This is a genomic window from Streptomyces sp. NBC_01618 (assembly GCF_045209435.1).
In the GTDB taxonomy this organism is placed as follows: Bacteria; Actinomycetota; Actinomycetes; order Streptomycetales; family Streptomycetaceae; genus Streptomyces.
This window is the reverse complement of sequence record NZ_CP109297.1, coordinates 1-230,686: the sequence shown is the minus strand read 5'-3', so window position 1 is coordinate 230,686 and position 230,686 is coordinate 1. Positions and strand designations below refer to the sequence as shown.

Here is a 230,686-nt window from a genome sequence, read left to right as displayed (position 1 = left end):
CAACCCGGCATCCGGCCATTGCCTGACCGTCCCCGGCTCCGACATCGGCAACGGAACCCCGGCAGCACTCCGCACCTGCGACGGCAAGCTCCACCAAAGGTGGGAGGTGCCCGGCTTCATGGGGGTGCACCACTCGCTCACGGTCGACACGCCCTCGACCGTCAAGCCCGGCTCCGCCGTCACGGTGACGACCACCTACACCAACGACAGCAGCCCGGCAGCGCTTTCGGACGCCTCCGTCAGCCTCACCGTTCCCAGCGGCTGGACGGCCGAGGCCACCTCGGCCACCACGTTCACCACAGTCAAGCCCGACCAGTCGGTGAAGACCACCTGGGCGGTCACCGCCCCCGCGGACGCAAAGCCCAGTGCCTACACCCTGTCCGCACAGGCCACCTACAAGAACGCCAAGAGCACCGACAAGGGCACCGGCACCACGTTCCACCCGGCGATAGTCCCCCAAAAGCAGATGCGGGTGGTCGATGTCGACAGCGAGGAGACCGTCGGGGAGGACGGCCGCGCAGCGAATGTCCTGGACGGTAACCCGGCCACCTTCTGGCACACCCGCTGGTCCGGAGGAAGCGACCCGCTGCCGCACCACATCGTGCTCGACCTCGGTGAAGATCTCGAGGTCACCGGCCTGCGTTACCTGCCCCGCCAGAACAGCGCCAACGGCCGGATAGCCGGATACGAGGTCTGGGTGAGCACGGACCGCACCGCGTGGACCAAGGTCACCACCGGGACCTTCGCGAACACCACGGCCGAGCAGACTGCCACTCTGAATGGCACGCCGGCCCGCTACCTCAAGCTCGTCGCCACGACCTCTCACGCCGGACCGTACACTACGGCCGCCGAGCTGAACGTCACCCGAGTAGTGCACTGACCACCTGGAGGGGCCGGTCCGCCGCACACGGCGGACCGGCCCCTCCGACCGGTGTCATCTGCCTGGTCCACGCAGTGGGCGTATCGAAGGCACACCCCACGTAGCCTCTCTCCCGTGCCAGCCTCCCGCCTGTATCGCGTCGCCGTACTTGTGCTCGAAGGTGCGAAGCCGCTCGATGTCGGAATTCCCACGCAGGTTTTCGCGACCCGCGCGAGCATGCCGTACGAGGTGCGGGTGTGCGGGGCGGCACCCGGTCTCGTGACCGGCGGCGATGGCCTGTCGTACGGCGTCGCCCACGGCCTCGACGCACTTGCGTGGGCCGACATCGTCTTCGTCCCCGGCTACCGGTTCCCGGACCGCGACGACCCCCCGCGGGCCGTCCTCGACGCACTGATCGCCGCCCATGCCCGGGGCGCGCGGCTCGCCGCCATCTCGACGGGCGCCTTCGCGCTCGCCGCCACGGGCCTGCTCGACGGCAAGCGCGCCACGACGCACTGGCACTACACGCGGGCACTGGTGGCACGGCATCCGCTCGTTCAGGTCGACGAGAACGTTCTGTTCGTCGACGAGGGCAGCGTGCTGACGTCGGCCGGTGCCGCCTCGGGCATCGACCTGTGCCTGCACATCCTGCGCGGCGACCTCGGAGTGGCCGCGTCGAACCATGCGGCCCGGCGCCTTGTCGCGGCCCCTTACCGCAGCGGCGGTCAGGCGCAGTACGTGCCACGCAGCGTGCCCGAGCCACTCGGCGAGCGGTTCGCCGCCACCCGCGAGTGGGCGCTTCACCGGCTCGGCGAGCCCCTCACCCTCGAGGCGCTCGCCCGGCATGCGGCGGTGTCGCCGCGCACGTTCTCGCGGCGCTTCGTCGAGGACACGGGATACACGCCGATGCGGTGGGTCATGCGCGCCCGCGTCGACCTGGCCCGCGAGCTGCTCGAGCGTTCGGAGCGGAGCGTCGAGCAGATCGCCACCGACGTCGGTCTCGGCACTGGTGCCAATCTGCGGTTGCACTTTCAGCGGATCCTCGGCACGACACCGAGCGAGTACCGGCGCACCTTCACCCAGGGAGAGTAGCCGGCTGCCACGTGGCGAGATCCTTTTGAACCGTGGCGATCATGCCGCTGTCGCGGGCGGATGCAGCACGCGAAATTGATGGCGAACCGAAGGGACACCATTCATGACTCGCATCGCCATCAACGGATTCGGCCGCATCGGACGCAACGTGTTCCGCGCGCTGCTCGAGCGCGACAGCGACCTCGAGGTTGTCGCCGTCAACGACCTCACGGAGCCCGTCTCCCTCGCGCGGCTGCTCGCCTACGACACGACGGCCGGCCGGCTCGGTCGCCCGGTGACCGTCGACGGGGACGCCCTCGTTGTAGACGGCCGTCGCATCACGGTGCTCGCCGAGCGCGAACCGGCGCAGCTGCCGTGGGCCGAGCTCGGCGTGGACATCGTGCTCGAGGCGACCGGCCGCTTCACGTCGGCCAAGGCCGCCCGTGGCCACCTCGACGCGGGCGCGAAGAAGGTGCTCGTCAGTGCTCCGTCGGACGGCGCCGACGTCACGCTCGCGTTCGGGGTCAACACGGATGCATACGACCCGGACGTGCACACCATCGTCTCGAACGCCTCGTGCACGACCAACGCGCTGGCGCCGCTGGCCGCGGTGCTCGATGACCTCGCCGGCATCGAGCACGGCTTCATGACGACGGTGCACGCCTACACGCAGGAGCAGAACCTGCACGACGGTCCGCACCGTGACGCCCGCCGGGCCCGTGCCGCCGCTGTCAACATCGTGCCGACCACGACGGGCGCCGCCAAGGCGATCGGCCTCGTGCTGCCGAACATCGACGGCAAGCTGTCGGGTGACTCGATCCGCGTGCCGGTTCCGGTGGGCTCGATCGTCGAACTCAACACAACTGTCACCCGCGACGTGACGCGCGACGAGGTGCTGGCTGCATACCGCGTCGCAGCGGAGGGGCCGCTCGCCGGCGTACTCGAGTACTCGGACGACCCGCTCGTGTCGTCCGACATCACGGGCAATCCGGCTTCGTCGATCTTCGACTCGGGCCTTACCCGCGTCGACGGGCGCCACGTCAAGGTGGTCGCCTGGTACGACAACGAGTGGGGCTTCTCGAACCGCGTGATCGATACGCTCGAGCTCCTCGCCACCCGCTGACCGTACGCCAGGGCGGTACCCCACCTCCGGCGACCGCGCCACCCAGCACCTCCTGTGAGTGCTCTAGCTTGACTCTGTCGGTGATCTTGGATGGTCGAGGTTAGGTGCCGAGGGTGCGCCAGGACTTCGATCGGGGAATTCCCTGCTGGTCCAGGAAGGTCTGGAAGGCTGTCGGCGGTCTCGGTGAAGGGGTTTCCTGGGTCACTGACCGAGTGCTGAGTCGTTCGATGTTCACGGCGATGGCTGTGAGTACGTGTTGCAGGTGGGCTTTCGGCTGTCCTCGGTAGCGGCAGCGGCGCATGCCGTGTCCGTGGGCAAACTCGTTGATGGTGCCCTCCACGCCGGAGCGGACTGCGTAGCGGGCCTTCCATTCGGGTGTTTGCTGCTCGGTGCGGACGCGGACTTGCAGGTCGCGGAGTTCTCGCGGGGGGAAGCCCACGTTGCGGGCGCTCTCGCGGGAGTTGGTGCACCGGGGGCGGTCCGGACAGGGCTGGCACTGGCTCTTGGTGAACCGTGCCACGATCAGGGGTGCCGCGGTGGGCGAGGAGGTCGGGTAGGGGCCGTGCCAGCCCTTGCTGACCTGGCCCTGGGGGCAGGTGACTTGTCGGCGGTCGAAGTCGATGTGGAAGTCGTCCCGGTCGAACCCCTCGTTCCTGCGGTGCTGGCGGGTGGGGTTGCCCGGTAGCGGCCCGGTGACGGTGATCTGGTGTTCGCGGTCGGCTCGTTCCAGGTGGACCAGGGAGGTGTAGCCGCCGTCGACCAGGTGCTCGGCGGGCAGCAGCCCGCGACGCGCCAGGCGGGTGTGGATGCCGGGCAGGGCCTGGCCGTCGTTGGTGGCGGCCGACGTGGTGGCCACGTCCGTGATCACGTTGACGCTGTCAGAGGCACACGTCTCGGTGAGATGGGCGGCGAAGCCCTTCCAGCTGATGATGTGTCCGTGCCGCACGTAGCGCGCCGTGATGTCGTAGGGAGAGACGATCGCCGAGGAGGAGGGCGGTAGCCCGTCGCCGTCGGTGGTGCGCCAGCTCAGACGGCCTGCCGTGTCGCGGTAGTAGTGCTGCACCACGATCTGTCGTAGGGCCTCGGCTTGTGGGCCGGGCCGGTAGGCGGACCCGTCCCGGTGGAGTCGCTCCAGCAGTCGGCAGGCGTCGTTGCCGGCGGCGAGGATCCTGGTCTTGGGCCGGGTGGGGTTCTTGCCCAGACGGACCGGACGGCCATAGCGGCGCCCCCAGTCCTCGTCGACCAGGCCGATCAGCAGATGCCCAGCCGTGCGGGCCACTTCTTCAAGCGCGGCACGGACCGCCTCGGTGACCAGTTCCAGCCGGGTCAGATCGCGCACCGCGGCCAGGACGTGGGTGGAGTCGGTGCGCTGCGTGGTGCGCTCGCCCACGAGGCCGGCCTCCTTCAGACGGGCGAGCACCAGATCCAAGAGTCGGTCGGCGCGGTCGTCCTGCATAACGCGCTCGCGGAAGTCGGCCAGCACGCTGTGGTGGAAGCCGGGATCGTCCAGCTCCATGGCCATGGCGTACTTGAAATCGATGCGGCAGCGGACCGCTTCCGCTGCCTGCCGGTCCGACAGACCAAGCAGGAACTGCAGCACACAGACGGTGGCCAGTTGGGCAGGCGAGAGCCCGGGACGCCCGTCGCGCGGATACCATCCGGCGAAGTCCTCGTCGCACCACAACCCGTCCAGCCGGTCTCTGACCCACATCGCCGTCGTACCGGTCGGATTGCTTGCCCGTGCGATCTGGGCGGTCAGAGACGGGACTTGCTCACCGGAGCGGGGATGGAGCGACAACGGACACCTCGACAGCTGTATCGGCCTTCGAAACAGCACTGAGCATGCCCGCCGATCAAGCTCGCGCACTGGGAAACACCAAGATCACCGACAGAGTCAAGCTAGTAGTTGACCAGTCGGGCCAACTAGAGCGCTCCTTACCTTGTTGGCGGGTTGATTCCGGTCCTTCGTACGATCGGGAGACCCAGGGGCCTGGGTGTGGCTGAAAGCGCTCATGCCGTAGGTGTGGCTTTGACTGATAGGCCGCCCAGTGCCCCGCGACGACACGGCCACTCATTGGGATGAGCGAACAGAGATCGCTTCGTAAGGACACGTCGGCGTGGTCGTCTGCAGGGAACCAGTCAACCGATCGACGAGGGAGGCTCGGGTGCCCGAGCTCTGGGCGGGGACGGATGCCGGCAAGGCCGCGCATCACTGCACGGTGATCGATGCGGAAGGGACGAAGGCGCTCTCGCGCCGGGTGCCCAACAACGAGGCAGAGCTGCTGGAGCTGATAGGCGACGTCCTCGCACTGGCCGAGGACAGCCCGGTGACCTGGGCCGTCGACCTGAACGCCGGCGGGGGCGCGTTGCTGATCGCTCTGCTGGTCGGCCATGGTCAGCGACTGCTCTACATTCCTGGCCGGACCGTCCACCATGCCTCCCGCGGATACCGGGGGGACGGCAAGACTGATGCGAAGGACGCTTACGTCATCGCCGACCAGGCGCGGATGCGCCGGGACCTGCAGCCTCTGCAGGAGTGGGACGAGATCGCGGTGGACTTGAAGATCCTCACCGCCCGGCGCTACGACCTCGCCGCAGATCGCACCCGCGCCATCAACCGGATGCGGGCACAACTGCTGGAGTACTTTCCCGCCTTGGAGCGGGCCTTCGATTACGCCGCCTCCAAGGCGGCGCTTGTGCTGCTGACCGGCTACCAGACTCCGACCGGCCTGCGCCGGATCGGCCCGAGTCGGCTCGCGGCCTGGTTGAAGAACCGCAAAGTCCGTGGCGCCCAGGCGATCGCCGATGCAGCTATTGCTGCGGCGCAGGCCCAGCACACCGCCGTTGCTGGGGAGAGGACTGCGGCAGCCGTGGTGAACACCCTGGCCCGGGCGGTTCTGGCGTTGGACGAAGAAATCGCGGGCATCGACGCGCAGATCGCAGCCCGATTCCGCGAGCATCGCGACGCGGAGGTCATCCTCAGCATGCCGGGCATGGGGCCCTTGCTGGGGGCGGAGTTCATCGCCTGCACCGGCGGAGACATGGACGCCTTCGGCAGCTCCGGCCGACTCGCCGGCGTCGCCGGACTCGCACCAGTCCCACGGGACTCTGGTCGCATCAGCGGCAATATGCGCCGACCACACCGCTACCACCGTCGGCTCCTGCGTGTCTTCTACCTCTCCGCCCAGATCGCCGCCCGCTTCTGCCCCACCTCCAAGACGTTCTACGACCGCAAACGAGCCGAGGGCAAGACCCACAAACAGGCAATTCTAGCCTTGGCCCGCCGCCGTCTTGACGTTCTGTGGGCCCTCATCCGCGACCAACGCCACTGGACAGTACAGCCGCCTCAACCCCGACCAGCCGCCGCATGACGATCACGCTGCTCGTCAGCGGACGCGGAGCCCACACCCGTCGGAGTCGTTCCTGAGCGCCTGCCGTAGGTTCCCGGCCATGGACACGAACACACAGCCCGATGCGATTGAGCTGATCCGGCTGGCCGACCCTGGCCAGAGCGTCAGCGTTTGTCTGCGTTCGACCGAGCCCACCCTCGAAAGCCTGGGCGTTCGGTACTACGACGCGGAGGCTGTCGTCACGAGCGGCTTCGTCAACGGAACTGTCTACCTCGGGTTCGACTCCGAGGACCTCTCAGACTGGGGCCGGCTTCTGGACGCCATCGAGGAAGCCGAACAGGAGGCCGACCTCGACGAGCCGTTCACCGCGGACTGGCCCCAGTCAGGCCGCACCGCCTACCTCCGATTCCTTTCCGACGACCCCTACGTGGTCGAAGTCCGTGACGGCACCAGCACCGGGATCGTGGTCTCCGTGCCGCTCGACATGGGCGAAGAGTGGATAGCCGAATCCAGGGAGCGTCTGGCGGCGGCCCGAGCCGCTCTTGGCGGTGGCGCAGAGGATCACCGCGGCGCACGTCCCTGACCGCGAGCTCGCCCCCCGCACCACACTCCGACTGCTTGACAACGACGATTGGGAATCAGTCACAGCCAAGCCGATCACCTGCACGTTCACGCTGGACGACGAGGACCTGAAAGCTGTCGCCGACGTACTCGGGCCCGATGTACTCAAGGGGCGCTCGTACTCACGGTCCATCCCCTACGAGGAAGGACACACGTTCACCTCGGACGTCGACGAGGGCGCTGCTCTGGAGAACCTCTACCTTCACGACGACGTCCAGGCCGTGGTGGAGACGCTGACGGCGGAGATCAAGGTGACGCAGCCGCGCGAACTGGCTGACTGCGCGAAAGTGTTCGCCGGACTGGCGGAGATGGCCGTGTACGGCGACGCGGCCCGCTCGCTCATCCGGGCCGCGATCGACGCCCTGGAGTGAACCTCCGCAATTCTTCGCAACTTCGTTGAGGGCGCGGCCCACAGCTGCGTAGCGTCGAAGGCACCGACCCTCGGGCTCGCACCGGCCGCGGAGGACGAGCGACCGGTAAAAGCGGACGCAGGACGACAAGTGGGCCGCGAACCTCGCCGCGACGAAGTAGTTCGGCAACGAAATCGGCATCGACCTCGACCTCGACTACGGCCTCGCCGCCCGCCGCTACGCACTTACCTCCAACCGCCGCGCCCTGCGCGGCGGTCTTGCGGACCCTGATGTGACGTACGCCTCGTCTCTCGGGCGTGTTTTCCGACATGCCGCTGTAACGATCAGCCCGTTCGGCCCACTACCCAATGACAGAACACACCAGGAGGGAAGGAGGTGCGGCAGTGCCCGACTACGACGCGGATCGTTTTACCGCCATCTATGACGGCTGTCGGCAACGCGTGTGGGCCTACGTCGTCAGCCGTGCGGGACTACAAGTCGCCGATGAGGTGGTGAACGAGACGTTCACCGTGGCCTGGCGCAAGCTGGACGACGTCCCCGAGCCGCCGCTGCCATGGCTGCTCGGAGTCGCCCGCAACATCCTGCGGGACAGCATCCGGGCGGAGGCCAGGCGCGCGTCGTTCGCCGCGGAGCTGCGCTCCTGGGCGGAACCTGCCGAGGCGGACATTGCCGAGGAGGTATCCGAGCGAAGCGCGCTACTCAAGGCGCTGGCCACGCTGCCGGAGGACGATCGGGAACTGCTGATCCTCTCCGGGTGGCAGGGCCTGACCCCGGCACAGGCAGCCGCGGCGGTCGGCTGCTCGCCCATCACCCTGCGAGTCCGTCTGCACCGGGCGCGCAAACGTCTCACCCAGGCCGCGTCGGCCTCACCGCTCATGGAGGAGGCCGCAGCCGCGCGGCGTGTGTCCACCCGAGTCCGGATCACCGTAGGAAAGGAAGCCCGGTGAAGAACGACATCCTGCACCGCCTGACAGCCGCCCGCCCCGCCCACCTCGACCCCGACCGCCCCACGCCGTCGCCGGTTCGGGAAGAGGAGCTCGCAACGGTCATGACCCGTCCGCGCGCGACGCGCACGGCTCGCGCCACCGCCCAGCCGCGGAGGGTGGGCCGCCCTCTCGTCTCAGGTCTCGCCCTGGCCACGGCAATGGCGGTGGCGGCTGTGGTGATCACTGACACCGCGCCGGAGAAGCCAGGACCTGCGCCCTCCGCGACGTCGGGCTCCGGCAGCCAGGTCCTTCTCGCTGCCGCCTCCCACGTCGGGCAACAACCGGCTGGCTCCGGCACGTACTGGTACGTGGAGGAACACCTCGGTTCCCTCCATAAGGTCCCCGGCAAGAACTACACCGTCGACGTCCGCAGCGAGCAGCGGTACTGGACGGCCGCCGCCAAAAACAAGCAGTGGTCGCAGCTCCTGGACCCGGGGGCCCGCCCGGCCACGAAAGCCGACGAGGCGGCATGGAAGGCGGACGGTTCCCCCACGTCGTGGAACCTGACGGGTGAGACCGTCACCTACGCCGGCAGGGGCGAGATCCAACACGACGCCCCCGGCGGAAGCGCGGACATCGGCACGATGGGCGACCTCCCCCTCCGCCTCCTGGCCACGCTCCCCACCGATGAAAAGGCCCTCCGCAAGCGCCTGTTCGCCCTGGTCGACAAGGACTACAACGCCCCCGAGAAAATCCTCGACCGGATCGTCGTCGACACAGCCGTCCGACTCGCCACGACCCTCCCGTCCACCCCGGCCCTGCGCGCCGCCGCCTACCGCCTCCTCGCCGCCGAACCCGGTGTGCGCTCCCTCGGGGACGTCAAGGACCACACCGGCCGCACCGGCTACGCTGTCGCCCTCCCCGGCCCCTACGAGCACGCCCCCGAACTCCGCCTGATCTTCGACAAGTCCACGGGCATGCCGCTCGGCACCGAGACGGTCGCCACCCGGAGCGGTGACGGTGTGAGCAAGGGCGAGCTGCAGAGCTACACGACGATCACATCGATGAAGTGGACCGAGGAGGCACCGCCGTTCGACACCGACACCGAGGACCCAGGCCCGATTTCCGCTCCGGGCGAGGAGCCGGATATCGAGCCGGCCCGCTGAGGCCCACCTCGCCTGGACCGTCATGGCCCTGATGACGCACCAGCTGACGAAACCGGTGGCCGACTGGCGCGAGCCCCAAACCTCCGCCACCCCCTGAGTGACCGTGTGCTGCCGGGCTGCCTTCGTGTGAGAGGGCGGCGACCCGGGATCGACCGGGCCGCGGATCACGAGCCTCGGTGATCTCTTTGCGTCCCGGGGCCGGAGTCAGGCGGGTTGTTGGATCTCGAGGAGGAGGTGGCGGGGTCCGCGGAGCATGGCGCTCTGCCGGTAGGGGGGCGGGTCTTGGACCAGGGTCATGGTGCTGAGGTGGGGGATCAGTGCGCCGAGTGCGGTCTGGGCTTCGATGCGGGCGAGCGGTGCGCCGTAGCAGAGGTGGATGCCGCTGCCGAAGCCCAGGTGTTGATTGTCCGGGCGGGTGGGGTCGAACCGATCGGGGTCGTGAAACCGTTTGGGGTCGCGGTTGCCCGAGGCCAGTGCGAGCACGACGGAGGTGCCTTTGGGGATGGAGGTGCCGGCGACATCGATGTCGGCGAGGGGGATACGTTCCCGCATGTGGAGCGGGGGCTCGTAGCGCAGCAGTTCCTCCACCGCGCTGGGCAGCACGTCGGGTTCGCGGCGCAGCCGGTCCAGCTGGTCGGGGTGGCGCAGCAGGGTGAGGACCCCGTTGGTGATCAGGTTGACCGTGGTCTCGTGTCCGGCGATGAGCAGCAGTACGGCGGTTTCCGCGAGTTCCTCGTGGGTGAGCCGCATGGCCGGGTCGGGTTCGTTGATGAACGCGGACAGCATGTCGTCGCTCGGATGGCCGCGGCGCTGTTCGGCGAGGGCCACCAGGTACTGGCCCATCTCGGCCCGCGCCTGTTGGCCCTCCCGGTCTCGCTCGGTAGTGTCGGCCTCTTCGGGCCTGACGTCGACAGCCGCGACGAGCGCGTCGGACCATTGCCGGAACAGCGGTTCGTCCTCGCGTGGCACACCCAGCAGTCGGCAGATGACCGTGACAGGCAGCGGGTAGGCGAAGTCGTCGACGATGTCGATCTGCTCGCGGTCCCGGAGCGCCTCGAGCAGTTCCGTGGTGATGTCGGCGATCTGGTCGCGCATGGCGTCGACCCGGCCGGGGCTGTGCGGTGGCCCGAACGGCCGCATGGCCAGGGCGCGCAGTCTGTGGTGCTCGGGGTCGTCGAGCCGCAGGAAGGGCGGCTGCGGCACTTCCTCCAACGGACCGCTGGGCGGGGCCGGACGGCTTCGGGGATCGGCGCTGATCCGCGGATCGTGGAGCAAAGCGGTGATCTCGTGGTAGGTACCGACCAGGTAGCTGCCATCTGCCTGCCGCACGACGGGCCCGGCTTCGCGGAGTTCCGCGTACAGGGGATAGGGGTCGGGGCGGTTGGCGTAGTCGGTGATCCGTTGCAGCAGGGTGTCCGCGGTCATGATGTGGCTCCTCGGGGACGGGCGGAAGGGTCAGCCTTTGGGCTGCACCACGGTCAGCCGGCGGTCCGGCAGGTAGCCGGTCAGTGCGACGGTGGGGCCGTGGGAGAGCCCCTTCGGATCCGGCACATCGGAGGGAACCGGGATTTCGGCCGCGATCGCACGGTCCGCCGCGCCGGGCGCGGGCGGGAACGGAGCGGCAGTCTCGATCAGGTGCTGGTAGTACTCGAGCGACTTGGCCATGTTGATGGTGACCGCGGCGGTGACCCGCCCCCGGTAGCCATACACCATCGCCAGACGGCGCGCCTCCAGTGAGCCCTGCGCGATGACGACCTGGTCGGAGAACGAGGGGACACCCACAGACTTGATGTTGAGCCCGAACTGGCACGACCAGAACGCCGGCACCGCAAGGTGGGGACGCCTCAACGGCCCCGGACTCACCATGTTGTGAGCTGCCACCTCGGCCTGCGCGACCGCGTTGCCCCAGTGCTCCAAGGAGAGCATCTGGTACTCGAACAAGGGGTGCGGGAAGCGGGAGACGTCACCGGCCACGAAGACGTCGTCGGTGACGATCCCGTACATGTTGAAGGCCCGGCACCCCGCGTCGCAGGCGACTCCGCGCGGGCCCGCCGCGAGTCCGGCGTCCGCCAGCCACTCGATGTTACGCACCGCCCCCAGCGCCACGACGCACACGTCTGCCTCGACGCGGCTGCCGTCGGACAGGTCCGCACCGACGAACCGGCCGTTGCCGTCCCCGCGCAGGGCGGTGACGGTCACCCCGCACCGCAGGTCCACCCCGTGGTTCCGGTGCATTGCGGCAGCAAGCTTCGACAGCGTCCCGCCGAGCGCACCCACCAGGGGGCCAGGGCCACGTTCGGCGACCGTCACCTCCAGCCCCCGTTCCCGGCAGGCCGAGGCGATCTCCGAGCCGGTGAAGCCGCCACCAATCACCAGCACCCGCCGCGGCCCGGCGGCCAGCCGCTCGGCCAGCCCCCCGGCGTCATCGCGGGTGCGCAGAGTGAACACCCCGTCCAGGGCGGCCTCCTCCGGGTTGGGCCAGGGCCGCGCCCGGGTCCCGGTGGCGATCAGCAGCCGGTCGAACGGCAGCGACTCGCCGTCGGCCAGCATGACCCGTTTCCCGAGAGGGTCCAGGCCGGTGGCGGCTACGCCCAGCCGCCACTCGGCGTCCGGATCCCGGCGCATCGGCAGCTCCGTGGTGTCGGCCGGCACCCGGCCGAGCAGCACTTGCTTGGACAGTGGTGGCCGGTCGTAGGGCGGGTAGGGTTCATCCCCCACCACGGTCAGTGAGCCGGTGAAGCCCTCCTCGCGCAATGTCTCGGCGGCCCTCAACCCGGCCAGCGACGCTCCGACGATGACGATCCGGCCCTCCCGCAGGTCACCGGTCACCGGCGCTCACCTTCTCACCGACGAGGATGGCCTGGACCGGGCACGCCGCCGCGGCCTGGCGCACGCGCTCCAGCTGATCGTCGGGGACCGTTGGCGCGTACAGCAACGCCTCCTCCCCGTGCAGCTGGAATACCTCCGGTGCGAGGAAAACGCACTGCGCATAGCCCTGGCAGCGCGTGAGGTCCACAACGATCCGCATCCCACCACTCCCTTCGTCGCCTCACCCCCCTCTCTCCTTCCACAGTGAGGGAAGAATCGGACGCTCGCCCGGCTACTGCACCGGAGGCGGGGCAGGAGCAGGGTTCGTAGCCAGGAGAAACGTGGTCAGCGACGGGCCGACAAACCACAGCGCCGCATGGACAGCGCCTGCCGCCTGCTGCGGCTGCCCTCGATCCGCAACGAGTTCTCCGACATTGCCGAAGGGGCGCTGAAGGACCAGATGAGCTACCGGGGCTTCCCCGCCGAACTGCTGATGGCCGAGTGCGACGACCGGGCCCGCCGCCGCCCGGAGCGGCGGATCAAGGCGGTCGGCTTCCCGCGGGAGAAGTTCCTGCGGATACCTGGGGTTCGTTTGTGCCCGTCTGGAACGTCAGTCACCGTGGGCTTCACTCGTTTTCGTGGTCGTTGGCGTTGCGCTATCCGGGGTGGCCCGACAGCGTCGGTGACGTCGGCAGCATGGAACGGTGCCAGTGCAGAGAATCGAGTTGGGTGATAGGCGGACGTGGACGGTGGTCGGTTCCGACTACCTGCCGATCGTGCCCGTCGAGGAGTTCTTGGAGTTCCTGCGCGTCGGCCGGGATGCGTTGCCTCACACCCTTCGTTCCTATGCCGCGTCGCTGAACGTGTGGTGGGACTACCTGGAGGCGGCCGGGCTGGCGTGGGACGAGCGGACGGCTCCGAGCGGAGCCTGCGCTCGCTCGCACTGGACTTCGGCACCTTCCTGCACCACTGGCAGCGCGAGACGCCGGGCCGCGCCGAGGTCGGCGGCACGCTCCAGCCGAGAACGATCAACAAGAACCTGCAGACGATCGACCTGTTCTACCGGGTCATGACCGACTGCCGCACTGAGGCCGCCGAAGCCCTGGATGATGCCCGGTGGCTGGCGCTCACCGACAGCCACGCCCGCATGTTCCGCCCCGGCGACCGGCCCCGGCAACGCGAGGTCCGCGAGGCAGACGAACGCAACTACATCAACGACACCGACCTCAGCAGCATGCTCACCCACATCGAGCTCCTCGGCTTGCCAGCCGAGCAGACTCGCACTGTCGTCCGCGACGCCCGCCAGGTCGAGCTGGCCGGACTCGGACATCCCGCGGTCATGCGGGCCTGGCTCATCCAGGCCATGACCGGACGCCGGCCAGCGAAGTGCTGATGATGGACTTCGAACCGCTCTCCGACATCCCTGGTCTGGACGCCGCCGCCGTCCCCGAGGGAGGGATGGTCGCCCGGCTCCGCTACCAGCAGACGAAGATCGACGCGGCACCGAACACCATCCTCGTCGGCCGCGATGTCGTCGAGATCATCCGGGAACAGCAAGCATGGGTGCGCGAGCACTGGCATCTGGGCCCCGCCGGCACCATCCGCTACCCCGAAGACCACCGGCAACCGGCACGGCACGATGTCCTGGGAGACCAGCAACTACAACCACGTCCTGAAGGACTTCAGCCACCACCTGGACCTGCGCGACTCACGTGGTGAGCTCCTCCTCTACTCACGCAGCCACCGGCTCCGCCACACCAAGGCGACCACCCTGATCAATGCCGGCGCCCCCATCCACGTCGTCCAGCGCTATCTCGGCCACCTCTCTCCGGAGATGACGATGCGATACGCGGCGACCCTCGCAAGCACCGCCGAGCGCGAGTTCCTCGCCCTGGCCAAGATCGGACGCGACGGGCGAGAGATCGGCATGGACCGCCGCGACATGCTCGACCTGGTGCAGCTCGACCGCCGCACCGACCGCATCCTGCCCAACGGCTATTGCCTGCTGCCGCCCACCCGGTCCTGCGACAAGGGAAACGCCTGCCATGGTTGCGACCACTTCGCCACCGACCGCACCTTCCTGCCTGACATCCAGCGCCAACTCGCCGAGACCCAGTTTCTGGTCGCCACCCGGCAGGCACGGCACACCGAGCGCTACGGCGAGCCGATGAGCGGGACAAACGTCTGGATGGAACAGCGCGACGCCGAGATCCGAAGCACGCAACTGGAGATCCTCGCCCTCGAAGCCCAGCCGGCCGACAGCACCACCGTCGTCCGCGGCGCCGGCGGCGTGCTCGGCCACACCGGCTACCAGGACGCCGCCAGCGCCTCGGACAGCAAAGGGGCGTCACGCTCATGAGCGAGCGGCTGAACGAAACGGCCCTGGAAGCCGTGCCTCCTGCTGACCGGCGGATCGCCGCCCTGCGGCAGGCCGCCCAGGACAAGCACCAGCAGGCCGTCCAACGAGCGGAGGCGGGCATCCGAAGGCTGATCAAGGAGGGCGAGGAGATCAACTTCCGGTCCGTCGCCCGCAGGGCGGGCGTCAGCCTGGACTTCCTCTATGCCCACACCGACCTGCGGAAACGCATCGAGACCCTGCGCAGCCAGCAACGGACCGCGGACCGGCTTGCCCCTCAGACGCCCTCAATCGACGACGGCACGGTTATCCATACCCTTACCGAAGCTCTTCGTCGTGAGCGCACCACCCACCGCGAGCGCGTCCAAGAACTCGAACAGCGACTGGCCGCCGCACACGGCGAGAGCCTGCGCTTGCAGCGCGTGATCCAGTCGAATGGCCCGGGGCTGTGAACACTCGCCAGGCTGCGGAGCCTACGATCCCGAGCGCAAGCCCAGAACACTGTGCTCCACCACGCCCGCGGGAAGATCGCTTCTCCCTGAAGCCTGGGCAGTCAACTCCACGAGACCTGCCCGGAGGTCGGCGGCGGGCTCACCAAGGATGATCGCGCTGATGATCAGTTCCATCATCAGACAGTCGTACTCGTCGCCCGTTCTCCGATAGCGCTCCCCATCGGCCTCCACCACAGCAGAGGCGATCCTCCTCCCACCACCAATCACGGGGGCAAAGGACGCCTCATAGACGCCGTGACCGGTCCAACTCCGGTGCATGAAAAGGACATCGCCTTCGACGAAGACGTTCCACTTCTCATCCATGTCCCGGGCTCGATATCCGCGCCGGATCCGGTCCCAGTCCTCGTCAGTCCAGACACGTTCCGGCAGCTGAGACACCGGACGGGGCGTGCTGATCGGATGGAGGCGCCGGAACGACTCTCGGGTGAGCGGGGCATCGGCAGTCATGGCGTGATCCTACGGCTGCACTACTCGAACACGACAGCGACTTACTGCCAAGAACAAGTGCCCTGGGCAGACGGTGAACCTCTGCCACCCTCCGGACGCATCCGCAGCGTCCTCAACAGCGATTTTGCACGACTCCCTCACCGCTACCCCAGATAACTGCGGGACTTCGACTTCGACGAGAACCCCAACGTCACCCCCGAACTCGTCGGCACGCTGTCGGACCCGGCCTGGGTGAAGGCCGGACAGCCGCTCTGCCTGATCGGTGACTCCGGCACCGGCAAGTCCCACCTGCTGATCGGGGTCGGCACCGCCATGGCCGAAGCGGGACTGCGCGTCCGCTACACGACCACGGTCAACCTGGTCAACGAGCTGGCCGAGGCGGCCGACGAGAAGAAGCTCTCGCGCACCATCGCCCGCTACGGCCGCGTCGACCTGCTCTGCCTGGACGAGTTCGGCTACCTCGACCTGGACAAGGCCGGGGCGAAGCTGCTGTTCCAGATCTTCACCGAGCGAGAGGAGCGTCGCGCTATTGCGATCGCGTCGAACGCCCCGTTCTCCGAGTGGAAGCAGACCTTCACCGATCCCCGGCTCTGCACCGCGATCGTCGACCGCGTCACGTTCAACGCGCACATCGTCGAGACCGGAACCGACTCCTACCGATTCGCTCAGAGCCAGCGCAAGCGTCGCAGCTGACCTGTTCAGACAACCTGATAGCGGCCAGTTGGGATTCCCCGCCCGCGGCCAGTTGATGGGAAGTCAACTGGCTGCGAATGTCACTGTTTGTAGTGGCACAGTCGGCCCGTAGCGAGTGTCGGTGGCGGCCGATCCGCGCCGACATGGCGACTGCGGTCTGGGCGATAGAGCCGGTGAGCTAGGGGTTGGCGATGTTGTCGACCGGGGCTAGGAACAGCCGGACGCATTCGGCGAAGGCGTCGGGCTGGTCGTGGTGAACGACGTGACCGGCCGGCAGTTCGATAAGACGGATGGATCGCTTCGCTGCCATGTCGCGGGCGTGGGGGGCCGACAGTTCGTCGCTGCGCGTGCCCCGGATCAGCACGGTCGGGCATCGCACGCTCAGCCAGTCGTGCCAATGGACACCGGACAGTGCTTGCTGGGACCGGGCCGTCTCGGCCGCGTCGAAGGAGAAGCCCCAGCCTTCTGCTCGCTCCCTGAAGGTCCGCTCCAGGTACGGCGCGGCCGCACCCAGGGCCTCGACGAGCCCGTCTCGGGTCGCGAAGTGGTCGGGCAGGTTCTTCGCGAAGGTCAGGTCGATGTCGCAGACCGCTCCGATGTCCTCGACGATGAGCGCGGTGACGCGGTCGGGATGCCGGGCGGCAAACTGGTAGGCGTTCACACCGCCCAGGGAATGACCGAGCAGTGCGACCTGCGCCAGCCCGAGGTGGTCGAGGAAGGCCCTGACGTCGCCGACGTAGCTGCTGCGATCGTAGTCGGTGGCCCGATCGGACTCGCCATGCCCCCGCTGGTCGAGTGCGATCACACGCCATTGGGAGCCCAGCCGCTCGGCCAGCGGAGCAAAATCCGCGCCCTCGCTGAAATGCCCGTGCAGAGCGATCAGAACCGGGCCTGGCCCGCCGAAATCGAGATAGGAGAGTCTGCGCCCGTTCACCTCGAAGCTGCCCCGCACACGGTCGTCCATGGCCAGCGAGTCTACGTGACCACGCACGCGCGGTAGCTCCGAGTCTACCCCTTACTCGTCACCCACAGTCACCGAGCTAAGTGGCCGTACACGGGGAATCATGCTGGCCGCTGTCACAACCGCGACCGGCCTCCCTGACGGGAGGCCGACCGCAGCCGTTTCGGGTCCGGCCGCCAAGTCCCAGTGCCGGCCGGACCATCGCCCGTTCTCGTCCAGCCACCGCGGACACTGGGCGGTCCGCAGCCTGAGTCGAGCCGGGGCGAACGCATCCCCAACCCCTGGGCTCAGGCTGCCTGAATCAAGTCCACGGCGATTCTGTGGAGAGCCCGGTGCTCGGTAACAGGCACGCCGGGTTCGGCGAGCGGCCTGGAGAAACGGACAGCAGGTGACTGCTGCACCGCGCTCCAGGCCGACTCAACCACCCGGGCCCGGACGGGCTGGCGCACGAGTGCGGAGGCCGCGCCCGGGGCGTGGCCACCGCCTACCACCTGTATGTGAAGTCCGCAGCCGCGGCAGGTCGACCGTCGCGCCCAGCGCCACGCGGTCGCGGCCGCCGCCGAAGCCGCGGCCGCGCAACCGGTCGCAGACGTCCCGACCGCGCCGGTGGCCCCGGTCGTGCTGCCCGCGCCGCGCCCGGCCGCCGTCGCCGCGGCACCGGAGCCGGAGCCCGACCAGGTCCTCCACGACCACATCGAGCGGTACGGCAAGCACTCGGCGGATTCGTCGCGGACGGCGGAGCTGGCCAGGGACCGCTGGTTTGACTGACGGGGCGGAGCGGGGTGTTGGCCGTCTCAAATCGATCTTCGCGAAGATGTCATCTTTGTGTACAACCTTTCGCGTTCGCCCCAGGTCTGGTCTGTCGGGTCAGCAGACCCACAGACCAGACCTGGGGAACAAATGCGTATTCGTGCCACTGTTGCCGCTGTCTCCGGCGCCCTGGCCCTGTCCGCCCTCGCCGTGCCGGTCTCTCAGGCGAGCAGCCCTTCGTTCGCGCTGACGCGGGCGGACGCCGCCCCGGTGATCAGCAAGGTCGTTGTGAACAGTGGAAAGCCGATCGTGCTCGGTACCACCGCCACCAAGAAGGTGACGGTCTCCGTCACCGCGTCCCACTCCTCGGGCATCGAGGACGCTCTCTCCTACATCTGGAGGGGCCGCGACAGCAACCCGAACCTGTACGGCTTCGGGTTCCACCCGGACGGGGAAAGGGCCAAGTGCAAGGCCGCGAACGCCACAACCTCGACCTGCACCCTCACCATCACGGTCGATCCCGGATACCTGTGGAACACCAACGCTACGACCTGGCGGGTCTACGCCGGTGCATGGGGCAAGGACGGGAACTTCACCGAGAAGGACACGTTCTCCTCGGTCAGGTTCCAGCGGCTGTCGCGGCTGACGGCCAACGCCTCCCCGGAGCCCGTGAAGAAAGGCAGCACCATCACGGTCACGGGCAAGCTGGACCGGGCCAACTGGGACACCCGTAAGTACGCGGGCTACGCGTCCCAGTCGGTCAAACTCCAGTTCCGGAAGAAGAACAGCAGTACATACGCCACCGTCAAAACGGTGAAGGGCTCCAACACCGGCACGCTGAAGACCACGGTCAAGGCGGTGGAGGACGGCTACTGGCGCTGGAGCTTCGCCGGTACGACCTCGACTCCCGCAGTCAACGCCACCGGTGACTTCGTCGACGTGAAGTAGTCCCGCAGCGCGCGGTAGCGAGAGAACCGAAGGGCCCGGCAGGCCGGGCCCTTCGTCGTTTCCGCGAGGGGGCGTTTCCGCCGGAAACTACGCCGTCCTCATCGCCCCTTCGAGGGGTCCGCCGACGGCGGCGTCCTCGCTCGGTGGGACGGCATCCCACCGCGGCCGCGCCCGAGCCCGCCGGGCGGGTCCAGGCCGTGGGCTTCGACGGGGACACTGGCCGCCTGGACGTCGCCCCCGATGCTCCCGCATACGGCACGAAGCTGCGTTGGATCGCGCCGAAGCTGGTCGCGGCGGCCAACGCGAAGGTGTCTGGTGCGAACGTCCGCGCCCTGCACGTCCTGGCGCCCGCAGCCGTGAAGGTCGGCCCCGCCGCGTGGGCTGCCGACCCGGCCCTGCAGCAGATCCTGCCCGCCGCGCCGGTTCGGTGCCGGACCCTGACGGACGGCTACCGCCTCGCTCTCGAAGCCCATTGTGCCGTCGTCCCGGGTGGACCCGGCCATCGCGGAAGCGGTGGAACGGCAGAACCAGGCGATGCGGGAGCTGTCCCGCCGGGAGTTCCCCGAGTCCGACGTCGTCCCGGATGATGCGCCGGCCCCGATCGAGGCGGTCCGTGCACAGCGGAGCCGCCTGGTCGCGGCGACCGAGTCCGCCGCCCTGTGCCGGGCCCGAGCCGAGCGCACCGGAACCGCCAGGATCGACCCGCAGTTGGAGCGGACCGCGCGACTCGCGAAGCAGCAAGGTCAGGATGTCTGCGCTCGGGCAGGAACGCCGTCCAGGGAGGCGAGGAGCTCTCCGAAGGTGATCTTCTCTTCGCCGTACTCGAAGGTCATGGCGGCAGCGAGCGCCGCCCACCAGTCGGTGCTGCGTCCGCAGTGGTCCTCGTTCCTTGGCGCCAGAAGCTGGTGAACCGGGTCCGCCTGACGGCGACGGACAGGGACCTGGCGATCGGAACCGGACCGGAGGCGACCGGCCCCACCCTCTCCCTGCTGCTCGCCGTGTCGGGGCGCCGGGTGGCACTGGACGACCTCTCCGGGCCGGGTGTCGCCACGCTGGCGGCGGGTTCCTGACCGCTCGTCATCGGCTCCCGCTCCTCCCTCCCCCCGCTCCCTGCTCCCCTGCTCGAACACCCCTGTCCAACGGCGCTGTCAGTGGCGCGCGGTAGTTTCGGGATTGTTCGAGATCACGGGGTGAGAGGGGTGAATTCGTGGGTGTCAGGCATGCGTTGAGCGTCGTCCTGGTCGACGTCAACGACGAGGTGGTGACGGCCTGGCGGTCCGCGTTCGCGGACACGCCGGAGGTCGAGATCAGGCGGGGTTCCCTTCTCGATGTGGACGCCGACGCCTGGGTTTCCCCCACCAATGAGCGTGGCCGGATGGACGGTGGGGTCGACGCCGTCGTCAAGCGGTACCTCGGTGCGGGCATCCAGGTGCGGGTGCAGCGGGCAATCTGCGACCGGTTCGGCGGACGGCTGCCGGTGGGCAGCGCGGTGTGCGTCCCGTCCGGGGCGGACGTACCCCGGTACCTGATCTCGACGCCCACCATGCGCCAGTCGTCGCAGAACGTCAGCGACACGATGAACGTGGCCCTGGCCTGCGCGGCCGCCTTCCAGGCGGTGCATCTGCAGAACCGGGCGAAGCCGGGCAGCATCCGGTCGGTGGCCCTCGTCGGGATGGGCGCGCAGACCGGGCAGGTGCCCGCGAAGGTGTGCGCCAACCTGATGTGGACGGGCTACACCCTCTTTCACGACCACGGTTTCGCGGACTACGACGAGTTGCGGGCCGCTGTACTGGGGCAGCTCGACGACATCGAGGGAGCGGGGTCCGCACGGCGGGTCCGGATCAACGTGCCGCAGCGGCCTTCCTTTCGTCACTGACCCGAAGACCTCGCAGGCCGGTGCCGCCCAGAGCGCGGACACCGGCGACGACCCTGCCGCATCTGTTCAGCATGCCGGGGCGCCCGTGGAGGCGTCCGGTTCGAGTATCGGGAGTTCCACCCTCGTGAGTGATGTCGACGTGACGGCCGCGGGCGATGCCGGTTCTCCGGCCGGGGATCCGCTGGGACTGGCCGGCCTGTTCACCGGTGGCGGCGAGCCGTGGCTGCCGCTGCTCGGACCGGTGATCGAGGCGCAGCCGGGAGCCGCCGACTTCATTGGCCCGAAGCGCAGCCCGGAGGTCGTTCCGGTGCGCGAGCTGACGTTCCAGGCGTTGAAGCCGCATCCGCCGGAGAAGTGGAAGGTGGTCGTCTTCGGACAGAACCCCTATCCGCGGGCGGAGAGCGCGACCGGCATCGCGATGTTCGACAACACCTTCAACGACTGGAAGGACAGCCAGTTCGGCCGGGTCGTCAGCATCCGCTGCCTCATCAAGGCGGCCGCGATGTGGAAGTACGGCATCGTCAAGAAGACCCCGATCGCCGACGTCCGCGCCCTGCTGAAGAAGGAGGACACGGTTCAGCCGCCCGAGTGGTTCCAGGCGATGCTCACCCAGGGTGTGCTGCTGCTGAACGCGTCCCTCACGGCGAGCGCGGACGGGGCGATGGCGACCGATCGGCACACGTCGTTCTGGCGCCCCGTGGCCGAGCAGATCGTCGAGGAGATCATCCGGGCGAAGCAGGACGCGGTGGAGGAGGACGACCGGGGGGTGGTGTTCGCCTGGTGGGGCGCGCACGCCCGGAGTCTGAAGAGGGTCGTCCAGCGGCTGGAGAAGAAGTACCCGGGGGTGCAGGTCCGTCACCTGGACCACGCCAATCCGGCCGCGCAGGGGGATCTGTTCTGCGAGGGCGACCACTTCGCCCAGGTGAACGACGCCCTGGCGGCGGTGGGGGCCGAGCCGGTCGACTGGCTTCCGCGGAAGGGATGGGACCAGGGAACGGGCGGGCCGGAGGACGGTGGTGTCGCGCAGCGGATGGGGGCGTTCATCGCGTCCACGATGGAGTTGCACCAGCTGTATCTGGAGCGGCTCACCAGCGTCAAGGACGAGGGCCTCGTCCTGCCGCCCGTCACTGGAGTGTTCGACACGCCGCTGATGGACTTCCGGAAGGCCGTCGAGCCGGTCTCGCGGGTGCTCGCGCACCTGGATCGGCATATCGATCTGTCGAGCCGTTTCGGGGAGACGAAGGCCGCGGAGGCGGCGCCCGCGGGCGCGCTGTCCGGGGAGGCCGTGGGCGCCTTGTCGGCCGACGCGATCTCGGCCCTCTACCTGTACACGTGCGAGTCGGGCTTCTACCGCGAGATCAACGCGGTGCTGCGCTCGTCGGACCGCGAGCGCGTGGTGCCGTATCTGCCGTACCTGCGGTTGCTGTTCTCGGCGATGGAGGCGTTGCCGGCGCAGACGCGGCCGCTGTGGCGTGGTGTAGCGCTGGATCTGCGGTCCCAGTACCCGCTTGGGCGGACGGCGACGTGGTGGGGCGTGTCGTCGTGCACGTCCGAGCTGGGTGTGGCCCGCGCGTTCCTCGGCGGGCGTGGCCGGCGGACGCTGTTCGAGGTGACGCCCGCGCGGGCGGTGGGGATCCGGCGGTTCTCCGCGTTCACGGGTGAGGAGGAGTACATCCTCGCGCCGGGGACGCAGCTGAAGGTGACGGAGGTGAAGGCCGAGCGTGGGGGTCTGTGCACCGTGCGGCTGACCGAGCTGGAGGGGGCCGGCCTGGTGTCGTGACGCCCCGGGCCGGGCACTCGAGCGCCCCGTGGCGGGCCTGAGCCGTGCCGTGGAAGAGGACTGGAAAAGCCGTACCCCGCCTTTCACTCTGACCTGGACGGAGCTCGAAGTGCTGCGCAACGGCTGACCATCTCCCGGAGGTTGTCCGGGTCCCGCCCCTGGCTCTGCCCGAAGCTGACCAGCCGCCGTAGCTTCACCACCGCCGGTTCAACGGCGGCGGCCGAAGGGCCACCAGCTCCGACGTGTCCGGCGGAGGGGCGGGACGGCCGGTCGTGCAGGCGGCCGCGGCGGCAGAGGCGGGTGTGCCGGGGGCTTCGGCTCAGCGGGTGGCGTCGTATCCGGTACGGCCGGACCGGGCGGGGACGTCGGCGTCGGCGGACCGGGGGATGGCTCGATCGACGGTGCCGCTGGCGCCGAGGGCGGGACCGCTGGCGGGGCAGCCTCTGGCGGTGCGGCGGATGTGGGCGGCCCGCTGGGGCGCGACCTGGGGGAAAGACGGGCCGCCCGCTCCGATTCGGGTTTGCGTTTGGTTGCCGCCTCGCGGGCCTGGCGAAGGGTGCGCTGGGCGAGGGAGAGCGGTGGCGGGCAGGCGGGCTGGCCGCTGTGGCCGGTGGCGGTGTCGTAGTTCCAGTGGGCGAGCTGCCAGTGTTCCTTGGCGAACATTTGCAGCTCGGGTCTGCCTCGGTGGGGTTTCCAGACTAGGTGTCGGTTGTGGGTTACCCGAGGGGAGCCGCGATTTTTGAGCGTGTTCAAATAGGGGTGTGCGGCCGCAGGGCCGGACATCCAACCTCTGGGGAGGGGTCTGGGGCAGCACCATGGTGTCGAGGCAGTGCACGTCGTGAAGCCACGACGGACTGCCGGGCAGCACGCAAGGGTGGTCGGGTCGCGAAGTCATTAGGTCCGCGTTCCAGTTCCGCATGCTCACAGCGGTGCCTTTCGAAGAGATCGCCCGGTCAGGGGATGGTGAAGGGGCGGGCACGCTGTGATTGCGGCTTCGTCGCGGCACGCCAGGAAATCCCGCCCGCGACCAGGTAGCGGATCGCGTCGATCACCGAGCGGTGGCAGTAGCCCTCGGGCCGCCCGCCCTTGCCCTCCAGCCAGGCCGGAGCCGGCAGCAACGGACGCACCGCCGCCCACTCCGCATCCGTCATGTCCGAGGGATACCGGCGCACCCGATCAGGATGATCAGCCGCGTTCCCGTACACGTGCGCGAGGCAATCACACGATGGAGGGGACGAGTTGAAGACAACGGGGTCGGGCGCGTACAACTGCGACAACAGTGCCTCCTGGAACCGCTCGGATGGGATCGCACCCCCGAGCTACCAAGAGGCCCTGCCTTCATGCCCCGCCCACCAAAAGATCACCCGACCAGGAACCCTGTTCGACCCGCACGTTCCAACACCGGTTGAGAAACGGCTTGTCAGGGTGGATCAACGCTTCAGATCGTGCCGATGATGTCGACGAGTCCCTCGCCCGGGGCATGCGGATCCGGACCGTCGATGGTGTACCGCTCAAGCTCATCGTCTGCGAAGGCGAGACGGCGATGCTTCCGCTGCGGGGCTCCGGCAGCAAGGTCGCCCCCAGCCTCGTCCCGCGGGGGGCTCGCCAACGTCGCCCAGGCGCTCTTCGACGCCGTGTGGGAACGGGCCCGCCCCTACGGCGAACCGCACCACGGGATCGATCTCCTCGACACCCGCATACTGCGTCTTCTGCTCGCCGGTCTCACCAATCACGCGGTGGCCGCGCAGGTGGACATGTCGGCGCGCACCGTACAGCGGCGCATCCAGGGGCTGATGGTCCAGGCCGGGGCGACCACCCGCATCCAACTCGGCTGGTACGCCCGCCACCACGGCTGGGCGTAGGGCGAGTCCGTGCTTCGCGTCCGTCGCTGGCGGGTTTCCGCCGAGGCAGCTATCCGCCAGGGCAGAACGGTCGACACGCACGTTGCCGCCGCGAAAACTCTTCGCAACACCCGGAACCACCCATTCGCCGGGTGCGTGGAGGAGAGTCATCCATGACCAGATCATCCGCGAGGCGGAGGTCCCGGCTGCTGGCAGCGGGGCTGTCGCTCGTACTGCTGCCGGCCGGGCAGGCCGTCGCAGCCGGGGCGTTGGGGACGGCGGGGGCGGGCACCGACCGTGCCACATCACCCGTGCACGCACCCAGCACCGCGCGAACCGTCACCCTGATCACCGGTGACCAGGTCACCGTGACCGACCTCGGCGCGGGCCGGAAGTCGGTCTCCGTGGAGCGTCCCAAGGGCGCGACCGGAGCGGTTCGCAGCGAGATATCCGACGGCCGGATCACCGTCATACCCGACGAGGCCCGGCCCTACCTCCAGGCGGGCGTCCTCGACGCCGAACTCTTCGACGTCACCGCTCTGATCGAGCAGGGGCTCGGTGACCCGTCGTCCGACGGCCTCCCGCTCATCGTGACGTACACGAAGAACGCCCGCAGCGCGACGCCCCACGGAGCCCGCCAGGTCCGTGGGCTGCCGAGCGTGGGCGGCGCGGCCCTGGAGGCGTCGAAGTCCGGGGAGTTCTGGCGCACGGTCGCACCGGACGTCACCTCCCAGACGCGCAGCGCGACTTCGGGCCGTGTGCGTCTGGCAGGCGGCGTCGAAAAGATCTGGCTGGACGCCCGCGTCGACGCCGCGATGGAGACCAGCAACGCCCAGATCGGCACCCCCGCGGCCTGGGAGGCCGGGCTGACCGGCAAGGGTGTCAAGGTCGCCGTCCTCGACACGGGCGTGGACCTGACCCATCCCGATCTCAAGGACCGGGTGAGCGAGACCAGGAGCTTCATCGAAGGGCAGGAGGTCGCCGACCGGAACGGCCACGGCACGCATGTCTCCTCCACCGTCGGTGGCAGCGGTGCCGCGTCCGACGGCAAGGAGAAGGGCGTCGCGCCCGGCGCCACGCTCGCCGTCGGCAAGGTCCTCAGCGACCAGGGATTCGGATCCGAGTCGCAGATCATCGCCGGTATGGAGTGGGCGGCCAAGGACGTCCAGGCCAAGATCGTCTCCATGAGCCTCGGATCGTCGCAGGGCAGTGACGGCACCGACCCGATGGCCCAGGCGGTGAACACCCTCTCCAAGGACACGGGCGCCCTGTTCGTGATCGCGGCCGGCAACGCAGGCTCCCCCGGCAGCATCGGCTCCCCCGGCGCGGCCGACTCCGCGCTGACGATCGGCGCGGTCGACTCCGCCGACCGGCGTGCCGCCTTCTCCAGCCAGGGTCCGCGCCTCGGCGACAACGCGTTGAAGCCCGACCTGTCCGCGCCGGGCGTGGGCATCCTCGCGGCGCGCTCGCAGCTCGTGAGCGGCAGCGGCCCGTACACATCGATGAGTGGCACGTCCATGGCCACCCCGCACGTCGCGGGCGTGGCGGCGCTGCTCGCCGAGAAGCACCCCGACTGGAGCGGACAGCAGCTCAAGGACGGGCTGATGAGCACGTCCAAGCAGATCAGCGGCACGTCGTACGAGGTGGGTGCGGGCCGCGTGGACGTCCCGTCCGCGATCGCCGCGCAGATCACCGCGACCGGCAGCGCCGACCTCGGCTTCACCAGCTGGCCCTACGAGGCGAACAAGCCGGTCACGAAGACGCTGACCTACACCAACGCCTCCGACCAGCCGGCCACCCTGGCGCTGACCGCCGAGGGCGCTCCCGCCGGCGTGGTCACCCTCGCCGACTCCACCCTCACCGTGCCCGCGCACGGCACCGCGCAGACCACGGTCACCGGTGACGGCACCGCCGCGCCCGTCGGCGCCACCTCCGGCCGGATCGTCGCCAAGGACGGCGACACCGTGGTGGCGCACACGGCCTTCGGCCTGACCAAGGAGGAGGAGCGCTACACCCTCACCGTCCACGTCAAGGACCGCGACGGTGCCCCATCCGCCGCATACGTGGCTGTAAAGCAGCTGGCCAAGGACACGTCGGTCATCCCGGCCTCGGTCGGCGAATCCGGCACGCTCAAGCTGCGCGTGAAGCCGGGCATGTACACCCTGTCCAGCTTCCTCGATGTGCGTGGCAGCAAGGGCAAGGACTCGCTCGGCCTCGGTCTGCTCACCGAGCCCGAGGTCACCATGGACCGTGACCGCGAAGTCACCCTCGACGGGACGAAGTTGCGGGAGATCCGGGCCGAGGTGGACCAGCGGACCGAGACCCGTCAGCTGCTGATGAAGTTCAACCGGTCCGCGAACGGCGAGTCCTTCGCGCCGGCCGTGCAGGTCCCGCCGATGTACGACAGCATCTTCGCCGCGCCGACCCGCAAGCCCGCCACGGGCACCTTCGAGTACCGGACCGTCTGGCGGCTCGGCAAGCCGAAACTCGATGTCGAAGCAGGCGGCAAGCGGCTCGGCGAGACGGCCGTGCAGTACGGATCGGACATGTTCACCGGGCAGAAGCGGATGGCCCTGGTGGACGCGGGCGCCGGAAGCACCGCCGACTACACCGGCAAGGACGTGGCGGGCAAAGCGGTCGTCGTGCGTCGCACCGACGCGATCACGTCCGCCGAGCTGGCCCAGAACGCACGGGATGCGGGCGCCAAGGCTCTGTTCGTCACCGACGAGGCTCCCGGACGGCTGATGGCCAACTTCAGCGCGGCTGACGGGGAGACTCGTCCCCTGTACATCGCGACGGTGAACGCGGCGGACGGGGCACAGCTGACCGAGGCCGCTCGACTCGGCCGGAGCGTGGAACTGACCGGTACCCAGTTCACGCCGTTTGTCTACGACCTCAGCAAGGGGTACTCGGGGGCGATCCCCGCTGATCTGACGTACCGGCCGGGCAAGAGTGAACTGGCCGTGGTCAACAACAAGTTTCACGCGCCGAAGCCCGCCGACGGCGGCGAGTTCCGCTACTCGATCACCGACAGCTTCCCCGTCGGCCTAGGGTTCCAGGAGAAGATCAAGTTCCCCGCGGAGCGCACCGACTACATCAGCGCCGGCCCCGACCAGGGCTGGCACGAGTCCATGTCCAGCGGCCCGGGCGCCCTCGAGGAGCGCAGCGGCATCGTGCACTACCGCGGCGGCACGCGCTCCGGGACCGACTGGTTCAAGCCGGTCTGGCACCCGTGGCTGGGTACCGGCCTCGGCTGGGGCCAGCAGCGCGCGGGCAACTACCTGCAGTTCAATACGCCGGGCTGGGGCGACTCGGGACCGGACCACACCGGCTTCGGCGAAGTGTACAACCAGAAGTCGCTGACCCAGTTCACCGAGGTGTACGTGGACGGGGTGCAGGTCGACCGGAAGAAGAGCTCGGGGGCGTACGCCCGGAACGTCAAGCCGACCGAGCAAGACTTCAAGGTGGTCACCGACACCACGATGGACCCGGACGTCTGGCGGCTCTCCACGAAGGGCCACTCCGAATGGACCTTCAAGTCGTCCGCCACGCCGGCCGACCGGTGGACGTATCTGCCGATGCTCAACCTCGGGTTCGACGTCGACACCGACCTGCACGGTGATGTTCGGGCCGGAAAGCGTCTCGATCTCGGGATCTTCTCCGAGTACGTCAAGGGCGCGCCGGACACCGGGAAGATCACCGGCTCCACGCTGGAGGTCTCCTTCGACGACGGCGCGACGTGGACATCCGTCGAACTCGACGGCGTACGCGGCAAGTCCGCCGCCTGGGCCGGCTCGGTGCGGGTGCCGAACGACGCGCAGTACATCTCCGTGCGGGCCTCGGCCGCCGACGACAAGGGCGGCTCGGTCAAGCAGGAGATCATCCGCGCGGTCGGCGTGCGGAAGTAACCGACCGGGTGGGAGCCGCGCAGTCGGCGGCCCGGCTCCCACCCACCGCGCATGAGCGATGCAAGGTCACGTAGTGCTGCTCACCGCACGCCGCGGGCGGGCCGGGCTGGCGGGGCAGGTCCATGGTCTTGAGCTGGGTGGCGGTGGCGTAGATGCCGGCCGGGACGTCCCGCCAGGACACGAAGTGCGGCCGGGACGTAGTCGTCGTGTTCGCCGTCATTGCTGACTACCTTTCTCTGTACGTCGAAACGGTGGCGGCTCCGCCTCCGGCAGTTTGCAATGCCGGAGGCGGAGCCCAGACGCCTCATGAGTGCGCGTCGTCGGTCGACGCCGTAGTCGAAGCAGTCGTCCTACGTCGTCACTGCGCCACCTTCTCCCAGTCGAGGAAGTCAGCGGCTTCCACCTCCTGGCGCTGGTAGTCGTCGGCGGCCTGCCGGGCAATCCAGGTCGAGGTAATCAATGTCGTTGATGGCGACGTCCGAGATTCCCATGGCGCGGCCTCCGCCGTCCTGGAAATACACGTCTTTGAATCCTTCGGCGATGATGTCGCGCATCTGCTGGTCGCTGGCGCCCTGGTCGCGGGCGTCGAACAGGCGTTGCGCGTACGTCGTGGGGAGGCGGACGGTGAGTCGCCGGAACCGTCCGTCGTCGGTCGTGCCGATCGGCGCGGTGTAGCCGAAACGGGCCCGCGTCTCCACTGTGATCCCGCCGGTGCCGGCGGCCTGCTTCCGTCGGCGCTTGCGGACCTGCGGCTGCCAGCGGGACCGCACGGCGCCGTCGATCCTCGCGGCGATGTCCTTCGGCGGGTGCTTGCGCTCGCCCTTGCGGTAACGCTCAACCGGCCGCTGGCTGACCCCGAGCTCCTGGGATCGACTATTTCGACGTGTCTTTCTAAGAGGTCGTCTCATTTGGTGATTCTGCGGTAGCAGATGAGGGTGCAGGCGATGCTGGTGAAGGCCAGGAAGTGGTCGGCTTTGCGTTCGTAGCGGCGGTGGAGGCGGCGGCATCCGCCGAGCCAGGCCATGGTGCGTTCGATGGTCCAGCGGTGGCGGCCAAGACGCTGGGAGGACTCGATGCCTTTGCGGGCGATGCGGTGGGTGATGCCGCGGGACCGGAGCCATCGGCGCAGGTGACGGTTGTCGTAGGCCTTGTCGGCGTGGAGCTTGGCCGGCCGCCTTCGGCGGGGCCCGCGGCGTGAGCGGATGGGCGGGATGCCCCGCACCAAGGGCTCCAGAGCCTGACTGTCGTGCAGGTTCGCGCCCGAGATGCCGATCGAGATGGGCAGACCGGATCGTTCGGTGATCAAGTGGATTTTCGACCCGGGCTTGCCCCGATCCACAGGATTCGGACCCGTCAGATCCCCCCTTTCAGGGACCGCATGTTCACCGAGTCGATCGCACACCTCGACCAGTCCAGCTCACCGCGTGCCCCGAGTTCATCCAGCACCACACGGTGAAGCTTGGCCCACACCCGGGCCCTGCTCCACTCGGTGAACCGCCGATGAGCCGTGGGCCCCGAGGGACCGAACGACGGCGGCAACTGCCGCCATGTACACCCCGACGTCGCCACGAAGATAATCGCCGCCAGTACCTCACGGTCCCCGTACCGCCGACGGCCACCGCCCTGCGGCCGCGACGGAGCAGGCGGCACCACCCGCTCGGACAACACCCACAACTCATCCGGCACCAACCGCTCCACGATCCCCACGGCACCAGGTTACCGAACCATCCAAATGAGACGACCTCTAAAGGCCGAGGCGTACGGGAAGTTCGCCGAGGATCGGACGAGACCCGAGCTGGAGCGGAGCGGTTCTTCCTCCTGGACAACGAGGACCGAAGCCGCGAACCGGGGGATCTACGGGGCGCGCTGGACGGTCTGTGACCTTGTTTCAGCAGTAGCCGCTGATCAGGAAGCGTCGCTGGGAGGGCTTGCCCAGTTCCAGTTCGATGTCGACATGGCTCGGGAGCCTGTCGAACGCCGTGTTGGGAAGGATGAACTCCCTGCCAGTGTACTTCTGGAGCACTGACTGCTCTCGGGCCGGCTTGCAGACGAAGGGATTCGCGTACGTGTTGTAGCCGAGTCCGACACCGGTATTCAGGAACCCCACGTCCTGACACTGGTACAGCACGCCGCGCAGTGCGGCGGCGGTCTTGGGGCCCTTGTACCGCGCCGCGAAGTTCCGGAAGCACGACTTCGACTCGCCCGTGGCGTAGGGAGAGGGGCCGGCGGCCGCCAGTGCCCCGAGAAACGCCGCGTTGCAGCCGATCTTCGCCGACACGTCCTCTCCGTTGAGCAAGGCGGTCCTGCGGCAGCCGGTCACTGCCTGGAACGCGTCGACGACGTCCTGGCGCGGGCCGAGCCGGGAGTACGCGTAGGCAAGCCGGGTCTGGGACGCGAGCGGATACGCCCCCGTGTTGCCGAACTCCTCGTCGAGCAGCCGGAACCATGTCTCGAAGGCCGGCACCTGAGCCCGTACGCCGGGCGGGAGGGTGTAGACGGCGAGGTCCGTGGGCGTGTCCCAGGTGTTGAGGCCCGGATAGCCGACGTACGACAGGATGCCGATGCCGACCTTCGGCGGGGTGTCGCCGTACGTCCTGCGCAACTCCAGGAAGCGCTCGAGATTGGTGCTGGAGCCCGCCCACGCGTACCAGAAGCCACGGGGGTACGGCGAAGCGCTGCCGCGGGCGTGCGTGGTCCCGAACAGCGACGGCGAGACGCACCTGACCTGCCGCGCGTCCCATGCGGCTCGGTACGCACGCGGCGTGGAGATGCAGCGGGGCTTTCCGTCCGCCGCCGCGCTGGAGGATTCCGGGATCGCGCCCCCGAGTGCGAGGGCGCAGGCCGCGAGGACGACGAGTGGCATCCGGCCCCGGCCGGCTCCCAGACGCTTGAGGCTCATGGCTGCTCCTGAAGCTTGGTCGGTCGATCTCCGGGGAAGTATCGGTCCCGCCGCGGTCATTTCTCCGCAGACAGTCCGCACGCCGAGTCCCGTTGGGCCGGTCGGGCGCTTCCGCGCCCGACCGCACGGTCCTCGGCTGCCTGATTCACGTACGACAACAGCCCCTCGAATACGTCACCTCGGTGGGGGCCAACGAGCCTGAGCGCCTCGGAAACCCGCAGCTACTGAACTTGAATGTGTGATGTCGGCCTGATCGTGTCAGCTGGTCAAGGTCAGGCCGGTGCCTATGAGGCAGCCGTCGATGAGATGCGGTCGGTACTGGGTCTTCTTGAGGCTGCGCTTCACGGCGGCGGCGAGCTGGTCGAGGTTCGCGGCGGCGAGGTTGCCAATCGCCCGTTTCACCAGGGACCAGATGCCCTCCTGCGGGTTGAGGTCGGGTGCGTAGGACGGGAAATGGAAGACGGTCAGCCAGTCCTCGTTCGCAGCGATGAAGTCCTTCATCTGCGGCATGAGATGGGTGCGCAGGTTGTCCCAGACCAGGACGATGGGGCCTTTGAGCTGGTTGTGCGCCCGCACGATGAGGTCGCGGTAGTCCTGCCAGGTGAATCCCTTGGGTTCGCCCTTGCGGCCCCGGTGGACGCGAAAGCTGTAGATCAGCCTCGACCGGTCTCCGCGTCGGAAGCAGACCATTCCCGCCATCGAGACCCGTCCGGAACCCCTGCCCCGGACGCGGACGACCGGCGTCTGGCCGATGCGGCCCCAGGACCTCGCGCGTGGCGGCCTCAGCGACTGGCTGGCCTCGTCCTCACAGACGATCCAGGACCCGCGGGCCGCCGCCGTACTTTTACCTGCGGCCACACCTCCTTCTTCCACAACTCCACAGCTCCGTCGTCACGTTCGATCGCCCGGCGGGCCGGCTGCTGCCACGACCAGCCATGGCGCTTCAGCAGCCGCCATGTCCCCTCCACCGTGTAGCCGACGTGGAACAACCGTCCGATCAGAGTCTTCACCCGGGCCAGTGTCCACCGCTGGTCAGCCCAGCCATGGGCGAGCGGGCCGCGCTCCAACTCCCGCTCCAGTTTGGCAATTTGGTCTGCCGAAAGCCTCGGACGCCCTGGCGATCCCTTCGACCGGACACCCTCTTCACCCCGCTCACGCCACTGACGGCGCCAGCGCTCCACCGACCGCTCACTCACCCGCAACGCGGCCGCGATCTCCCTGCTCTTCGCGCCGCTCTCGAAGCGACCGACCGCTTCCAGCCGGATCCGCTCTCTTGCAGCCCTCTTGGCATCGGTCAAACCGCCGCCCTGCGCGTATCTCACACCCCACAGCTACCGACCCGACTCAGCCGATGTCAGGCGAACGGCCCGACATCACCCAATCAAGTTCAGTAGCGGCCAAGCTCAAGTGCTCAGCGCCAACGGCCGTTCCGGTGGTCCAACTGCCGCCAATTGCATCAGATGCGAACTCGCGACGGTATGCGAACCAGTCCGGGCAAGGGCGTCAACCGCGCTGCGCCCTATTGGAGTTGGGCACCACCGCTCATGGTGAAGATAGCGGCCGACAGGGCGTCGGCGCGGTCGACAGCACGACCTTCGGTACGGTTCATGCCGCGCTCGTCCGGCGTGCCTGTCACGGTGGTGGGCGTGCCGGCAACGGCAGGCTTCTCGGCGCTCCAGGTGCCACCGTTGGTACGGCTCTCGATGCCTCGGACATCGTCACCGGACGGAGGCGTGACGCCGAAGGTGCCGTCACCCTTGTTCGGCGTCCACGCGCCCCCGGGGTAGTCGGTCGAGGTGATCTTTGCTGGAGCACTGGGGGCGGTGGTGTCGACGACGAACTGGGTCCAAGGGGACCAGCTGAGGTTGTAGTGGGTGCCGTCGTAGGCGTTGGTGCGGAACTTGTACGTCTTGCCGTCCTTGAGCTGTCCGGCCGGGACGGTGACAGAGGCCGGCTTGCCCGAGGCGACGTAAGCGGACACGATCAGGCCCTCGCCGGCCGGGGTCGTGATCGGCGTGTTGGTGGCGGCGTCGTAGACCTGGAAGGTGCCGTTGACGGTGTCGCCGTCCGGGTCGGTGAAGGTGTCACGCAGGGTCGGGGTGGTGGTGTTCACCGCCCACACGCCCGCGTACGACTTGAACGGCGCGCCGGCCTGCCGGTTCGTGCCGTCGGAGGGACGGTAGTTGTAGGTGACGGACAGCTTGGGCTGGTTGGCCGCGTTGTTCGCGGAGTTGACCCGCTTCCACGCCTTGACGTCGTCGGTGGCGGCGCGCAGGCCCATGTGGCCGCGGGTGGCCTTGGCGGACGCCCAGGTCTGGACGAGGGTGTCGACGTCGGCGTTGATCCACCCGTCGGGCTGGGTGGCGGCGCAGTCCGGGTTGCCCTTGGTCTGCGTGGAGGAGTGGTACTCCTGCTTCCAGGTGGGCTGCGACGTCCACCGCGAGGACGTGGAGGGGGCGCTGGTGTCCCAGACGGTCCACTTCTGGGCGGTGCAGTCGGTGTTGCCGGAGTGGAAGTTCCACAGCGCCAGGTTGGTGTCGACGATCAGCGCGTCCTGGATCGGCGTGGTGTTCCAGGTTATGAACGAGCGTGCGGTGCGCGGGGTGCCGTCGGCGTTCTTGGTGCCCGGGTTGCCGAAGTCGAGTTCGGTGTCGGTGGACCAGTCGACGGTCTCGCCCTGCTGCACGTAGGTGTCGAAGGTGTTCGACAGTGTGGAGGTGGACGGGTCGACGGTGACCGGGTACTGCGTATCCGGGTCGGCCAGGTAGTCGGCATCCGGGGTGACGACCAGGTCGACCTCACCGGCGCCCTTGTCGACGACCTGCATGTCGACGCGGACCCTGTTGGTGTGCTCACCGGAGGTCTTGTCGACGGCCGCGTCCCACATGACCGGGGCGGGCATCGTGGCCCGCACGGCATTGGTCTTCACGTCGGTGAAGGTGACCGAACCGTCTCTGTTCGCCTTGGCTTTGAGGCCCTTGGCCTTGACCGGGAGGGTGTAGGAGTAGCCGCCGGCACTCGGCCGCTCTGCGATCTCGACGAACTGCTCGAAGCCGGTGCGGGTCGCCTCCACGATGACGTCCGCCCCGGGCATCGCGTTCTTGTAGCGGGCGCGCGAACCCTCCAGCTCGGGTTCCGGAAGACCGCCCTTCCACTGCAGCGTCACGCTCTCGTCGCCCTGGCCGAGGGTGACCGGTCGCGGGGCGCGGCGTCCTTCGCGGCACGCACGGAGGCGGCTTTGGTGCCGCCCTTGCCGGCCAGGCGCAGGCCCTTGGGTCGGCGCGCCGGGCCTCCAGCCGCAGATTGACGTCGCCGGTGACATCGGCCCAGGTAGTGAAGGCGCGTGCCTTGCGTTCCTGGAGGTCGGCGAGGAGCGCCAGGTCGGGTTCGGTGCGCTGCTGGTAGGTGCGGAAGAGATCACCGAGTTCGACGAGCTCGTCCCGCAGGACGACGGGCCGCAGATCGTAGGGAATGACCCGCTGCGCGATCTTCCCGCACGGATGGCGGCGCCGCGTCGGCGCGGAGCGGGGGGCCGGTACTTCCTGCGTGCGGGCCGTGGGTGGGGGACGGTCGGAGAACTGCGGCGCGCCGGCAGGAGCGGTCGACGGGCGGTCGGCAGCATCCGGGTACCGGCCGCCGGGCCGGAAGTGGCCTGAGCGGTAGTGGCAACTTGTGCGCCGGGCGTGGCGGCCGCGCAGCGTGAACAGCACTCCATGGTCTGCCACCAGCGTCCTTCCCGGTCGATGATCACGGCCCAGACGGCCGCCCCGCCGCACCGCCAGGGCTGGGCATGTATCTGCCGGTCGTCGGGAAGGAGGTGCGTGTGGCAGCTCTCGGCCCTGCACGCGCAGTTACACCTCGGCCCGAGGCCCGGGGCGGCCCGTAGGTGGGCCTTGAGGTGGGCGGCCGGCAGACGCTGCTCGGCGCAGGAGGGACGGCTGCACGAGACGCGCACCGCCACGCTGCCGCGACCGGCAGCGTCCACGTCCACCTGCGCCCCAGCACCCGTTCGTTCAGCTCGCTCGCCGTGGCCTCCGTCATCCCGTTCTTCCTCCCATGCCGTGTCCGTCCCCAATGCCCGCCCCGTCCTCACCGCGATGGACGGGGCGCGGGGGCGGGCCCACCGTACGCGGGCAGGCAGCCCGATGACCGGGGAACTCGCCCGGTTCACCAGCCCACGGCGTCGACCTGGCCCGACGGGACGGGCGCGAACCGCTGGACGCGCTTGGCGCGCCGGTCACCGGAAACGGCCGACGCTTTGCATCAGGGAGACGGGTCACGGCCGGGTGCGCAGCAGCTCGGGTACGCGGCTGGTCTGCCCGAGCCAGGTGGCGACGTCCTTGTCGATGTACTCGACCAGGCGCATGACTTCGGCGTGAGCGTCGGTGAGGCTGAGCTGGCGCGCACGGCCTTGACTGTTGGACTGGCCGTAGCAGTGGCACGCCGTTGATCAGAGGCTCGTGATGTGCGACGCGGTTGCGCAGGGAGCGGACGTGACTGGCGGTGGTGAACACGGTGGCCCGTTTGCCGCCGCTGTTCGGGAATGCCTTGTGCAGGGCCTTGCGCCACAAGGTGGAGTCGTAGTCGACGTTCTTCTTGAACGGGCCGTCACCGAGGGTGCCGCCTTTGTCGAGCAGGTGGACCCAGTAGCCGAAGGTGGACTCCGCCACCATCTTCCCGGCCGGGACGGTTCGCGGTGTCTTGCTCGCCGGTCTCCTGGTGCCGGGATCATTGGGCATGTTGATGTTGCGCCACGTGCTGCGGAACCCGTTGATCGTGCGGTCGTCGAACAGTTCTTCCTGCGCGTACCAGGTGGCCCCGTACGCGGCGGCCAGCTGCTCGGCCATCGCGTTGCGCAGGATGATCTCCGCCAGGGCGATGACCTCGGCGAAGGCGGCAGAGACGCGGACGTTCCACAGATACAGCTCCATCGCAGCGGCCGACGACGTCGTGGGGGCGAGGTAGGGCGCCAGGCGGGGGCGGGAGATCAGCGGCTCCAGAAGCCTGAGCACTCGGGGACGCCGATGAGCTGGTCGGCTGCGAGTCGGATACGGACAGCTTCACCACGCACTTCGACAAGGGCATGGCGTCGCTTGCAAGGGCAGGTCGGACGACGGCCGCGAGCGCACCGTCACCACGCCGATCTCGCCCACCTACGCCGCGCAGATCCTCCAGCTTCGGGAGGATGGTGCGACAGAGGAGGAGCTGCATCCGATCGTTGCGGAGGTCATCACCGAGTCGTATTTCACGGAATGGGGCACCAGCGCCGCTGGCCTGCGTGCGGATTTTACGCACGTCCAGTCAATAGATTTCCGGTTCTGGCACGGTCGAATTTCGGGCCTGCCATAAACCATATTCGGCGGGCCGCCGCACAGCGCTCTGGCGGCGGCCCGCTCCCGAATCCACACCACGAATACGAGGCCGAAGATGACCACGCCCTGGCCGCCCCGGCGCACCGCGCGCCGACAGCTCGTCCGTCGGTTCGCTGGTTGGCGTGCGCGGAGACGGCGTGAGGTTCCACGTCCGGGAACGGAGCAGCCGACTCGTCCCGCGGACGAACGGGAGATCCAGCACCGGTCGCCCGGGCGGCGCCTGCGCTCCCTGGTGAGCGCGCAGAGCGTCGCCGGTCAGGTGTTCCTCCTGCAGCTGGCGGTCGTGGTGTTGCTCGTGGCCGCGACGGTGGTGACGCTGGCGGTCCAGGCCCGGCACCAAGGGACAGAGAAAGCCCGCGACAAGGTGCTTTCCGTCGCCGAGGCGTTCGCGAACTCCCCCGGGATCGTGCAGGCGCTGGACAGCCGCGATCCGAGCGCGGTACTGCAACCATTCACCGAGAGGGCCCGAAAGCGGTCCGGCGTCGACGGCATCGTGGTCATCAGCACGGACGGGATCCGGTACACCCACCCCGACCCGCATCAGATCGGGAAACACGTGGTCAAGGGCGACCCCTACCGGAAGGCGGTGAGGGGCACGGCCTTCACGGACTCCGAGGTGACTCCGCTGGGTGTTTCGGTCTTCGCGGAGGTCCCCGTCTTCCGGCCCGACGGCTCGGTCGCCGGCGTCGTGTCCCCCGAGATCAAGGTCAAGAAGGTGAACGAAGCGGTGGCCGGGCAGCTTCCGGTGCTCTTTGGCGCCGCGGGCGGCGCGCTCGCCCTGGTCGCGGGCGGGTCGGCGCTGATTGGCCGGCGGCTGCTGCGCCAGACCCGCGGACTGGGCCCCGCCGAGATGACTCGCATGTACGAGCATCATGACGCGGTGCTGCATGCGGTGCGCGAGGGCGTGCTCATCGTCGGCGGTGACGGGCGGCTGCTGCTGGCCAACGACGAGGCGCGGCGGCTGCTGGAGCTGCCGGCGGACGCGGAGCAGCGCCAGATCACCGACCTCGGCCTGACCCCGGGCGCCGCCGAGCTGCTTTCCTCGGGGCGGATGGCCACCGACGAGGTCCATCTGGCTGGCGACCGGCTGCTGGCCGTCAACGTCCGGCCCGTCGAGCGCTACGACGGCCCGGCGGGCAGCGTGGCCACGCTGCGCGACACCACCGAACTGCGCACACTCGCAGGCCGGGCCGAGGTGGCCCGCGAGCGCCTGCAGTTGCTCTACGACGCGGGCGTGCGGATCGGCACCACGCTGGATGTGGTGCGCACCGCCGAGGAGCTGGCGGAGATGGTCGTCCCGCGGTTCACCGATTTCGTCACTGTGGAGCTGCTGGATCCGGTGCTGCGTGGCGAGGAGCCGGCCGAGGCAAGCACCGAGATGCGCCGCACCGCCGTCAGCGGCGTCCGTGGCGACCCTCCTCTCTACCCCGTGGGGGAGCTGATCCGCTTCGCCTCCACCAACCCCATCGCCGCCGGGGCGGCCGTCGGCCACGCTGTGCTGGAGTCGGACCTCGCCGGCTCCGACGGCTGGCGGGCCCAGGACCCGGAGCGGGCGCGGCGGGTCCTGGAGTACGGAATCCATTCCCTGATCTCGGTGCCGCTGCAGGCCCGCGGGGTGGTGCTAGGGATGGCCAACTTCTGGCGGGCGGACGCCTCCCCTCCCTTCGGGGAGGAGGACCTTTCCCTCTCCGAGGAGCTGGCCAGACGTGCTGCGTTGTGCATCGACAACGCCCGCCGCTACACCCGCGAGCACACCCTGGCGGCCACTCTGCAGCGCAGCCTGCTGCCCCGCACCCTGCCCGAGCAGACCGCCGTCGAGGTCGCCCACCGCTACCTGCCCGCCCAGGCCGGGGCGGGCGGCGACTGGTTCGACGTCATCCCCCTGCCCGGCACCCGGGTGGCCCTGGTGGTCGGCGACGTCGTTGGCCACGGCCTGCACGCCGCCGCCACCATGGGTCGGCTGCGCACCTCCGTGTACAACTTCTCCGCCCTGGACCTGGCCCCGGACGAACTCCTGAGCCACCTGGACGAGCTGGTCGCCCACATCGACCACGACGAGGCCGATGGCCAGGGGGTCACGGGGGCCACCTGCCTGTACGCCATCTACGATCCCGTCTCCGGCCGATGCACTGTGGCCCGGTCCGGCCACCCCGGCCCTGCCCTGGTCGACCCCGACGGCACCGTCACCTTCCCGGACGTACCCGTCAGTCCCCCGCTGGGCCTGGGCGGAAGCCTGCCCTTCGAGACAGCCGAATTCACTGTGCCCGAGGGCAGTCAGCTGGTCCTCTACACCGACGGGCTGATCGAGGACCGGGACCGCGACCTCGACACCGGAATCGAGCAGCTGCGCACGGCCCTGGCCGGTGCTGTGGACCGCACCCCGGAGGCCACCTGCCAGACCGTCTTCGCCACCATGCTCCCCGAGCGCCCCCGCGACGACATTGCCTTGCTGGTGGCCCGGACCCACCTGCTGGACCCGGCCCAGGTCGCGGACTGGGAGGTGCCTTCCGACCCGGCGGCCGTCTCCCGCGTCCGTACCGACGTCACCCGCCAGCTGCAGACCTGGGGCCTGGACCAGGTCGCCTTCACCACCGAGTTGATCGTCAGCGAACTGGTCACCAACGCCATCCGATACGGCACCCAGCCCATCCGGCTGCGCCTGCTACACGACCGCAACCACCTGATCTGCGAGGTCACCGACGGCTCCAGCACCTCCCCCCACCTGCGGCAGGCGGCCACCACGGACGAGGGCGGCCGCGGGCTGTTCCTCGTTGCTCAGTTCGCCCAGCGCTGGGGCACCCGGTACGGCGCCCGCGGCAAGGTCATCTGGACCGAACAATCCCTCCACGACGCCGCAGCCGAACCCGGTGCAGGCCTCGGCGACAACCTGTTGGATCTATGGACTGACACAGAGCTGTGACGGCGGCGTATTCGGTTGCAGCGCAACTGCTGGTGAGGGTCCCGGCTTCGTGGCAGCGGTAGCCCAGCCTTTCTGACCACGCAGCCGGCACTCTGTCGCCAGTTGCCGGGGGTCAGCTCGGGGATGGAGGAGGCTGCGGTCTGCGCGTGCGAGCCGACCGTCGTGACCGGCAGCAATGAGGTCCCCTTCTACGGTGCCGCCGGCCACATCTTCCTCGGCTGAGTACCGCTGTCCTGAGCAGCGCTCTGCGAGAGCCCGGGCCCCGCTGAGGGAGACGGCGTGACGGGGCGCGCGCAGGATTCAGGGGGGCGGGCGAGGACGTCGTCGATACGGGAGGCGTCGGCCACCCAGGCTGCGGCGGCCGGCGCTATTGCTCTGACCGGGATGGTTCACCGGGTTATCCGTTGGCTGTGTCTCGGCTGGTCTCGTAGGTTCCCCGGCCATGAGTGATGTTGGCATGACAGAGATCCGGCTCGCTAACGCGGCAGACGCGGCGGTGATCGCACGCATCCACATGGCTTCTCGGGTGGCGGCGATGCCGTACCTGCCCCCGCAGAAGCGAAGTCACGACCAGGTCACCCGGTGGATTGGGGACGTCCTGCTCAAGACATGCCGGATGTGGGTGGCAGTGCGCGATACGGAGATCCTCGGCTATGCCGCCCTTGAGGGTGACATGCTCGAACACCTCTATCTGAGGCCGGACGTTCGCCGCCAAGGCATCGGCACGTTGCTGCTCGACGAGGTCAGACGGCACAGCCCTCACAGCGGGGATCAGATCACTGAGCGGATCAAGACGAACGATCCTCCCCACCGTCCTGCTCGGCCATCAGGAATCCGGTCAGCACGCCCACCAGAAAGACCGTGCCCCGGGACACCTCCTCACGCCCGTAGGCGTCCATCGCAGCCTGGACCCGCTGCTGCGCCTGCTGGCGCTCCTTGGCGGAAGTGCGCTTCTCCAGGACCCGGTACGAGTCCCACGCTGCACGGATCGCCTCATCCACGACTACGCCGTCATTGGTCATGAGCCGACCGTAGCGAGACGACGAGTTGCAGGGGATCCCCTTGAGGAAACCGCGACCCTGAGGTAGGCGACCCCGGGCAGGAAGAGCGCGGCCGGCACCCCGAAGCCGAGCACATCTCCGCGTCGTCGAACCGGGCCTGCCGTCACGCGCCACCCCACTCCCGCCGCCGTCTTGTCCTCCGGCACCGTACCGGGCACGAGCACAACACGCCGTCACGCGCCACCCCACTCCCGCCGCCGTCTTGTCCTCCGGCACCGTACCGGGCACGAGCACAACAACCAGCCGATCGGCAGACGGTCCGGCCCCGGAAACAGTGCCTTCTCAGCCATTGCGCGTGGCGAATCGGGCAGGCAGAGGCGTCGGCGGTGTGGCGACGGGCGGACCGTTCCATGATGCAGCAGCAGGGCACGACGGGTCGATCCATGACACGGAGCTCGGCACGGAACGTGCGAGCCGGGGGCCGACGGGTCCGGGTGGAGCGGGGGACACATGCCGAGAGCCGGCAGGCAGCGTCGAGTCTTTGTCTGGGGCGGGGCCGGCGGGGGAGTGGTCGCGGTCGCGGGCGTCGCGCTGCTGTGGGACCCGGGACAGACACTGGCCTGGACGGCTGGTGTCGCGGCGGCTGCCGCGGCCGCCTTCCTCGGCCAGCAGGCACCCCAGTATCTCCAGGAGTCCCTGGCACGGCGCCGGGCCAGGCGGGAGCTGACGGAGAGCGACCCGTTGGCCATATCCGTGGAGATCAGGAACCACGACTACGTCACGTTCGACTTTGGCGACCGCGTCGCCGACGTCCCAGCGGCCGGACACACCGTTCGAGTCATTGTGACCGCGACGGGGCCTTCGGCCGTGGTGCTGATCGGGATGAGAGCCGAGGTTCTGTCCCGTGAGGAGTTACCCGGGGATCTCTCCCGACACGCAGCCGAGATGCCAGTGCGGCAATTCGAGGTCCTTCTGGACACCGACTCGCCGGAGGTTCGCGCCCTGGGCGCAAGCGACTTCCCCTACCGGATCGCTGGGGACGAGTCCGAGGTCCTCGACCTCCTCGTCAGCACCGAGCGCGGCCTCGTGCGGTGGGTATTGTGGCTGGACTGGATGTGCGCGGGCCGCCGGTGCAGCACCCGGATCGACCTCCGGGGAGACGCGTTCCGCACCGCCGCGCGTCAGCCGGGCTGCGCCTGATGGCCACGGGGCAGCGCCGTGTCGGCGCGGCCATCCTGGGAGCGGCATTTGCCGCAGCGGCTGGCAGCGCGGTCCTCGCTGCCGCGGAGGTGCACACACGGCCGCCATACGTCGCGGTGGCCGCCGTGTCGGTATTTCCGGCGCTCAAGGCGCTCGCGCGGCACGGACATCGGTGGGCCGGTCCGGGCACGGACCCCGCCGACCAGACGCGGGAGGACGGCACAATCCTCGGGTCGGAACGGTCCAATTACGACATGATGCGGCCTGTCCGCCCCGTACCCGTACAGGGGCTATCGGACAACCCGCCGTTCACGGTGCGGGCCTCCGTGCACAGTCAGCTCGCACACATCGCTTCGCCCGGGCTGCTGGGCACCCCCGAGGCGGTCCACATCCCGCTGACCGGGCACAACCTTCTTCTCTCCCTGGCCGCGACGGGAGAGGACGAGGTTGTCCTACGGACACTCAGGGCCGAGGTGACAGGCCGTCTGCCACTGCGTGTGGACGGCACTTCGTTCGCCCGGTCGCGGATGCCCGACATGGTCCTGAGCGCCGACCTGCTGGAGTCCGCCCAGCGTGCGGCCCGGGCCTACCGGCGCCTGCGCGGTCCCGATGTCGCGGTCCTCTTGGACCCCTCGCCCGCCCCCGTGCTAGCGGAGCTCGGTGCGAATCCCGTCCTGCCGCTGGCCGCCATGCCGGGCGAGAGTGCCGCCCTCACCTGTGCACCCGTTACGGACGACGGGCGGTGGGTGCGCTGGCGGCTGACGGCGGAGATTGTGTGTGCGGGGCGCGTCTGGCGGCCCTGGTGGGACCTCACGGTCACCGCCACCACGGGCCTCGCGGCCTTCAGCGGTCACGCCGCATCAGTGCCCCAGCACGTGTGCATCTTGTACCCCGACCACTTTGACCCCGGAGGCCCAAGGGGACAGCGGGCCGCCGAATCCGTGGCGGACCGGATCCTCGGCGTGGCGGCCCACACTTCGCGGGACGGCAAGCGCCTGCTGCAGATGCCGTCCCGGCCTGATCCTGACCCGGAGCCGCCCGGCGCCGCGGAGGTCATCCGGCGTGCCGCTTCTCTGGCCCGCGCGGGCGACCTCCCCGGCGCTGCCGAGATCTACCGGTCGGCGGCGGAGGCGGGCAGTGGGCGGGCCGCCTACCTGCTGGGAAGGCTCACACAAGACCGGGGAGACCCGGACGGTGCGGTGCGCTGGTACGAAAAGGCCGCCGCCCGCCGTGTCCACGCCTCGTACAACAACCTCGGCATGCTGGCTCTGTTGCACGGCGACCTCGACGCGGCCGAGCGCTGGTACCGCCGGGCAATGGACGTGGGCGACTGGGTGGCGGCCGTGGGCCTCGGCATTGTGATGGAGAAGCGGGGGGACGAGGTAGGGGCCGAGGAGCTGTGGCGGCTCGCCGGTCGGAACGTTCCGGCCGCGCATCACAACCTCGCAGTCCTCTACCAGCGGCAGGGCAGACTGCGGGAGGCCGACGAGCTGTTCACGCGGGCCGCCGAAGCGGGCAACGCCCAGGCGGCCGTGCACGTCGGCTTCCGCTGCCACGAAGCCGGCGACCAGGACGGGGCAGAGCGCTGGTGGCGTACGGCGGCCGATGCGGGCGACGCAGAGGGCGCCTTCCACCTCGGATTGCTGCTGGTGCGCGAGGGGCGGGCCCGGGAAGGCGAACGCCTGTGGGAACGCACGGCCGAGCGCCTGGGCACGCCCAGGCAGGGGGTCACGAGCATGCCGTCGGGGCGGGACACGGGGGCCTCCCACCGGATCGGCGGGATGGCAGAGTCAGGTGAGGTGTACGCCGCGTACCACCTCGGGCTGCTCAGCTGGGAGCGGGAGGACCACGAAGCCGCTCTTGCATGGTGGACCCTCGCCGCCGGGGCCGGCCATCTGGCTGCCGTATTCCGGCTGTGCGAGCTGCACCTGACCGTACGCAGCGACCTTCTGGAGTGCGTGCGCTGGGCATCCTTCGGGCTGGGGCTCGAAGGAGTGTCGGACAGACAGGTGGATTCTCTCGCCGCAGGGCTGCGCGAGATCGCGGAACAACTGGCCGATGCCGCAGACGCATACGAACCCGGCGCCGCCGCGGAGGCCTGCTTTGTGGCAGCCGAGGCCTACCGGCGTCTCACTGCCCGCGACGGCGCCCACCGTCCGGCCTGGGAGGATAGCGTCCGGCACCTCGCCGCCCTGGCCGAGTGGTCCGGCTCGTCGCGAGCGCGGGAGTTGGCTGCGATCGCCGAGGGATGGCTGTGGGCGGCGGGCTGAGCTTCATTCACCGGCTGGCACCGCCACGTCACCCTCGTCACCGCCGCCCACGGAGCAAGGCCGGACAGCCACGACTGCCATGTCGCTTCGGCATCATCCATCGCATCAGGAGCCGGGGATGAACTGGCAGAACAACGTGGCGACTGACTCTGACCGGCTCTGCTGACTGGGTTCTGTTTCCTGGAACAGGTGCGGAGCTGGGCGCTGCAGTGTTGGTCGGCGCGGGGTGCTGCTGCTGGAGGACGACACCGTGAGCCTTTTCCAACCTCAATTTGAGGTGTTGAGGCGGAGGGCGAGGATCGCCTGGATGAGGCTGGTGACGCGGTTTGGTGCTGCACTACAGCTTGCGCGGCAGTCGCCAGGTCGTGAGGGCGGCCATGGGCTGTTCGCCGAGCGCGCGGATCTTCGCGTGAGAGACGTTTGTGGTCCACCATGGGGCGCATTGCTCCCGCGTGCGGATCAGTCCTCCACGCGGTATGCGCACCCGACCATGGTCGTGACCTCCCGCGACGGCCCAGGCACGGGCTGTGTCAGTCCCGGCACATACGCCGTGGACTGGGGTGCGGCCAGTGTGGGCCACGGCACGGCTTCTGTCTCCTCGGCAACGGCGCTGGGAGAAGGGCAGGACGTTGGCACCGGAGGCTCGCCCCGCAACCAGTCGTCCCAGCCGACCGGTCCCGACTCGTCGAGCAGCAGCGTCAGCCCGCCACCAGCAATGACGAGCACGACCCATGTCACCACGGCGAATTGCTTCATCCCTCGCGACACCGTTTCTCCTCACCGCATCGCCTTTTCCAACTTGCTGACGGGGCTGGCTGGATGGGGTCCGACCGTAGTCAACAGCGAAGCTCATGGTAGATGGGTTCACGACCAAGATCACTCATGCTCACCAGGAGCTTCGCGTGCTTGTCTACCCATCCGCGATTGATCTGTCCAGTTCGAGCCTGCGGTATCTGACCCGTCACCTGTCGGCACGCCGCGAACGCATCGGCAGCCGGTGGCGCCGGCTCGCAGCCGGACGCCAAGCCCTGCTCGCCCTCGCGCACCTACGCTGCGGGGATACCTACACCCAGCTCGCCGCGGGATTCGGGATCGGCATTGCCACGGTGTACCGCTATGTCCGCGAGGCCGTCGAGGTCCTGGCTGCACTGGCGCCCACGCTCGCCACAGTCATGCGAATAGCGAGGACCAAGGCGTTCGTCATTCTGGACGGCACCCTGCTGTCCATCGACCGCATCGCCACCGACCGCCCCTACTACTCCGGCAAGCACAAACGCCACGGCATGAACGTCCAGGTCATCACCGATCCGCTGGGATGCCTGCTCTGGGCCTCACCTGCCCTGCCAGGCGCCGTCCACGACATCAAGGCCGCACGAATCCACGGCATCATCGAAGCGCTCACCCAAGCCGGCATCCGGACGTGGGCAGACAAGGGATATCAGGGAGGTCGGGGGACGATCCGGGTGCCTTACCGGGGCCGCTGGAGCACGCTCCCAGCCGGGAAGCGGGCGGTGAACTCCTCTCACGCCAGGATCCGAGCCGTCGGGGAGCAGGCCAACGCCACCCTCAAGAGCCGGCGGCTCCTGCGCAAACTCCGTTGCAGCACCGCCCGCATCACCGACATCGTCAAGGCCGTCCTGGCCTTGCACCTCGCCACGTCAGGGTGAGGTCGGCGCAGCCTGAAGCATGGACAAGGACAGCGCCGCCATCAACGACACCAAGGGAGCCAGCTCACCGTGGCAGACGTCAGAGTCACCTACGACAAGGCTGCGGACGCAGCGTACGTGTACCTCATCGAACCACAGGCCCGCGTGAAGTCCGCGCGCATGTATCCCTGCGATCGGGTGGATGCCGACGCCGTGATCAACCTCGACTTCGACGAACATGGCCGCCTTATCGGCATCGAGGTGTTGGCGGCCAGTTCCAAACTGCCTGAGTACCTGCTCCAGTCCGCGGAGCGGCTGGACACCGAAGGTGCATGAAACAGTCGAGCACCGCAGGAAAAGGCTCACTGGTAGATATGCGCACATGTATGCCAAGTTCCTGGTGGAGGAGTGCGCGCCACCCGCCCAGTGGGCTGGTGGCGGCACTCGTCGCTTCCCGATCGGGGGCTTGCGTAGGACACTCTGAGGAGCAGAGCGAAGGAGAGATCTGTGACGGCTCAGCCCGAGCACCCCGCGGTCCCCAGGATCACCGGTATCCCGCGCACCATCAATGCGATCGGTGACGCGTTGACCGGTTCCGAGCGCGCCCGTTTCTACACCGAAGTCCTGGCCGCCGAGGAAAGTGCAGTACCGGCAGTGATGCACCGGTGGTGGAAGACTGCGATGCTCCACCGTGCCCCCGCTGCCGCCCAGAGCCGGGCCAATGCCGCGGCCGGCTGCTCTCTCGTCTCCGTCGACGATCTGCTCGTGGACGGAGTTCAGTGAGCTGGACCGTCTGGACCGAGGAGATCCCGGCACGGACCGTGCTCGACATGCCCGTCGATCTCCGCAGGAAAACCGTGAACTTTCTGCGTGCCCTGGCTATCGAGGTTGGTGGCGCGATCGATCTGAGCAGGCGGCCGCCCGGCGACGCGATGGACGACTTCGGGGTCCGGTACTCCCTCGAAGTCCCGGGCGAGCCGGTCATCATCGAGTACATGGTCATGCGGGACGCCAAGGAGATCCGTGTCCCGGTCATGGTCTGGTTCCACTGACGGAGCGTGCGGGGCAGGGTCCTGTGTTCTGTGACGGGACGCAGGTCGGCCGCCGGGCCGCCAGCGTCGTCAGCGCTGGGGCGCCGATGGGCAGGGCGGCCATGGAGACCAGCCGGGCCTTGAGTTTGCCGGTCGGGATGCCGGAGATGAGCTGGCGGAACCGTTTCCTGCGGCCGTTTTTCTCGCGGGTCTTCTCGGTGGTGAAGTCGAGGTCTTCGATGGCGATCGCGGTGACACCGGCCTGCTTGGCCCAGTTGATCAGGCGGGTCAGGGCGTGGCGGATCTGTGCGTCGCGATGAGCGGTGGTGCCGGACAGGTCGTAGGGGAAGCGGCGCGGGTCGCCGACCGGATTGCCATGCTGGTTGAGCTGGTAGGCGGCGAAGTGGTCGGCGTTGGTGTCCACGCCGATCATGCCCCGGGCGCGGGCGCGGGCGCGGGCGCGGGCGCGGGCGCGGGCGGTGGCCAGTGGGATGGTCTGGACGGCGGGGCGTTGCCAGGTGGCGGTCGGTGTCGAGGTGGATGCGGTAGGCGATGGCTCGGTTCGCTTCGGTGCGGTCGGCCCACTCCACGCCGCGGTGCGCAAACGTCACGGTGGCGGTGAGGGTGTACCGGCCGTGCTTGGCGTTGGCCAGGTGGGCGAGCGGGGCGGGCAGTTTGATGCTGACCTCGCCGTCCGGGGTGACGCGGATCGTTTCGTTCCCGAACCGCTTCCCTGACTCGCCGTCGGCGGCGATGAACCAGCGCTCCGCTTCCCAGCGTTCTCGCCACTGCTCCTCGGTTAGGTGGGCGTTGGTGAGGTGGTGGCGGGTGTTGAGGAGGCGTTTGCCGCCCCGCACGACCCGGACACGTCCGGCCTGCCAGTCGGCGACCGCGGCAGCATGCCGGGCTTCCAGTGTCGCGAGGCGGCGGGACTTGTGGAACCACTCGCCCTTGGAACGGTAGCCACCGGCTGCTCGCTTGGTGCCCCTCGCGCCGATGGAGAGGGACAGGCGGTGCCGCAGTGTCCCGATCCCGGCCTCCAGCGTCCGGATGTGCGCCGCCTGACAACGGCGCGCCAGCGCCCACTGGTCATGCGTGGCTTTGGTGATCGCACCGGCGATCCGCGACGACGACAGCGGCGTCAGGTCCCGCTTGCGCGACGCCCAGGTCTCCGCACCGTGCTCCAGGCCATCCGCACAACGGGCCCTGAGGTTACGGGAAGCGAGCGCGCCTTGGTGCTCACCGACCAGGCGGAGGACTTTCTCGTCCTGGGGTGTGAGGTGCTTGAGACGGTCCCGGACCGCCACCCCGCAAGGCCCGGGCGCCACGAAGGGTGCCGTCAACTCCCGTACACCACCCACTACAACACCCCCTCCCACGAGACCGGGCACCTGCTACCCAGCCCAACGAGCACCAGCCGCCAAGGTCACCCATTCGACCCCAGAACTCCCGTTCCCACCCCACGAAGCCACCGACAGGACCCACTCCTGCTCACTACAACGCACTTCAGCTCAGCAAACCGACAGCAGCTCACAACCCTCCGCGGCGGTGAAGACGACACAGACAGGATCCCCGCCCCAGAACGGTGAGACATCGATCAGCGGGTCGCCCTCCATGAGACGGAGCCAGGCTCGGACCGTGCTGAGGCTGGCCGAATGGGCCATCAGCTCCCAGGCAGCCGTGGCATGGCGGGTTCCGGCCGAAGTGACGGCATCAGCCGGACCGCCGACGGTGCTCACCGCCATGGCTGCGCCGTCGTAGAGCATCCGGATCCCATCAGGTGCGTCCGCGCGCCGCCTGGGAGCGCTGTCCAACAGCCGGTATAAATCGGTCCTGGTGATCTGGGCCATGGCGTAGTCACTCTCCTGTGATTCCGTTGGTGGTCGGTTGATCCGTGTCTACGCGGCCCATTCCAGCCCCAGCTCGGCCAGAGCGGCACGCTGCGGTTCGCTCAGCTTGTCCCGCCTCGCTTTGGTGTTGGAGATCCACACCCCCAGCTTCAGGTGGTGCTCCTGGTCCTGGAGCACGATTCGTTCGACGTGGGAGCGCCCGACGGTGTGGGTGCCCTCGCGTGCGATGTACTGACGCAGGGCTGCGACTCCCCGCTCGAAGGTTCCCAAGCCGCCCCGGGTCTTCGCTGGGGTCTCTTCCGGTGCTGCGGGCAGCGGCCGGATACCGAGCTCCTCCAGGCGCTCGCGCTGCTCGGGCATGAAGCCCTGCCACACAGTGTGGTCGCGCTGACGCTGGAACCATTTGCCGACGTCCATGCCGTAGACGGTGACGCCGGGCAGTACCTCGGTCGGGCCGGTTTCGTCGGCGAGGAGATCGCGTACGGCGGCGTAGTGCCGCTGCCACTCCACCGGCCACTGAGGGGCCCAGTCGGGGTCGATCGCCGCCAGTGCCCTGCGGCGTTCCCGCGCGCGTTCCTCGTCCTTCCCCAGGCCTTGGGGTTTGCGGAGGTTGGCGAGCCACTGACCCACAGCCACCCCGTCCACGACGGCGTCCTTCGGCGCGGCGAGTGTGCCGTGCACCGCGTGATACACCCGGGCCGCGGAGAGGTTCTTGTAGAACCGGGCGTCGGTGACCGACCAGACCATGCCCAGCTCGTCCAGCAGTTCGGCCCGCCATGCCTTCAGCGTCCCGAGGCGGAACGCGCGCCGCTGCTCGCTGACCCAGGCCCCCAGCGCATACGTCCCACCGTTGCCGTTCTCGCCATCGCTGTCGGTGGTGCTGATGGGCACGACGGTGTCCAGCGGTACCTGCGCGTGGCCGCGGGCCTGGACCCATTTGCGCAAGGCGTTGAGGCCGGACAGCCACACCTCGGAGTCGGGCCGCAGGACTCGCGTGCGCAGGAATGCGGCGATGACGTCGGGGTTGTGCGGCAGGGAGAACCGCAGCAACGGCACCGCGGGCTTCTCGTCCTCCTCGTCCCGGCCCTCATCGGCACCGCCGGCTCCGGTGTTCTCTTCGCCTTGGTCCTCGGTCTCGGAGGCGTTGCTGTCGGCGCCCGTGGGATGAGCCTCGCCGGTTGTGCCGGCTGCCTCCTGCCCTTCCTCTTCCTCTTCGTCTTCGCGCTGCGGATCGAGGGCGACAACGGAGGTGGCCTTTCCGCGAGCGGTGGTCGTCCCCAGGGCCATCCGTTCGACGATCCGCTCGTCATGGGCCCTGATCCCCTGCAGCACGGCCACGAGAGGCCGGTAGCTGGCGGAGGCCATCATGTCCTCGGGATCTTCTCCGGGCTGGAGGAAGACGGGCACGATCAGCCGCGCGACCTTCCCGTCACCCGGGTCCTGGCGCAGACCCCGGCCGGTGATCTGCACGATCTCCACCGGAGAGCTGCGGGTGTCCGCGAAGACGACACCGCCGACACCGCGCTTGCCGCGGATGTCGACGCCCTCGCCCAGCACCCGGCAGCTGGCCAGGATCCCCATGTCGGTCACCCACCCCTGCGCGTCGAGGCCGTCGGCGAACCGGTCCAGCACCACCCGCCGGTGACCGGCCGGGTGCTCACCGCACAGCCACTCCGCGCCCACGCGTTTCGGATAGACCACCGGGTCCGTCTCGTACAGCTCGGCCGCGGTCTCCGGCAGCGCACGCGCGAACGCCATCGCGTCCAGGGTCCGGCTGTGAAACGTCATCAGCGACCGGACCCCGGTGGTGTCCGCGTGCTTGAGCAAAGCGGCCTGCAGCGCCGCCAGACGCCGGCCCCGCTGCTCCTCCGCCGAGGCGTCCGGACCGGGCGCCTCGGGATCACGGATCTCCAGCACGTCGACCTCGAACGAGGCGAGGATGCCCCGCTCGACACTCTCCATCAGCCCGAGCTCGTACAGCACCGGGCCGTAGAGCCCGACATCATCCATCGAGGCCACCAGGCGCCCGCCCGAAGCATCCGAGCCGTCCTCGGAGCCGCTGCGTACGTCCGCCCTGCCCGCCCTTGCGGAGCCCGGTGTGGCCTCCCACAGGCGCGGCGTAGCCGTCATGTACAGGCGTCGCGCCGCCGGGATCCGCTCCTGGTCGTGAACTGCCGCCCACGCCTTCCCCAGATCACCGGAAGACCGGTGCGCCTCATCCACGACCAGGAGGTCGAAGGCGCCCATGCGCTGACCGAACGAGCCGCGCATCGCCCGCTCCAGCACCCCCGGCGCCACCGCCCCCTCCCCGTCGCCCTGGTCGTCCTCCAGACCCTGCGGCGACAGGCTGGCATACGTCGCGAAGACCACCATCGGCCCACTCTGCGCCCACAGCGCCAGCTGCGTCGGATTGGTCGTGCACCGCACATCGAGTGCCTCCAGCAGCGGATCGGCACCCAGACTGCACACCGCCACCGCGGGCCCCGAATGACCTACCGCCCGCCACGCCTCGACGGTCTGCGTCAGCAGGTCCAGCGTCGGCACCACGATGCCGACAAGCCCCCTGGGCACCATCCGCAAAGCCGCCACCGCCGCCGTGATCGTCTTGCCCGAACCGGTCGACGACACGACCTGTCCGCGCAGACCCCGGGCAGGCAGAACCCCGTCCGCAGGAGCAGAAAACCCCTCAATAATCGAATCCACGGCCTCAACCTGGTGCGGCCGAAGGGTAATACCAAGCAATTTCACCACTCCCCAAGAATTATTCCGCTGTGAAATACGGAGCGCATCCTGCCCGACATCAGAAAATCAGCGCGACGGCGTGAAAGGCGCAGCCGAGACCGTGCCGTCCTCATGGAGAACCACGTGCTCCGTCATCTCTGAGACCTGCTCCGGCGTGAGACCGGGACCAGCCTGGCGGCCGCCGCGTGGAGCAGCCCGCGCGGCGGCTCCGGGCACCCTTCCAGCGGTCATGTTCCGTTCCTTCCGTCGTCGACCCGGCGAGGTCCCACCGCAGGTCCTGGGCCTCACGTCACTGCCCGCACCCTGCCACCATCATGCAAACAAATGTCCGACCAATGCCTAATCTACTTCCAGCATATGCCTAATCGATGTATCTTCGAGGTATGAACGAGGAAACTGACAGCGTGGAAGCCCTGTTGGAGGAAGCGCGGCTGACGGCGCGGATGCCGGAGCCGGCCGAGCGCCTGAGGCTGCGTCAGGCAGCCAGCCTCTCCCGGGCCCAGGTGGCTGCAGCAGTGGGCGTCGGACGTCAGACGGTCGCCAACTGGGAGGACGGCACCACCGATCCCCAGCCGCCGGGACGCGTGAAGTACCTGCGCCTGCTCGAAGGCCTCGCCCAGCTCCACCCCGCCCCCGCGGTACCGGCGGAGACCACCGTCACCGAGGCAACGACGGCAGCAACGTTCACGGCCCCCGAGACCGCACGGGGCCCCAACGGCCTGGCCATAGAGGGCGAGCCCGGCCCGTGCATCCGCTGCGGCGTCACGACGACCTACCGATCCACGGACGGCCGCCCCCTGCACGCCGGCGCCATGTGCCAGCCCCCCGCCACCGCACCCCAGACCCCCAGCACCCATGCACCGACCGCCGCTGCCTCACTCGCCCCGGCACCGGCCACTGCGGCCTCACCCGTCCCGGCGCCGGTCCCCTCCCGGCCGCAGCGCCGGGCACGGTCGGCAGCCCGCGCCCAGACCGAGACCAGCGGCCTCATCGGCCAGGCCGTCCACGCAGAGCTGGAGCGCACCGAAGGCGACACCGATGCCGCGCTGCAGGCCCTGATCAAGCGCGCCATCCCCGACGTCATGCACCTGTTCAACGAGACCCGCGCCACCGCCCGCTACGCATACACCGCCTACCCGGCCCTGCCCGACATCCTCAAGAAGCCCTCGAAAAAGGAACCGGACCAGATCTGGGAAGCCCGCCCCAACTTCCGCCACCCCGACTACTCCCTCAAGATCCCCGGCAGCATCGCGGTCGCCGCCCTGGACGTCAACGCCGCCTACCTATCCGCCCTCAAGTGCTGGCTGCCGATCGGAAAGCTGGAACACACCACCGGCGGCGACGGCGTCGACCCCAAGCGCTCCGGAGTCCACCTCATCACCCCCACACCCTGGACCCACCCACACCTGCCCAACCCCCTCGGCGACCGCGACGAGCCAGGCGCCCTGTGGATCACCGACGCCACCCTGCGCCTCCTGCTACGCCTGTCCGGGCCGAAGCACGGGCTGCTCGAACCACCGGCCATTCACGAATCGTGGACGTCCGGCGCCACGGAGAACTTCCTGGACGCCCTGCGCAAGCTGCTCACCGCCGCGCGGGACACGGCCATCTCCGACGACGACACCGTCACCCTGGAATACGTCAAGGCGATGTACTCGAAGTTCATCTCCACGATGGGCGAGTCGATCCACAACCGCGAAATGACCCGCCCGGACTGGATGCACATCATCCACAGCCAGGCCTACGCCAACCTCTGGGGCAAGGCATACAAGGCCCACCAGGCCGGCCTGGACGTCATCAGCATGATGGGCACCGACGAACTGCACGTCACCGGCGACTGGCGCCAGGTCTTCCCCGAAGGCCGCGGCGTCGCCCAGATGAAGATCAAGCACAGCGACGCCAAAGCATCCGGTGAATACACCGTCGGCAAGGCGACCCGCTGATGGCCGGCGACGGCCGCTGGAGACACCTCGGCACCTACCAGGCCCGAGGCATCCACGGCGGACAGGCCCTGGCCGAAGCAATCGACCGCATGGTGACAGGCATCGAGTCCCCCGTCGACACCGAACGCGGACTGGCCGCCCGTTTCCGCTACCTCACCACCTCCGACGCCGGATACGAGGCCATGGACCGCGCAGGCATCCACGTCAGACCCCGCACCCTCATCGCCTGGCTCGCCGAAGAACAAACCCCCAGCAAGGCCAACCTCACCCGCCTCGACGCCGCCTACTGGGACCTGCGCCGCCGCAACGTGGCCGCAGACCTCAAACGCCGCCTCAACAACCACGGCCGCGGCACCCGCATCGAGATCGACCCGGCCGACCAGTCCCGCGTCGACCGCCGCCACCAGCGCGATCTGGAAACCCGCAGCATCAGCGTCCGCGGCGTGTGGGACCGCGCCGTCGACGCCTGGATCGACGGCGACGAACAAGAACTCGAAGCCGTCTGGGACGACATCATCAGCAGTAGCCTCGGCACCGACTGGGACGCATACACCCACGTCTCCTCCGTCGGCTGGGCCGCTTGACCCCGCACACACGACGGGCCCGGAGTCACTCGAACCGACTCCGGGCCCGTCCCCCTCACCGTATCGACTGTTCCGGCAAGAATGTCAGACGGGACCGGAACGAGAAGCTCTCGAAGGAGATCGCTCGGCTACCAGGGCAGTTACGGCATTGTCAGTGCCTACATCAGTAGGTGTTTTTCTACTCTGGCTGTGAGCTGCGGGGACTGGCGGGACGGCTCCCAGCAGCCTCGGGCCGTCGCTCTGTGGACAGAGGCCCAGAGATTTCTCCCTGCTCCACGAGATGGGACGAACCTGTGACGTTGCGCGGCAGCTGGCCCCGTTGACCGCTACTTGGACAGGCATAGCGCTTGAGCGGTTCCTCGGTCGGCAGGCTCAGTGGATACAGTCCGCTTGTTCGAGACGTTCATTGGTTGACGAAGGGGATGGACGAGATGTGACGGGGCGGGAGGGCGACCTGAAGCTGAGTGCTGACGAGGGCGGCGGGCTCGCGGCGCGGTGGTGGCAGTGGGCGCTTTCCGCACCCGACGCGTGCAGCCCCGTGCTGGACGAGACCGGCGAGCTCGCCGGCTGGCAGCAGCCCGACGACGTGTGGTTCCTGGCAGGGACCTACGGCGGCCGGGTCGTGCGACGCTGCTCCATACCCGCCGGCCGTCCGGTCTTCTTCCCCGTTTTCAACACCCAGCGTCCCGCCCTCTTCTCGTCCCGTCCGGCAGTGATGCACGTCGCCAAGGCCACGGGTTCCTGAACGGGGCCCCGCTGACCCTGCACGAGTACACTTCACCGCGGTTCCGCGCAGGACTGGTGCCCCGGGTCGCCTGGGGACTGTGGTCGGCTCTGGCGCCCCTGCCCCCCGGACAGTACGTCCTGGAGATCAAAGCGGACACGGGCGACGGCTTCTGGGTCGACACCACCTACCACCTCGCTGCCGCCGCTTCCTGACACCGAAGCAACAGCAACAGCTGGTAGGGGTGCTGTTCCTCACCTGAGAATCGGGCCGCCGCCGGCCCCCAGCGGCCGGCGGCTACATCGACGGTTTGCGCGCCATCGCCCGCAGCAGGGGCTTCAGAAGGATCACCAAGTCAGTGGCAAGGGCCCTTGCTGAGGGTCGCGTGGGAGAGGTAGAACGCGAGCATCCCCGGGCCGGGGGGCGGCCGGTCCTCGGCCCCCGGGAAGACTACGGGGGGCTGCTCGTCCAGGGTCAGCGTGATGCGGACGCAGTACTCAGTCTCGGTGTCCTCAGTGCTGACCGTGTAGCCTCCGCCCTCCTCTTCACGCGTGTCGACGCCGTGCCCTGGCCCGATGCCGCTCTCCCGGATCGCCTCCGCGATCAGGAAGCCGTGGTTGCCCTCCAGGCTTGTGTAGTGCCGTTTGCCGCCTAGATCTTGGACGCCCTTGCGGACGGCGTCACGGAGTTCGCCCTCACTCCACGTCGACTCGGCCTGCATACCGAACAGCACGCCGAGCGCGACAAGCGGCGTGAGGATGATGAGTGCGAGACCAACCGGGTTGCGGTGGTTGTAGACGTACCGGCTGGTTCCCCACTTGCTCCGGATGAAGACGGGTTCTTCGCTCAACGTGCTGCCTGCACACCGCCGATGTGCGTTGCCCAGGCATCTGCCCAAAGCGCGAGCTTCGGGGCATCGGGGCTCTGCGGGGGCACGCCCTCAAACGGTCCGTCGAACTCGGCTTCGGCTCGGTTGATGCGGGGCGAGAACCTGTGGTGAGGTGCGGTCGTCATGGCGGCACTGTAGCGGCGAGGGTGATCACATCGGATATACCGTCGATATCCGCGACGACGGCTCGGATACTGCGATCACGCCACGCCAAGCGCTCGTCGGCCGCGAACGCTCAGACTGGCCACGTAGAACGCTCACCGGCCAACTATGGCGCTCCTTACCTTGTTGGCGGGTTGATTCCGGTCCTTCGTACGATCGGGAGACCCGGGGGCCTGGGTGTGGCTTTAGAGCGCTCATGCCGTAGGTGTGGCTTTGACTGATTGGCCGCCCAGTGCCCCGCGACGACACGGCCACTCATTGGGATGAGCGAACAGAGATGGGTGCAGATCTTGTGAGGGTGCCTCGTTGGGGTGATTCGCAGGGGTTCGGGATGTGCCGGTGTGGGGCGGTCTCTACCGTCGGCGAGGTGAGCCGACCGTGGGTGCGGGCACCGGGTGAGGCGGGGTGGTGTGGTGCCGTCGTTGATGGCCGCGTTGGATGCCAGAGAGAGTGAATGCCGGGCCAGGGTCGCGGAGTTGCGCAAGCAGATCGCAGAGCTTTCCGAAGCGGTGTCCCAGGCGGAAGCCGAACTGTCCCGGTTGCAGATCACGCGGGAGACGGTGAAGCAGGCGCGCATGCGCGAGGTGACCCGGCAGCTGTTCCAGGACCATCTGGATCTGCGCGCGGTGCGCGAGCGGCGGGCCGGGCAGGTGGTCGATGAGACCGGGGTTGAACGCACCCGGATCGAGCGGGGCCGACGCCGGATCCTGGCCACGGTGTTCGGGAAGGTCACCGCGACCCGGATCGCCTACCGGGCCACCGGCTCGGCGGATCTGCACCTGGCCGACGCCGCGCTGAACATGCCGGCCGGGATGCACAGCCATGGGCTGGCCAGGCTCGCCGCCACCGAGTCCGCCCGCGGATCCTTCGCCGAGGCAGTCGACCGCGTCAACGCGCTGACCGGCGCCGGGATCGGCCACCGGCAGGTCCAGGAACTCGCCGTGGCCGCCGCGGCCGGCATCGACGCGTTCTACCAGGCCCTGGTACCCGAGCCGTGCACCGACGCCACGCTGCTGGTGCTGTCCACCGACGGCAAGGGCGTGGTGATAAGGCCCGAGGCGCTGCGCGAGGCCACCGCGAAGGCCGCTGCGACCAAGAGCGGCAACAAGATGGCGACCAGGCTCGCGCCCAGGGAGAAGCACGGCCGCAAACGGATGGCCACCCTGGGCACCGTCTACGACGCCGAGCCCGCCGTCCGCGGCGTCGACGACATCATCACCGACCCCGCCGACCCCGCGAAGGAGCGTCGCCCGGGCCCGAAAGCCAGGTCCAAGTGGCTGTGCGGCTCGGTGAACGACACCGCCGAACAAGTCATCGCCGCGGTATTCGACCAGGCCGAAGCCCGCGACCCCGGACACCGCCGGACCTGGGTCGTACTGGTCGACGGCGCCCGGCACCAGCTCGACCTCATCCGAGCCGAGGCAGCACGCCGGAACGTCACCGTACACATCGTCATCGACATCATCCACGTGCTCGAATACCTGTGGGGCGCCGCGCACTGCCTGCACCCGGCCGGCGACCGCGCGGCCGAGGCCTGGGTCGCCGGACAGGCCCGTACCATCCTGGCCGGAGGCTCCGAGCAGGCCGCGGCCTCGATCAGCGCCGCCGCCGACGCTGCCGGGCTCAGGCCCGGCTCACGCAAGGGCATCGACAACGCCGTCGGCTACCTGAAGAACAAGGCCGCCTACCTGCGTTACGACACCGCGCTGACCGAAGGCTTCCCGATCGCCACCGGGATCATCGAGGGGGCGTGCCGCCACCTGGTCAAAGACCGCCTCGACATCACCGGCGCCCGCTGGGGCCTCTCCGGCGCCGAAGCCGTCCTGAAACTCCGCGCCCTGCGCAGCAACGGCGACTTCGACACCTACTGGGCCTGGCACGAAACACAGGAGTTCACACGCAACCACCAGGCCCGATACCGCGACACGCTCATACCAGCGGCTTGATCGCCAGAACCCTCATTGGATCTGCACCCAACGTCGACAGCAGCGGGCTCGAGCACCGGGCGTGGTCGGGCACGAGCCCCAGGCCGAGGCCGATGGAGACCAGGGCGAAGAGTTTGTACGCGGCGTAGACGAGGGCGAAGCCACAGCCGACCGAGGTCGTGCGCAGGCCCCAGTGCTGACTGCGTCGGGTCGAGCGCTGGGACTGGGCCTAGGGGTGCAGCGGGAAGTCCTTGGCCGTGTCCCCCAGGAAGGAGATGTAGATGAGCACGTAGCACGCGTACAACACCGGGTTGCGGCCGGTGAGTTGTTCGGAGACGAAGGCGCGGTGCGGCGGGCTTGGTGAGTGAGGTGACGTGGACGGCCCGCGGGTTTCGCCGCGGTGCCGGCTATGCGGATGCAGCCTGGTCAGGGGAGCGGAGGGACTCTATGACCTCCGCGCACTGTCGGGCAGTGCTGGCGTTGGTCAGAGCTGTGGCGGACAGGTCGATGCCGAACTCACGGCGCACCCGCAGGACGAACCGCACGGCGCGGAGTGACGTCCCGCCCAGGTCGAAGAAGTCGTCGTCCGGCTGGATGTCGGCCACGTCGAGGAGTTCCCGCCAGAACTGCAGGACGGCGTCGAGGACGTCCCTGTCGTGGGTCGTGGTCATCTGTTCGCCTGTTCTCGAGGATTCGAAGGTGAGGGGCGGCCGCCGGGGCCAGGGGTGGACCTCGAGCGGTCCCGAGGCGTCGGCGGGGCCACTGACGGCGGCGGACCAGTCCGGGCCGAGGTCCAGGTCCCGTACCCGCCACGCACCCGAGGTGCCGGCCGCGGCGTCCATCACGATGTCGTCGCTCTGGTCCGGGTGGCTGTGCCAGGCCGGCAGGTCGCCGGTGATGCCGACACCGATCGCCTTCAGGACCGCTTCCTTGCGGGTCCAGCAGGTGAAGAAGCCCAGGAGGCGGGCGTGGCCGTCGGGGAGCCCGTCCAGCCACTGGCGTTCCGCGGTGGAGAGGACCGTCCGGGCGAGTTCTGGAATCTCGACCGGACGCCGCTGCTCCACGTCCACGCCGACGGGTCGGTCACTGAGGGCGAGGGCTCCGCGGCCGACGGTGTGGGACACGCTGATCCACAGAGATGTGTCGGGGTGGACGAGCGCGGGCGGTCCGTGGTCGTCCACCCCGCACCCCGGGCACGCTCGTCGGCCCAGGCCGATGTGGCGGGGCGGGATGCCGAACAGGTCCGAGATGATGGACCGGACGGCCGCCCGGCTGGTGACGAACTCGGTGGCGCGACGGGGCGCCATACCGGCCAAGCGGTCCAGTTCCTCGGTGCTGAGCAGCCGACGGTCCTCGGGCCGGAGAGCGTCGGGAACGTCCCAGTGCCAGACGGTCGTGCCACCTTCGAAGGTCACGTCCGGTGCCCGCCCGGGATTCCGTGCCCGGCCGCCGGCGCGAGGGCACTGAGGGGTCGGGAGGGGATGCGGGTCGTCTTCACTTGGTGCCGAACCACGTCTCGGCGAGCGAGTCGAGGGTGGGTTCGGGCGGTTCGGGCAGGTCCTTGAAGTACCGCGGCAGGTTGCTGTAGACGTGGAGCAGTGTGTGCGCGAGGAGTTCACGCGGGTCGAACTCGTGCCCGTACGCCTTCAGGACCCGTCCCAGCAGGCGTGGGTCGCCGCAGGACACGTACAGACCGACGCCGACGAAGTCGTATGCGCGATCCCCGATCATGGCCGGCTCGAAGTCGATGAGCCCGGTCAGCCGCCAGTCGTCGGGATCGACGATCAAGTGCTGCCGCATGACTTCGGTGTGCAGCAGGGAGTGGGGCCGGTCCGTGGCGAGCGGGACGGAGTCCAGGAAGTCCGGTATCTGCTCCAGCCACTGCTCCGGCAGGTCCCGTTCGCGCTGCCGCTCGACGGCTCGGGCGCGGCGCTCCGCCAGGGCGGTGTCCCAGGTCTTGGGCCCCAGCACGTCGGTGAGGGGCGCGGGGTCGAGTGAGTGCAGGACGGCCAGGGCTTCCCCGACCTCGGTGGCGATGCGGTCCCGGTCGGCTTCCGGGATCTGCGGCCAGGCCTTCGCGAGGCCCTCCCCCGGAAGCTGTGACATCAGGACGTAGCGCCACCCGTTCTCGTACTCCCCGAACTCGTGCAACTCCGGTACGGGGATCGGCAGGCGTCCCTGGAGGTACTCCAGAACCCGGTGCTCCGTGAGGGCGTCCTGGATCCACATACGGGGGAAGAGCTTGAGGACGTGGCGGTCGCCGAGTGCGTAGACCGGCTCCGAGCCATCGGGGTACCGAACGGGCTGGACATCGGCGAAGCCGAGGCGGGCGCAGAGGTCTTCGACGCCGGGCCGGAGTGCTTCGTCGTCCGGGATGACTGTGTCCCACTGTTCGTCTGTGTCCACGGCAGGCAGCATGGCCGTCACGGTATAGCGAGGGCGATGCGTTCGTAAAGATCTTCAGTGGGCAGATGGATTTCGGCCTCCCGGACGGGTCCGCAGGCCGCCTCAAGCGGGTGGTTGATCCTGTGTTTGCGCTGGTCGGCGCTACGTGTTCGGGATGAGCGGCGCTCCGTTGCCATCGGTGAGAGGCCAAGCCGTGAGCAAACAACGGGGCTTTGATGGTTCGCCAGTTGGCCAGCCTGCCGTGCCGTGCCGTGCGGTGCGGTGTGGTGTGGTGTGGTGTGGACGTGGCCGAAGGGCCGGGGGTGGCTCTTCTCCGCGGACGCTCGAAACGGAATGTGAGGCGACGTCATGGACGCGGTGTGGGAACAGTGTGGATCCGCCGCGCGGAGGGTCTCCGGGGAGCGGGTGCAGGCAGCCTTCCCGTCTGCCGACCGGGGCAACTGCCGTATCGACGGGCGGGGGCGGAGGTGTGGCCGGTTTCGCCGGCCTGGATTTCCGATACGCCCGGAAGGCAGCCCTGATCACCCTATATCGCGCGATCCGGGGAAGTGGGAAACGGAATCGGGAGACGGCGTATGTCATCACCGCCGCATCCCCGGATCGAGCCGATACCCGGCGGGGTCGGAGAGCTCGTCCGGGCCGAGTGCGGCGGGAATGGGATTCACCATGTGCGGGACGTGAACTTCGCCGAGGACTCCTCCCGCGACCGCACCGCTCACGGGCCTTGGAGTGCGGCCGCGCCTGCCTTGAATGTCATGAACATCTCACGCGAAAGGTGGGCGGGGATCGCCGATGCCCGCCGTGAGCGGTGCTTGCACGGAGCGTTGCCTCGGGCGAGCCGCTCGGCAACTCTAGCGACCCGCATGGGTAAATGGCCTGGTCGGATGGTGGGAAGCGACCATTGACGCCTCCGCGACGTGCTGGTAACTTCCAGGTCACGCTGCGGTTGATCTTCGTTGGAGGAGACCCCACAGAGAGCTCGGGGGAAGAAGTGCTGTCTTTGACATCGCGGCATGCCGCGATATTTCCGGGAGTCGGCGCCCAGCACGCTGGCATGGGCAAAGAATTATTCGACAAATTTCCGCGCTACCGCCGGACTATCGGGGAAGCCTCCGACGTTCTGCGAATGGACTTTTCGAAACTCTACTTCTCGGCGGAGCACCGGAAAGATCTGAATCGGCAGGAAACGTCTCAGCTCGGGACTTTCGTCACCAGCGTGGCCATGTATCGCGTCATGACCGAGGAAGTCGGTCTTGAATTCTCGGTCCATGCGGGACACAGTCTCGGCGAGTATTCCGCACTCTGTGCGGCCGGCGCCGTGTCGTTCGCCGACGGACTCGAGTTGGTCCGGCAGCGCGGTGCGGTGATCCGCAACGCGGCGTCGAAGCTCGACGGCACCATGATGTGGGTGCTGAACCTCCCGCCCGAAGTGGTCGAGTCCGCCTGCGCGAGAGTCGCTCGTGCGGGGCGCCGGGTCAGCGTGTCCGCGTACGACGCCCCCCTTCAACTGGCCATCTCCGGCCCGCGGGACGACTTGCTCGCGGTGGCGCAGGAGCTGGAGGCGCGGGGCGCGGTGGTCTACCCCTTGGGCATGGAGGGGCCGTACCACAGCGAGTTGATGCGGGCCGCCACCGACGAGATGGCGGCGCTGCTGAAGTCTTTCGACATCGTGGAGCCTTCGGTTACCGTGCTCTCGACGGTGACCGCCGAGCCGCATCCCGGCGGCGACGGGTCCCGGGAGCTGCTGGCCCAGCAGCTCGTTGCCCCGGTGCGCTGGCTCGACGTCCAGCGCCGGCTGATTGCCGAGGGAGTGGGCGGAGCACTTGAGGTGGGACCCGGCAACGTGCTGCGCTTCCTGCTGGAGAAGACGACCAAGAACGTGACCGGTTGGTCCGTTGCCCAATACCCCGATGCGGCACTGTTGCGAGAGGCGATGTCGGTCGGGCCGGCCGACCACGCGGACGTGGTCCGCGGATGCCTGCGGGTGGCCGCGAGCACCCCCACCCGCCAGCAGGACCCCGACGGACTGGAGTTCATCGCACGGGCTCAGCGTGAGCTGGTCGCGCTCGACTCCCGGGCGCGCGAGGGCGCTGTACTGGGGCCGGCCGACGTCGAGGCGGCCCTGACCTGGGTCCGCCGGATCCTGGAGGCCAAGGGGCTGACAGGAGTGGACGGGCAGGGCCGGATCAATCGCGTGCTCGGCGGCAGGGCACGGCCTGCGGCCTGAACCTCGGACCGTGCCGGGCAGGCTCGGACCCCGGAAGGGGCGGCTTCGCTATGTCGACTTTCAGGAGACTGCCATGACCAATGAGCTCCACCCTGTTCCCACCCGCACCCTCGGTGTGGTCGGTGCCGGTGGCATCGGTTCCACCGTGTGCGCCGACTTCGTGCTGCACGGCTTCAAGGTCGTGCTCGTCGACCTCTCCGAGGAACGGCTGACGGAGGCGCGCGAACGCATCGTCGAGGCAGTCCGGTTCGGCCCGATGCTGCGGCCCGCGCTGCCCCGCGTGCCGGAGGAGGACGCCCTCGCGGCCGTCGAGTTCACCACGGATCCGGAGCGACTGCGCGGCTGCGAGTTCGTGGTCGAGAACGTCAGCGAGATCTGGGAAGTGAAGCAGGACCTCTATCTCGAACTGGACCGGATCCTGCCGGCCGGGGTCGGGATCGGCGTGAACACGTCGAGCATTCCCATCGGTCGTCTTGCCGCCCTCACCTCGCGTCCCTCGCTCGTCATCGGCATCCACTTCATGAATCCCGCGTACCTGAAGGACGCGGTCGAGATCATGCGCGGGGCGGAGACCTCGGACGAGTGCCTGGACTACGTGCGCGGCCTGCTGGCGGACCTGGGCAAGGAGGGGATCGTCGTGGGCGACTTCCCCGGGTTCGTGAGCAACCGGATCTCGCACCTCTTCTTCAACGAGGCCAGCCGTGTGGTCGAGGAGCACGGCGTCGAACCGGCCGTGGTGGATGCCGTGTTCAAGAAGTGCTTCGGGCACCGCATGGGGCCTCTGGAGACGGCCGACCTCATCGGCCTCGACACGGTGGCCCTGACCCTCGACCACCTACTGGAGAGCTACGGCGACGAGAAGTTCGTCTGCTCGGACCTGATGCGCGACCTGGTGAAGTCCGGTCGGCTCGGGCGCAAGACCGGCGGGGGCTTCTACTCCTACCCCGTGCGGCGGCAGCACTGACAACCGGACCCGACAAAAAGAGAGGCGGACTGCCATGAGCGGCTTTTCGCGTGCGGAGATCGAAGAGGTCGTCCTGTCTCACCTGGCGCAGTACGACGCGTCGGGGACCCCCGACCCGGACGAGGACCTGTTCGAGACGGGCCGGGTGAACTCCCTGTTCGCCGTCCAGCTCATCGGCTTCCTGGAGAGCCACTTCCGCTTCAAGGTCACCGTGGTCGACCTGGAGCTGAAGAACTTCTCGACGGTGAACAAGATCGTGGAGTTCGTCGTGCAGAAGACAACCGCCTCGGTGACCTCTTGACGGCCACGGAGCGGAACGACGTGAAGCATCTGCTGTCCCCGGCCGAGGCGAACCGGCACGGGGAGTTGGTGGCGCTCATCGAGGGCACGTGGGGAGACCGGGCCGCAAACTGGGAGCGGACCGGTGACTTTCCCGACGAGGTCGTCCGGTGGTGCGCGGACCAGGGCCTGTTGGGTGCGTCCCTGCCCGCGGAGTGGGGCGGCGGCGGGGTGAGCGCCCTGGAGACTGGCCTGATGCACGAGGCTCTGGGAGGTGTCAGCGCCTCTCTCGCCTCCTTGGTGAACGTCCACGGGATGGCCGCCCACACCATCGCCAAGTGGGGCACCGAAGACCAGTGGGTTGGGATCATGCCCGCACTGGCCAAGGGGGAGCGGCTTGCCGCCGTCTGCATGACGGAACCCCAGGCCGGCAGCGACCTTTCCCTCCTGACGACCGAACTCGCGGACCGCGAGGGGCAGTTGGTGCTCAATGGGACCAAGGTCTTCATCACCTTTGGCGCCATGGCCGATGTCTTCCTCGTGTTCGCCCAGCGGGCCGGTCAGTCGGTTGCCTGTGTCGTGGAGCGCGGTACCCCCGGTCTGCGCACCGAGCCGATGGAGGACCTGCTCGGGCTGCGCGCGGCCCGGCTGGCCCGGGTCGAGTTCGAGGAGTGTGAGGTGTCCCCCGAGAACGTTGTCGGACGGGACGGGTTCGGCGTCAGCGTGCTCGCGCCCGTCGCCCTGGAGCACGGCCGGCACGCGGTGGCCTGGATGGCCGTGGGCATGCTCCGGTCCGTCTTCGAGGCCGCTGCCGCGTTCACTGCCGAGCGCCGGGCCTTCGGCGGCACACTGATCGAGCACGGGCAGATCCAGACCCTGATCACCCGGATGGGTACGGACCTCGAAGCCTCCAGGCTGCTGTGCGTTGCCGCCTCCCGCGCCATGGACGCGGGCGATCCCGCCATGACGGACCGCGTCCTGATGGCCAAGTACTTCGCCTGCCAGGCACTGGAGGAGCACGCCTCGCAGGCGGTCCAGATCCTCGGTTCCTCAGGCGTGCTGGGTGCCGGCGTCGCCGCCCGTGCCTACCGGGACGCGAAGGTGCTCAACATCATCGAGGGCACCGGCCAGATCATCGAGCGGATGCTCGCGCCCCGCCTGGTGAGGGCGGCCGCACGGGGACGTGTGACGTGACCGAGTGGAGCGTTGCCCTCGATCCGGGCCTGCACGCGGCGTTGGACGCCGTCCCGGTGCCCACGGCCGAGCTGGTGCAGGCGGTGGCCGCAGTGGCCCTGCACTACACCGCGTACGGGGAACCGGTCCGGTTCGGCTTCGCGGCCTGCGACGGCCGGGCGCCGCTGGAGGTCGCAGCCGACGTGGACCCGGACGAGCCGTTCGCGGCTCTGGCCGCCCGGATCGCCCGCTCTGCCGGGACCGGCGCGGACGGTCCTGTGGACGGGCCGTCCGGAAACCTCGTGGTGCTCGGCTCCGGGTCCGGTATCGATGGCGGTACCGTTCGCCGGCTGACGCTGGACCTGACGGAGGGTCGGCTGAACGCGACCTCGGCGCCGGGCGTGGACGTGGAGCCCGGTGTCTTCCCGAAGGTCTTCCTGACCCTGCTGCGACAGGCGGCCGACGATCCCGAACGGACGGTCGGGTCCTGTGAGCTGCTGGCCGAGGACGCGGACCGGGTCCTGCGCGCCTTCAACGCCACCGATCGCGAGTTCCCCGACGACGTCACCCTGCACGGGATCTTCCGGGAACAGGCCCGCAGCCATCCTGACCGGGTCGCGGTGAGCACGGATGGTGAGCGACTGACCTACCGGGAGCTGGACGAGCGCACGGACCGGCTCGCCGGCGCCCTGCGCGAGCGAGTCGCCCCTGCCGGGGGGATCGTCGCGGTGCTCGCGGAGCGCTCCCTGGACTTGCCCGTCGCCCTGCTCGGCATCCTGAAGGCGGGCTGCGCCTACCTCCCGCTGGACCCGCAGTCGCCGCCCCGGCGGCTCGCGGAGACCCTTGAACGCAGCGGCGCCGTGACGGTGCTCGCCCAGCGTCCCCTCGTGGGCCTGGTCGAGGGTGCGCCGGTGGAGGTCCTCGCCCTCGACGACCCGCTGCTGTACGAGCCGGCGGCGGTGACCGAGGAGTGCGCGGGTCCGCGGGACCTGGCCTACGTCCTGTACACCTCCGGCTCGACGGGTCTCCCCAAGGGCGTGATGGTTGAGCACCGCTCGGTGGTGAACCGACTCGCCTGGATGCAGCGGAACCATCCCCTCGGACCCGAGGACACGCTGCTTCAGAAGACCCCGGTGATCTTCGATGTGTCCGTGTGGGAGCTGTTCTGGTGGATGTTCACCGGCGCTCGGATGCACCTGCTCGCGCCCGGCATGGAGCGCTTCCCGCTCGCCATCGTGGAGGCGGTGGAGCGGGAACGCGTCACCGCCGTGCACTTCGTGCCGTCCATGCTGAACGTCTTCGTGGACCATGTGGCGGCAGCCGGTGCGGCCGGATCGCTGTCCTCGTTGCGGTGGGTCTTCTCCAGCGGGGAGAGCCTGCCCGCGTCGGTCGCGGACGCCTGTGACAAGACGTTCGGCGGCCCTGCCGGGCCGCGGCTCGTCAACCTGTACGGCCCCACGGAGACCACCGTGGACGTGACGGCCCACACGTGCGCGTCGGGCCCGGCTTCGGGCCGGATACCGATCGGTCGACCGATCGACAACACGCGCCTGTATGTGCTCCGGCACGGCCGGCCGATGCCCGTCGGGCTCTTCGGCACGCTGCACGTCGGCGGAGTCCCAGTGGCCCGCGGTTACCTGGGGGACGAGCGGCTGACCGAGGAACGGTTCGTGCCGGAGTACGGCCGGCCGACGGAGCGGATGTACGACACCGGCGACATCGTGCGGTGGCTGCCCTCCGGGGACATCGACTTCCTCGGCCGGAACGACCTCCAGATCAAGCTCCGGGGAATCCGGATCGATCTCCAAGAGATCGAGGACGTACTCCTGGAGGCGCCCGGCGTGGTCGAGTGCGCCGTCCGCCTGGAGACGCCCGGCCCCAGCCTCTCCCTGCTGCGAGGCGCTGTGGCGGGCGGGCCGGATCTCTCGGCGCCGGTGCTCCGCGCCCACCTCGGCGAGCGCCTTCCCCCCTACATGATCCCGTCCACGTTCGACCGCTTCGAGGGCCTGCCGCGCACGGCGAGCGGAAAGATCGACCGACGCTCCCTCGCGGATCCGTCGGTCCGGGAACAAGGAGTACGGCTGTGACCGAACCGGGGACGACCGCGCGTATGGACTGGCTGCTGGAGCGGCTCGCGGGCTTCGGCGAACGAGAGGCCGTCATCGGCCCGGGCGTATCGGCCGACTACACGGACCTCGTGGCACGTGTCGAGGAGTGGCCGCGGGCGTGGCGGGGGACAGGGGTGCGACCCGGTTCCGTCGTGGCCGTCATCGGCGACGCCCTGCCGGGGACCGTCGCGCTGGTCCTCGCGCTGGCGCGGGCCGGATGCACGGTGGTGCCCATGTCCCCCAGGGACCCGGCGCCCGAGGCCCGCGCGCCGCGGTTCGCCACCGCCGAGGTGGAGACGGTGTTCGAATTCACCGGCCCGGATCAGTGGACCGCCACCGCCCTGCCCCGGCCGGAGGGCGCGGGCCACCCGCTGCTGCGCGGGCTGCGGTCCGACCGCGAGCCGGGTCTGGTGCTCTTCTCCTCCGGGAGCACCGGCGAGACCAAGGCGGCGGTGCTGTCGCTGCCGAGGCTCCTCGACCGCTTCCGCGTTGAGACGAGCCGGCCCTGGCGCACCCTCCAGTTCCTCGGGTTCGACCACATCGGCGGGGTGAACACCCTGTTCCACACGCTGTGCAACGGGGGGGCCGCGGTCGTCGAGCCGCGGCGGACCGCCGAGCTGATCTGCCGGGCGGTGGAGGTACACCGGGTGGAACTGCTGCCCACCACGCCGACCTTCCTCAACATGCTCCTGATCTCGGACGCACACCGGGACCACGACCTGTCGTCGCTGCGGCTGATCACCTACGGAACGGAGCCCATGCGGGAGGTGACGCTGCAGCACCTCGCGCGCACCTTCCCCGAGGTGCGGCTGAAGCAGACCTACGGTCTGACCGAGACGGGGATCCTGCCCACCCGCTCCGATTCCTCGACCTCCTTGGGGATGCGGATCGGCGGGGACGGGTTCGAGACGAAGATCGTGGACGGGGTGCTGTGGGTGCGTTCGCCCGGCAGCATGCTCGGCTACCTCAACAGCGTGGATCCGTTCGAGGCCGACGGCTGGCTGAACACCGGGGACGTTGTGGAGGAGGGGGCCGACGGCTCGCTCCGGGTGATCGGGCGACGCTCGAAGATCATCAACATCGGCGGCGAGAAGGTGTTCCCGGCACGGGTCGAGAACGTCCTGCTCCAGGCCCCCAACGTGCGTGACGTGGCCGTCCACGGGCGGTCGAACGCCGTTACGGGACAGGTTGTCGCGGCCCGCGTCGACCTCCTGGAGGACGAGGAACCGCGCCTGATGGCGAAGCGGTTGCGGCTCTTCTGTGCGGGCCGGCTGGCACCGCACGAGATCCCGGCCGTCTTCGTACGCGCCGAAGAACCCTTGCACGGAAGCCGCTTCAAGCGACAGGGATGGAACACATGACCAGTGAGAACGCGGCTCGGGCCGAGCGTCCGGTGGCGATCGTGAGCGGCGGCAGCCGCGGCCTCGGTCTGGCCTTCGTCCGCCACTTGCTGGACAGCGGCTACCGCGTGGCCACGTTCAGCCGCACCGAGACCGAGGAGCTCAAGGCCCTGCGAGCCCTGCCCGAGTACGCGGACGGGCTCCACTGGAGCCAGGTCGACGGCGGGGACGGGGACGAGGTCCAGCGGTTCGTCCGCGAGATCGGGCGCGGCTTCGGCCGGGTGGACCTCCTCGTGAACAACGCGGCGATCGGACTGGAGGGGCTGCTCCCGCTCACCCGGCCCGCCGACATCGAGCGCTCGCTCCAGGTCAATCTGACGCTGCCGCTGCTGCTCACCCGGGCCTGTCTCAAGCCGATGCTCGCCGGGGGCGGCGGCTGCGTGGTCAACGTGTCCTCGATCAACGCCGTACGCGGGCAGGCCGGGGTCACCGTGTACAGCGCGGCCAAGGCCGCCCTCGACGGGCTGACGCGAAGCCTGGCCCGTGAGGTCGGGCCGGCCGGCGTCCGCGTGGTCGGGCTGGCGCCCGGCTACTTCGAGAGCGCGATGACCGAGAACATGCCGGCGGAGACGCGTCGCCGCATCACCCGGCGGACGCCGCTGGGGCGGCTGGGGGAGATCGAGGACATGGTGGCCGTCTTCGCCTTCCTCGTCTCCGACGCCGCGCGCTTCGTCACCGGCCAGACGATCACGGTCGACGGCGGCTACACGTGTTGACGACCCGGATGGCGTCGCACGTTCCCCACTCCGCATCCCCCCGTTCCGTAGGAGAGCAGTGAGCAGCAGAGAGATCATCAAGTCCGTCGTCATGGATGTCGTCGAGGAGGTGTCCGGGCCGGTCGAGGACATCGCCCCCGACGACCTGCTTGTCGACGGACTCGGGCTGAGTTCGCTGCACCTCGCGCGGATCACCGCGGTGCTGGAGATGGAACTCGACCTCGACCCCTTCGTCGAACTCGTCCCCATCACCGACGTCCGCACGGTGGGCGACCTGTACGAGGCCTATGAACTGGCCGCCGCCCAGACCGGCACCGCGGACGGGCCCACCCGATCCGCCGCCGAACCGGTGGCCGCCGCCGGTGCGGAGGCCGCCGCGGCTCGTCGTGAGGCCGCCCGCCGTGGCCGTACCCTGCGCTCCCAGGCGCGAGGCGGGGCATGAGCGACGACGCCATGTCCGAGTACGAGGGGCGGATCGCCGTCATCGGCATGGCCGGGCGCTTCCCCGGCGCGGCCGATGTCGGCGCCTTCTGGGAGAACGTCGCGCAGGGCCGCCCCGGCCTGCGCGACCTGACCGAGGGCGATCTGCGGGGCGCCGGCGTCGACCCGCGCTGGATCGGCTACCCCCAGTACGTCCGGACGGCCGCGGCCCTGGAGGACGTGTACCGGTTCGACGCCGGCCTCTTCGGTATCTCCCCGCGCGAGGCCGAACTGATGGACCCGCAGCACCGGCTCTTCCTGGAGACGTGCTGGGAGGCGCTGGAGCACGCCGGACGGCTGGACCCCCGGCCCACCGGCGCCTCCGTGGGAGTGTTCGCGGGCTCCGGCGGCGTCCTCGCAGGACACCTGCCGGATGTGCTCGCGGACGGCGGTCGCTTCCTCGACCCCACGGCTTCCCTGGAACACCTGGGCAACGACAAGGACTTCCTCGCCACGCGGGTCTCCTACCGCCTCGGCCTGACCGGCCCGAGCCTCAACGTCCAGACGGCCTGCTCCACCTCGCTGGTGGCGGTGCACCTGGCCTGTCAGAGCCTGCTGGGCGGTGAGTGCGACACGGCCGTCGCGGGGGGCGTGACCGTACGCATGCCGTCCCATGCCGGCTACCTCGCCCATGAGGAGGGCATCCTCTCCCCGGACGGGCGCTGCCGCCCCTTCGACGCCGCCGCGGCCGGCACGGTCTTCGGCAGCGGCGTGGGCGCCGTCGTGCTCAAGCCGCTCGCCGACGCGCTGCGGGACCGCGACACCGTGTACGCCGTCATCCGGGGCACCGCCGTCAACAACGACGGCGGCGGCAAGACCAGTTACGGGGCGTCCAGTGTCGCGGGGCAGCTCGGCGCGATGCGCCAGGCGCTGCTGGTCGCCGACGTGGACCCCGGCACGATCGAATACGTCGAGGCGCACGGCACCGGCACCCTGCTGGGCGACCCGCTGGAGATCACCGCGCTCTCCCGAGCCCTCGGCGAGGGGGACGGGCGCCTGGTCGGGTCCGTCAAGGCCCTCGTCGGCCACCTGGAGGCCGCGGCCGGTGTCGCCGGTCTGATCAAGACCGTACTCGCGCTGCACCATGGAGTGATCCCGCCCAACCTGTACCTGGACGAGCCCAACCCACGACTCAAGCTGGCGGCCCGCGGGTTTGACGTCAACCGCAAGCCCGCGCACTGGCAGGGCACGCCCCGCCGGGCGGCCGTCAACTCCCTCGGCATCGGCGGCACCAACGCCTTCGCCGTGCTGGAGCAGGCCCCCGAGACCGCCTCCGTCGACTCGGTGTCGCTGCCCCGGGAACTGATCACCGTCTCGGCGGGGACCGCCGACGCGCTGGCCGTGGCCGCCCGCCGCTGGATCGACCACCTGCGCGGGGCGGAGCCCGGCGACCTCGCCGACCTCGCTCACACGGCGCAGGTCGGCCGCCGGCGCCTGCCGCACCAGGTCGGCGTACTCGCCGAGTCCGTCGCGGAGGCCGCCGATCATCTGGAGGCCTGGCTCGACGGCAGCCCGCGGGCGGACACCGTGCACACGCGGTCCACCCGCCGGACCGAGCCGGTCCTGCTCTTCTCCGGACAGGGCTCGCAGTACGCCGGCATGGGCGCGGAGCTGTACGCCGCGCACCCGGGCTTCCGCGCGTCGATCGACCGGCACGCCGGCCTCTTCGAGCACCTGACCGGCGCCTCCCTGCGGACGGTCCTGTTCGACCGCGAACAGGGAGCGCCCCTGCTGGCCCGGGCGGACCTGCTCCAGCCCGCCACGTACCTGCTTCAGATCGCCCTGTACGAGCTGTGGACCTCGTGGGGGATCAAGCCCGCGGCCGTGGCCGGGCACAGCCTCGGCGAATACGCCGCCGCGCACGCGGCTGGCGTCCTCACCGCCGAGGACGGGCTGCGCCTGGTCGCCCGACGCGGCCGCGTCATGGCGGACCTCGCCCCGGGCGGCGGGATGACCGCCGTGCGCTGCTCCGACCTCGACGCACTGGCGGAAATGGTCGCCCCCTGGGCGGGGGAGCTGGCCATCGCCGTGCGCAACACCCCGGACCAAGTGGTCCTCTCCGGTTCCCGGGCCGCGCTCGAAGCGATGCGCTCCGAATGCCGGGCCCGTCGCTGGCCCACGGTCGACCTGGCCGTCACGCACGCCTTCCATTCGCCGCTGGTGGCCCCTGCGGCCGACGCCCTGCGCGAGGCCGCGGCCCGCATCGCGCACGCTCCATCGCGCGTGCCCTTCGTCACCAACCTGACCGGTGCCGAGGCGGCCCCGGGGGAGATCGACGCGGACTACTGGGCCGCGCAGCTCGTCTCCCCCGTACGGTTCGACGCCTGCGTCGAGGAACTGCTCGGCCGGGACCTCACCCACTTCGTGGAGGTGGGCCCAGGCACGGCTCTGACCGGCTTCGGCCGGGCCCGGCGGGCCGAGGGGACGACGTGGCTGGCGAGCCTCGAAGCCCGCCGGAGCGACTGGACGGTCCTGCAGAAATCGCTGGCCGAACTGGACGCGGCCGGTGTCCGGGTCGACTGGGACGCCTTCCACCGTCCGCTGCGGCGGCGTCGGATCGCGGCGCCCACCTACCCGTTCGCGGGCGAGCGCCATCGGCTCGGCGCAGCCGGATCCCCGTCCCCGCGGATGGGGGCCCCCGCCCCCGCCGCGCACCGGCCGGACCCCGAGGCGGCGCTGCGCCGCGTACCGCTGCCCCGGTCGTCCCAGCGGCGCTGGGAGGCCGAACTGTCGGGCACCGCGCCGTTCTTCACCGACCACCTGCTGCTCGACAAGGTGGTGGTACCCGGCGCGTACCACACCGCGACCGTGCTGGAGGCGGCCTCGGACGGAGAACCGCTGCTGGTCGAGGACCTCGTCTTCCCCCGGGCCCTCGTCCTCGCCGACGAGCCGAGCGGCCTGCACCTGGTCTTCGACGAGACGGCGGACGGCGGCACCGCGGTCCGGGTTCTCGGCCTGCGCGCTGGTGCCTCGCCCCACCAGGACGGCTCCTGGACCACCCACGCCCAGGGGATCGTGCGCCGCCCCACCGGATCGGTCACCGGACCGGTGCCGGCGACGGTGGACGGCCCCCTCCGGACGTACGAAGGTGAGTCGGTCTACCGTCAACTCGCCCGTCGAGGTTACGAGTTGGGTTCCTCCTTCCGGCTGTTGCGGGAACTGAGGGTGGGCGGGGGCGTCTTCGAGGCGGACATCGCGCTGCCGGGACACCTGGCACCCACCGGGCGCCCCGCCCGGGCCGTGCTCCTGGACGTGTGTGTCCAGAGCCTCATCCTCACCTCCTTCCTCGGACTCGACGGGCACGAGGTCGAGGGCCTGCTGCTGCCCTTCCGGGTGGAGCGGGCGCTCTTCCACCGGCCTGACGAAGTGCCCGCGACCGCCCGGCTCCGGGCCGTCCTGCGGACCGAGCCCGAGCCCGGCGGGGACCTCCGTTCCGTCGCCGACGTGCGCGTCGAGGACCCGGAGGGCAGGCCGCTCATCGAACTGACCGGCCTGGAACTTCGGTTGGTCAGCCCCGAGCGACTGCTCGGCGCCGACGAAGCCGCCCCCGTCCACGCTCAGGTCTGGGAACCGGTCACAGGTACCCCGTCCGGGTCCGCCGGTCCGGAGCGCTGGCTGGTCCTCGCCGACGCGGCGGGCGCCTGGCGGTCCGCCGCCGGCGCCTTCGCGGACCGGGGCGCCTCCTGCGTGGTCGTACGGACGGGGGAGCGCTTCGAGAGGACCGGTGCGGCGGAGTTCGTCCTCGATCCCGCCGATCCCGACCAGCTCCGCGCGCTCCTGGCCGAACTGGGCGACTCCGGCCGGACCATGGGCGTGCTGCACTGCCTGGCCCTGGACCTGGGGTCCGAGGCGTCGGAGCCGGCCTCGCCGCGCGGTGCGCTCGGCAGCCTCCCGGCCCTCGTACGGGCCTGGGAGGAGGCCGGCTGGGCAGCGCCCGCCACGCTCGCCCTCGTCACCAGCGGGGCCGTCGGGGCCCGGCCGGGCGGTGAGGAGGTCCGTCCCGCGCAGAGCATGCTCTGGGGTGCGGGCCGGTGCGCCGTGCTCGAACTGGCCGACTGCGACGTCCGGTTGTTCGACGCCGATCCCACGGACGTGGCCGGCTCGCTGGACCGGCTCCCCGAAGCGCTGTCCTTCCCGGCCGAGCAGGCCCGGGAGACGGCCCTGCGGGCCGGAACCCTGTACGTCCCGCGTCTGCGGGCCGGGCAGCCGGAAGGCCCCGAGCGGTTCGTGGCCGACGGCGAGGGCTGTCACCTCGTCACCGGCGGCCTCGGCGCACTGGGCCTGCGGACGGCCGAGTGGCTGGCACGGCGAGGGGCCCGGCACGTGGTGCTCACCGGCCGCACCGAGCCCGGCGACCGGGCCCGCGAGGTGATCGCCGGCCTGGAGTCCTCGGGCGTCCGGGTCACCGTGGTCGAGGCGGACGTCTCGGACGAGGCGGAGACCACCGCGCTCGTCACACGGCTGCACCGGGACCACGGTCCGCTGCGCGGGGTCGTGCACGCCGCCGGCGTGGTCGAGGACGCGGTCCTGTCCCGGCTGGACTGGGACTCCTTCGCCCGGGTGCTGGCTCCGAAGGTGGCCGGCGCCCGCAACCTGCACCGTGCCACCGCCGGGCTGGACCTGGACCACTTCGTCCTCTACTCGTCCACCGCGGCCCTGCTCGGCTCCGCCGGACAGGCCCACTACGCGGCGGGCAACGGCTTCCTCGACGGGCTGGCTCTGCACCGCCGGGCGCTCGGGCTGCCCGCGCTGAGCGTCGGCTGGGGGCCGGTCACCGACGGGATGACGGCGCGCTTGGACGCCAGGCACCGCGAGCGGATGGCCGCCAACGGCTTCACCCTGCTCGACCCCGAGGCCGTGTTCGCGGCCCTGGACCGGATCATGGGAGGGCCCCACGAGGCACAGTACGGCGTCTTCGCGCTGGACTGGGGGACGTACCTGGACCGCGTCGGCCCCCGGATCCCTGGGAACCGGGGGGCCGACCGGGCGCCGACGGGCGCGCGAGCCCGGACCGCGGGCGCCACGCTCCAGGCGTTGCGCCAGGACTGGGACGCGGCATCGACGCAGCGCCGGGAAGAACTCGTCGCGGACTACGTCGGCTCCGTGCTCGCCCAGCGGGTCGGAGTGGACGAGGCCCGCTTCGACCGGGACGCGCCACTGACCTCGCTGGGCCTCGACTCGATGATCGCGATCGAGACCCGCAGCCAGATCCGGGCGGACCTCGCCGTGGACCTGCCGCTGGCCGACCTGCTCCAGGACGAGTCGGCCCGCGGGCTCGGCGCGGTCCTGACAGCCCGGCTGACCGCGAACACCGCGAACACCGTGGCCACCGCGAACGGCGAGGACCACGGCCCGGCCGGCGGCCGGGCGGCCGAGGGCGCCACCGGCACCCCGGCCTCGGGCACCGCACCGTTCGTCGCCGGTGGCGAGCCGCTCACCTCCGCACGCGCGGAGGAGTTGCTCACCTCCTTGCACCTGCTGGACGACGCCGAGATCCAGGCGCTCGAGGAACTGCTCACCCGGGAGCAGGAGGGATGACCATGATCGACCGAAGCACCCGCGCGAAGGTGGCGGCGCTCCTGCGCGAGCGTGCGGCGGCGGTGCGTACCACGCACGCGCTCTCGTACGGCCAGCGCTCCATGTGGCTGCTGAACCGGATGGCGCCCGACAGCGCCTCGTACCACATCGCGTTCGCCGCCCGCGTCGAGGGAGGCCTCGACGCAGGCCGCTTCCAGGAGGCCCTGCGCTCCCTGGTGGCCCGGCACCCGGCCCTACGGAGCACGTTCGGCGAGGTGGACGGCGAGGACGTGCAGACGGTGCGCGGCTGGCTCGACCCCGGCTTCGAGGAGACGGTCGCCCACGGGTGGTCGCAGGAGCGGCTGCGCAGCGCTGTCGAGGAGAGCTACGCACGGCCGTTCACCCCGCAGGACGGGCCGCTGATCCGGGCGGCCCTGTGGCGCACGGCATCCGATGAGACGGTTCTCCTCCTCGTGGTGCACCATCTGGTCGCCGACTTCCAGTCCTTGGAGCTGGCCCTGGGTGAACTGTCCGAACTGTACGAGGCCCTGGGCGAGGGGCGTCCCGCCCAGCTGTCCGGGACCCCGGCCCCCTACACCGACCACGTCGCCCACCAGCGGGCCTTCCTGGCCGGCGAGGACGGCCGACGGGCTCGGCTGCACTGGCACCGGACGCTGGCCGGCGAGCTGCCGGTGACCCGGTGGCCCGCGTTCCGTACCGATCCCGGTGCGGAGCGGTCCTCCGGCGAGTCGATCCACTTCGACCTGGACGACGTTCTGGCGAAGCGGATCCGCGCCTTCGCCCGCAGCGAGAACGTCACGGTGTACGCCGTTCTGGTATCCGCCTTCACCGTGCTGGTGGCCCGCACCTCGGGCCAGGAGGACGTGCTGATCGGGACCCCGGTCGCCGGGCGGACCGTACCGTCCGCCGCGGGCACCTTCGGCTACTTCACCGATCCGGTGGTGCTCCGCACCGACCTGGGGGACGGGCCGTCGTTCGCCACCCTGGTCCGGCGCACCCGACGGACCGTCATCGAGGCACTGGAACACCAGGAGTACCCCTTCGAGCTGCTGGTCGAGGAACTCGCGCCGCGCCGAGCCTCGGGGGTCAACCCGGTCTTCCAGAGCATGTTCATCCACCAGAAGGCGCGGGAGTTCCCCGGGCTGGCGGCGCTGCACTGGGGGGCGACCCCCGCGGGCGCGTCCATGGACCCGATCCCCTGGGGCGGGGTGGGTCTGAGGCCCTACCGCCTGGCCCAGCAGGAGGGCCAGCTCGACCTGTTGCTGGAGACGATCGAGGACGGCGACCGTCTGCTGGCCACGTTGAAGTACCGGCCGACCGTGTTCTCCGCCCGTGCCGCCCACGATCTGGTGGAACGCTTCCGCACCTTGGTGGGCGCGGCTCTGGAGGATCCCGACCGGAGCGTCGCCCTCCTGCCCTTCGCCGAAGTCCGGCCGCAGGACGGAGCGACCCGCACGGCCCGGCCGGCGCCGACGGCGGGGGACAGCCTGCTCCGCCGCTTCGAGGACTCCGTCGCAGCCCACGCGGACCGGCCCGCCATGCGTTTCCGGGGCCGGGAGCTGACCTACCGGGACCTCGACGAGTCCGGCGCCGCGTGGGCCGAGCGCCTGCGCGCCGAAGGGGTGGGGCCCGGCGACCGGGTCGCGCTCCTGCTGGAACCGTCACTGGACACCGTGACCGCGGTCGTCGCCACCCTCAAGCGCGGGGCCGCCTACGTACCCCTCGACCCGCACAACCCGGCGGCCAGGCTGCGTTTCCTCCTGGAGGACTGCGGTGCCCGGATCGTGCTGACCACCCGGAACCTGGCCCCGTCGATGGAGGACGCCGGCCCGGAGCTGCGCGTCCTGATCATCGATGAGCCAGAGGACCCCATCGGCGCCGGTGTCGTTCCCGGGGCACCGTCCGACACTGCGGCACCGGGTGCGGGCGATCTGCTCTACACCGTCTACACCTCGGGATCCACCGGTGCCCCCAAGGGTATCGACGTCGAGCACGGCAATGTCCTTGCCCTGCTGGACGCGATGCGCGAGCACATCGAGCCCGATGCGGGCGCGGTCTGGACGCTCTTCCACTCGACCGCGTTCGACTTGTCCGTCTGGGAGCTGTGGGGCTCTCTGCTCTCCGGCGCCTGTCTCGTGGTGGTGCCCGCCGACGTCGCCAGGGCGCCGGACGCCGTCCGCGCGCTGCTGATCGAGGAACGGGTGACCCACCTCAACCAGACCCCGTCCGCGCTCCACGGGCTCGCCGCCGAGGTGGGTCGGCGGGGCTCCGACGGTCTCGTGCTGCGCCACACCTTCTCCTGCGGCGAATTGCTCACCGCGGAACTGGGCCGCTCCTCCCTCGGCTGGTCCGGCACCCTGTGGAACCTCTACGGCCCGGCCGAGACCACGGTGTACGTCACCGCGCACGCGGTCGGACCCGAGGACTGCCACGGAGTGTCCGTACCGGTCGGCGTCGCGCTGTCCCACGCCGAGACGTACGTACTCGACGCCCACCGCCAGCCCGTCCCCGCGGAGGTGGCCGGCGAGCTGTACGTCGGAGGCCCCGCGGTCGCCCGCGGCTACCACAACCGGCCCGAGCTGAACCGGGAGCGCTACCTCGCGGACCCCTTCACGGGGGACGGCGGACGCATGTACCGCACCGGGGACCTGGCCCGCGTCAACGCCGACGGTCTGGTGGAGATCCTCGGGCGGGTCGACAACCAGGTGAAGGTCAGCGGCTACCGCATCGAACTGGAGGAGATCGAGGCCGTCCTCGACCGAGATCCCGAGGTCGAGCGGTCGGTGGTCCTGGTCGAGGGGGCGCACGACGACGGACGGCGACTCACCGCCTGCGTCGTCCCCGTGCCCGGCGGCCGCCCCGAGGAGGCCGCGCTGCGCACCCGGCTGCGCGGGGAACTCCCCGAGTACATGCTGCCCGCCTCGTTCGTCGTGCTGGACGCCCTGCCGCTCAACCCGAACCACAAGGTGGACCGGGGCGAGCTGGCCCGCCGGGTGGCGGACGTCCGGTCGGCCGTTCCCGACGCGGTGGCACCCGCCCCCGTCGGCGCGGCCGGGCTGGAACGGACCGTGGCAGGCGTCTGGGAGCGGGTGCTGCGCCGCGAGGGCGTACGGCCGACGGACAACTTCTTCGACCTCGGTGGCACCTCCATGCTGCTCCTGCGGGTGCACCGCGACCTGTCCGAACTGCCCGGCGGATCCGGCATGGCCGTCTCCGAGCTGTTCGCCCACACCACCGTCGCGGCCCAGGCACGGCGCCTCGGCGCCGGAGGGCGGACCACGGCCGGCGACCCGGCGTCGACCCGGGCCGCGGGCCCGGACGGCGATATCCCGAGCGCCGGGCGGCGGCGGGCGGCGATGCGCCGGAACGCGGGCGGCAACCGAGCGGCGCTGCGGCGCGACCACCGAGGCCAACGAGACCACACGATCGGAGAGAACGATGCCTGACCGCGTCGAGGACGGGCCCGCCCTCAGGGCCGAGGACATCGCGGTCATCGGGGTGCACGGGCGCTTCCCCGGTGCCCGGGACTGTGACGAACTCTGGTCCCGGCTGCGCGCCGGCGACGACTGCGTCACCACCCTCAGCGAGGAGGAACTGCGAGCCGCGGGCACTCCGGACGCGCTGTTGTCCGATCCGGCGTACGTCCGCACCGGCGGGGGTCTGTCCGACGTGTTCGGCTTCGACCACGAGTTCTTCGGCTACAGCGCGCGTGAGGCCGAACTGATGGACCCGCAGCAGCGCCTCTTCCTGGAGGCGGGCTGGGAGCTGCTGGAGACCATCGGGTTCGCCGGCGCGACACCGCAGCGCTCGATCGGCGTGTTCGCCGGCGCGTCGATGAACACCTACCTCCCCAACGTGCTGGCCCGCGAGGTCGATCTGCTCTCCCTCGCCGGTACGGAGATCATGCTCGGCAACGACAAGGACTACTTGCCGATGCGACTGTCATACAAGCTCGGACTGACCGGCCCGAGCGTCAACGTCCAGAGCGGCTGCTCCACTTCGCTCGTGGCGATCCACACGGCCGGACAGAGCCTGCTGAACGGGGAGTGCGACATCGCGCTCGCCGGGGGTGTGTCGGTGCACGTCGGACCGCACCCCGGCTACAAGTACCAGGACGGCCTGATGTTCTCTCCGGACGGCCGCTGCCGGCCGTTCGACGCCGCGGCCTCGGGCACCGCGTTCGGCGACGGGCTGGGAGTGGTCGCCCTCAAGCGCCTCGCCGAAGCGGTGGCGGACGGCGATCGGATCCTCGCCGTGGTCAAGGGCTCGGCCGTCAACAACGACGGCGCGGGCAAGATCGGCTTCACCGCCCCGAGCATCGACGGACAGCGCGAGGTCATCACCGAGGCCCACGTCGTGGCCGAGGTCTCGGCCGACGACATCTCCTATCTGGAGGCGCACGGCACCGGGACCGTCCTGGGCGACCCGGTCGAGTTCGCGGCCCTTCACGAGTCCTTCGCCGAGGGGACCGACCGGCGCGGGTTCTGCGTGCTGGGCTCGGTCAAGGCCAACGTCGGGCACCTGGCCGGGGCGGCAGGGGTCACCGGCTTCATCAAGACCGTGCTCGCCCTGCACCACGGTGAGATCCCCCCGCATCCGCACTTCGACCGTCCGAACCCGGAACTGGACCTGGCCGCTAGCCCGTTCAGGATCAACACGGAGCCACTGCCGTGGCCCGCGGGCGACCTGCCCCGACGGGCCGGGGTCAGCTCCTTCGGCATGGGGGGCACCAACGCCCACGTGGTGCTGGAGGAAGCGCCCCAGGAGCTGCCCGCCGTGCCGGAGACCGCGGGCCGCCGGCTCGTGGCCGTCAGCGCGGCCTCGCCCCGAGCCCTTACTGAGGCGCTCGGCGCCCTCGCCGACCGGCTCGACCACGATCCGCGGCTCGATCTGGCGGACGTGGCCTTCACCCTGCGCGTCGGGCGACGCGAGTTCCCGTACCGACGGGCCGTCGTGGCCGACGGTCCCCGGGAGGCTGCCCAGGAGCTGCGCCGGGCCGCCCGCTCCGCGGACCTGCCGCCGGTCGAGTTCGCCCCGGACGTCGCCCTGCTGCTGGGGCCGGCCGCGGCGGCCGGGTTCGGCGCCGTCGCCGAGGACGCGCCGGTGCTGCGGGACGCCCTGAGCCTGGTCGAGGAGGAACTCGTCGCGATCGGGGTGGCACCCGCCACCGCCGCCGACATCGTCACCGCGGCCCTCGAGGGGCGAGCGGCCTCCCCCCCCGCGGGGCCCACCGCCTTCGTGGCGGCACACGCCCTGGCCGAGCTGTGGACGCGGTCCGGCGTGACGCCGACGGTCCTCGTGGGGACGGGCGTCGGGGAGCTGTCGGCCGCCTGCCTGGCCGGCATCCTGACGCTGCGCGAGGCCCTGGCCGTGGTGGCGTGGGACGCCGGACTGCTGTCCACCGCCCCCGTCCTGACCCCGCGGGCCGGCTCCGTACCGGTGTACTCGGCCGACACCGCCCGCCCCCTGCGGGCCGAGGAGATCGCCGAGGTACAGCGCTGGAGGGAGCGGTTCGGCGGCGCCGCCGACCTGACGGCGGCGCTCTCGGCCGCGGTCGCCCCCGAGACACTGCTCCTCGCGGTGGGCGCGACCGCGACCGCCGCGCCCGGCGCGGTGGTGCCCTGCCCGGCGAGCGGCGAGCGCGGGGCGACGGAGTTCGGCGTGCTGGACGCCGGCGCCCTGCTGTGGACGGCGGGCGTACCGGTGGACTGGACCGGCTGGCGGCCGGGCCGGCGCCGACGCGTCCCCCTGCCCACCCACCCGTTCCACCGGCGGCGCCACGTGGCGCGTCCGACCCCCGCCGCCGAGGCGCCCACGGCGACGGCTCCGGCCGCTGCCGAGGAGCCCGCGCGCCGGGCACGGCCCGCCGACTGGCTGTTCGCCGAGTCCTGGCATCGGCTGCCCCTCGGGGGACCGTTCGGCGGGTCCGTCGACACCCGGCCCTGGCTGCTGCTGTCCGACGAGGGCGGCCTGGGGCAGGCGCTGCGCGCCGAACTGGCCCGCCACGGGGTTCCGAGCGTCACCGCACGGATCGGTACGGGATTCGCGCGGGTCGGCGCTGCTTCCTTCACGGTCGACCCGAAGGACCCCACAGGGATGTGGGACCTGTTCGCGGCGCTCGCCGAGGACGGTTCGCTGCCCGGTACGGTGGTCCATCTGTGGTCCCTGGACGACGGAACCGGGCTGGAGCCGGACGACGTGGAGAACGCCCGACAGCGGGGCTTCGACACCCTGGTCGAGCTGGCGGGCGAGCTGGCACGGCGGTCCCCGGCCGGTTCGGGCGCCCGGATCCAGGTCGTCGCCCGCGGCCTCTTCGACGTGCTGGGCGGCGAGACCGTCTCGCCCGCCACGAGTACGGTGCTCGGGGCCGCCGCGGTGATACCCCAGGAGTTCCCGCGGTTGACGGCCCGCTGCCTGGACCCGGGCGACGATCCGCTGCCCGCCGAGCGCCTGCTGGCGGAGCTGGACGGACCCTCGGACGAGCCGGTGCTCGCGTTCCGCCGTGGCCGGAGGTGGGCCCGACGCTTCGAGCACACGGCGGGCGACGGGGCAACGGCCCCGTCGGCCCTGCGCCCCGGCGGCACGTACCTGATCACCGGAGGGCTCGGCGGGATCGGCCTGACCCTCGCCGAGCACCTGGCCTCCACCGTGGGCGCCCGGCTGGTTCTGACCGGCCGGTCCGCCTTCCCGGAGCCCGCCGAGTACGACGCGTGGCTCCGCGAGCACGGACCGGACCACCCGGCCGGCCGGCGCGTCGCGCGGGTGCGGGACCTGGCCGAACGCACCGAGGTGCTGGCCGCTTCCGTCGACGTGACCGACGAGCGGGCCATGGCGGACCTGGTGGCCGAGGCCAGCCGTCGGTTCGGCCGGATCGACGGCTGGTTCCACGCCGCCGGGGTCCCGCTGGACCGGGCGGTGCGGTGGATCGGACGCTCCGACCGGCAGGCATGGCGTGAGGTCATGGCTCCCAAGGTCGACGGCGCCCTGGTCCTCGAACGGGTCTTCGCGGACCGGCCCGTCGACTTCGGCTGCCTGGTCTCCTCGCTCTCGTCCCTGGTCGGCGGTCTGGGTTACGCGGGTTACGCCGCGGCCAACGCCTTCCTCGACGCGATGGCGTCGGCCCGGCCGGACCGGCTCACGGTGAACTGGGAGGGCTGGGACCTCCCGGGACAGCAGCCGATCACGGACGGCGCCTCGGAGTCCTGGCAGGAGCTGCGTCGGCTCGCCCTGACCCCCGAGGAGGGGGCCGCGGCCTTCGACATGGTCCTACGACAGGTCGGGGAACGGCGACTGGCGGTCTCCACCTCGGACCTGGACGCCCGGATCCGTCGCTGGGCGGCTGGCAGTCCCCCGCCGGCCGGGGAGACCCCGGCGCCCGGCTCGGTCCCCGAACCCGTTCCGGGCTCCCTCGGAGAGGACCTGGAGCAGCGGCTGGCCCGAGTGTGGGGCGAGGTCCTGCACTGCGAGGTCGACCAGTTCGACAAGAGCGTCTTCGACCTGGGGGGCAATTCGCTGCTCCTGGTGGAACTCGCGCTCCGGATCGAGGAGAGCCTCGGTTTTCCCCTCCAGGCGACTGACCTGCTGGAGGCCCCCACCATCGCGCACCTGGCCGATCGGCTGCGGGCGAACGCTGGCGAAACCCCCGACGACGAATTGGCGAAAGCGGCACAACGGGTGGACCGGCGCGCTCGCGCCCGTGCCTCCCGCAGAACCAGGAAGGGTCTCACCAGTGAATGACCATCCGAGCATTGCCGTCGTCGGCATGGCGGGGAGGTTTCCCGGAGCCGACAGCGTGGCCGAACTGTGGCGGTTGATCGAGGAGGGTCAGGAGGCCGTCCGGACCTACTCGGACGCCGAACTGCTGCGCGCGGGCGCCGACCCGGACGCCATCCGGGGCCCGAACTGGGTCAAGCGCGGGTCCCACCTCCGGGACGTGGAGTACTTCGACGCCGCCTTCTTCGGCTACACCGGCCGCGAGGCCGAGCTGATGGACCCCCAGCAGCGCATCTTCCTGGAGGTATGCCACGAGGCGCTGGAGGACGCGGGCCACGGTCCGGGCACCTTCGACGGGGCTGTCGGCGTGTACGCGGGAACGCGCCGCAGCGGCTACCAGGACCTGCTGGACCGGCCCGAGTACGACAACGTCACCGACTCCTTCGTCAAGCAGGGAAACGAGCCCGATGCCCTGGTCACCAAGGTGGCCTACAAGCTCGACTGCACCGGGCCCGCGTTCACCGTGCAGACCTTCTGCTCCACCTCGTTGGTGGCCGTGCACCTGGCCTGCCAGCAGCTTCTCGACGGGGAGTGCGACCTCGCCCTCGCCGGCGGGGTGGCGCTGCGGCTGCCGCAGCACGTCGGCTACCGCTACCAGGAGGGGGGCACACTGTCCCCCGAGGGGCGGTGCCGTCCCTTCGACGCCGACGGGAACGGGCTGATCTTCGGTGACGGCGCGGCCGTCGTCGTCCTGCGGCGGCTGGAGGACGCGCTGGAAGACGGGGACAACGTCCTCGCGGTGATCCGGGGCTCGGTGATCAACAACGACGGCGCCCGACGGGCGGGTTACACCGCCCCCGGGGTGTCCGGCCAGGCCCGCGCCGTCCGGGAAGCCATACTCGCGGCCGCCGTGGACGCCTCGATGATCGGCTACGTCGAGACGCACGGCGCCGGTACCCCGTTGGGGGACAGCGTCGAACTCGCCGCGCTCACGGCGGCGTTCGACACGGATCTGCGGGGCGTCTGCGCCATCGGTTCGGTGAAGTCCAACGTGGGCCATCTCGACTCCGCGTCCGGGGTGACCGCGTTGATCAAGACGGTGCAGGCGCTGCGCCACCGGACCATCCCGGCCAGCCTCCACTTCGATGTGCCCAACCCGGAACTGGACTTCCTGAACAGTCCGTTCCACGTGAGCACCGAGTCGAGCGAGTGGCACCCGATCGACGGGCGTCGCATCGCGGGTGTCAACTCCCTGGGCATCGGCGGTACGAACGCGCACGTGATCGTGGAGGAGGCGCCGGCCGCGGCGAGCGCACCGACCGGGGCCGGGGAGCACCTGTTCGTGCTGTCCGCGAAGACTCCTGAGGCACTCGACCTGGCCGCCGGCGCACTGCGCCGGTTCCTCGAGGACCACCCCGAGGTCCCCACCGCGGACATCGCCTTCACTCTGCAGCGGGGCCGGCAGGCGTACCGTCACCGGCGCTGGTGGATCGCCTCCCACAACGAGGACGCGGCCCTCGCCCTGGCCGAGGGGCGGTACCACGGGAGCGACTCCGTCCGCGCCGGCGCCGAGCCCCCAGCCGTGCCGCCGACGGGTACGGACCCGCTGTCACGGTTGGGCGCAGCCTGGCTCGCGGGGGACCGGATCGACTGGACCACTCTCTACCGGGGCGAACGGCGCCGACGTGTGTCGCTCCCGACCCATCCGATGCTCCGCAAGCGGCACTGGCCCGAGACGGAGCCCGCACAACCTCCCACCCCGACCGCGCCGGCGCCCGTGTCCGCCGTGGCGCCGGCCGAGCACACCGACACCGAAGACGCAGCCGTGGCTGTTCAGAACGAGGACGTATCGATGAATTCCCTGCTCCTGGACGAACTCCGGACCCTCGTGGCCGCCCGGTTCAAGATCCACCCCGACGAGTTGGACGACAGCGTTCCGTTCCTGGAGATGGGCGCCGACTCGCTGCTGCTGCTGAGCATCCTCCAGCCGCTGGAGGAGAGGTACGGCTGCAAGCTCTCGATGAGGCAGTTCTTCCGGGAGTTCCAGACCCTGGCCGAGCTGGCGGTGTACCTGGAGAAGACCGCCGACGCCGACCGGCTGCCCACGGCCGCCGCCGCACCGGCTCCGGCGGCCGCCCCTGTGGCGGAGCCGGTCGCTCAGGCGCCCGTCGCTCCCGCGCCCGCCGTCACGGAGTCGACCGCACCCGCGCCGGCCGCCCCTCGGCAGATCGCCGCCCCGGCCGTCGAAAACGCTCTTCCCGCGGTTCCCGCGTCGGTGTCGCCGGCGTCTCCCGCCCCGCAACAGGTCGGCCCGGTCGCCGCGGTCCCGATGTCCGCCATCGAGCGCATCGCCGCGGAGCAGCTGAAGGTGATGGGCCGTCAGCTCGACCTCATGGGTGGCGCGGCGGCCGTCGTGCCCGCCATCGAGACCGCCGTACCGGCGCCTGCCGTGCTCCCGGCCGTGAGCTCCGAGCCCGTCGCGGCGCTCGAGGCCGCGGCGCGCGTGGAGCCGGCGGTGCCATCCGCGGCGGCGCGGACCGCTGCGGCGGCACAGACCGTCGCGGGAGCACAGACCGCCGCGCCCATCGTCCCGCTCGCCCCGCGCATGCGCTCGCAGGCGCAGATCGCGGACACCGCGGCCCGCACCCGCTACCTGGAGTCGTTCACCGATCGTTTCTCGGCGAAGATGGCCAGGTCGAAGGAGTTCGCCCAGCGCTTCCGCCCGGTCATCGCCGACAGCCGGTCCACCATCGGCTTTCGTATGTCCACCAAGGAACTGCTCTTCCCGATCGTCGCCGAGCGCGGTCGCGGAGCCCGCCTGTGGGATGTCGACGGCAACGAGTACGTCGACCTGACCATGGGCTTCGGCGTGCACTACTTCGGGCACCAGCACGCGCCGATCGTCGACTCCCTGCGCGAGCGCATGGACACCGGATTCGGACTCGGCCCCCGGACCGAACTGGTTGAGGACGTCGCCGCGAGCATCCTGAAGCTCACCGGGATGGAGCGGGTCGCCTTCGTCAACACCGGAAGCGAAGCGGTCATGACGGCCGTACGGCTGGCCCGCGCGGCCACCCGCCGGGACCGGATCGTCATCTTCTCGAACGGCTACCACGGTCACGCCGACCCCGTCCTCGCCGCCCCCACCTGGGTGGACGGCGAACTGCGCACCAAGCCGATCGCCACCGGCGTGACCCGGCGCAGCGTGGAGGACGTGGTCGTCCTCGAGTTCGGCACCGAGGCGGCGCTGGAGTACATCGAGCAGCACGGCCCGGAGCTGGCCGCCGTCATGGTGGAGCCGGTGACGACCCGGCATCCGGGCGATCAGCGTCCCGATTTCCTGCGCAAACTGCGGGAGCTGACCCACCGGCACGGTGCGAAGCTCATCTTCGACGAGATGGTCACCGGCTTCCGCGCCCACCCGGGCGGCATCCAGGGCCTGTACGGCATCGAGGCGGACCTCACCACCTACGGAAAGATCATCGGCGGCGGTCTTCCGCTCGGCGTGGTCGCCGGCCGCGGCGGCGTGATGGACTCCATCGACGGCGGTGTGTGGAACTACGGCGACGACTCCTTCCCCACGGTCGAGTCCACCTTCTTCGGCGGCACCTTCTGTCAGCACCCGCTGTCGATGGTCGCGGCCAAGACCGTGCTGGACGAGCTGATCGCCTCCGGTCCGGCGCTCCAGGAGGCCCTGGGCCGCCGCACCGCCCTGTTCACCGAAGCCCTGAACGCCGACTTCCGCGCCCTCGACGTGCCGATCACAGTCGACCGTTTCGCCTCGCTCTTCCGGTTCGAGCACGAGGCGAACATGGACCTGTTCTTCTACAACCTGTTGGAGAAGGGCGTCTACATCTGGGAGTGGCGCTGCTGCTTCCTGTCCACCTCGCACACCGACGAGGACCTCGCTTTCGTCCGCAAGGCGATCCGCGAGTCGATCGGCGAACTGCGCGAAGCGGGCCTGCTGGCACCGCTCTCGGCCTCGGCCCCCGCGCTCGCCCCGCTGTACGGTCCGGACGGCGCCGCGCTGCCGCTGTCCGATCCGCAGGCCGCCGGCGCCCTGACCGCCCCGGCGCCCGCCACGCCCCGGGCCGCGGCCCCGGCTCCGGCGGTGGTCGAGGACAAGGCCCTGACGCTCCCGGTGGGCCGGGCCCAGAAGCAGCTGTGGGCCCTGGCCAACCTGTCCGAGGACGGCTCCCTCGCGTACGACCTGCACGTCGACTTCTGGCTGGACGGCCCCTTGGACCGCGCCGCACTGCGCGTGGCCGTACGGGGCCTCCTCGCCCGCCACCAGTCCCTGCGTCTGACCATGGCCCCCGACGGCGAGAGCGCGCTGGTGCGCCCGGTCGCCGAGATCTCCCTGGACGACGTCCTCACCTTCGAGCGGGCCTCCGGCCCCGCGGAGCTGGACCGTCTGCTCGACCCCGCCGGGCGGAGCCCGTTCGACCTGGTGCGCGGCCCGCTGGTGCACGTACTGGTCGTCGAGTCCGCTCCGGAGCGACACCTGCTGCACCTGCGGGTGCACCACCTGATCGCCGACGGCTGGTCCACCGTCCCGCTCATCGGCGACCTCACGGAGCTGTACTCGGCGGCCTGCCGGGGCACGGAGGCGAAGCTGGACCCGGCCCCGCAGCCGGGTGACTTCCGCGCCTGGCAGGACGAGCTCGCCGCGGCCCCCGAAGCCGCCGCTCACCGCGACCACTGGGCGACTGTGCTCAAGGGGGCCGCGGAGTCGGCCCTGCCCGGCTCCGACCAGGGCCAACTGCCCACGTTCCGCAGCGAGCGCCGCACCCTCACCCTCGACTCCGACTTCTTCGCCCGGCTGCGGCGGGAGGCCGGCGCCCAGGGCGTGACGCCGTTCGCCTACCTGGTCTCGGCCTGGGGCATGTTGCTGCGCCGGATCACCGGGCAGGACGACCTGATCATGCTGGCCCCGTCGGCCGGGCGCCCGCCGCACCTGGAGCAGATGGTCGGCTACTGCACCAACCTGATGCCGCTGCGCTTCCGTGTCGCGGGTGATGCCCAGGTCGGTCCGTGCGTGGAGGATATGCAGGACCAGCTCCTGGACGCCATGGAGCACGACACGCACCCCTTCGCCGACACCGTCGCCGCCGTCGACGCGCAGGCCCCCGGGCTGTCCCGCCGCCTGTTCACCAACGTGATCGTCTTCGACCGCGAGGTGCCGCTGCCCGCGGTGCAGGGGCTGACGGTCTCGGAGGCCGCCGTGGCCCCGCGCCGCCACAGCCCGTACCCGCTGATGGTGACGATCACCGACACGGGCTCCGGTCTGCGCTGCGACTTCGACGTTCAGCGTGACGTGCTCCCGGCGGGCATGGGCCAGCAGATCCCCGGCATGTTCCGGAACCTGCTGACCGAGATGGTCGCCGACAGCGGCCGCTCCATGGCGGCCATCGACATCCTGGACGAGGACGAGCGCGCCCTGATCCTGGGATGGGGCCGAGGCCCGGAGATCGAGCTGGGCGACCTGACGGTCTGTGAACTGTTCGAGCGCCAGGCGGCCGAGACCCCGGACCGGACCGCGGTGGTCTGTGAGGACCGTGTCCTCACCTACGCCGAGCTGGACGACCGGGCGAACCGGCTGGCCGAGGTCCTGCGCGACCGACTGCCGGTCGGCCCGGAGACCATCGTCGGGATCCGGCTCCCCCGCTCCGAGCGGTTCCTCGTCACCATCCTCGCCCTCTGGAAGTGCGGGGCCGCCTACGTCCCGCTGGAGCCCAAGCACCCCATCCGGCGCCACCTCACGGTGCTGGAGCTGTGCCAGGCCGTCGGCGTCGTCTCCGAGGCCGACCACGAGCCCGAGGGCGACACCACCCTGCCGTGGCTGCGGTACGGCGAACTGGTGGCCGAGGGCGCCCGCCTGGAGTCCGCCGCCCCGGTCGCGGACCGGCCGATGAACGCGCCGGCGTACGTGATGTTCTCCTCCGGCTCCACCGGCGAGCCCAAGGGCATCGTGATCGAGCAGCGGGCCATGCTGAACCACGTCCTCGCCAAGATCGAGGACTACGACGTGGACGGCGACTCCGTCCTCGCCCAGAACGCCCCCAGCTCCTTCGACATCTCGGTCTGGCAGTTCGTGGCGCCGCTCCTGAACGGCGGCTCCGTGCGGGTCTACCCCGACTCCGTGGTGGAGGACCCGGCCGTCCTCATCCGTCAGGTGGACGAGCACCGGGTCAGCACCCTCGAACTGGTCCCGAGCTACCTGGCGATGATGCTGGACGAGCCCGCGCTCACCGGCGGGCAGGTCCTCTTCCCGGCCCTTCGGCACGTCGTGCTCCAGGCCGAACCGCTCAAGCCCTCGCTCGTCGAGCGCTGGTACCGGAGCTTCCCGGACATCGCCATGTCGAACGCGTACGGCGCCACCGAGACCGCCGACGACGTCCTGCACCCGCGAACCCGGGTGCCCGACTCCGACCTGACTCCGACCGGCAAGCCGATCCGCAACGCCTCGATCTACATCGTGGACGAGGAGTTCCGGCTGGTTCCGCCCGGCGTCCGCGGCGAACTCCTGGTCGCCGGCGTGCCCGTGGGCCGTGGCTACCTGGAGCGGACGCCGGCCAACGCCGCGGCCTTCCTCCCGTACAACCCCGTCGAGCCGGAGCGCTCCGGACCGGTGTACCGCACCGGTGACATGGCCCGGTGGCGCGAGGACGGGGACATCGAGATCCTCGGCCGGGACGACCACCAGGTGAAGGTCCGGGGCCAGCGCGTCGAACTCGGCGAGATCGAGCGGGTCCTGCACGGACTCGACGGCGTCGCCGACGCCGTGGTCAAGGACTTCCCGGCGCCCGAGAGCGCCGGCGCCCGACTCGTCGCGTACCTCGTGGAAGCCGCGGGACGCACCCTGGACACGCAGGTCCTCAAGGCCGAACTCGGCGAGCGGCTGCCCGACTACATGGTCCCCGCCCAGTTCGTGGTCCTCGACGCCCTTCCGCTCAACACCAGCGGCAAGGTCGACAGGAAGGCACTGGCCGAGCCGGCCGCCCCCACGGGCAAGGCGGCCCCCGTCTCCCCCCGCCACTACCTCGACGACCTCGTCCTGCGCTGCGCCCGGGCCGTGATCGGACACGGGCAGATCGGACTGGGCGACGACTTCTTCCAACTCGGCGGCAACTCGATCAGCGCGGTCCGACTCGTGCAGATGATCCGCGAGGAGGCCCAGATCGAGCTGCCGGTGGTCACCGTCTTCGACCGGCCCACCCTGCGTGAGCTCAGCGACGCCGTGCTCGGCGCGTCCTTCGACGCGTACGCCCCGATTCCCCGCGCGGAGGCCAAGCCCGCCTACCGCACCTCGGCCTCCGAGGAGCGGATGTACTTCCTGTCGATGCTGGACCCGTCCAGCCGCCTCTACAACATTCCCATGGCCTACGTGGTCGACGGCACCGTCGAACTCGACCGGCTCCGGCACGCCGTGGACGCGGTGGCCGTCAAGCACGACATCCTGCGGACCACCTTCGACATGGAGGACGGCCGACTGGTGCAGCGGGTCCTCGACACCGTCCGGGTGCCCGTGTCGGACCTGGGGGTCACCGACGAGTCGCTGGAGGACCTGGTACAAGGCTGGGTCACCCCGCACGACCTGCGGACCGGCCCGCCGCTGCGGATGGCCGTCGCCCGCCGGTCCCAGGGCGAGGAGCACGTGCTGCTCCTCGACATGCCGCACATCGTCTTCGACGAGGGGTCGGTCGGCGCGCTCTTCCGCGACCTCTCGGCCGCCTACCGAGGCGAGCAGCTGGAGCCCGCGGCGCTGACGTACAAGGACTTCGCCGAATGGGAGCACGTCTACCGGACCTCGGAGGGCTTCCGTAAGGACCGCTCGTACTGGCTGGACCGCTTCCAGAACCCGCCGGCCACGGGGGACTTCCCGCAGCGCCCGCGCCCGGCCGTACTGGACATGGTGGGCCAGCGGCACTCCTTCTCCCTGGACGCCGAGCTGACCGCCGGGCTCCGCGCGTACTGCCGCAAGCACCGGGTCACCCCCTACATGGTGCTGCTCGCCGTCTTCAACACCCTGCTCTCGAAGTACACCGGCCAGCAGGAACTGGTGGTGGGCACGCCGGTGGACGGCCGCTACCACCCGGCGTGCGCGGACATCATCGGCATGTTCGGCAACTCCCTGCCGCTGCGGACCGCACCCGCGGACGGCAAGTCGTTCGAGGCCTACACCAACGAGGTGCGCGGCGCCGTCCTCGAAGGGCTCCAGCACCAGGCCTATCCGTTCGAGGAGCTGGTCCGGGAACTCGACCTCCCGCGTGACCCGAGCCGCAACCCGCTCTTCGACCTGATGTTCGTCTTCACCGACCTCAGCCACGCCAGCTTCGACATGGACGGTGCGGTCGGCACCCCGGCGCCGGTGAGCATCGGCGTCGCCCGCATGGACATGACCTTCTCCGCGTACGAGCGTCCGGACACCATCGAGGTCATCCAGGAATACGCCACCGACGTGTTCGACCTCGACACGGTCGAGCAGATGGCTCACCACTTCACCCACTTGGTCCGCCAGGCCCTGGCCGCACCGCAGCGGCCGCTGGCCGAGCTCAGCCTCGTCACCGAGGACGAGCGGGTGCGCCTGACCTCCGGACAGGGCACCTTCGAGTCGGTGCCGGACAACGACCTGACGCTGCACGAGCTGTTCGAGCGGGCCGTGGACGCCGAGCCGACCCGCACGGCCGTGGTGAGCGGCACCGTCCGGCTCGGCTACGCGGAGCTCGACGAGCGCGCCAACCGGTTGGCCCGGGTGCTCCGTGAGGACCTGGGCGTCGAACGGGAACACCCCGTCGGCCTCCTGCTGGACGAGCCGCACGACATCGTCACGGCCATGCTGGGCGTGCTGAAGGCGGGCGGCGCCTACGTGCCCTTCGACCGTTCCACGCCCCCGGCCCGGGTCCGCGACCTGCTGGCCCACAGCGGCGCCGGCGTCCTCATCAGCGACCTGCTGACGCAGGACGACGTGCCCGAGGGCGTCCGGCTGCTGCGTCCCGACGCGCCCGAGATCGCCGCGGCGTCCGGGGACCGGCTGCCCAACGTCAACGGTCCGGCCGACCTGGTGTACATCATGTTCACCTCCGGTTCGACCGGCCGGCCGAAGGGCGTGCTCGTCGAGCACACCGGCGTCCGCCGGGTCTCCCACAAGGCCGAGTACATACCGAGCCTCGACGGCGAGCGCGTGCTGCAGGCCACCAGCTGGGGCTTCGACGTCTCCGCGGTCAGCATGTACGGAGCCCTGCTGAACGGCGGCACGCTGGTCTGCCCGTCCCGGGGAGAACTCCTCGACCCCACCCTGCTGCGTGAGCTCGTGACGCGGGAGGACGTGGGCCTGGCCTTCTTCAGCACCGCCTTCTTCCACATGCTGGCGGACGTGGCGACGGACAGCCTGGAGCCGATCCGCACCCTCGTCGTCGCGGGCGAGCGCATGTCGGCGGAGCACGCCCGCCGCACCCTCGCCCGCCTCGGCGCCGGCCGCCTGATCAACGCCTACGGCCCGACCGAGGGGACGGTCTTCGCCACCGCCTTCCGGATCGAGGAACTCGACGAGGACACCGTCTCCGTGCCCATCGGGGCCGCCGTGGACGAGACCCGCGTCTACATCCTCATGCCGCACGGTGAGCCCGCGCCCGAAGGCATCGCGGGCGAGCTGTGCATCGCCGGGCCCGGCGTGGCCCGCGGATACCTCGGGGCCGAGGACGACACCGACGGCCCCTTCCAGCCCGACCCCTTCGTGCCCGGGGACCGCATGTACCGGACCGGGGACGTGGCACGCCTGCTCCCCGGCGGCCTGGTGGACTTCATGGGCCGCCGCGACGACCAGTTGAAGATCCGGGGCTTCCGCGTGGAGCCGGCCGAGATCGAGGCCGCGCTGCGCACCTGCGCGGGGATCAAGGACGCCCGCGTCGTCGCCCGGGTCGCCGAGCACGACGGCGAGCTGGAGCTGAACGCGTACCTCGTCGGAGACGAGGGGCTGCGCATCCCCGCCGTGCGTGAGGAGTTGCGCTCCCTGGTGCCGCACTACATGCTGCCCGGTCACTACGTCGCCATGGACCGGCTGCCCCTCAACTCCAGCGGCAAGGTGGACAGGAACGCCCTGCCGCAGGCCGAGCGCCACTCGGAGCCCCGCCCTGCCGAGGGGGACGGAGCCCGTACCGCGACGGAGGAGCGACTGCTCAGGGTCTGGGTGGACGTCCTGGACCTGTCTTCCGCATCGCCCTCCGACAACTTCTTCATGGTGGGTGGCCACTCGCTGAAGGCTGTAGCCCTCATCGCCGAGGTACGCGAGATCTTCGACGTGGAGGTGCGACTGATCGACTTCCTGGCCGCACCGACCGTCCACAACCTTGCCGAGCAGATCGACAACCTGCTCTGGGCGGCGGGCGGCGCTCAGGACGCCGCGCCCACGGACACCCACGAGGAGATCGTCTTCTGATGAACACCCCCCTTCCCGACAGCCTCCAGGGGCTGATGTCCCGCCTGCGCGGCCTGGGTGTACGGCTGCGCGCCGACGGGGACCGGCTCGCGCTCGACGCACCCAAGGGGGCGATCGACGCCGACCTCGCCGCGCTCATCCGGCGGTACAAGGAGGACCTGCTGCGCACCGTCGCCCGGGCCGGCGAGGTCCGGGCGACAGGCTCCGGGATCCCGGCCGCCGCGCCCGCCGAGTCGTACCCCCTCTCCGCCGCCCAGAAGCGCCTCTACTTCACGGCACTGCTGGACCCCGAGGTCACGACGTACAACATCCTGGACGTCTTCCAGATCGACGGACCGGTGGAGTCGGACCGGCTGGAGCGGACCCTGCGCGCGATGGTGGCCCGGCACGAGGGCTTCCGGACCGCGTTCGACCTGCGGGGCGAGGATCCGGTCATGCGGGTGCTTCCCGAAGTCGCGATCCGGCTGGAGCGGGTGCACGCCCCGGAGTTCACCCCGGAACGCTCCGGTGAGTTCGTGCGCCCCTTCGATCTGACCGAGGCACCGCTGCTGCGCGCCTGGTTGGTGGAGGTCCGTGCGGACCTGCACTACCTGGTCACCGACAAGCACCACCTGGTCTTCGACGGAGGCTCCCGGGCCGTGTTCGCGCGTGACTTCGTGCGGGCCTATCTCGAAGAGGAGGCCCCGCCGCTCGCCCTCGGCTACAAGGACTACGCGGTGTGGCAGGCCGACGGGGACGGTCCGGAGATCCGCCGCATGGGCGCGTACTGGGACGGGGTCTTCGCCGACCGGGCCGACGATCCGGCGACGGTGGCCCGGGCGTACCCGGAGCTGTGGGGCACCCCGCCCCGGCGGGCGCACCTGGACCTCGGCACCAGCACGGTGGAAGCCGTCCGCCAGCTGTGCCGGGAGCGCGGATCCTCCCTGCCGATGTTCCTTCAGGCCGTGTGGCACACGGTGCTGCACGGATACAGCGGCCAGCGGGAGATCGTGATCGGACACCCCGTGGACGTACGGGCCGGTGCGGGCCTGGAGGGCCAGATCGGGCTGTACGTCAACACCGTGCCGATCCTTTCCCGGCCGCGGCCGGAGCTGCCGTTCATGGAGTACGCCCAGGAGATCCGCGACAGGATCATCGCCGGGCTGGACAACGGGCGGTTCCCCTACGACACGGTCGTCGACCGGGCCTCCGCCCGCCGCAACGTCAAGGAGGACCCCCTCGTGGACGCCTTCTTCAACGTGGCCCACGCGGACGTGGCCGGCGCGGGCCCGTGGGAGCGGATCGGGCTCCGCGAGGTGCCGGGCGACCCCCGAGCAGCGCTGCCCGAACTCCCGTGCCTGGCCTGCCGGTTCGACCTCACCCTGAGTGTCATCGAGATGCCGCAGGACATCCGGCTCGCCCTGGAGTGCGTCACTTCCCTCATGGACGAGGAGACGGTACGCGGCCTCACCGCAGGCCTCGGCGAGGTCGTCGAGCGGGTGCTGGCCGACCCCGGGGTGACCCTCGGGGACCTGGTCGGAACCCGCCGGCCGGCGGATCGAGCGTCCGAAGGATGATCACCGGGAATCCGCTCGACCTGCACTTCCCGGACGTGTTCTTCGAGATGGCCGGGCTTGTTCCGGGGGGCCGGATGATGTTGAAGCTCGAGGGCTTCAACATCACCGGCTCCATCAAGCTCAAGTCGGCGCTGTTCATGGTCGAGCACCTGGAGCGGAGCGGACTGCTGGTACCGGGCCGCTCCACCGTCGTCGAGTCCTCGTCGGGGAACCTCGGCGTCGCCGTCGCCCTCATCTGCCGGATGCGCGGATACGGGTTTGTCTGCGTGACCGATCCGAACGTCTCGGCCGTCAACCTCCGGGCGATCCGGGCGTACGGTGGCCGGATCGATCGGGTGGACACCAAGGACGAGCAGGGCGGCTACTTGCGCACGCGCCTGGACCGGGTGGCCCAACTGTTGACGGAGGACCCGGACCGGGTCTGGCTCAACCAGTACGCGAACCCGGCCAACGCCCGGGCCCACGCCCAGTGGACGGCCCGGCAGATCCTGCAGTCCGTGCCGGACGTCACCCACCTGTACGTCGGCACCGGGACGACGGGGACGATGATGGGGCTGGCCGAGAGTTTCGCCCGGCTGTCCCCGCAGACCGAGCTGGTGGCGGTGGAGCCGGAGGGCTCCGTCACCTTCGGCGCCGCCCGGCCGGGGCGGCGCCGGCTCCCCGGCCTGGGCACCAGCAGCCCTCCGGCCATCGCGGACGCCGGCCGGGTCCATCGCATCGTCCACGTGGCGGAGCGGGACGCGGTCCGCCGCTGTCACCGGACGCTGGAGTCGCACGGCCTGCTCGTCGGCTCGTCCACGGGCTACGTCCTGGAGGCCGTCGTGGCGGACGCCGACGGCTTCGCCCCCGACAGCGTCGTGGTGGGCGTCTCGCCTGACTTCGGTGACAAGTACCTGGACACGCTCTACGACACCGAGTGGCTGGAGGCCAACTTCGAGGACGCCGCGGAGGCGTTCCCCAGTGTCGGAGAGGACGTAGGGCCGCGTGCGCCGCTGTGCGGCCCGTTGAGCGAGATCCTGAACCACCCGCAGGGGGACGGGGAGGCGCCGGCGCCGCTCTCCCCCCTGACCCAGCCCACACACTGACAGAGAGAGACCCGTGACCCTTCCCAGCTTCCACGTGATCGGCGCCCGTGCGGTGGCCGAGATCCTCGCAGACCGGCACCGCGACATCGTCGACCTCGTGGCGGACACCTACCGGCTGCACGGCGAGGGCGCCACCACCAATCCCGACAGCTACTTCCTCCGCTTCGCCGACCGGCCCACCTCGCGGATCATCGCGCTTCCGGCGCGGGTCCGGGGCAAGGAGGACGTGGCGGGCATCAAGTGGATAGCCAGCTTCCCCGAGAACCACGACAGGGGCCTGCCCCGGGCCTCGGCGGTGGTCATCCTCAACGACATGGCGACGGGCATGCCGTTCGCATGCGTCGAGGGCTCGGCCATCAGCGCGACCCGGACCGCCGCCTCGGCGGCTCTGGCGGCCGGGCTCCTGCACCCGACCAAGGACGTGGAGCGGATCGCCGTGCTCGGCGCGGGCCCCATCGCCCGGACGATCCACGAGTTCCTGACCGCGTCGGGCTGGCGGGCGGGCCGCCTCGTGGTGCACGACCTCGTGGCCGAGCGGGCGGCGGCCTTCGCCGACCGGGCCCGCGAGCGGGGCCAGGAGGCCGAGTCGGCGGCGAGCGCCGAGGACGCGATCCGAGGTGCGGACCTCGTCGTCCTCGCCACCACCGCCGCCGAGCCCTACCTGCACGACGCCTCGCTGTTCACGCCCGGGCAGACCGTGCTGAACGTCTCCCTGCGCGACCTGGGCGTGCCGGTGGTCCTGTCCGCCCAGAACGTACTGGACGACGTGGACCACTGCCTGAAGGCGGCGACCTCGCCACACCTTGCCGAACAGGCCAGCGGCGGCAGGGAGTTCGTTGCCGGAACCATCGCCGACGTGCTGGCGGGGCGGCTGTCGCCCGACCCGGACCGGGTGCGGGTGTTCTCCCCGTTCGGGCTGGGCGTGCTGGACCTGGCGCTGACCGGCTTCGTTTTCGACGAGGCGGTCTCCCGGGGGCTCGGGACCGTTGCCCCCGACTTCTTCGGCCTCGACGGTTCCTGAACCGACGCGTTCTCTCCGGTCTTGTGACCTGGAGACCCGGAGACCCGAGACCCGGAACGATCAGGCCCCCGTACCGAGCGCTGCTCCTGGTACGGGGGCCTTTTCGTCCGGGGTCACGACTCGGTGGCCACAGGCTCCTCCGGTGACGTCTCGGACTCCTCCTGGCCGAGCGTCCGCAGCTTGCGCACCTGGGACAGCAGCGGCCAGACCATGGAGGTGAGCAGGCCGACCGAGGCGACGACGAGGGTGTTCGCCAGGCCGAGCGCGGTGCTCGCCATGGCGCCGCCGACGAGGGCGCCGAGCGGGTTCACGCCCCAGCTCATGAAGCGGACCGAGGCGGTGATGCGCCCCATCAGGTGGTCCGGGACGAGCGTCTGCCGGATGGTGTTCACGCACACGTGCATGACCACGATGCCGAACACCCAGCTGAACTGGGAGATGCCGATGAGCGTCAGGCCCACCGGCTTGTCGAGGAGGTGGGCGAAACCGACCGGGATGGCCGTGATGCCCGGCAGCGCGTAGCTCAGGACCAGGGTCGGTCCGATGCCCAGCCGGGTGATCACCCGCTGGTTCACCGCGGCGGCGATCAGGCCCGCCGCACCGCCGAGCATGGTCATCGCGCCCAGCGTGAAGGGGTTCATCTCCACGTCCCGGATGGCGTAGAGCAGGTAGAGGGCGGCGAACATGGCGCCGAAGAAGTTGAAGTGCGTCGCCGCGATGGCCAACGGCCATTGGTACCGGTCGCCGCGGAGCAGCTTCAGTCCGCTGACGACGGCGTCCCAGTGACGTTCCTTCTCGGCGCCCTCCGGCTTCTCGGGGTGGGCCTTGGGCATGCCGAGAAGGGCGACACTGCTGACGACGTAGGTGGCCGCGTCGACCAGGAGGGCGACGGGGGCACTGAGCCACTGGACCAGGGTGCCGGCGATGCCGGGGCCGGCGACGTCGCCGACCGCCTCGCTGCCCTCCAGCCACGAGTTGGCCGGGCCGATGTTCTTGGCGCCGACGAGCCGGGGCATGTACGGGACCATGGCGCTGTCGAAGAGCAGGGTGAACGCGCCGACCAGGAAGGCGGCGAGAGCCAGCACCCAGATGTCGAGCGCGTCGGCCCAGGCGAGCAGGGGAACCGCGACCAGGACGATCAGCCGTCCCAGGTTCGCGACGTGCATCATCAGGGTTCGCTCGTAGCGGTCGGCCCACACCCCGGCCGACAGCCCGAACACCAGGTTGGCGGCGCCCGCGGCGGCGGTGAGCAGGCTGGTCTCCCAGGCGCCGGCGTCCATGGTGAGCACGGCGAGGAGGGGCAGGGCCAGCGTGGTCACCTGAGCGCCGGTCAGGGATATGGATTCGGCGGTCCACAGGCGGAAGAAGCCTGTGGCCGCCAATGCTGATTTCTTGGACACGGAGTGTGGTTCCTCTGTTCGGATATCGGCAGAGCGTGTCACCCGAGGGTGACGGGAAGACGGGAATAGCCGCGGAGGTTGAAGATCGGCCGCAGTTCCGCCTCGCCGTGGAGGGCGAGTCGCGGGAAGCGGGTGACGAGTGCCGGGAGGGCGACGGCGGCCTCCAGCCGGGCGAGTGACGCGCCCAGGCAGTAGTGGATGCCACCGCCGAACGAGGTCGACTTGGGCCCCTCGCGGCGGATGTCGAACCGGTCCGGGTGGGCGAAGTGCCCGGGATCCCGGTTGGCCGCGCCGAGGAAGGCCACCACCCGGCTTCCTTCGGGGACCGGGACGCCGCCGATCTCCGTGTCACGGATCGCGTGCCGCATGGTCCCCTGGATGGGGGCGTCGTAGCGCAGGACCTCCTCGACGGCCGCTTCGGCCAGCGTGGGGTCGGCCAGCAGGGCGGCACGTTGTTCGGGGTGGCGGAGCAGCGCCATCACGCCGTTGGTGATGAGGTTGACGGTGGTCTCGAAGCCCGCGATGAACAGCAGCATCACCGTCTGCAGCAGCTCGTCCTCGGTCAGGCCGCCGTCGCGGTCCCGCACGGCGATCAGGGCGGAGATCATGTCGTCCTGCGGCGACCTGCGGCGTTCCGCGATGAGGTCGGTGAGGTACGGGGCCAGTTCGCGGATCGCCCGGTCGGACCGCTCGTACGCCTCCTCGAAGGAGAAGAGGTCGAAAACGACCGAGACGGCCGCGGTGGGACCGCGCAGCCAGGACCAGTCCGATTCCGGCACGCCGAGCAGCGCGCCGATCACCGACACGGGCAGCGGGAAGGCCATGAGGTCGTGGACGTCGACCGGGCTGCCGTCCGCCCCGGCGTCGGCCATCATGTCGAGCTCCGCCGTGACCAGCGCCTCGATCCTGGGCATCAGCTCCCGGACGCGCCGCGGGGTGAAGGACCCGCTCACCAGCTTCCGCAGCCGGGTGTGGTCCGGAGGGTTGCGCTGCAGGAGGGACCCACCCATCACGACGTTGGTCGGACTGTCCCGCCAGTCGGGTTCGTTGAGGTCCATCCAGGCCGCGTCCTCGACCTGGAGGTCCGGGGACCGCAGGGCCCGCGCGCAGTCCTCGTACCGGGTGAGGACGGTGACCCCGTACCGGCTCACGTGCACCGGGGCCAGCTCGCGCAGCCGGGCGTAGCGGGAATAGGGGTCCTCCCGGCCCTGGCGGGTCTGGAGTTCGAGGAAGACCGCGTCGGCCTCCGACGTCGTGTCCCAGGAATCGCTCGGGAGCTGGCTCGTGGTGGGGGAGGGCAGGGAATCCAGCTCGCTCATAGCCTCGTCTCGTCGTGAGGGGAAGGGGTGGGAGGGCGATGCAAGGTCGGCTGAGGAGCGACGGGCCGAACAGGGGGAGAGAACGGAGTCCGATTTTGCTGCGGCACACGCAGGGTCAGGCGAGCTCGAACCGCCGGGCCGGGCCGCTGAAGTGCTTGGCGACGAGTGCGGAAACCGGTCCCACGCCGTCACCGGCAAGCATGGTGTAGTGGTTGCCGGGCACCTCGACCCTGGTGAGCCGGCCCCGTATGACGGGCTCCCAGCCAGAGACGGGGAGTGCGTCCTGCGAGGACTGCACGAGCAGCACCTCGGCCGAGACCGGCCGGGGACGGTACTCCGTCGCGGCCATCAGATTGGCCCGGAAGACCTCGAAACGCCGCTGCATCTCCCCGAGCCACCACTCCCGGTCCCCGCCGCGGCCCAGCTTCAGGTGGTCGAGCAGCGTGCCGAGCCGCTCCGCCTGGGAGAGCCGGTCGAAATCGGCGGCGAAGGCGGACATCGGCGAACCCAGCGAAGCCGTGACGTCGCGCATGTACCAGCGCGTGAAGGCGGCCGTGCTCGGGGGTTCGGCGAAAGGGGTCGGGAACTGCGTATCGATCATGGCCACGCGCGCGGCGTCGCCACGCCGCTCCAACAGCCGGGCCAGTTCGAAGGAGACGACACCGCCCATGGACCAGCCGCACAGCAGGTACTCGTTCACAGGACCGAGTTCGTTGTCCATCACCGCGAGGTAGGCGGACGCCATCTCCTCGACCGAGGTGTGCGGGACTCCGCCCGCCTCCAGCCCGGCCGCCTGGATGGCGTGCACCTGGAACTCCGGTGCGAGGGCCGAGGCCAGCACGGAGTACACCGCAGCGCTGCCGCTGACAGCGTGGACACAGAAGACCGGCCGCCGGCTGCCGTGGTCAGCGGAGCCGGTCGAAAGGGAGACGAGAGAGCCTCCGTGGGGTTGGGCATGCACCGCCTGCGTCCCTCCCCTGAGAAGTGGCGATAGCTGCTGCCAGGGCAGGCACGGAATCGATCGGCCGCCCGATTGGCTGGATGATCATATCGACTGCATGCGCTGTCGGGAAGATGCGAAGGCCGCTCGAAAACCGTCTCCCACCCGCACATATGCTCCGACGGTGGGCCGGGGGAACGAACCCCTGGAGTCGCGGCGACGGACGCCGCGGGGAGGGACGACGAACATGGACGAGACGAGTGGGGCCGAGTCGAACCGATGGCTGAGGGTCCTGCGCCCGAGCCCGGGCGACGCCCGACTGGTGTGCTTTCCCCATGCCGGTGGGAACACCACCTTCTACCACCCCTGGGTCGGGCTGCTCCCGCCACGGCTCGAACTGGCGGGGGTCCGCTACCCCGGCAACATGGAACGCAGCGGGGAGAGTTCGGCTCCCGACATCGAAACGCTCGCGGACGGCGCGACCCGGGCCATCCTGAGCGACGGGGACCGGCCGGTCGTCCTGTTCGGCCACAGCCTCGGCGCGCTCGTGGCCTACGAGGTGGCCCAGCGCCTCGAATACCAAGGCCGTCCGCCCACGGCCCTGTTCCTCTCGGGCCAGGCCGCCCCGCACCACCTGCGGCGGGGCTCCGTCGCGCTGCGCGACGACGACGACTTCTGGGCTGCGATCACCACGCTGGGCGGGATCGACGAACAGGTCTCCGCCGTCCCGGAACTCCGAGCCCTGGCCCTGCCCGGGTTGCGGAGCGACTTTCGGATCGCGGAGACCTACGGACCGCGCCCGGTCCGGGCGCTGCACTGCCCCGTGATCGTGTTCACGGGAGACGCGGACCCCACTCATGCGCCGGCCGGGGCCAGGGCGTGGAACGACGCGGCACGTGGGCTGTTCCGGATTCAGTCCTTCCCCGGCGATCACTTCTTCCTCGTGCCGTGGGCGGCCGAGGCCACGGGCGTGATCGCCGCCACCGTGGCGGAACTGCTGAGCGACCAGGCCGACACCGCCTCCTGCGTCGGCTCATCCTGATCGGCCCAGGCCGCATCAGGCACCGTTCGCCGTCCTCGGGCACGGCTCCTCGGCTGAGGCGGGAAGGGGCCGACACCGCCTCCTGCGTCGGCTCATCCTGATCGGCCCAGGCCGCATCAGGCACCGTTCGCCGTCCTCGGGCACGGCTCCTCGGCTGAGGCGGGAAGGGGGCGGCACTCCCCGCTGGTCGTTCCAGCAGAGGCAGCCAGCGTGTCGGTCAGCTGGGCGCCGTTCCCCTCACCCGAGGTCCGAGGCGCGCCGCGCACGTGGAACCGGGCAAGCCGAGGGTGATCGTGCGGTGGGGCGGCTATCAGTGGCAGGCGGTCACGATCGTGGAGGACTACGCGGCGCCGCAACGCTATCTGAACCCCCTTCCGCGGCCAGATCCCGCTCCTCCCGCTGGGGCCCCGCTACCGAACGCGACCGGCCGCCACCGGAGGCTCCTGCCCGGTCGGACTGAGAGTGGACTGCTGCCGAGAAGCCTCGATCGTGCATCTGGGAGCGCGGGCGCCGGAGCTGGGGATGGTCTCCGACCTCGCCGCCGGTTGTCTGCATGGCTGACCGCCTGTCGTCAGCCCTTCCCCAGGAACTGTCGCACTCCGCGTAGCCGGGTGCTCAGCCGGTGTTGAGTAGCGCGGCTGTCAAGGCGTACGTCGAGGGCTCCGGGCAGGTTGCTGTCTGTGCGGCGGCCGGCGGGCAGAAGGGTGGGATCGAGTTCGTCCCGGCGGGCGACGAGCACGCCGAGGGCATAGCGGCTGATGGCGTCGGCGCCGGCCAGGTGGAAGACGCCGGCGGCGCTGGAGACAGCGAGTTCCCAGAGCGCGGCTGCCAGGTCCGTGACGTGGACGGGACAGCGGACATCGTCCGTGAACAGCACTCCTTCCCGTGTCCCGGCGGCGAGCTCGTGGACGATGCGTTCGTGCGTGGACCCGCCGTCGCCGATGATCAGCGAGGTGCGGGCGACAACCGCCGTGGGGTGCAGGAGACGGACCGCCGTCTCGGCGGCTGCCTTCGCAGCCCCGTACGGAGTGACCGGATCGGGGAGTGCCGTCTCGTCGTAGTGAACGTCGGCCCCGGAGAACACGGCGTCGGTGGAGACGTGCACCAGGCGGACACACCGCCTCGCCGTTGCCGTGGCGAGCCGGAAGGAACCGTCGGCGGTTACGGACCAATCGGCGTCGCCGCTGCTGGCGTTGATCACGACACTCGGCGCCACGGTGTCGATGAGAGCGTCGATCTGGCGGGCGTCGCGCAGGTCGAGGTGGTGCCACGCGCCCCTGGAGCCTTTGGGGGGATGGGAGTTGAACGTCGCGGTCGCGATGTGGCCTGCGGAACTCGCTTGACGCAGCAGTTCAGCCCCGAGGAAGCCGCTGCCGCCGATGATCAACGCCGTCATGCGGCTACAAGGTAGTGGAGGCGGGTGCACCCGCGCGGTAGGACGGGAGGTTCCTTGACTGGATCAGAGGGTGGGAGCACGTTCCGGCCTACTGATCTTTGATTACGGGCTTTACGCGGGTGGGGCGAGTTCGAGGCCGGTTCCGGCCAGGAATGCGGTGAGGAGTTCGGGGTGGCGCTGGATGTAACGCAGGGCGCTCTTCGCGGCCCGGTGGAGCTCGTCAATCGAACGGAAGGCCCGGTTCGTGATCTTCTCCTTGGCGTGGGCCCAGAGCAGTTCGACGGGTTTCAACTCCGGTGCGTAGGACGGCAGCTGGATGATCGTGAGCCAGTCCTGCTGCTGCGCGTACTGCATCACGTGCTTGCTGATGTGGCTGGAGTAGTTGTCCCAGACGACGGTAACGGGCCGTCCAGGCGGCGGTGGAGCAGGGCGAGGAAGCGGGGGAAGTCTTTCTTCGTGTAGCCGCCGGACGGCTTGATCGCGTAGACGAGCCGCGGTTCCTCGCCGGGCCGATAGCAGATCCAGGCGACCATGCTGAGCTTGTCGTTGCGCTTGCCGGACAGACGCAGTACCGGGGTCCGGCCCACCTTGCCCCAGGTGCGGCGGACCGGGCCGTTCAGCCAGGCACCGGCCTCGTCCTCGAAACAGATCCACCCTCCGGAGGCTGTGACCTGCGCGGATGGGAGGCCGCCGGCCACGTTTCCGTGCACCATGCGGCGATCGCCTCCTCGTTCCGCTCCACGGCCCGCACTTTGGGTACCTGCCACGACCAGCCCATCCGGTCCAGCAGACGCCAGACCCCCGAGATCTCGTACCGCACCTCGAACCGCTCCTCGATCAGTACCCCGACCCGGGCCAGCGTCCATCGCTGGTCCTCCCAGCCGAACGCAGTCGGCCCCGCCTTGAGCAGCCCGTCGAGTTCCTGTTCCTGATCGTCGCTCAGATAAGCGTGGTTGCCCGTCCCCTTGGACCGGAGCACCTCCAACCCGCCCTCGCGCCAGGCCCGGTGCCACAGACCGGCCGCCTGTCGGGTCACCCCGAGCGCATCCGCGACCCTGACCGGCCGCATCCCTTGTTCGAATAGATCCGCCGCATGTAGCCGCCGCCGCTCCAGCTCAACTGGGCTCAACAACCGGCGCGTTCGAGTCCCCATACATCTGTTATGCCGCACATGCACAGGTCGACAAACGGCAGTCGTGCGTGTATAAGCACAGCCCGAGGATGACCGAGGGCACGCGGTCGACGGCGGCCATCACCTCGTCCCCGCCTTCTCGGGTTCGGGGGAGTTTCTGGTCCGGTGGATCAGCTCGCCGTACCACGCGGTCAGCGCCTGACCGAGGGGTCCGTCGATCTTGTCGGCCAGCCGTTCCGCGTCGTCACGTCGGCCGTCCTTCCACAGCCGGTAACTGCGCAGCGTCTCGGCCATCGTGTCCCAGCCCGGGTGGCCGGTCACGTCCCGGGCCTGGACCTGGTCGAGGAGGTCGTCGAAGCCGTTCCACGGCGTGGTGAGGTCCGGCATCGACGCGCTCGCGGAGAGTGTTTCTGTCGTCGCCTGATGGTGTGGGTGCGGGCGGAATCCGCTGGTCCACAGCTGGTGGTCTGTTGGGGTGGCGGGGTGAGTGAACGCAAGCCGTACCCAAGCGACTTGTCGGATGAGCAGTGGTCGTTGATCGAGCCGGTGATCACCGCGTGGAAGGACCGGCACCGCTCGGTCAGCGGTCACCAGGGCGCCTATGCGATGCGGGAGATCGTGAACGCGATCCTCTACCAGGGCCGGACCGGCTGCCAGTGGGCCTACCTCCCGCACGATCTGCCGCCGAAGAGCGCTACGTACTACTACTTCGCCGCCTGGCGCGACGACGGAACCGACCAGGTCATCCACGAACTCCTGCGATGCCAGGTCCGTGAGAAGGCCCGCCGATTAGAGGACCCGACCCTGGTGGTGCTGGACACGCAGAGTGTCCACGCGGCTGCCGGGGTCCCCGCCTCCACGACCGGCCGGGACCCGGCGAAACGGGTGCCGGGCCGGAAGCGGGCACTGGCCGTGGACGTTCTGGGCCTGGTCATCGCCGTCATCGTTCTCGCCGCGAGCGTGCACGACAACGCCGCGGGCATCGCCCTGCTGGACCAGGTCGCCGAACACACCGGCGACACCGTCCGCAAGGCGCTGGTCGACCAGGGCTTCAAGAACCAGGTCGCCGTTCACGGCACCCGCATCGGCATTGACGTCGAGATCGTCGAACGCAACCCGCAGGACAAGGGGTTCGTCCCGCAGCCGAAGCGATGGAGGGTCGAGCAGACCTACGGGATCCTGATACTGCACCGGCGCCTGGACCGCGACTACCAACACCACCCGGCCTCCTCCGTCTCCCGCGTCTACTGGGCGATGACCCACACCATGACCCGCCGGCTCACCGGCACGACCACCCCCACCTGGCGCGACCCGCAGGCGGTGACCGCATGAACATCCAGCCCCTGCTCGACGCGCTCGACATCCAGGAAGAAGCCGCCCTCGTCCTGGCCGACGACCTCCGCACCCAGATCACGGAACTGCAGAACCGGCTGCAGGAGGCCGAGACCCAGCTCGAACACCTGGCGATCACCCGGAAGACCGTCACCGCCCTCACCGAACGACTCCCCGCCCACCCGGTCTCGCCCGACCTGCCCGAACACCCGGACTATCCCCACATCCTCGCCGTCTTCAACGAGGCCACAGGCCCCCTACGAGCCCGTGACGTCTGCGAAGCCCTTGACCACGAACTGCTGCCGAAGAACATCGAAGGCACCCGCGCCAAGCTGAAACGCCTCGTCAAGCTCGACGTCCTCACCGAGGCCGACACCGGCATCTTCACCAGAAAGCAGTAGCCGACCGAAGCCCCGCCACCGCCAGCCCTGCCCCAACCTCACCTGGAAACGGACATCAACTCACGAACCGCCCTCTCAGAGGGCTCTACCTTTTTGACTGGGTTGGTCCTCCCACTCGTAAGGTGAGGGCACCCAGGGGAGCCGGGTGTGGCTATCAGAGGGCTGTCGACTCGTGGCTGGAAACGCTTCGCCGCCCGGCTTCCCACGACGACTCGGCCGCCGATTAGGAAGTGCGAACAAGTCGCTGCGTAGAGCAATGCCGGCGAGGTCGTCCGTGGCACGAACAGCACGAACAGCACGAACACGCACGTCAGGAGCATGATGAGCCGGATATGGGCGGGGATCGACAGCGGGAAGGGTCACCATCACGGTCTCGCACTGGATGCCGACGGCAAGACGCTGCTGTCGCGGCGTGTCGCCAACGATGAGCCCGAGCTGCTGAAGCTGATCGGTGACGTCCTCGACCTCGCCGACGGCCACGAGGTCACCTGGGCGATCGACATGACCGGCGGGGAACCCGCGCTGCTGCTGGCCCTGCTGGTCAACCACGGCCAGGAGGTCCTCTACATCCCTGGCCGCCTGGTGAACCGGGCGTCCGACGGTTACCGCGGCGAGGGCAAGACCGATGCCCGCGACGCCTACGTGATCGCCGACCAGGCCAGGATGCGCCGAGACCTGCGGCCCATCCGCCCCGGAGACGAGGCCGCCCTTGAACTGCGGCTGCTGACCGGCCGCCGCGCAGACCTGGTCGAGGACCGCACCCGCGTGGTGAACCGCCTGCGCGGCACCCTGTTGAGCATGTTCCCGGCCCTGGAACGGGCTCTGGACGTGACCAACACCGGCCCGCTCAAACTGCTGACGGGCTACCAGACTGCGGCCGCGATCCGCCGCGCCGGGGCCGCGCGGCTGACCAGGTGGCTGGCCAACCGCAAGGTCCGAAACGCAAGCTCCCTTGCTGAAACGGCAGTTGAGGCTGCCGAGCGCCAGCACACAGCTGTCCCCGGGGAGAAGACCATCGCGAAGCTGGTCCACACCCTGGCAGAGGAGGTGATGGCCCTCAACGAGCAGATCTCCGAGATGGACAAGCTCATCGAGGGCCGGTTTCGCGAGCACGAACTCGCCGACATCGTCCTGAGCGTCCCGGGCATCGGCGCTGTGCTCGGTGCAGAGTTCGTCGCCGCCGTCGGCGGCAGCCTGGACGACTTCGGCTCCCCGGACGCCCTGGCGGCCTTCGCCGGTGTCGCCCCCGCACCCCGCGACTCGGGCAAGGTCAGCGGCAACCTCCACCGACCGCTCACCTACCACCGACGTCTCCAGCGCGTCTTCTACACCTCCGCACTCGTCAGCGTCCGCTGCGACCCCAACTCCCGGAAGTTCTACGACCGCAAACGCGCCGAGGGGAAGAAACACGTCCAAGCCGTGCTCGCCCTCGCCCGCCGACGCGTCAACGTCATGTGGGCCTTGATCCGTGACCGACGGTGCTACGAGATCACACCCCCAGTGACCACGATCGCTTGACAACAACATTAGGAAGCGTTTATGTAGCCTTATTCCGGAATGCGGCTTCTATCTCTACACCTCTTTGAGGGCTTTCATTCGTTAGATGGTGAATGCCCACCCTCCAGTCACGAGTCCGAGTGTCCGTCTCATCCGCTTCCGCCTCCGGAAGTCCGTCTGGTTTGAAAATGATGCAGAACCGCCCGGCAGCCAGCGGAACCGAATCCTCCGGCATGCTCGTGCTCGCGTTGGGCCGTGAGCGAGCGAAAGCCGTACCCCAGCGACCTGTCCAACGCCCGGTGGGCCTTGATCGAGCCGACGTTGAGGGCCTGGAGAAAGGCCCGACTCGACCGCAGACCGACCGGACAGCCGGCCAAGGTCGACCTGCGCGAGGCGTTCAACGCGCTCCTCTACGTCAACCGCACGGGAATCCCCTGGAAATACCTCCCGCACGACTTCCCGAACCACGCCACCGTCTACGCCTACTACGCCGCCTGGCGCGACGAGGGAATCCTCGCCCAACTCAACTACGACCTCACCGGCCTGGCCCGAGTGAAGGAGGGGCGCAAGCCCGAACCGACCGCCTCCGTGATCGACACCCAGAGCGTCAAGACCTCCACCAACGTGCCCCTGACCAGCCAGGGAACGGACGTCGCCAAGAAGATCGTCGGCCGGAAGCGAGGCATCCTCACCGACACGCTCGGGCTCCTCCTCGCCGTGATCGTCACTGCAGCGAGCCTCTCCGAGAACGCCGTGGGAATACAACTCCTCAACCAGGCCAAGAAAACGTACCCGACCATCACGAAAAGCTGGGTCGACACCGGCTTCAAGAACGCCGTAGTCGAGCACGGAGCGCAGCTCGGAATCGACGTCGAAGTCGTCAACACCCCGGAGTTCGCGGTTTTCACGTCGTAAAAAGACGCTGGGTGGTGGAACGAAGCATCGGGTGGATCATGATGCACCGCCGCCTCGCCCGCGACTACGAGACCCTCCCCGCCAGCTCCGAAGCCATGATCCACATCGCCTCGATCGACAACCTCGCCAAGCGCATAACGGACGAGACCGCACCCACCTGGCGAGACACCCACTAGGGCGTAAAGGGCAATCTGCCTAAATCAAACGACCTCTCAGACCTTTCCGCGGCTGCACGTCGTCCTGGCGGGCAAGGAGGAGAACCTGCTCGACAACCGCTTCCAGGCGCTCGCCGCCGACGTGAAGGGAATCGCCGTCGCGGTGTGGGTGAACACCCTGCCCCGGCTCCAGCGCGGACAGCGGGTCCTGCTCCTCGAGGAAGCCGAGGACTACTGGCGCTGGACCATGAACGGCGTGTTCGACCGTCGCAGCCGGGGCCGCCGCAAGAAGGAGACCGCGCCGGCCGCCCCGCCGGAGCCGACGACCAGCACCGGTCGTGCGGCACCACGCGGCGGCTGGCGATGGCACCGTCCTGCACGGGGCGGTCCTGGCCCCGCGCACATCGGCGGGCAGCCGGAGCCCGGGCCTGGTGATGGTCGACGGGGCTGGTCCGACCAGGCAGGCGGATCTGTTGGGCGCTGCGGAAGAGTGCGCGAAACACGGCATACCGACACTGATCTACGACAAGCGCACCGCGGATACACCAACCCCCTCAGGCCGCGGTCTGCCACAGTACAGACCAACCGAGTGGCGAGATCGCCCTGTTGACGCCTTCTCGCGCCGCGTGCTTGCATCCCGCCATGCCGCCGCTGGAGCCTCTGACGCGCCGCTGCGCTGTGGACCTCGGCCGCCTTCCCGGCGCGCCGCCCAGTGCGCCGGCTCGCACTGTCCTCTCCCATGTCTGTCTGCTGTCTCAACGACGAGGAAATCTCATGCCTTCACCCGTCTCCGCCGCCCGCCACGACGAATCCGCGTACGACCGCCGCAGGCTGAGCCAGTGGCTCTCCGGGGACGCCAGGGCGGACGGGGTCACCCGCCGCCGGCTTCTGACCCTACTTGCCGCGACCGCCGCCGGGGCCGCGCTCCCCCCGCCGTACCTCGCCCACGCCGCCGATCCCACGATTGTCAAGCCGCTGCCGCCCGAGTGGTTCATCCGGCGCGACACCAACGCCGAGACCCGCTGGGAGGCGCTGCGCGGAACCGGCCACCACACCCCCAACGAACTGTTTTTCGTGCGCAACCACACCGCCACCCCTGTCCTGGACGCCGCCGACTGGCGGCTGAGTCTGTGGGGCAGCGGGCTGCGCGGCGCGCCCGGTGAGGACAGGCCGGTGGAGTTCGGGTACGACGATCTGCGCGCCCTGCCCGCCGTGACCCGTACAGCGTTCGTCGAGTGCGCCGGAAACGGCCGCAGCTACTTCACGAAGCAGCAGGGCGAGACGGTCACCGGCACTCCGTGGACGCTGGGGGCGATCGGCGTCGCGCGCTGGCGCGGGGTGCGCCTGGCCGACGTCCTGCGCAAGGCCGGGCTGTCCTCGTACGCCGTGGATGTGCAGCCGCGCGGTCTGGACGCCGAGTTCTTCAGCGGCGGCGAGAACCTCGGGCGGGTACGCCGTCCGCTGCCGCTGGCCAAGGCGCTGGACGACGTGCTGCTGGCGTACGAGATGAACGGCGAGCCGCTTCCGTACGACCACGGGTATCCGGTGCGGGTGCTGGCGCCGTGGTGGGTGGGGATCGCGTCGATCAAGTGGGTCGGCGACATCGAGGTGTCCACGCAGCCGCTCTACTCGCCCTGGAACACCACCTTCTACCGTCTGTTCGGCCCCGCATACCCGGAGGAGGGCAGTGCACCGCTGAGCCGGCAGGTGGTCAGGAGCGCCTTCGAGCTTGCGAGCGGGGCGAGGTTCACGGTGGGGGAGGGGCAGGTGCTGCACGGCCGGTCCTGGTCGGGCGCGGGGGCCATCGCGCGGGTCGATGTCAGCACCGACGGCGGGGCGAGCTGGCGGCCCGCCCGCCTCCACGACCGGCCCGGTACCGGCACCTGGACCCGCTGGTCCCTGACCTGGAAGCCCGACACAGCCGGCGACACTCACCTCCTGGCCCGCGCCACCGACACGGCCGGCCACACCCAGCCGGACACCGCCGTGGCCAACACGCAGGGCTTTCTGTTCGACGCAGTGGTGCGTCACCCGGTGACCGTGATCTGACCACCATCACCGCTGGCAGTTCACTCCCGGCCGGGCGCAGGCCTACGGCCGGTACGCGGCCGGCTGGTAGTGGTCGTGCCCCAAGGGGGATGCCGATGAGCAGCCGCTGGGTCCCCCAACAGAGGATGTGCGTGCCGCGTTGAACGTGCTGGGCCGCAGACCTCAGCGCCATGAGTCGTTCAGCCTGAACCTTGATCACCGTCGCCACGCGATACGCCATGCTGCCCGGCACCCGCATGGCGGGTGCCGGGCAGCCGCTAGGTCATCCGTTCTTTGAGATGCTCAGCGGGAAGGTGGGGGTGCCGACGTTGTTCAGCGTGGTGGTGTTCGCCCTCACGTACGTGTCCAGGTACGGCGAGCGGTCACCCTGGGTCGGCGAGTCGAACCGCGGGTCCTGCACCTCGAGGGCGAGCCGCGCGTCGGAGACCGTGATCGTCTCACCCGAGGGAACGCTCCGCCAGCCGTTTGAGGTGATGGTTCCGATCTGGACCCCCAGCTGGTGCCCTTGCTCGAAGGATCAGTCCGTCGCCTTCAGGGCGAAGGAGGTTGATCCGCTGTTTTCCAGCAGTGCGACGTTCTCGTTGAACATCGTCGCCTTGCCGTCTGGAGCGACGTCCCAAAGCCGTGCCCAGACGTTGCCCTGACCCGTGGTCTTCAGCGTGATCTCCGGGCTGCCCGTGATCCGCACCTGCTCAGCGGCGGGCGTGGACCAGGTCCAGTAACTGTTGGCGGGTGCGTCGGTGTTGAGCGCACTCGTGTGGTCAGTCGTCAGCGAGCCGACCTCCGGCGCGTACTCGATGTTCCAGCCCTGAGACTCCGGCGCCGTCATCGGCAGGGCGGCCTTCTGCGTCTTGCCGCCGTCGTCGACATATTGCCCGGGCGCCAGCCGCACCTTGTACGAATCGTTGGTCACCGGCCAGGTCGGCTGGGCACGCCAGGAGCGCAGGGCCGCCTGCCCGCGCCTCGCGGATCCCCTGGAAGTCACGGGCCTTGGCATCGGCGAACTCCGTCCGACGAGCTCGCTCCCTGCGTCGACCCCGTGTGCTCGGCTCGGGTCCGGAGCAGATTGACGGCCCATTCGCACCATCGCTCCGTGTCGGTCTCGTGCTGGATCCCGCGACGGCAGGTCAGGTACGGGCCGAGGTGCTTGGTGGTGCGGACGAAATCGGCCTCCGTGCGACCGGAAAGGATCTCTTTCTCGGTGCGCCGCAGCCGCTCGAGTTTGCCCCGGGCTTCCTCCGCCCGCCGGCTCAGGTGCTCGATGAGTGCCGTGGGCTCGACGACGTCCGCGCACTGCACGGCCACGGTCAGATCGTCGCGCAAGGTCGTCGGTCGCATCGAACCGGCGGCGAACTCCGCCAGAGCCGCGATGCCGAGCGGGGTCAGTGAGTAGACCCGCTTGGTGGGCCGGGTCTGCTGGACGACCTCGGTGGCGCCCACCAGGCCCTCTCCATGCAGGCGGGAGAGCTCCACGTACAACTGCTGCGGCTTGGACTCCCAGAAGTTCGCCACCCCGACGTCGAAGCGCTTGGCAAGTTCGTAGCCGCTGGCCTCGCCATGGATCAGGGCCGCCAGAACTGCGTGTCGGAGAGCCATGGCCGCACCCTATCCGGATGCTGTCTAAGCATCTACATTAATACTCATGTCCATGAATAAGTGGGAGCTGATCGCGCTGGGGGACAGCGTCACCGAGGGCGTGGGAGATCCGAGCCGCCACGGCCTCAGAGGCTGGATTCACTACCTGAGCGCGGAGAGCGACGAGCTGACCCTCGCGGCGAATCTCGCGCGCAGCGGGGCCACCGTGGCGCAGGTGCGCAACCGTCAGCTGGTCAGGGCCCTGGCCCTGAACCCGGACCTGGCCACCTGCGCGATCGGGGTCAATGACGTCCTCGCCGGCGGCTTTGACGCCGGACGATTCGAGGAAGACTACGACCATGTCGTCGCCGCACTCGCCGGTACGGCGACCGTGGGGGTCCTGACGATGACCCTGCACGATTTCACCGCCGGACTCCCGTTGCCCAGGGCGAAGTGCGCCGGGCTGCGACTCCGGATCGAGGCGGCGAATGCCGTCATCGAGCGCATGTCCGCGCGGCACGGCGCCTGGGTGATCGATGCGCGGAAGGCGGAGGCTCTGGACAAGTCGGGCATGCTTAGCATGGACAGGCTCCATCCGAACCGTCGAGGCCATCGCTACATCGCCGCGTTCGCCCAGGATGTCCTGCGCGTCCAAGGCGTCCTCCCGCCAGCTGCCGTCGGCGCGGCGCTGCCGGATGCCGACTCGGTACTCTCCCGTGTCGTTGCGGAGGCCCGGCATGCCGCCTGGCTCGGCCGCCACATCTGCCGTACGGCAGCCAGGAGTTGGCAGCGGCCCGGGTGACGTCGGCAGTCGCCGCCGACGCAGCCGCATCCGGAGGCGGCGAGCGATGGCCGGTGACGTCACCACCGTCACGTTGGAGGACGGTACGACCCTGCGGATGAGTCCTCTCGTTCCGGCCGACCGGGCGGCCATATGACGCTCAAGAGGACGACCGTGATGGTCGACGAGGAGTACCTGAAGATCATCAAGGAGGCGGCCGCGCGCGAGGGCCGTCCTGAGTCGGAGTACTTCCGGGAGGCGTTCCGCATCGCCGCGCTGCGGGCCCGCCGCTGGTCGGGTGACTGGGACATCCCGGAGATCGGGTTCGGCGGGCCGGTGACCGATGAGGATGTGCGGGCGGCCACCGAGGAGGCCGCCAACCGCAAGTACGGCAGCTCTGGCAGTGCCGCGTGATCGTCATTGGGGGCACCTCCGGCCTGGTGGCGGCGTTCAACAACGACGATCCCGAGCATGAGGTGGCACGCAGCGAGATAGAGGCGGTGAGCAGCAGCGCCCTCGTGTCAGCCGTGAGCCGTGGCTGCGGGACGCGAGCCAGCGCGTAACGACGCTGACGTCGATGCAGCCTAGGGCTCCCGGCTCTGCGACGGCCTTCAGCGCCGCGAGCTGAGTCGAATCTTCGAGCGGCACACGGTCGGCCTACACTTGCCGCTATGAGTCGTTGGGAAGAGTTGACTGGGGGGACGTCCGGGCAGGACTACGCTGAGCGGTTCGCAGTCCTGGCCGGCAGCGGGAAGGACGTGCACGGTGAGGCGCGGTTCTGTGCGGCGCTCGTGCCTGCCGGAGCGCGGGTGCTGGACGCCGGGTGCGGTACCGGACGGGTCACGATCCGGCTTACGGAGCTGGGGTACGACTGTGTCGGGGTGGATCTTGATGCGTCCATGCTGGCAGTGGCGCAGAAGGAGGCGCCGGGACTGCCTTGGCTCCAGGTCGATTTGGCCCGGTTTGACGCGGCCCTGCTCGGCATCGCTGCGGACTTCGATCTCGTGGTCGCTGCAGGCAATGTTTTCCCGCTGCTCGCCGCTGGCACCGAGGCCACGGTGGTCGAGCGTCTGGCCGCGGCCCTGCGTCCGGGCGGTCTGATCGTCGCCGGCTTCGGCCTGGACGAGGCCCACCTGCCGGTGCCGCCCAGCATCACCCTGCCAGAGTACGACGACTCCTGCGCCGCGGCCGGCCTCACCTTCGTCGACCGGTTCGCCACCTGGGACGCTGACCCTTACGACGGCGGCGGCTATGCCGTCAGCGTCCACCGCCGGTGAGGTACTGGGGTACATCTCGATCACCCGCGGCCGCCGCGCGGCCAGCAGCTGCTCCGAGCATTCCGCGAACAGCCACTCGGGCGGTGGCAACCAGTTCTCACGAGGAGACGGTTGGACCACCCGGAGGACTTTGTAGCGGGAGCCGTCCTTGCGCGATCACGAACGTATCGTTGGCGGTCAACTCCCCCCTCGGACACAACCACTGAGAGATTTTCATCCTGATTTCGCAGGTCACGTGGCTGGTGTGTGCCGGGAGTGACGTACTCGCGCTGGCCGGAAGCGTGATCGTCTGGGGGAGATCGTTTGTCACCTCTGGGCTTCGGTGTTCGCCAGGACGAGCAGGGCTCGCAGGAGGGTGGTCGCGTGGCGGGCGTTCATCCGGACCTTGGTGAGGAAGCGCCAGGATTTGAGGTTTGCGAAGCCGTGTTCGACGGCGGCGCGTTCTCGGCTGAGCAGGCGGTTCGCTTCCTTCTCCGCGTCGGTGAGCTTGTGGTTGCGGGTGGCCTTGCGGCCGGTGATGATCACTGGGTTGTCGTCGGGTTCGTCGTCCAGGCCGATGAAGCCGAGGTCGGCCAGGGCGCCGAGTCCAGCCTGACGCAGGTGTGTGGTGAGCTTGTTGTGGCGGGCGGTGGTGATCTCGCTGCAGCGTCCGGGCTTGGCCGCGGAGATCCAGATCAGATTGCCCTTCTCGTCGGTGAGGGCGAGGAACAGCAGGCCATGGGCCTTGTGCTTGCCGCTGTAGTTCTTCCGGTTCTCGGCCCCGGTGCGGCGGCGGGTGCGCACGAGGGTGCCGTCGAGCAGGACGACGACGCCGCCCTTGCGGGCGATCTTCTTCAGTGCGCGGTCCAGGCGCGGGGCGCGGGCGGACAGCAAGTCGATCGCTTCCAGCACCCAGCGGCGCACGGTGGAGGCGGAGACATTGTTGCCGCCGGCCATGTCGAGGAGGCGCTGGTCGTGGCGGAGCACGGCGAGCACAACGATCGCCTGGGTGCCCGGGGTGACCTTGCGCCATCGGGTGCCCAGCTCCTTGCGCCACTTGCGTATCAGATCGGCGACGAGATCGATGGTTCGCTTCGACAGCGGGAGGCGGACCTGGTAAACAGCTTTGCGAGAGCCCTCGGCGGGCTGGTGAGTCTTCACACGCGAACCAACTACCGCCGGGGGTCCTCGCGTTACGCCCGGAACCGGCCCCTCCGTCGCGACCGGGGCTCAGCGCGGCAGATAGCGGCCCGAACCGGTCCGCCGCAGCCAGCCCCGGTCGGACAGCTTGCGCAACTGGCCGCGGACCGGCTCGATCTTTCCGGGCGTGGTCTCCCGGCCCAGAGCGATTGCGAAGTCCTTGGCCATCACCGGCCCCGCCGCATCCGTCACGATCTCCATGATCCGCCGATACTCCGGCGTCAGGACAACCAGTCCCCTGCCCTCCACCCGGTGCGGCACCACCAGCATCCCGCCGGCCCCCGGCGCCGCCACGACCCGCTCCGGCTCCGGCTCCGGCTCCGGCTCCACGATGCCCGACCGGCGACGGCCGCCGTCCGTCTCCTCGGCCCACTGCCCGAAGACCGTCTCAGCGGCCTCCAGCCGGGCCACCTCAGCCTCGATCCCGGTCAGCTCCTTGCGCAGCAGCTCAGCGCGTTCGGCCAGCTGAACCCGCCGCTCGACCGTCCACGTCAGCACGTCCGTCACGCACATCCCTCCCGACGCAGAACCTACGAAATGCGACGTCGGGCCGCCCGAGAACCCGAGAAGCAACCCGTGACAGACGATCACCTGCTAAGGATCACGCCGGAGACCAGCGCGAGCACCCCACCCGCTCCTCACGCCACCATCCTGACCTGCTACTTCAGGATGGAAAATGATCAATGGGTAGGCGCCTTCCTGGTGTTCGTACGGAACGTCCAGGCCGCCTTCCGTTCCTGATACCGCCGGGCGGTGTCGTAGCCGCGGGTCCAGTCCTGGCGCTCGGTATCGAGGATCTGGAACTTGACCCACTTCGCGATCATCACGGGATCCCTGGGGGCGGCGAACCGGAGCAGCAGCCGCGACTCCTCTTCACCATCCTCCGGCTCCGGACCGATCGTCTGCGACGGATCAACGACCTGCTTCTGGCTCTCCTGCGGAATAGCGAGCATTTCCACGGCACGTTCATCGTGCGCCCGAAGCCCCTCAAGAACCTTCACCAAGGGGCGATACGAAGAGGACGTGAACATGTCTTCCGGCTGCTCACCCCGCGCCAAAAAAACGGGCACAATCAAAGTGGCAATCTTCCCCTGCCCGGGTTCCTGACGCAGCGCCCGGCCAATAGCCTGCACGATATCAACCGCCGACCCCTTCGGGTCCAAAAGTGCCACGGAATCCACCGCTCGGATATCGACGGCAGTTCGAGAGCACCGCCCGTCCCGTCCGGCGCCCGAGGTCCCCCAGTACCTGGCGCCGGTGGTCTGCCTCGTGCTCCCCGCACAGCCAGTTCGCCCACATGTCAATGGCCTTGAAGTTCTCCCCGTAGGCGGCCCCTTCGCGAACGCGGAGGCCTCTATCATCCGGTGATGGAACGTGATGGTGGTCTGCAGGTCATGGACCGCCATCGTCTCCAGCAGCGCGGCCTGCAACGCTCCCATCCGCTCGCCCCGCAGCTGCTCCTCGCGTTTTTCGTCGCCGGCGAGGCGGGCGGGGGGTGACGACGGGGTCGGTCAGTTCGACCACCGCGATCTGATACCGCGCCAGAAGCCCTCGGGACACGGCCGACGCGAGCGAGAGCTCGTAGACCACGGGCCCGTAGATTTTGGGGTCGTCCATGGAGCAGGTCAGCTCGCGTGGCAGCCGGTCCCAGCCCTCGAACGGCTCCCCGGTCTCCGACACGGCCCGCTCGATCCTCCGGGGCGGGCGTTCCTTCCAGATCCGGGGTGTGGCGGTCATGTAGAGCCGGCGCATGGCGGGGATGCCGTCCTGGTCGTGGATGGCGGCCCACGCCTTCCCTGCGGATCCGCTTGTCCGGTGGGCTTCGTCCACGATCACGAGGTCGAAGACGTCCATTTTCGGACCAGTCAGCGGGCCCGTCAGCCTGATCTGGATCTTCATCAACTTCCGCCGCTCGATGAGACGGCGTCCTTTCGAGCCTTTTACAACGGCCGGATGAGGTAGGCGAGTTACGGGCAAGTCTCGGCGTGTCTTCCCGCGGAAGCCGCTGTGCACCGGGCGTGGGGGTGTCGCGCGGGACCGGTCAGTCGGCCTGGTCATGGGCGGCGCCAGGGGAGAGGCGGTGGCCTCCTGTGACGGGCGATGCACGGCATGCACCGCCCATCAACACCAGGTACTGCGCCCTCAGCAGCAGGTGTGGTTTTGATGCTCCTCCCGGTGCCACCAGTAGCGCTCCGTGGCCGGAGCCTGCGGGACCTCCGGCAGAGCCCTGTTGTGCACGCCCGACGTCGTACCGGCCGCGACCGATGGCGCGGCCGCGCTCAGCACTCCGCCCTCCGAGGCCCTCCTGGCGATGAGGTCCGGCACGCTGCGCACGAACCCGCCGACGACGACCTGCCGTACCGCCGCCGCCGCCGTGATGTCCTCCAGCGGATCGCCCTCGACCAGGACCAGGTCCGCGAGCTTGCCCGGCTCCACCGTGCCGAGGTCACCGCTCAACCCCAGGACGCGCGCCCCCTCGACGGTTGCGGACCGCAGCGTGTCGTGCGGGCTGACGCCGTAGCGCACCATGGCCTGCAGATTGAGGTGGTAGTACACGGCCGGGGGGACCAGCGGAGTGTCCGTGCCGACCGCCACGTGCGCCCCGCCCTCGATCAGACGGCGGATCGTTTCGACGTGGCGCCCCACGACGGCGATCTCCTCCACGTGCTCCTCGGCCTGCGCTGCTTCGACGCCTTCGCCGAACGCCTTGTACTCGGCGGCGGGCAGCAGCTCGGTCAGCCGGGGATCGTCAATCGCCCACTCCGCGTAGCGGTACAGGCCGAGCCCAGATAGCCCGAGGGTCGGGGTGAAGGCCATCCCGGCGCCGGACAGCGGCCCGGTGACGTCCTGGTAGGTGTGGCCGAGATGGGTCAACTTCTGCCGGCGCCCGTAGCGGCTGGTGCCGCCCATGTGCTCCACGGCGTCCCCGCCGAGTCCGAGCGGGCCGAACAGATAGTGGGAGGTGGTCCGCAGGCCGAGGCGGTGGGCGGTCTCGATGGCCTTGCGCTGCAGCGAGTACGGCAGCCGGACGTAGGTCTTGACCAGATCGTGGCCAAGCGCCCGGCCCTTGTCGAGCTCGCGCCGCAGCTCCCCGGCGCTGGTCACCGGGCGGCCGGAGGAGTAGTAGATCCGCGAACCGTCGATGAAGTCGCCGGCGGCGAACACCCGCGGGCCGGTGCGGCGTCCGGACCCGACGGCCTCCTTCGCCTCGACGCTCGCGTAGTGGCACGTGCCCGGGGAGCGCAGGGCGGTGACGCCGAAGGACAGCCACAGCCGTCCGGTGTCGTTGCGGTACCACGGCCCGTGTTCATGCACAGCGATCAGGCCGGGCATCGCGGTCAGGTGCCGGGCGTCGACGGTCCGGTCGTCGCTTCGCCTGGGCCCGGTGCCGCGCGGGGACACGTCGACGATGCGGTTACCCTCGAGCGTGATGTCGACGTCACGGCGCAGCCGTGCGCTCGTACCGTCCCACAGGGCGCCGGCCTGGATCACGGTGCGGCCGGACGGCTTCGCCTGACGCCACCTCAAGGGGACGGCTACGGTGCGGGCCTCGCCGCTGTCCGCGTCGGCGAGGCGCAGACGACCGTCGGACAAATAGAGCAGCGAGCGGGAATCCCCGCTCCAGCTGGGGGCGTCGGCGGTCTCGCTGCCCACGGTGCGGGCGGGCCCGGTCGGCAGGCCAGAGGAGTCCACTGCGCTGACCCGCAGGGTGCCGCCCACAACGTAGGCGATCTTCTTGCCGTCGGGGGAGTGGACGGGACCGCTGTCGACGCGATTGGCGAGCGACGCACCGGGGACCGGCTCGCTGTAACGGGCCGCGCCCGTGTCCAGGTCGACGGTGAGGATCTGGTTGCGGCCCTCGCGGAAGCGCGGGGTGACCGGCACCAGGACGGCACTGGCTATCTGCTTGCCGTCGGCGGAGAAGCTGGGCCTGCCGGAGCGTTGAGCGGGCCCGCGACCTTGCGTACGTCCCCCGTGGCCACGTCGACGGTGGTGAGGGTCGATCCGTCGGCGACGAAGGCGACCGACCTGCCGTCGGGGCTCCAGGCCGGTGCGTCCGCGTCGCCGAGACCGGTCAACTGCCGCCGCTCGCCGCTGCCGAGCTCATACAGCCACAGCTCGACGGCGCCCGAGCGGTCGCTGACGTAGGCGAGCGTGCGGCCGTCCGGCGACCAGGCGGGGGCGGTGTTGTAGTGCCCGTCGGAGACCACGGCCTCGGGTGCCGCGCCCCGGTGCATCACCCAGATGTCGCCGAGCGCGGCGAAGGCCACCCGGTTGCCGTCCGGCGAGAGCGCCGGGCCGACGATGCCCTTGACCTGTTGCGCGGCGGTGCTGTCGAAGTCCCGGTTGCTGGGCCGCTCGTCGACCGTGGACACCGTGACGCCGGCGCTGAACTCGATGTCCTGGGTCGTACCGCCGATCACGCGGCGGCGCAGCTTTCCGTCGGCGGTGTGCAGCAGCTCGTCGTCGGAGATCCAGCGGGCGGGGAAGGGAAAGACGTCCTCGCCCTCGTCAGAGACGACCTTTCCGTCCACGACCAGCGAGGTGCCGGCCTTGGTGAGGTGGATGTAGGCGAGCTGGCTGCCGTCGGGGGAGAAGGACGGGCCGGCGACGAAGCCGTCGGAGACGGTGACCAGCGTGCGTCGCGCGCTGGAGGCGTCCACCAGGTCGATGCCTCTCGGGGCGCTGCCCGTACCGGTGGTGAAGGCGATCGCGGAGCCGTCCGGGGTCCAGACCGGCTGCGCCTCCTGGGCCGTTCCCCGCGTCCAGATCTCGCTCTTGCCGGTGTCCGGGGACAGCACGTGGATGGCGTACCGGCTGCCGGTCTCGACGGCGCAGGCGATCCGGGTCCCGTCCGGGGAGAACCGCGGCTCGCGGTGGTCGGCGGTGCCGGTGGTGAGGCGGCGCAGCCCTGTCCCGTCCGTGTTCATCAGCCACAGGTGGAAGTTGCCGTCGGTGTACGACACGAAGACGATCCGCTTGCCGTCGGGCGAGAAGTCCGGCTCGGTCGCCTCCTGTTCGATGTCCGTCAGACGAGTCGCCTCACCGCCGGCGGCCGGCACGGTCCACAGGAGATTGAGCAGGTCGAAGGCGATGGTTCGGCCGTCCGGGGAGAGGGCCGCCGAGGCGTTGGTCGCCTCGGTGACGGTGATGTGTGCGGTGCCGGCGCTTCCGCGCGACGCCGCGAGCGCCTGGGCGGCCGGTCCCACCGTGCTGCCGGCCAGCCATACGGCACCGGCCCCTGCCGCGGCCTGTCCGCTGCGCTTCACGAACGTCCGGCGTGTGATGCCCAACTGTGCCGCCTCCTTGAAGGTTGAATCGATGCGGGCCAGACCGTACTGCTTTCAGCCGGAGTTGCGGCACCCCCGGCCGCATAGCCATCTCGTCATGGGATGGACGACTTCGGCATTAGTCGCGCATGTCGGCGCGCCGCATCATGAGCGGACTCGTGGCAGCAGCTGCGGTGCAGTCCGCTGACAGGTTCCGTGGCAAGGGGCAGAGGGGATCATCCATGAGGTCGAAACAGAGCGTTGGCGCGCAGGCCAATCTGAAGCGGACCATCACTCTTCCGCAGGCGCTCGGCGTTGCGTTTCATCAGGTGGTCGGTGGTGGTGTCGTTGCACTGATGGGTGTCGCCATCGCCATGACGGGTTCGGGTACGCCCCTTGCCTTCGTGATTGCGGCAGTCGCCGTGATCATCTACTCGATTCCCATAGCCACCCTCGCGAGCGCCATGCCGGTGGTCGGCGGCCGCTACACCTACGGCGCCCGGGTGTTCTCCCCGACGGTCGGCTTCGTCGCGATGTGGTTCGCGGTGCTCGTGACGATCCAGCTCAGCCTGATGGCGCTGGCCGGAGCGGCGTATGCCCGGTCACTGTGGCCGTCCCTTCCCGCGCGGCCCGTGGCGTTCGTGTTCATGACAGTCTTCTTCGTCGCCAACCTTTTCGGCGCGGCGTTCTCCAGCCGCGTCGGGATCCTGCTGGGATTCATCATGCTCGCAGCCTTCGGCCTTTACGGCGTCACGGGTCTGGGCCATGTGCAGTGGACGCACTTCAGCGAGTTCACACCGCAGGGCGTGGGCGGGCTGCTGTCGACCGCCGCCCTGCTCACCTTCGCCACGACCGGCGCCGTCGCCGTGTCGGACCTCGGAGGGGAGATGAAACGCCCGGGCCGTGACATACCCGTGTCCGTCGTGGGCGCCACCGCCTTTGCCGCCGTCCTCTACGTGCTGGTCGCCATCCCCTCGATCGGCGTACTCGGTCCGCAGGCGGCCGCCAACAAGACGATGACGGCAGTGGCCGAGGTCATCCTGAGCCCTTCAGGGGCGGCCTTCTTCGTCATCGGCGGAGCACTGTGTGCCGTGGTCGGCCACATCAACTCGCTGCTGCTCGCTGCGACGAAGCCGGTCCTCGCCGCCATCGACGACGGCTGGCTCCCTGCGGGCCTCGGCGCGGTCAACAAGCGCTACGGGACCCCGCACTGGCTGCTCACGGTCCTGTACGTCGTGGGCGTGGCGCCCGTGCTACTCGGCTTCAGCGTGGAGGCCGTTGCCGGTATGGCGTCGATCGCCACGGGCCCCATCCTCGCGATCCTCGTCGCAGCGTCATGGCGGCTGCGCACCCGCTCGCCCCACCAGTACGCCGCAGCGCCCTTCAAGCTCAGCCGGGGCGTCCATCTGGCCTGCACGGTGACCGGTGGCGTGGTGCTCGTCGTCCAGACCTACCTGCTGATCGGGCGGCTCACACCTCAGGCCAATCTCGCCTTCGCCCTGTGGGCTCTGCTCGGCGTCGGCGTCTGGGCGCTTCGCCACAAGAAGGTGCGGCACCTGGCCCCGAGCGCAGGACCGCGAGCAGAGCGGCGGCCTGCCGACACGCCGGTTCCCCAGGCCGAGCCCCCGGCGTGACCCCTCCAGACCACCACCTCTCACCCGACGGCAAGTGCAGCAAGTACAGCAAGAACAACAGGAAAGGCCAATGATCATGAGCGCATCAGGCGTCCACCCCCATCGACTGCAAGAGCGGATGAGCCCGCCCCCGGAGAGGGGAACGCACCTCGTGCTCCTGGGCACGCGGGCCGGCCCGCACCCCGAGATGCGCGCATCGGCGGTGAGCGCACTCGTCGTGGACGGGGCCATCTACATCATCGACGCGGGCGCCGGCCTGATCCAGCGCTTCCATGAGGCGGGGCTGGACTTCGGGCAGGTGCGCTCGATGTTCATCACCCACCTGCACAGCGACCACATCGCCGACTACTTCATGTTCTTCAACGTGAACTTCCCGCTGTGGCGACCTGAGACGCAGCAGATCCCGGTCTTCGGGCCGGGGCGGGCCGACCTCAGCGGCCCGGGCACCAGCCGGACTCCCGGCATGCCTGACCTGGCAGATACGCCGGTCATCTCGCCGGAGCTGCCCACCCCGGGCATCGTGGAGATGACCGAGCTGCTCAAACAGGCCTACGCGTTCGACCTCAACAACGCCATCCGGACCACCCGGCGGCCGGATGGTGTTCCGCTCGCCTTCACGGGCGAGACCGGGCGTCCGATGATCGTCCCCCAGGCGATCCCGACGCCCGGCCACGCCCACGTGGAGAATCCCAGCCCGACCATGGACCCCATCGAGGTCTACGAGGACGACCGGGTCAAGGTCACCGCCATCCTGGTCCACCACCCGCCCGTCTTCCCCGCCTTCGCCTACCGGTTCGACACCCCGCACGGTTCCGTCGTGTTCAGCGGGGACACCACTTCGTGCCGCAACCTCGTGGAGCTGGCGTCGAGCGCCGACGTCCTGGTCAACGAGGTCGTTGCGGTGGACGAGGCCGTCGCAATGTACGAGGGGACTGCCTTGGCGGACACCTACCGGCGGCAGTTCCTGACCGGTCACACTCCGCTGGTCAGTCACGGGGTCCCCGGAGCCCCCGACTACGTTCCCGGTGTCGGCGCCGTGGCGACGGAAGCCGGTGTGGGGGCTTTGGTGCTCACCCACCTGTACCCCGCCGACGGGCGCGTCACCCACGAGCAGTTCCTGACCGGGGCACGCTCGGAGTTCGCCGGCACCGTCATAGTGGGCGATGACCTGCAGAGCTACGACGTCAGCGCCCTGGCCGCCCGCACGGCTGCCTCGTCCTGATCAGACGCCGGCGCCGGCGCCTGCGGCCTCGCGGATCTTCCCGGCCTCCATCCGGAGGCACTTCATGAAGTCGACGGCGGTGGGGGTCATCGACCGCTCCTGCGGAAGGAGGACCCCCACCGTGCGGTCCAGGGAGAATCCGTCGCACTGCAGCACCTGGAAGCGGCCGTCGTCGAGGGCCATGTGCCCAGGCAGCGCCGCGACCGCGTCCGACTCCAGGAGCAAGATCTCGGGAACCGACAGCGACGTGCTGATGATCCGGTCCTCCGGCGGCGCCAGATCGCGGTCGCCGAACGCCGCGAACAGCTCGCGTGACACCGCCGTCTCGGCGCCGGGAAAGATCCACGGGTAGCCGCGCAGCGCATCCAGGGTCACATCCGGCTGCGCGGCAGCCGGGTGTCCGGCCCGCACGACGAGCTTCACGCCCTCGGTGTAGAGACGGACCTGACGTACGCAGGGAATATCGGCTGACATGTCGACGCGGCCGACCACGATGTCCAGCACACCGCTGGACAACTGGGACACAAGGCGTTCGTGGGGAGCCTCGACCAGCTCGACCACCACCCGCGGCCGCGAGCGTTTGAGGCGGTGGATGGCGCGGGGGAGAAAGCCGTCCGTGCCGGTGAGATGGGTGCCCACGGCGACGGTGCCGCCCTCCTCGGCCGCCAGCGCGTCGAGGCGGCGGGCAGCCTGGCGCATCCGTCTGATGATCGCGCGCGCGTCCTCGACGAACGCGGCTCCGAAAGCGGTGACCGTGACACCGCGTGGACCGCGTTCGAACAGGGAGACGCCCAGGATCTCCTCCAGCTCGCGCAACGCCCGGGTGACCACAGGCTGGGTCAGATGCAGCTCGTCGGCTGCACGCGTCACGCCGCCTTGGTCAGCGATCGCGACCACCATCGTCAGATGACGCATCTTGAGCCGGCCGTCCAGCAGCCGATTGGAATCCACGACCACACCGTAACGGGACAATCAGCGGTCCGGATAGACGATCAGGAGCCCCGGCCGCACCGATGCGCGCGAAGCCCGGCCCGCGGGTGACCGCCCCGCGGGCCGGGCTCCCGGCTCCCGTGCTAGGCCGGCATCGCCGTCAGCGGCAAGCCCCGGACCCGAGCTGCCGGCACAGGCTCGTGACACCGTGGTACACCTCTTCGAAGCTGGTACTCAGCGGCGCGAGACCGATGCGGATGCCGTCGGGTTCCCGGTAGTCAGGGATGACGCCCTCGTCCCACAGCTTCGCCACCACGTCCCGGGCGCCGGGCTTGCGGATGGTGACGTGTCCACCACGCCGCTCCGGGTCGCGCGGGGAGAGCAGCTCCGCGCCGCCCAGCAGGGTGTCGAGGAGTTCCACGGCGTACTCGGTGAGCGCCACCGACTTGCGCCGCACGGCAGCTGTCCCCACCTCCTCGAGTATCTCCAGCGACACGCTCAGCGGGACCATCGCGAGGATCGCCGGTGTGCCGCTCAGCAAGGAGCGGATACCGTCCGCCGGCTCATAGCCCGCAGCCATGGCGAAGGAGTCGCGCCGGCCCATCCATCCCCAGATCGGTTGCCGGAACTCAGCTTGCAGGGCGCGGTTGACGTAGCCGAACGCCGGGGCGCCGGGGCCACCGTTGAGGTACTTGTAGGTGCAGCCGGCCGCGAGGTCGGCACCCCACGCGTCGAGGGCCAGCTCGACGGACCCGGCCGAGTGGCTCAGGTCCCAGAGCACGAGCGCCCCGGCGTCGTGCGCGATGCGGGTGATGGCGGGTCCGTCGGCCATCCAGCCGGAGCGGTAGGCCACGTGGCTGAGCAGCACCAGCGCGGTCCGGTCCGACACCACCTCGGCCACCTGTTCCAGGGTGACGCCCGACGCGAGATCCGCCCGGATCCACACGAGCTCCAGGCCTCGCTCCCGGGCGATCGCTTCGACGACGTACCTATCGGTCGGGAAATTGTCGTGGTCGACGACGATCTGGCAGCGCCCCGGACGCGCGTCGACAGCAGCGCACACCAACTTGTAGAGGAGGACGGTCGTCGAGTCGGCAACCACGACCTGCCCGGGAGCAGCCCCCAGCGCGGCGGCGGCTATCCGGTCTCCGAGCCGTTCGGGCCACGCCAGCCATTCGTCGGTCCACCCGCGGATCAGGCGGCCGGCCCACTGCCCACGTATGAAGCGGTCCATCCGCTCGGCCGTCGCGCGCAACGGCCGGCCGAGCGAATTCCCGTCGAGGTAGGCGACCAGGTCGCTGTCGGGCGCCTCGAGGAACGAGGCGCGGTAAGCCGCCAGAGGGTCGTCCTCGTCGAGCTGGTGCGCCCGCGCGAGGAGTGTCTGCTCGGGGGTCTGGAACGTGGTCACTGTTCGTCTCCTGTGTTCAGCATGGGTTACTTCACCCGATCGGTGATGCGGGGACCGTGAGGGGCAGGCCTCAGGCGGCCGTGGCGCGGTGGCGGCTGGCAGGCAGGCCCACCGTGGTGAGGTCCGGGCCGAACGCCCGGTGACCCGGGCCGTGGACACGATGCGACGCCGGCGATCTGAGCGGTGACCTGTCCCCGACCCGGGCCCTCTCTCGGCCTGCTGAGACCCTAGGCCGGGCGGTTCCTGGCCACCAATGCCGCTTCTGTCAGGCGTTATACAAAACCGCATGGCTCGGCTCAGGACCTCACAACGTGTGCGACATGCGGTGCAGCCCGCCAGCACTCCTCGGCCGTCGGCCAGCCGGTGCCGTAGACGATCAGGTCGTAGCCGTCGACGATGATGGCGGCGCAGCACAGGGCCACCGGCAGGAAGCGTGAGTGCGACGGGCCCTGATGTGCGGTGTGCAGGCTGGTCATTTCGCTGTGTCCTTCCGCGGGACCGACAGATCGGCGAGATCGATGACCATGAGATCGTCGCTGACCACTACGGGCCGCTTGAGGGTTCGCTCCGCATCGCGTCGGAACTCGCTGTCCTTCACGCTCCCATCCCCCGGGTAGACGTGGTTGAGCACCAGGGATCTCACGCCGCACTGGTGCGCGAACGTGCCGACACCAGGCTTGGTCTGTCCGGTGCTGGGGGACTGCCAGTCTCGCAACGGTGTGTGGGCGCTGCTGAACTGCACCTGCATCCGGTCGTAGATCGGCTGGCCGGCGAAGCGGGCAGTTGCAGCGTCGATGTCCATGACTTCGTTCACCAGTACGTCCGCACCACGGGCGAACTCCTGGAGGTTGGCGTTCGGGGAGGTGTCGCCACTGAAGACGATCGTCTTGTCCGCTGTCTCGAACCGGAACGAGAAGGCGGGGAACACCGGTGGGTGGTCTGTGAGCATGGCGCTCACCTTCACGCGATCATCCTCGTACACCGGGATCGGTGCCATTTCGGGGATGCGGTTCTCGACGTTGGCGTGTGCGGGCACGTCGATGGTGTGCGGGACCATCAGGGCCGGGCTGCTGCCCCCGGTGAAGTCCATGGGTTCGCCGTTGAAGCGGCGCGTGGTGCGCAGCCTCTCGTTGATGTCGTAGGTGTTCGCGCTGATGGAGAAGTCGAAGAACTCGACGATGCCTGGGGTGGGCATCTCGGGGCGGACCAGCGGCGCGTACAGGTCGGTGGGCAGGCCGGGTGCCTCCGAGCCCGCAGGGTCGGTCTTGCTCGCCTGTCCCGGCCCGTATACCTGGACCTGCTGCCGCGGGTAGTCCCAGTTGGTCCAGTTGAGCGAGAAGAAGTTGAAAGCGTCGATGTAGTGGTCGGAATGCAGGTGCGTGATGAACAGGCCGCGGACCTTCTTGAAGTCCAGCCCCGCCTCGGAGATCCGCAGCGGCAGCCCGCTGCCAGCGTCGATGAGGTAGATCGCGCCTCCGACGACGAGGGCGGTGGCCGACGCGGCCCGGCGCCCCGGGATGGGGCCGCCCTGGGTGCCGAGCATGACCAGGTGCGTCCCGCTGTCCGGGGGCGGCCCGCTCGGACGGGCCGGGCTCGCGGCTGCCGACGATGCTGCAGTCGCACCACCGGGAGCAGCCATGACGCAGGCACAGCTCGCGCCCAGGCCAAGTCCGGCGGTCAGGATTCCACGCCGTGTTGGTTTTCCGGGAATTGGCATGTTCGTCCCTTCAGTGGATGGGGCTCGTAATCAGCGCATCAGTGGCTGCGGAAGGCGTCCTCCAGCCACCAAGCGCCCTGGTCGCGGGTCACCGTCGATCAGCAGCGGGGTGTCGCGGGGGCCGTGGAGCCAGTGCTCAGCCGGCGCGAGGTCGGCGACGGTGCGGACCGTCAGTGTGGTGAAGCCGAATCCGGCCGCGATCGAAGTAAGATCCACGGGCGGGAACCGAACGGTGTCCAAGGGGAAACCCTCGGGCCCGAAATGGTGCACCTCGGCGCCGTACGCGTCGTCGTTGTAGACCACGACGACCATCGGCAGGCCCAGCCGCACCAAGGTCTCCAGATCCGAAGCGCCCATCAGCGCCCCGCCGTCGCCGAGCGCCGCCACGGGAGGAGGCGTTGCCAGGCGCCGTTGCTGCGGTTCGCCTCCTCCTCTCCTCCCCGTCTGCCGCGCATTGCGTGGCGGTGGGCCAGCCGGTCGCAGGTGCTACACCGCCGGGCAGCCCGGCCCAAGCCGGACTGGGCGCTGCGGCCGCGCCCGGTCCGGCCGCTGCCCTGGCCGTTGCGCGCACCGGATCGTTCGCCGGCGCACCCTGCTCGCCTGGTATCAGCGCCTGGTCAAGAACGGGTGGACGCAATCGCCGTCCCCGGGACGACCGTCTCTGTCAGTGGAGTTGCGCGATCTGATCACCGGCTCGGTGCGGAGAACGCTCGCTGAGGCTTTCGCCAAGCGCCGTGCCGGGGCTGCGCGCTGGGCCACGCAGTCGTGGCGGGCCGCCCGTCAATGGAGTGCTCACGTGGCTGCCGCGTCGTCGGTCGGTGCGGATGCCTGGGGCTGCGTGACACGGCGTCCACCTCCTCTGCCCGGCGAGTTCCTCGCCGGCCTGCGTTTACGGAATTCATGGGGGTTCACCTCTCCTCGCGGAGACGGGTCACCGAGTCCCGGTCGGCTCGGCTCCGGGCTCGGGCTGCCAGGGACCGGTAACCGTGCCGTTAGCGCCCTCGTCCGCCGGCCCGCCCGAGAGTGGTTCCCGGGTCCGTACGAGGGGCTGTCGGGGCGTGGTGTCGTGGTGCAGCCGGAAGACGTCGAAGCGGTTGTAGTGGCCGATGATGTCGTGCATCTGCTTGGGCTGGATGCAGCGGGCCAGGTCGATCTCCGCGTAGACGATGCCCTCGTCGTCGACGAGCGGCTCGGTGACCGGGCGGCCGTCGGGGCCGAAGATCCCGGACAGGGCGCTGCGGGGGCGTCGCATTGCCTTGGCGGTCTCCGGGTCGTCGCCGGCCGCGACCTCGATCATCTCCTCGTTGATCGTTGAGCAGGAGACGATGGAGAAGAGCTTGCCCTCGAAGGAGTGCGCGGCGGTGCGGATCGCGATGGCCTCGGACATGTCGTAGTCGGCGGGCGCGACCGGCAGCGAGATGTAGTTGGAGACGTGGACGAGTTCGCCCTGGGCGAGGAGGGAGAAGCGGGCGAGGGTGTTGGTGTTCTCGCCGCAGGCCAGTACGCCGAGCGGGCCGACGGGGGTGTGGTGCACCCGTACCGAGCTGCCGTCGCCGCCGGTCCAGGTGAGCTTTTCCGCCCAGGTGGGGACCAGCTTGCGGTGGACGCCGAGGAGCGCGCCGTCCGGGCCGATGACGAGCACGCTGTTGTAGAGCACGCCGAGGCTGTGGGCGCCGCGCTCGTTCACGCCGATGACGACCGTGGTGCCGGTGGCGGCCGCGGCGGCGCGCAGGGTGTCGACGTGCGGGCCGGGTACGTCGATCGCCGAGCGGTAGAGCTTCTCGTACCAAGGGGAGCCCTGGACCGGGTTCATGGTCCAGTTCCAGTAGGGGTAGCCGGGGACGAACACCTCGGGGAAGGCGATCAGCGAGGCGCCGTTGCCCGCCGCCTTGTGGATGAGGGCGACGGCCTTGTCGACGGTGGCGGCGGCGTCGAGGTAGACGGGAGCGGCCTGGACGGCGGCTGCGGTGAAGCGGGGGAAGTCCTCCGGGTGCTGCATGCTCAGGCGGTCCTTTCCTCACGAGTCGGGCGCCAGCGGTGGTGGATGTCGGGTGCGGGGGCCGGGCGCAGCGCGAGGGCGGGGCGCTCGCGGCCGCCGGCCGGGGGCGGGGTGCTGCCGGGGCGCAGGGCGCGCGGCCAGTACGCGGCGGGGCCCCGGTAGCCGAGCGCTGCGGCGGCGTGCAGGGTCCACGCCGGGTCGTGGAGCTGGGCACGGCCGAGCGCCACCAGGTCCGAACGGCCCGCCAGGATCGTGGAGTTGGCGTCGTCGTAGGTGGAGTAGCCGCCGACCGCGATCACCGGCACCCCGGCCTCGGCGCGGATGCGGGCGGCGAACGGCGTCTGGTACGTACGCCCGTACGCGGGCCGTTCCCAGGGCACGACCTCGCCGCTGGAGACGTCGATCGCGTCCGCGCCGTGGGAGTGCAGGGCGGCCGCGACGGCGACCGAGTCCTCGATCGTCGTGCCGCCCTCGGTCCAGTCGGCGGCGGAGATCCGCACGATCAGCGGCTTGTGGGCCGGCCATGCGGAGCGCAACCGGTCCAGGACTCGCAGCGGGAAGCGGAGCCTGCCGGTCAGGTCGCCTCCACAGGCGTCCGTGCGGTGGTTGGTGAGCGGGGACAGGAAGGAGGAGAGCAGGAAGCCGTGGCCCGCCTGGAGTTCCAGGACGTCGAAGCCCGCGGCATCGGCGCGGCGGGCCGCAGCCGCGAACTCTTCTGCGATGACCTCGAGTTCGGGCTCTTCCAGTGCATGCGGCGCGGGATGGTCGCCCCACGCGTCCGGCGAGGGAGCGACGGTGCGCCAGCCTCCCTCGGCCAGCGGCGTGCCCAGCGCGCCGCGCAAGGGCACCTCCGTGGAGCCCTTGCGTCCGCTGTGGCTGAGCTGCACACCGATGGCGGCGCCGCTGTGCGTGTGCACCAGGTCGGTGATCTGCTGCCAGCCCGGTATCTGCGCGTCGTCCCACAGTCCCGGGCAGGCCGGGGTCACCCGTCCGGTGGGGCTGACCGCGGTCATCCCGGCGAGCACCAGGCCCGCCCCGCCGAAGGCAGCACCGCCCAGGTGCACCAGCTCGGCGTCGCCGACCACGCCCTCGCTGGTCGCCGAGTACGTGGCGACAGGGGCGGCCACCACGCGGTTGCGCAGCTCCAACCGGCCCAGCCGGTACGGCTGGAACAGCGGCGGCGCCGCGTGCTCCCCGCCGAACCAGCGCTCCAGCCCGGCCGCGTACTCGGGGTCGCGCACCCGCAGGTTGTCGTGGGTGACCCGGCGGCTGCGGGTGAGCAGGTTGAACGCGAACTGCTCCGGCTCCTGGCCGACCGCGTACTCGATCGTCTCGAACCACTCCAGGCTGGCCTGCGCCGCGCGCTGGGTGGACTCCACGACGGGCCTGCGCTCCCGCTCGTATCGCTCCAGCGCGGCATCCAGGTCGTGCGGCTCGGCCTGAAGGCCGGCCGCCAGCGCCAGCGCGTCCTCCATCGCCAGCTTGGTGCCGGAGCCGATGGAGAAGTGCGCGGTGTGCGCGGCGTCGCCGAGCAGCACGATGTTGCCGTGGCGCCAGGTGCGGTTGCGTACGGTGGTGAACCGCACCCACTTGGAGTTGTTGGTCAGCAGGCGGTGCCCGCCGAGGTGGTCCCCGAGCAGTTCGGCGCAGCGGGCCACGCTCTCCTCGTCGCTCTCGCCGGGCGCGTACTCCTTGGCTGCGAAGGCGTCGAAGCCCGCCGCCCACCAGGTCCGCTCGGTCATCTCGACGATGAAGGTGGAGCGGTCGGAGCTGAACGGGTACGCGTGCACCTGCACCGGCCCGTGCTCGGTCTCGGCGACGACGAAGGTGAAGGCCTCCAGCACCCGGTCGGTGGCGAGCCACATGTAGCGGCAGTCGCGCACGTCCAGCGACGGGCCGAAGACGTCCGCGTGCTTGGCGCGGGTCGCCGAGTTGACGCCGTCGGCGGCGATCACCAGGTCGTACTCGCGGGCCAGCTCATCCGCGGGCGGGGCCTGGGTGCAAAAGCGCAGGTCGACGCCGAGTTCGGTGCAGCGCCGTTGCAGGATTTGCAGCAGCCGCTTGCGGGAGATGGCGGCGAAGCCGTGCCCGCCGGAGGTCTGCACGCTGTCCCGGTAGTGGATGTCGATGTCGCTCCAGCGCGCGAACTCGGACTCCATGGCGGAGAAGACGGCCGGGTCGGCGCCCGCGATGCCGTCGAGCGTCTCGTCGGAGAAGACCACGCCGAAGCCGAAGGTGTCGTCGGGGGCGTTGCGCTCCCAGACGGTGATCTCACGCGAAGGGTCCAGCTGCTTGGCGAGGGCGGCGAAGTACAGGCCGGCCGGGCCGCCGCCGATGACCGCGATGCGCATCATGTGGTCACCTCCGCGGCGGTGCCGGGCGCGGCCTCCAGAGCGTCCCGCACCTTCTGCGGCCAGGGCGTGGCCGAGGGGGAGTCGGGCTCGGCGTGGGCGACGATCAGCGTGCCCTGGGCGGCGACGCCTTCACGGCCGCGCACCTCGAAGGCATAGGTGAGGGAGGTGCGGCCGAGCCGGACCACCCGCAGCCGGGTGGTCACGGTCTCGCCGAACCACAGCCGGGCGCGGTAGTTGACCTCGTGGCGCACCCGCGGGGTGCGCCCGAACAGCCGGTCCAGGCCGTGCCGGCGCAGCAGTTCGGCCTCCGCGGCCTCCACCCACCGCAGGATCGCGGAGTGGTGCTGGTGGCCCGAGGCGTCGGTGTCACACCACTCGACCCTGCGTTCCACGACCGCCTCGAGGGCCGTGTCCGGACCGGCCGTAGGGGGGGCGGATCCGGGATCTGGTGAGTTCATCTCTTTCCTCCAACCTCTTGACACTCTCGAAGCTATAGCGTGACGATGACGACCGTCAATGGAACGCAATGAAAGAGGGAGGTAGAGCGGAAATGACCTACAGCGACGACGTACCGGGCCGGGCGCGAGTCAGCGACACTGCGGACCTGAGCGCGTACTACGAGCGGCTCGCCGAGCACGAAGCCGGAGCGCTATGGACCGTCGCCAACGAGATCGAGCCGTGGTACCCGCAGCCCAAGTCGGTCCCCGTGCACTGGTCGTACGAGCGCCTGCGCCCGCTGGTGCTGGAGTCGCTCGACCTGGTCAAGGCCGATGACGCAGGTCGCCGAGTCGTGATGCTGGTCAATCCCGGCCGCAAGGACATCTCCGCCGCCGTCGGCATGCTCTACACCGGACTGCAGATCATGGGACCCGGCGAGTCCATGACCGCGCACCGCCACCAGGCCGCGGCGCTGCGCTTCGTCGTCGAGGGGCAGGGCGCCTGGACGATCGTCGACGGACAGAAGCTCAAGGTCGGCCCGCGCGACTTCGCCATCACCCCGAACTGGGCCTGGCACGAGCACGGCAACGAAGGCGACGACGCCCCCGTCATCTGGCAGGACGGCCTGGACATCCCACTGGTCAACGCGCACGACGCGGGCTTCTACGAGGTACACCCGGACCTGTACCAGGAGCAGGGGAAGGCCGTGAACTCCTCGCTGCTCACCTACGGCGCCGGCGAGCTGCGCCCGTACGGCTTCGAGGACGGCTGGACCAAGCCCTACTCCCCGCTGTTCGCCTACCCCTGGGACCAGGCGTACCCGGCGCTGCTGAACGCCGCCAAGGCGAGCGACGGCTCCCCGTACGACGGGATCATCCTCGAATACAGCAACCCGCTCACCGGCGGTTCCGTGATGCCCACCATGGGCGCCCACCTCCAGCTGCTGCGCCCCTCGCAGGCCACCAAGGCGCACCGGCACACCGGCTCGGTCGTCTACAACGTCGCCAAGGGCCAGGGCCACTCGATCATCGCCGGGCAGCGCTTCGACTGGCGGGAGGGCGACATCTTCTGCGTCCCGTCCTGGGCCTGGCACGAACACGCCAACACCAGCAGCACCGACGACGCCGTCCTCTTCTCCTTCAACGACTTCCCGGTCATGCGCTCCCTCGCCTTCTGGCGCGAGGAGGCGCACACCGACAACGACGGCCACCAGCCCACCGCCTGAACCACCCCGGAACCGCGCACACCTCCAAGGAGTCCACATGCTGCTGGTCAGCTACACCCGTGACGGCGACGAGGCGCGCCGGCTGGGCATACAGCGCGACGACACCGTCATCGACATCGCCACGCTCACCGCCGAGTACGGCGCCGTCGTCCCCGGGCTCGGGGCAGCTCCCGCGACCGTGCTGGACCTCGTCCACGCGGCTCCCGAAGCCGTCGCCGCCCTGACCGAGCTGCTGACCCGTCCCGTGCCCGAAGCGGCGCGGCATCCGCTGGCCGAGGTCACGCTGAAGGCGCCCCTGCGTCCCGGCAAGATCGTCGGAGTCGGCCTCAACTACACCGAGCACGTCGCCGAGTCGGCCCGCACGCTCGACACCGACAAGGAACTGCCGCAGCGGCCCGTGCTGTTCAGCAAGCCCGCCACTGCCGTCACCGGACCCGGCGAGCCCATCTGGCACGACGGCGACCTGACCGCCCAGCTCGACTGGGAATGCGAGCTCGCCGTCGTCATCGGCAGGACCGCGAAGAGGGTGCGGCCCGAGGACGCGCTCGACCATGTCTTCGGCTACAGCATCGTCAACGACATCAGCGCCCGCGACCAGCGCCGCTCCGGGCAGTGGTTCTACTCCAAGGGCCAGGACTCCTACGCCCCCTTCGGCCCGGCCGTCCGCACCGCCGACGACGTACCAAACCCGCACACCCTCGACCTCTCCCTGCGCGTCAACGGCGAGGTGAAGCAGAAGGGCAACACCCGCCACATGCTCTTCCGCATCCCCGAACTGATCGCCGACATCAGCGCCGGCATGACCCTCGAGCCGGGCGACGTCATCGCCACCGGCTCCCCGGCCGGAGTGGGCGCGAGCTTCACCCCGCAGCAGTTCCTCACCCCCGGCGACATCGTTGAGGCAACAGTCGAGTCGATCGGCACCCTGCGCAACCCGGTGGTGGACGCACGATGAGCGAACGCCCCAAGACCTTCCGCATCGGCCAGATCGTGCCGAGCTCCAACGTCACTATGGAGACCGAGATCCCGGCCCTCTTCCGGGCCCGGGAGACCGTCGCCCCCGAGCGGTTCACCTTCCACTCCAGCAGAATGCGGATGAAGCAGGTGCGCAAGGAGGAACTGGCGGCCATGGACGCCGACTCCACCCGCTGCGCCGCCGAGCTGTCGGACGCCCGTGTCGACGTGCTCGGCTACGCCTGCCTCGTCGCGATCATGAGCATGGGGCACGGCTACCACCGCACGTCCGAGCGGAAGCTGACCGCGGTGACCCGGGAGAACGGCGCTCCCGCGCCGGTCGTCACCAGCGCGGGCGCACTGGTCGGTGCGCTGCACACGATGGGCGCCCGCTCGATCACCCTCGTCGCCCCCTATCTGCGGCCGCTCACCGAGACCGTCGTCGACTACATCCGCAACGAGGGCATCGAGGTCGGCGACTGGACGGCACTGGAGATCCCCGACAACCTCCAGGTCGCCGCGCACGACCCGCGCGACCTGGTGCCCATCGTCCGCAAACTCGACCACGGCGACGCGGACGCGATCGTGCTCTCGGCGTGCGTGCAGATGCCGTCACTGGAGTCCATCGAGGTCGTCGAGCAGGAACTGGGCAAGCCCGTGCTGTCCGCCTCGATCGCCACCGCCCACCAGATGATGCGCGCCCTCGGCCTGCCTGCTTTTGCTCCCGGCGCGGGCCGGCTGCTGTCCGGCGCCTACGCCGACGCGCCGCTCCGGTCCGTCTGATCCTCCCCCTGGGGGCACCACCCGGGCCGCCAGGCCCAGGGGGACTACCGCTGGGTGGGGGTACCCCCAGCGGTAGCTGGGGGAGTGCCCCCTTCCACGCCGTACGTACGACAACGGGCCGCCGCTTCCCCGCACGGCGGCGGCCCGCCCCCTCATCCCGCGCTTCGGACATCGCCAGTCAGAAGGGAGCGCTGCCCATGCAGCTCTCACCGTCCGCGCACCACGACACGTACTGCCGTGACCACCTGCCGCCCGCCGACCAGTGGCCGGAATTCCACATCGACCTCCCCGAACTCCACTACCCCGAGCGCCTCAACTGCGCCGAGGTCCTCCTCGACGAAACCATCCGCCGCTTCGGCCCCGACCGCCCCTGCCTGCGCACGCCCACCGAGAGCTGGACGTACGGCGATCTGCGGCGCCACACGGACCGGATCGCCCAAGTGCTCACTGAGGACCTCGCTCTGGTGCCGGGCAACCGCGTCCTGCTGCGCGGCCCCAACACCCCGTACCTGGTGGCCTGCTGGCTCGCCGTCGTCAAGGCGGGCGGGGTGGTCGTCACCACCGTCCCGCTGCTGCGTGCCGGGGAGATCACCCCGCTCATCGAGCTGACCCGGCCCGCCCTCGCCCTGTGCGACCACCGCTTCGCGGACGAGATGCGCGCGGCGGCGGGGGACGACCTGCCCGTCCTGTGCTACGGCTCGGACGACGACCCGGACGACCTCACCGCCCGGGCCGCCGCCAAGAGCGGCGGGTTCACCGCCGTCGACACCGCCGCCGACGACGTGGTCCTCCTCGGCCCCACCTCCGGCACCACCGGCCGGCCCAAGGCCACCATGCACTTCCACCGCGACGTCCTCGCCAACGCCGACACCTTCTCCCGGCACATCCTGGGCCCCACGCCGGACGACGTGTTCGCCGGAACCCCGCCGCTGGGCTTCACCTTCGGGCTCGGCGGACTGATCGTCTTCCCGCTGCGTGCCGGTGCCTCGACGCTGCTGCTGGAGCGGGCCACACCCGGCGAACTCGCCGACACGGTCGCCGAGCACGGTGCCACCGTCCTGTTCACCGCCCCCACCGCGTACAAGGCGATCCTCGCCGCGGGCCGGGCTGCGTCCCTGAAGGGCGTACGCCGCTGTGTGTCGGCCGGCGAACACCTCCCGGTCACGGTCTGGGAGGAGTTCGAGCGGGCCACCGGCATCCGCATCATCGACGGCATCGGCGGCACCGAGATGCTGCACATCTTCATCTCCGCCGCGGATGACGACATCCGGCCCGGCGCCACCGGCCGCGTCGTCCCGGGCTTCCGCGCCGCGATCCTGGACCCGGACGGCAATCCGGTGCCGGACGGGACGCCGGGCCGGCTCGCCGTCCAGGGGCCGACCGGCTGCCGCTATCTCGCCGACGACCGGCAGCGGGTCTTCGTCCAGCACGGCTGGAACATCACCGGCGACACCTACGTCCGCGACGCCGACGGCTACTTCTGGTTCCAGGCCCGCAACGACGACATGATCATCTCCTCCGGGTACAACATCGCGGCACCGGAGGTCGAGGAGGCCCTGCTCGCCCACCCCGACGTGGCCGAGACCGCGGTCATCGGCGTCCCCCACCCCGAGCGAGGCGTGATCGTCAAGGCGTTCGTCGTGCTCCGGGAAGGCGTCGCGGGCGACGACGCGAAGGCGGCCGAACTCCAGACCTTCGTCAAGCACACCATAGCCCCGTACAAGTATCCGCGAGCTGTGGCCTTCCTCCCGGAACTGCCGAAGACCACCACCGGCAAGATCCAGCGCTTCCGGCTGCGCACCCAGGGAGGCTGAACGGCGGGGCGGCCGAGCCCGTTGGTACTGTGACCGGATGACCACCGCACGCGCAGCCGCCGACCCGGCGGAGGCGGCGGAAGCGGCGGACCTCCGGATCCGGCCGTCCTCCGCCCCGCCCCGGACCCTGATCGTTACCGTGTACGGCCTCTACTCGCGCCGGCACGGCGGGTGGCTGTCCGTGGCCTCGCTGATCGGCCTGCTCGCCAGCCTCGGCGTCGACGAGCAGGCCGTGCGCTCGGCCATCCACCGGCTCAAGCGGCGCGGCATCCTCGTGGCCCGCCGGCAGGACGGCGCGGCGGGCTACGAACTGTCCGAGGAAGCCCGCGACATCCTGCGCGAGGGCGACGAGCGGATCTTCCGGCGGGAGCGCGCCACCCTCACCGACGGCTGGCTCCTCGCGGTCTTCTCCGTACCCGAGTCGGAACGCAACAAGCGCCACCAGTTGCGCTCCCAGCTCGCCCGGCTCGGATTCGGGACGGTCGCGCCCGGCGTCTGGATCGCGCCCGCCCACCTGTACGACGCCACGGCCGCGATGCTGCGGCGCCTGGACCTCACCTCGTACGCCGATCTGCTGCGCTCCGACCACCTCGCCTTCGGCGAGCTGTCGCAGAAGGTGCGGCAGTGGTGGGACTTCGAGCAACTGGAGCCGCTGTACCGCGACTTCATCGACGCTCACGGCCCCGTACGGGAGAGCCTGGGCCGCCGCGGGACCGACGAGGCCGGGGCATTCGCCCACTACGTGCGCGCCCTGACCGACTGGCGGCGGCTGCCCTACCTCGACCCGGGCCTGCCCACTGAACTGCTGCCCGCGGACTGGGTCGGCATCCGCGCCGCCGACCTCTTCTTCGCGCTGCACGAGGAGCTCGAGGAGCCCGCCCGCGCCCATGTCGCGGCGACGCTCGCGGGACAGCCCGGACAGCCCGGACAGCCCGCCGACGGGTGAACCCGCTCCGGCTGCGCAGGCCGGAGCCCGCGGTCCCGCGCCGACGCGGGTGAGTGATCGGGCGCCCCGATCGCGTCCTGCGGCCCCGCTGCTGACCGACGCGAAACCGACCCCGCGGCCAAGGCGCTTGGCGGCTGGAGGAGGCCTTCCGCAACCACTTGATGAGGCACTGTCACGTTGGCTGGCCGGGTGGGATGATCTTCGGGTTGATCATGGTGGAGGGGGTTGTCCGTGGGCAGTACGCCGCCGCCGTACAAGGGGCACCGGTACCCAGTCGAGATCATCGCGCACTGCGTGTGGCTGTACTTCCGCTTCCCGCTCAGCCTCCGCGAGGTCGAGGAGCTGATGCTGCAGCGCGGCGTGATCGTCTCCCACGAGACCGTCCGCCGCTGGTGCCTGAAGTTCGGGCAGTCCTACGCCAACGGCCTGCGCCGCCGACGGCCCCGGCCCGGCGACAAGTGGCACCTGGACGAGGTCTTCATCAAGATCAACGGAGAGCAGAAGTACCTGTGGCGGGCCGTTGACCAGGACGGCAACGTGCTCGACATCCTCGTACAGAACCGGCGGGACACCGCTGCGGCCAGGCGGTTCTTCCGTCGGCTCCTCAAGGGAATCGGGGCCGTGCCGAGGGTGGTCGTCACGGACAAGCTCCGTTCCTACGGCGCGGCCCACCGCGAGGTCATACCCTCCGTCGAGCACCGTGCCCACAAGGGCCTCAACAACCGGGCTGAGAACAGCCACCAGCCCACCCGACAACGCGAACGCGCCATGAAAGGCTTCCGCTCCGTCGGCGGAGCCCAGCAGTTCCTGTCCGCGTTCAGCGGCATCTCACCCCACTTCAGGCCCCGCCGCCACCTGATGACCGCCAGCGAATACCGCACCGAGATGACCATCCGCTTCGCCAGCTGGGATCAGGTCACCGGCGTCACCGGCCTGCCTACCGCGGCCTGAGCACGGAGCCGGAACCCGGCCCCACCACACCCGACACACCATCAGGCACTCACACCCTCAACAACGTGACAGCGCCTGCTGCGCAGCCGGCGGATGTCTGTGGGGTTCTGGTTCTGGGCGGCGGCCACGGTGTCGGTATCGGGCCGCTCGCGAAGTGGGCTGCTGTAGGCCAGGGCTGCGTCGGAGAGCTTGAGCAGTGCTTCGGCGGTCGGCAGGTCCGGGCGGGTGGCACCGTTGCGCAGCCGGTCGGCGCCGGCCTGTGCCCAGTGAGCGATGGTCTCGCAGGAGCGGGCGGAGACGGTTCGCCAGAACCCCTGGACGCGTACGTCGTCGGCCAGCTGCTCGAAGTACGGACTGGTCTTCTCCGCCGGGACCATCCCCGCGGGTGCGGGGAGCAGTTGCCGCCCGAGCCCTGGAGACCCGGCTCGGCGACCTTCTGCGGCAGTGAGCGCCCGGCGGGATACGAGGGAATCATGGGTTCGAACTACGCAGCCGGCAGACCGAGTTGGTCGGCGGGATGTTCGCATCGGATCCTCGCCTCGACAGGGCGACGTCCGCGCCCGCTCATGGTGGTCGCCCGTATCTCACCGGGCGGGCGTGAAGCGGGCGTCAAGTGCCCGAAAAGTGGGCTGATCCGTGTGCGGGGCGGGCAGGAACGTGTCCATGAGCCGGTCGGCGCGCTCCTGCGGGCTGCCCTGGGTGGGCGCGAACGCGGCGCGGAAGACCTCGCGCAGGCAGGCGCCGAGGAGCGATGAGGCGAGGGCCTCGGGATCGGCCGCACTGGCGATCCGGCCCAGGTATCTGCTCGGCGCGCAGATACCCCGCCACCGTTTTCGGTTCCGTCGACGGGGCCGGCCGGCGTGCCAGGCCGCTCCAGGAGCGCCGGGTCGGCGTGGAAGGCGGCCAGGGTCCGGAGGTTGGTCTCGTAGTGGGCGAGGGCGCACAGGTTCGCCCGCTGGCCGCCCCGCCCCGCCGAGGGGGCCAAAGGGGCGGGGCGGGGGATCCAGCGGAATGCGTTTTGCGAGGACCGCGGCGAACAGCTCCGCCTTGCTCACGAAGTGCTTGCAGAGCAGGGCCTTTGAGCAGCCCGCCGCCGCGGCGATCTCCTTGGTGGTCGGTGTGAGCCCGAGTCCCGCAGGACGGCGGCTGCCGCGTCGAGAATGCGTTCCCGCGTGGTCCCGAACATGGCCGGCGGCGCCTCCTGACGGTGAGTGCGGTGCGGTGCGGTGCTATTCGGTGACGAAATCGCCCATCATGGCCATGTCCTCGTGCTCCAGGTTGTGGCAGTGGATCATGAAGGCGCCGGCGTAGTCCGTGAACCGGGTGACTACCTCGACGGCCTCGGCCGGGCCCAGGTCCACGGTGTCCTTCCAGCCGTGGTCGAACGCCCCGATGCCGCCGTTGTTGCGCGACACCACCTGGAAGTGGTCCAGGTGCAGATGGATGGGGTGGTGGAAGTTCGTGGTGAACCGCCACACCTCGACCTGCCCGAGACGGGGCCGGGCCAGCGCGCGCCCAGGCTCGTACTCCTTGCCGTTGATCGTCCAGCCCGCGCTGGAGCCGCGGAAGTGGAAGTCGCGGGTGACCGCGGCGCGGGCCGGGTCGAGCCGGGCCACCTTGCTCAGCTTTTGCGGCACCGTCGTGTCGTCCCGGGGGGAGCCGGAGCCGACGTCGAAGCGCATGACCTGTGCCGTGGAGCCGTCTCCGAAGCGGTTGACCAGGCGTACCCGGGTCCCCGGCCGGTAGCGGGAGAAGTCGACCACGACGTCGAAGCGTTCGGCCGGGGCGATCTCCAGTGTGTCGTGCCGGCGGGGTGCGTCGAGCAGCCCGCCGTCGCTGCCGATCTGCACGAAACCGCCGCCGCCCTCCGGCTGAGGATCCAACTCCAGTTTGTACATGCGGGCGTTGGAGCCATTGAGGAAGCGAAGCCGGTAGCGCAGCCGGTCCACCTCGTGCACCGGCCAGGGAGCGCCGTTGACCAGGATGACGTCACCGAGCACCCCGTTCATGTAGGCGTCGGTGACCCCGGGGGTGCGCAACTCACTGTCCACCCACGGGTACCGGAACGACCCGTCCGCGGCGAACGAACGGTCCGTGATCATCAGCGGGATGTCCCGCTCGCCGCGCGGCAGCGGCAGCCTCTCCTCCTCGTCGTCGTGCACGAGATGGAACCCGGCGAGCCCCATCCAGACGGCGACACCGGTGTAGCTCATGCGGTGATCGTGGTACCAGAGCGTCGCGGCGCGCTGGTCGAAGGGATACGTGTAGGTGCGAGTGCCCTCGGTGAGGTCCATCGCGCCGTGGTCCATCGTCATGCCGTGCGCGCCGCCGCTCATGTCTTGGTGGACACGGTGCGCGTCGTACGAGCCGTCGGCAGGCAGGATCAGGGAGGTCGGATACCCGTCGCTGGCCGCCGGCGTGTGGCCGCCGTGCAGATGGACGACGCTGGGGCGGTCGAGTTCGTTGCGGTGGCGCACCACGGTGCGGCGCCCCGAGCGCGAGACGATCGTCGGCCCCGGGAAGGTGCCTCCGTACGTCCATGCCTTGGTGCGCAGACCGGGCAGGATCTCCAGCTCGGCGTGGCGCTGGGTGATCTCGTATGTGTCGGTGGTGCCGCTCGTCGACACCGGCTCCAGGACCTTTGGGACCGGCAGGGGCGTGCGGAAGGCGGCCGGCAGCTCGGTCTCGCTGGTCAGCACCTTGCCGGGGCGGCCCTCGCGCACGTAGTCACTCAGCAGCGGCCAGCCGGCCGCGGTCACGGCGCCGGCGCCGAGCACCGCACCGCCCGCACCGAGCAGTGTGCGCCGCCTCACTTGACCGGCTCCGGCTGCACGTCCTCGCTCCGGGAGGAGGCGGAGGGGATCTTGGCGGGCAGCGGGGTGGTCATCACGCGCTGGGACAGCAGCGCAATGGCGGAGACGAGGACGACGCCGAGCAGGACGTGGGGGGTGACGCTCCGGGTGACGCCGAGCATCACCTGGCCCACGAGTGCCAGGAGCACGACGGCCGAGGCGGGGAGAACCGACTTGGGCCCGCCCGAGCGTCGTACGAAGAAGGCGGCGACCGTCATCAGAAGGGCGACCACGACGATGACGACGGCGAGCGATCCGTGGATGGCCAGCATGTCGAAGTGACCGCCCAGGAAACCTCCCGCCAGGGCGACCTGAACGAGCACCAGCATGGACTGGAATGCGACGGTAATGCGCATGGACAGCAGGGATGGACGTAAGGACATGTCAGCGATTCAACCCCGATACCCGGTGGCGTGCAACCCGAACACGGCATTGTCGCAAGGCAGTTGAGTTCTTCTCGGAACTCCTCAGGAAGGTAAAGAAAGAATAAAGCCACGCGGTGAGTAGAGATCGAGCCACTCCTCCTCGGATGGGCCACGTGGTGCGCGCTCTCCATTCCGAGCGGGACGCGTCCCATGGCTCCGGTGGCCACACCCGCCTTGTGCGGAGGTGATGCGATGACGGTGCTCGCGCGTGACGAAAACCCCTGGCCGAGAAGAACCGTCGCCGCTTCCGGCAGTGAATTCCACCTGGTGTGTTTCCCGTTCGCCGGCGGTTCGGCCAGCTATTTTCGGCCACTGCCCGGCCGCGCTGACGGATCACGGAGACGAGTTCCCGCAGGAACACGTCCTCGTGGGCGCGGTGGTGGAAGTTGTATCTGGGGCGTGTCAGAGCCAAGGGTTTCAAGTCGTTGCTGGACATGGACGTTCCGCTGCGGCAGGGCGTCACGGTCGTGGTGGGGGAGAACAATGCGGGTAAGTCGAACTTCATCGACGTGCTTCGTCTGCTGACCGACCCGCTGGATGGCCGGCGCAGCAGGTGGTGGGAGGCTGAAGACGTCCATCCGTGGGCGGAGAGCGGCGCGGAACTGACCGCCGTTTACGGAGGGTTGACGCCCGCCGAGGCCGGGCACCCACCTGCAGGCCCTGGTGCCGGCGGCCGAGGAACCCGGACCCTCAGAGGGCCACCGAGCCCGCTACACCGTGCAGTTCACCCGGCCGCCTGCCGATGCCCGGCCGCAGCGTCCGGTGTGGTCGGCGGGCCGGCTACTGGTTGATCCGGAGCCGGAGGCGCGCCGCGCGATCCGGCACGTCTACCTGCTGCCGATGCGCAACGCCCAGCAGGAGCTGGCTTCCAGTGCCGGAAACCGGCTGCGGTTGATCCTCGCCGCAGAGCTGGGTGCGGAGGAAGCCATCAAGGACTTCGAGCGGGAGCAGGCCGATCACTTCAGGAGTCTTGAAGAGCACGAGAAGATCAAGGCGGCCCGCAAAAGGATCAACGACCCACTCGGGCTGCTGACCGCCGGGGCGCATCCCCAGCACATGGGACTGTCGTTCGCGGACCCGACGCTGGTGTCCATCGCCCGGGCGCTGCGTACCCGGATGAGTGATCAGGGCCTGGCCGTTGAAGACATCACACGCTCCGGCCTGGGCTGTGCCAACCTGCTGTACATCGCCACCGTGCTGGCCGAGCTGGAAGCCGCCCGGGACGCGGATTTGACACTGTTTCTGGTGGAGGAGCCCGAGGCGCATCTCCTCAGCTGCAGATTCTGCTGCTGGACCATCTGAGGGCTCAGTCCCTGCGCTCCCAGCAGTACCGCCGCCCGCTGAGGGAGCGCCCCTGGGACGCATCCAGGTCGTCATCACCACCCATTCGCCGGTGCTGGCTGCGGCCACCACCGTTGAGGACCTGGTCGTCCTCAAGCGACGCCGTACCCTCGCCCCGCACACCACGGGAGCAGACGCCGCGGCCGAGGCGGACAATGCCCCCGCCAGTGCTGACGCCGACGCCGAGGTGGAAGAGAAGTCGGCGGACTTCGCGTTCACCACGGCCGCTGTTGCGGCAGCGGAGATCCCCTTGGCTAAGTGGTCGCGTTCGGAAGTCCTTCGGGGGTTGATCATGTAGCTGGCCCGGCGGAGGATTCTTCCTGGTGATCGGCGGTGTGCCGGTCGAGTCTGGCCAGCAGATCGTCCAGGTCGGAGGTGGTGAACTTCCACTGGAACGGCTGTGCTGTGACGTTGTAGCGGTCTTCGAAGGCTCGGAGCCGGTTCCCGACCTGGGCAAGGTCGGTGAAGTCGCTGGGTGACACGACCTTGCGCTGCACGACGGAGAAGTAGATCTCCACCTGGTTGAGCCAGGAGGCATGGGCCGGGGTGTGGGCCATGACCGCGTTCGGGAAAGCGCTGGTCAGCCGGTCGGCTGCCTTCTGCCCGCGGTGGGAGGAGCCGTTGTCCACGATCCAGAAGACGCGCTCGGCGCTGGCGTACGGCTCTTGGCTCATGACCTGGGCGACCAGGTGCATGAACGGGTCGATGCCGGTGCGGGGCTCGGACCCCCGGAATGTGGATCGCCGACTCGGCCGCCGGCCGCAGCAGCGTGCACCTGCACACCTGGCAGGGGCAGGACACCGGCGGCGCCGTCGACTGGCCGGACCTCGCCATCGCCGCCGAGATCCGCATGACCTGGCAGTTCCAGGACCAGGACGGCGACGCCTTCTGGATCGTCCGGCTCAACCCGGGCGCCGAGCAGACGGCCGTCCACACGAAGAACTACCGGGATCACACCCGGCACGTGCTGTACGCGCCCGGCGCCCGGCGCCTTGGTGGGGTGAAGTGCCACGGGGCGTGCGCGCACGAGGACTGGCACCTGCGCCACCTCGCCGCCGACCTGGCCGACCTCGACGGCGCAACGCCCGCCGACGGGCCCGCCGCGGCACCGGAACCTTCGAAGGGCCGGCGTCGGCGTCGAGCGGGCCGCTACTCTGGGCGCGGTGCGTCCCAGGGGACGCGCTTCACCGACCAGGAACTGCACGACCAGTCCATCACCCTGCTCCTCGGAGGCGCGGAGACCACCGCCGTCTTGATGTCGTGGATCTTCCACCTGCTGCACGAGTACCCGCAGGTCGCCGCCAAGTTGCACGCGGAACTCGACGAAATGTTGGCTGGCCGCCCGGTGACGGCCGCGGACCTGAGGAAGCTGCCGTACACCCGCAACGTCGTCGCCGAGGGTCTGCGCCTCTACCCGCCGGCCTGGCTGCTCAGTCGTCGCGCCGCCGTCGACACCACGCTTGGCGGGCTGCCCGTACCGGCCGGCACCGAGCTGTCGTACAGCCCCTTCCTGCTGAACCGGGACGCCCGCTACTTCGACGCCCCCGACAGCTTCGAGCCGGACCGGTGGCTCACCATGTCGACCACTCCGCGCAAGGGCGCCTACCTGCCCTTCGGCGCCGGGAACCGCAAGTGCATCGGTGACGTGTTCGCCCTCACCGAGGCCCAGGTCATCGTGGCCCGGTACTGGACGCGCGTGGGGCGGGTGCCCGGGGCGCGGTAGCGGTCGCCGACGGGATCCGGCTCGCGACGCCCTCGATGAAGGTGTTGAGCCCGTACGCGAACCGTTCCGCCGGGTCGGTGTTCATGAGGGAGCCGAAGGCCTCCGCGTACTGGGGCGACAGCGCGCTCGCGAGCGGGTTCTCACCGCTCTGCCACCCCTCGTCCGGCGCGTGGGCCTGGTTCTGTTCGTCGAGGGTGTGGCCGAGTACGTAGTAGTAGAGGGAGAAGGCCAGGGATCCGGCCTGGGCGGGGGCCAGGCCCGCGCCGCAGAGGACGTCGACGACGAGACTCCCGGCGGTGATCGAGTTGGCGCCGGTGGCATGGGTGCCGCTGACCAGGCGCGCTCCGTCTCGGTGCGCCAGCATGGCCGTCCGGAACCGCTGGCCCAGGACATAGATCTGATCGCGCCAGGGAGCCTCGGGCAAGGGGACCCCGACCCCCTCGGTGAGCTTGTTGGCCATCGCCTCCAGCAGGGCCGCCTTGTTCGGGAAGTGCCGGTAGAGGGCTCCTCCGTGCACGTTGAGCGCAGCACCGAGCTTGCGCATGGTCAGTCCGTCGAGCCCTTCGGTGTCGAGAAATTTCAGGGCCCCTTCGACCACGTCGGCCTTTCGCAGCAGCATGGGTCGCTCCATCGTTGACAACCCCCGAATCATATAGCTAACGTAAACGCTGTTCACAGTAAACAACGTTCACGGTGAACGGCGTTCACCAGGAGGCGCAATGTCTGCATCCTTAGAGTCACCACCCACCCCCGCGGTCCTGCGGCCGAATCTGCCGCTCGGCGTCGTGGTGGCCATCTCGTGCGTGGCGCTCTTCATGGTGGTGCTCGACACGACGATCGTCACGCTGGCGCTGCCGCAGATGCGCGACGCACTGGACATGTCGGTCAGCCAGCAGCAGTGGGTCGTCACCGGCTATCTGGTCACTCTCGGCGGTCTGTTGCTGCTGGCCGCCAGGGCGGGCGACCTGTTCGGCCACAAACGGGTGTTCCTGTTCGGCATGATCGCCTTCACCGCCGCCAGCCTCACGGGCGGCCTGGCGACCGACCCGACCATGCTGATCGTGTCCCGGTTCATCCAGGGCGTCGGCGCCGCCGCGCTCACGCCCACCAGCCTGAGCCTCATCACCACGAGTCACACCGACGAGACCCAGCGGCAGCGCGCCCTGGCCCTGTGGAGCATCACCATCGCGTTCGCCGGCACGGCCGGCGTACTCCTCGGCGGCGTGCTCACCAGCGAGCTGAACTGGCGGTGGGTGCTCTTCATCAACATTCCCCCCGGCATCGCGCTGTTCGCCGCGGCACTCTGGTGCCTGCTCCCCGCCCGGATCGGCACCAAGCCGGTCCGGCTCGATCTCCCCGGCACCCTCTGCGTGACGCTGGGCATCGGGGCGCTCACCTACGGGCTCTCGCAGGCGTCGGCCGACGGGTGGGGGTCCTCCAACGTCCTTATCGCCCTCGGCGCGGCGGCGGTCCTCATCGCGGGCTTCGTGGCCGTGCAGCTGACCAGCTCCCAGCCGCTCATCCCCCGGGCGCTGCTCCGACTGCGCAGTCTGCTGCTCGGAAACCTGATCATGCTCATGCTGGGAGTGGTCCTCAACGCTTCCTTCTTCTTCATCTCCCTGTACCTGCAGCAGGCCATCGGTTACAGCGCCCTGCGAGCCGGTATGGCCATGGTTCCGGTGACCCTCATCGTCATCGTCGGCGGCTTCGTCTCCCGCAAGCTCGTCCTCGTCCTCGGCCCCCGAAACCTGATCATCATGGGTGGGCTCGTGGTCGCGGCCGGTATGGCCTGGCTGGCCGCGGTGCCCGCCCGTCCCCCGGTCTTCCTGGCCCATATCCTCGGGCCGACCCTGATCGTCGGCATCGGCCTGGGCTTCCTGCTCCTGTCGATCACGCTCACCGGCACCTCCGACGTCGATCCCGAGGACGCCGGTGCGGCCTCCGGGCTGCTCAACACCTCCCGCCAGGTCGGCGGAGCCGTCGGCCTCGCCGTGCTGACCACCATCGCCGCCACCGCGACCACCGACGCGGTCGGCGACTCCGATCCCGTCGAGGCGCTCGTTCACGGGTACAGCGTCGCCTTCCTGATCTGTGCGGGCGTCATGGTGGTCGCCTCCCTGATCGCGCTGGCCCTGCCGAACATCAAGGCGCCCAGGCCGGAGGCCGAAGCGAAGGCCGGCGAAGTCGGCGAGGAACGGTCGGCGAACGCCACGTCATGAACCGGATCTCACGCGTCGACGACGGTCCCGCCCGGCAGGGCGGGAAAGCCGGGCGCCGCACCGTCGACACCCGGGCGGGGGCCGGTCCTGACCTCCCGGTTGGTGACGGAGAGCGGCCCCAGCCCCGCCAGGGCATCGAGCACCTGGGGCATCAGCGCCCCGGGGGCCGACCGGGCGGGAACCACGCCGATCGCGTTCACACCGGTCAGCCAGGCGGCCGTGAGATCACCCGCGGCCGCCAGGCGGCGGACGGCCCGGCCGCCCGCGGCGGCTTCCGCCTCCAGATGACCGGCGTCCGGATCGTCGGCGGCCCCCAGGACCAGCGTGAGGTCGACGGCCTCGGCCACCGAGCGGACGGCCGCCGCCCGGTCGGTGGCGGCGTAGCAGAGCGCGTCGTAGTGCTGCCCGCGCACACGGGGGTAGCGCTCGCGCAGAGCAGTGATCATGCCGGCCGCGTCATCGACCGAGATCCCGGTCTGCACCACGAGGGAAAGCCTCTCCGGATCGACCCCGAACCGCTGAAGATCGGACGCCTGTGCGGCATCCCGCATCGTCAGCACCGACTCCGGGGCCTGCGACACCGACACCCATTCCCCCGCGGTGTCGCGGGCCCCGGTCATCAGCACCACCGTGTCGCCACGGTGGGCGTAGGCCTCGACGTCGCGATGGGCCAGAGCGGCCAGCGGGCAGGTCGTGTCCACCACCCCGAGCCCGCGTGCGGCGGCCTCCGCCCGCACCGGCAGGGGTACGCCGTGCGGCGGGAACGCCACCACTCCGCTGTCCGGTACGGCGTCCAGATCGTCCGCGAACGCGACACCGGCCTCGGTGAGCCGCGCGATCCGGTCGACCGCGGCGACCGGCCGGCCGTACACGTACACCGGCACGTCCCGCCGCGCCTCGCGGGCCGCCCGGAGGGTGGCCTCGACACCCGCCCGGGCACCCGCGCAGTCGGGTTCGGGCGCCGCCACCAGCAGACGGCGCGACCGCAACAGCCCGGCCCACTGCGCGACAAGCTCCGCGCATATGTCCACGGCCGGGCGATCATCCGCGTGCGCGGCCGCGCCCAGGCCGACGGCCCGGCCGTCCAGCTCCAGGTAGGAGGCCATCACGAGCACCGCGTCGCCGGTGCCGGAGGCTTCTGCTGTCCCGTCCATCGGATGGAGCCGGATCCGCCGTCCGCCGGGATCGGGTTCGCCGCGTCCCAGCGCCGCGGCGAGCAGCGGAGCCGCGGGCGAGCCGACCGTTCCCCGCTCGGGATGCGTTGTTCCGGTGGCCACCACGATCTCCCCCGGCCGGACCCCGCTGACGGAGAAGCGCTCCACCCGCATCGTTCGATTCATGATCATTCACCTCGGATGGCTGAATTGGATGTCGTCGGCACTTACGAGGCCACCGTCTCCGGAGTCCAGGCGGTGGCGGTGCGGACCAGCAACTGCCTGACGGCGCGGTGGGTGCGCTGCGGATGAAGCCGGGATCGCAGGACGTTCATCGCGATGGTGGCGCGCCCGCACGTCAGGAACGTCGAGTCGTCGAGAAAGGCGTGCCAGACGGTGACGGCCTGGTCGAGATCGCCCTGATCCAGATGCAGCCCGGCAAGCCGGGCGTGGCCGAGGGCGCGCGAGCGGCGCTCCCGCTGCGGCCGGTGGCGGGCGGCTTCGGTGAGCGTGGCGATCGCTCCCTTACGGTCACCGAGCAGCGCCCGCACGGCCGCCTCCTGGTTCGCCAGCGACGCGGGGTGGTACCGGCCCATGGCACCACCGCCGTCCGCCGCCGTCCGGGAGCACGCCTGGTCCAGACGCCGTTCCGCGCCCGAGATCGCGGTCAGCGCGTGGTGCCGGTTCCCCGCCGCGGCGGCGGCCACCGCGACCTGGCCCAGGAAGAACGCCTGGCGGGCCGGTCCGGTGGCGGCCCTGCTGATCGTCGCCGCGGACTCGGCGAGGTCGACGGCGTGCTGACGGTGCCCCAGACTCTGCGCCTGAACCGACAGCCCCCGCAGTGTGACGGCGTAGCCGGCCGGGTCGTTGTTCTCGCCGGCCAGCCTCAGAGCGGCCCGGTAGTACTGCTGGCCCAGCCCGTGGCACCCATCGTCGAAGCACATGAACGCGGCCAGATAGGTGAGCTGCGTGGCGGCCGTGAAGAACCTGCGCCGCAGCGCCGGAGTCCCGGCGGCATGAAGCCTGGGAGCGATGTCGAAGGCCAGATAGCAGGACAGTTCCGCGCGGGCGTGGCCACCGCCGAAGGAGTCGTCGAGGTCGGAGAAGAGCCGTACCATCTGCTCGGCCGTGGCCACCTGCCCCGGCTCCAGCCGCTGCGCGCACGACGGGTCCGGCCATGGCGGCAGCCCGGGCGGACCGGCCGCGGCCTGCGCCCACCCGGGCACGTCGAGAGCGGCGACGCGGTAGGCGGTGGCGGACAGCATCCGACGCCGGCTCTCGCCGGACTGCGCCAGGCCGGCCAGCACCGAACCGACGTCCCGGGGCGGGGCATCGGCGTCCGGCGGCCGGTCGACAGCGGCGCGGGAGCGAGGTCTCGGCTCCCACTCCTCCCGGACGGCCGGACCGGTGGCCGGCCCGGCGAGCCCCAGGTCGGCGAGGCCGACCGGACGGCGCAGCCCGCGCGAGATCGCCTCGGCGATCAGCTCGGGCACCGGCGAACGGGGGCGCCGGCCGGCCAGCCAGTGCGTCACCGACCGCCGGTCCAGCCGCATCACCACACCGGACTCGGCGGCCACCGCGTTGACCTGCCGGGCGAGGAAGTCCTCGGTCCAGCCCGCCTCGGCCAGCAGTCCCCGTAACAGCCTGTTCGGCACCTTATGCTTCGTCATGACGCGTACCAGCCCCCCACGATCGCCGCGCATTCCCCGAGCCTTCTGTCGGCCCTTCTGCCGGCCAAATGGGAGGCTACCAATCTGATTGATCAGGAAATAGTGACAATTGCACCTGTGATCGTGAGTTGTGGAGAACTCACCCGGGCGAAATGGCCAGGGCGAGCGATAGATCCTCGTCGGAGTTGATCCACACGGTTACCGGAACTCCGCGGTAGGACGCGGTCAAAGCGCCGTCGGCAGGGCGCAGTTCGATCCGCCAGAACAGGAAATCGCCCAGAGACCCGGTGCCGGACAGCGCTTTGAAAGCCGCTTCCTTGGCCGCGAACAACTCACGCGGCGTGTATTTTCCGGCCGACGGCAGCAGTTTCAGCCTCTCCTGCCCGCTCAGGACGAACGCGGTCGCGCGAGGGCTGATGACCGCGCTCTCGATGTCCACGCCGACCGCCGCCGCGCCGGGGACCACCACCGCGACCGCCAGGTGGTCGGTGTGGGAGATGGATCCGGCGAATCCGCGCGGGAAGCGGGGCCGGCCGCCGGGATCACGGGGGACGATCCGATCGGCCGCCCCGGCCGCCGCCAGCGCCGCCGAGGCCGCCCGGCGGCCCGCCGTGAACTGCTGACGCGGCCCGAACGGCCGGTGCACCGGCCGCCATCGGGCCCATACGCCCGCCGCAGCCGCGCCGGCAGGAACCTCCAGCCCCGCCGCTCCGTACGCCTCGGTCAACGCAGCGACACGACGTGGTCGGCCAGCGACTCGATCGAGCGGAGCGCCTCGGGCCGGACGTCCTCGTCCCATTCGAAGCCGAACGCGTCCTCCATCGCCACCAGCAGGCTGACCAGCGCGGTGGAGGACATGCCCGCCTGACGGAGGGACACGGTGTCCGACACATTGCCGACGAGGCGGTCGTTGCCGAACAGATCGACGAGCAGCGCCCGGATGCGCTGCCGGACCTCGAGTGTCCCGTCAGACACGCGATTCCACGTCCTTGACGAATTCGAGGATGATGGACTGGAAGGCCCCGGCGTCGTCGAAGAAGGGCTGGTGCCCGGCCTTCGGCATGATCCGGCAGGTGCCGTCCTGGAACTGGTCGGCCAGCTCCTGGGCGCCCGTCGGGCTCAGCAGGATGTCGTCGTCGCCCACGACGACCAGCGTGGGTGCGGCGATACGCGGCGGCAGGTCGGGGCTGTGGGAGTCGTTCGCGGCGCTCTTGAAGCTCCGGGCCAGCTCCTCCGGGTCGGAGACCGCCATGAAGGCCTCCCGCAGCCCCAGGAAGCCCGGGGTGCCGAGCGCCTCGTTCATCTCCGAGCTGAACATCTCGGGGTAGAGGTGGTCGAACACGGCCGCGAGACCGTGGCTCTCCAGCGTCCGCAGCCAGTTCCGCTGCAACTGCTTCTGGCGGCGCATGCCCTGGGGGCCGAAGACCGGGCCCGACAGCACCAGGCCCTTGACGCGGTCCGGGTGCCACAGCGCCATGTCCCGGGCGAAGACCGTGGTGGTGGACGAGCCGATCAGATAGGTCGACTCGATCTCCAGCGCGTCGAGCATCGCGATCAGATCGGCCGCGTGCTCCTCCCAGGTCGGCTCCTTCTCGACCCGCGAGGAGGCCCCGTGATTGGCCAGGTCGTACACCAGGACGCGGTGGTGCTGGGCCAGTTCCTCGGTGAACCCGCGCCAGATCGGCGCGGTCGCGACGAGATTGGGGAGCGGGGTGATGACGGTGCCTTCACCGCGGGACTCGCAGTAGAGCTCCACGCCCTCCCTGGTGCGAATTCGCGGCGCGTCGTCACGGTATGACAGATCCAGCCGGGACATGTTCTCGACGATTGACATGGAATCTCTATCCTGTTCCTGTTTCGAAGATCTCGACACCTCGAAGGATGCGAGCGAAGTCGGCGACGATCTCGGCCGCCGGCTGTCCGCCGGAAATGGCGCCGCAGGACAGCCCGCAGTACATCGCCATTTCCTCGATCCGGCCGCTGGTCGCCTCCGTCGGCGCCGCGGCGCTGAACCGCGGTATCAGATACGGCTTTCCCTCGACCACCGTCCGGCCGATGAATTTCCTGGCCTGTTTCGCGTCGCGGGTGGCGGACGTCTCCAGCACACGGTGACGCCTGCCCGGCCACCCGATCTCGTAGACGTCGGAGATCACCGTGTCGGTCTCGTCGGCGGTGCTCACCGCTCTCTTGAAGTAGGAGTGGGCCCGCGACTCGTGCGCGACGACGAAGGCGGTGCCGAGCAGTACGCCGTCGGCGCCCGCGGACAGGACCCTGGCGGCCTTGGCCGGTGATCCGATGCCGCCAGCGGCGACGATGCAGGCCTCCGGCAGTTCCTCGCGCAACGCGGTGACCATGGCGTCCCGGCTCGCCTCGCCCAGGAGATGGCCGCCCGCCTCGATACCCTGCGCCACCACCACGGAGCCGTGTCCGGCGGCCCGCACACCGTCCTGCACGGTCCCGACCTGGACGACGAGGTGCCGTCCCGCCGCGTTGATCCGATCGAACACGGCGTCGTCCGGCATGCCGAAGAGGGACAGGTACACATGCCGGGGCGTCTCGTCGAGCACCTGCGTGACCTGCCGGTCCAGCTCTTGTGGCCCGACCACCTCCGGAATGAGGTTCACGCCGACGGGCCGGTCGGTCCCCGCGGTCAGCCGGGCGAGCACGGCCGACAGCCCGTCGCCGACCAGTTTGTAGCCGCCCACGCAGCCCGCCGCGCCGGCGTTGGACACCGCGCACGCCAGTTCCGGCCCCGCGACACCTCCCATGCCCGACTGGAGCAGGCTCACTTCGATGCCGAGCACCCCGGCCAGCGTGTTCCGCATCAGCCCAGACGCTCCACCGCGGACACGGCGGCCTCGGCGCTGCCGAACCGCTCCGTCAGGGCGTGCACCCAGCGCTCCAGGCCGAAGGCGAGACAGCTGGTGTGCGCCAGGTCGTCGCCGGCCCGGATCGAGCACCGTTCGCCGAAGAAGTTCCGGTGGTAGTTCACCGAGCCGATCGCCAGCCCGTCGACGACGAACTCCTCCTTCACCGGGAACAGACGCTGCATCTTGGCCTTGCCGCCGTTCTTGTCGAAGAACGGATCGGTGGCGACCTCCAGATGGACGTCCAGCCCGAGCTCGGCGCACAGGGTCGTCACGGCGTCCTTGGCACGGAGCAGATGCTGCTTGGCCCCGTCCTCGGGTCCGATGAAGACGATCTCCCGCATGGAGAAGCCGAGGAGCCGCTGCAGACCGTCGTAGTGGTCCTCGTTGCGGAAGCAGGTTCCGAGCGTGGTCCGCAGCGTCCCGTCCGGGGGCAGCTCGGAGCCGGCCAGATCGAGGTAGATCGCGTAGCACGCGGCCGACGGCAGCGCGAAGCCGGTCGGCTCCATCACCTCGGCCGGAATCCGGTCCAACGGCCGGGGCGCTTCGGCCAGCAGGGCCCCGAGGCGCTTCGGATCCAGCCGGGTGGCCGCCAGCCCCAGATGGGGGAAGTTGTCGAAGTAGTCGAAGGTGTCGAGGTCCTTGCTCCCGATCAGGAACGGGAACCGGTACTCCGGGGCCTCCCAGGTGCGGGCCAGGCGCAGGAACGCCGTGTCGATCGCCCGCAACAACCGCAGCTGGCCGCCGTCGAGTACTTTCAGGCCGTTGTCGGTCGTCGTGGTCATTGCACTGCCTTCTGCTTGAAGAATCGGGCTTCGATCGCATCGAGGCTGCGGAAGTCGTCCAGGTCCAGATCTTCCGGATCGATCAACTCGCCGGTCAGCTCCTCCAGCAGGAAGATGAAGTCGACGAAGGCCAGGGAGTTGATGGCCCGGCTGTCGATCAGATCCATCTGGGGGGCCAGCAGGCCGATCGTCGGGTTGCGCTCCAGGATGAAGGCCCGGACGTCCTGCATCGGATCGGCCGTCATACGATCAGTTCCTTTCCGGCGCCCGCCCTGGTCAGGAACTTCCTGGTCCGCTTCAGGATCTGATCGTGCGCCAGCAGCCGGGCGGGGTGCTCCAGCGCGCGCCGCCGCAGCGCCAGCCCGTCCGGGATGCCCGCGTCGCGGTAGGCGGCGGGGTTGTAGAGGGTGCCGATGCTGTACTGGAGATAGCTCTCCAGGTACGCGGCGACCGCCGGCACCTCCGCCGGGTCGCGCTTGGCCACCTGGCCCAGCAGATCGGTGAAGATCATCCGGCCGAACGCGACGTGCCTGCTCTCGTCCTGGTGGTGCACGCGGTTGATCTCGCGGGCGATGTGCGGCAGGGCCTCGTCGGCCGCCATGTACGCGTTGAAGTAGTCGACGATCTCCTCGAAGATCAGGATGCGCGCGAAGATGATCGCCTCACGGGCCACCGGCGAGAGGTGGGACACGGAATCGGCCCGTAACGTCGGCTGCGCCGGGTACAGCTTGCCGCCGTACCGCAGGCAGAACCGGGCGAAGAACCACATGTGCTCGTTCTCTTCGCCGATGAAGTGGTGCAGAAACTCCGAGACGTCCGCATAGGCCCGCTCGTGGATGCGCATCACCACTTCGCTCATCAATTCACGGATGCCGTGAATGTTGAGGCTGAAGAAGTTGATCGCTTCGTACTTGGTCAGCTCCAATTGCTGATCACGGGTGAGCTCGTCCCACATCGGCGTGCCCGCCAGCGTGGTCAGATTCTCACTCATCCACGGCTTTTCGGGCTCGATCTTCTCGGGCCAGTCGAAAATCGTGTACGGATTGTAGTAGCTAGATTCGGCCATTTGCTCGAGCCGATCCAGGTCGAGTGAGATCGGCTCAATGTCTCGTACGGCCATGTATTCTCATCTTCCCCGTAGAGTGAAGCGAGCTTCCGTATTCAACGCACTGCCTGGATATCCGTATGAACCTGGATCGGCAGCTGCGAACCGCAGTCGTGATAGCCGAAGGGCGCATTCCCGGATGCCGTGGACGGAATCACCTTGTTGTAGATCGACCCGACGCACAGTTCCTGGAATTGCTCGGTGTCCGGCGAGAGTCGGGCGGCCAGCTGGGCCTTGGCGATGTCGACGGTCTTGACCGCACCGTCGTCGTCCTCGACCTCGACGCACGCGTGCGGCAGGTCGAGGGCCCCACCGAGCACACCGCAGAACCAGCCCCGCTTCGCCTCGGCCCGGTACCCGGCCGCGCGAAAGCTCTCGGCCAGGTGCAGACTCGCCGCGATGCAGCTCGTGGCGCCCATGGCGTGCACCTGATCCGGGTGCGCCTGCATGGGTACGGGGATCATCTGCCAGCGGTAGCCGGCGTCCAGGTACTCGCCGGTCAGCCGCCGCAGCACGGGCGAGACCACCGGGGTCCGGGCGCCGGTCGTCGTCACCGTCGCCGCGTACTGCGCCGACCCCCGGCTCACCGACGGCCCCGTCACACCGGCGACGCTCCCGCCGAACCGGAGGACGTCCGGCTCCTCCAGACGCCAGGGAGCCTCTTCCGGGCAGTCGACGCATTCCAGCGCGACCCGGAAGTCCCATTCCTTGGCACGCAGGAGATCGTCCACCGGCCGCCGGGCGAACCGGAAGAGCAGACGGAAAGTCAGCTCCGGCTGCGTCCTCGCACTGTTCGAGTACATGCCGAGGTTGTACAGATCGTTGGCGTCGAAACAGCGCACCCCGGATCGCCGCTCGAACGGAAGCCCCGCGTCGACGAGCCTGTCGATCTCTTCCGGCTCGCAGCGCAGCATTTCCTGAGCCACGGATTCCGGTTGGTTCCTGCTGGAATACTCGGCAGGCACGAACTCGATGGAGTTCGCCACCTTCTCCCAGGCAACATTTTCGGTTGCAGCTTTACGCGACACAGTCAATCTCCCGAACAGAACGACCGCGCCGACGGCTCGGCGCCCGTACGCGAGGTCACGGTGAATCTGCGGACAGCCTGACAGTAACGGCCGGGCGATCCCGCACGACAGATCGGTTCTCCACGGACCCCTATGGATTTCACATGGGCGATCATGGATCGTGCGGGCCCGGCCGCCCGGGGCCACACCTTGCCGACGTTTCGAGGATCACAAAGGAATGAGCCTTTTCCATCTTGATCAGGTGGCGAGTTCGAGGGCGACGACGGCACGGACGACGGCTGTGATCCGAGTGGTGCCGCAGCGGAGCTTCCGCAGGAGCCGCCAGGACTTGAGAATGGCCATGGCGCGTTCGCCGAGGCTGCGGATCTTGGCGTGATCGCGGTTGTGACGTCGGCGCCAGCCGCGCAGGTGCTTGCCCCGGAACGGGACACGGATCGCAGGGTCAGCGCCCTGACACGCCTTGTCGGCCCAGCACTTGATGTCGTCTTCGGCGAGGGTGGCGGGAATGCCGTGGACTCGCGCCGCGGTCAGGTCGTGTGTGGCTCCCGGCAGTGCGTCCGAGGCCCAGATCAGGCGTCCGGCGGGATCGGCGAGGACTTGCACGTTCATCGGATTCCTCCGTGGATACTCCGCCCTTCAGGGCGGGGAGGAAACGGACTCCTGCGGAGCAGGGTAAGGAGCGGAGTTTCGCCCCCGGGGCGGAAGGCCGTGCTGTGACCCGCAGATTTGATCTTAACTCGCAGCACCGCTAGTTTGTGAGCGTGACCGCGAGCTGTGTGAAGCGGGCGTTCAAGTACCGCTTCTATCCGACTGATGCGCAGGCAGCCGAGCTGTCGCGCACGTTCGGTTGCGTGCGGAAGGTCTACAACCTGGCGCTCGCCGCCCGCACGGAGGCACGGGTGCGGCAGGAGCGGGTCAACTACAACGCAACGTCGGCGATGCTGACGGCGTGGAAGAAGACCGAGGAGCTGGCGTTCCTCAACCAGGTCTCGTCGGTGCCGCTCCAGCAGACGCTGCGGCACCTGCAGACCGCGTTCACCAATTTCTTCGGCAAGCGGGCGAAGTACCCGCGCTTCAAGTCGCGGAAGAAGTCGCGGAAGTCGGCGGAGTACACCACCAGCGGGTTCCGCTTCCGTGACGGGGCGCTGACCCTGGCGAAGATGACCGAACCGCTGGACATCGTGTGGTCCCGGCCGCTCCCCGAGGGGGCGAGGCCGTCCACGGTGACCGTTTCCCAGGACGCGGCGGGACGCTGGTTCGTCTCGTTGCTGTGTGACGACCCGTCCATCCAGCCCCTCCCCGCCACCGACAGCGCGCTCGGAATCGATGTCGGCCTGGACCACCTGCTGACCCTCTCCACCGGGGAGAAGATCGCCAACCCCCGGCACGAACGCCAAGACCGCGCCCGACTCGCCAAAGCTCAGCGGAAACTGTCCCGCAAGGCCAGGGCGACGGCGCCAACCGGGCCAAGGCCCGGCGCAAGGTCGCCGAGATCCACGCGAGGATCGCCGACCGTCGCCGTGACCTGCTCCACAAGCTGACCACTCGGCTCGTGCGTGAAAACCAAACGCTCGTGATCGAGGACCTGACCGTGCGCAACATGGTCAAGAACCACACGCTCGCCCGAGCCATCTCGGACGCGAGCTGGAGCGAGTTCCGCTCCATGCTGGAGTACAAGGCCGCCTGGTACGGGCGCGAGGTGATCGCCGTCGACCGATGGTTCCCCTCGTCCAAGCTGTGCTCCGCCTGCGGCACCCTCACCGAGAAGATGCCGCTGAACGTCCGTACCTGGACGTGCGACTGCGCAGCGACCCACGACCGGGACGTGAACGCAGCGAAGAACCTTCTGGCCGCCGGGCTGGCGGTAACAGTCTGTGGAGCTGGTGTAAGACCTCAACGGAGTTCTCCGGGCGGGCAGTCGGCGACGAAGCAGAAACCCCCACGGCGCGAGCCGTAGGAACCCCCCTCGTTCACGAGGGGGAGGAAGTCAACCCGTGGTGCTTCTTCTTCCCCGAGTAGTACGGCCGGTCGGCAGCGATGCGGTCGATCGGCAGCACGGTGCCGTCGAGGATCACGTACGCCTTCTTCCGGACGGTCGTCATGACCTGTTCCAGCGTGGGCGCGAGGGCTGCCAGCAGGTCGACGGCCTCGCGTATGTATCGGTAGGCCGTGGCGATCCCGACGCGGAAGCCTGCTGCGAGGCGGGCGTAGGTGTCGCCGCAGCGCAGGTGGGCCAGGACGAGCAGGGCCTGCCGGCCGCAGGTCAAACGCCGCCAGCGCGAACCGATCTGACGACGGTGACCTGCCCGGACACAACCGTCCGGCTCCGTCCAGCTGCATCCCCTCTCGATCCCGGTCGATCGAGGACCGTGCTGCGCTCGCCGCACCGCTGTCGCCGCGCCCCTGCTCCTGCGGAACTCAGGACGACTCTGCTCGCCTGCGGTCCCCCCATCACTGCGTGGGCCGCCATGGGACCGTCCGCTCACCAGCCAGGTGCACTCGGCGCGAGCCGACACGCTACGTAACGCATCTGCAGTCGTCCTCCCGGCCGACCTGTACGAGGAAATCGGGGGCAGCCCCGGAGAAGTCCAGACCGGTCGTCGTCCCGCCAGCCCCCGGCGCGGAGGCTCTGCGACGGGAAGGGGGGCAGCGAGGGGTGGCGCCGTCCCCGCTCGGCGCCTGCTTCGCCGGCCCCGGGCCAACGGCCGGAGACAATCCGCGGCGCCGCCGAGCGCACGGCGGACTCGGCGCCCATCCACACCGGCCGGACAGGACCCGGGGCAAGGAGGTCGCCGGATCTCCGGCGCACTGCTCACGCCGCTCGCGACCGGCGGCCGGACTACGCCGGCTACGGAGCAGCGCGATTGCCCACCCCTCCGGCCCTTCTCGACCCCGCTCTGCGCTCCGAAAGCTGTCTCAGAGGCTGCGGATCAGCTTGCCGCGCACCCGGCCTTCCCTGCTGACGCGGATGAGCCTCCGCCGCCCCTCCAGCGGGAGGAGCGCTTGCACCTCGAAATGCACGGCCCCGGCGTCGATGAGCGCGCCGATCCGCCGCAGCGCCTCACCGTTGGGAGATGGCGACGACACGGCGGGCCGTGATGCCCGGCGGTGCGCCTCGTTCACGGGTTCCGGGAGGGCAATAGGGGTGTCTCCGGGACGCTACAGCCGCCAGGAAGTGTGCTGGACCGGAACCCGGCGGTGTCCCGGACAACAGCGAAGGAGGGGGCGGCTGGTCCGACGGCGGCGCGGTCGATCGGCTCGCCGACGCCGCTGGCTCCCGCGCCCCGCGGGCGGCCTTCGTGCCCACCGCGTCCGGCGCCTGGCACGCGGTCAGCGCGGCCAGGGGTACGCAGCAGTCGGACCGGGCTCGGGCGGCACTCCCGCCTCGACCCGAACGAGAAGGTCCAGTCCGGCGGGCCGCATCGCTGTGGAACGCAGCTGCAGCACGACACAAGGCACCTCATGGCGAACAGCGTGGGCACCCACACCGGCTAAGTGCTCACCCACTTCCTGGCCGTCAACCGTGACAGCGTAGGAGCGTCCGCCGGATGCGAGTGGGAAGCGATTCGGCGTCGTCATCGGTGGATCCTGAGCTCCGGTTCGTCGCTGTGAAGCCGTACGAGCTGCGAAGGGCAGCCCCTCCGAACACTCTGGTGGGCCAGCACGAGACACCCACCCATCAACCCACCGGCCTGAGTTCTCTCACCACTCAACCAGCGCGAATCCCGCCGACATGCCGCCGCCGAAGCCGGCCATGAGGATCAGGTCGCCGGGGGTGAAGGCGCCGGCGCGGGCGGCCGCGTCCAGGGTGATCGGGATGGAGGCGGCTCCCGTGTTGGCGTAGTGCGTCAGTGTGCGGTGCATGGTCGCGCGAGGCAGTTCCAAGTCGGCGAAGACGCTGTCCAGCATGGTGCCGTTGGCCTGGTGCGGTACAAAGTGGTCGATGTCGTCGGGTACGACACCGCATTCGTGCAGGAATCCCTTGACCAGCTGCGGCAGGTGGTCACCGACGAAGTTCCGCACGCCTCGCCCGTCCATCGCGAAGTACTGAAGCCCTGCGTCGAGGACTGTCTGGTCCACGGGCATGCGACTGCCGCCGGCGGGCACCTCGATGAGACCCGACAGTTCGCCGAACGAGTGCAGCGCGAGGTGCCGGATACGTGGTCCGTGGTCGACCGACGACCCCAGGATCACCGCTCCGGCGCCGTCCCCGAAAAGGATCACGGTCCTGCGGTCGGCCCGGTTCAGGATGCGGGAATACAGGTCCGCGCCGATGACCAGTGCGTGGCCGCCGGTGCGGGTGAGTACGCCCTCGGCCGCGGAGAGCGCGAACACCATGCCGGAGCAGACCGCGTTGACGTCGAACGCGGCCGCGTCGCTCGCGCCGAGCCGCTGCTGGACGTAGGCGGCGGTGGGCGGTTGCGGCCGGTCGGGTGTGGACGTGGCGACCACGATCACGGACAGCTCCTCGGCGGTGATGCCGGCCGACCGCAGCGCGGCACGCCCCGCAGCGGTGGCCAGGTCCGAGGTAGCCTGGCCGTCGGCAGCCCATCGCCGTTCCCGGATGCCGGTCTTACCGGTGATCCACGCGTCGTCGACCCCCGCCGCCGCGGCGACCTCGTCATTGGACACGATTCGCTCCGGCACATAGGCACCCGTACCGAGAATCCGGACGTCGGTCATACGGCTGCCCTCCCCTCAAGTGGTATGGAGAACGGTGTGTGAAGAACTGGCGTGCGGCCGTAGCGGGCGCGTGCGGGGGCAGCCGTGGAGGCCGCCCCCGCACCCGCGGGACCGGAGGTGTTCTAGCGCGTCTGGTAGATGCGCTTGTGACCGCTGAGGCCGGCCAGGCGGAAGGGCCCGGTGGTCTGCGGCGGGGTGAGGTGTTCTCCTCCGTCGGCCGGGAAGGACCGCTCGTGCAGCTCGCGGTAGCGGGCGTAGTCGACCGGCTTGCGCCGGGCTAGCGCCTCCAGGTTCGCTTCGGTCCGCAGGTGTTCGCGGTAGCCGGGGACGGCTGTGCCCGCGAAGAACTCGGCGACGCTGCCGGAACCGTAGCTGAGGAAGCCGATGGGCCGGTCGGTCAGGTCGTCCGCCTGGTCGAGCAGCGCGGCGAGAGCGAGGTACACCGAGGCGGTGTAGCTGTTGCCGATGGTGGCGTTGTAGGCCACGGTCCGCCCGATGGCATGCTCGATGTCGGTCTTGTCGGTTTCGTGGCCCGCGTAGTTGAGCAGGTGGTGGTGTGCCTTGTAGGCCATTTTCGTGAACGGTTGGTGGTAGCAGAACGCGGCGAACTCGTCGAGTGCGCGGCCGCCCTGCTCGCCGTAGTCCTTCCAGCTGCTTGCGACCGCTTGCAGGTACGCTTGGACGGATTCCTGCCCATCGACCAGGGCGGTGGTGCGATAGTTCGGCCGCCAGAAGTCCATGACGTCGGCGGTGAACAGTCCCGAGGCGTTCTCGATGCGGACCAGGGCGGGGTCGGCACTGACCAGCATGGCCACCGCGGCGGCGCCCTGGGTCGCCTCGCCAGGGCTGTCCAGTTCGTACTTGGAGACGTCGCTCGCGATCACGAGGACCTGCTGGTCGGGGTCGCGCCGTACGAGTCCGATGGCGAATTGCAGGGCGGCCGTGGCTCCGTAGCAGGCCTGCTTCAGTTCAACGACGCGGCTGGCCGATGGCAGGCCGAGCAGTGAGTGCACGTACACGCCTGCGGACTTCGCCTGGTCGATCGAGGATTCCGTCGCGAAGACCACCGTTCGGATCCGTTCAAAACCGTGCCGGGCGATGATCGGGGCGGCGGCGGCGGCACCCAGCGTCACGATGTCCTCGTCCGCGGCGGGCACGCTCATCGACCGCTGGCCGATGCCGATGTGGTACTTGCCGATTTCGGTGCCGTTGTACTCGGCGAGTGCCGCGTGTGACAGGACGTACTCGGTCGTCGCGAATGACAGATCGTGGATTCCGAAGGAAGAGTCGTTGGACATACTCAGACACCGACCTTTGCTGTCTTACTGTCGCGCTCCAGTTCGACGTGCGCGCGCATGAGTTCGCCCGGGTTGGTCTGCGCCGCGAGCAGCGAGAGCTCGCCGCAGAGGACCGTCGCCGCCGCGATGACGGCGAGCCGGCGCGCGTTCTCGCCGGGGGCGCGGTCATCGCGGCAGCCGAGGCGGGTCAGGTTCGTCTCCACGAACTCCAGGCCCTTGCCGTTGCCCACGGTGCCGACGATCAGGTTGGGCAGGTTGCAGGAGAAGTAGAGGTCGCCGTCGCGGTCCTCTGCCAGGGTGACGCCCTGGGAGCCCTCGACGATGTTGGCCGCGTCCTGGCCGGTGGCCAGGTAGAACCCGAGCAACATGTTGGCGTAGTGGGCGTTGGCCGAGCGGATGCCGCCGGCCAGCAGGGTCCCGAGCAGGTTCTTGCGGATGTTCAGTTGGACGATCTTGGCGGCAGTGGTGTGCAGGACGCCTTCCACCACGGCGCGCGGGACGAGCAGTTCCGTGACCACGTTCTTCCCGCGGCCGAGGATGCCGTTGATCGCGGTCGCCTTCTTGTCCGTGCAGTAGTTCCCGGAGATCGATCCGTAGGCGATTCCCGGAATGGTCCGCAGCAGATGCGTCAGAAGGGTGTCGGAGGCGAGCGTGGCCATGTTGTGGCCGGAGGCGTCGCCGGTGCTGAACTCGAACCGGATGAACAGCAGGTTGCCCGCGATCTCGTGCCGGACCTTGAGCAGCTCGGCGAACCGGCTACAGGTGCGGACCACGGCGCGCAGTTCCTCGATTCGCGCCTCGATGGTGCGGGCGGCCGTGTACGCGGTCTGGGCGTCGGTCGCCTCGACGAGCACCGAGCGGGTCATACGCTCGTCGACGAGGGTAGCGACGATGCCCTGCTCGGTGAGGATGGACACCTTCGCGCCGCGGCCCACGGAGGGCCACAGCGGCGTCTCGTAGGTGGCGAGGGGGACGTGGGTGTCGGTGTTGGCGACGTTCCCGGAGATGCGAAGGGGTCCGACCCATTTCATGGGGACCCTGGCAATGGCGTGCGTGTCGGTCATCGTGCTCTTCCCGTCGAATCGTGGAGGGCGTCGGCCGATCGGGAACGCCGGGCGAGTCGCCCCGTGTCGATGCCCCGGTCGGCGCAGAAGGAACGGAGGGTGCCGTGGATTATCAGATCCTTGCTCGCGAGGTCGGTGGGGGTGCGCGCGCCGAGCATGGTCTGCAGGGCCGCGAGCTGGTCCAGCCAGTTCGTGATCTGCGCGATCAGCGCCTCGGCACCGCCATCGAGCAGGGTGCGCAGGAACACTCCGGAGGCCCCGACGCCGGAGGCGCCCAAGGCCAGGGCGCGGGCGGCGTCGAGGGGATGGCGGACGCCGCCGGAGGCGAGCACGGGGAGACCGGTGCCCTGCGCGTCCAGGAGGCAGGCGGCGGTGGACTGGCCCCAGTCGTGGAGGAAGGCGTAGTCGCCGAGTGGGCGCCGGCCGTTCTCGATGCGGGCGAAGTCGGTGCCGCCCCGGCCGCCGAGGTCCGCCACGCGGACACCCAGTTGTCGCAGCGTCAGGACGGTTTCGCGGCTCAGGCCGTTGCCGACCTCCTTGACGATCACGGGCACGTCGACAGCCGCCGTGATCTTCTCGAGCTGCGAGACCCAGGATCCGAAGGACCGGTCGCCCTCCGGCATGGCCGTTTCCTGCGCCGTATTGACGTGGATCTGTAGGGCGTCGGCCTCCAGCAGATCGATGGCACGCTGTGTGTCGGCGACCGATGCCGTCGCGTTCACATTGGCCATGACGAACCCGTGGGGGTTCTCCCGGCGCAGGACGCGGAAGGTGTCGGCACACGTCGGGTCTTTGAAGTAGGCGTGCACGGAGCCCGACGCGATGGGTACCCCGGTCTCGCGGGCGGCTATCGCCAGGCCCCGGTTGATGACGCCGGTTTTGGCGGTGCCGCCGGTCATCGCGTTGATGTAGAGCGGCACCTGCCAGGAGATCCCGGCGAAGGCCGTGTCCAGGGACACCTGCGGCCGGTCGATGCCGGCCAGGGCGTGGTGTACGAAGGACACCTCGTCGAACTGGTTGATCCCGCTGCGGGTGTCCTGCTGCTCCATGGCGAGCCGGACGTGGTCGTTTTTGCGCTGAGCGCTCATTCCTCGATCCTTTCCGGGGCGGACCGGACGGGCAGGGTCAGCACCCCGGCCGCGGCCCACCGTTGCCGTACGTGTGAGATGTCGTGCATGGCTTCGGCGTCGAACAGAGCGATGCCGCAGTCGCCGCCGCCCGCGCCCGACGGCTTGGCGGCGCCGCCGACGGTTTCGGCGACCGCGCACAGGGCCGTCAGCTCGGGTGTGAAGATGCCGAGCCCGACTTCGTCGTCGAGGCGGGCCAGCTCCTGCCGAGCACGGCGGATCTGGCACAGCAGGCCTTGGTCGTCACCGGCATCAAGGGCGGTGATCGAGGTGCGTACGAAGTCGGTGGAGGTCTCCACGAACGTGCGGTGCGACGCGGTGCCGCGCCAGGTCCGGCGGTGCAGAGCGGACACGAGCGAGGTGGTGGAGGCCGGGTTGCCGGTCCAGCCGACTTCGAGGGTGAGGCCGCGTGGGGCCTCAAGCCTTCGGACCGAGTGGCCCGGCCAGGGTGTGCGCAGCGCTTCCTCGATGCTGTGGCGGCGGGTGAGGTCGAGCACGAAGGCCCGGTCGGGTGCCTGGTACGCGATCCAGCCGCCCCATGTACTGGCGGCGAGGTCACCGCCGGAGCCCTTGGGGTCGATCCCGGCCGAGGAGATCACGGCCAGGCGGTACCGGGCGTCGAGTGAGAGGTCCAGTCCGCACAGGGACGTGATGGCGTCGATCGTGGCCACGGTCACCGCACCGCTCGACCCCAGGCCGTACTTGCGGCCGTTGTCATGCAGCCGGCTGCTGATCGAGATGTCCAGCCCGGGCAGGGGCAGGCCGCGTTCGGCCAGCAGTCGTCGCACGGTCTCGACCGCTGACACCACGTGCGCCAGTGCGCCGCGCGCGCCGTGTCCGTCGGTTTCCCCGTTCTTCGTGCCGGGAGCGTGGAGCCGGCCGTCGAGCCATCGCCAGTTCACCGCTCGGGGGACGAGATCGGAGGAGATCACGATGCCGGCCGCGTCGGAGAGGGTCACCGTGACGGTGATCTCCCGGTCCACGGCCACCAGGATGGCTGGGGTACCGGGCTCCACCACCGCGTACTCGCCCGCGACGAACAGCTTGCCGGGCGCGCTGCGGACGACCGTTCGCCCGGAGGTCATCGTCCGCCCTCGTCCACCAGGCGGGCGCCCTGCCCCGGCCCGGCGATGTGCACGGTGCCGCCCGCGGCGGCGCCGCGCACGGCCTCGGCGACCCGGTCGGCGTCCGTACGACGGCAGAGCACCTTGACGTTCGGTCCGGCGTCCATGGTCGCGTAGGCCGATATGCCGTCGCGCCGCAGCCGCAGCACGCTGTCGAGGACGGTGAGCGAGGCGGGCGCGAGGTAGCGCACCGCGGGGCGCGCGCTCAGCATGGTCGCGTGCATGCCGAGAGAGTTGCGCTCAGCGATCTCGCCCACCGCGTCGAGGTCGCCGCGCAGGAGCGCCTCCCTCATCTCGGTCAAGTCGTCCCGGCTCGACGCGGCCCAAGGCTCGAACAGGGGTGAGGTCTCGACGGTGCGGCGCATGGCCGCGCGGCTGGACACGTTCTTGGGGCCGGCGTTGACCACCGCGATGACCAGTGCGGGGTCGAGGTCGCCCGCCTGTACCGGCTCCGCGTAGGAGCTGAGGTCGGCCTCCGCGGGCGGCGCCGTGGGGGTGCCGGCGTTCCAGACGGCGAAGCCGCCGAAGATTGACCGCGAGGCCGAGCCGGAGCCGCGGCGGGCCAGGCGGGAGAGACCGGTGTCGTCGAGGTCCAGTCCGTACGCGGTGGCGGCGGCGACGGCGAGCGCGGCGAACCCGCCGGCGGAGGACGCCAGGCCCGCCCCGGTGGGTACGGTGTTGCGGGTGTCGACGACGGCCCGTTGCGTGAGCCCGGCCCGCTGGCGCACCAGGTCGAGGAATCCGGCGATGCGCCGCCGTTCCTCGCCCGCCGCGGGTGCGCCGTTGAAGGTCACTTCGTCGTCCGTGGCCTCGGCGTCGAGGTGGACACGGGTGGTCGTGGGGAAGATGTCCAGGGTCATCGACAGGCTGCTGGTCCAAGGGAGGAAGAGGCGCTCGTCACGCTTCCCCCAGTACTTGATCAGCGCGATGTTCGGGTGCGCGACGGCGGTGACCCCGGCTCCGCCCGGCTGTTCCCGCGGGCGGAGCACGGTGATCTGCTGCTCAGACATGAGTGACGAGCCTCCTCAGTGGGACGATCCACGTCTGCACGGCCCCCGCTTCGTGCAGCCGCCGGGTGACCTCTCTCGCCTGCTCGGGCTGGGTCAGTGCGAGGACGCAGCCGCCCAGTCCGCCGCCGGTGATCTTGGCGCCGAGGCTGTCCGCGGCGAGCGCGGCACTCACCATCGCCTCGATCCGGTCGGTGCTCAGCCCGGCCTCGCGGAGCAGTCCGTGGTACTCCGTCAGCAGGGAGCCGAGCTCCTCCGGCTTGCCGGCGGCGAGGGTGGCCACGGCTTCGCGAGTCAGTTCCGACGCCCGGCGTACGAACCTCTCCTGTGTTCCGGCGTGGAGTCGGAACCTCTCCCGCAGCTTGTCGACCGCTTCTTTGGTGCTGCCGACGGCGCCGCTGTCCGCGATGACGAACAGCGCGTCGCAGCCGACACGCAGCGTGCGGGCCTCGCCCGCCTGGAACAGCAACGGGGCGCTCGCGCCGACGGTGATGGCGTCGACGCCGCTGGCCTTGCCGTGCATCACGTTCTCGGCGGTCTGTACCAGGTCGAACGTCGTCCGCTGCGAGACCTCGCGGCCGCAGAGGTCGGCCAGGGCGAGGACGACGGCACGGGCGCAGGCCGCGCTGGAGCCAAGTCCCCTGCCGAGCGGGATTGAACCGTCGATGATCACATCGAGGTGTCGGCCGTCGTCGATGCCCATGGACGCCCTGAAATCGGTGGTCAGCCGGCGCAGCCCCTCGGATGCCTGCGTTCCGACCTGCTTCCAGGCGGATCCGGTCATCGTGAAGGACACACCGGCCGGTTCTCCACCGCGGGTGGAGAACCCGGCGCTGGCGGTGATCGACAGCTGCGGAACGGGCAGGGCGAGCGCCGGGGCTCCGTAGACGACTGCGTGCTCCCCCAGCAAAATGAACTTGGCGTGGGCGCGGCCGGTGCCGACCGAGCGAGCGCGGCGGCTTTCCGCTGTCCCCGCCACCGAGGCCGGTGGAGTCGACGTACTCAGCTCCCCTTGTCGAAATTTCATTGAGATCGCGTCATCCAGACTTCTAGGAAGGAATGAAGTAAGCCCGTTCGACCGCGTGTCGCGTCATGCTCCGGCCACCCACGGACCACCGTGGCCGGTGGTCGCGGCCGTCGGCGCGAGCAACGTCATCGCACGGGGCGAGTCAGGGCGTCGAGCCGCATCCGCCGTGCTCGCGAAACCGCGTCCGTGGCAGGTGCCGGGTCGGTTCTCCTCCGGTTGCCCTCGGCAGCGAGTTCCGGACAGGGTGGGCACGCGAGGCGAGCGACGCGTGTGGCGGCGCCGAGACGGTGGTGACCCGCGCCGACGTGGTGCTCAGGTGGTCCTGAGTGTTGTGGTGGTGACGAAGGTGTCGAGGGTCTTCCTGACCTCGTCCGGGAACGGGGCCTCGTCCAGGACCCGCCGGGCACGCTGCACCCGATCGGTGATCATCTGCTCCACCTTGTCGGCGGCGCCCGTGGCCCGTAGAACCCCGCGGACCGTCTCGGCACCTGCTTCGTCCAGGTCCGGGTCGCCGACCAGGGACCTCAGCACCCGCGCCTGCTCGGCGCCGGCGGCGTGGAGGGCGTGTGCCATCAGGGCTGTCGCTTTGCCCTCCCGCAGGTCGTCCAGGGTCGACTTGCCGGTCTTGGACGGGTCGCCGAAGACGCCGAGCAGGTCGTCGCGCAGTTGGAAGGCCTCTCCGATCGGAAGAGCGTAGGCGGTGCAGACGTCCAGCAGGGACTGGTCCGCTCCGGCAAGGGCCGCGCCGATGTGCAGCGGCCGCTCCACGGTGTACTTGGCCGTTTTGTAGCGGATCACTGCCAGCGACCGTTCGACGTCCGCGGTGGGCTGCCCGGTGGCCAGCAGATCCCAGTACTGACCGATCATCACCTCGGTACGCATGGCGTCCAACAGCGGTCGGACGGCGACCAGTTGCTGGTGGTCGAGGCCGCTGGAGTACAGCAGCTCGTCCGACCACACCATGACCAGGTCGCCGAGCAGGATCGCGCTGTTGGTGCCGAACCGCTCGGCGGTCGTGTCGTTCGCACCCGTCCCCAGCGTGCGGTGGAGGGTCGGACGGCCGCGCCGGGTGTCGGAGGCGTCCATCACGTCGTCGTGGATGAGGGTGAAGGCGTGGAAGAGTTCGAGCGAGGCCGCCGCGCCGATGACGGGCTCCGTTTCGCCGTATCCGCCCGCCGCGTGCCAGCCCACCATGCACAAGAGCGGCCGTATGCGCTTGCCGCCCGCGGTCAGGAAGCCACGCAGGTGCTCGATGAGCGAGACCAGGTGGACATCCGTGTCCCTGCCGCACTTGGCGTCGAGGAAGGCGTTCAGTCGCTCGTCGATCAGGCCGCGCAGATGAACCGAGTCCAGGGCGTCGGATCCCAGCTCGTGAAGGCTGGTGGTGGGGCTCATGTGTCGTTGCTCCTGTTCGTCAAGACCGTGTGGGCCGCGTCCGTGAGGGCGTGGCACGGGAGGGAAACCGCCGAAGGGAGGCATCACTTACCGGCCGGGCGGAGGAGGGTCCCGGCAGTCGCCGGCCCGCGCCGCGGGTGCGAGTCGCCGATGGAGGGGCGAGCGGTGACGGGCTGTTCGGACCGCGCCGCATGGCCGGCCCTTCGTACACGTGGGTTCACATGTCGGAGGGCAGGCCGGACAGCCCGGTGAGATCGCGGTCGGATCCCCATCCCCGGAAGTCGGCGCCGCTGTAGAAGGTGACCGACCAATCGAGCAGGCGGAGCAGCTCGACAGCGGGTGCGAACCCGGCCGTCGCCAGCGGGTCGAGCTGCTCCTGCGCCTTGCGGGAATGCCGGTCGAGTTCGTCGTGCACCCAGGCGGGTGAGGTGTCGTACATCAGGATATTGTTCTGACCGGGCTCGGCCCGCTCCCGCTCGAAGGTGGCCAGGTCGTTGGAGAGGCGCACGGCGACCTCGATCGCCTCCAGGGCGTTGTCCAGGACCGGCAGGCCCTCGAGGAGATCGTCCCGGTCGCTGGTCGCCCAGCGCGGGAAGTGGGTCATCCATGCATTGGAGCTGGCGGCGTACGTCAGGTACTCCTGCGGATCGGAAGGGCCCTCGCCGCGGTCCCTGGCCAGGCCCGCGGTCCAGTCGTACCGCTCGCCGCGCAGGGCCTCGGCAAATCGGTCGCCCCACAGGCCGGCCAGTTCCGGGTAGTGGGGAGCACGCTCCAAAGCGGACTGCCAGCCGGACAGGGAGGCCAGCAGGGGATGGCCGTCGTCCCGGTCGCCGCCCCGGACGATGGCCTCGCAGCGACCGAACAGGTCGTCGAGTTCGTCGAGGCTCCGGACGTTCTGCTCGACGTGGTCGTCCAGGGCGTAGGCCCACACGTACATCCGGGCCGACAGCCGGAGCTCGTTCGCGCCGCGCCACGGGCTGATCGCCGCGGTGGAGATCGCCAGGGCCTCGATCGGCGTGGCCCCGAGGACCTGCGGGTATTCCGCCGCCCAGGACCGCAGATCGGCCAGGACCTTCAGCGCCAGCACGGTGACGGGCACACATTGCGCCGCGGAGGGGAGGGAGAGGTCGCCAAGGGGCCGGGTCACGGTCGTGCCTGCTTCTCGGCCTCGGCCAGGCGCTGCGTCGCGGCCAGGGTGCCGAGGATCTCGGCGCGGATGACCCGGACCGGTGTGTACAGGTCCTTGTCGTGCCACAGCGGAGGATTCTCGCGATCGTCCTCGACATGGCCCGACAGGAACGCCCTGCCCGCCCGGATTGCTTCGAGGGCCGGACGGTCGGGGGCGGCGCGGTGGTTCAGCACCTGAAGGGCGTAGGCGGTCTCCTCGCCGGTGCCCTCCCAGCGTCCCCATGACCCGTCGGCGTGCTGGGTGTCGAGCACCCAGCGGATGGCGTCGTCCAGGGCGGCGGACGTGCGCGGCCCGTCCAGGCGGGCCATGGCGGCAGCGCCGCAGGCGGTCGCGTAGTACGGAGAGGCGTGCCACTTGTCCATCCACCGGCCGTCCGGCTGCTGCTGCTCGACGAGCCAGCCGCCCACCCGCTCGGCAGCGCGGTCGTAGCGCGTGTCGCCCTGTCCGCAGCGATCCGCCAGGGCGACGAGGATGTGTGCGTTCGTCGAGGTGGAAGGGGTGCGTTCCTTCGGGAAGCAGGTGAAGTACAGGCCGGTGTCGTACTCCCACAGGCAATCGACCGATTCCGGCTTCCCGAGGAGATCGAGGGCGTGCAGGGCGGCCGACGTGTCGTCGGAGTCGGCCGGGAGACCCGGGCCGGCGGACAGTCCGTTCGCCCCCAGCGCGGTCCGCAGAGTGTCCGGGACCTGGGCGGGGATGTCCACGTCCAGGCCGGAGCCGGACAACGCCGTCACCACCCAGGCCAGTTCGAAGTAGCTGATCGAGGTGATGCCCGAGACCGCGCCGCCATGACGTGCCTGGGTCTGATGCAGATACTCCAGGCACGCCTTCGCGGCGTCCGTATGAGGCGGATCGCCCAGCCAGGCGGAGGTGGCGGCGGGGGAGGCTCCCACCGCCCCGCCCATCGGCGTCACCGTGCCGGACCGCACGGCCGGGGCGCCGAGGGCCTCCAGCGAGTGCCAGGTCTTCTCCGGTATGCCGGTGTGCTGACGCAGCAGCTCGCGGATCCCGCTCAGCGTTCCCGTATCGGCCCGGAGGTCCAGACGGCCGGGCAGATCGCCCCGGTCGTCCATCCGGGAGAGCCGCTGATCGATCTGCTCGATCAGCCAGGGCACCAGCAGCTCCACGGCGATGGTGTCCGGCAGTTCGACGTTCCGGGGGAACCGCCCGGCCAGCGCGGCCAGCCCCGACTCCACGGCCCCGGCGACCCGCCGCGCGTCCTGCGTACCGGCGACGGACAGCAGGGCGTCGACGGCGCTGAGCGTGGGCAGCAGCCCGTAGGCCGCCGGCCCGCCCCACGTTCCATCCTCGTGCTGCTGGGCCAGCAGGAACTCCACGCGCTGCCGATGGCCCTCCAGCCAGGGGGCGGACGCCACCATCCGCGCGGTCTCGTACACCGACGGCGAGGTGAGTCCGTAGGGATCGGCGATCATCTCGTCGACGATGTCCTGAGCCGCGTCACGCAGGGCTGCGAAGGAGGTCACGTTCATGATCCGGCTACCTCTGGTCTCGGAGATCGGCGGTCGTCGCATTCCGCACCGGTTCGTGCGGGCGTTCCTGGAGCCTCATCGGAAGAGGGCCCGTCTTGAGCGTGGCGCGGGCGATGGGCCGTATCGGCCGGTCGCCGACCGGGGTCAGGTTCCAGCGGCCGGCGATCCCCGCGACGGCCAACATCGCCTCGTTGAGCGCGAACTGGTCGCCGATGCACTTCCTGCCGCCCGCGCCGAAGGGCAGCACCGACCGGCGTGCGACGTCGCTCATCGCGCCGGGCCGCCAGCGATCCGGATCGAACCTCTCCGGCCGGGGGAACAACTCCGGGTCGTGCTGCAGGATGTAGGGGCTGATCAGGAAGGTGGTTCCCTCGGGGAACGCGTGCCCGCCGAGTTCGCAGGCCGTGGTGGTGGACCGGGTGAACATCCACGCCGGCGGATAGAGGCGAAGGCTCTCCATGAGCACCTGCCTCGTGAACGTCAGCCCGGAGAGATCCTCGAAGCGGGGCGTCCGGCCGCCGAGCGCGCCGTCGACCTCCTCCCGCAGGCGGGCGCCGATCTCGGGGTGCGCGCCGAGCAGATGGAAGGTGAACGCCAGCGCCGTCGCGGTGGTCTCCGACCCGGCGATCAGCAGGATCAGGACCTGGTCGAAGATCTCCTGCGTTCCGAGCGGGGCTCCGGTGGTCTCGTCGCGCGCGTTCATCAGGCTCGCGAGCAGGCCGGGGTCCTCGTCCTTCTTGCGCCGCACCTCGTCGATGATCTCTTCGGTGAGCTTGCGCATCTCCGCGATCGCGCGGGGGTATTGCCGGTTCATCTTCGTGGGAACGAGCGACAGAACCCGCGCCGGGACGAACATGCGCCGGAAGAAGCCGTCCATGAGAATCGGCAGCCATTTCTCCACCTGGGCCACCAATGCGTGGTCCGCGGGCACCGAGAAAAGGGATCTGGTCGTGATGCGAAGAGTGAGTCTTGCCATCGCCTTGTCGACGTCGACGACCTCGCCCGATCGCCAGGAGCGCATCAGGGCTTCCGTCTCGTCCGCCATCAGTTCGGCGTAATGGCCGATGTGCCGGTGGTCGAACGACGGCTGCATCAGCGGGCGTTGCCGACGGTGATCGGCCCAGCGGCTGGTGACCAGGCCGTTTCCCACGGCCTCGCGGCCCCGGTCGTAGAACAGGCCGCCCTTGTCGTAGAGCCGGGTGTCCTTGAGTATCTGCCGGAACAAGGCGGGATCGCAGGGCACATAGGCGTCGCCGGGACCCATCCTGACTCTCACCAGGTCGCCGAGTGCCGGGAGTGACTTCAGGAATTCCAGCGGCTGTACGAGCAGAGGTACGGCATGGCCTGCGAGAGGCAGGCTTCGAGGGGCTTTTCTGATGGCAGGTAGCTCCGGCATGGCTCCAAGTACTGCAGAAAGGACGCCTCCCCGACAGGGGAGGAACACCCCCGACCTGTCGCGCTTTCACCGCCTGTCGCGCTTGCCCGCACAGGCGCGACACGAGGCCGAAGCGCGACACGTCGGCCCGCCCGTGGGCCTTGCCGGTCGGACCCCGGAGCGCCGCCAATGGGAGTCGTACACGCGAAGGAGTTCGGGAGCCTGCGCCGCCGCAGGGGCCTGTTCGGGCTACCTGTCGCGGGCGGAGTCCGTCCACGACTGGGTGGAGAACTCCCACGCCTCGACCGCGCTCTCCTACGCCCACGGCATCGCCGCCGGCCTCGGGCTCCACGACCAGCGGGGCAGGCCGGTCCGTGGCGGCGGTGATCGGGGACGGGGCGATGACCGGGGGCCTCGCCTGGGAGGGCCTGAACAATCTGGCCGAGCGCCCCGAACTGCCGGTGGTGGTCGTCCTCAACGACGGCCGCTCCTACGACCCGACGATCGGCGGCCTCGCCCGGCACCTGGCCGCACTGCGCACCGCACGCCGCGGTCCGGCCGACCTGGGCCCGAACGTGTTCGAGCAACTGGGACTCGCCTACCTCGGCCCGGTCGACGGGCACGACATCCCCGCCGTGGAGGCGGCGCTGCACAAGGCGCGCGACATGCGCCAGGTCGTGGTGGTGCACGTCGTCACCGACAAGGGCCGCGGCTGGGAGCCGGCCGAGACCGACCCGGCGGACCGCATGCACGGGATCGGTGTGCTCGACCCCGCGACCGGGAAGCCCCACGCTCCCGCGGGCACCTCGTAGACCGAGGTGTTCTGGCGGGAGATCACCGAACTCGGCGCGGAGTTCGAGCACATCGTGTGCCTGAGCGGCGCGATGCGCGGGCCGGTGGGCCTCGCCCCTTCGCCGAACGCTTCCCCGAGCGGTTCTTCGACGTCGGGATCGCCGAGCCGCAGGCGGTGTGCACCGCGTCGGGCATGGCGAGGACCGGCAGCCGCCCCGTGGTCGCGGTCTACGCCACCTTCCTCACCCGGGCGCTGGACCAGGTGCTCATGGACGTAGCCCTGCACCGGATGCCGGTGACGTTCGTCCTCGACCGCGCCGGGGTCACCGGGCCGGACGGGGCGAGCCACCACGGCATGTGGGACCTGGGGTTCCTCGCCCAGATCCCCGGCCTGAGCGTGGCCGCCCCCCCCGTGACGCCGAGCAGCTCAGGGCGCTGCTGCGCGAAGCGGTCACCGCGACGGGACCGTGCGTCGTCCGCTTTCCCAAGTCCCCGGCGGGACCGGAGATCGCACGGCTGGAGGGCGTCGACGGCATCGACGTGCTCCACCGCGACGAGGCGGGCCGGCGCGATGTGCTGCTGCTCGCCTGCGGCCCGTCGGCCGCCGACGCCGTCGAGGCCGCACGGCAGCTCCGGGCCCGCGGCATCGGTGTGACGGTCGCCGACCCCCGCTGGGTGCTGCCGGTTCCTGATGCCGCGCCCGACCTCGTGCGGAGCCACGACGCGGTGGTGACGGTCGAGGACGGGTGCCGCGTCGCGGGTTTCGGCGCCGCGCTCGTCCTGGCCTGCGCGGACGCGGGCCTGTCGAACCGGATCCGGGTGCTCGGGCTGCCGAGGGAGTTCATCGATCACGGTTCGCGCGGCGAACTGCTCGCGGAACACGGCCTCGACGCACCCGGCATCGTCCGCGCGTCCCTCGACGCGCTCGCCCCCGCCCACCCCGCTGAGAGGATGCGATGACCCTCGTCGCTGTACCCACTCCGGCCTTCCCCCCGTCCTCCGGGGTCCTGAGGCCGCGCCGGACCAGCAGACGGCTCCAGGTGGGCGATGTGTCCGTGGGCGGCGGTGCGCCGGTCAGCGTGCAGACGATGTCCACCACCGTCACCGCCGACGTGGACGCCACCCTCCAGCAGATCGCGGCGGTCATGGCCGCGGGGTGCGACATCGTCCGGGTCGCCGTGCCCTCCCAGGACGACGCCGACGCGCTCGCCCCGATTGTCGAACGGTCCCCGATCCCGGTGATCGCCGACATCCACTTCCAGCCCCGGTACATCTTCGCCGCCATCGACGCCGGGTGCGCGGCGGTGCGGGTCAACCCCGGCAACATCAGGCGCTTCGACGACCAGGTCCGGCGGATCGCCGAGGTGGCGGGCGCGGCCGGGGTCCCGATCCGCATCGGCGTCAACGCGGGTTCCCTCGACGCCCGGTTGCTGGCCAAGCACGGCGGCCCCACCCCCGAGGCGCTCGCCGAATCGGCGCTGTGGGAGTGCTCGCTGTTCGAGGAGCACGGCTTCACCGATCTGAAGATCGCCGTCAAGCACCACGACCCCCTGGTGATGATCCAGTCCAACCGGATCCTCGCGCGCTCCTGCGACTACCCCCTGCACCTCGGGGTGACCGAGGCCGGGCCCGCCTTCCAGGGTCGATCAAGTCCGCCGTCGCGATGGGAGTCCTTCTCGCGGAGGGGATCGGCGACACCATCCAAGAAGGTGGAGGCCGCCTTCGACGGCTTCCCCCACCCGCTGCGGGTGGCGGTGATGGGCTGCGTCGTCAACGGCCCCGGCGAATCGCGCGAGGCCGACCTTGGCGTCTCCTCCGGCAACGGCAAGGGCCAGATCCTCGTACGCGGCTAGGTCGTGGCCACGGTTCCAGAGAACCAGATCGTCGAACGACCGCTCGAAGAAGCGTTACGCATCACCGCGTCCGACACCTCAGAGACCGCGGAGGCCAACCCGTGACCGGGACACTCACCTCACCTGCCGGCCTGGACCTCGACTCCTTCCGGAGCCGGGTGGAGACGCACCTGGACCGATTCCTCACCGAGAAGGTCCACGACGCCCAGCCGTACGCCTATCCCGCCATCGAGGGCCTGAGGAGCTTCCTCGCCGCCAGCGGCAAGCGGAGGCCGATCTGCGCGCGATCCTCGGCGACCAGGCGCTCACGGAGGCCGAAGCCGAGAGCGCGAGGGAGATCACGACCGCGACCGGCGCCGCCGCGGGCGTCGAGGAGATGATCGACGAGCGCTACCGCCAGGCCATGAAGGCACTGGAGGCGGCCGTCCTGCCCGAACCCGTCGAGCACGCGCTGCGCACCATCGCGCGCGGCCGCCTGGCGAGCCTCGTGAGCGGTGGGGTGAAGCGGGTGCTGCCCGCCACTCCCGCCGATTTGGGCGTCGACTTTTCCCGAACCGGTTGAACAGCTCAGATATTCAGGCGATGATCGGGCCGAATCGAATACCGTTGGTGATTGCATCCTGGGGGTTGAAGTGAGCGATGTGACCGTGCGGCCCATGGCTGCCACCGAGTTGGAAGTCGCATGCCGAATAGTCGGACTCGCCTTCGCCGACAATCCGAGCAATCTGGCCACCGTGCGCGGTGATCAGGAAAAAGCCACCCGGGCGATGGAACAGGGAACACGCATCATCAAGCTCGGGAGCCCTTTCAGTCATGTGCTCGGCGCCGAACGGGAGGGCCGGCTCGTCGGCATCCTGAACGCCGCGGAATGGCCGCACTGCCAGATGAAGCTGGGTGAGAAGCTCAGAACGGCGCCGATGATGATCCGGACGATCGGATTCAACTTGCCCCGCGCCTTCAAGGTGATGAGTTCGAGGGCCAGGCACGAGCCCCGCGAGCCCCACTGGCACATCGGACCCGTCGCCGTCCACCCGGACGAGCAGGGGCACGGGGTCGGGACGGCGCTGCTCAGGACGTTCCTCGACGGGGTCGACAAGCAGGGGACACCCGTCTTCCTCCAGACGGATGTCGACCGCAACGTCGTGCTCTACCAGAAGTTCGGCTTCGAGATCGTCTCCCGGGAGACGATCCTCGACGTCGACACCCGCTTCATGTGGCGCACGGCGCGTTGAACGACCTCAGCACCGCGTGCAGCTCCTCGACGACCAGCCGGCTGCACGCGGCCGCCGCGGGCACCATGTCCTGCATCAGGAAATAGCCGTGGACGAGACCCGGCCCGGGAACATGGCGTACGGAGACGCCCGAGGCCGCCAGCTTCTCGGCCAGCCGCACCCCCTCGTCGTGGAGCGGATCGAACTCCGCCGTGGCCAGCACCGTCGGCGGCAGGCCCCGCAGGTCGGCGTTGAGCAGGTCGACGGCGGGATCGCCGCGGCGCTCCGGATCGGGGACGTACATCTCGTAGTTCCAGACCATGTCCTCGACGCTCAGCAGATACCCCTCGGCGTGCTCGCAGGCCGCGGCGATCCGCAGGCTCGGATCCACCGGCGGGTACACCAGCAGCAGCGCGGCGAGGTCCGGGCCCTCGGTGTCGCGCGCGTCCAGGGCGACGCCCAGCGACAGGCTGGCCCCCGCGCTGTCGCCGGCCACCACATGCTCACGGCCCGGGAACGACTCGGCCGTCCAGCGGGTCGCGGCGACGGCGTCGCGCAGCGGAGTGGGGTAGGGGAACTCCGGGGGCCGTCGATAGCCGGCGGAGACGACGACGGAGCCCAGCGACGCCGCGAGCATCCGACAGGCCCGGTCGTGGCTGTCGAGGTCGCCCAGCACCCATCCGCCACCGTGCAGAAAAGTGATCACCCGGCGCTCGTCCGATTCCGGGGTGTACACCCTGCACCGGATCGAGGATCCGTCCTCGGTGTCGATCGTGCGATCGGCGGAGGCGACGGCCGCACGGGGGTGTCCGTCCTCCCGGTGGGGGCGTGCCGAGCTCGCCCGGTACCGCTCACGGGCCTGCTCGACCGTCAGGGCGCGATCCGGAACCGGCGGCCCCCCGGCGCCCTGCCAGGCGATCAAGCTGCGTAAAAAGCGGTCCAAAGGCATCGCGGGCCCCCTGCGGGCTGGTTCACGGAATCGATGATTGATGATAAATGGTTCGTTCTGGAAGAACCATGGTGAAGATCACTCAGAAGGGAATGCGGATTGCACGGGCGCATATGGAAATTTAATGCTTCTCTGGTTCGGGCCCCTGCTGTACCTTCGAGAGGTGGTTCCAGGTCGGGGGAGAGGGTTGCGCGCATGTTCAATCCATTCGAGGACGACAGCCGAGAATATCTGGCGCTGTGCAATGACGAAGAGCAGTATTCGCTCTGGCCTCAGGGATTAGAAATTCCCGCAGGCTGGCGCACGGTATACGGGCCGGCCACGCAGGAGAATATCCTTGACCGTATCGAACGGTCATGGACGGATATGCGGCCGAAGAGTCTGCGGGACGCGGGCGGGCAAGGAGATTGTCCGTGACCGCCGATGTGAAGAGCTGGGTGAGATTCGTCCGCTGGCCCGCCGAAAGTAAAATCCGTGAGGAATGCCGGGCACGACGGCGGCTGTGCCTTCTGGTCGTGGAGCACGGCGCTCCGCCGCCGGAACGGATCGGACTCTACGAGGACTGGGTGCGCCCGCCCATCGTCCCGGAGGATCTCCAGGCCCGGGTCAGCCAGTTGGAGGCCCGAGTCGTCCTCAACGAGAAGCCCGTGCTCGACCCGGCGGGCATCCTCTTCTTCCGGGACTCGTCCGTCACACTCTCGATGCTCCAGTGCGAGATCCTGTCCCCGCTGATCTCCCGGTACTGCCAGGTGGTCTACCGCAATGAACTGGGGAAGATCCTGGAGCAGTGCGGAGCCAGCGCGTCCAGCAACGCGATCGACCTGCACGTGCTCCGGCTGCGTCGACGCCTGCAGCCCCTCGGCCTGACCCTGCGCAACGTCTGGGGACGCGGCTTCACTATCGAGCCGAACTAGCAGAACTGGCCGAACCAGTTGAACCAGCCGAACCGGGGTGTTCGACACCCCTGCGCCGCGCACCACTTTTCGTAGCCATCACGCCGGAAGCCCGCGTCGGAGGCGGAGTTGAGAGTTCTCTCGGATTTCTTCGAGTCCCAGGTCGCCGAGGTGCCCGATGCTCCGTCGGTCCTCTTCGGTGACACCGTCGTCGACTACGCGGAGCTGAACGCCCGCGCCAACCGTCTCGCCAGACGGCTGATCGCGGCCGGCGTCGGACCCGACCGCCTGGTCGCGATCGCCGTGCCGCGTTCGGTGCGGCTGATCGTCGCGGTGCTCGCCGTACTGAAGGCCGGCGGCGCGTATCTCCCGCTCGACCCGGCCTATCCGGCCGATCGGCTGACGCACATGGTCGTGGACGCCGAGCCGGTCATGCTGCTGCGCACGGAGGACATCACCTCGCTGCGCCTGGACGTGCCCGAGGTCGTGCTCGGCGACCCGTCCTTCGAGGCCGCCTGCGAGCAGGAGAGCGGCGGCGACGTCACTCAGGACGAGCGCCTCGCACCGCTGCGCCCGGCCCACCTGATGTACGTCATCTACACCTCCGGTTCGACCGGCGTGCCCAAGGGCGTCGCCGTCACCCACTCCGGCGTGGCCGACCTGGTCTCGACCCAGGCGAGGGCGTTCGGGGTCCGCCCCGGCGAGCGGGTGCTGCAATGGGCCTCCTTCAGCTTCGACGCCTGGTTCTGGGACTTCACGCTGGCCCTGCTGAACGGCGGGGCACTCGTCATGGCCGAGCAGCACGACCTGATGCCGGGGGAGTCGCTGCGCGAGACCATGCTGAAACACGAGGTCGACCACGCGGTCATGCCGCCGGTGGCGCTGGGCATCACCGACAGCGAGGGGCTGCTGCTCGGCGGCACGATCACCTCCACCGGCGACGTCTGCACGAGGTCCCTGGCGGCGGAGTGGTCCAAGGGCAGACGCCTCTACAACGGATACGGCCCGACCGAGGTGACCGTGGGCGCGTCGATCGGCGGGCCGATCGACGGCATCCAGGAGGACGTGTCCATCGGGACGCCGTGGGACGGCGGCACGGTGTACGTGCTCGACGGGTCGTTGGGCGACCTGCGCGACGGCACGGACGGGGAGCTGTATCTGGCGGGCTCGGGCGTGGCCCGGGGCTATCTCAACCGTCCGGGCCTGACCGCGTCCCGCTTCGTCGCGGATCCGTACGGCCCGCCCGGCAGCAGGATGTACCGGTCGGGCGACCGGGGCCGACGCGGCTTCGACGGTGAGCTCTTCTTCACCGGCCGGGTCGACAACCAGGTCAAGGTGCGCGGCTTCCGCGTCGAACTGGGCGAGGTCGAGGCGCGGTTGGAGAGCCACCGGGCCGTGGAGATCGTCGTCGCGGTGGTGAGCGGCGAGGACGCCTCCTCCCAGCGCATCGTCGCCTACGTCAAGCCCTCGGCGCGCCACGAGGTGACGGAGGACCAGCTGCGCGAGCACGCCCGCGAGGCCCTGCCCGAGCACATGGTCCCGTCGGCCGTCGTTATGCTGGATCGGTTCCCGACCCTGCTGAACGGGAAGATCGACCGCCGGGAACTGGAGGAGCGGGCGGCGCGCGTCGCGCTCGACGCCACGACGCCCGGCACCGCGACGCCCGGCACCGCGGTCCCCGCGGACGAGGGCGAGGAGGGATCGTACGAGCAGATCCTCTGCGCCATGGTGAACGAGACCTTGAAGATCGGCCACGCGGCGCCCGAGGACAACTTCTTCGACCTGGGCGGCCACTCGGTGCTCGCCGCGCAGCTGGCTCGGCGGGTGCGCTCGGAGCTCGGCGTGGCCGTGCCGATGCGCGACATGCTCGCGGCCGCGAACATCGCGGAGCTGGCGAGCATCGTCGAGCGGACCGAGCGGACCGAGCGGGCCGAGCGGGCCGAGCGCGCCTGATCCGGCGTCAGCGGCCCTCGAAGCGCACCGGCAGGTCGTCGTAGCCGTTGAGGAAGTTCGAATAGATCGGCCGGGGCGTGCCGCACAGCTCCATCCGGCCGACCTGGGCGACCAGGGCGGTCAGCAGCATCCTCAGCTCCGCGCGGGCGAGGAACGCACCCAGGCAGTAGTGCGGGCCGTGGCCGAACGAGAGGTGCTTGTTGGGCGAGCGGGACAGCGTGAACCGGCGCGGCTCGTCGAAGACCGTCTCGTCGTTGTTGGCGGAGACGGTCCACAGCGTGACGATGTCGCCGGCGCGCACCGCGCTGCCGTCGATCTCCAGGTCCCGGAGGGCGGTGCGGGCCACATGGAAGGAGGGCGTCGACCAGCGGAGGACCTCCTCCACCGCCGACTCGACGGAGACCTCGCCCGTCCGCAGGGCCCGCCACTGGTCGGGATGGTCGATCAGGGCGAGCACCCCGCTGATCGCCGAGACCCGGGACGTCTCGTCGCCGCCGAGGATCAGGCTGTAGCAGTTGACCGCGAGTTCCTCGACGGTGAGCGGGCGGCCCTCCACCTCGGCGGCGGCGAGCAGGCTGATGACATCGTCACCGGGTCGGTCGCGGCGCTCCTGCGCCAGGTCCATGAAATAGAGCACGATCTCGTTGCGGGCGGCGATCGCGTCGAGCTCGTCGTACGCGGCGTCGACCGACGAGAGCGCCATCTTGTTCCAGCGCAGCAACTCCTCGCGGTCCGCCGCCGGGATGGACAGCAGATCGCAGATCGTGCTCATCGGGATCCGGTCGGCGATCTCGGCGGCGAAGTCGAAGGTGCCCCGCCCGACGACCGAGGACACCAGCTCGGTGGTGCGCCGCCCGACCTCCTCGACGACCTCGCCCAGGACCCGCGGGGTGAACGCGCTGAACAGGAGGTTGCGCAACGGCCGGTGGCGCGGGGCGTCGGTCACCGCCACCATGCTCCCGCCGGCCGAGTCGTCGCCGCGCAGGACGACGTCGAGGACGTTGCCCCGGGCGGAGCCGAGGGCCTCGTCGGTGTACAGCGGCTGCACATCGGCGTACCGCGACACCACCCAGAACCCCGGGTTGCGGTCGGTCGGCTCGTGCCAGTGGACGGGATTGCGGGCCCGCACGTCACGCCAGTACGCGTGTACGTCGTTGTCGACGAACGCGGCCGGATCGGTGAGGTCCAGAGAGCGTGCGCCGAGATCGGTCCGGCTCATGTCTGACGGTTCCTTCCCGCTGGGTGGAGCGCCCCGGAGGAGTCCGGGCCGCGCGCCCGCCGGCCGTACGCCGGGGCGTACGGCCGACGGGCGGATCACCGGCCCGCAGGGTGCGGCCGGTCCGGTGGCCGTGCGGGTCACCGCCCGGCCCGGGCCTCCGGATAGCGGGCGGCGACCTGTTCGCCGGCCTTCGGGCCACGGGCGAAGACGAAGCCGGCGGTGTCGACCCGGCGGCCGGTCGCCCGGTCGACCACGACCGGGTCCACCTCCCTGCCCGTCTCCTCGTCGACCAGGACGACGCTGCGGTCCTCCGGAGCCAGCCGATGGTTCCCGAAGGCCGCCATCACCAGGAGGAGCGGGCGCAGCGAGCCACCCAGATCGGTGGCCCGGTACGTCGGGTCGCCCGGCTCGGCGGTGTCGTCGACCTCCAGCAGACCCTTCGCCCTCAGCGCGGCGATCCGGTCCGCCAGGACGTCGGCGGGGGTCTCCAGATCCCGGCGGATCGAGGAGAACCGGGTGTGGCCGCCGAGGACCACGTGCAGGATCTCCAGGGTCCACCACTGGTCGATGACCTCGACCGTGCGGGCCAGCGGGCAGTCGGGGATACGCGCCCGGGTCACCGTCCGCTCCCATCGTCGGCCGGGTCCGGCAGCGACCAGTACCGCCGCATCCCGTACAGCAGCGGGCCGGCCGGCCGGGTCGCGTGGCTCGCCACCCGGTGCACCCGCCCGAAGACCACGACATGGTCCCCGACCGCCAGCGTCTCGCTGACCTCGCAGTCCGCGATCGTATGGGCGTCCTCGATCAGATGCGGGACCCCGGACTCCGGATCCGGGACCCAGGCGGCCTTCTCGAACCGGTCCGGGGCCCCGGAGGAGAACAGCCGCGCCACCGGTTCGGCCCGGTCGTGCAGGAGGTTGACGGCGAACGCGGACGTGTGCAGCAACGCGGCCAGCGTCGGACTCCGGTCCCGCAGACAGACCAGCAGGGCGGCCGGCTGGAGCGAGACGCCGCACAACGAGGAGCAGGTCATGCCCCACGGCTCGGCATCGGGCCCCACGGTGGTCACGATCGTGACGCCGACCGGATGCGCCGTCATGAGGGAACGGAAGGCCGCCGGGTCGACGGTCGCCCGTGTCACCGTGCCGGCCGGGGAGTTCGCCATGCCGGTCATCCCTTCGCTTCGGCGGCGCATTCCTCGACGAACTCGATGATCCGCCGCACACCGGTCTCCAACGCCACCGGATCCACGCAGAACGCGATCCGGACCAGATGCCGTGCCCAGGGCGCGTAGTCGTGGGAGCGGATGCGGCCCTGGTCGTCGACGTCGGGGCGCATGGCGAACCCGTTGCCCGCCACCACCGCGACGCCCTTGCGCTCCAGCAGCCGCATCGCGAACGACTCGGCGTCCAGGCCGGACCGGGTCACGTCGAGCATCGCGTACCAGCCGCCGGCGGGCAGCTCCCGCAGCAGCCCGGCCTTGATCAGCGGCGGCAGCGCCACGTCCCGGTTGCGCTGCACCAGCTTGCGGTTGGTCGCCGTCGAGTCCGCCCGGCTGTTCAGCGCGGCGATGCCCGCGTGCTGCACCGGGGTCGACGTGCCGATGATCCCGGCCTCCTGGACGACCTTCATGACGTCGGCCATGCGATCGGTGGCCGGCGCCACGTAGCCCAGCCGGTAGCCGGTCATCGCGAAGCCCTTGGAGAAGGTGAAGACGCTGTGCACGATCCGCTCGGCGACCGGGACCTCACGCTCGAAGGAGGCGACCGAGATGTGCTCCCCCTCGTAACAGAAGTGCTCATAGGCCTCGTCGCTGATGACCTGCCAGCGGTTCCGGCGCGCCAGGTCCAGCAGGGTGCGGATCTCGTCGCCGTCGAGGACGGCTCCGGTCGGGTTGGCCGGCGAGTTGATCAGCAGGACCCGGGTGCGGGGCGTCGCGGCGGCCGCGATCCGCTCGGGATCGGGCCGGAAGTCGGGGCCGAGCGGATACAGCACCGGCCGGAAGCCCGCGAGCAGGCTCTGCTGCAGATGGACCGGCCAGTGCAGCTCCGGCAGCAGGATCTCCGCGCCGGGCTCGGCGAGCGCCTGGAGGAGGCCGGTCAGACCCTGGGCCGAACCGGGCGAGATCAGCAGCCTGCCGACGTCGCTGTCCAGACCGTTGTCCGTACGCAGCTTCTCGGCCGCCGCCTCCCGCAGCGCGGTCAGGCCCTCGACCCCGGTGTACTTGGTGTCGCCGCGCCGCACGGCGTCCACGAAGGCCTGGGCGACGTCTTCGGACGGATCGAAATACGGGTCGCCGACGTGCAGCTTCACCACGTCGACGCCGGTCTCCTTCGCGAGCTTCTCCGCGGCCCAGAAGATGCTGACCAGGCAGGACGAAGGAATGGAGCCGGCGACGGACCTGTTCTCTGAACTCACGCTCATACCCCTTTGTTTGCGAGAGTGTTCTCGGCCGGTTGGTCGGGTCATGCCGTACGTCCGCCGTCGACGGGCATCAGGGCGCCGGTGACCCAGCCCGACACCTCCGGGTCGATCAGCAGGCAGACCCACCGGCCGACCTCCCGGTCCTCCCCGAACCGCCCCATCGGGGTCGACGCGATCAGCCCCGCCCGCAGCCGCTCGGCGCCGGCCGCGTCCAGGCCGGTCCCGTCCCACATCGGCGTCAGCACCGGTCCGGGCAGGATGGCGTTCACCCGCACGTCCGGCGCGAGCTCCACCGCCAGGGAACGGGTCAGGCTGTTGAGGGCCGCCTTGGTCGCACCGTAGAAAGCTCGCCCCGGCATGGCCAGGACGCCGCCGACGGACGAGATGTTGACGATGCTGCCCCGGCGGTCCCGAAGATGCGGCAGGGCGCAGCGGATCAGTTCGGCGGGCGCACGGACGTTGACGGCGAACATCGCGTCGAACAGCGCGGGGTCGACCGCGTCCAGGGTGCCGAACCGGGCCAGGCCGGCGTTGTTGACCACGGCGTCGATCCCGCCGAATCTCTCTGCCGCGGCGGCGACGATCCGTCCGGCGGCCCCGGGCGCGGCGACGTCCTGTGCCACGACGTGGACCGCGTCCCCGAACCGCTCGGCCAGCTCCCGCAGCGGTTCCTCGCGGCGGCCGACCACCGTGACGTCGGCGCCCTCCTTCAGCACGCATTCCGCGATGCCCCGGCCGATGCCCGTGGCCGCGCCGGTGATGATGACGGACTTTCCGGCAAGGGTCATGGCAGCGTCGCGCCTTCCAGGAGGACTCCGGTGATGTCGGCGATCAGTTCCGAGGGCTCCAGGAGCACTCCGAAGTGCCCGCCGGGCCTGCCCCGTACGCTGGTCCGGCCGGTGGTGACCGCGGCCCAGGGCTCCACCCGCGCGGCGTCCACCAGCGGATCCTCGGTGTTGTAGTGGCAGTGGACCGGGCAGCCCAGCGGCTCAGGACGCGTCGGCGGCCGGTAGGTCTCGGTGAGTGCGATGTACGCCCGCAGGGTCGGCAGCAGCAGCTCCCGCAGCTCCAGGTCGTCCGCGATCGACGGGTCGATCCCGCCGAAGTCCCGCAGGGTGGACCAGAGTTCGGCGTCGCCGGCGAGATGCATCCGGCCGCCGAGCGCCTGCCCCGGCGCGAGCGAACCAGAGACGACCAGCCCGTGTGCGGGCCGGCCGTCCGCCTGGAGCATTCTCGCCGTCTCGTACGCGGCCAGGGCGCCCAGGCTGTGCCCGTACAGGACGCAGCGGACCGGCTCCCGCCGGGAGAGTTCGGCGGCCACGCACGACGCGATCCCGGCGACGGAGCCCGCGGGCGACTCGCGGATACGGTCCGCCTGGCCCGGATACTGCACGGCGAGCAGTTCGACGCCCGTCGGCAGCGCGGAGGACCAGTCGCGGTAGGCCGCCGCGGTACCACCGGAGTAGGGGAAGCACACTAGCCGGGCCGTCGGGCGCTCCTCGCCGCTGATGACCCGCACCCAGTTCCGACCCTGCGCTCGCACTCGGTTCACGACTCGAGGTTCGCCAAGCCGTCGGCCTCCTTGGCCAACACTTTCAAAGCTCTGTTGGGGATTGGTGCGGCTCCGGAGCCCCTGCCCGACTCTGAAGGCGTCGCAACCGAGGAGGACGCATGCTGGACGGGTTCGTGCCGTGGCCACCCGACTTCGCGGAGAGATACCGGCGAGCCGGCTACTGGACGGGTGTCCCCCTCCGGCAACGGGTGGCCGACAGTGCTGAGCGCCACCCGCACAAGATTGCCGCCGTGGACGGCAGACGCCGGGTCACCTACACGGAGTTGCTCGACGAGGCCGACCGTATCGCGTCCGGCCTGGCGGAGCTCGGCGTCCGCAGGCACGACCGGGTCGTGCTGCATCTGCCGAACGTCATCGAATTCCTTTCCACCATGATCGGGCTGTTCCGCATCGGGGCCATCCCCGTGATGGCGCTGCCCGGACATCGCCGGGACGAGATCCTCCACCTGGTCCGCGCCTCGGAGGCGGTGGCCTACGTCGGCCCGGACCGTCTGCAGGGCTTCGACCACCGCAAGCTGGCCCGCGAGGTGCGCGCCGACGCGCCGGGGCTGCGGCACATCGTGATCGCCGGAGAGGCGGAGGAGCACACACCGCTGTCCCAGCTGATCGCCTGCACGCCCCGGGACATGGAGCCGGTCGACGCCTCCGAGGTGGCGCTGCTGCTGCTGTCTGGCGGGACCACCGGGGCGCCGAAGCTGATCCCCCGGACCCACGACGACTACGCGTACAACATGCTCGCGTGCGCCGAGGCGACCGGGTTCGACGAGGGGAGCGTCTACCTCGCCGCGAACCCCGTACCGCACAACGCCGCGCTCGGCTGCCCCGGCGTGCTGGGCGCGCTGCTCGTCGGCGGAAAGGCCGTGCTGGCCGCCAACCCCAGCCCCGGCCTGGTGTTCCCGCTCATCGGGAACGAGGGCGTCACGCACACCGCGCTGGTGCCCGCCCTGGCGCTGCTCTGGGCGGAGCAGGCGCTCGGCGACCCGGTCGACATGACCGGCATGACCATCCAGGTGGGCAGTTCGAAGTTCGGCCCCAACGCGGCGGAACGGGTCAGCAAGAACCTCGGCTGCCGGATCATGAATGTGTTTGGCACCGCCGAGGGACTGATCACCCACACCCGGCTCGACGATCCGCAGGAGGTCGTCTTCGGCACCGAGGGCAGGCCGCTGTCCCCCGACGACGAGATCAGGATCGTCGACGCCGACGACCACGAGGTCGCCCCCGGCACGACCGGCGAACTGCTCACCCGGGGCCCGTACACGATCCGGGGCTATTTCGCCGGACCGGAGGCCAACCGCCGGGCGTTCACCACCGACGGGTTCTACCGCACCGGCGACCTGGCCCGCACGACCGGCGACGGGAACATCGTCATCGAGGGCCGGCTGAAGGACATCATCCACCACCTCGGCGAGAAGGTCTCCGCCGAGGAGGTCGAGAGCCATGTGCTGACCCACCCGCTGGTCCGGGACGCCGCGGTCGTCGGCGTACCGGACGAGGAACGCGACGAGCGCCTCTGCGTGTTCGTCGTCCTCACCGCGGGCACCGACGCCGGGGCGCTCTCGCTGCGCACGGTCAGGGAGCACATCCGCGATCGCGGGCTGGCGACCTACAAGCTGCCGGACGACCTGGTCGTCGTGCCCGACTTCCCCCGTACGCCCGTCGGGAAGATCGACAAGAAGCTTCTGTGCGAGGAGCGGACGCGGTGAGCGACCGGGCGGAAGCCGGCCACTGTCCGGCGTACGGAGAACGACTGAGGCTGGACGAGCTCCTCGAGGTCGCCCGGGTGCACGAGACCTCGGAACGCGCCCTGTTCTTCGGCGCCCACCAGGCCTGCGAGATCTGGTTCGCGGTCGTCCTGCGCCACCTGGAGGCCGCCCGCCGGGCGCTCACCGAAGGGCAGGGCACAGAGGCATGCGCACATCTCGACCGGCTGCCCCGGATCATGGCGGCGGTCGCCCAGCACTTCGACGCCCTGCACGCGTTGACGCCGGACGAGTTCGACGACGTCCGGGCGACGCTCGGGACGTCCAGCGGCTTCCAGTCCGTCCAGTTCCGCGAGATCGAGTTCCTGTGCGGGGCCAGGGACCGGCGGATGCTGAACATCGCCGGGCTGACCGACCGCGACCGGGCCCGGCTGCTCGCACGTCTCGACGAGCAGTCGCTGGACGCCGCGTTCGGCGAATACCGCGACCGGGCCGGCGAGGACGTCAAGCGGATCCATGACGCGATGGCCGCCTTCGACGCCTCGATGCGCTCCTGCCGGGGGCGGCACGCCGCCCTGGCGGAGGCGCTGCTCGGCGGCGTGGCCGGCACGGCGGGCTCGTCGGGCGCCGCGTATCTGTGGCGCTCGATGGAACGCACCCTCTTTCCGGAACTCACACAAGGAGTACGCAGTGATGACTGTTGACGGTGCTGGCAAGCAGCGGGCGAGCGACCCGGGCAGGACGAAGCGGGTCGTGGTCGTCGGCGGCGGCACGGCGGGCTGGATGACGGCGTCCTACCTGGCGGCCGCGTTCGGCGAGCGGATCGACGTGACCGTCGTGGAATCGGCCCGGGTCGGCACCATCGGCGTCGGCGAGGCCACGTTCAGCGACATCAGACACTTCTTCGAGTTCCTCAAGCTGTCCGAGTCGGACTGGATGCCGGCCTGCAACGCCACCTACAAGCTGGCCGTGCGGTTCGAGAACTGGCGTGAGCCGGGCCATCACTTCTACCACCCGTTCGAGCAGCTCGGCTCGGTCGACGGGTTCCCGCTCAGCGACTGGTGGCTGCGCAATCCGACCACGAGCCGGTTCGACAAGGACTGTTTCGTCATGGCGTCGCTGTGCGACGCCGAGCGCTCGCCCCGCTACCTCGACGGCAAGCTGATCGACCAGGGCTTCGTCGAGCAGCAGCGCGAGGAGACCTCGGCCCGGTCGACGATCGTGGAGTACCAGGGGACGCAGTTCCCGTACGCCTACCACTTCGAAGCGGCCCTGCTGGCCAAGTACTTGACGACCTACGCCACCCAGCGCGGCGTCCGCCACATCACCGACGACGTCACGGACGTCGTGCTCGACGGGGACGGGTACATCGCCCATGTGCAGACGGCCGAGCACGGGCGGCTGGAGGGCGATCTGTTCGTGGACTGCACGGGATTCCGCGCGCTCCTGCTGAACAAGGCGCTCGACGAGCCCTTCGTCTCGTACCAGGACACGCTGCCCAACGACAGCGCGGTCGCCCTCCAGGTGCCGCTGGACATGGACCGCGAGCCGATGCGGCCCTGCACCACCGCGACCGCCCAGGAGGCGGGGTGGATCTGGACCATCCCGCTGATCAGCCGCATCGGCTCCGGCTACGTCTACGCCAGTGACTACACCACGCCCGAGGAGGCGGAGCGCACGCTGCGCGAGTTCATCGGCCCCGGCGCCGAGGACGTCGAGGCGAACCACATCAAGATGCGCATCGGCCGCAGCCGCCGCTCCTGGGTGAAGAACTGCGTGGGCATCGGACTGTCGAGCGGCTTCGTGGAGCCGCTGGAGTCGACCGGCATCTTCTTCATCCACCACGCCATTGAGCAGATCGTGAAGTACTTCCCCTCCGGCCGCGACGACCACCGCCTGCGCAACCTCTACAACGAGTCGATCGCGCATGTGCAGGACGGCGTCCGCGAGTTCCTGGTGCTGCACTACGTGGGCGCAAAGCGCGCCGACAACCAGTACTGGAAGGACACCAAGACGCGCAGGGTCCCCGACGAACTGGCCGAGCGCATCGAGAACTGGAAGCACAAGGTGCCGGACGCGCAGACCGTCTTCCCGCACTACCACGGGCTGCCGCCGTACTCGTACAACTGCATCCTGCTGGGTACCGGCGGCATCGAGGTCCGGCACTCGCCCGCACTCGACATGGCCGACGAGCGGGCGGCGATCGCGGAGTTCGAGCGCATCCGGCTGAAGGCGGACAAGCTCGTCCAGGAACTCCCCACCCAGAACGAGTACTTCGCCGCCATGCGCGCCGGCGCGGTCTGAGGGAGCGAGGACATGGACCTTCAAGCCCTGCGCGAAGTGGTATCCGGTGTGCTCGGCATCGAGCTGACCGCGGCGGACGACGACTGCAACCTCTTTGAGCTCGGCCTGCAGTCCATGGACCTGATGCGGCTGGTGAGCCGGCTCAACCGGGAGGGCCTCGACGCCTCGTTCGCCGAGCTGGCCGAGGCCCCCCGGTTGTCGGCCTGGTCCGGGATGCTGACCCCCCTGGAGGGCGGCGAACCGGCGCCGGAGGCCGTCGAGAAGCACGACGACGAGGCTGATCGGAGCTTCCCGCTGACCGCGGTGCAGCAGGCGTATCTGATCGGCCGTGCCGAGGGCCAGCCCCTCGGCGGCGTCGGCTGTCACAACTACATGGAGTTCGACGGGGTCCGGCCGATCGAGCCGGACCGTCTGGAGCGGGCCGTGCGGGCGCTGCTCGCACGGCATCCGATGCTCCGGGCGCGCTTCGCCGACGACGCGACCCAGCAGGTCCTGCCCCGGTCCCCGTGGCCCGGCCTGACCGTCCACGACCTCCGCGCCCGGCCGGCTGCCGAGGCGGAGGCGGCGGCGCTGGAGCTGCGCGAGCGGCTGTCGCACCGGGTGCTGAACGTCGGCCGCGGCGAGGTCATCGACGTCCAGCTGACCCGGCTGCCCGGCGGGGTCGACCGGCTCCACTTCAACACCGACCTCCTGGTCGCCGACCTGGCCAGCTTCCGGCTGCTGCTCGGCGAGCTGACCGCCCTGTACGAGGACCCCGACAGCCTCGACGAGGTCGGCTACACCTTCGGCCGGTATCTCGCGGACCAGGCCGCAGGCCGCCGGACCGAGAGCGAGCGGGCCCGCCCGTACTGGCAGCGGCGGGTGCCGTCGCTGCCGGGCGGCCCGAAGCTGCCCCTGGCGATCGACCCCCTGGCCGTCGCCGCCCCGCGCTTCGCCCGCCGGTACTTCGACCTCACGGCGGACGAGTGGACCGCCCTGGAGCGGCGGGGGAACAAGGCGGGCCTGACCCCGTCGGTGGTGCTGGCCACCGCATACGCCATGATCCTGAGCCGGTGGTCCGGCGACGAGCGCTTCCTGCTCGGCCTGCCGCTGTTCGACCGCGATCTCGGCGCGCACCCCGAGATCGAGCGCGTCGTGGGCGACTTCACCGGTCTGGTGCTGCTGGAGGTGGACCTCTCCGGGTCAGGCTTCCAGGAGTGCGCCCGCGCCGTGCAGAAGCAGGTGCACGAGGACATCGGGCACGCCGCCTACAGCGGCGTCGACGTCCTGCGCGACCTCGCCCGCTCGGACCCGGACGCGCCCCGCACCGCGCCCGTGGTGTTCTCCCTGGACCTGTCGGCGCCGCTGATCCCGGACGTGTTCGCCGAGCGCTTCGGCGACGCGAGCTGGATGATCTCCCAGACGCCGCAGGTCTGGCTCGACCACCAGATCTACCGCACCCGGGACGGCAGTGTGCGGATGGTCTGGGACGCCGTCGAGGAACTGTTCCCCGACGACGTCCTCGACACGATGATGGCGGCCTACGAGGCGTTGGTCCGCGAGCTGATCGACGGGGAGTGGGAGACCGCGCCCCCAAGGACGCCGTTGCCCGCCGCGCAGCGGGCCACCCGGGAGGCGGTCAACGCGTCCACCCGGACCATGACCGGCAACCTCCTGCACACGGCGTTCTTCGAGCGGGCCGCCGACCGCGCCGCGCGGCCCGCCCTGCTCTGGGGCGACGACGCCTCGATGACGCACAACGAGCTGGCCCGGGACGCGCTCGGCATCTCCGCCGCGCTCGCCGGGCGCGGAATCGGCCGCGGATCGTACGTCGCCGTGGTCGCCCCGAAGGGACCGCGGCAGATCGCGGCGGTGCTCGGGGTGCTCGCCGCGGGCGCGGCGTACGTCCCGGTCGGCGTCGACCAGCCCGCGGAGCGGCGCGCCCGCATCCTGGAGCTGAGCGGCGCGGAGGTCGTCCTCGACGGCAGCGGGGCCCTGGGAGCGACCGAAGCGGGTGTCGAGGTGCTCCCGATCGAGAGGGCGCTCCTCACGCCCCCGCTGGGCGCACCGGTGCCGGCCGAACCGGGGGACCGCGCGTACGTGATCTTCACCTCGGGCTCCACCGGCCTGCCCAAGGGCGTCGAGGTCAGCCATCGCGCCGCGGTCAACACCGTCGAGGACCTCAACGAGCGGTTCGGCATCGGGGCGGACGACCGGGTGCTGGCGGTCTCCGCGCTGGACTTCGACCTCTCGGTGTGGGACGTCTTCGGCTTCCTCGCGGTGGGCGGGGCCGCCGTCCTGGTCCCGGAGTCCGGGCGGCGCGACGCCACCGAGTGGCTGACGCTGTGCGAACGGCACGCGGTGACCGTCTGGAACACCGTCCCGGCCCTGCTCGAAATGGCGTTGACCGCGGCGGACGGCTCGCCGCTCCCCGGCTCGCTGCGCCTGGCCCTGCTGTCCGGCGACTGGATCGGGCTCGACCTGCCCGAACGGCTGGCGCGGGCGACGGACGGCCGCTGCCGGTTCATCTCGCTCGGCGGCGCGACCGAGGCCGCGATCTGGTCGAACGCGTACGAGGTCACCGAGGTCCCGGCGGGCTGGCGCTCGATCCCGTACGGGAAACCGCTGCGGAACCAGAAGTTCCGGGTGGTGGACGGGCGGGGCCGGGACTGCCCCGACTGGGTGCCCGGCGAGCTCTGGATCGGCGGCGCGGGGGTCGCGCTCGGCTACCGGGGCGACCCCGAGCTGACCGCGGCACGCTTCCCCGAACACCGGGGCGAGCGCTGGTACCGCACCGGTGACTTAGGCCGCTACTGGCCCGACGGCAACCTGGAGTTCCTCGGACGCCTCGACCACCAGGTGAAGATCAACGGCTTCCGGGTCGAACTGGGGGAGATCGAATCCTGCCTCCAGGGGCACCCCGAGGTCGCCCAGGCCGTGGCCGTTCCGGTCGCCGAAGGGCGCAGGGAACTCGTCGCCGCCGTGGTCGAGCGCTCGTCCGCACCGGACCGGGTCCACGCGGAACCCGACCGTACACGGAACCCGTTCCTGCCGCCCGCGGCCACCGGCGAGACCGACCCGCATCAGCTCGAACACCGCCTGGTGGAAGTGCTGTTGGCGCAAGTCGTCGCACCGCTGACCGGATCCGACGGCGTCCGCCCGTCGGTCTGCGCCGAACAACGCCCGGTCGTGGACATCTGGTTCGCGTATCTCACCGAGCGCGATGTGCTCGTCCGCGCCGCCGACGGTACGCACCGGCACGGCGCCCGCTGGGACGAGGTCACGCGCCCGGAGTGGATCGCATCGGCCCGCGAGGCCGCCGCCGGGACCTTCTTCGAGACCGTCGCCGCCGCGCTGCGCTGGGCCGGACCGCTCCTGTCGGCCATCCTCTCCGGCGACGCCGACGCCACCGCGCTGCTGGACGACCCGGTACTGGCCCCGGAGGCGCTCGGCGATCTGATGCCGGCGACGGCCGACTGCCTCCGGGCCGTCGCCGAGGACCTGCGGGCACGCGGCGGCGACTCCGCGACCCCGCGCGTCGCGGAGTGGGACGTGGCCGGGGGCCGTGGCACCGCGCGCCTGCTCGCCGGACTCGGCTCCGCCCCGGTCGATTACACGCTGCTCGGCTCTTCGAAACCGGCGCTGGCCAGGACCCGGACGCTGCTGGAGGAGCAGGGGCACCGCACCCGCACCGCATGGCAGAGCCCCGACGCCGTCGCCGTACAGCACCTCCACACCTACGACGTCGTCGTGGCGAACAACGTCCTGCACCGCATGCCGGACCCGGACCTGGCTGTGGCCACCCTGGCCCTGCTGCTCGCCCCGGGCGGCCGCCTCCACCTCCTGGAGCGCGCACACCCGACGCCGCTCGCGCTCGTCACCGCCCTGCCGTTGGAGGCACGGGCGGGGAGGTTCGCGGCGGGCCGCCCCGAAACCCCCTGGCTCCACGGTGCCGAGCGGTGGCGGCAAGCCTGCACCGGAGCCGGCCTGACCGACGTGCGGGTCCTGCGCACCGAGCCCGGCGGCGAGATCCTGCTCTCCGCGGACCGGCCCGGGACGGCCCACGGGATCGATCCCGCCGGCCTGCGCGGCTGGGCGGCCGACCGGCTGCCGGAACACATGGTCCCGGCCCACTTCGCCGTCCTGCCCGCGCTGCCGCTCAGCGCCAACGGAAAGATCGACCGGCGGCAGGTGCGGACCATCCTCGAACAGTCCGTCGACCGGCCGCGTGACGTGGACGATCCGCCGCGGGGCGATACCGAGACCTTCGTCGCCGACCGGTGGACGAAGCTGGTCGGACTGGAGTCGGTGGGCCGCAACGAGAACTTCTTCAGGCTCGGCGGCGACAGCCTGATCGCGACTCGCTTCGTCGCCGAGGTGCGCGGAGCCTGGGGCGTCGAACTGCCCATGCGCGACGTCATCCGCACACCGACCGTCGCGGGACTCAGCGCACTGATCGACCGGCTCCGTGCCGCCGACGCATACGAAGAGGGTGCGGTGTGAACGCCAACGACCTGCTCAAGGAGTTCTCCGACGCCGGGATCCAGCTGTGGCGCGAGGGCGAGAACCTGCGCTTCCGCGCCCCCCGGGGCGTCATGGACGACCGGCGTCTGGCGGAGCTGCGCCGCCACAAGGCGGAACTGCTGACCCTGGTGGCGGACACCGGAGCGAGCCGCGAGGAGGACCCGGTCTGGCAGGACCGGCCCGACGAACGGGACCGGCCCTTCCCACTGACCGACATCCAGTCCGCCTACCTCTTCGGCCGCAACCCGGCCTTCGGTTACGGCGGCGTCTCCTGCCACCTCTACCAGGAGCTGGACTATCCGGCCGGCCTGGACCCGGCCCGGCTGCAGAGCGCCTGGGACGGTCTGGTGAGCCGCCACGACGCCCTGCGGACAATCGTCCACGAGGACGGCACGCAACGCGTCCTGCCCGAACCGAAGGACACCCGTATCGCGGTCGCCGACCTGCGTGACGCCTGTGACGACGAGGTCGCCAAGGCCTTCGCCGGAGTGCGCGACGAGCTGTCGCACGCCGTGCACCCCACGGGCGAACGCCCCATGTACGAGCTGCGCCTGACCCTGGCCGCCGACCGGAGCGTCCTGCACCTGTCGGTGGACTTCATGGCGCTGGACTGGCTCAGCATCCAGCAGGTGCTCACCGAGCTGGACCGCCGCTACCAGCAGCCGGACTGCGCCCTGCCCGGGATCGACGCCACCTACCGGGACTACGTGTCCGCCGAGCACCGGCTGCGCGACACCGAGCGGTACGCGCGCGACCGCGCGTACTGGTGGAACCGCGTCGACGAACTGCCCGGACCACCCGTCCTGCCGCTGCGCGACGACCACGATCCGGCGACGACGGCACCGCGCTTCCGCCGGCTGACGACGACGCTCGACGACCGGGTGTGGCAGTCGCTCAAGACCCGCGCCGCCGAGCAGGGCAGCACTCCGGCCAACGCGGTGCTCGCGGCGTACGTGGAGACGATCGGCCGCTGGAGCGGCACTCCGCGCTTCTGCGTCGGACTGCCCGTGCTGCACCGCCTGCCGCTGCACCCGAGGGTGGACCGGCTGCTGGGCGACTTCACCTCGCTGAGCCTGCTCGCGGTCGACCACGGGGAAAGGACGAGCTTCGCGGAGCGCGCCCGCGCCCTGGGCGAGCGGCTCTTCGACGACCTCGACCACCGGCTGTGCAGCGGGGTCGAGGTACTGCGCGAGATCGCCCGGCGACGGGGGCGCGAGGAGGCGATGCTGCCGGTGGTGTTCACCGGCAGCATCGGGGTCGGCGGCGACGCGGTGTCGGCCGCGGGCAGGAAGCCGCGGCCGTCGTACGGCATCAGCCAGACACCGCAGGTGTGGATCGACTGCCAGGTGGGCGACCAGTTCGGCGGCCTGGACGTGAACTGGGACATCCGCGAGGGGACCTTCCCCGACGGCATGGTGGACGACATGTTCGCCGCGTTCGAGGCGTTGCTGCACCGGCTGGCCGAGGGCACCGAGCCCTGGACCGTGGTGGATCCCCAGCCGCTGCCGGAACGCCAGCGCACCCGGCGCGCCGAGGTGAACGCGACCGCCGCGCCGGTGCCCGAGGGCCTGCTGCACGATCCGCTCGTCGCCCGTGCGCGCGCGTTCCCCGACCGGGTCGCGGTGATCGACACCGCCGGGACGCTGACGTACGCGCAATGGCTGGGAGGGGCCGCCGCGGTGGCGACGCGACTCCGGGCCGAGGGGTGCCGCCCCGGTGACTTCGTCGGCGTCCTCATCGACAAGTGCCGGGACCAGGCCGTCGCGGTGCTCGGGGTGCTGCTCGCGGGCGGCGTGTACGTCCCGGTCGACTCCGGCCAGCCCAGGATCCGACGCGACCGCATCCTCACCGACAGCGGCGTCGGGTTCGCCGTCGTCGCCGACGCCGCGACCGGTGAACTCCCCGAAGGCGTGAGGGCGGTGACCGTGGCAGGGCTGCGGCCCATCCCGCTCGCCGAGATCCCCGAAGGCCCCCGAGTCGCGCCCGACGAGCTCGCCTATGTCATGCACACCTCGGGTTCGACCGGTGTGCCCAAGGGCGTGATGATCAGCCACCGCGCCGCCCTCAACACGGTGCTCGACATCAACCACCGCTTCGGCGTCGGCGAATCCGACCGCGTCCTGGGGCTGGCGGCGCTGAGCTTCGACCTGTCCGTCTACGACCTGTTCGGCCCGCCGGCCGTCGGCGCAGCCCTCGTCCTGCCGGACCCCGCGCGCCGCGGCGACCCCTCGCACTGGGCCGAGGCCGTGGCCGAGCACGGAGTGACGCTGTGGAACTCGGTGCCCGCGCAGCTCCAGATGCTGCTGCACTACCTCGACGCCGAACCCGCCGGTCCGGAGAGCCTCCGGCTGGCGCTGCTGTCGGGCGACTGGATCCCGCTGACCCTGCCCGGCCACGCCGGACGGCACCTGCCCGGCACCGAACTGATCAGCCTGGGCGGGGCGACGGAGGCGGCGATCTGGTCGGTCCACCACCCCGTCACGACCGTCGAACCCCACTGGCGCAGCATCCCGTACGGCATCCCCCTGGCGAACCAGCGCTTCCACGTGCTCGACACCGCGCTGCGCGACCGGCCCGCCCTGGTCGCCGGCGAGCTGTACATCGCGGGCACCGGCCTGGCGACCGGCTATCTGAACGACCCCGAGCGGACGGCGGAGCGCTTCATCCACCACCCGGAGACGAAGGAGCGGCTCTACCGCACCGGCGACCTCGGCCGCTACCTGCCGTCCGGTGAGATCGAGTTCCTCGGCCGCGCGGACCAGCAGGTCAAGATCCGCGGACACCGGATCGAACTGGGCGAGATCGAGGCCGTGCTCGGCGAGCACCCGATGGTGGGCACGTCGGTGGTCCTGGCGGCGGGCGACAGCGCCTTCGAACGGGCCCTGGTCGCCTTCGTGATCCCCCGGCGGGAGTCCGGATCCGTCGAGGCCGGGGAGCTCATCGGATGGGTGGCCGACCGGCTGCCGGCGCACATGATCCCCGCGCGGGTGCGCCTCGTGGAGACGCTGCCGCTGACCCCGAACGGCAAGGTCGACCGGAAGAAGCTGCTCGCCTCGGCCCCGACACCCACCGCGCCGCGCGACGAGCCCTCCGAGCCGCCGCACCCGGGCGTCGAGCGACGCATCGCAGACCTGTGGGCCGAGGCCCTCGGGGCCGAGCCGCCGAGCCGCGAAGCGGGATTCTTCGACGCGGGCGGGGACTCGCTGCTGGCGGCCCGGTTCATCGGGCGGGTCCGCGAACTCGTGCCCGAGGCGGCGCACCTCACCTTCGACACCCTGCTCCGCGCCCTGCTGGACACCCCCACGGTCGCCGGCCTGGCCCGGTGGCTGAGGTCCGACGCCGAGGCGGCTCCGGCCACGGAGGCGGCCCCGGCGGCCCGCACCTCGTCGCTGATCCCGCTCGCCGGATCCGGGGCGGGACCGGTGCGGCTGCTGGTGCACGACGGATCGGGCACCCTGACGCCGTACAACGCGCTCATCACCGAACTCGGCACGGAAGCGCCCCTGTTCGGGATCGCCGTGCCCGACGGCGATCGCTGCCTCGACCTCGCCGCACCGGACCTCGTCGAGGAACTGGCCGGCGGATACGCCCGCGAGGTGCGGGCCGCCGGGTTCGACGGCGTGGAGATCATCGGCTACTGCCTCGGCGGCCCGATCGCCCTGGAGCTGGCCCGCGCCCTGAGCGAGGCCGATGTGACGGTACGGCGGCTGACCCTGGTGTCCAGCTACCGCATTCCCTCCCCGCCGCACGACGACCTCGTGGTCGACCATGCCTTCACCCGGATGACGAGCGCCGATCCGGCGGTCTTCGCACGGATCCTCGACGCGGTGGCGCAGTACGATCCGCTGCCGTACGCGGGGGACATCACCTTCCTGCGCCCCGTCGAGCCCACGCCGGGCGTCCCCGGACCCACGGACGACACGAGCGCGTTCTGGCGCGGGATGTGCCTGGGGGACGTGACGGTGGTCGACGTACCGGGCGATCATTTCAGCTGCCTGCAGAGGCCTCATGTGACGCGCCTGGCGGACGCACTCACCGCGCGGCCCGCGGAGCGCCGATGACCCGCCCGATGCGCGTCGTCGTCTGCGGCACCCGTTTCGGCCAGGTGTACGCCGCGGCCCTCGCCCGTGCGCCCGAGCGCTTCCGGCTCGTCGGCATCCTGGCCCGGGGCAGCGCCCGCTCCGCGGCGCTCGCCGAGGAGTACGGTGTCCCGCTGTACGACGCGGTCGAGCAGCTGCCCGACGACGTCGACGCGGCCTGTGTCGTGGTGTCGACCGCGGTCGGCGGCGGGCGCGGCGCGGAACTGGCCAAGGACCTGCTCGAACGCGGCATCCATGTGCTCCAGGAGCATCCGGTCCACCCGGACGAGCTGGCGGACTGCCTGCGGGTAGCGCGCGGGTGTGGGACCCAGTACCTGCTGAACACCTTCTACCCGCACCTCGAACCGGTCCGGCGGTTCACCTCGGCCGCCCGCGAGCTGGTCCGGCTGCGCAGGCCGGTGTTCGTCGACGCCCTGTGCGCGGTGCAGGTCTCCTTCGACCTGCTCGACATCCTCGCCGGGATCTTCGACGGGCTGCGGCCCTGGTCGATCACCGGGGTCGGTGCGCGCGCCGGCCGCCCGCTGGTCGGGATGGACGCCCAGATCGCGGGTGTTCCGCTGACGCTGCGGGTGGAGAACCGGATGCAGGCGGGTGACGACAGCACCAGCCTGTTCCTGCACCGGATCACCATCGGCACCGACGCGGGCAACCTGATGCTGGCCAACACCCACGGTCCGGTGATCTGGAGCCCGGTGCTGCGCCTGCCGTCGAACCCGGAGGGGCGGTTCTTCCCGGGCCGGTCGGGCTCCGCGCCGGGGTGGGCGGACGATTCCGGTCCCACCGGCGCCCATGTGGGTCCCGCCGGGACGCCCACCTGGGAGGACGCCGTCCACGACGTGTGGGGCGACGGGGTGCTGACCGTCCTGGACGAGCTGCGCGAACGCGTCGAGGCGGGCGTGGACCCGCTGCACGGCCAGCAGCGCCATCTGACCGTCGCCCGCGCCTGGAAGGAGCTGACCGAGGCCCTGGGCTATCCCGAGGCCGCCGAGCCCGAATCCGGGAAGCCGCTGACCGTCGACGATCTCTGGCCGGAATCCCTGCCCCCCCGGGCCCACAGCCGAGTACAGTGATATTCGTACGCGTACGATTGGAGAGTGATGAGCGCGATCGACGCTGTTGGAGCCGGGGAGCGGTCCACGCCGACGTCGGACTCCGACTCCGTGGAGAAGCAGAGCCTGTCCAGGCTGCTGCGTCCTCATGTCCGTAAGTTCGCGGCCGTCGCGATCCTGCAGGTGATCGGCGCTCTCGCGGGACTCGCGCCCTTGCTGGCGGTCGTCGAGCTGGGCCGCACCCTGCTGGCGCCGGGCCCGATCGACGAGGGGCACGTCTGGACGGCCGTGATCCTGGGCGCGGCCGGCCTGTTCGTGCGACTGCTGTTCACCGCCGCGTCCTCGGGACTCGGCCATGTGCTGGACAGCCAGGCGCAGCTGACGTTCCGTCGGCAGCTCGCCGACCGGCTCGGCCGCGTGCCGATCGGCTGGTTCTCCCGCCGCAAGACGGGCGAGCTGGCCAAGGTGGTGGGGGAGGACGTGAGCGCCGTGCACCCGCTCATCGCCCATGCGCCCGGCGAGCTCGTCTCCGCGTTCGTGGTGCCGCTGGTGTCGCTGGTCTACCTGTTCACCATCGACTGGCGGCTCACGCTGATCACGCTGATCCCGGTGGTGATGGCCATTCTCCTGGTCCCGCTGCTGATGCTCCCCGCCAGGACGCGCGAGCAGGAGGAGTTCGACGAGGCCATGGGACGGATCGCCAGCTCCGTCGTCGAGTTCGTGCAGGGCATCTCGGTGGTGAAGGCGTTCGGCGGATCCGAGCGCGCCCACGGGAAGTTCCTCACCGCCGTCGACGACTTCGTCGGGACGTTCTTCCGGTGGGTGCGCGGCATGTCCCTGGTCGCCGCCGGGATGCAGCTGGCGCTGTCCCCGCCGTTCGTGCTGCTCGTCGTCCTGATCGGCGGCACGTCCATGATCACGTCCGGCAGCCTGGCCCCGGCCGACCTGCTGCCCTTCCTGCTGCTGGGCCTGGGCCTGACGGCCCCGGTGGCGGCCCTGGGCCACGGCTTCGACGACATGCAGGCCGCCGGCCGCGCGGTCGGCCGGATCAAGGAAGTCCTCGACGTCGCGTCGCTTCCGGAGCCCGCGCATCCGGTCGCACCCCAGGGACACCGGGTGGAACTGCGCGATGTCCGCTTCGGCTACGAAGAGGACCGCGAGGTGCTGCGCGGGGTTGACCTGGTGCTGGAGCCGGGGACCTTCACCGCGCTCGTCGGGCCGTCGGGAAGCGGGAAGTCGACCCTGGTCCAGCTGCTGCCGCGGTTCTTCGACCCGAGCCAGGGCTCGGTCGCCATCGGCGGCGTCGACCTGCGCGAGATCGGCAGCCGACAGCTCTACCGCACGGTCTCCTTCGTCTTCCAGGACGTCCGCCTGCTGCGCGCCTCGGTCGCGGACAACATTGCGCTCGCGGTGCCGCACGCCGAGCGCGACGATGTGGCGCGCGCCGCCAAACTGGCCCACATCCACGACCGGATCCTCGACATGCCCAACGGCTACGAGACGGTGATCGGCGAGGACGTCAAGCTCTCGGGCGGCGAGGCCCAGCGGATCTCCCTCGCCCGCGCGCTGCTGGCCGACACACCCGTCCTGGTGCTCGACGAGGCGACCGCCTTCGCCGACCCGCAGACCGAACAGGCGATCCGCCAGGCCCTGGCGACCCTGGGCGGCGAGCGGACGATCCTGGTCATCGCCCATCGCCCGGAGACGGTCGCCGACGCCGACACCGTCGTGATGCTGGAGAACGGGTCGATCGTCGAGCGGGGCCGCCCCGCCGAACTGCTGACGCAGGAAGGGAAGTTCGCCGAGTTCTGGCGATCCCAAGGAGGACAGCCCCGATGATTCGAACGCTGCTGCGCGTGCTCGGACCCGAGTACGCCCAGGCGATGCGCCGCACCGTGGTCCTGATGACGATCACCGCGATGGTCGAGGGTCTTTCCTACGCGCTGCTCGTCCCGGTGCTGCGGGAACTGTTCGGCAGCACGCCGGACGACGCCGTGCCGTGGCTGATCGCGTTCGGGGCGGCGGTCGCGGTCTACGCCGTGCTGCGCTACGTCAGCGACCTCTCCGGCATGCGCGTCGGCACCAAGATGCTGCACGGCATGTACTACCGGCTGGGCGAGCACCTGGCCCGGCTGCCGATCGGCTGGTACAACGCCGGCCGGGTCGGCGAGGTCTCCGTCATGGCCAGCCGCGGTCTGCTCCAGGCGATGGGCGTCGCCGCGCACCTGCTGGCCCCGTTCATCTCCGCCCTGGTGACCCCCCTGACGATCGTCGCCGTGATGATCGCCTTCAACTGGCAGCTGGGCGTGGCCGCGTTGGTCGCCGCACCCGTCGTGGCGGCGATCCAGAAGTGGACCGCGCGCTCGATGGCCGGCACCGACGCGGACCGCCACGAACGGGACAAGGAGGCATCGGACCGCGTCATCGAGTTTCTCCAGGCCCAGCCGGTGCTGCGCGCCGGCGGCCGCACCGGAGAGCGCTTCGAGCTGCTCGACGACTCGCTCCAGGAGGTCCAGCGCTCCTCCCGGCGTACCGTGCTGGCGATGCTGCCCGGCGCGGTGGGCCTGACGGTCGCGGTGCAGGTGGCCTTCACCGCGGTGCTGGCGCTGGGCACCTCCCTCGCGCTCGGCGGGAGCATCGGGGCGGCGGAGGTCCTGACGATCCTGGTGCTCGCGGCCCGCTGCGCCGATCCGCTGCTGTCGCTGTCGGACATCGGCGCGGGGCTCCGCGGCGCCCAGTCCGAGCTGGAGCGGCTCGACAAGGTCCTGAGCACCGCGCCGCTACCGGAACCCCGTGAGCCCGTCCGGCCGGTCGACCACGACCTGGCGTTCGAGTCCGTCACCTTCCGGCACGGCGAACGCACGGTGTTCGACGAGGTGTCCTTCTCCGTGCCCCAGGGGCAGCGGCTCGCCGTGGTCGGACTGTCGGGTGCGGGCAAGAGCACCCTGCTCCAGTTGCTCGCCCGGTTCTACGACGTGGACTCCGGCGCGGTTCGCGTGGGCGGCGTGGATGTGCGCAAGATCGACACCGAGGTGCTGATGGCACAGATCGCCATCGTCTTCCAGGACGTCTATCTCTTCGACGGCACCATCGAGGAGAACGTGCGCCTCGGCCGTCCCGACGCCGACGAGGCCGACGTCCGCGCGGCGGCGACCGCGGCCCGGCTCGACGAGGTCATCGAGCGGCTGCCCGGCGGATGGGAGGCGAACGTCGGCGAGGGCGGCGCGCTGCTGTCGGGCGGTGAGCGCCAACGCGTCTCCATCGCAAGGGCGTTGCTGAAGAACGTGCCGATCGTCCTGCTGGACGAGGTGACCTCCGCCCTCGACCCGGTCAACGAGACCGCCGTCCACGAGGGCATCGAGCGCCTGATGGCCGGGCGGACCGTGGTGATGGTCGCCCACCGGATGCGGACCGTGCAGCGCGCCGACCGCGTCCTCTTCCTGGAGGGCGGCCACATCGTGGAGGAGGGCAGCCACGACGAGCTTCTCGCCCGGAGCGGCCGCTACGCCGACTTCTGGAACATTTCCATGGCACCGGCAGCGAGTGAATGAGTGGGTATGCGTATCGATTCCTTGTCGGGGGGCCGGCGGGCCGGAGCATTCCGCCGGCTTGCGTCCCGCCCCTATGCCCGGGCCCGCGTGCTTCTCTTTCCGCACGGCGGCGGCAGTGCGAGCTATTACCGTTCGTGGGACCGGTCGGCACCTTGGGACATCGAATTCTTCGCCGTTCAGTACCCGGGCCGGGAAGATCGATTCGGCGAACCGGTGCCGGACGATATCCAACGGCTCGCCGCTGTACTGGCGGCCGATCTCCCGCTCGACGGGCCGCCGGTCCCGACGATTCTGTTCGGGCACAGCATGGGGGCCGTCGTCGCCTATGAGGTCGCCCGACATCTGACGGCGGCGGGGGACCCGCCGATGGGCCTGGCCGTGTCCGGTCACCCCGCCCCGGCGCTGACGCGGCCGGGCCGGATCCACCTCGGCAGCGACGAGGAGCTGATCGAGGAACTGCGCCGCACCGACGCGACGCGGCTCGACCTCCTCGACGACGCCCCGCTCGTCCGGACGTTCCTGCCCATGATCCGGAGCGACTACCGCTTGAGCGAGACCTATCGGCCGTCGCCCGGCGCGCGGCTGCGGACTCCGGTCACGGTGCTGTACGGCGACCAGGACCCGGAGATCACAGCGGCTGAGGCCCAGGGGTGGCGTGAGGTCACCGACGCCGGATGCGCGTTCCGCACCTTCGAGGGCGGGCACTTCTACCTGGACGAACACCGCGACGCGGTCGTCGGAGTCCTGGCGGCGTGCGCGCGGACGGCGTCCGAGAAGATGTCGGTCCCCTGGCCGTCCGCCCCGTGAAGCCGCCGGCTACTGGCCCTCCACGGTCTCCTCCGACCGCAGCAGCCCGTCGATGATCGCCGTCAGGCCCTGGCGGTGGGTGTCACGGCCGTTGAGCTCGGCCCATCGATCGGCGACCGCCGCCAGCCGGGGGTGCGTACCGCTCATCAGGCCGGCGACGACCTGGTCCTCGTAGGTCGGTCCGGTGGCCCGGCCGCGCCGCTGCTTGCCGTTCGCACGGATGATCAGGTCGCCGACGATGGCGAACCAGATCGTCCGGTAGATGTACACGGCGTGTTCCGGCGTGTGTCCGTAGTCCACGGTCGCGCTGATCATCTCCTCGACGAACCAGAGCGCCGAGGGGGCGATGAGGTCGCCGCCGGCCACCACCTGCACGATCCACAGCCGGTCGGCGAGCAGCTCGTAGAGCATGATCGACACCGCGATCAGCCGCTCCCGTGGGTCCTCCGGCAGTTCCGGGCGCGGTATGCGCCGGGCCTGGGCCTCCATCAGCAGCAGAAGCAGTTCGTCCTTGTTGCGAACGTGGTAATAGAGCGCCATCGGCGCGCTGTCCAATTCGTTCGCCAGGCGCCGTATCGAAAGCTTTCCCGCGCCCTCGGTCTGCAGAATATGTTCCGCCGCGGCGATGATGGCATCGAGGGACAGATGAGGTGGCCGGCCGACGACCTTGGCGCGGGATTTTTCTGCGGGCATCTCATCCTCCATACGGGTGGGTCGATTTTAGCATTCCGCAGCTGTGGAAAATCCACACCGGTCGGGGTGAAACGAACATTGTCGGGTAATGAGGCCGATGCTAGTTTGGCCGTATTCGTGCGTTCTTGCTTCATTGGAAATAGGTGCCATGGAAAAGAGGACGTGAGATGTGCGGGATAGCAGGCTGGGTGTCGTTCGAGGCCGATCTGACGCACCGGGGTGATGTGCTCGATGCGATGACCGGGACGATGGCCTGTCGCGGGCCGGACGGCCGCGGCACCTATGTGCGTACAGAGGTCGGGCTGGGGCATCGACGCCTCGCGGTCATCGACCTGCCTGGCGGAGCGCAGCCGATGACGGTGAGCACGCCGACCGGTGACATCGTGCTGGTCTACTCCGGGGAGGTCTACAACTTCCAGGAACTGCGCGATCGGCTCAAGGCGTTGGGCCATCCGTTCCGGACGGACAGCGACACCGAGGTCGTGCTCCGCGGCTATCTGCAGTGGGGCGAGAGCGTCGTCGACCATCTGGACGGCATGTACGCGTTCGCGATCTGGGACGGTCGCGGCCGGCGGCTGCTCCTCGTGCGCGACCGCATGGGGATCAAGCCGCTCTTCTACTACCCGACGCCCGACGGAGTGCTGTTCGGCTCCGAGCCCAAGGCGATCCTGGCGAACCCCCTCGTACGGAAGGCGGTCGACGCCGACGGGCTGCGGGAGTTGGTCGCGCAGACCAAGACCCCGGGCTGGGCGCTGTGGAAGGGCATGCACGAGGTGGTGCCCGGCACGCTGATCAACGTCGACCGGGGTGGGCTGCGGGAGCGGACCTACTGGCGGCTGAGCGCGGTCGAGCACACCGACGACCGCGAGGGCACCGTGGCCCGGGTGCGGGAACTGCTCACCGGCATCGTCGACCGGCAGCTGATCTCCGATGTGCCCCAGGGCGTCCTGCTCTCGGGAGGTCTGGACTCCAGCGCGATCACCGGGCTGGCGGCGGAACGGCTGGGCCTGCGCGGCGAACAGGTGCGCAGCTTCTCGGTGGACTTCTTCGGCCAGGAGAAGAACTTCGTCCCGGACGAGATGCGCGAGACGTCCGACGCGCCGTTCGTCCGTGACGTCGCGGCCCATGTGGGCTCCGCGCACCGGGATGTGATGCTCGATCCGTCCGACATCTCGGATCCCGCGGTACGTCGCGCGACCGTCGGCGCCCGGGACATCCCGAACGGGTTCGGGGATCTCGACAGCTCCCTGTATCTGCTGTTCAAAGCGATCCGGGAGCACTCGACGGTGGCGTTGTCGGGCGAGTCGGCCGACGAACTGTTCGGCGGCTATCCCTGGTTCCACCACCCGGAGGCCCTGCGCGGGGACACCTTCCCGTGGATGATGTTCATCCCGCCGATGAGTCTCGCGGCCCGGACCGATCACATCGAACCCGGCCTGCGGGCCCGGCTCGACGTGGCGGCCTACACCGCCGACCAGTTCGCGACGGCGCGCGCGCAGGTCGAGTATCTCGACGGCGAATCCGAGTTCGACCGGCTCATGCGCATGACGAGCCATATGCATCTCACGCGATTCGTCCGGGGGCTGCTGGACCGCAAGGACCGGCTGTCGATGGCGGTCGGGCTGGAGGTGCGGGTGCCCTTCTGCAGTCATGAACTCGTCGAGTACGTCTACAACACGCCCTGGGTGATGAAGTCGTTCGACGGTCAGGAGAAGAGCCTGCTCCGCCGGGCCGCAGCGCATGTGCTGCCGCGATCGGTGCTGGAGCGGGTCAAGAGCCCGTTCCCCTCGCCCCAGAATCCGGAGTACGCCGCTCATCTGCAGCAGCAGGTGAAGGAGCTGGTGTCGGAGCCGGACGCGCAGGTGTTTGCGCTGGTCGACCGTGTTTGGGCGCAGCAGATCGGGTCACAGGCTCCGGCGGCCATGTCGATGGCCGTACGGTCCAACGTCGAGCGGATGCTCGACCTGCATGTCTGGCTGGAGCTGCACGCGCCCGAACTCCTGCTGGACTGAATCGACTTCGTACGGCGAAATCGCCGCCATGGCATCCACTGCCATGGCGGCGACCGCTCTGTGTGCCGGCCTGCGCCTAAGGGCTGTCCCGTAAATGATCTCTGAGCGGCCTCGGGCATGGTGGGCTGCTGTTACGGCTGGGTGGTTTACCCGGCGAGGGCGAGGTTGTGCATCCGTGCGATGCCGAGCATGGCGTGGTGGACGCCATCGCCTTTGAGACGGCAGTCGCGGAGGATCTTCCAGGTCTTCATGCGGGCGAAGACGTGCTCGACGCGGGCGCGGACCTGCTTGTGGGACTTGTTGTGGGCCTGCTTCCAGTCAGACAGTTCTTCCCCTTTGCGGCGTCGGTGGGGCATCACGAGCCCGGTGCCCGGATAGCCGCCGTCGGCGATGGTCAGGGTCTTTCCGACGGCGGCCTTCGCGCCGGACTCCTCCCACGCCTTGCAGTCGTTGCGGTTCCCGGGCAGGGGCCGACCGACCACCACAACCAGGCGGGTGTCGGCGTCGATGACGACCTGGTGGTTGGTGGAGTACCGGTAGTTCTTGGACTGCTCGGCGATGGTGTGATCGCGGGTGGGCACCAGGGTGCCGTCCACGATCAGCACGGTGTCCTTCGCGAACCGCTTGCGGGGCTGGAGGGCGAGCATCGGCCCGAGGTGATCGATGATCCGGTCCGCCGCGGATTTGGAAACCCCAAACAGCGGGGCCAGTTGGCGCATGGTCAGGTTCGTTCGCCAGTAGGCCGCGACCAGCAGTGCCCGGTCTTCCAGCGCCAGGCTCCACGGTCGGCCCCTGCGGACCGCTTCCGCATCCTTGCGTCGCAGAACCGTCACCAGCTTCCCGAACTGCCGCGGGCTCAGGCCGGTGAACGGGGCTATCCATGACGGCTCTGACGCCGTGATCACACCAGTCATCGCAAGATCGTTCCATGACGTTCGGCGCAACGTCGAGAATGCTCATATGACTGAAGAACTGGTGAGGTTCCTTGAGGCGCGGCTGGATGAGGAGGCTGACTTGGCCCGGCGCTGCGACGGTGACGGATGCGGGGAGTGGTCTGCCCACGGACACACGGTCGACTTCTGTCAGGTTGACCTCTCCGGCTTCCACCCCACGATTGCTCTGCATGTGGCTCTGCACGACCCGGCCCGCGTCCTGCGCGAGGTCGAGGCCAAGCGGCGCATCCTGGCCCGTCACGCCCGCGACTCCTGGCCGTGCCACAACTTGCGTGACCTTGCTTCGCCCTACACCGACCATCCTGACTTCCCCGCCCGGGCCTGAAGCAGCGCAGCTGACAAGCAGAGCGCCCAACGAGCCTGAACCGAGCCTCGCTCACTGAAGATCATTTACGGGACAGCTCTTAGCTTGACGTTTAAACTCGCACGTCACCCGACCTGCTGATCTGCGGTTCTTCCCAGGACAGCGGAGGCAGCCGTTCTCCACGCTTCGAGATGTCGAGTAACGAAGCACGAGAGAACGGCCGCTGTGTATGAGTCTCCCCGTCCCTGGGCCCGCAGGCGATGCGTTGGACGTCTTGTCCCGCTTTCGGGTCGAGTTCTACGACTGTCTGTACTCCCGCGCGGATGCGCTCTTCGAGCTCTCGGACGCGGCCCTGTGCGCGGACGGTCCGGTGAAGACCCTGGTCGAGCTGTCCCTGGCCGTCGAGCACCGGCGCGGGCACGGCGCGCTGTATGCCGCGCTGGACCGGGGCTGGATCGAGCCTGCGCGGCTGCGTCGCGTGCTGGCCGGCCTGCCGCTACCGAAGGCGGCCGACGGGCGGATCGTGCTGGCGGTGGACGTGAGCAACTGGCTCCGCCCTGACGCCCCGACCAGCGACGACCGGCTGTTCTGCCACGTCTACGGGCGTGGCGAGCGCAAGACGGACCAGTTGGTGCCGGGCTGGCCGTACTCCTTCGTCGCCGCTTTGGAAGTCGGCCGCACTTCCTGGGTCGCGCTGCTCGACGCGGTGCGCCTGGGCCCCGCGAACGATGCCACACTCGTGAAAGCCGCCCAACTGCGCGACGTCGTCGAGCGGTTGACACAAGCGGGGCACTGGCGGCCGGGCGATCCCGAGATCCTGATCGTCATGGACTCCGGCTACGACGTCGCCTACCTCTCCCACGCTCTGGCGGACCTGCCGGCAGTGCTGGTCGGACGTCTGCGCTCGGACCGCGTCATGCTCCGCGACCCGGGCCCCGCACGCTCCGGGCCCAAGGGCGGCCGCCCGCGCCGACACGGTGGCGTCCTCACCTTCCGCAAGCCCGACAGCTGGCACCGGCCCGAGGTCACCACCCACACCGACACCACCCGCTACGGCACCGCTGAGGCGATGGCCTGGGACCGGATGCATCCCCAGCTCACCCACCGCGGCCCCTGGCTGGAACACGCGAAGGAGGAACTGCCCATCCTTCACGGCACGTTGATGCGGCTCAAAGTCGAGCGCCTGCCGGGCGACCGCGACCCGAAGCCTGTCTGGCTGTGGTGCTCGGCCACCGCCGCCGCACCCGCGGACGTGGACCGCTGGTGGCAGTCGTTCCTCCGCAGATTCGACCTGGAACACACATTCAGGCTGATGAAGCAGACCCTGGGCTGGACTGCCCCGAAGGTCCGCCACGCGGACACCGCCGACCTGTGGACCTGGCTGATCATCGCCACCCACACACAACTCCGCCTCGCCCGCCCCCTCGCCGAGGACCTTTGCCGCCCCTGGGAACGGCCCGCCGAACCACGACGCCTCACCCCCGCACGTGTCCGCCGGGGGTTTCGCAACGTCCGCGCGACCGCGTCCCGCCCGGCAGCCGCACCAAAACCGTCCCGCCCAGGCCCGGGACGCCCTCCCGGCTCAAAGAACAAGCACCGGGCCAAGCACCACGACGTCGGCAAGACGGTCAAACGCGCCGAATCCATCAGGGAACACCAAGCCCACCGAGGTTAAACGTCAAGCTTAGGGGGTCGCCCCGGCCAGTTCCTCCGGGCGGGTCCGGAGTCCGGCCTGGCCGACGCGTACCGAGGGCTTCGGGAGGAACGGTCCGGTGAGCGCGGTCGTGAACAACGCCATCACGACCATCATGGTGAACATCCGGCTGTCCAGGACGCCGAGGCTGACGCCGGCATTGAGGATGATCAGTTCGGTGAGGCCGCGGGTATTCATCAGGATGCCGAGGGTGCTGGCCTCCCGCCACGGCATTCCGGACAGTCTCCCGACCATGGACGCGCCGATCATCTTGCCGGCGCAGGCGACGGCGATGATGGCGGCCAGTTCGATCAGATCGCGTCCGGACAACGCCCCGATATCGACATTCAGTCCGGTGACGATGAAGAAGACCGGCAGCAGCACCATGCTGATCCCCGCGAACGGCTTTCTGGCCTCTTCGCCGAACACGCCGCGGTACTCGCTCGGCATGATGAATCCGAAGGCGAATGCACCGAATATCGCGTGGATCCCGATCCAGGTCGTCGCATAGGAAGACAGGAACAGCCCGGCGACGAGTACGACGATGAGCTGCGGTGTCATGCGGTCACGGCCCCAGCGGCGCATGAGGAATGACAGGAACGGGCGCACGAAGACCAGCATCGCCGTGATGTAGAGCGCGGAGAATATCACCGTCTGCGCGAGATCCCCGGCGCCACCGGACGCGGTCGCGATCGCCGCGACCAGAGCGAGCAGGCACCAGGCGATGACATCGTCGATGGCCGCGCTGGCCAGTGCGAGTGCGCCGACCCGTGTTCCCAGCATTCCGTGTTCGGTCAGCATCCGGGCCAGCACGGGAAAAGCGGTGATCGACATCGCCGCACCCATGAACAGGGCGAACGCGGTGAAGGAGACCTGATCTCCGTTTACGGTGTCGTGCCGCTGGTACAGCAGCGCCGCAAGTCCGATCGCCAGGCTGAACGGGACCACGACCGAGGTGACGGAGACCGCCGCCGCGGTACTGCCCCGGCCCTTCAGTAACCTCTTGTCGAATTCCCAACCGATGCCGAACATGAAGACGAGCAGCCCGACCTGGGCTATCGCCGACAGATACGGCCGTACCTCGCTCGGGAAGATCAGGGAGGGGAGATCCCCGGGTAACAGGCCGAGAAGACTCGGCCCCAGGGCGATTCCGGCGATGATCTCGCCGACGACGGGCGGCTGGCGTACGTATCGGACCAGCCAACCCAGGATGGATCCGACGACGAGAATGATGGCAATATCGGCCATCGTGATGGCGATGATCAGATCTTTGCTGCGAGAGATATCCGCCATGATCGGCCCTCCGTACGTATGAATGGGAACTCCCGAGGTTCTGCCTGGTGCGGAACATCGTCGCAGTTCAGCGGCGTACACAGTCGCAGTTCAGCGGCGTACACAAAGGAACCCCGAGAGATGACCGTGAGGTGCCCTTGAGGTGTCCTAAATGTCAGATCCAGTGCGCTTCCTGTGCGATACGCAGCGCGTCGATGCGGTTACGCGCGCCCAGTTTCGTCACCGCGGAAAGGAGATAGTTCCGCACGGTCCCGTCGGAGATGTGCAACTGTGCCGCGATCTCGCTGAGCGTGTCACCCTGGGCGAGCCGCTCAAGTACGGAGAGTTGCCGCTGGGAAAGCGGGCAGTCGTTATTTCCCAGCACGGCCACGGTTAACTCCGTGTCGAAGACTCTTTCTCCTTGATGCACCCGATGGACGGATTCGAAGAAGCGGTACGGGGAGGCGCTCTGCTGTACCATTCCGGCGATTCCGCCGGTGAATGCCTGGCGTATGACCGACCGGGTGAATGATTCGGCGAGCAGCAGGCATCGACATCTCGGAAGGCCGGTGATCTTCTCGGCGACGGTGATGACGTTGCCGTCCGCGCCGTCGAAGCTGAAGATCACGACATCCGGATGGTGTGTATCGGCGAACTCGATTGCATCGAGATTGTCGGCCACCGATCCGACGACCTGTATCTCCTTGCCCTGTTCGAGCAGGGCGGTGAGCGCGTAGCGGGACACATTCATCTTGTCGGATACCAGTATGTTGATTCCCATTTCTTCCCCCTGTTGCCGATGCTGAGGTAGAATTTCTTGGCTCTCGCCGAGCACGTGCATGATTCGGGACCGGGCCGGCTCCTTGAGCGGTCCAGCTATCACACGATGGGAGTTACGCGGTGTTAGGGGCATGTTGAGAACGTGTGAATAACGTCATGAACCTTCGCGGCGGCGTCACGCCGTTTCCCACTGAAGTGTTCTGTCCCGGACGTCAGGACTCCTCCGTCGTGACCTCCCTGAATCCCCCGCAGTCAGACGATCAAACCGGAAACAAATACTACAATAGTCATTAGGGAAAGCAAGGCTCAGAATCGCCGTTGCGGGCCGCTGCAAACGTGACTCATTCGCACCCCTTGACGCCCTGGTCGTCGCCGTTTTCAGGACAAGTGCGAACCCGGATTCCGGAAAAGACGGGGCTCTATCAGTGGAAACGTGGTAAAGGCGGTGCTCGGCCACGACCGACGCCGGAAGGTTTGCCCTGTACGGGTGCGAATTCAAGCCAGTCGACGAGATCGTGCTGCCGACCGGGGCGCGGCGGAGGGTGTCCGCGCCACGCGAAACCCGGGTCTTCGCCCGTACGAGCGCGTCGCCGGCCCACCCGGCAGCCGCCGGGACGACGGGTGGTCGGGGCAGGGCGGACCGGCGCTTCCTGTCCGTCGTCGTCCGGCTGTGAGGTTCGGGGAGGGTGTCACTGGGTTGTTCGGGTTGCCTCGCCAGTGATGCGGGCTTGTTGCTGTGCTGGTCGGCGGGTGTTTCGGCTGGTTGATCTTGGTGGTGGTGTTCCGGATTCGGTGGTGGTGTGATTCCGGATCGCTCGGTGCTGTGTTCGCCGGACCTCCTTCGTGGCGCGCTCTATAGCGCATGGGGGTGTGGGGTGGAGGAGGAACGGGGCTGCTGTCACCCGTCCAAGTGGTCGACGGGGGCCGGCCCTGACCAGCATGGTTGCCCGATATCCCCCAGGAAAAAGGGTGTTGCGCCAAAGCTGCAAGGGCGTATAATTGATTTCATGAGCAAGCGGCAACTTGCTCGACACCAACCGATCGCACCAGGAGCACACGTGAGCGACACCGCAACAACGACACCGATGCAGCGGGTCACCCTGCGGCTCGGCCAGATCCGCGTCAACGAGCGCAACGTCCGCCAGGAACTCAACCTCGACGAGAAGTTCCTCAAGTCGGTTGCGGCCAACGGCGTGAAGGTCCCCGTCGTGGTCCTCCCGCTCGGCGAGGACACGTACGAGCTGAAGATGGGCCACCGGCGCTACTTCGCCGCCCGGACCACCAAGGAGACTGAGGAGGAGCAAGACACGGTCGAGGTCCCCGCGTACGTGCTCAACCCCTCGCTGCGCGAGGCGGGCGGGGACTTCATCGACCAGCTCATCGAGAACGACGACGGCTACCGCCGTGGTCTGACCGAGCTGGAGCAGGCCGACGCCCTGTTCGGTGCGGTCAGCGAGGGCATGAAGCAGGCGAGGGTCGCCGAACTCACCGGCCGGACCCGTACCCAGGTTTCCCGCGCGGTCAAGACCGCCAAGACGGTCGGCGAGCGGACCCGTTCGGTCCTCGCCGAGGCCGGGACGTATGACCTCGATCTCGAAGTGCTCCGCGTGCTGGGCGAGTTCGACGACGACGCTGTAGACCGACTGCTGGAGGCCTACCGTAAGGGCCGCTTCGAGTTCCAGGTGCAGTGGGAGCGCGACGACCGGGAGGAGCAGCAGGCCCGCGCCACAGTCCGCCCGCAGCTGAAGAAGGCCGGGGTACGGCTGGCCGAGGACTCCGACACCCTTCCTCCGACCGCCGAGCCGCTCGCCGAGCTTGACGGCCCGGACGACGAGCCCATGAGCGCCGAGGCGCACACCGGGTGCCCCGGCCACGTGGCGACCTGGGCCGAGAACCCCCGCGAGCCCGGCGAGGTGGACTACTTCTGCACCGACCCGGACCGCTTCGGCCACCGCCCGCCCCAGGAGGACGACCAGGAGACAGACGGCGACGAAGGCTCGCAGCAGGCCGAGGCGACGGGCGAGGCCAAGTCGTCAGAGCCGTCGCGCGAGTACGTCAAGGCGGGCAACAAGGCCTACCGCGCCGCCGAGAAGGCCCGGCAGGTGTGGCTGAAGGACCTGATCGGCCGCAAGACCGCGCCGAAGCCGCTCGCCGCGTTCATCACCGAGCAGTGGCTTGCCTGCCCCAAGCCAGTGGCCCAGTGGTCGGGAGACGTCAGCCGCCGCAACCTCATCAAAGAGCTGACCGGCTACGACCAGCCCGCAGAGCGCGCCAAGACGGCGACCCCGGCCAAGCTCACCCTGCTCAACTTCGCGGTGCTGGCCGCGACGTTCGAGAAGCGGATGAACGAGGTCCGAACCTGGCGCACCGACCGCAGCGCGCAGTCCTCCGTGTACGAGCTGCGCGAGATCCGCGCGGACGCCCGCACATGGCTGACGTTCCTCGCCGAGATCGGCTACCCGCTCTCCAGCGTCGAACAGGCCGTGGTCGACGACGAGCCCTTCCAGGAGCACGAGCCGAACGCGGCCGACGAGGACACCACGGACGGCGCGAGCGCCGAGGACTCCGAGGACGCGTCCTGACCTGCGGCCCGGGCCGGACCACTCGGTCCGGCCCGGGCCCCCTCCCCCCTCTCTCTGCGTGCCGCCCGCCCGGAAGGCTTCGCCATGCTCCGCTCCGAACTCCGTCTCACCACCGGCCTGTTCGTCGCCCAGGCCGCCGTCAGCAACCACACGGGACTCATCGCCCGGACCGGGCTCGCGATGCCCGCCGCGCCCTTCGGCTCCGCCGCCTGGCAGGTGCCCGCGCTGGTCGCCTACCTTCACCGCCTCCATCGGGACGAGGAGGACCCCTCCCCCGAACTCTGGCGTGCGCACACCGAACGCCAGACGGGCGGCCCGGTGCCCCGACCGCACCGCCGCTACCAGGACAACGGCCTGCACGACCCGGACGCGGTGTGCGTGCTCGACATCCAGCTCGGCCCGCGCGACGAGGAGACCGGCTGGCCCGCCGCCAACCTCGCCGTCATCGAGCAGGAGGAGGGCGCCTGCCCCTTCGGCCGCGTCACCCGCCGCCACGGCGCCGAGGCGATCGCCGCGTACGCCGCCGAGGAACTGACCGCCGAGCACGCCCGGCTCATGGACCGTGCCCGCCGGCACCAGGACGCCACCTTCGTGCGCCTCGCCGACCTGGCGCAGCGCGCTGCCGACTGGGCCGACAAGGTCCGCGCCGCCGCGCACGCCGACGCCGTCCACGTCCAGGCCGAGAACGCCCGGGCCCGCATCACCCGCTGCCCGCCCCGATCGAGGACCCAGACCGGATCGCCCACCTGGACATACGACGAGGGGCCCGACTCGGCGGCACCATCCACGAGTACCGACATGCGGCCTGACCAGCATGGATGTGCTTTTCGGCAAGGGCACCGGTGGGGTGCGCCCTCACCCCGGTGAAGTGCAGTCTCCGGGTGCCGTGCTCGATGAACGCCATCGCGTACAGGCGCCTGCTCCAGACCGTGCCGACATCGAAGAAGTCCGCGGCAAAGATCCCCTGAGCCCGCGCCATAAGGAAGCCGCGCCAGGCGGGGCCAAAGCGGCGCGGGGCCGGGTCGATGCCTGCCGCGTGCAGGACCTCCCAGACCGTAAAGGCCGCGACGGGGTGCCCGAGCCGGGCCAGTTCGCCCCGGATGCGGCGGTGGCCCCGGCGGGGATTCTCATCAGCCAGGCGCAGCACGAGACTCTTGAGCGCGGCCGCCGACGACGGCCGTCCAGTACGGGAGCTGCGGGCGGAGCAGTCCCACTTCCTGGCGATCAGTTTGCGGTACCAGGCCAGCAAAGTACCGGGGGTGACGGGGAAGACGGCGGCCACGCGGTATCAGCCAGGTCAGGGCGGCGAGCCAGAATCAGCCGGCTGGCCCATCGCGCACCCTGCCCCTCACATGCCCGCGCACGATGGCGTTCTCGTGCCCCAGCACCAACAGTTCGGCACCCATGGCGGCGTCTCGACGCAGTAGGACCACGGGGACGGACAACAGCGCGCGGGCGGTGCGGCAGAGCAGGGACACGATCACCAGGACAGCACTACAAGTCCCCACCGACGTGCCCGGAAGCGGGTGCCGACCAGTAGCAATGACTTTACGAGCCCCACAGGCGCGGCCGGCGCGCTTCAGGGGCGAAGTCCGCAGGGCCGGGCGGCCCCCGTACCCGTGCCCTGGACAGGGGTCGCCCATTCCCTCGCCGCCGGGCGCCCCCTGGGAACGGACAGGCCACCACGGATCGCCCCCACCCCCTGTCCCGGCGTATGGGTTGGCGGCAACGCCACCGACCTCACCGCCCAGGTCGGCGCCTGCGCCGCCGTCGGCGCTCTCGCCGACGCGCACCTCAACGCCCACCCTGGCCGCCGCCGATACCGACGCGGCGCTCGCCGCGGCACAGGGCGGGTCCGCGGTCCGGCAGGCGTGAAGCGGCACCTCCCGGCACGGCGGCGGTTCCCCTGGCTCCGGACCGAAGTGTCGGTGCGGAGCCAGGGGAGAGCCGGACTGCCGGGCGATGCCGCGGGCCGTCCACTCCGTCAGACGCCGGGGCCGTCGGAAGGCAGCGTGACGCGCTTCGGGATGGCGTCGTAGACGCCCGTGTCGAGGGAGTTCACCGAGCCGTCCGCGACGGCGTCGACCAGGCCGCCGAGCCCGGTCTCGACCATCTTGGCGAGCATGCCGTTGCGCTTCATGCCGTCGTACTGGGTCTGCGAGGACGTCTCGAAGAGAATCGCCGCAGAGCCGCGCAGCTGGTACGAACCGAGCGCGGTGCCCGGCAGGTTGGTGGACTGGGGGTAGAGGGTAAGGTCGCCGTAGGAGGACTTGCCCCGCTTCTGGAGTGCCTGGTAGACGGCGACGTTGGCCCGCTTGGAGGCGTCCATGTCGAACTTGGGCCAGCTGCCGAACTCGGCCGGGTTGTCGATGAACTTGGCCGAGATGGACAGCGGCGACATGCTCTCCATGTCATCGGTGGCGTAGCAGGACCACTGGTTGTGCAGGTCGACGAAGTAGTCGACGGTGCCGAACTCCTGCTCCAGCGAACGGTAGACATCGCGGGAGGTCTGCGCCTCGGGAGTGATGTACCAGCCGGTGTCGGCGCTGTCGCCCGGGAAGTCCTCGGCGGCGGGAACGTAGTCCAGATTCGGGTGGAAGTCACGATTGATGTCGAAACCGCCGACCCGGGAGTTGTAGTTCCACGACGGGGACGCACCCGCCAGCTGCGGGAAGTCGGCGACGACCTCGTCCCAGGTCATGTCATTCTGCCGCTGGTCGAGCTCGCCTCCGTCGACGTTCAGCCGGGGGATGACCACCACGGTGACGTTCTTCCGCAGCTTCTTGGCCGCCGGGCTGTCAGAGCCCCACTGCTTGAGCAGCTCCAGGGCCGCCTCGGTTCCGTGCATCTCATTGCCGTGGATCTGCGTCTGCACGTACACGACCTTGTCGCCCTCGCCGACGCGCGCGGTGTGGATGGCGCGGCCCTGGTTGGAGTACCCGGCCACCTCCACGTCGACGGTGCCGCCGGTGCTGGTCTCCAGCTGCTGGAGAGCGGTGGTCAGTTGCGCGTAGTCGACGAAGCCTTCGTTGCCGGATCCGGAGGCCTCGGTGCCGCAGTGGGACACCGGCGGGATCGCGCCGTTGGTGGGGTTGCCGGTGGCGTTGGCGGCGACGGTGGAGAAGCCGGCGATCAGGGCGGCGCTCGCCAGTGTGGCGACCCAACTCCGAGCGGACATTCACTGCTCCTCAGGTTTTGTAAGGCGCTTCCGAGGGGGGCGTGCGCCACTCTAGGCGGCCGAGAGACATCTGTGAATGGGGTCTTGCTCCTGTCGCATACGCGCCTGGCCCGGCGGGCGGCCGTCCTGCCTGCAACGGCCATGCACTTCGCGATATTTTCCCGCGAAATGCTCTCATCTGCAGTAACGCCGCTTAGACACAGAGGCATTGACGGGTTTTCACCAAGATCATAGGCTCGCCCGCCGTCAGACGCTGCTCGCGACACCAGGGAGAAACACATGCGTAGGTCCAGTGCTTTCGCCAGATCCGCCCGTACTACTACCGCCGCCCTCACCGGCGCACTCCTGCTGACCGGTGCCCTGTTCAACGGCACCGCCGCTGCGGTCGGGGAAGGCCCCGACTACCGGGGCAACGAGACGATCAACACCTCGATCCTGTCCACCTACGACGACGTGGCCCGCTTCCTGAAGGACCAGGACGCCAAGCAGGACGCCATGAAGCTCGAGGTAATCGGGCAGACCGTCAAGGGCCGCGACATCCACCTGGTCAAGTACGTCAGCAACCCGGACAACCCGACGATCCTGTACCTGGCGCAGCAGCACGGCAACGAGCAGCTGACCACCGAGGCCATGCTGCACACCATCAAGTCCCTCGGCTCGCCGTCCAAGGCCTCGCTGCTCAAGAAGGTGAACGTCCTCTTCATCCCGATGTTCAACGCCGACGGCGCAATGGGCGACGTGAACTTCCCCCTCGACGGCTACCTCGCCAAAGGCGAACGCCACCTGACCCGCTACAACGCCAACGAGGTCGACCTCAACCGCGACCACGTGGCCAAGGAGCAGCCCGAGACGCAGGCCCTGCACGAGAACGTGCTGCGCGCCTACGACGTGGACTACGCGATCGACCTGCACCACCAGGGCACCCAGTCCCGCGTGAACGGGGATCTGGTGTCCGGTTCGATCCTGTACCCGACGACCCCGGATGTCTCGCCCGAACTGGTCGAGAAGTCCAAGCGGCTCGGCTCCGTGGTGTACCACAACGTCGACCGCACCGGCTGGGGCCACATCGGCCGGTACGACGGGGGCTCGGCCAACACCATCGGCCGTAACGGCATGGCGGCCGAGTACGGCATCGCCACGCTGCTGTTCGAGATGCGCGGGATGAGCGACCACGAGTACGCACCGTATGTACTCGGCCAGAAGTCCAACGGCTACCTGATCCGGCAGTCGGTGGTCACCATGGAGGCCACTATCCAGGCGGTCGCCGACGGCTCGATCGACCAGGCGGACACCTCCTTCTGGGACACTCTCCCCCAGCAGTGCAACACCTGCTGACGACGGCACCACCGCGGTGAACCCCCGGGTCACCGCCCCTCGGAGGGCGGTGACCCGGGGGGTTCCGCTGCCCGGCAGGCCCTCAGAAACTGGAACCTAAAGCGGGAGCCCAGGAGCACGTCGGCCAGTGAAGTCGGTGAGTCGACCTGAGGCGCGGTGCCGGGATTGCTCCCGGTCCGTTTCCTCAGGCCGCTCTCCGAACTCGCCGTGCGGTTGGGTAGGCCGCCAGCGAGGTGCCTGTAACCAGGCCCTTTTCCAACGGCCCCCCACCGAACCGGACGTGCGACGTTAATCGCATCCGGCTCTCCAGTGCCTTTTCTTTCTCATGAGTTCTGCCGCGAAGGACGTCCGCTGTAGTGGATTCCTTCGTGGCAGACGCGGCAGACGACCAGGGTTTTCCGACGACGCGCGGCCATCATCTGAGCCCAGGCGGGCTTGGCAGCCCGCCCCCGGGTGTTCAGATCCTTCAGGTGCCGAATGTGATGCACCCTCCTCGTCAGGCACGTGCAGCAAAGTGCCGTCCACGGCCACGGTCCGAAGCCCTCGATAGAACGAACCGGCCTGCCCGAGGTGGGCGACGGGCCCGGCGAGGGGCCGACCAAGAGGGTGCGGCCTCGTGAACGCCGTACCCCGTCACGGCGGCGAGGGCGTCGAGCTGGTCATCAACTGGGGTTTGGGGGTCGACTCGACCACGTACATGGTGAAGATGCTGGAGGACCCGGCCGCCCACGGAGTCGACTTGGCCCGCACTGTGGTGCTGCACGAGCTCACCGGGGACGAGTGGCCGGCCACCCGCGCCATGCGGAGCAGTACGTGCTGCTGCTCCTTCGCAAGCACCGGGTCCGGCTCGTTCAAGTCGCCCGGGCGAGCCGGTCGTTGGAGATCGTGGTCATGGACGACTCCCGCCAGCCCGAGCGGATCATCGAACGCGGACCCTGGGCGCTGTGGGACGAGCGGCACCGTTCCCCAGCAGGGCGGCATTCGGCTCTGCAGCCTGCACGCCAAGGGCGAAGTCGGAGACGCCTGGATCGACCAGGAGATCGGCGACCGGCCGTTCAGGCAGGTGATGGGGTTCAACGCCGCCGGGACGAGGCCGCGAGCAAGAACCCGCTGCGCCAGGGCATGTACCCCTTGATCGACTGGAGGTGGGCGCGCGCGGTACGAAGCGTTCCTGTACAAGCGGTTCGGTGTGCGGTGGGAGAAGAGTTACTGCAGCTTCTGCTGTTTCCCGGTCTCCATGGGAGCCATGGACGCACACCTGGACCGGATGCGCGCCCATCCCGAGATCGCGGGACGGGTGCTGCGCCTGGAGTACACGTCGGCCAGCCTCAACCCGCAGGCGAAGCTGTTCGGCCGCCGGAGCCTGCTGGAGCAGTTCGACCCCGGCCGCGGCAAGGACCGGCCCGTCCTCGCCGCCTTCAAGGAGGAGCTCACCTGCCCGTGGGTGCTGTACCACGTGCGGCGCATCCTGCCGGTCTCGAAGGCGGACCCCACCCGGCGCGGGCGGCCGATGCGCTCGGTGGAGCGGGTCCACGTGGGCCGCGCGTCTGCTGTGGGCTGGAGGCTGCGCACCGTCTCGGAGCGGCACGGCTACCCCGTCGAGGCGGACGAGCGCTACGGGCGGGTTCGGACGTGGATGCGACGCAGAGAGTCGGAGCTGCCGACGGTGGAGGAGCTGATGGTGACCGCTCCCTATCACGTACAGAACAAGCAGGTGCCGCGCTTCGAACGGGAGTGGAGGGCGGCTTCGTGGCGGGGTGTGCGCCGGCGAGATTGACAGCCACCCATCAAGAGCGTCATATTGATTACGCGAAACAGCGGTAACAAAATGGTGGGCGGCGGAAGGCACCCTCTCACGAGGGTGTCGACCCAGGGCGGCAACCCCGGCCGAACGTCCCGCCGACCACCTTCACCAACCCATCTCGCCGCCGGCGCGTGAGCGTCGGCGGAACAAGAGGAGCAGGCCCTCAGTATAGGGCCGCGGACCGGACCGGAGAGTGCAATGTCCACCAAGCCCCTGAACCCGCAGCGTCGCGTCATCGGTGGCCGTGCCGTGGTCAACCGCGACTGGATCCGCGAGTTCACTGGCGCGAGCGTCGGCACCGCGGCCCGCTGGTACAAGGTGCGCGACGAGCAGCCCAAGGAGCACCGCCACCCGGAGAAGGAGCGCATCGACGGGACCGACTTCTACGACGAGGAGCAGTTCCGCGCCTTCTACACCTGGTTCCAGCAGGACAAGGCGAGCAAGGTTCTCAAGGCCGACCCCGAGCTGTACGAGCTCAACGCCGAGGACATCGTCTCCATCAACAAGGCCGCCGCGCTGCTGAACTTCAATGGGCCCTCGGTGATCCGCAAGTACCGGCGGGACAACCCCGACTACTTCCCGGACTCCGTCGGAGAGGTCGAGGGGCCCACCGGCCGGATGATCCCCGGCTTCCGTGTCGGCGACTTGCAGGACTTCGACCGGAACCGCACCGGGGACAAGCTCGGCAAGGCCGGCCGCCGCCCCGGGCCGCAGGACGAGGCGCCCGTCGGCCGGCCCTCCGCCCTCGAGGAGGTTCTCGCGGCCGAGCTGAGCACCCGAGCCGGCGGCGAGCCGCTCACCGCCACGCAGCTCGCCGAGCAGTACGCAGCCGAGGCGATCGAGCGCGACGGCTACCACCCGAGTCTGGCGGCAGAGCTCAGCGTGCAGTACGGCGGTCCGCAAAGGTCCTGGGAGTACGCCGTCCGCAACGCCCTCGAGCACCACCCCGCGGCCACGCCGGCCCACTCGGAGGCCGACCGGCGGGCGGTCATCGCACTGGCCGCCCTGCGCGAGCGCGGCGACGTCCGGGGACTTGCCGCCTCCCTCGCCCGCGAGCACGGCGGCAGCCCCGACGTCTGGTCCCGCGCGGTGAACGCGGCGCGCAGGCTCACCGACCCCACCTCCTGACCACCTCACCGAAGGACGAGCTCGATGCCCAGCTACCAGCTCCGCGACACCACCACCCGCACCCTCCTCGCCCGGGACCTGGCCGACTACGCCGCGGCCGAGGCCGCCCTGGACCGCCTCGACGACGAGCTGGAACACGACCTCGCGGCCAACAGCGAAGGCGCCGGACACATCCGGCTGCGCCTCGACGTCGAGAAGGTCACCGACGGCACCACGGAGGCCGTCGGACACCACGTACTCCTTCTCGGCGTCGACGACTACACCGACCCACTGCCCGCGCTGTAGCCGACGGAGCTTGCCCACGACCTGCGATACGCCGCCCGAACGGCCGACGCGTCGCGACGCTGCGCCGCGCCGCCTCACGGCTCAGGCGAGGGTCCGCCGACCGCCGCCAGGACGACCGCCGTGCCCAGACGCAGCCTGGGCAAGACGCCCGCGGTCACATCTCGTCGGGAGGCTTTGTCAGGTTGAGCGAGTGCTCGAGGGTGTGAGCCGGTTCGACGCGTTTCGGCTTCGGTGGTGACAGCGGCTCAGGGTACGGCGGGCAGGCTGGCGACGCCGGTGATCTGGTCCCAGATCGCGAAGCGGATGATCATCTCGGCGCGGTAGTTCGGGGCGGTGAGGAGGTGACGGCGGGGTCGGAAGTGGGGTGAGATGTCGCTGAACGCGGCCAGGAACCGTTGTGCGGCACCCACCGATCGGAAACCTTTCATCGCGCGCTCGCGTTGCCTCGTCGGCTGGTGGGAGTTCTCGGCCCGGTTGTTCAGGCCCTTGTGCGAGCGGTGTTCGACCGACGGCATCTCGTGGCGGTGGGCGGCGCCGTAGGAGCGGAGCTTGTCGGTGACGATCACCGGGGCACCGACCGGGTCTTCTTCATCAGCTTCCGGAAGAAACGCCTGGCCGCGGCCTCGTCCCGCCGGTTCTGCAGCAGGATGTCGAGCACGTTGCCGTCCTGGTCCACGGCCCGCCACAGGTACCGCTGCACGCCGTTGATTTTGACGAACACCTCGTCCAAGTGCCACTTGTCACCAGGCCCCGGACGGCGCCGACGTAGAGCAGCGGCATAAGCCGGGCCGAACCGGCGCGTCCACTGGTGGACTGTCTCGTGGCTGACCTCGATGCCGCGCTCGAGCATCAGCTCCTCGACGTCGCGCAGGCTCAGGTTGAAGCGGTGGTACAGCCACCCATACGGCGCTGGTGAGGGCGACCGGCACTCGGAAACCGGCCTCCCGGGCCAAGTCGGCGTCGGCGGCGACAAGCACTCCGTCCGCCAGAGCCCGGGCGCGGGTGTAGGCGTGGATGATCTCGTCCGGGTCGGCCAGGGGGACTGACCGCATGGCGTCGTGGCTGACGGTGGGGTCGTCGGTGACGGCTGCCTCGTGCAGGACGGAATCGATGCGGGACAGCAGGCTTCGGCCGTCGGAGTCGTCGGCGGGGCGGGTGGACGCCTGGGCGGCGGTCTCCTCGGCCTCCATGGCGGCGTGCACCGTGAGCATCGTTTCCGTGGCCGTCACCTTTCCGGAGTCCCCGGCGGCCCGGGCGTCGGCGCGCTGCTGCTCGAACTGGTCCCGGATCTGCTCGTGTCTGAAGCCCTGCGCGCGTTTCACGCGGACGGTCTTTCCCGCGAGTTCGACCGCCAGGGCGGGCAGGCGGTCGGTCGGGTGGTCGCGGCCGGGCACGTCGGATGCCTGCCTGTGGCGGGCGAGAGCGCGGGCCGCGCTGCGGTCGTGCGCCTCGGCCGGTCCGGCGTTCGGAGCGGCGGTGGGAGGCGCGGGAGTCTCGGCGGTCGGCGCGGTGTCCTCCGGGCCGGTGCCGGGGTCCTCGGCGGTGAGGACGTAGAAGCGGTTGGAGTGAACATGGACCGTCCACTTCTGCCCGGGGGTGTCCTCGGTGAGCCTGGCGCGCGGCGTGCTCTCCCACGCCTCGAACGCGCGGGCCGGGTCGACCGGCACGATGTTGCCGCTCTCGGAGTCGTAGGCGCGGCAAGTGCGGGCCGCCGTGCGGATCTCCGTCACGCGCTTGGTCCAGTTACGGCGGATCGTGGTCATCGTGCGTCCTCCTGTGGGTGGAGTCGGACGAGTTGCCGCCCATCCGGAAAATCAATAATACACCTTTACGGGGTGATCGATTCCTTTTAGAACAACGTGTTCCCGCGGCCGTCGCCGAACTCGGTCTCTTGCGCGGCCTTGGGTGCGGTGGCGGTGCGTGAAGCCGTCGGCCTGGGCTTCCGGCTGCGGCTGCCTGTTCCGTGCGCGCGGCCCCGCTCCTTGCTGAGCTTTCCGGGCATGGCGTGCCGCCTTTCGGGGTGAGGTGGTGCGCCGGCCCGGGGTGCCGTCCCGGACCGGCGGTGAGAGGGGCGGTGCGCCGTGGCCCTACGCGCTGGCGGGCGTCGGCTGCGGCGCGGCGGGGAACCAGAGCTCCTTGCGCTCGCGGTAGGCGTCCTTGGGGTAGGCGGTGATGCGGACACCGGCCGCGGTGGACGAGTGGTAGAAGCTCCACCGGCGGTGTCCGATGATGCGGTCGAACTGCGTGACCCAGCCGTCGTGAACGCTGCTGAGCCCGCCGTAGTAGTTGCGCTCGGACCGGTAGACGGGCCACCGCATGCGGTCGGCGGTCTGCTCGCGGCGGCCGAGTCCGGTGCGCTCGGTCCAGATCTTCAGGCACCAGTGACACGACGCGCGGCGCATGGCCTGTCCGGGGTCGACGGCTTCCCACCACGCCGGGGCAGCACCGCACAGGGCCGGACCGCCGAACGTGTCGGCGCGGTGCACGGTCAGGGCCAGTCCGTCGGCCGTGCGGTACCCGGAGGCTCCCACCGCGCAGCGCGCGATGTAGGTCTGTGCCCTGCGGGGGGCGGTCGGCGCGGTCTGCGGGGCGCGGGGGGTCTCGACGCCGGCGCAGGCTCCACCGTCCGTCTCCCAGGCCTCGACGGTGCCGGGGTCGGACTGGCGCGGGCGATCGCCGGCGGGCTGAGTGGGGGAGTACGTGGACATGGGGCTCCGCTCGGTGGGCCGGGCGCCTGGGGCGCCCGGCCGGTCGGGTGTCGGTTCAGGCGGTGGGGGTCGGCTCGGGAACGGCCGTGGTGACGCTCAGGTCGGCGGCGCGCAGATCGGCGGCGACGGCGGCCATGAACTCGGTGTCGGCCTGCTGGTCACGGCTGCCAGGGGCGTACCAGTACCGGTTCTTGCGGTGCCACTTGAAGCCGTGACGCTTCAGCACGTCGGCGGCGCCGTCACCTGGACGCGTACCGGTGACGGTCATCCCGTCCTCGTCCGTGTGCGTGAGGGTGAGTCCCTCCGCGCCCTCACCCGGGGTGCTCGCCGGACGGGCGGCCTGGGCGGTGGTCTGTTCCTTGGCGGCGGCCCAGCGCTGCGGCAGGACGATGTCACTGGCGACCTGGTACACCTGCTGCGCGGCCCAGTTCTCCCGGATGGCGTGGCCGTCGACGACGCACGCACCGAGCATGCCGCCCGTGTCCGGGGCGGTGCCGCCGTTGGCCTCGGACCACAGGGCGGTAGCGGCCTTCAGCGCGTCCTCGGAGACATCCCGGTGATTGTTGATGCCGTCGACCAGCGGCGTACCGGTGACCTTCCGGCCCTTGACGGTGACGGTGACCGTGTTGCCGGTGGACTCGTAGCGGTCCTCCATGCCGTCGAACTGCGCGCCCTGCATGGGGCAGGTGAGCGCTTCGACGTCGGCCGTCCAGGGGCCGTCGGTCCAGTAGGCGGAGATCCACGCGGAGGCGGTACCGGTGCCCTTGCGCACGCTGAACTTCACGCCGGGGAACGCATCCTTCAGACGGCTCCTGAGCTCGGCGGCCACGTGCTTGGTCTCGATGCAGTCCATGCCCTGTCCTTTTGGTGCGAGTTGGGTTGGTGGCGGGCAAGTTGCCGCTCATCCGCAAAATCAATAATACTCCCTCATGGGGTGGGGTTCAACGCTTCTGCCGTATCAGTCGGCACTGAAGACGCAGTCACCGTTGACAGTGATCCGGATCGGGATCGTTCCATCCGGGCTGATCACGTCAGCGGGTACCTCGCCGGTGTCCAGATGGACGGACACGTCCAGGCCTTCACCGCGTTTCCAGTAGGCGTAGACCTGGGTCCCGTTGGTCTCCAGGCACGGCAACGTCCCTCGCTGCTTCCGGTGTTGGTGTAGAAACCGTGTGCGTCGGTTCAGGGTGGTCGCGCGGCGCTTGCTCAGTCGCATAGCTGCGCCTCCTCCAGGGAGCCGGTCCGGGCTCGCGCGCTCGGACCGGCCCGGGGCGGGTGGGGGTGGGTCAGGACGGGGTGTTGGCGGCGGCCTGCGCGCGCTCGGCCTCCCAGGCTTCGCGCTCGGCGCGGCGGTAGTCCTCGACTCCGTCGACGGTGAGCCGCGTGCCCCGTACGGCTTCCGCCTCTTCGGGGTGCTGCTCGGCGAACTCGGCGGCCCGGACGTCGGCCTTCCAACCCCTCTCCAGCCAAGAGGCCAGGGCATCTTGGGAGCTGCGGTGGCGGCAGTCCTTGCCGAGCCGTACGAGCCGTTCGCCCTCCTCTCCGGCCGTGGCGGTTCCGACGGCGACGGCGAGTGCTCCGCGCGCGGCTTTCAGGGCGGCGCTCGCGTTGAGGTACGCCAGCGTGTACGCGGACCGGGCCCCTTGCCGTGCCGCTCCTCGGTCCACCGGTCGTAGGCCTCGTGGAAGGGTTCGCCGGCGTGCCCGTGCTCGGCGTGCCAGGACACCCACGCGCGCTGGGGGTCCTCGAACATCTGGATGAGCCGCCCGTACGCGGCGGCGGTGGGCTCCCGTCCTTCGGCGGCAAGCCGTGTCCGCCACGCTTCCTCCTGGGCCTGCAACTCGCTCTCGCCCTCGGCGATCGCCACCAGGGCGAGCGCCTTGGCCTCGGTCGCGCGCGGTGCGTCCTTGACCTGCTCCAGGGCTGCGCGCACCCGCTGCCCGCATCCAGCACCGCATCCCGCTGAGCCGCAAGCGGTCGGGCGTCCTCGCCCCGGGTCTCCCGGTAGCCGCGCTGGGCGCGGGTTAGGGCGTCGACCGCATCCCGGTGCGCTTGCTCGGCGGCGGCCAGAGCTGTCCCGGCGCGCTCGGCGGCGGTGCCGGTCACCTGGCCGTGCTCGACCCGTGCTTCGGCTGCTGCCTCGGCAATCTTGGTGACGGCGTCGCCGAGCTGGCGGCGCCACTCGGCTGCGTCCCGTCCCCACACGGTCCGGCCGGCCTCCTCGTCCGCGCGGTTGACGGCTTGCACGTCGCGCACCCACGCGAGCACTTCGCGGAATGCCGCGCCGTGGCGGCCGTTGCGCTGCGAGACGGACCCCCAGTAGCGGGCGCCGTCCCATACGCACCGGGCGGTGAACCCCTGGGTGCCGGTGCGCACCGGGAACTCACCGGACACCGTGACCGCGCGTACGTAGCCGCCCTGCACGAGCTTGGTCGTGACGGTCACCTTCCACCCGCTCGCCGTCGCTGCCTCGACCAGCCTCCGCCCGTTCTTGGGCAGCTCGGCCACCTCGTCCGCCCACGGGGCGGCGGGAGGGGCCGCGGGGGCGTCTCCGGTCGGCTCGGGCTCCTGCGGGCCGGTGGTGGCGGTCGGTTCGGGGCCGCGGGGCGGCTCGACTCCGGGGCAGGCTCCGCCGTCGGACTCCCACGCTTCGGCCGTTCCCGGGTCAGACGGTGGGGCGTCCGCTGCGGCCACGGTCGGCGTCGTCTCCGCTCCGGGAAGAGCGGTCGGCCCGACGGCCACCCGGCGGACAACGTCGCCGTGCGACCACTCACCTGCAACCTGGTACCCGCGTGCAGTGATCAGGTCGGCGACGCGGTCCAGGGGGACGGCGCTGGAGCTGGAGTAGTGGCACCCCTCGTCATTCCACACCGTGGCGCCTTCCCACGGGCGACCGGGGTGACGCTGCCCGCACCCGCACTCCAGGCGGAGCGCTGCACCGTTCATCCGCGAGTACGTGAGCACCGCGTAGCGGGCGGTCATGGTGCACGTGAGCGACCGCACCCACTGCTCGTACGCCGAGCCGTAGACTCCGAGCGTCAGGGTCTCGGACGAGATCACCCACCGGGCGAACGCGGCCCCCTCCTCGTCGGTGCGGCCCTCCGCCACGGCGTACGCGGCGAGATCTTCGAGGTAGGCGGCGTTCGACGTGAGGTAGTCGGAGGGGAGCACCGACAGGACCGGCTGAGTGTCCGGGGCGGCGTCGTCGCCTTTGGGCGTCAGCAGGCAGTCAGCGCCGACGTAGTCGCGCCCGACGAACCGCGACGGGTACAACTCCAGCGGGACGGTGGCCTTGATCCACGGGCGCAGCATGACGGGGACCCCATCTGCCGGGGCGGCGGCGATGGAAGCGGAGACGACCTCCGCCGTCACGGGGGAGGCGACCCGCTCGCCGTAGGCAGACAGGACCGGCGCCGTGGGGGCGGTGGGCGCCTCGGCGACCAGCAGGTCCCCCAGGGCACGCCATGCGATGCCCTCGGCGGCCTGCTGGCCGTTGCGGGCCAGGGGGGCGCCGTCCCAGCGGTAGCCCCGGGCGGTGAGCCTCCACACGCACCGCAGGACGGTTTCCCTGGGCTCCTGGCGGGCGGTGAGCAGCAGCGCGCAGTGCCCGGGCTGCGTCTCGACGGCGGCCGTCCATCCGGCCGCTTCCGCGCGGGCGGCGAGCTGGACGAGGTTGCGGGGCAGATCGGCGGTCGGGGCGGTGGGCGCCGGCACTTCGGCAGGGGTCGGGGCCGGCTCCTGGGCAGGGGTGCGGGTGCTGCTGGCGGGGGACGGGTTCGCGGTCATGTCGAGTCACTCCACTGTGAGTTGGTGCCGGGTGAGTTGCCGCTCACACCGGGAGGCAGGGCAGGGGGAGCCAGGGGCGTTCCCGCCGGGCCGGTCGCTCGACCGGCCCGGCGGGGTGGTGCTCAGTTGCGGCGGTTCGGGGGCCGGTTGTCCGTGGGCGCGGTGCGGCCGGTGCTCGCGCTGCTCCCGTCCACCTCCGGGCGGGGCACTCGCTCGGCCTGCCGGTACTCAACGCCCGGTTCCGGGGCCAGCGGTGCGCCGGTTTCGGTATCGACGGTGTACGCCTCCCGGATGTCGTCGGCGGTGAGCGGGCGAAGCCAGAAGTTCCGGACCCTCCAGCCGCGTACGAACTCCGACCCGTCGGGGGCGAAGGTACGCACGACCAGTCCGCCGGTGGCGCACCCGACCATGCCAGCCGCGATCGCAGCGCACACCCGCATAGATGCGACCTCGTTGATGATCAGGGCGTCACCCATCACGGTGAGTTCCTGGCCCTCGGTGACTTCGCCGTGCGGCATGCTGGCGTTGGCCACCATGTGGTGTGTCCCGTCGCCGAGAACGGCGTTAAGAAGGGACAGGTACGCGTCGGTTGCGCGGTCGAGCAACGCTTGCGCCGTGTCGGCTGCGATGTGCAGCGCCTCGTCCGTCACGGCTTCGCTGACGGGTGCGGGAGTCCACCGCATCGCGTCCATGCTGAGATCCTCGCTCGGGTCATCGTGCTGGCCTTCAAGGCTCTGCCGTACGTGGTCTTCGTACTCGCTCATCGTGTCCCTGCCTCGGGTGGGTGAGTTGGTGCCGAGCGAGTTGCCGCTCGCTAGCAGAATCAATAACACGCTCTTGCGGGGGGTGATCTCAACCCACAATCACCCCCCGGACATGGCGAGTTACGCCGACTCGACCAGCGTCACTGTCGTACGAAAGAACTGGTTCGGGGTGAGGCTGAACGTGACCCGCCTGGTCTCGCCGGTGCTCTCGCGCTTGCCGTAGATTTCGACGCCGGTCAACTCGTCGTCTACATAGGACATTTGCAACACCGTGCCTTCCCACACCTCCGGCCCTGAGGCGGCCAGGTTCTGGGTGGGGCGGCGCTCGATCCGCACCCGTTGCCCTTGGCTGATCGGTCCTGTGGCCATCATGGTGTCCCCTTTCTGTTGGCTGTGACTCCGGGAAGGTGGGGTGACCGCCGGTCGCCCCACCCTGGGCGCGTCACTGCGTCCGGCCTGCCCGTTCGGCGGCCGTGGACAGCTTGATTCCGTGCGGGCGTGGACAGCTTGACCGCGTGGCGGGCGTGGTTGGTTCGTACGCGCGCGGCCACCTCGTCGGCGGACGGTAGTCCGAATCCTCCGTCACGGGCGAACATGTCGTACGCCTCGCGCCATCCACGCACCTGACACTCAACCGCGTTCCGCGACGCACACGCGATCGTCAGGCCCCCGACGGTGACAGACAGTGCGCCGATTCCGTCTGGGCTCACTGCCGCGCTGCGGGCCCGGATCTTGGCGCGACGGGGCGCGCCATCCAGAATCACAAACGAATTGATGGTGAGTTCGGGTTCACGCAATTCGCCCGCGTCGACCTGCTCGGGAAAAATCCTGTCGAGCATTTCGGCGGCCTCGCACCAGCCTTCCCACCAAACACGCGCGCCGGTAGGGTGCCTGAATTCGATGATGGCTGTCGGGATCTTGAGAAGGGGAATGATCGTCAGACCGATGGATGCATTGGTCTCGTGATCTCCAGCAATATGGATCGTGAGTCGGCTTGCCGCGTCAATGGTTTTCGCGTCCGAGAGAGCTCCTCGGGTTGGTGATTGAGTCCCAGTCAGGTTGCCGCTTGACCAGGAAATCAATAATACACTCTCGATGGACAGGAGACACCCGAAACGCCGAACCCGCACCATCTCTTGCACCATCTCTTGCGCGAGCCTCTTTGAGAGGGTCGACGTATCCGCAGGTCAACCGACGTTCCCGCGCATGGTCTGCCCGCTGACATCCCCTCTGCTGCCGCTTACCCCTGCCCGAATGAGAGAAGAGGTGGGATCGGGGTTGGGGGTTTGGGCTGCGCGTCGGCGGGGCCTCCGCGCTCGGGCGCTGGCGCGCCCGGTTGGCGTACGGCCGGACTCTTCCCGCTCGGGTCCGTGCTGCGCCACAACGAAGGGGCCAGGCCTCCCGGTTGTCCGGGCTCACCGGATCTCCTGTGGAATCGGTCCCTGTGACTTGGTCACTGCTTTTCTGTCTGTGCTTTCCTGGCTGCGGTGAATTATGTGGTCAGTCCCGTTGAGGCTCGGCCGGTGATCTGGCTCCTTTGGTAGGGGGCATGTTTTCACAGTCTCTACCCTGCATCGCAAAGTGATGCAGATGGTTTCGCTGGTACGGTCTTGTCGTTGGGTAGTCTGGTCTCGCAAGGTTCAAGAGGGGCTGAGGTGACGGCGTGTCAGAAGCTCTCGCCCTGTCACCTCACCAAATCCCTGACGGACCATAAGGCGCGCCATCGCCACCCCACCATATAGCCAGACCTCTTGAGCCTTCGCCACAAGAAAACCGGAACACGCTTAACCAGTTCAAGCCGATCCCAGGTCTGCGCATGAATTCCGGAGGAATTCATAAACAATTCGGAGGAATTGTTTAAACCCGGAGGGTTTATCGTCTTTACGACCCGTAGGGTCGTGCGTCGTTCCTCC

General features: G+C 69.9%; 187 protein-coding genes and 18 pseudogenes (1 of these 205 cut by a window edge). 103 read left to right on the top strand and 102 right to left on the bottom strand.

All coding sequences use genetic code 11. The features are described 5' to 3' along the window. From OH735_RS01025 to gap, 3 genes are all read left to right on the top strand, one after another. Positions 1-880, top strand: the 3' portion of a protein-coding gene (locus tag OH735_RS01025; RefSeq protein ID WP_406378636.1) for an alkaline phosphatase family protein. It extends 1,163 nt beyond the left edge of the window; only the last 880 of its 2,043 coding nucleotides appear in the window; its start codon lies off the left edge, out of view; its stop codon occupies positions 878-880. 114 nt (positions 881-994) lie between these two features. Continuing rightward, positions 995-1,951, top strand: a complete 957-nt coding sequence (locus OH735_RS01020) for a GlxA family transcriptional regulator (RefSeq protein WP_406378635.1) — start codon at positions 995-997, stop codon at positions 1,949-1,951. 103 nt (positions 1,952-2,054) lie between these two features. Then, positions 2,055-3,053, top strand: a complete 999-nt coding sequence (gene gap / locus OH735_RS01015) for a type I glyceraldehyde-3-phosphate dehydrogenase (RefSeq protein ID WP_406378633.1) — start codon at positions 2,055-2,057, stop codon at positions 3,051-3,053. A gap of 100 nt (positions 3,054-3,153) precedes the next feature. Here the strand turns inward: gap and OH735_RS01010 are convergent, their stop codons facing one another. Next, a complete protein-coding gene (locus tag OH735_RS01010) occupies positions 3,154-4,764 on the bottom strand; it encodes an IS1182 family transposase (protein WP_406378631.1) in 1,611 nt (536 codons plus the stop codon). Positions 4,765-5,218: 454 nt separating this feature from the next. Here OH735_RS01010 and OH735_RS01005 point away from each other — a divergent pair, with 454 nt between their 5' ends. The 5 genes and pseudogenes from OH735_RS01005 to OH735_RS00985 all read left to right on the top strand — a co-directional run bounded on the left by OH735_RS01005 (position 5,219) and on the right by OH735_RS00985 (position 9,487). Next, on the top strand, positions 5,219-6,424 hold the full coding sequence (locus OH735_RS01005; RefSeq protein ID WP_406378630.1) for an IS110 family transposase: 1,206 nt from the start codon (positions 5,219-5,221) through the stop codon (positions 6,422-6,424). A gap of 79 nt (positions 6,425-6,503) precedes the next feature. Further along, a complete protein-coding gene (locus OH735_RS01000; protein ID WP_406378629.1) occupies positions 6,504-6,986 on the top strand; it encodes a DUF5959 family protein in 483 nt (160 codons plus the stop codon). Positions 6,987-7,209: 223 nt separating this feature from the next. Beyond that, positions 7,210-7,395 (top strand): annotated as a pseudogene (locus OH735_RS00995) (transcriptional regulator); the annotation flags it as partial. 383 nt (positions 7,396-7,778) lie between these two features. Next, entirely contained in the window at positions 7,779-8,342 is a 564-nt protein-coding gene (locus OH735_RS00990; protein ID WP_406378627.1) for an RNA polymerase sigma factor, read from the top strand. Then, complete coding sequence (locus OH735_RS00985; protein WP_406378625.1) at positions 8,339-9,487, top strand: CU044_5270 family protein; 1,149 nt, start codon at positions 8,339-8,341, stop codon at positions 9,485-9,487. Before OH735_RS00990 ends, OH735_RS00985 begins: the two co-directional genes overlap by 4 nt. Positions 9,488-9,691: 204 nt before the next feature. On the opposite strand, the gene OH735_RS00980 is transcribed toward OH735_RS00985, so the two are convergent. From OH735_RS00980 to OH735_RS00970, 3 genes are read right to left on the bottom strand one after another with little or no spacing between them, the layout of a single operon-like run. After that, complete coding sequence (locus OH735_RS00980) at positions 9,692-10,912, bottom strand: cytochrome P450 (protein WP_406378623.1); 1,221 nt, start codon at positions 10,910-10,912, stop codon at positions 9,692-9,694. Between the two features lie 30 nt (positions 10,913-10,942). Continuing rightward, positions 10,943-12,316, bottom strand: a complete 1,374-nt coding sequence (locus tag OH735_RS00975; protein WP_406378621.1) for an NAD(P)/FAD-dependent oxidoreductase — start codon at positions 12,314-12,316, stop codon at positions 10,943-10,945. Then, the gene (locus OH735_RS00970) at positions 12,306-12,515 is read right to left on the bottom strand and encodes a ferredoxin (protein WP_406378619.1); all 210 of its coding nucleotides are present in this window, start codon (positions 12,513-12,515) and stop codon (positions 12,306-12,308) included. The genes OH735_RS00975 and OH735_RS00970 overlap by 11 nt, the downstream gene beginning before the upstream one ends. A 156-nt stretch (positions 12,516-12,671) precedes the next feature. On the opposite strand from OH735_RS00970, the pseudogene OH735_RS00965 reads away from it, so the two are divergent. The 6 genes and pseudogenes from OH735_RS00965 to OH735_RS00940 form a co-directional block, all read left to right on the top strand. After that, positions 12,672-12,872: pseudogene (locus tag OH735_RS00965) on the top strand (AAA family ATPase); the annotation flags it as partial. A gap of 127 nt (positions 12,873-12,999) precedes the next feature. After that, the gene (locus tag OH735_RS00960; protein WP_406378617.1) at positions 13,000-13,368 is read left to right on the top strand and encodes a site-specific integrase; all 369 of its coding nucleotides are present in this window, start codon (positions 13,000-13,002) and stop codon (positions 13,366-13,368) included. Then, the gene (locus tag OH735_RS00955) at positions 13,365-13,688 is read left to right on the top strand and encodes a hypothetical protein (protein ID WP_406378615.1); all 324 of its coding nucleotides are present in this window, start codon (positions 13,365-13,367) and stop codon (positions 13,686-13,688) included. Before OH735_RS00960 ends, OH735_RS00955 begins: the two co-directional genes overlap by 4 nt. Continuing rightward, a complete protein-coding gene (locus OH735_RS00950) occupies positions 13,688-14,014 on the top strand; it encodes a hypothetical protein (protein WP_406378613.1) in 327 nt (108 codons plus the stop codon). Before OH735_RS00955 ends, OH735_RS00950 begins: the two co-directional genes overlap by 1 nt. After that, a complete protein-coding gene (locus OH735_RS00945; protein WP_406378611.1) occupies positions 13,935-14,654 on the top strand; it encodes a tyrosine-type recombinase/integrase in 720 nt (239 codons plus the stop codon). The genes OH735_RS00950 and OH735_RS00945 overlap by 80 nt, the downstream gene beginning before the upstream one ends. Beyond that, on the top strand, positions 14,651-15,103 hold the full coding sequence (locus OH735_RS00940) for a DUF6262 family protein (protein ID WP_406378609.1): 453 nt from the start codon (positions 14,651-14,653) through the stop codon (positions 15,101-15,103). Before OH735_RS00945 ends, OH735_RS00940 begins: the two co-directional genes overlap by 4 nt. A 21-nt stretch (positions 15,104-15,124) precedes the next feature. Here the strand turns inward: OH735_RS00940 and OH735_RS00935 are convergent, their stop codons facing one another. Then, entirely contained in the window at positions 15,125-15,610 is a 486-nt protein-coding gene (locus OH735_RS00935; RefSeq protein ID WP_406378607.1) for a hypothetical protein, read from the bottom strand. A 156-nt stretch (positions 15,611-15,766) separates the two neighbouring features. Between OH735_RS00935 and OH735_RS00930 the strand changes: the two are divergent. After that, positions 15,767-16,303, top strand: a pseudogene (locus tag OH735_RS00930) (ATP-binding protein); the annotation flags it as partial. 178 nt (positions 16,304-16,481) lie between these two features. On the opposite strand, the gene OH735_RS00925 reads toward OH735_RS00930, so the two are convergent. Then, on the bottom strand, positions 16,482-17,267 hold the full coding sequence (locus tag OH735_RS00925; RefSeq protein WP_406378605.1) for an alpha/beta fold hydrolase: 786 nt from the start codon (positions 17,265-17,267) through the stop codon (positions 16,482-16,484). A 615-nt stretch (positions 17,268-17,882) separates the two neighbouring features. On the opposite strand from OH735_RS00925, the gene OH735_RS00920 reads away from it, so the two are divergent. From OH735_RS00920 to OH735_RS00895, 6 genes are all read left to right on the top strand, one after another. Then, a complete protein-coding gene (locus OH735_RS00920) occupies positions 17,883-18,032 on the top strand; it encodes a hypothetical protein (RefSeq protein WP_406378603.1) in 150 nt (49 codons plus the stop codon). A 132-nt stretch (positions 18,033-18,164) separates the two neighbouring features. Then, positions 18,165-18,962 carry a DUF5707 domain-containing protein gene (locus OH735_RS00915; RefSeq protein WP_406378601.1) on the top strand — a complete coding sequence of 266 codons (798 nt, stop codon included), beginning with the start codon at positions 18,165-18,167 and terminating at the stop codon, positions 18,960-18,962. A 489-nt stretch (positions 18,963-19,451) separates the two neighbouring features. Next, positions 19,452-19,871, top strand: a complete 420-nt coding sequence (locus tag OH735_RS00910; RefSeq protein WP_406378599.1) for a hypothetical protein — start codon at positions 19,452-19,454, stop codon at positions 19,869-19,871. Further along, the gene (locus OH735_RS00905; protein ID WP_406378598.1) at positions 19,868-20,032 is read left to right on the top strand and encodes a hypothetical protein; all 165 of its coding nucleotides are present in this window, start codon (positions 19,868-19,870) and stop codon (positions 20,030-20,032) included. The genes OH735_RS00910 and OH735_RS00905 overlap by 4 nt, the downstream gene beginning before the upstream one ends. Positions 20,033-20,169: 137 nt before the next feature. Beyond that, positions 20,170-20,838: a macro domain-containing protein gene (locus tag OH735_RS00900; RefSeq protein ID WP_406378597.1), complete on the top strand. Its 669-nt coding sequence runs from the start codon at positions 20,170-20,172 to the stop codon at positions 20,836-20,838. A 124-nt stretch (positions 20,839-20,962) separates the two neighbouring features. Next, positions 20,963-22,618 carry an ADP-ribosyltransferase domain-containing protein gene (locus OH735_RS00895; protein WP_406378595.1) on the top strand — a complete coding sequence of 552 codons (1,656 nt, stop codon included), beginning with the start codon at positions 20,963-20,965 and terminating at the stop codon, positions 22,616-22,618. Between the two features lie 1,001 nt (positions 22,619-23,619). Here the strand turns inward: OH735_RS00895 and OH735_RS00890 are convergent. Further along, a pseudogene (locus tag OH735_RS00890) lies at positions 23,620-23,823 on the bottom strand (transposase); the annotation flags it as partial. 429 nt (positions 23,824-24,252) lie between these two features. On the opposite strand from OH735_RS00890, the gene OH735_RS00885 reads away from it, so the two are divergent. Then, on the top strand, positions 24,253-24,480 hold the full coding sequence (locus OH735_RS00885; protein WP_406378594.1) for a LuxR C-terminal-related transcriptional regulator: 228 nt from the start codon (positions 24,253-24,255) through the stop codon (positions 24,478-24,480). Between the two features lie 152 nt (positions 24,481-24,632). After that, complete coding sequence (locus OH735_RS00880; RefSeq protein WP_406378592.1) at positions 24,633-28,367, top strand: S8 family serine peptidase; 3,735 nt, start codon at positions 24,633-24,635, stop codon at positions 28,365-28,367. Here OH735_RS00880 and OH735_RS00875 read toward each other — a convergent pair. From OH735_RS00875 to OH735_RS00840, 8 genes and pseudogenes are all read right to left on the bottom strand, one after another. Continuing rightward, a complete protein-coding gene (locus OH735_RS00875; RefSeq protein ID WP_406378590.1) occupies positions 28,339-28,587 on the bottom strand; it encodes a hypothetical protein in 249 nt (82 codons plus the stop codon). The genes OH735_RS00880 and OH735_RS00875 overlap by 29 nt on opposite strands. A gap of 169 nt (positions 28,588-28,756) precedes the next feature. After that, positions 28,757-29,275: a telomere-protecting terminal protein Tpg gene (tpg, locus tag OH735_RS00870; protein WP_406378588.1), complete on the bottom strand. Its 519-nt coding sequence runs from the start codon at positions 29,273-29,275 to the stop codon at positions 28,757-28,759. Next, a protein-coding gene (locus OH735_RS00865; protein WP_406386348.1) for an IS5 family transposase occupies positions 29,272-30,065 on the bottom strand; the annotation gives its coding sequence in 2 pieces (ribosomal slippage) (positions 29,272-29,726 and positions 29,726-30,065; 795 coding nt in all). Before OH735_RS00865 ends, tpg begins: the two co-directional genes overlap by 4 nt. Positions 30,066-30,255: 190 nt before the next feature. Beyond that, complete coding sequence (locus OH735_RS00860) at positions 30,256-31,266, bottom strand: hypothetical protein (protein WP_406378587.1); 1,011 nt, start codon at positions 31,264-31,266, stop codon at positions 30,256-30,258. Positions 31,267-31,524: 258 nt separating this feature from the next. After that, the gene (locus OH735_RS00855; protein ID WP_406378585.1) at positions 31,525-32,124 is read right to left on the bottom strand and encodes a transposase; all 600 of its coding nucleotides are present in this window, start codon (positions 32,122-32,124) and stop codon (positions 31,525-31,527) included. Next, positions 32,049-32,588: a winged helix-turn-helix domain-containing protein gene (locus OH735_RS00850; RefSeq protein ID WP_406378583.1), complete on the bottom strand. Its 540-nt coding sequence runs from the start codon at positions 32,586-32,588 to the stop codon at positions 32,049-32,051. The genes OH735_RS00855 and OH735_RS00850 overlap by 76 nt, the downstream gene beginning before the upstream one ends. 212 nt (positions 32,589-32,800) lie before the next feature. After that, positions 32,801-34,596: pseudogene (locus OH735_RS00845) on the bottom strand (DNRLRE domain-containing protein); the annotation flags it as partial. 1,175 nt (positions 34,597-35,771) lie between these two features. Then, positions 35,772-36,197 (bottom strand): annotated as a pseudogene (locus OH735_RS00840) (hypothetical protein); the annotation flags it as partial. A 670-nt stretch (positions 36,198-36,867) separates the two neighbouring features. Between OH735_RS00840 and OH735_RS00835 the strand changes: the two are divergent. Continuing rightward, positions 36,868-39,558: a SpoIIE family protein phosphatase gene (locus tag OH735_RS00835; protein WP_406386346.1), complete on the top strand. Its 2,691-nt coding sequence runs from the start codon at positions 36,868-36,870 to the stop codon at positions 39,556-39,558. Positions 39,559-40,000: 442 nt separating this feature from the next. Continuing rightward, positions 40,001-40,318: pseudogene (locus OH735_RS00830) on the top strand (GNAT family N-acetyltransferase); the annotation flags it as partial. Positions 40,319-40,346: 28 nt separating this feature from the next. On the opposite strand, the gene OH735_RS00825 reads toward OH735_RS00830, so the two are convergent. Further along, positions 40,347-40,580 carry a hypothetical protein gene (locus OH735_RS00825; protein WP_406386932.1) on the bottom strand — a complete coding sequence of 78 codons (234 nt, stop codon included), beginning with the start codon at positions 40,578-40,580 and terminating at the stop codon, positions 40,347-40,349. A 489-nt stretch (positions 40,581-41,069) separates the two neighbouring features. Here OH735_RS00825 and OH735_RS00820 point away from each other — a divergent pair, with 489 nt between their 5' ends. Beyond that, positions 41,070-41,759: a hypothetical protein gene (locus tag OH735_RS00820; RefSeq protein WP_406378581.1), complete on the top strand. Its 690-nt coding sequence runs from the start codon at positions 41,070-41,072 to the stop codon at positions 41,757-41,759. Between the two features lie 125 nt (positions 41,760-41,884). Continuing rightward, positions 41,885-44,029, top strand: a complete 2,145-nt coding sequence (locus OH735_RS00815; protein WP_406378579.1) for a tetratricopeptide repeat protein — start codon at positions 41,885-41,887, stop codon at positions 44,027-44,029. Positions 44,030-44,488: 459 nt separating this feature from the next. On the opposite strand, the gene OH735_RS00810 is transcribed toward OH735_RS00815, so the two are convergent. Then, a complete protein-coding gene (locus tag OH735_RS00810) occupies positions 44,489-44,785 on the bottom strand; it encodes a hypothetical protein (RefSeq protein WP_406378578.1) in 297 nt (98 codons plus the stop codon). Between the two features lie 146 nt (positions 44,786-44,931). Here OH735_RS00810 and OH735_RS00805 point away from each other — a divergent pair, with 146 nt between their 5' ends. The 4 genes from OH735_RS00805 to OH735_RS00790 all read left to right on the top strand — a co-directional run bounded on the left by OH735_RS00805 (position 44,932) and on the right by OH735_RS00790 (position 46,727). Further along, positions 44,932-45,696 carry a transposase family protein gene (locus tag OH735_RS00805; protein WP_406378577.1) on the top strand — a complete coding sequence of 255 codons (765 nt, stop codon included), beginning with the start codon at positions 44,932-44,934 and terminating at the stop codon, positions 45,694-45,696. A 69-nt stretch (positions 45,697-45,765) separates the two neighbouring features. Further along, positions 45,766-46,011: a DUF2283 domain-containing protein gene (locus OH735_RS00800; RefSeq protein WP_406378575.1), complete on the top strand. Its 246-nt coding sequence runs from the start codon at positions 45,766-45,768 to the stop codon at positions 46,009-46,011. A 171-nt stretch (positions 46,012-46,182) separates the two neighbouring features. Continuing rightward, positions 46,183-46,458: a hypothetical protein gene (locus OH735_RS00795; protein WP_406378573.1), complete on the top strand. Its 276-nt coding sequence runs from the start codon at positions 46,183-46,185 to the stop codon at positions 46,456-46,458. After that, the gene (locus OH735_RS00790; protein WP_406378571.1) at positions 46,455-46,727 is read left to right on the top strand and encodes a hypothetical protein; all 273 of its coding nucleotides are present in this window, start codon (positions 46,455-46,457) and stop codon (positions 46,725-46,727) included. The genes OH735_RS00795 and OH735_RS00790 overlap by 4 nt, the downstream gene beginning before the upstream one ends. Before the next feature lie 97 nt (positions 46,728-46,824). Here OH735_RS00790 and OH735_RS00785 read toward each other — a convergent pair. The 3 genes and pseudogenes from OH735_RS00785 to OH735_RS00775 all read right to left on the bottom strand — a co-directional run. Continuing rightward, positions 46,825-48,067: pseudogene (locus OH735_RS00785) on the bottom strand (IS200/IS605 family accessory protein TnpB-related protein); the annotation flags it as partial. A gap of 150 nt (positions 48,068-48,217) precedes the next feature. Further along, entirely contained in the window at positions 48,218-48,556 is a 339-nt protein-coding gene (locus OH735_RS00780) for a hypothetical protein (RefSeq protein WP_406378569.1), read from the bottom strand. A gap of 48 nt (positions 48,557-48,604) precedes the next feature. Continuing rightward, positions 48,605-51,298: a Helicase associated domain protein gene (locus tag OH735_RS00775; protein ID WP_406378567.1), complete on the bottom strand. Its 2,694-nt coding sequence runs from the start codon at positions 51,296-51,298 to the stop codon at positions 48,605-48,607. Between the two features lie 383 nt (positions 51,299-51,681). On the opposite strand from OH735_RS00775, the gene OH735_RS00770 reads away from it, so the two are divergent. From OH735_RS00770 to OH735_RS00755, 4 genes are all read left to right on the top strand, one after another. Further along, entirely contained in the window at positions 51,682-53,241 is a 1,560-nt protein-coding gene (locus tag OH735_RS00770; RefSeq protein WP_406378565.1) for a helix-turn-helix domain-containing protein, read from the top strand. Further along, the gene (locus OH735_RS00765) at positions 53,241-53,825 is read left to right on the top strand and encodes a transcriptional regulator (RefSeq protein ID WP_406378563.1); all 585 of its coding nucleotides are present in this window, start codon (positions 53,241-53,243) and stop codon (positions 53,823-53,825) included. Before OH735_RS00770 ends, OH735_RS00765 begins: the two co-directional genes overlap by 1 nt. A gap of 433 nt (positions 53,826-54,258) precedes the next feature. Continuing rightward, positions 54,259-54,570: a hypothetical protein gene (locus OH735_RS00760; RefSeq protein ID WP_406378561.1), complete on the top strand. Its 312-nt coding sequence runs from the start codon at positions 54,259-54,261 to the stop codon at positions 54,568-54,570. A 56-nt stretch (positions 54,571-54,626) separates the two neighbouring features. Continuing rightward, positions 54,627-54,764, top strand: a complete 138-nt coding sequence (locus tag OH735_RS00755; protein WP_406378560.1) for a hypothetical protein — start codon at positions 54,627-54,629, stop codon at positions 54,762-54,764. 140 nt (positions 54,765-54,904) lie between these two features. On the opposite strand, the gene OH735_RS00750 is transcribed toward OH735_RS00755, so the two are convergent. Continuing rightward, entirely contained in the window at positions 54,905-55,399 is a 495-nt protein-coding gene (locus tag OH735_RS00750) for a hypothetical protein (protein WP_406378558.1), read from the bottom strand. Positions 55,400-56,025: 626 nt separating this feature from the next. Here OH735_RS00750 and OH735_RS00745 point away from each other — a divergent pair. Further along, complete coding sequence (locus tag OH735_RS00745; RefSeq protein WP_406378556.1) at positions 56,026-57,546, top strand: ISKra4 family transposase; 1,521 nt, start codon at positions 56,026-56,028, stop codon at positions 57,544-57,546. Positions 57,547-57,932: 386 nt separating this feature from the next. Here OH735_RS00745 and OH735_RS00740 read toward each other — a convergent pair whose 3' ends face one another. Continuing rightward, the gene (locus OH735_RS00740; RefSeq protein ID WP_406378554.1) at positions 57,933-58,940 is read right to left on the bottom strand and encodes a phosphopantetheine-binding protein; all 1,008 of its coding nucleotides are present in this window, start codon (positions 58,938-58,940) and stop codon (positions 57,933-57,935) included. Positions 58,941-59,019: 79 nt separating this feature from the next. After that, entirely contained in the window at positions 59,020-59,943 is a 924-nt protein-coding gene (locus OH735_RS00735; RefSeq protein WP_406378552.1) for a phosphotransferase family protein, read from the bottom strand. Positions 59,944-60,922: 979 nt separating this feature from the next. On the opposite strand from OH735_RS00735, the gene OH735_RS00730 reads away from it, so the two are divergent. The 15 genes from OH735_RS00730 to sbnB all read left to right on the top strand — a co-directional run bounded on the left by OH735_RS00730 (position 60,923) and on the right by sbnB (position 96,629). Beyond that, the gene (locus tag OH735_RS00730; RefSeq protein WP_406378550.1) at positions 60,923-62,158 is read left to right on the top strand and encodes an ACP S-malonyltransferase; all 1,236 of its coding nucleotides are present in this window, start codon (positions 60,923-60,925) and stop codon (positions 62,156-62,158) included. A 73-nt stretch (positions 62,159-62,231) separates the two neighbouring features. Beyond that, positions 62,232-63,122, top strand: a complete 891-nt coding sequence (locus OH735_RS00725) for a 3-hydroxyacyl-CoA dehydrogenase family protein (RefSeq protein WP_406378548.1) — start codon at positions 62,232-62,234, stop codon at positions 63,120-63,122. A 34-nt stretch (positions 63,123-63,156) separates the two neighbouring features. Next, entirely contained in the window at positions 63,157-63,423 is a 267-nt protein-coding gene (locus OH735_RS00720; RefSeq protein WP_385146949.1) for an acyl carrier protein, read from the top strand. Positions 63,424-63,443: 20 nt separating this feature from the next. Next, positions 63,444-64,595 (top strand): acyl-CoA dehydrogenase family protein, encoded by a 1,152-nt coding sequence (locus OH735_RS00715; protein WP_406378546.1) that lies wholly within the window; start codon positions 63,444-63,446, stop codon positions 64,593-64,595. Next, entirely contained in the window at positions 64,592-66,661 is a 2,070-nt protein-coding gene (locus OH735_RS00710; protein WP_406378544.1) for an amino acid adenylation domain-containing protein, read from the top strand. The genes OH735_RS00715 and OH735_RS00710 overlap by 4 nt, the downstream gene beginning before the upstream one ends. Further along, a complete protein-coding gene (locus tag OH735_RS00705; RefSeq protein WP_406378543.1) occupies positions 66,658-68,043 on the top strand; it encodes a class I adenylate-forming enzyme family protein in 1,386 nt (461 codons plus the stop codon). Before OH735_RS00710 ends, OH735_RS00705 begins: the two co-directional genes overlap by 4 nt. Next, the gene (locus OH735_RS00700; RefSeq protein ID WP_406378541.1) at positions 68,040-68,798 is read left to right on the top strand and encodes an SDR family NAD(P)-dependent oxidoreductase; all 759 of its coding nucleotides are present in this window, start codon (positions 68,040-68,042) and stop codon (positions 68,796-68,798) included. Before OH735_RS00705 ends, OH735_RS00700 begins: the two co-directional genes overlap by 4 nt. A gap of 58 nt (positions 68,799-68,856) precedes the next feature. Further along, a complete protein-coding gene (locus OH735_RS00695; RefSeq protein WP_406378539.1) occupies positions 68,857-69,240 on the top strand; it encodes an acyl carrier protein in 384 nt (127 codons plus the stop codon). After that, the gene (locus tag OH735_RS00690) at positions 69,237-74,816 is read left to right on the top strand and encodes a type I polyketide synthase (RefSeq protein ID WP_406378537.1); all 5,580 of its coding nucleotides are present in this window, start codon (positions 69,237-69,239) and stop codon (positions 74,814-74,816) included. The genes OH735_RS00695 and OH735_RS00690 overlap by 4 nt, the downstream gene beginning before the upstream one ends. A gap of 2 nt (positions 74,817-74,818) precedes the next feature. Next, positions 74,819-78,262, top strand: a complete 3,444-nt coding sequence (locus OH735_RS00685) for a non-ribosomal peptide synthetase (RefSeq protein ID WP_406378535.1) — start codon at positions 74,819-74,821, stop codon at positions 78,260-78,262. Then, positions 78,255-82,553, top strand: a complete 4,299-nt coding sequence (locus OH735_RS00680) for an SDR family NAD(P)-dependent oxidoreductase (protein ID WP_406378533.1) — start codon at positions 78,255-78,257, stop codon at positions 82,551-82,553. Before OH735_RS00685 ends, OH735_RS00680 begins: the two co-directional genes overlap by 8 nt. Further along, on the top strand, positions 82,546-92,967 hold the full coding sequence (locus tag OH735_RS00675) for an amino acid adenylation domain-containing protein (RefSeq protein WP_406378531.1): 10,422 nt from the start codon (positions 82,546-82,548) through the stop codon (positions 92,965-92,967). The genes OH735_RS00680 and OH735_RS00675 overlap by 8 nt, the downstream gene beginning before the upstream one ends. Continuing rightward, positions 92,967-94,523 (top strand): condensation domain-containing protein, encoded by a 1,557-nt coding sequence (locus OH735_RS00670; protein WP_406378529.1) that lies wholly within the window; start codon positions 92,967-92,969, stop codon positions 94,521-94,523. The genes OH735_RS00675 and OH735_RS00670 overlap by 1 nt, the downstream gene beginning before the upstream one ends. Next, positions 94,520-95,608, top strand: a complete 1,089-nt coding sequence (locus OH735_RS00665; RefSeq protein ID WP_406378527.1) for a pyridoxal-phosphate dependent enzyme — start codon at positions 94,520-94,522, stop codon at positions 95,606-95,608. Before OH735_RS00670 ends, OH735_RS00665 begins: the two co-directional genes overlap by 4 nt. Before the next feature lie 13 nt (positions 95,609-95,621). After that, a complete protein-coding gene (sbnB, locus tag OH735_RS00660) occupies positions 95,622-96,629 on the top strand; it encodes a 2,3-diaminopropionate biosynthesis protein SbnB (protein WP_406378525.1) in 1,008 nt (335 codons plus the stop codon). Positions 96,630-96,742: 113 nt separating this feature from the next. Here sbnB and OH735_RS00655 read toward each other — a convergent pair whose 3' ends face one another. From OH735_RS00655 to OH735_RS00645, 3 genes are all read right to left on the bottom strand, one after another. Then, entirely contained in the window at positions 96,743-98,029 is a 1,287-nt protein-coding gene (locus OH735_RS00655; RefSeq protein ID WP_406378523.1) for an MFS transporter, read from the bottom strand. A gap of 38 nt (positions 98,030-98,067) precedes the next feature. Next, entirely contained in the window at positions 98,068-99,348 is a 1,281-nt protein-coding gene (locus tag OH735_RS00650; RefSeq protein WP_406378521.1) for a cytochrome P450, read from the bottom strand. 115 nt (positions 99,349-99,463) lie between these two features. After that, on the bottom strand, positions 99,464-100,309 hold the full coding sequence (locus OH735_RS00645) for an alpha/beta fold hydrolase (protein ID WP_406378519.1): 846 nt from the start codon (positions 100,307-100,309) through the stop codon (positions 99,464-99,466). A 226-nt stretch (positions 100,310-100,535) separates the two neighbouring features. On the opposite strand from OH735_RS00645, the gene OH735_RS00640 reads away from it, so the two are divergent. Next, positions 100,536-101,330 carry a thioesterase II family protein gene (locus OH735_RS00640; RefSeq protein WP_406378517.1) on the top strand — a complete coding sequence of 265 codons (795 nt, stop codon included), beginning with the start codon at positions 100,536-100,538 and terminating at the stop codon, positions 101,328-101,330. Between the two features lie 203 nt (positions 101,331-101,533). Further along, positions 101,534-101,959, top strand: a pseudogene (locus OH735_RS00635) (DUF6087 family protein); the annotation flags it as partial. On the opposite strand, the gene OH735_RS00630 reads toward OH735_RS00635, so the two are convergent. From OH735_RS00630 to OH735_RS00610, 5 genes are all read right to left on the bottom strand, one after another. Beyond that, a complete protein-coding gene (locus tag OH735_RS00630) occupies positions 101,902-102,726 on the bottom strand; it encodes an SDR family oxidoreductase (protein WP_406378515.1) in 825 nt (274 codons plus the stop codon). The pseudogene OH735_RS00635 and the gene OH735_RS00630 overlap by 58 nt on opposite strands. A gap of 111 nt (positions 102,727-102,837) precedes the next feature. Further along, positions 102,838-103,095 carry a transposase gene (locus tag OH735_RS00625; protein WP_406386344.1) on the bottom strand — a complete coding sequence of 86 codons (258 nt, stop codon included), beginning with the start codon at positions 103,093-103,095 and terminating at the stop codon, positions 102,838-102,840. Further along, on the bottom strand, positions 103,080-103,439 hold the full coding sequence (locus OH735_RS00620; RefSeq protein WP_406386930.1) for a hypothetical protein: 360 nt from the start codon (positions 103,437-103,439) through the stop codon (positions 103,080-103,082). Before OH735_RS00620 ends, OH735_RS00625 begins: the two co-directional genes overlap by 16 nt. Then, positions 103,343-103,879 (bottom strand): winged helix-turn-helix domain-containing protein, encoded by a 537-nt coding sequence (locus OH735_RS00615; RefSeq protein WP_406378513.1) that lies wholly within the window; start codon positions 103,877-103,879, stop codon positions 103,343-103,345. The genes OH735_RS00620 and OH735_RS00615 overlap by 97 nt, the downstream gene beginning before the upstream one ends. A gap of 99 nt (positions 103,880-103,978) precedes the next feature. Then, a complete protein-coding gene (locus tag OH735_RS00610) occupies positions 103,979-104,245 on the bottom strand; it encodes a hypothetical protein (protein WP_406378511.1) in 267 nt (88 codons plus the stop codon). 96 nt (positions 104,246-104,341) lie between these two features. On the opposite strand from OH735_RS00610, the gene OH735_RS00605 reads away from it, so the two are divergent. The 5 genes and pseudogenes from OH735_RS00605 (at position 104,342) to OH735_RS00585 (ending at position 110,207) form a co-directional block, all read left to right on the top strand. Next, entirely contained in the window at positions 104,342-105,190 is an 849-nt protein-coding gene (locus OH735_RS00605) for an IS5 family transposase (RefSeq protein WP_406378509.1), read from the top strand. After that, a complete protein-coding gene (locus OH735_RS00600) occupies positions 105,187-105,591 on the top strand; it encodes a hypothetical protein (protein WP_406378507.1) in 405 nt (134 codons plus the stop codon). Before OH735_RS00605 ends, OH735_RS00600 begins: the two co-directional genes overlap by 4 nt. A gap of 321 nt (positions 105,592-105,912) precedes the next feature. Beyond that, positions 105,913-107,109, top strand: a complete 1,197-nt coding sequence (locus OH735_RS00595; RefSeq protein WP_406386342.1) for an IS110 family transposase — start codon at positions 105,913-105,915, stop codon at positions 107,107-107,109. Positions 107,110-107,343: 234 nt separating this feature from the next. Then, positions 107,344-108,179 (top strand): annotated as a pseudogene (locus tag OH735_RS00590) (IS5 family transposase). Between the two features lie 753 nt (positions 108,180-108,932). Then, complete coding sequence (locus tag OH735_RS00585; protein ID WP_406378506.1) at positions 108,933-110,207, top strand: sulfite oxidase; 1,275 nt, start codon at positions 108,933-108,935, stop codon at positions 110,205-110,207. Between the two features lie 262 nt (positions 110,208-110,469). On the opposite strand, the gene OH735_RS00580 is transcribed toward OH735_RS00585, so the two are convergent. The 3 genes from OH735_RS00580 to OH735_RS00570 form a co-directional block, all read right to left on the bottom strand. Then, complete coding sequence (locus tag OH735_RS00580; protein WP_406378504.1) at positions 110,470-110,607, bottom strand: hypothetical protein; 138 nt, start codon at positions 110,605-110,607, stop codon at positions 110,470-110,472. A gap of 117 nt (positions 110,608-110,724) precedes the next feature. Then, positions 110,725-111,192, bottom strand: coding sequence for a CocE/NonD family hydrolase C-terminal non-catalytic domain-containing protein (locus OH735_RS00575; protein WP_406378502.1), 468 nt, complete (start codon positions 111,190-111,192; stop codon positions 110,725-110,727). Continuing rightward, a complete protein-coding gene (locus OH735_RS00570) occupies positions 111,189-111,803 on the bottom strand; it encodes a PadR family transcriptional regulator (RefSeq protein WP_406378500.1) in 615 nt (204 codons plus the stop codon). Before OH735_RS00570 ends, OH735_RS00575 begins: the two co-directional genes overlap by 4 nt. A gap of 46 nt (positions 111,804-111,849) precedes the next feature. Between OH735_RS00570 and OH735_RS00565 the strand changes: the two genes are divergently transcribed. From OH735_RS00565 to OH735_RS00555, 3 genes are all read left to right on the top strand, one after another. Further along, positions 111,850-112,584 (top strand): SGNH/GDSL hydrolase family protein, encoded by a 735-nt coding sequence (locus OH735_RS00565; protein ID WP_406378499.1) that lies wholly within the window; start codon positions 111,850-111,852, stop codon positions 112,582-112,584. Between the two features lie 132 nt (positions 112,585-112,716). Beyond that, a complete protein-coding gene (locus OH735_RS00560) occupies positions 112,717-112,977 on the top strand; it encodes a ribbon-helix-helix protein, CopG family (protein WP_406378498.1) in 261 nt (86 codons plus the stop codon). Positions 112,978-113,234: 257 nt separating this feature from the next. Next, positions 113,235-113,840 carry a class I SAM-dependent methyltransferase gene (locus OH735_RS00555; protein ID WP_406378496.1) on the top strand — a complete coding sequence of 202 codons (606 nt, stop codon included), beginning with the start codon at positions 113,235-113,237 and terminating at the stop codon, positions 113,838-113,840. Positions 113,841-114,146: 306 nt separating this feature from the next. On the opposite strand, the gene OH735_RS00550 is transcribed toward OH735_RS00555, so the two are convergent. The 6 genes from OH735_RS00550 to OH735_RS00525 all read right to left on the bottom strand — a co-directional run bounded on the left by OH735_RS00550 (position 114,147) and on the right by OH735_RS00525 (position 120,313). Continuing rightward, on the bottom strand, positions 114,147-114,980 hold the full coding sequence (locus tag OH735_RS00550; protein ID WP_406378495.1) for a transposase family protein: 834 nt from the start codon (positions 114,978-114,980) through the stop codon (positions 114,147-114,149). A gap of 69 nt (positions 114,981-115,049) precedes the next feature. Then, positions 115,050-115,526 carry a hypothetical protein gene (locus OH735_RS00545; protein ID WP_406378493.1) on the bottom strand — a complete coding sequence of 159 codons (477 nt, stop codon included), beginning with the start codon at positions 115,524-115,526 and terminating at the stop codon, positions 115,050-115,052. 173 nt (positions 115,527-115,699) lie between these two features. Next, the gene (locus OH735_RS00540; RefSeq protein ID WP_406378491.1) at positions 115,700-116,191 is read right to left on the bottom strand and encodes a hypothetical protein; all 492 of its coding nucleotides are present in this window, start codon (positions 116,189-116,191) and stop codon (positions 115,700-115,702) included. Between the two features lie 220 nt (positions 116,192-116,411). Then, positions 116,412-116,918 carry a DEAD/DEAH box helicase family protein gene (locus OH735_RS00535; RefSeq protein ID WP_406378489.1) on the bottom strand — a complete coding sequence of 169 codons (507 nt, stop codon included), beginning with the start codon at positions 116,916-116,918 and terminating at the stop codon, positions 116,412-116,414. Positions 116,919-117,161: 243 nt separating this feature from the next. Next, positions 117,162-118,904 carry an amidohydrolase family protein gene (locus OH735_RS00530; protein ID WP_406378487.1) on the bottom strand — a complete coding sequence of 581 codons (1,743 nt, stop codon included), beginning with the start codon at positions 118,902-118,904 and terminating at the stop codon, positions 117,162-117,164. A 14-nt stretch (positions 118,905-118,918) separates the two neighbouring features. Continuing rightward, the gene (locus OH735_RS00525) at positions 118,919-120,313 is read right to left on the bottom strand and encodes a hypothetical protein (protein ID WP_406378485.1); all 1,395 of its coding nucleotides are present in this window, start codon (positions 120,311-120,313) and stop codon (positions 118,919-118,921) included. 218 nt (positions 120,314-120,531) lie between these two features. Here OH735_RS00525 and OH735_RS00520 point away from each other — a divergent pair, with 218 nt between their 5' ends. Together OH735_RS00520 and OH735_RS00515 are read left to right on the top strand one after the other, a co-directional pair. After that, on the top strand, positions 120,532-121,923 hold the full coding sequence (locus OH735_RS00520) for an APC family permease (protein WP_406378483.1): 1,392 nt from the start codon (positions 120,532-120,534) through the stop codon (positions 121,921-121,923). 151 nt (positions 121,924-122,074) lie between these two features. Then, positions 122,075-123,145 carry an MBL fold metallo-hydrolase gene (locus OH735_RS00515; protein ID WP_406378481.1) on the top strand — a complete coding sequence of 357 codons (1,071 nt, stop codon included), beginning with the start codon at positions 122,075-122,077 and terminating at the stop codon, positions 123,143-123,145. Here the strand turns inward: OH735_RS00515 and OH735_RS00510 are convergent, their stop codons facing one another. The 8 genes from OH735_RS00510 to OH735_RS00475 form a co-directional block, all read right to left on the bottom strand. Further along, complete coding sequence (locus OH735_RS00510; RefSeq protein ID WP_406378479.1) at positions 123,146-124,096, bottom strand: LysR substrate-binding domain-containing protein; 951 nt, start codon at positions 124,094-124,096, stop codon at positions 123,146-123,148. Positions 124,097-124,235: 139 nt separating this feature from the next. Further along, positions 124,236-125,483: a kynureninase gene (gene kynU / locus OH735_RS00505; protein WP_406378477.1), complete on the bottom strand. Its 1,248-nt coding sequence runs from the start codon at positions 125,481-125,483 to the stop codon at positions 124,236-124,238. 296 nt (positions 125,484-125,779) lie between these two features. Further along, on the bottom strand, positions 125,780-125,959 hold the full coding sequence (locus OH735_RS00500; protein ID WP_266753264.1) for a hypothetical protein: 180 nt from the start codon (positions 125,957-125,959) through the stop codon (positions 125,780-125,782). Further along, positions 125,956-127,026, bottom strand: a complete 1,071-nt coding sequence (locus OH735_RS00495; RefSeq protein WP_406378475.1) for an MBL fold metallo-hydrolase — start codon at positions 127,024-127,026, stop codon at positions 125,956-125,958. Before OH735_RS00495 ends, OH735_RS00500 begins: the two co-directional genes overlap by 4 nt. A gap of 204 nt (positions 127,027-127,230) precedes the next feature. Next, entirely contained in the window at positions 127,231-127,587 is a 357-nt protein-coding gene (locus tag OH735_RS00490) for a thiamine pyrophosphate-dependent enzyme (RefSeq protein WP_406378473.1), read from the bottom strand. Between the two features lie 544 nt (positions 127,588-128,131). Beyond that, positions 128,132-129,199, bottom strand: coding sequence for a carbon-nitrogen hydrolase family protein (locus tag OH735_RS00485; protein WP_406378472.1), 1,068 nt, complete (start codon positions 129,197-129,199; stop codon positions 128,132-128,134). Between the two features lie 2 nt (positions 129,200-129,201). Further along, on the bottom strand, positions 129,202-131,550 hold the full coding sequence (locus tag OH735_RS00480; RefSeq protein WP_406386340.1) for an FAD-dependent monooxygenase: 2,349 nt from the start codon (positions 131,548-131,550) through the stop codon (positions 129,202-129,204). Continuing rightward, on the bottom strand, positions 131,550-132,011 hold the full coding sequence (locus OH735_RS00475; RefSeq protein WP_406378470.1) for an acyl-CoA thioesterase: 462 nt from the start codon (positions 132,009-132,011) through the stop codon (positions 131,550-131,552). Before OH735_RS00475 ends, OH735_RS00480 begins: the two co-directional genes overlap by 1 nt. A gap of 92 nt (positions 132,012-132,103) precedes the next feature. On the opposite strand from OH735_RS00475, the gene OH735_RS00470 reads away from it, so the two are divergent. From OH735_RS00470 to OH735_RS00445, 6 genes are all read left to right on the top strand, one after another. Then, positions 132,104-133,216: a cupin domain-containing protein gene (locus OH735_RS00470; RefSeq protein ID WP_406378468.1), complete on the top strand. Its 1,113-nt coding sequence runs from the start codon at positions 132,104-132,106 to the stop codon at positions 133,214-133,216. 37 nt (positions 133,217-133,253) lie between these two features. After that, positions 133,254-134,171 carry a fumarylacetoacetate hydrolase family protein gene (locus OH735_RS00465; RefSeq protein ID WP_406378466.1) on the top strand — a complete coding sequence of 306 codons (918 nt, stop codon included), beginning with the start codon at positions 133,254-133,256 and terminating at the stop codon, positions 134,169-134,171. Continuing rightward, positions 134,168-134,953 (top strand): Asp/Glu racemase, encoded by a 786-nt coding sequence (locus tag OH735_RS00460; protein ID WP_323184140.1) that lies wholly within the window; start codon positions 134,168-134,170, stop codon positions 134,951-134,953. Before OH735_RS00465 ends, OH735_RS00460 begins: the two co-directional genes overlap by 4 nt. Positions 134,954-135,150: 197 nt before the next feature. Further along, positions 135,151-136,767: an AMP-binding protein gene (locus tag OH735_RS00455; RefSeq protein ID WP_266753273.1), complete on the top strand. Its 1,617-nt coding sequence runs from the start codon at positions 135,151-135,153 to the stop codon at positions 136,765-136,767. 37 nt (positions 136,768-136,804) lie between these two features. Beyond that, complete coding sequence (locus tag OH735_RS00450) at positions 136,805-137,713, top strand: PaaX family transcriptional regulator C-terminal domain-containing protein (protein WP_406378463.1); 909 nt, start codon at positions 136,805-136,807, stop codon at positions 137,711-137,713. A gap of 231 nt (positions 137,714-137,944) precedes the next feature. Next, a complete protein-coding gene (locus OH735_RS00445) occupies positions 137,945-138,664 on the top strand; it encodes an IS6 family transposase (RefSeq protein WP_406378461.1) in 720 nt (239 codons plus the stop codon). Positions 138,665-138,705: 41 nt separating this feature from the next. On the opposite strand, the gene OH735_RS00440 is transcribed toward OH735_RS00445, so the two are convergent. The 4 genes from OH735_RS00440 to OH735_RS00425 all read right to left on the bottom strand — a co-directional run bounded on the left by OH735_RS00440 (position 138,706) and on the right by OH735_RS00425 (position 141,899). Further along, entirely contained in the window at positions 138,706-139,041 is a 336-nt protein-coding gene (locus tag OH735_RS00440) for a hypothetical protein (protein WP_406378459.1), read from the bottom strand. Between the two features lie 207 nt (positions 139,042-139,248). Beyond that, the gene (locus OH735_RS00435; RefSeq protein WP_406386339.1) at positions 139,249-139,737 is read right to left on the bottom strand and encodes a hypothetical protein; all 489 of its coding nucleotides are present in this window, start codon (positions 139,735-139,737) and stop codon (positions 139,249-139,251) included. A 156-nt stretch (positions 139,738-139,893) separates the two neighbouring features. Continuing rightward, entirely contained in the window at positions 139,894-141,477 is a 1,584-nt protein-coding gene (locus OH735_RS00430; protein ID WP_406378457.1) for a multicopper oxidase family protein, read from the bottom strand. Continuing rightward, a complete protein-coding gene (locus tag OH735_RS00425) occupies positions 141,474-141,899 on the bottom strand; it encodes a hypothetical protein (RefSeq protein WP_406378456.1) in 426 nt (141 codons plus the stop codon). Before OH735_RS00425 ends, OH735_RS00430 begins: the two co-directional genes overlap by 4 nt. Before the next feature lie 428 nt (positions 141,900-142,327). Here OH735_RS00425 and OH735_RS00420 point away from each other — a divergent pair, with 428 nt between their 5' ends. The 3 genes from OH735_RS00420 to OH735_RS00410 all read left to right on the top strand — a co-directional run bounded on the left by OH735_RS00420 (position 142,328) and on the right by OH735_RS00410 (position 143,580). Beyond that, positions 142,328-142,732: an AAA family ATPase gene (locus OH735_RS00420; protein WP_406378454.1), complete on the top strand. Its 405-nt coding sequence runs from the start codon at positions 142,328-142,330 to the stop codon at positions 142,730-142,732. Beyond that, positions 142,659-143,243: a hypothetical protein gene (locus OH735_RS00415; protein ID WP_406378452.1), complete on the top strand. Its 585-nt coding sequence runs from the start codon at positions 142,659-142,661 to the stop codon at positions 143,241-143,243. The genes OH735_RS00420 and OH735_RS00415 overlap by 74 nt, the downstream gene beginning before the upstream one ends. Positions 143,244-143,334: 91 nt before the next feature. Beyond that, positions 143,335-143,580, top strand: a complete 246-nt coding sequence (locus OH735_RS00410) for a hypothetical protein (protein WP_406378450.1) — start codon at positions 143,335-143,337, stop codon at positions 143,578-143,580. Here OH735_RS00410 and OH735_RS00405 read toward each other — a convergent pair. Beyond that, positions 143,573-143,977, bottom strand: coding sequence for a transposase (locus OH735_RS00405; RefSeq protein WP_406378448.1), 405 nt, complete (start codon positions 143,975-143,977; stop codon positions 143,573-143,575). The genes OH735_RS00410 and OH735_RS00405 overlap by 8 nt on opposite strands. Before the next feature lie 38 nt (positions 143,978-144,015). Between OH735_RS00405 and OH735_RS00400 the strand changes: the two genes are divergently transcribed. Then, positions 144,016-145,005, top strand: coding sequence for a cytochrome P450 (locus tag OH735_RS00400; protein ID WP_406378446.1), 990 nt, complete (start codon positions 144,016-144,018; stop codon positions 145,003-145,005). Here the strand turns inward: OH735_RS00400 and OH735_RS00395 are convergent. Beyond that, complete coding sequence (locus OH735_RS00395; RefSeq protein ID WP_406378444.1) at positions 144,953-145,624, bottom strand: TetR/AcrR family transcriptional regulator; 672 nt, start codon at positions 145,622-145,624, stop codon at positions 144,953-144,955. The two genes, OH735_RS00400 and OH735_RS00395, sit on opposite strands and share 53 nt — an antisense overlap. Before the next feature lie 100 nt (positions 145,625-145,724). Between OH735_RS00395 and OH735_RS00390 the strand changes: the two genes are divergently transcribed. After that, on the top strand, positions 145,725-147,224 hold the full coding sequence (locus OH735_RS00390) for a DHA2 family efflux MFS transporter permease subunit (protein ID WP_406378442.1): 1,500 nt from the start codon (positions 145,725-145,727) through the stop codon (positions 147,222-147,224). An 8-nt stretch (positions 147,225-147,232) separates the two neighbouring features. Here OH735_RS00390 and OH735_RS00385 read toward each other — a convergent pair whose 3' ends face one another. The 11 genes and pseudogenes from OH735_RS00385 to OH735_RS00335 form a co-directional block, all read right to left on the bottom strand. Beyond that, complete coding sequence (locus OH735_RS00385; RefSeq protein WP_406378440.1) at positions 147,233-148,564, bottom strand: hypothetical protein; 1,332 nt, start codon at positions 148,562-148,564, stop codon at positions 147,233-147,235. A 41-nt stretch (positions 148,565-148,605) separates the two neighbouring features. Next, positions 148,606-150,048, bottom strand: a complete 1,443-nt coding sequence (locus OH735_RS00380; RefSeq protein WP_406378439.1) for a hypothetical protein — start codon at positions 150,046-150,048, stop codon at positions 148,606-148,608. A gap of 139 nt (positions 150,049-150,187) precedes the next feature. Continuing rightward, positions 150,188-150,775 (bottom strand): 4'-phosphopantetheinyl transferase superfamily protein, encoded by a 588-nt coding sequence (locus OH735_RS00375; RefSeq protein ID WP_406378437.1) that lies wholly within the window; start codon positions 150,773-150,775, stop codon positions 150,188-150,190. Beyond that, positions 150,772-151,023 carry a phosphopantetheine-binding protein gene (locus OH735_RS00370; protein ID WP_406378435.1) on the bottom strand — a complete coding sequence of 84 codons (252 nt, stop codon included), beginning with the start codon at positions 151,021-151,023 and terminating at the stop codon, positions 150,772-150,774. The genes OH735_RS00375 and OH735_RS00370 overlap by 4 nt, the downstream gene beginning before the upstream one ends. Then, on the bottom strand, positions 151,016-151,882 hold the full coding sequence (locus tag OH735_RS00365) for an alpha/beta fold hydrolase (protein ID WP_406378433.1): 867 nt from the start codon (positions 151,880-151,882) through the stop codon (positions 151,016-151,018). The genes OH735_RS00370 and OH735_RS00365 overlap by 8 nt, the downstream gene beginning before the upstream one ends. Before the next feature lie 7 nt (positions 151,883-151,889). Beyond that, positions 151,890-152,873: an NAD(P)H-dependent flavin oxidoreductase gene (locus OH735_RS00360; RefSeq protein WP_406378431.1), complete on the bottom strand. Its 984-nt coding sequence runs from the start codon at positions 152,871-152,873 to the stop codon at positions 151,890-151,892. Beyond that, entirely contained in the window at positions 152,873-153,700 is an 828-nt protein-coding gene (locus tag OH735_RS00355) for a hypothetical protein (RefSeq protein WP_399462971.1), read from the bottom strand. Before OH735_RS00355 ends, OH735_RS00360 begins: the two co-directional genes overlap by 1 nt. Continuing rightward, positions 153,697-153,945: an acyl carrier protein gene (locus OH735_RS00350; RefSeq protein ID WP_406378429.1), complete on the bottom strand. Its 249-nt coding sequence runs from the start codon at positions 153,943-153,945 to the stop codon at positions 153,697-153,699. Before OH735_RS00350 ends, OH735_RS00355 begins: the two co-directional genes overlap by 4 nt. Further along, on the bottom strand, positions 153,942-154,820 hold the full coding sequence (locus OH735_RS00345; protein WP_406378427.1) for a diiron oxygenase: 879 nt from the start codon (positions 154,818-154,820) through the stop codon (positions 153,942-153,944). The genes OH735_RS00350 and OH735_RS00345 overlap by 4 nt, the downstream gene beginning before the upstream one ends. A 41-nt stretch (positions 154,821-154,861) precedes the next feature. Next, on the bottom strand, positions 154,862-155,731 hold the full coding sequence (locus tag OH735_RS00340) for a hypothetical protein (RefSeq protein WP_406378426.1): 870 nt from the start codon (positions 155,729-155,731) through the stop codon (positions 154,862-154,864). A gap of 339 nt (positions 155,732-156,070) precedes the next feature. Next, positions 156,071-156,454 (bottom strand): annotated as a pseudogene (locus OH735_RS00335) (transposase family protein); the annotation flags it as partial. A gap of 134 nt (positions 156,455-156,588) precedes the next feature. On the opposite strand from OH735_RS00335, the pseudogene OH735_RS00330 reads away from it, so the two are divergent. Further along, positions 156,589-157,790 (top strand): annotated as a pseudogene (locus OH735_RS00330) (RNA-guided endonuclease InsQ/TnpB family protein). 31 nt (positions 157,791-157,821) lie between these two features. Here OH735_RS00330 and OH735_RS00325 read toward each other — a convergent pair. The 13 genes and pseudogenes from OH735_RS00325 to OH735_RS00265 all read right to left on the bottom strand — a co-directional run. Further along, positions 157,822-158,184, bottom strand: a pseudogene (locus tag OH735_RS00325) (transposase family protein); the annotation flags it as partial. Between the two features lie 565 nt (positions 158,185-158,749). Continuing rightward, positions 158,750-158,920 carry a hypothetical protein gene (locus tag OH735_RS00320; protein WP_406378424.1) on the bottom strand — a complete coding sequence of 57 codons (171 nt, stop codon included), beginning with the start codon at positions 158,918-158,920 and terminating at the stop codon, positions 158,750-158,752. 615 nt (positions 158,921-159,535) lie between these two features. Next, the gene (locus OH735_RS00315; RefSeq protein WP_406378422.1) at positions 159,536-160,516 is read right to left on the bottom strand and encodes a 3-oxoacyl-ACP synthase III family protein; all 981 of its coding nucleotides are present in this window, start codon (positions 160,514-160,516) and stop codon (positions 159,536-159,538) included. A 122-nt stretch (positions 160,517-160,638) separates the two neighbouring features. Continuing rightward, a complete protein-coding gene (locus OH735_RS00310; RefSeq protein WP_406378420.1) occupies positions 160,639-161,814 on the bottom strand; it encodes a hydroxymethylglutaryl-CoA synthase in 1,176 nt (391 codons plus the stop codon). A gap of 2 nt (positions 161,815-161,816) precedes the next feature. Next, complete coding sequence (locus OH735_RS00305; protein WP_406378418.1) at positions 161,817-162,878, bottom strand: hydroxymethylglutaryl-CoA reductase; 1,062 nt, start codon at positions 162,876-162,878, stop codon at positions 161,817-161,819. Next, positions 162,875-163,966 carry a type 2 isopentenyl-diphosphate Delta-isomerase gene (gene fni / locus OH735_RS00300; RefSeq protein ID WP_406378416.1) on the bottom strand — a complete coding sequence of 364 codons (1,092 nt, stop codon included), beginning with the start codon at positions 163,964-163,966 and terminating at the stop codon, positions 162,875-162,877. The genes OH735_RS00305 and fni overlap by 4 nt, the downstream gene beginning before the upstream one ends. Then, positions 163,963-165,090 (bottom strand): phosphomevalonate kinase, encoded by a 1,128-nt coding sequence (locus OH735_RS00295; protein ID WP_406378414.1) that lies wholly within the window; start codon positions 165,088-165,090, stop codon positions 163,963-163,965. The genes fni and OH735_RS00295 overlap by 4 nt, the downstream gene beginning before the upstream one ends. Further along, positions 165,087-166,139: a diphosphomevalonate decarboxylase gene (gene mvaD, locus OH735_RS00290; RefSeq protein WP_406378412.1), complete on the bottom strand. Its 1,053-nt coding sequence runs from the start codon at positions 166,137-166,139 to the stop codon at positions 165,087-165,089. The genes OH735_RS00295 and mvaD overlap by 4 nt, the downstream gene beginning before the upstream one ends. Beyond that, positions 166,132-167,115, bottom strand: a complete 984-nt coding sequence (mvk, locus tag OH735_RS00285; protein ID WP_406378411.1) for a mevalonate kinase — start codon at positions 167,113-167,115, stop codon at positions 166,132-166,134. Before mvk ends, mvaD begins: the two co-directional genes overlap by 8 nt. Positions 167,116-167,475: 360 nt before the next feature. Then, positions 167,476-168,558, bottom strand: a complete 1,083-nt coding sequence (locus OH735_RS00280; protein ID WP_406378409.1) for a polyprenyl synthetase family protein — start codon at positions 168,556-168,558, stop codon at positions 167,476-167,478. Positions 168,559-168,775: 217 nt separating this feature from the next. Next, a complete protein-coding gene (locus OH735_RS00275; RefSeq protein ID WP_406378407.1) occupies positions 168,776-169,705 on the bottom strand; it encodes a terpene synthase family protein in 930 nt (309 codons plus the stop codon). After that, positions 169,702-171,237 carry a prenyltransferase/squalene oxidase repeat-containing protein gene (locus OH735_RS00270; protein WP_406378405.1) on the bottom strand — a complete coding sequence of 512 codons (1,536 nt, stop codon included), beginning with the start codon at positions 171,235-171,237 and terminating at the stop codon, positions 169,702-169,704. The genes OH735_RS00275 and OH735_RS00270 overlap by 4 nt, the downstream gene beginning before the upstream one ends. Before the next feature lie 7 nt (positions 171,238-171,244). Next, complete coding sequence (locus OH735_RS00265; protein WP_406378403.1) at positions 171,245-172,633, bottom strand: cytochrome P450; 1,389 nt, start codon at positions 172,631-172,633, stop codon at positions 171,245-171,247. On the opposite strand from OH735_RS00265, the pseudogene OH735_RS00260 reads away from it, so the two are divergent. From OH735_RS00260 to OH735_RS00230, 7 genes and pseudogenes are all read left to right on the top strand, one after another. Continuing rightward, a pseudogene (locus OH735_RS00260) lies at positions 172,614-172,916 on the top strand (hypothetical protein); the annotation flags it as partial. The gene OH735_RS00265 and the pseudogene OH735_RS00260 sit on opposite strands and share 20 nt — an antisense overlap. Before the next feature lie 97 nt (positions 172,917-173,013). Next, complete coding sequence (locus tag OH735_RS00255; protein WP_406378401.1) at positions 173,014-173,424, top strand: 1-deoxy-D-xylulose-5-phosphate synthase N-terminal domain-containing protein; 411 nt, start codon at positions 173,014-173,016, stop codon at positions 173,422-173,424. Positions 173,425-173,480: 56 nt separating this feature from the next. Beyond that, positions 173,481-173,753, top strand: a pseudogene (locus OH735_RS00250) (1-deoxy-D-xylulose-5-phosphate synthase); the annotation flags it as partial. A gap of 8 nt (positions 173,754-173,761) precedes the next feature. Continuing rightward, positions 173,762-174,364 (top strand): transketolase C-terminal domain-containing protein, encoded by a 603-nt coding sequence (locus OH735_RS00245; RefSeq protein WP_406378399.1) that lies wholly within the window; start codon positions 173,762-173,764, stop codon positions 174,362-174,364. Next, a pseudogene (locus OH735_RS00240) lies at positions 174,361-175,362 on the top strand (flavodoxin/ferredoxin-dependent (E)-4-hydroxy-3-methylbut-2-enyl-diphosphate synthase). Before OH735_RS00245 ends, OH735_RS00240 begins: the two are co-directional and overlap by 4 nt. A 271-nt stretch (positions 175,363-175,633) precedes the next feature. Beyond that, positions 175,634-175,819 (top strand): hypothetical protein, encoded by a 186-nt coding sequence (locus OH735_RS00235; protein WP_406378397.1) that lies wholly within the window; start codon positions 175,634-175,636, stop codon positions 175,817-175,819. A 94-nt stretch (positions 175,820-175,913) separates the two neighbouring features. Continuing rightward, complete coding sequence (locus OH735_RS00230; protein WP_406378395.1) at positions 175,914-176,489, top strand: GNAT family N-acetyltransferase; 576 nt, start codon at positions 175,914-175,916, stop codon at positions 176,487-176,489. On the opposite strand, the gene OH735_RS00225 is transcribed toward OH735_RS00230, so the two are convergent. After that, positions 176,467-177,390 carry an alpha/beta hydrolase gene (locus OH735_RS00225; protein ID WP_406378393.1) on the bottom strand — a complete coding sequence of 308 codons (924 nt, stop codon included), beginning with the start codon at positions 177,388-177,390 and terminating at the stop codon, positions 176,467-176,469. The genes OH735_RS00230 and OH735_RS00225 overlap by 23 nt on opposite strands. 222 nt (positions 177,391-177,612) lie before the next feature. Between OH735_RS00225 and OH735_RS00220 the strand changes: the two genes are divergently transcribed. From OH735_RS00220 to OH735_RS00210, 3 genes are all read left to right on the top strand, one after another. Further along, positions 177,613-177,834 (top strand): MbtH family protein, encoded by a 222-nt coding sequence (locus OH735_RS00220; RefSeq protein WP_406378391.1) that lies wholly within the window; start codon positions 177,613-177,615, stop codon positions 177,832-177,834. Then, positions 177,831-178,331 carry a winged helix-turn-helix domain-containing protein gene (locus OH735_RS00215; RefSeq protein WP_406378389.1) on the top strand — a complete coding sequence of 167 codons (501 nt, stop codon included), beginning with the start codon at positions 177,831-177,833 and terminating at the stop codon, positions 178,329-178,331. The genes OH735_RS00220 and OH735_RS00215 overlap by 4 nt, the downstream gene beginning before the upstream one ends. 108 nt (positions 178,332-178,439) lie before the next feature. After that, complete coding sequence (locus OH735_RS00210) at positions 178,440-180,263, top strand: non-ribosomal peptide synthetase (RefSeq protein WP_406378387.1); 1,824 nt, start codon at positions 178,440-178,442, stop codon at positions 180,261-180,263. A 7-nt stretch (positions 180,264-180,270) separates the two neighbouring features. Here the strand turns inward: OH735_RS00210 and OH735_RS00205 are convergent, their stop codons facing one another. From OH735_RS00205 to OH735_RS00180, 6 genes are all read right to left on the bottom strand, one after another. Next, positions 180,271-181,482, bottom strand: a complete 1,212-nt coding sequence (locus OH735_RS00205) for a cytochrome P450 (RefSeq protein WP_406378386.1) — start codon at positions 181,480-181,482, stop codon at positions 180,271-180,273. Between the two features lie 137 nt (positions 181,483-181,619). Beyond that, complete coding sequence (locus tag OH735_RS00200) at positions 181,620-182,102, bottom strand: winged helix-turn-helix transcriptional regulator (RefSeq protein WP_406378384.1); 483 nt, start codon at positions 182,100-182,102, stop codon at positions 181,620-181,622. Next, positions 182,099-182,647, bottom strand: a complete 549-nt coding sequence (locus OH735_RS00195) for a flavin reductase family protein (RefSeq protein WP_406378382.1) — start codon at positions 182,645-182,647, stop codon at positions 182,099-182,101. The genes OH735_RS00200 and OH735_RS00195 overlap by 4 nt, the downstream gene beginning before the upstream one ends. 5 nt (positions 182,648-182,652) lie before the next feature. Continuing rightward, positions 182,653-183,906: a pyridoxal phosphate-dependent aminotransferase gene (locus OH735_RS00190; RefSeq protein ID WP_406378380.1), complete on the bottom strand. Its 1,254-nt coding sequence runs from the start codon at positions 183,904-183,906 to the stop codon at positions 182,653-182,655. Positions 183,907-183,947: 41 nt separating this feature from the next. Next, a complete protein-coding gene (locus tag OH735_RS00185; protein WP_406378378.1) occupies positions 183,948-184,694 on the bottom strand; it encodes an SDR family NAD(P)-dependent oxidoreductase in 747 nt (248 codons plus the stop codon). After that, positions 184,691-185,458, bottom strand: coding sequence for a thioesterase II family protein (locus tag OH735_RS00180; protein WP_406378376.1), 768 nt, complete (start codon positions 185,456-185,458; stop codon positions 184,691-184,693). Before OH735_RS00180 ends, OH735_RS00185 begins: the two co-directional genes overlap by 4 nt. 119 nt (positions 185,459-185,577) lie before the next feature. Here OH735_RS00180 and OH735_RS00175 point away from each other — a divergent pair, with 119 nt between their 5' ends. The 9 genes from OH735_RS00175 to OH735_RS00135 are packed head-to-tail and all read left to right on the top strand — an operon-like array spanning position 185,578 to position 203,496. Continuing rightward, complete coding sequence (locus tag OH735_RS00175; RefSeq protein ID WP_406378374.1) at positions 185,578-187,185, top strand: (2,3-dihydroxybenzoyl)adenylate synthase; 1,608 nt, start codon at positions 185,578-185,580, stop codon at positions 187,183-187,185. Continuing rightward, positions 187,182-187,886, top strand: a complete 705-nt coding sequence (locus OH735_RS00170) for a tryptophan 2,3-dioxygenase family protein (protein ID WP_406378372.1) — start codon at positions 187,182-187,184, stop codon at positions 187,884-187,886. The genes OH735_RS00175 and OH735_RS00170 overlap by 4 nt, the downstream gene beginning before the upstream one ends. Beyond that, positions 187,876-189,486 (top strand): tryptophan halogenase family protein, encoded by a 1,611-nt coding sequence (locus OH735_RS00165; RefSeq protein WP_406378370.1) that lies wholly within the window; start codon positions 187,876-187,878, stop codon positions 189,484-189,486. The genes OH735_RS00170 and OH735_RS00165 overlap by 11 nt, the downstream gene beginning before the upstream one ends. Before the next feature lie 12 nt (positions 189,487-189,498). Then, on the top strand, positions 189,499-193,968 hold the full coding sequence (locus tag OH735_RS00160) for an amino acid adenylation domain-containing protein (RefSeq protein ID WP_406378368.1): 4,470 nt from the start codon (positions 189,499-189,501) through the stop codon (positions 193,966-193,968). Next, positions 193,965-198,050, top strand: a complete 4,086-nt coding sequence (locus OH735_RS00155) for an amino acid adenylation domain-containing protein (protein ID WP_406378366.1) — start codon at positions 193,965-193,967, stop codon at positions 198,048-198,050. The genes OH735_RS00160 and OH735_RS00155 overlap by 4 nt, the downstream gene beginning before the upstream one ends. Next, the gene (locus tag OH735_RS00150; protein ID WP_406378364.1) at positions 198,047-199,159 is read left to right on the top strand and encodes a Gfo/Idh/MocA family oxidoreductase; all 1,113 of its coding nucleotides are present in this window, start codon (positions 198,047-198,049) and stop codon (positions 199,157-199,159) included. Before OH735_RS00155 ends, OH735_RS00150 begins: the two co-directional genes overlap by 4 nt. A 27-nt stretch (positions 199,160-199,186) precedes the next feature. Then, positions 199,187-200,977 carry an ABC transporter ATP-binding protein gene (locus OH735_RS00145; protein ID WP_406378362.1) on the top strand — a complete coding sequence of 597 codons (1,791 nt, stop codon included), beginning with the start codon at positions 199,187-199,189 and terminating at the stop codon, positions 200,975-200,977. Beyond that, entirely contained in the window at positions 200,974-202,689 is a 1,716-nt protein-coding gene (locus tag OH735_RS00140; RefSeq protein ID WP_406378360.1) for an ABC transporter ATP-binding protein, read from the top strand. Before OH735_RS00145 ends, OH735_RS00140 begins: the two co-directional genes overlap by 4 nt. A 6-nt stretch (positions 202,690-202,695) precedes the next feature. Beyond that, positions 202,696-203,496: a thioesterase II family protein gene (locus OH735_RS00135; protein ID WP_406378358.1), complete on the top strand. Its 801-nt coding sequence runs from the start codon at positions 202,696-202,698 to the stop codon at positions 203,494-203,496. Positions 203,497-203,505: 9 nt separating this feature from the next. Here OH735_RS00135 and OH735_RS00130 read toward each other — a convergent pair whose 3' ends face one another. Beyond that, positions 203,506-204,189: a TetR/AcrR family transcriptional regulator gene (locus OH735_RS00130; protein WP_406378356.1), complete on the bottom strand. Its 684-nt coding sequence runs from the start codon at positions 204,187-204,189 to the stop codon at positions 203,506-203,508. Between the two features lie 167 nt (positions 204,190-204,356). On the opposite strand from OH735_RS00130, the gene asnB reads away from it, so the two are divergent. Next, on the top strand, positions 204,357-206,201 hold the full coding sequence (gene asnB / locus OH735_RS00125) for an asparagine synthase (glutamine-hydrolyzing) (protein ID WP_406378354.1): 1,845 nt from the start codon (positions 204,357-204,359) through the stop codon (positions 206,199-206,201). Positions 206,202-206,347: 146 nt separating this feature from the next. On the opposite strand, the gene OH735_RS00120 is transcribed toward asnB, so the two are convergent. Further along, the gene (locus OH735_RS00120; protein ID WP_406378352.1) at positions 206,348-207,115 is read right to left on the bottom strand and encodes a transposase; all 768 of its coding nucleotides are present in this window, start codon (positions 207,113-207,115) and stop codon (positions 206,348-206,350) included. A gap of 46 nt (positions 207,116-207,161) precedes the next feature. Here OH735_RS00120 and OH735_RS00115 point away from each other — a divergent pair, with 46 nt between their 5' ends. Together OH735_RS00115 and OH735_RS00110 are read left to right on the top strand one after the other, a co-directional pair. Next, positions 207,162-207,479: a DUF6221 family protein gene (locus OH735_RS00115; protein WP_406378350.1), complete on the top strand. Its 318-nt coding sequence runs from the start codon at positions 207,162-207,164 to the stop codon at positions 207,477-207,479. 208 nt (positions 207,480-207,687) lie between these two features. Beyond that, positions 207,688-209,133, top strand: coding sequence for an NF041680 family putative transposase (locus tag OH735_RS00110; RefSeq protein ID WP_406378348.1), 1,446 nt, complete (start codon positions 207,688-207,690; stop codon positions 209,131-209,133). Between the two features lie 9 nt (positions 209,134-209,142). On the opposite strand, the gene OH735_RS00105 is transcribed toward OH735_RS00110, so the two are convergent. Both OH735_RS00105 and OH735_RS00100 read right to left on the bottom strand, forming a co-directional pair. Beyond that, the gene (locus OH735_RS00105) at positions 209,143-210,444 is read right to left on the bottom strand and encodes a cation:proton antiporter (protein ID WP_406378346.1); all 1,302 of its coding nucleotides are present in this window, start codon (positions 210,442-210,444) and stop codon (positions 209,143-209,145) included. A 154-nt stretch (positions 210,445-210,598) separates the two neighbouring features. Then, the gene (locus tag OH735_RS00100) at positions 210,599-211,258 is read right to left on the bottom strand and encodes a response regulator transcription factor (protein ID WP_406378344.1); all 660 of its coding nucleotides are present in this window, start codon (positions 211,256-211,258) and stop codon (positions 210,599-210,601) included. A 1,003-nt stretch (positions 211,259-212,261) separates the two neighbouring features. Between OH735_RS00100 and OH735_RS00095 the strand changes: the two genes are divergently transcribed. Beyond that, positions 212,262-213,785: a ParB/RepB/Spo0J family partition protein gene (locus OH735_RS00095; RefSeq protein WP_406378342.1), complete on the top strand. Its 1,524-nt coding sequence runs from the start codon at positions 212,262-212,264 to the stop codon at positions 213,783-213,785. An 84-nt stretch (positions 213,786-213,869) separates the two neighbouring features. Next, positions 213,870-214,652, top strand: a complete 783-nt coding sequence (locus OH735_RS00090) for a hypothetical protein (RefSeq protein WP_406378340.1) — start codon at positions 213,870-213,872, stop codon at positions 214,650-214,652. 1,117 nt (positions 214,653-215,769) lie between these two features. On the opposite strand, the gene OH735_RS00085 is transcribed toward OH735_RS00090, so the two are convergent. Continuing rightward, complete coding sequence (locus OH735_RS00085; RefSeq protein ID WP_406378338.1) at positions 215,770-216,963, bottom strand: M14 family zinc carboxypeptidase; 1,194 nt, start codon at positions 216,961-216,963, stop codon at positions 215,770-215,772. A gap of 279 nt (positions 216,964-217,242) precedes the next feature. Here OH735_RS00085 and OH735_RS00080 point away from each other — a divergent pair, with 279 nt between their 5' ends. Further along, entirely contained in the window at positions 217,243-218,298 is a 1,056-nt protein-coding gene (locus OH735_RS00080) for a M14 family zinc carboxypeptidase (RefSeq protein ID WP_406378336.1), read from the top strand. A gap of 323 nt (positions 218,299-218,621) precedes the next feature. Here OH735_RS00080 and OH735_RS00075 read toward each other — a convergent pair whose 3' ends face one another. Both OH735_RS00075 and OH735_RS00070 read right to left on the bottom strand, forming a co-directional pair. Then, complete coding sequence (locus OH735_RS00075; RefSeq protein ID WP_406378334.1) at positions 218,622-218,786, bottom strand: hypothetical protein; 165 nt, start codon at positions 218,784-218,786, stop codon at positions 218,622-218,624. A 145-nt stretch (positions 218,787-218,931) separates the two neighbouring features. Continuing rightward, complete coding sequence (locus OH735_RS00070) at positions 218,932-219,153, bottom strand: hypothetical protein (RefSeq protein WP_406378332.1); 222 nt, start codon at positions 219,151-219,153, stop codon at positions 218,932-218,934. 391 nt (positions 219,154-219,544) lie between these two features. Here OH735_RS00070 and OH735_RS00065 point away from each other — a divergent pair, with 391 nt between their 5' ends. The 3 genes from OH735_RS00065 (at position 219,545) to OH735_RS00055 (ending at position 221,515) form a co-directional block, all read left to right on the top strand. After that, on the top strand, positions 219,545-220,075 hold the full coding sequence (locus tag OH735_RS00065; protein WP_406378331.1) for a hypothetical protein: 531 nt from the start codon (positions 219,545-219,547) through the stop codon (positions 220,073-220,075). A gap of 225 nt (positions 220,076-220,300) precedes the next feature. Beyond that, a complete protein-coding gene (locus tag OH735_RS00060) occupies positions 220,301-221,230 on the top strand; it encodes a hypothetical protein (RefSeq protein WP_406378329.1) in 930 nt (309 codons plus the stop codon). Between the two features lie 24 nt (positions 221,231-221,254). After that, a complete protein-coding gene (locus tag OH735_RS00055; RefSeq protein ID WP_406378327.1) occupies positions 221,255-221,515 on the top strand; it encodes a hypothetical protein in 261 nt (86 codons plus the stop codon). A gap of 245 nt (positions 221,516-221,760) precedes the next feature. On the opposite strand, the pseudogene OH735_RS00050 reads toward OH735_RS00055, so the two are convergent. The 10 genes and pseudogenes from OH735_RS00050 to OH735_RS00005 form a co-directional block, all read right to left on the bottom strand. Then, a pseudogene (locus tag OH735_RS00050) lies at positions 221,761-222,410 on the bottom strand (IS6 family transposase). Positions 222,411-222,471: 61 nt separating this feature from the next. Then, positions 222,472-222,567, bottom strand: a pseudogene (locus tag OH735_RS00045) (hypothetical protein); the annotation flags it as partial. Positions 222,568-223,602: 1,035 nt separating this feature from the next. Further along, the gene (locus tag OH735_RS00040; RefSeq protein ID WP_406378325.1) at positions 223,603-224,223 is read right to left on the bottom strand and encodes a hypothetical protein; all 621 of its coding nucleotides are present in this window, start codon (positions 224,221-224,223) and stop codon (positions 223,603-223,605) included. 55 nt (positions 224,224-224,278) lie between these two features. Next, entirely contained in the window at positions 224,279-225,076 is a 798-nt protein-coding gene (locus OH735_RS00035; protein ID WP_406378323.1) for an LPD29 domain-containing protein, read from the bottom strand. A gap of 105 nt (positions 225,077-225,181) precedes the next feature. Continuing rightward, positions 225,182-225,439 carry a hypothetical protein gene (locus tag OH735_RS00030; protein WP_406378321.1) on the bottom strand — a complete coding sequence of 86 codons (258 nt, stop codon included), beginning with the start codon at positions 225,437-225,439 and terminating at the stop codon, positions 225,182-225,184. Positions 225,440-225,509: 70 nt separating this feature from the next. Continuing rightward, entirely contained in the window at positions 225,510-225,890 is a 381-nt protein-coding gene (locus OH735_RS00025; RefSeq protein WP_406378319.1) for a hypothetical protein, read from the bottom strand. Beyond that, positions 225,815-226,156, bottom strand: a complete 342-nt coding sequence (locus tag OH735_RS00020) for a hypothetical protein (protein ID WP_406378317.1) — start codon at positions 226,154-226,156, stop codon at positions 225,815-225,817. The genes OH735_RS00025 and OH735_RS00020 overlap by 76 nt, the downstream gene beginning before the upstream one ends. A 1,975-nt stretch (positions 226,157-228,131) precedes the next feature. Then, positions 228,132-228,773, bottom strand: a complete 642-nt coding sequence (locus tag OH735_RS00015) for a hypothetical protein (RefSeq protein WP_406378315.1) — start codon at positions 228,771-228,773, stop codon at positions 228,132-228,134. Positions 228,774-228,893: 120 nt separating this feature from the next. After that, positions 228,894-229,145, bottom strand: coding sequence for a hypothetical protein (locus OH735_RS00010; protein WP_406378313.1), 252 nt, complete (start codon positions 229,143-229,145; stop codon positions 228,894-228,896). Next, positions 229,142-229,918 (bottom strand): hypothetical protein, encoded by a 777-nt coding sequence (locus tag OH735_RS00005; protein WP_406378311.1) that lies wholly within the window; start codon positions 229,916-229,918, stop codon positions 229,142-229,144. The genes OH735_RS00010 and OH735_RS00005 overlap by 4 nt, the downstream gene beginning before the upstream one ends. Positions 229,919-230,686: the final 768 nt, after the last annotated feature.

Bases quoted from the DNA above. Each gene is read 5' to 3' on its own strand.
- gap (WP_406378633.1), top strand. From the start codon at position 2,055: ATGACTCGCATCGCCATCAACGGATTCGGCCGCATCGGACGCAACGTG.
- OH735_RS01010 (WP_406378631.1), bottom strand. From the start codon at position 4,764: ATGTGGGTCAGAGACCGGCTGGACGGGTTGTGGTGCGACGAGGACTTC.
- OH735_RS01000 (WP_406378629.1), top strand. From the start codon at position 6,504: ATGGACACGAACACACAGCCCGATGCGATTGAGCTGATCCGGCTGGCC.
- OH735_RS00980 (WP_406378623.1), bottom strand. From the start codon at position 10,912: ATGACCGCGGACACCCTGCTGCAACGGATCACCGACTACGCCAACCGC.
- OH735_RS00970 (WP_406378619.1), bottom strand. From the start codon at position 12,515: ATGCGGATCGTTGTGGACCTCACGCGCTGCCAGGGCTATGCGCAGTGC.
- OH735_RS00955 (WP_406378615.1), top strand. From the start codon at position 13,365: ATGACCGACTGCCGCACTGAGGCCGCCGAAGCCCTGGATGATGCCCGG.
- OH735_RS00950 (WP_406378613.1), top strand. From the start codon at position 13,688: ATGATGGACTTCGAACCGCTCTCCGACATCCCTGGTCTGGACGCCGCC.
- OH735_RS00945 (WP_406378611.1), top strand. From the start codon at position 13,935: ATGTCCTGGGAGACCAGCAACTACAACCACGTCCTGAAGGACTTCAGC.
- OH735_RS00940 (WP_406378609.1), top strand. From the start codon at position 14,651: ATGAGCGAGCGGCTGAACGAAACGGCCCTGGAAGCCGTGCCTCCTGCT.
- OH735_RS00935 (WP_406378607.1), bottom strand. From the start codon at position 15,610: ATGACTGCCGATGCCCCGCTCACCCGAGAGTCGTTCCGGCGCCTCCAT.
- OH735_RS00925 (WP_406378605.1), bottom strand. From the start codon at position 17,267: ATGGACGACCGTGTGCGGGGCAGCTTCGAGGTGAACGGGCGCAGACTC.
- OH735_RS00915 (WP_406378601.1), top strand. From the start codon at position 18,165: ATGCGTATTCGTGCCACTGTTGCCGCTGTCTCCGGCGCCCTGGCCCTG.
- OH735_RS00880 (WP_406378592.1), top strand. From the start codon at position 24,633: ATGACCAGATCATCCGCGAGGCGGAGGTCCCGGCTGCTGGCAGCGGGG.
- OH735_RS00875 (WP_406378590.1), bottom strand. From the start codon at position 28,587: ATGACGGCGAACACGACGACTACGTCCCGGCCGCACTTCGTGTCCTGG.
- tpg (WP_406378588.1), bottom strand. From the start codon at position 29,275: ATGAGACGACCTCTTAGAAAGACACGTCGAAATAGTCGATCCCAGGAG.
- OH735_RS00860 (WP_406378587.1), bottom strand. From the start codon at position 31,266: ATGAGCCTCAAGCGTCTGGGAGCCGGCCGGGGCCGGATGCCACTCGTC.
- OH735_RS00825 (WP_406386932.1), bottom strand. From the start codon at position 40,580: ATGACCAATGACGGCGTAGTCGTGGATGAGGCGATCCGTGCAGCGTGG.
- OH735_RS00820 (WP_406378581.1), top strand. From the start codon at position 41,070: ATGCCGAGAGCCGGCAGGCAGCGTCGAGTCTTTGTCTGGGGCGGGGCC.
- OH735_RS00810 (WP_406378578.1), bottom strand. From the start codon at position 44,785: ATGAAGCAATTCGCCGTGGTGACATGGGTCGTGCTCGTCATTGCTGGT.
- OH735_RS00780 (WP_406378569.1), bottom strand. From the start codon at position 48,556: ATGGCCCAGATCACCAGGACCGATTTATACCGGCTGTTGGACAGCGCT.
- OH735_RS00770 (WP_406378565.1), top strand. From the start codon at position 51,682: ATGAACGAGGAAACTGACAGCGTGGAAGCCCTGTTGGAGGAAGCGCGG.
- OH735_RS00765 (WP_406378563.1), top strand. From the start codon at position 53,241: ATGGCCGGCGACGGCCGCTGGAGACACCTCGGCACCTACCAGGCCCGA.
- OH735_RS00745 (WP_406378556.1), top strand. From the start codon at position 56,026: ATGGCCGCGTTGGATGCCAGAGAGAGTGAATGCCGGGCCAGGGTCGCG.
- OH735_RS00735 (WP_406378552.1), bottom strand. From the start codon at position 59,943: ATGCTGCCTGCCGTGGACACAGACGAACAGTGGGACACAGTCATCCCG.
- OH735_RS00725 (WP_406378548.1), top strand. From the start codon at position 62,232: ATGACCAATGAGCTCCACCCTGTTCCCACCCGCACCCTCGGTGTGGTC.
- OH735_RS00720 (WP_385146949.1), top strand. From the start codon at position 63,157: ATGAGCGGCTTTTCGCGTGCGGAGATCGAAGAGGTCGTCCTGTCTCAC.
- OH735_RS00700 (WP_406378541.1), top strand. From the start codon at position 68,040: ATGACCAGTGAGAACGCGGCTCGGGCCGAGCGTCCGGTGGCGATCGTG.
- OH735_RS00690 (WP_406378537.1), top strand. From the start codon at position 69,237: ATGAGCGACGACGCCATGTCCGAGTACGAGGGGCGGATCGCCGTCATC.
- OH735_RS00685 (WP_406378535.1), top strand. From the start codon at position 74,819: ATGATCGACCGAAGCACCCGCGCGAAGGTGGCGGCGCTCCTGCGCGAG.
- OH735_RS00680 (WP_406378533.1), top strand. From the start codon at position 78,255: ATGCCTGACCGCGTCGAGGACGGGCCCGCCCTCAGGGCCGAGGACATC.
- OH735_RS00670 (WP_406378529.1), top strand. From the start codon at position 92,967: ATGAACACCCCCCTTCCCGACAGCCTCCAGGGGCTGATGTCCCGCCTG.
- OH735_RS00665 (WP_406378527.1), top strand. From the start codon at position 94,520: ATGATCACCGGGAATCCGCTCGACCTGCACTTCCCGGACGTGTTCTTC.
- OH735_RS00650 (WP_406378521.1), bottom strand. From the start codon at position 99,348: ATGAGCGAGCTGGATTCCCTGCCCTCCCCCACCACGAGCCAGCTCCCG.
- OH735_RS00640 (WP_406378517.1), top strand. From the start codon at position 100,536: ATGGACGAGACGAGTGGGGCCGAGTCGAACCGATGGCTGAGGGTCCTG.
- OH735_RS00630 (WP_406378515.1), bottom strand. From the start codon at position 102,726: ATGACGGCGTTGATCATCGGCGGCAGCGGCTTCCTCGGGGCTGAACTG.
- OH735_RS00620 (WP_406386930.1), bottom strand. From the start codon at position 103,439: ATGGTGCACGGAAACGTGGCCGGCGGCCTCCCATCCGCGCAGGTCACA.
- OH735_RS00615 (WP_406378513.1), bottom strand. From the start codon at position 103,879: ATGGGGACTCGAACGCGCCGGTTGTTGAGCCCAGTTGAGCTGGAGCGG.
- OH735_RS00610 (WP_406378511.1), bottom strand. From the start codon at position 104,245: ATGCCGGACCTCACCACGCCGTGGAACGGCTTCGACGACCTCCTCGAC.
- OH735_RS00600 (WP_406378507.1), top strand. From the start codon at position 105,187: ATGAACATCCAGCCCCTGCTCGACGCGCTCGACATCCAGGAAGAAGCC.
- OH735_RS00595 (WP_406386342.1), top strand. From the start codon at position 105,913: ATGAGCCGGATATGGGCGGGGATCGACAGCGGGAAGGGTCACCATCAC.
- OH735_RS00585 (WP_406378506.1), top strand. From the start codon at position 108,933: ATGCCTTCACCCGTCTCCGCCGCCCGCCACGACGAATCCGCGTACGAC.
- OH735_RS00570 (WP_406378500.1), bottom strand. From the start codon at position 111,803: ATGGCTCTCCGACACGCAGTTCTGGCGGCCCTGATCCATGGCGAGGCC.
- OH735_RS00565 (WP_406378499.1), top strand. From the start codon at position 111,850: ATGTCCATGAATAAGTGGGAGCTGATCGCGCTGGGGGACAGCGTCACC.
- OH735_RS00560 (WP_406378498.1), top strand. From the start codon at position 112,717: ATGACGCTCAAGAGGACGACCGTGATGGTCGACGAGGAGTACCTGAAG.
- OH735_RS00555 (WP_406378496.1), top strand. From the start codon at position 113,235: ATGAGTCGTTGGGAAGAGTTGACTGGGGGGACGTCCGGGCAGGACTAC.
- OH735_RS00535 (WP_406378489.1), bottom strand. From the start codon at position 116,918: ATGAAGATCCAGATCAGGCTGACGGGCCCGCTGACTGGTCCGAAAATG.
- OH735_RS00520 (WP_406378483.1), top strand. From the start codon at position 120,532: ATGAGGTCGAAACAGAGCGTTGGCGCGCAGGCCAATCTGAAGCGGACC.
- OH735_RS00500 (WP_266753264.1), bottom strand. From the start codon at position 125,959: ATGACCAGCCTGCACACCGCACATCAGGGCCCGTCGCACTCACGCTTC.
- OH735_RS00495 (WP_406378475.1), bottom strand. From the start codon at position 127,026: ATGCTCGGCACCCAGGGCGGCCCCATCCCGGGGCGCCGGGCCGCGTCG.
- OH735_RS00485 (WP_406378472.1), bottom strand. From the start codon at position 129,199: ATGCAGCACCCGGAGGACTTCCCCCGCTTCACCGCAGCCGCCGTCCAG.
- OH735_RS00480 (WP_406386340.1), bottom strand. From the start codon at position 131,550: ATGCGCATCGCGGTCATCGGCGGCGGCCCGGCCGGCCTGTACTTCGCC.
- OH735_RS00475 (WP_406378470.1), bottom strand. From the start codon at position 132,011: ATGAACTCACCAGATCCCGGATCCGCCCCCCCTACGGCCGGTCCGGAC.
- OH735_RS00470 (WP_406378468.1), top strand. From the start codon at position 132,104: ATGACCTACAGCGACGACGTACCGGGCCGGGCGCGAGTCAGCGACACT.
- OH735_RS00465 (WP_406378466.1), top strand. From the start codon at position 133,254: ATGCTGCTGGTCAGCTACACCCGTGACGGCGACGAGGCGCGCCGGCTG.
- OH735_RS00460 (WP_323184140.1), top strand. From the start codon at position 134,168: ATGAGCGAACGCCCCAAGACCTTCCGCATCGGCCAGATCGTGCCGAGC.
- OH735_RS00455 (WP_266753273.1), top strand. From the start codon at position 135,151: ATGCAGCTCTCACCGTCCGCGCACCACGACACGTACTGCCGTGACCAC.
- OH735_RS00450 (WP_406378463.1), top strand. From the start codon at position 136,805: ATGACCACCGCACGCGCAGCCGCCGACCCGGCGGAGGCGGCGGAAGCG.
- OH735_RS00440 (WP_406378459.1), bottom strand. From the start codon at position 139,041: ATGGTCCCGGCGGAGAAGACCAGTCCGTACTTCGAGCAGCTGGCCGAC.
- OH735_RS00425 (WP_406378456.1), bottom strand. From the start codon at position 141,899: ATGTCCTTACGTCCATCCCTGCTGTCCATGCGCATTACCGTCGCATTC.
- OH735_RS00405 (WP_406378448.1), bottom strand. From the start codon at position 143,977: ATGCACCTGGTCGCCCAGGTCATGAGCCAAGAGCCGTACGCCAGCGCC.
- OH735_RS00400 (WP_406378446.1), top strand. From the start codon at position 144,016: ATGTGGATCGCCGACTCGGCCGCCGGCCGCAGCAGCGTGCACCTGCAC.
- OH735_RS00395 (WP_406378444.1), bottom strand. From the start codon at position 145,624: ATGCTGCTGCGAAAGGCCGACGTGGTCGAAGGGGCCCTGAAATTTCTC.
- OH735_RS00390 (WP_406378442.1), top strand. From the start codon at position 145,725: ATGTCTGCATCCTTAGAGTCACCACCCACCCCCGCGGTCCTGCGGCCG.
- OH735_RS00385 (WP_406378440.1), bottom strand. From the start codon at position 148,564: ATGAATCGAACGATGCGGGTGGAGCGCTTCTCCGTCAGCGGGGTCCGG.
- OH735_RS00380 (WP_406378439.1), bottom strand. From the start codon at position 150,048: ATGACGAAGCATAAGGTGCCGAACAGGCTGTTACGGGGACTGCTGGCC.
- OH735_RS00365 (WP_406378433.1), bottom strand. From the start codon at position 151,882: ATGTCAATCGTCGAGAACATGTCCCGGCTGGATCTGTCATACCGTGAC.
- OH735_RS00360 (WP_406378431.1), bottom strand. From the start codon at position 152,873: ATGCGGAACACGCTGGCCGGGGTGCTCGGCATCGAAGTGAGCCTGCTC.
- OH735_RS00355 (WP_399462971.1), bottom strand. From the start codon at position 153,700: ATGACCACGACGACCGACAACGGCCTGAAAGTACTCGACGGCGGCCAG.
- OH735_RS00350 (WP_406378429.1), bottom strand. From the start codon at position 153,945: ATGACGGCCGATCCGATGCAGGACGTCCGGGCCTTCATCCTGGAGCGC.
- OH735_RS00345 (WP_406378427.1), bottom strand. From the start codon at position 154,820: ATGGCCGTACGAGACATTGAGCCGATCTCACTCGACCTGGATCGGCTC.
- OH735_RS00315 (WP_406378422.1), bottom strand. From the start codon at position 160,516: ATGACCGACGTCCGGATTCTCGGTACGGGTGCCTATGTGCCGGAGCGA.
- OH735_RS00310 (WP_406378420.1), bottom strand. From the start codon at position 161,814: ATGTCCAACGACTCTTCCTTCGGAATCCACGATCTGTCATTCGCGACG.
- OH735_RS00305 (WP_406378418.1), bottom strand. From the start codon at position 162,878: ATGACCGACACGCACGCCATTGCCAGGGTCCCCATGAAATGGGTCGGA.
- fni (WP_406378416.1), bottom strand. From the start codon at position 163,966: ATGAGCGCTCAGCGCAAAAACGACCACGTCCGGCTCGCCATGGAGCAG.
- OH735_RS00295 (WP_406378414.1), bottom strand. From the start codon at position 165,090: ATGACCTCCGGGCGAACGGTCGTCCGCAGCGCGCCCGGCAAGCTGTTC.
- mvaD (WP_406378412.1), bottom strand. From the start codon at position 166,139: ATGTCTGAGCAGCAGATCACCGTGCTCCGCCCGCGGGAACAGCCGGGC.
- OH735_RS00280 (WP_406378409.1), bottom strand. From the start codon at position 168,558: ATGAGCCCCACCACCAGCCTTCACGAGCTGGGATCCGACGCCCTGGAC.
- OH735_RS00270 (WP_406378405.1), bottom strand. From the start codon at position 171,237: ATGAACGTGACCTCCTTCGCAGCCCTGCGTGACGCGGCTCAGGACATC.
- OH735_RS00265 (WP_406378403.1), bottom strand. From the start codon at position 172,633: ATGCCGGAGCTACCTGCCATCAGAAAAGCCCCTCGAAGCCTGCCTCTC.
- OH735_RS00255 (WP_406378401.1), top strand. From the start codon at position 173,014: ATGACCGGGGGCCTCGCCTGGGAGGGCCTGAACAATCTGGCCGAGCGC.
- OH735_RS00235 (WP_406378397.1), top strand. From the start codon at position 175,634: ATGATCGACGAGCGCTACCGCCAGGCCATGAAGGCACTGGAGGCGGCC.
- OH735_RS00230 (WP_406378395.1), top strand. From the start codon at position 175,914: ATGGCTGCCACCGAGTTGGAAGTCGCATGCCGAATAGTCGGACTCGCC.
- OH735_RS00220 (WP_406378391.1), top strand. From the start codon at position 177,613: ATGTTCAATCCATTCGAGGACGACAGCCGAGAATATCTGGCGCTGTGC.
- OH735_RS00205 (WP_406378386.1), bottom strand. From the start codon at position 181,482: ATGAGCCGGACCGATCTCGGCGCACGCTCTCTGGACCTCACCGATCCG.
- OH735_RS00195 (WP_406378382.1), bottom strand. From the start codon at position 182,647: ATGGCGAACTCCCCGGCCGGCACGGTGACACGGGCGACCGTCGACCCG.
- OH735_RS00190 (WP_406378380.1), bottom strand. From the start codon at position 183,906: ATGAGCGTGAGTTCAGAGAACAGGTCCGTCGCCGGCTCCATTCCTTCG.
- OH735_RS00185 (WP_406378378.1), bottom strand. From the start codon at position 184,694: ATGACCCTTGCCGGAAAGTCCGTCATCATCACCGGCGCGGCCACGGGC.
- OH735_RS00175 (WP_406378374.1), top strand. From the start codon at position 185,578: ATGCTGGACGGGTTCGTGCCGTGGCCACCCGACTTCGCGGAGAGATAC.
- OH735_RS00165 (WP_406378370.1), top strand. From the start codon at position 187,876: ATGACTGTTGACGGTGCTGGCAAGCAGCGGGCGAGCGACCCGGGCAGG.
- OH735_RS00160 (WP_406378368.1), top strand. From the start codon at position 189,499: ATGGACCTTCAAGCCCTGCGCGAAGTGGTATCCGGTGTGCTCGGCATC.
- OH735_RS00150 (WP_406378364.1), top strand. From the start codon at position 198,047: ATGACCCGCCCGATGCGCGTCGTCGTCTGCGGCACCCGTTTCGGCCAG.
- OH735_RS00145 (WP_406378362.1), top strand. From the start codon at position 199,187: ATGAGCGCGATCGACGCTGTTGGAGCCGGGGAGCGGTCCACGCCGACG.
- OH735_RS00140 (WP_406378360.1), top strand. From the start codon at position 200,974: ATGATTCGAACGCTGCTGCGCGTGCTCGGACCCGAGTACGCCCAGGCG.
- OH735_RS00135 (WP_406378358.1), top strand. From the start codon at position 202,696: ATGCGTATCGATTCCTTGTCGGGGGGCCGGCGGGCCGGAGCATTCCGC.
- OH735_RS00130 (WP_406378356.1), bottom strand. From the start codon at position 204,189: ATGCCCGCAGAAAAATCCCGCGCCAAGGTCGTCGGCCGGCCACCTCAT.
- asnB (WP_406378354.1), top strand. From the start codon at position 204,357: ATGTGCGGGATAGCAGGCTGGGTGTCGTTCGAGGCCGATCTGACGCAC.
- OH735_RS00120 (WP_406378352.1), bottom strand. From the start codon at position 207,115: ATGACTGGTGTGATCACGGCGTCAGAGCCGTCATGGATAGCCCCGTTC.
- OH735_RS00115 (WP_406378350.1), top strand. From the start codon at position 207,162: ATGACTGAAGAACTGGTGAGGTTCCTTGAGGCGCGGCTGGATGAGGAG.
- OH735_RS00110 (WP_406378348.1), top strand. From the start codon at position 207,688: ATGAGTCTCCCCGTCCCTGGGCCCGCAGGCGATGCGTTGGACGTCTTG.
- OH735_RS00105 (WP_406378346.1), bottom strand. From the start codon at position 210,444: ATGGCGGATATCTCTCGCAGCAAAGATCTGATCATCGCCATCACGATG.
- OH735_RS00090 (WP_406378340.1), top strand. From the start codon at position 213,870: ATGCTCCGCTCCGAACTCCGTCTCACCACCGGCCTGTTCGTCGCCCAG.
- OH735_RS00085 (WP_406378338.1), bottom strand. From the start codon at position 216,963: ATGTCCGCTCGGAGTTGGGTCGCCACACTGGCGAGCGCCGCCCTGATC.
- OH735_RS00080 (WP_406378336.1), top strand. From the start codon at position 217,243: ATGCGTAGGTCCAGTGCTTTCGCCAGATCCGCCCGTACTACTACCGCC.
- OH735_RS00065 (WP_406378331.1), top strand. From the start codon at position 219,545: ATGGACGCACACCTGGACCGGATGCGCGCCCATCCCGAGATCGCGGGA.
- OH735_RS00060 (WP_406378329.1), top strand. From the start codon at position 220,301: ATGTCCACCAAGCCCCTGAACCCGCAGCGTCGCGTCATCGGTGGCCGT.
- OH735_RS00055 (WP_406378327.1), top strand. From the start codon at position 221,255: ATGCCCAGCTACCAGCTCCGCGACACCACCACCCGCACCCTCCTCGCC.
- OH735_RS00040 (WP_406378325.1), bottom strand. From the start codon at position 224,223: ATGTCCACGTACTCCCCCACTCAGCCCGCCGGCGATCGCCCGCGCCAG.
- OH735_RS00035 (WP_406378323.1), bottom strand. From the start codon at position 225,076: ATGGACTGCATCGAGACCAAGCACGTGGCCGCCGAGCTCAGGAGCCGT.
- OH735_RS00030 (WP_406378321.1), bottom strand. From the start codon at position 225,439: ATGCGACTGAGCAAGCGCCGCGCGACCACCCTGAACCGACGCACACGG.
- OH735_RS00015 (WP_406378315.1), bottom strand. From the start codon at position 228,773: ATGAGCGAGTACGAAGACCACGTACGGCAGAGCCTTGAAGGCCAGCAC.
- OH735_RS00010 (WP_406378313.1), bottom strand. From the start codon at position 229,145: ATGATGGCCACAGGACCGATCAGCCAAGGGCAACGGGTGCGGATCGAG.
- OH735_RS00005 (WP_406378311.1), bottom strand. From the start codon at position 229,918: ATGGTGCAAGAGATGGTGCGGGTTCGGCGTTTCGGGTGTCTCCTGTCC.